Origin of the sequence: Leeuwenhoekiella nanhaiensis (genome assembly GCF_002744755.1) — a bacterium.
Taxonomy (GTDB): Bacteria; Bacteroidota; Bacteroidia; order Flavobacteriales; family Flavobacteriaceae; genus Leeuwenhoekiella; species Leeuwenhoekiella nanhaiensis.
Genome location: NZ_KZ319288.1, coordinates 519,043 through 684,912, shown reverse-complemented (window position 1 = coordinate 684,912; position 165,870 = coordinate 519,043). Strand labels below are relative to the sequence as shown.

At 42.0% G+C, this 165,870-nt stretch carries 122 protein-coding genes (1 of these 122 only partly in view); 76 read left to right on the top strand and 46 right to left on the bottom strand.

Annotated elements, in window-relative coordinates:
• Window positions 1-79: 79 nt before the first annotated feature.
• On the top strand, window positions 80-583 hold the full coding sequence (locus tag CJ305_RS06620; RefSeq protein WP_099645449.1) for a hypothetical protein: 504 nt from the start codon (window positions 80-82) through the stop codon (window positions 581-583).
• Window positions 584-1,313: 730 nt separating this feature from the next.
• A complete protein-coding gene (locus tag CJ305_RS06610; protein WP_223248810.1) occupies window positions 1,314-2,417 on the top strand; it encodes a Fic family protein in 1,104 nt (367 codons plus the stop codon).
• A gap of 386 nt (window positions 2,418-2,803) precedes the next feature.
• Here the strand turns inward: CJ305_RS06610 and CJ305_RS06605 are convergent, their stop codons facing one another.
• The 3 genes from CJ305_RS06605 to CJ305_RS06595 all read right to left on the bottom strand — a co-directional run bounded on the left by CJ305_RS06605 (window position 2,804) and on the right by CJ305_RS06595 (window position 8,624).
• Entirely contained in the window at window positions 2,804-5,242 is a 2,439-nt protein-coding gene (locus CJ305_RS06605) for a TonB-dependent receptor (protein WP_099645446.1), read from the bottom strand.
• A complete protein-coding gene (locus CJ305_RS06600; protein WP_099645445.1) occupies window positions 5,230-6,351 on the bottom strand; it encodes a DUF4249 domain-containing protein in 1,122 nt (373 codons plus the stop codon). The genes CJ305_RS06605 and CJ305_RS06600 overlap by 13 nt, the downstream gene beginning before the upstream one ends.
• A 167-nt stretch (window positions 6,352-6,518) precedes the next feature.
• On the bottom strand, window positions 6,519-8,624 hold the full coding sequence (locus tag CJ305_RS06595) for a thioredoxin domain-containing protein (protein ID WP_099645444.1): 2,106 nt from the start codon (window positions 8,622-8,624) through the stop codon (window positions 6,519-6,521).
• A 299-nt stretch (window positions 8,625-8,923) separates the two neighbouring features.
• On the opposite strand from CJ305_RS06595, the gene CJ305_RS06590 reads away from it, so the two are divergent.
• The 5 genes from CJ305_RS06590 (at window position 8,924) to CJ305_RS06570 (ending at window position 19,502) form a co-directional block, all read left to right on the top strand.
• Window positions 8,924-11,911, top strand: coding sequence for a SusC/RagA family TonB-linked outer membrane protein (locus tag CJ305_RS06590; RefSeq protein WP_099645443.1), 2,988 nt, complete (start codon window positions 8,924-8,926; stop codon window positions 11,909-11,911).
• Between the two features lie 11 nt (window positions 11,912-11,922).
• The gene (locus CJ305_RS19860; protein ID WP_099645442.1) at window positions 11,923-13,407 is read left to right on the top strand and encodes a RagB/SusD family nutrient uptake outer membrane protein; all 1,485 of its coding nucleotides are present in this window, start codon (window positions 11,923-11,925) and stop codon (window positions 13,405-13,407) included.
• A 90-nt stretch (window positions 13,408-13,497) separates the two neighbouring features.
• On the top strand, window positions 13,498-16,836 hold the full coding sequence (locus tag CJ305_RS06580; RefSeq protein ID WP_099645441.1) for a VCBS repeat-containing protein: 3,339 nt from the start codon (window positions 13,498-13,500) through the stop codon (window positions 16,834-16,836).
• 79 nt (window positions 16,837-16,915) lie between these two features.
• Window positions 16,916-18,403 (top strand): vanadium-dependent haloperoxidase, encoded by a 1,488-nt coding sequence (locus tag CJ305_RS06575; RefSeq protein ID WP_223248809.1) that lies wholly within the window; start codon window positions 16,916-16,918, stop codon window positions 18,401-18,403.
• Between the two features lie 16 nt (window positions 18,404-18,419).
• A complete protein-coding gene (locus tag CJ305_RS06570) occupies window positions 18,420-19,502 on the top strand; it encodes an endo-1,4-beta-xylanase (protein ID WP_099645440.1) in 1,083 nt (360 codons plus the stop codon).
• 2 nt (window positions 19,503-19,504) lie between these two features.
• On the opposite strand, the gene CJ305_RS06565 is transcribed toward CJ305_RS06570, so the two are convergent.
• Complete coding sequence (locus CJ305_RS06565) at window positions 19,505-23,635, bottom strand: hybrid sensor histidine kinase/response regulator transcription factor (RefSeq protein WP_099645439.1); 4,131 nt, start codon at window positions 23,633-23,635, stop codon at window positions 19,505-19,507.
• A 394-nt stretch (window positions 23,636-24,029) separates the two neighbouring features.
• Here CJ305_RS06565 and CJ305_RS06560 point away from each other — a divergent pair, with 394 nt between their 5' ends.
• From CJ305_RS06560 to CJ305_RS06510, 11 genes are all read left to right on the top strand, one after another.
• Complete coding sequence (locus CJ305_RS06560; protein WP_099645438.1) at window positions 24,030-25,964, top strand: glycoside hydrolase family 97 protein; 1,935 nt, start codon at window positions 24,030-24,032, stop codon at window positions 25,962-25,964.
• Between the two features lie 4 nt (window positions 25,965-25,968).
• Window positions 25,969-27,330: a glycoside hydrolase family 43 protein gene (locus CJ305_RS06555; protein WP_099645437.1), complete on the top strand. Its 1,362-nt coding sequence runs from the start codon at window positions 25,969-25,971 to the stop codon at window positions 27,328-27,330.
• A gap of 13 nt (window positions 27,331-27,343) precedes the next feature.
• Window positions 27,344-29,788 carry a glycoside hydrolase family 95 protein gene (locus CJ305_RS06550; protein ID WP_099645436.1) on the top strand — a complete coding sequence of 815 codons (2,445 nt, stop codon included), beginning with the start codon at window positions 27,344-27,346 and terminating at the stop codon, window positions 29,786-29,788.
• A gap of 4 nt (window positions 29,789-29,792) precedes the next feature.
• Window positions 29,793-32,207, top strand: a complete 2,415-nt coding sequence (locus CJ305_RS06545) for a glycoside hydrolase family 127 protein (RefSeq protein ID WP_223248808.1) — start codon at window positions 29,793-29,795, stop codon at window positions 32,205-32,207.
• Between the two features lie 43 nt (window positions 32,208-32,250).
• The gene (gene xyl3A, locus CJ305_RS06540; RefSeq protein ID WP_099645435.1) at window positions 32,251-34,860 is read left to right on the top strand and encodes a xylan 1,4-beta-xylosidase; all 2,610 of its coding nucleotides are present in this window, start codon (window positions 32,251-32,253) and stop codon (window positions 34,858-34,860) included.
• Window positions 34,857-35,960: an alpha/beta hydrolase-fold protein gene (locus tag CJ305_RS06535; protein WP_099645434.1), complete on the top strand. Its 1,104-nt coding sequence runs from the start codon at window positions 34,857-34,859 to the stop codon at window positions 35,958-35,960. The genes xyl3A and CJ305_RS06535 overlap by 4 nt, the downstream gene beginning before the upstream one ends.
• A 3-nt stretch (window positions 35,961-35,963) precedes the next feature.
• Window positions 35,964-37,100 (top strand): alpha/beta hydrolase-fold protein, encoded by a 1,137-nt coding sequence (locus CJ305_RS06530; protein ID WP_099645433.1) that lies wholly within the window; start codon window positions 35,964-35,966, stop codon window positions 37,098-37,100.
• A gap of 18 nt (window positions 37,101-37,118) precedes the next feature.
• A complete protein-coding gene (locus CJ305_RS06525) occupies window positions 37,119-39,797 on the top strand; it encodes an alpha/beta hydrolase-fold protein (protein ID WP_099645432.1) in 2,679 nt (892 codons plus the stop codon).
• Window positions 39,798-39,809: 12 nt separating this feature from the next.
• Window positions 39,810-41,756, top strand: a complete 1,947-nt coding sequence (locus tag CJ305_RS06520) for a glycoside hydrolase family 97 protein (RefSeq protein WP_189319397.1) — start codon at window positions 39,810-39,812, stop codon at window positions 41,754-41,756.
• Window positions 41,757-41,896: 140 nt separating this feature from the next.
• Window positions 41,897-43,984: a glycoside hydrolase family protein gene (locus tag CJ305_RS06515; RefSeq protein ID WP_099645431.1), complete on the top strand. Its 2,088-nt coding sequence runs from the start codon at window positions 41,897-41,899 to the stop codon at window positions 43,982-43,984.
• 45 nt (window positions 43,985-44,029) lie between these two features.
• Window positions 44,030-45,763: a glycoside hydrolase family 43 protein gene (locus tag CJ305_RS06510; protein WP_099645430.1), complete on the top strand. Its 1,734-nt coding sequence runs from the start codon at window positions 44,030-44,032 to the stop codon at window positions 45,761-45,763.
• 474 nt (window positions 45,764-46,237) lie between these two features.
• On the opposite strand, the gene CJ305_RS06505 is transcribed toward CJ305_RS06510, so the two are convergent.
• Window positions 46,238-48,166, bottom strand: coding sequence for a RagB/SusD family nutrient uptake outer membrane protein (locus tag CJ305_RS06505; RefSeq protein ID WP_099645429.1), 1,929 nt, complete (start codon window positions 48,164-48,166; stop codon window positions 46,238-46,240).
• 12 nt (window positions 48,167-48,178) lie between these two features.
• Window positions 48,179-51,298 (bottom strand): SusC/RagA family TonB-linked outer membrane protein, encoded by a 3,120-nt coding sequence (locus CJ305_RS06500; protein ID WP_099645428.1) that lies wholly within the window; start codon window positions 51,296-51,298, stop codon window positions 48,179-48,181.
• A gap of 622 nt (window positions 51,299-51,920) precedes the next feature.
• Here CJ305_RS06500 and CJ305_RS06495 point away from each other — a divergent pair.
• The 4 genes from CJ305_RS06495 (at window position 51,921) to CJ305_RS06480 (ending at window position 62,099) form a co-directional block, all read left to right on the top strand.
• Complete coding sequence (locus CJ305_RS06495) at window positions 51,921-54,188, top strand: glycoside hydrolase family 3 C-terminal domain-containing protein (RefSeq protein WP_099645427.1); 2,268 nt, start codon at window positions 51,921-51,923, stop codon at window positions 54,186-54,188.
• A gap of 7 nt (window positions 54,189-54,195) precedes the next feature.
• A complete protein-coding gene (locus CJ305_RS06490) occupies window positions 54,196-56,154 on the top strand; it encodes a sialate O-acetylesterase (RefSeq protein WP_099645426.1) in 1,959 nt (652 codons plus the stop codon).
• A gap of 30 nt (window positions 56,155-56,184) precedes the next feature.
• Entirely contained in the window at window positions 56,185-59,469 is a 3,285-nt protein-coding gene (locus CJ305_RS06485) for a VCBS repeat-containing protein (RefSeq protein ID WP_099645425.1), read from the top strand.
• Between the two features lie 176 nt (window positions 59,470-59,645).
• Window positions 59,646-62,099: a glycoside hydrolase family 31 protein gene (locus CJ305_RS06480; RefSeq protein ID WP_099645424.1), complete on the top strand. Its 2,454-nt coding sequence runs from the start codon at window positions 59,646-59,648 to the stop codon at window positions 62,097-62,099.
• A gap of 79 nt (window positions 62,100-62,178) precedes the next feature.
• On the opposite strand, the gene CJ305_RS06475 is transcribed toward CJ305_RS06480, so the two are convergent.
• Window positions 62,179-63,321, bottom strand: a complete 1,143-nt coding sequence (locus CJ305_RS06475) for a TlpA disulfide reductase family protein (protein ID WP_099645423.1) — start codon at window positions 63,319-63,321, stop codon at window positions 62,179-62,181.
• A 214-nt stretch (window positions 63,322-63,535) separates the two neighbouring features.
• On the opposite strand from CJ305_RS06475, the gene CJ305_RS06470 reads away from it, so the two are divergent.
• Entirely contained in the window at window positions 63,536-65,914 is a 2,379-nt protein-coding gene (locus tag CJ305_RS06470) for a GAF domain-containing protein (RefSeq protein ID WP_099645422.1), read from the top strand.
• 10 nt (window positions 65,915-65,924) lie between these two features.
• On the opposite strand, the gene CJ305_RS06465 is transcribed toward CJ305_RS06470, so the two are convergent.
• Window positions 65,925-67,130: a Pycsar system effector family protein gene (locus tag CJ305_RS06465; protein WP_099645421.1), complete on the bottom strand. Its 1,206-nt coding sequence runs from the start codon at window positions 67,128-67,130 to the stop codon at window positions 65,925-65,927.
• Window positions 67,131-67,190: 60 nt separating this feature from the next.
• On the opposite strand from CJ305_RS06465, the gene CJ305_RS06460 reads away from it, so the two are divergent.
• Window positions 67,191-70,901 (top strand): metallophosphoesterase, encoded by a 3,711-nt coding sequence (locus CJ305_RS06460; protein WP_099645420.1) that lies wholly within the window; start codon window positions 67,191-67,193, stop codon window positions 70,899-70,901.
• A gap of 21 nt (window positions 70,902-70,922) precedes the next feature.
• The gene (locus CJ305_RS06455; protein ID WP_099645419.1) at window positions 70,923-72,488 is read left to right on the top strand and encodes a bifunctional GNAT family N-acetyltransferase/carbon-nitrogen hydrolase family protein; all 1,566 of its coding nucleotides are present in this window, start codon (window positions 70,923-70,925) and stop codon (window positions 72,486-72,488) included.
• On the opposite strand, the gene CJ305_RS06450 is transcribed toward CJ305_RS06455, so the two are convergent.
• The 3 genes from CJ305_RS06450 to CJ305_RS06440 form a co-directional block, all read right to left on the bottom strand.
• Window positions 72,489-73,628 carry a pentapeptide repeat-containing protein gene (locus CJ305_RS06450; RefSeq protein ID WP_099645418.1) on the bottom strand — a complete coding sequence of 380 codons (1,140 nt, stop codon included), beginning with the start codon at window positions 73,626-73,628 and terminating at the stop codon, window positions 72,489-72,491.
• Between the two features lie 181 nt (window positions 73,629-73,809).
• Window positions 73,810-74,760, bottom strand: a complete 951-nt coding sequence (locus CJ305_RS06445; RefSeq protein ID WP_099645417.1) for a mechanosensitive ion channel family protein — start codon at window positions 74,758-74,760, stop codon at window positions 73,810-73,812.
• A 26-nt stretch (window positions 74,761-74,786) separates the two neighbouring features.
• Window positions 74,787-75,275: a Dps family protein gene (locus CJ305_RS06440; RefSeq protein ID WP_099645416.1), complete on the bottom strand. Its 489-nt coding sequence runs from the start codon at window positions 75,273-75,275 to the stop codon at window positions 74,787-74,789.
• 189 nt (window positions 75,276-75,464) lie between these two features.
• Between CJ305_RS06440 and CJ305_RS06435 the strand changes: the two genes are divergently transcribed.
• The 10 genes from CJ305_RS06435 to CJ305_RS06390 all read left to right on the top strand — a co-directional run bounded on the left by CJ305_RS06435 (window position 75,465) and on the right by CJ305_RS06390 (window position 85,406).
• The gene (locus CJ305_RS06435) at window positions 75,465-76,463 is read left to right on the top strand and encodes an SDR family oxidoreductase (RefSeq protein WP_099645415.1); all 999 of its coding nucleotides are present in this window, start codon (window positions 75,465-75,467) and stop codon (window positions 76,461-76,463) included.
• 10 nt (window positions 76,464-76,473) lie between these two features.
• Window positions 76,474-77,745 carry a nucleotide sugar dehydrogenase gene (locus CJ305_RS06430; protein ID WP_099645414.1) on the top strand — a complete coding sequence of 424 codons (1,272 nt, stop codon included), beginning with the start codon at window positions 76,474-76,476 and terminating at the stop codon, window positions 77,743-77,745.
• On the top strand, window positions 77,732-78,859 hold the full coding sequence (gene wecB, locus CJ305_RS06425) for a non-hydrolyzing UDP-N-acetylglucosamine 2-epimerase (protein ID WP_099645413.1): 1,128 nt from the start codon (window positions 77,732-77,734) through the stop codon (window positions 78,857-78,859). The genes CJ305_RS06430 and wecB overlap by 14 nt, the downstream gene beginning before the upstream one ends.
• A complete protein-coding gene (gene rfbB, locus CJ305_RS06420) occupies window positions 78,856-79,905 on the top strand; it encodes a dTDP-glucose 4,6-dehydratase (protein ID WP_099645412.1) in 1,050 nt (349 codons plus the stop codon). The genes wecB and rfbB overlap by 4 nt, the downstream gene beginning before the upstream one ends.
• A 24-nt stretch (window positions 79,906-79,929) precedes the next feature.
• The gene (gene rfbA / locus CJ305_RS06415) at window positions 79,930-80,787 is read left to right on the top strand and encodes a glucose-1-phosphate thymidylyltransferase RfbA (protein WP_099645411.1); all 858 of its coding nucleotides are present in this window, start codon (window positions 79,930-79,932) and stop codon (window positions 80,785-80,787) included.
• Window positions 80,787-81,341 (top strand): dTDP-4-dehydrorhamnose 3,5-epimerase, encoded by a 555-nt coding sequence (gene rfbC / locus CJ305_RS06410; RefSeq protein WP_099645410.1) that lies wholly within the window; start codon window positions 80,787-80,789, stop codon window positions 81,339-81,341. The genes rfbA and rfbC overlap by 1 nt, the downstream gene beginning before the upstream one ends.
• Window positions 81,334-82,185 (top strand): dTDP-4-dehydrorhamnose reductase, encoded by an 852-nt coding sequence (rfbD, locus tag CJ305_RS06405; RefSeq protein WP_099645409.1) that lies wholly within the window; start codon window positions 81,334-81,336, stop codon window positions 82,183-82,185. Before rfbC ends, rfbD begins: the two co-directional genes overlap by 8 nt.
• A 52-nt stretch (window positions 82,186-82,237) precedes the next feature.
• On the top strand, window positions 82,238-82,855 hold the full coding sequence (recR, locus tag CJ305_RS06400; protein ID WP_099645408.1) for a recombination mediator RecR: 618 nt from the start codon (window positions 82,238-82,240) through the stop codon (window positions 82,853-82,855).
• A 3-nt stretch (window positions 82,856-82,858) separates the two neighbouring features.
• A complete protein-coding gene (locus tag CJ305_RS06395; RefSeq protein WP_099645407.1) occupies window positions 82,859-83,977 on the top strand; it encodes a glycosyltransferase family 2 protein in 1,119 nt (372 codons plus the stop codon).
• A 79-nt stretch (window positions 83,978-84,056) separates the two neighbouring features.
• Window positions 84,057-85,406 (top strand): dihydrolipoamide acetyltransferase family protein, encoded by a 1,350-nt coding sequence (locus CJ305_RS06390; protein ID WP_099645406.1) that lies wholly within the window; start codon window positions 84,057-84,059, stop codon window positions 85,404-85,406.
• On the opposite strand, the gene CJ305_RS06385 is transcribed toward CJ305_RS06390, so the two are convergent.
• Entirely contained in the window at window positions 85,403-85,828 is a 426-nt protein-coding gene (locus tag CJ305_RS06385) for a BLUF domain-containing protein (RefSeq protein ID WP_099645405.1), read from the bottom strand. The two genes, CJ305_RS06390 and CJ305_RS06385, sit on opposite strands and share 4 nt — an antisense overlap.
• A gap of 146 nt (window positions 85,829-85,974) precedes the next feature.
• Between CJ305_RS06385 and CJ305_RS06380 the strand changes: the two genes are divergently transcribed.
• From CJ305_RS06380 to CJ305_RS06330, 11 genes are all read left to right on the top strand, one after another.
• Window positions 85,975-86,751, top strand: a complete 777-nt coding sequence (locus tag CJ305_RS06380) for a 3'-5' exonuclease (protein ID WP_099645404.1) — start codon at window positions 85,975-85,977, stop codon at window positions 86,749-86,751.
• Between the two features lie 2 nt (window positions 86,752-86,753).
• Complete coding sequence (locus tag CJ305_RS06375) at window positions 86,754-87,707, top strand: carboxypeptidase-like regulatory domain-containing protein (RefSeq protein WP_099645403.1); 954 nt, start codon at window positions 86,754-86,756, stop codon at window positions 87,705-87,707.
• A gap of 3 nt (window positions 87,708-87,710) precedes the next feature.
• A complete protein-coding gene (locus CJ305_RS06370) occupies window positions 87,711-88,322 on the top strand; it encodes a fumarylacetoacetate hydrolase family protein (RefSeq protein ID WP_099645402.1) in 612 nt (203 codons plus the stop codon).
• A 16-nt stretch (window positions 88,323-88,338) separates the two neighbouring features.
• Window positions 88,339-88,680 carry an Hpt domain-containing protein gene (locus tag CJ305_RS06365; RefSeq protein ID WP_099645401.1) on the top strand — a complete coding sequence of 114 codons (342 nt, stop codon included), beginning with the start codon at window positions 88,339-88,341 and terminating at the stop codon, window positions 88,678-88,680.
• Window positions 88,680-89,927, top strand: coding sequence for a competence/damage-inducible protein A (locus tag CJ305_RS06360; protein WP_099645400.1), 1,248 nt, complete (start codon window positions 88,680-88,682; stop codon window positions 89,925-89,927). Before CJ305_RS06365 ends, CJ305_RS06360 begins: the two co-directional genes overlap by 1 nt.
• A gap of 79 nt (window positions 89,928-90,006) precedes the next feature.
• Window positions 90,007-90,246 (top strand): 50S ribosomal protein L28, encoded by a 240-nt coding sequence (gene rpmB, locus CJ305_RS06355; protein ID WP_009780710.1) that lies wholly within the window; start codon window positions 90,007-90,009, stop codon window positions 90,244-90,246.
• A gap of 23 nt (window positions 90,247-90,269) precedes the next feature.
• A complete protein-coding gene (gene rpmG / locus CJ305_RS06350) occupies window positions 90,270-90,452 on the top strand; it encodes a 50S ribosomal protein L33 (protein ID WP_028375871.1) in 183 nt (60 codons plus the stop codon).
• Between the two features lie 3 nt (window positions 90,453-90,455).
• The gene (locus CJ305_RS06345; RefSeq protein ID WP_099645399.1) at window positions 90,456-90,608 is read left to right on the top strand and encodes a DUF4295 domain-containing protein; all 153 of its coding nucleotides are present in this window, start codon (window positions 90,456-90,458) and stop codon (window positions 90,606-90,608) included.
• Between the two features lie 226 nt (window positions 90,609-90,834).
• Window positions 90,835-91,788: a signal recognition particle-docking protein FtsY gene (gene ftsY / locus CJ305_RS06340; protein WP_099645398.1), complete on the top strand. Its 954-nt coding sequence runs from the start codon at window positions 90,835-90,837 to the stop codon at window positions 91,786-91,788.
• Window positions 91,789-91,873: 85 nt separating this feature from the next.
• The gene (locus CJ305_RS06335) at window positions 91,874-93,520 is read left to right on the top strand and encodes an amidase family protein (RefSeq protein WP_099645397.1); all 1,647 of its coding nucleotides are present in this window, start codon (window positions 91,874-91,876) and stop codon (window positions 93,518-93,520) included.
• Window positions 93,513-93,869, top strand: a complete 357-nt coding sequence (locus tag CJ305_RS06330) for a hypothetical protein (RefSeq protein WP_099645396.1) — start codon at window positions 93,513-93,515, stop codon at window positions 93,867-93,869. The genes CJ305_RS06335 and CJ305_RS06330 overlap by 8 nt, the downstream gene beginning before the upstream one ends.
• 37 nt (window positions 93,870-93,906) lie before the next feature.
• Here the strand turns inward: CJ305_RS06330 and CJ305_RS06325 are convergent, their stop codons facing one another.
• Window positions 93,907-94,983: a serine hydrolase domain-containing protein gene (locus tag CJ305_RS06325; protein WP_099645395.1), complete on the bottom strand. Its 1,077-nt coding sequence runs from the start codon at window positions 94,981-94,983 to the stop codon at window positions 93,907-93,909.
• Window positions 94,984-95,154: 171 nt separating this feature from the next.
• On the opposite strand from CJ305_RS06325, the gene rimO reads away from it, so the two are divergent.
• Both rimO and CJ305_RS06315 read left to right on the top strand, forming a co-directional pair.
• The gene (gene rimO, locus CJ305_RS06320) at window positions 95,155-96,462 is read left to right on the top strand and encodes a 30S ribosomal protein S12 methylthiotransferase RimO (RefSeq protein ID WP_099645394.1); all 1,308 of its coding nucleotides are present in this window, start codon (window positions 95,155-95,157) and stop codon (window positions 96,460-96,462) included.
• Window positions 96,463-96,492: 30 nt separating this feature from the next.
• Complete coding sequence (locus CJ305_RS06315) at window positions 96,493-96,927, top strand: hypothetical protein (RefSeq protein ID WP_143469353.1); 435 nt, start codon at window positions 96,493-96,495, stop codon at window positions 96,925-96,927.
• Here the strand turns inward: CJ305_RS06315 and CJ305_RS06310 are convergent.
• The 4 genes from CJ305_RS06310 to CJ305_RS06295 form a co-directional block, all read right to left on the bottom strand.
• Window positions 96,896-97,894: a carboxypeptidase-like regulatory domain-containing protein gene (locus CJ305_RS06310; RefSeq protein WP_099645392.1), complete on the bottom strand. Its 999-nt coding sequence runs from the start codon at window positions 97,892-97,894 to the stop codon at window positions 96,896-96,898. The genes CJ305_RS06315 and CJ305_RS06310 overlap by 32 nt on opposite strands.
• 69 nt (window positions 97,895-97,963) lie before the next feature.
• Window positions 97,964-100,813, bottom strand: coding sequence for a M16 family metallopeptidase (locus tag CJ305_RS06305; RefSeq protein ID WP_394340044.1), 2,850 nt, complete (start codon window positions 100,811-100,813; stop codon window positions 97,964-97,966).
• Between the two features lie 15 nt (window positions 100,814-100,828).
• Entirely contained in the window at window positions 100,829-101,395 is a 567-nt protein-coding gene (locus tag CJ305_RS06300; RefSeq protein ID WP_099645391.1) for a mechanosensitive ion channel domain-containing protein, read from the bottom strand.
• A 6-nt stretch (window positions 101,396-101,401) separates the two neighbouring features.
• Window positions 101,402-103,882 (bottom strand): M14 family zinc carboxypeptidase, encoded by a 2,481-nt coding sequence (locus CJ305_RS06295; protein WP_099645390.1) that lies wholly within the window; start codon window positions 103,880-103,882, stop codon window positions 101,402-101,404.
• A 123-nt stretch (window positions 103,883-104,005) separates the two neighbouring features.
• On the opposite strand from CJ305_RS06295, the gene bshC reads away from it, so the two are divergent.
• Window positions 104,006-105,610, top strand: a complete 1,605-nt coding sequence (gene bshC, locus CJ305_RS06290) for a bacillithiol biosynthesis cysteine-adding enzyme BshC (protein WP_099645389.1) — start codon at window positions 104,006-104,008, stop codon at window positions 105,608-105,610.
• Here bshC and CJ305_RS06285 read toward each other — a convergent pair.
• From CJ305_RS06285 to CJ305_RS06260, 6 genes are all read right to left on the bottom strand, one after another.
• Complete coding sequence (locus CJ305_RS06285; RefSeq protein WP_099645388.1) at window positions 105,600-106,313, bottom strand: YqjF family protein; 714 nt, start codon at window positions 106,311-106,313, stop codon at window positions 105,600-105,602. The genes bshC and CJ305_RS06285 overlap by 11 nt on opposite strands.
• Entirely contained in the window at window positions 106,314-106,763 is a 450-nt protein-coding gene (locus tag CJ305_RS06280; protein WP_099645387.1) for a sterol desaturase family protein, read from the bottom strand.
• 1 nt (window position 106,764) lies between these two features.
• On the bottom strand, window positions 106,765-107,604 hold the full coding sequence (locus tag CJ305_RS06275) for a phytoene/squalene synthase family protein (RefSeq protein WP_099645386.1): 840 nt from the start codon (window positions 107,602-107,604) through the stop codon (window positions 106,765-106,767).
• A 6-nt stretch (window positions 107,605-107,610) separates the two neighbouring features.
• Entirely contained in the window at window positions 107,611-109,074 is a 1,464-nt protein-coding gene (locus CJ305_RS06270; RefSeq protein ID WP_099645385.1) for a phytoene desaturase family protein, read from the bottom strand.
• A gap of 4 nt (window positions 109,075-109,078) precedes the next feature.
• Window positions 109,079-109,984 (bottom strand): MerR family transcriptional regulator, encoded by a 906-nt coding sequence (locus tag CJ305_RS06265; RefSeq protein WP_099645384.1) that lies wholly within the window; start codon window positions 109,982-109,984, stop codon window positions 109,079-109,081.
• A 165-nt stretch (window positions 109,985-110,149) separates the two neighbouring features.
• Window positions 110,150-110,839 (bottom strand): NUDIX hydrolase, encoded by a 690-nt coding sequence (locus tag CJ305_RS06260; RefSeq protein ID WP_099645383.1) that lies wholly within the window; start codon window positions 110,837-110,839, stop codon window positions 110,150-110,152.
• Between the two features lie 198 nt (window positions 110,840-111,037).
• Between CJ305_RS06260 and CJ305_RS06255 the strand changes: the two genes are divergently transcribed.
• The 9 genes from CJ305_RS06255 (at window position 111,038) to CJ305_RS06215 (ending at window position 123,877) form a co-directional block, all read left to right on the top strand.
• A complete protein-coding gene (locus tag CJ305_RS06255) occupies window positions 111,038-112,582 on the top strand; it encodes an alpha-N-arabinofuranosidase (RefSeq protein ID WP_099645382.1) in 1,545 nt (514 codons plus the stop codon).
• Window positions 112,583-112,611: 29 nt separating this feature from the next.
• Window positions 112,612-113,613 (top strand): glycoside hydrolase family 43 protein, encoded by a 1,002-nt coding sequence (locus CJ305_RS06250; protein WP_394340043.1) that lies wholly within the window; start codon window positions 112,612-112,614, stop codon window positions 113,611-113,613.
• Window positions 113,614-113,615: 2 nt separating this feature from the next.
• Window positions 113,616-114,596 carry an arabinan endo-1,5-alpha-L-arabinosidase gene (locus tag CJ305_RS06245; RefSeq protein ID WP_099645380.1) on the top strand — a complete coding sequence of 327 codons (981 nt, stop codon included), beginning with the start codon at window positions 113,616-113,618 and terminating at the stop codon, window positions 114,594-114,596.
• A 1-nt stretch (window position 114,597) separates the two neighbouring features.
• Complete coding sequence (locus CJ305_RS06240; protein WP_099645379.1) at window positions 114,598-116,958, top strand: beta-L-arabinofuranosidase domain-containing protein; 2,361 nt, start codon at window positions 114,598-114,600, stop codon at window positions 116,956-116,958.
• A gap of 82 nt (window positions 116,959-117,040) precedes the next feature.
• Window positions 117,041-118,738, top strand: coding sequence for a ribulokinase (locus CJ305_RS06235; protein WP_099645378.1), 1,698 nt, complete (start codon window positions 117,041-117,043; stop codon window positions 118,736-118,738).
• A complete protein-coding gene (locus CJ305_RS06230) occupies window positions 118,731-119,429 on the top strand; it encodes an L-ribulose-5-phosphate 4-epimerase (RefSeq protein WP_099645377.1) in 699 nt (232 codons plus the stop codon). Before CJ305_RS06235 ends, CJ305_RS06230 begins: the two co-directional genes overlap by 8 nt.
• A gap of 32 nt (window positions 119,430-119,461) precedes the next feature.
• Window positions 119,462-121,111 carry a solute:sodium symporter family transporter gene (locus CJ305_RS06225; RefSeq protein WP_099645376.1) on the top strand — a complete coding sequence of 550 codons (1,650 nt, stop codon included), beginning with the start codon at window positions 119,462-119,464 and terminating at the stop codon, window positions 121,109-121,111.
• A gap of 45 nt (window positions 121,112-121,156) precedes the next feature.
• Window positions 121,157-122,668 carry an L-arabinose isomerase gene (araA, locus tag CJ305_RS06220; protein WP_099645375.1) on the top strand — a complete coding sequence of 504 codons (1,512 nt, stop codon included), beginning with the start codon at window positions 121,157-121,159 and terminating at the stop codon, window positions 122,666-122,668.
• A 24-nt stretch (window positions 122,669-122,692) separates the two neighbouring features.
• Complete coding sequence (locus CJ305_RS06215) at window positions 122,693-123,877, top strand: aldose epimerase family protein (protein ID WP_099645374.1); 1,185 nt, start codon at window positions 122,693-122,695, stop codon at window positions 123,875-123,877.
• A 73-nt stretch (window positions 123,878-123,950) separates the two neighbouring features.
• Here CJ305_RS06215 and CJ305_RS06210 read toward each other — a convergent pair whose 3' ends face one another.
• The 7 genes from CJ305_RS06210 to CJ305_RS06180 all read right to left on the bottom strand — a co-directional run bounded on the left by CJ305_RS06210 (window position 123,951) and on the right by CJ305_RS06180 (window position 132,090).
• Entirely contained in the window at window positions 123,951-125,180 is a 1,230-nt protein-coding gene (locus CJ305_RS06210) for an acyloxyacyl hydrolase (protein ID WP_099645373.1), read from the bottom strand.
• A 113-nt stretch (window positions 125,181-125,293) separates the two neighbouring features.
• Window positions 125,294-125,863 carry a YdeI/OmpD-associated family protein gene (locus CJ305_RS06205; RefSeq protein ID WP_099645372.1) on the bottom strand — a complete coding sequence of 190 codons (570 nt, stop codon included), beginning with the start codon at window positions 125,861-125,863 and terminating at the stop codon, window positions 125,294-125,296.
• A gap of 3 nt (window positions 125,864-125,866) precedes the next feature.
• Window positions 125,867-127,483 carry a M1 family metallopeptidase gene (locus CJ305_RS06200; RefSeq protein WP_223248812.1) on the bottom strand — a complete coding sequence of 539 codons (1,617 nt, stop codon included), beginning with the start codon at window positions 127,481-127,483 and terminating at the stop codon, window positions 125,867-125,869.
• A gap of 13 nt (window positions 127,484-127,496) precedes the next feature.
• On the bottom strand, window positions 127,497-127,955 hold the full coding sequence (locus tag CJ305_RS06195) for an RES family NAD+ phosphorylase (RefSeq protein WP_099645371.1): 459 nt from the start codon (window positions 127,953-127,955) through the stop codon (window positions 127,497-127,499).
• On the bottom strand, window positions 127,955-128,443 hold the full coding sequence (parS, locus tag CJ305_RS06190; protein ID WP_099645370.1) for a type II RES/Xre toxin-antitoxin system antitoxin: 489 nt from the start codon (window positions 128,441-128,443) through the stop codon (window positions 127,955-127,957). Before parS ends, CJ305_RS06195 begins: the two co-directional genes overlap by 1 nt.
• A gap of 50 nt (window positions 128,444-128,493) precedes the next feature.
• Window positions 128,494-129,849 (bottom strand): M28 family peptidase, encoded by a 1,356-nt coding sequence (locus tag CJ305_RS06185; protein ID WP_099645369.1) that lies wholly within the window; start codon window positions 129,847-129,849, stop codon window positions 128,494-128,496.
• A gap of 36 nt (window positions 129,850-129,885) precedes the next feature.
• Window positions 129,886-132,090 carry a bifunctional alpha,alpha-trehalose-phosphate synthase (UDP-forming)/trehalose-phosphatase gene (locus tag CJ305_RS06180; RefSeq protein ID WP_099645368.1) on the bottom strand — a complete coding sequence of 735 codons (2,205 nt, stop codon included), beginning with the start codon at window positions 132,088-132,090 and terminating at the stop codon, window positions 129,886-129,888.
• Between the two features lie 105 nt (window positions 132,091-132,195).
• Between CJ305_RS06180 and CJ305_RS06175 the strand changes: the two genes are divergently transcribed.
• Window positions 132,196-133,998 (top strand): glycoside hydrolase family 15 protein, encoded by a 1,803-nt coding sequence (locus tag CJ305_RS06175; protein WP_099645367.1) that lies wholly within the window; start codon window positions 132,196-132,198, stop codon window positions 133,996-133,998.
• 35 nt (window positions 133,999-134,033) lie between these two features.
• Here CJ305_RS06175 and CJ305_RS06170 read toward each other — a convergent pair whose 3' ends face one another.
• Entirely contained in the window at window positions 134,034-135,107 is a 1,074-nt protein-coding gene (locus CJ305_RS06170) for a hypothetical protein (protein WP_099645366.1), read from the bottom strand.
• A gap of 93 nt (window positions 135,108-135,200) precedes the next feature.
• On the opposite strand from CJ305_RS06170, the gene CJ305_RS06165 reads away from it, so the two are divergent.
• The 4 genes from CJ305_RS06165 to uvrB all read left to right on the top strand — a co-directional run bounded on the left by CJ305_RS06165 (window position 135,201) and on the right by uvrB (window position 141,912).
• A complete protein-coding gene (locus tag CJ305_RS06165) occupies window positions 135,201-136,100 on the top strand; it encodes an ABC transporter ATP-binding protein (protein ID WP_099645477.1) in 900 nt (299 codons plus the stop codon).
• A 7-nt stretch (window positions 136,101-136,107) separates the two neighbouring features.
• Window positions 136,108-136,938: an ABC transporter permease gene (locus CJ305_RS06160; RefSeq protein ID WP_099645365.1), complete on the top strand. Its 831-nt coding sequence runs from the start codon at window positions 136,108-136,110 to the stop codon at window positions 136,936-136,938.
• 90 nt (window positions 136,939-137,028) lie between these two features.
• Window positions 137,029-139,767 (top strand): T9SS type B sorting domain-containing protein, encoded by a 2,739-nt coding sequence (locus CJ305_RS06155; protein ID WP_099645364.1) that lies wholly within the window; start codon window positions 137,029-137,031, stop codon window positions 139,765-139,767.
• A 144-nt stretch (window positions 139,768-139,911) separates the two neighbouring features.
• A complete protein-coding gene (gene uvrB / locus CJ305_RS06150; RefSeq protein ID WP_099645363.1) occupies window positions 139,912-141,912 on the top strand; it encodes an excinuclease ABC subunit UvrB in 2,001 nt (666 codons plus the stop codon).
• A gap of 67 nt (window positions 141,913-141,979) precedes the next feature.
• On the opposite strand, the gene CJ305_RS06145 is transcribed toward uvrB, so the two are convergent.
• Together CJ305_RS06145 and CJ305_RS06140 are read right to left on the bottom strand one after the other, a co-directional pair.
• Window positions 141,980-142,702 (bottom strand): LytR/AlgR family response regulator transcription factor, encoded by a 723-nt coding sequence (locus CJ305_RS06145; RefSeq protein ID WP_099645362.1) that lies wholly within the window; start codon window positions 142,700-142,702, stop codon window positions 141,980-141,982.
• Window positions 142,695-143,750 carry a sensor histidine kinase gene (locus tag CJ305_RS06140; RefSeq protein ID WP_099645361.1) on the bottom strand — a complete coding sequence of 352 codons (1,056 nt, stop codon included), beginning with the start codon at window positions 143,748-143,750 and terminating at the stop codon, window positions 142,695-142,697. The genes CJ305_RS06145 and CJ305_RS06140 overlap by 8 nt, the downstream gene beginning before the upstream one ends.
• A gap of 185 nt (window positions 143,751-143,935) precedes the next feature.
• On the opposite strand from CJ305_RS06140, the gene CJ305_RS06130 reads away from it, so the two are divergent.
• Window positions 143,936-144,283: a MotA/TolQ/ExbB proton channel family protein gene (locus CJ305_RS06130; protein WP_099645359.1), complete on the top strand. Its 348-nt coding sequence runs from the start codon at window positions 143,936-143,938 to the stop codon at window positions 144,281-144,283.
• Window positions 144,284-144,399: 116 nt separating this feature from the next.
• Here CJ305_RS06130 and CJ305_RS06125 read toward each other — a convergent pair whose 3' ends face one another.
• The 9 genes from CJ305_RS06125 to CJ305_RS06085 form a co-directional block, all read right to left on the bottom strand.
• On the bottom strand, window positions 144,400-145,458 hold the full coding sequence (locus CJ305_RS06125; protein WP_099645358.1) for a nucleoid-associated protein: 1,059 nt from the start codon (window positions 145,456-145,458) through the stop codon (window positions 144,400-144,402).
• Between the two features lie 89 nt (window positions 145,459-145,547).
• Window positions 145,548-146,069 (bottom strand): IS1096 element passenger TnpR family protein, encoded by a 522-nt coding sequence (locus CJ305_RS06120; protein WP_099645357.1) that lies wholly within the window; start codon window positions 146,067-146,069, stop codon window positions 145,548-145,550.
• A gap of 32 nt (window positions 146,070-146,101) precedes the next feature.
• Window positions 146,102-147,133 carry a COX15/CtaA family protein gene (locus CJ305_RS06115; protein ID WP_099645356.1) on the bottom strand — a complete coding sequence of 344 codons (1,032 nt, stop codon included), beginning with the start codon at window positions 147,131-147,133 and terminating at the stop codon, window positions 146,102-146,104.
• A gap of 164 nt (window positions 147,134-147,297) precedes the next feature.
• Window positions 147,298-148,719, bottom strand: a complete 1,422-nt coding sequence (locus CJ305_RS06110) for a CCA tRNA nucleotidyltransferase (protein ID WP_099645355.1) — start codon at window positions 148,717-148,719, stop codon at window positions 147,298-147,300.
• Window positions 148,720-148,725: 6 nt separating this feature from the next.
• Window positions 148,726-149,313, bottom strand: a complete 588-nt coding sequence (locus tag CJ305_RS06105) for an L-threonylcarbamoyladenylate synthase (RefSeq protein WP_099645354.1) — start codon at window positions 149,311-149,313, stop codon at window positions 148,726-148,728.
• 3 nt (window positions 149,314-149,316) lie between these two features.
• Window positions 149,317-150,216, bottom strand: coding sequence for a polysaccharide pyruvyl transferase family protein (locus CJ305_RS06100; protein ID WP_099645353.1), 900 nt, complete (start codon window positions 150,214-150,216; stop codon window positions 149,317-149,319).
• A 23-nt stretch (window positions 150,217-150,239) separates the two neighbouring features.
• Window positions 150,240-151,088, bottom strand: coding sequence for an FkbM family methyltransferase (locus CJ305_RS06095; RefSeq protein WP_099645352.1), 849 nt, complete (start codon window positions 151,086-151,088; stop codon window positions 150,240-150,242).
• An 18-nt stretch (window positions 151,089-151,106) separates the two neighbouring features.
• Window positions 151,107-152,159 carry a glycosyltransferase family 4 protein gene (locus CJ305_RS06090; RefSeq protein WP_099645476.1) on the bottom strand — a complete coding sequence of 351 codons (1,053 nt, stop codon included), beginning with the start codon at window positions 152,157-152,159 and terminating at the stop codon, window positions 151,107-151,109.
• Between the two features lie 44 nt (window positions 152,160-152,203).
• Complete coding sequence (locus CJ305_RS06085; protein WP_099645351.1) at window positions 152,204-153,238, bottom strand: glycosyltransferase family 2 protein; 1,035 nt, start codon at window positions 153,236-153,238, stop codon at window positions 152,204-152,206.
• 33 nt (window positions 153,239-153,271) lie between these two features.
• On the opposite strand from CJ305_RS06085, the gene CJ305_RS06080 reads away from it, so the two are divergent.
• Entirely contained in the window at window positions 153,272-154,096 is an 825-nt protein-coding gene (locus tag CJ305_RS06080) for a glycosyltransferase family 2 protein (RefSeq protein WP_099645350.1), read from the top strand.
• Here CJ305_RS06080 and CJ305_RS06075 read toward each other — a convergent pair.
• Window positions 154,093-155,175: a glycosyltransferase family 9 protein gene (locus tag CJ305_RS06075; RefSeq protein WP_099645349.1), complete on the bottom strand. Its 1,083-nt coding sequence runs from the start codon at window positions 155,173-155,175 to the stop codon at window positions 154,093-154,095. The two genes, CJ305_RS06080 and CJ305_RS06075, sit on opposite strands and share 4 nt — an antisense overlap.
• 44 nt (window positions 155,176-155,219) lie before the next feature.
• On the opposite strand from CJ305_RS06075, the gene CJ305_RS06070 reads away from it, so the two are divergent.
• Window positions 155,220-155,981 carry a lipopolysaccharide kinase InaA family protein gene (locus tag CJ305_RS06070; RefSeq protein ID WP_099645348.1) on the top strand — a complete coding sequence of 254 codons (762 nt, stop codon included), beginning with the start codon at window positions 155,220-155,222 and terminating at the stop codon, window positions 155,979-155,981.
• A 12-nt stretch (window positions 155,982-155,993) separates the two neighbouring features.
• Here the strand turns inward: CJ305_RS06070 and CJ305_RS06065 are convergent, their stop codons facing one another.
• Window positions 155,994-156,809: a 2,3,4,5-tetrahydropyridine-2,6-dicarboxylate N-succinyltransferase gene (locus CJ305_RS06065; protein WP_099645347.1), complete on the bottom strand. Its 816-nt coding sequence runs from the start codon at window positions 156,807-156,809 to the stop codon at window positions 155,994-155,996.
• Between the two features lie 284 nt (window positions 156,810-157,093).
• Here CJ305_RS06065 and ruvX point away from each other — a divergent pair, with 284 nt between their 5' ends.
• The 5 genes from ruvX to CJ305_RS06040 all read left to right on the top strand — a co-directional run bounded on the left by ruvX (window position 157,094) and on the right by CJ305_RS06040 (window position 160,863).
• Window positions 157,094-157,501: a Holliday junction resolvase RuvX gene (ruvX, locus tag CJ305_RS06060; RefSeq protein ID WP_099645346.1), complete on the top strand. Its 408-nt coding sequence runs from the start codon at window positions 157,094-157,096 to the stop codon at window positions 157,499-157,501.
• A gap of 43 nt (window positions 157,502-157,544) precedes the next feature.
• On the top strand, window positions 157,545-158,132 hold the full coding sequence (def, locus tag CJ305_RS06055; RefSeq protein ID WP_099645345.1) for a peptide deformylase: 588 nt from the start codon (window positions 157,545-157,547) through the stop codon (window positions 158,130-158,132).
• Between the two features lie 120 nt (window positions 158,133-158,252).
• A complete protein-coding gene (locus CJ305_RS06050) occupies window positions 158,253-158,798 on the top strand; it encodes a DUF5606 family protein (RefSeq protein ID WP_099645344.1) in 546 nt (181 codons plus the stop codon).
• A gap of 163 nt (window positions 158,799-158,961) precedes the next feature.
• Entirely contained in the window at window positions 158,962-159,735 is a 774-nt protein-coding gene (gene mazG, locus CJ305_RS06045) for a nucleoside triphosphate pyrophosphohydrolase (protein ID WP_099645343.1), read from the top strand.
• Between the two features lie 174 nt (window positions 159,736-159,909).
• Window positions 159,910-160,863: a sterol desaturase family protein gene (locus CJ305_RS06040; protein WP_099645342.1), complete on the top strand. Its 954-nt coding sequence runs from the start codon at window positions 159,910-159,912 to the stop codon at window positions 160,861-160,863.
• Window positions 160,864-161,307: 444 nt separating this feature from the next.
• On the opposite strand, the gene CJ305_RS19725 is transcribed toward CJ305_RS06040, so the two are convergent.
• Window positions 161,308-161,442 carry a hypothetical protein gene (locus CJ305_RS19725; protein ID WP_262490565.1) on the bottom strand — a complete coding sequence of 45 codons (135 nt, stop codon included), beginning with the start codon at window positions 161,440-161,442 and terminating at the stop codon, window positions 161,308-161,310.
• Between the two features lie 113 nt (window positions 161,443-161,555).
• On the opposite strand from CJ305_RS19725, the gene CJ305_RS06030 reads away from it, so the two are divergent.
• Window positions 161,556-162,092, top strand: a complete 537-nt coding sequence (locus CJ305_RS06030) for a GyrI-like domain-containing protein (RefSeq protein WP_223248807.1) — start codon at window positions 161,556-161,558, stop codon at window positions 162,090-162,092.
• Between the two features lie 220 nt (window positions 162,093-162,312).
• Here CJ305_RS06030 and rlmH read toward each other — a convergent pair whose 3' ends face one another.
• Window positions 162,313-162,786, bottom strand: a complete 474-nt coding sequence (gene rlmH, locus CJ305_RS06025; RefSeq protein ID WP_099645340.1) for a 23S rRNA (pseudouridine(1915)-N(3))-methyltransferase RlmH — start codon at window positions 162,784-162,786, stop codon at window positions 162,313-162,315.
• Between the two features lie 216 nt (window positions 162,787-163,002).
• Between rlmH and nadC the strand changes: the two genes are divergently transcribed.
• The 4 genes from nadC to priA all read left to right on the top strand — a co-directional run.
• The gene (gene nadC / locus CJ305_RS06020; RefSeq protein WP_099645339.1) at window positions 163,003-163,860 is read left to right on the top strand and encodes a carboxylating nicotinate-nucleotide diphosphorylase; all 858 of its coding nucleotides are present in this window, start codon (window positions 163,003-163,005) and stop codon (window positions 163,858-163,860) included.
• A complete protein-coding gene (locus CJ305_RS06015) occupies window positions 163,861-164,838 on the top strand; it encodes a YihY/virulence factor BrkB family protein (RefSeq protein ID WP_099645338.1) in 978 nt (325 codons plus the stop codon).
• 49 nt (window positions 164,839-164,887) lie between these two features.
• Window positions 164,888-165,316, top strand: coding sequence for a DUF2147 domain-containing protein (locus CJ305_RS06010; protein WP_099645337.1), 429 nt, complete (start codon window positions 164,888-164,890; stop codon window positions 165,314-165,316).
• Window positions 165,317-165,385: 69 nt separating this feature from the next.
• Window positions 165,386-165,870 carry the beginning of a replication restart helicase PriA gene (gene priA, locus CJ305_RS06005; RefSeq protein WP_099645336.1) on the top strand. It continues 1,969 nt past the right edge of the window, so the window shows 485 of its 2,454 coding nt (coding positions 1-485); the start codon lies at window positions 165,386-165,388; its stop codon lies off the right edge, out of view.

Here is a 165,870-nt window from a genome sequence, read left to right as displayed (position 1 = left end):
TAACTTACACAGTTAATAGGATAGTGTCTTACAAAATGTGTTAAGCTATATAAAAAATGGTAAAAATAAGTATAGTAGGATGCCTGATGCTAATAATAGTTATGAGAATGTTATAAAGTTTACTATTGAAAATGAAAAACCTGTTTACTATTCTGATAGTACTAGCCCACTTTTGGCAGTTTTAATTGAATTTATTGTTATTCTGGACTTAAAAAATGAATACAATGAAGTTAGAGAATTTGTAATTGAAAATAAATTAGATTTAGGATTGTTTGTACCTCATCACGGTGTATGTTCAAAATCAAAGGAGCTAATCGAAAATAAGGATGACGATTTAGAAGAGCAACTCTTTTCGAACCCATACTTCAGTGATGGTTATCAAAGAGATATAAGACTTTACAAGAATTTATATGATGATATGACCTTTGATGATTTTAGAAGTGAGTACGAAAAGCGGATTGATGAATTTAAATATGTTTATAGAACTGATAAGGCGGGTTATCCTTTTCTACGTAATCTCGCTCATATCTATTTTCAAATACCTTACTTTCCAGATAAATGGAGAACTTTAAATGTCAAATAATCTGGTAGAGTTTAATTTATTTATATTTAACTAAAATGTAAAATCGGTTATTTGTGGTGATTAATTAAGGCCTTGTGCCGATTACCCTCCTAATCGGCTCAATTTTTGATTATACTTGAGCCAATTAACTAATTATAGGGTTTGAGGTATAATTAAAAATAGCAGTCCGTAACCTTTAGGATTTGGCAGCAAAAAGACTATTTCTATCATTTGTTAGGGGACGCTGTAACGGTATGCAATCAACGTTAAGAATTAAAGCTTTTTTATAAAGCGTTTTACTTCAATCCTGCTCTTATTCAGGAATAACTCGTTAAAGAACTATGATCTCTGGCTTAGGAAATTTTGGAGATGGGAGACTTGTTGAGTTATCTGCCTTCAATGGACGATTAAGAAAAATGCGCTATTCATTGTTAATGAAATCTTAATTTTCTGCTTTTCAAAACCCGTTTTCATACACTCTTCATACTCTATCCTAGGCTTTGCTATGCCTTTGCCTGGGAGTTGCCCTGCCTGTGACCCGTCCTTGACCCGTCCTAAATTAGCTATACAGATTAGTAAATAAATCCTGTTATAGCTATACAAGGCTGTCCTCAACAAATTTACTTTTCCCAAATAATAATAAATTAAACACAAATTCTAGGTTTAAATAGCAGTATGAGCCGATTAGAAAAGCTAATCGGCTCATATTTTCACTATATTTGAGCCAATTAAATAGTTTAATCGGCTCATCATGTATAATTGGCAACACGAAGACTGGCCTAATTTTAAGTATACAACAACTGAAATAGAAAAGAAGCTCTTTGAATTTAGCCAAAGGGCTGGTCGCGTTAATGGTATATTGGAAGGACTTTCAGATACGATGCAAATGGAAGCTATCTTATCTCTAATGGTTGCTGAGGCTGTTAAAACATCAGAAATCGAGGGAGAATACCTGAGCAGGGAAGATGTGATGTCTTCTATACGAAACAATATGGGTTATGGTACACCTAAAGCGGTCAAAGATCCAATGGCGCGGGGTGTGGGGGATTTAATGGTGCGGGTTAGGCAAAATTTTGGAGAACCTTTGACAGACCTGGCATTATTCGAATGGCACAGAACGCTATTATCGAGTGCTAAACGCATTAATACCGGGCAATGGCGTAAGCACTCCGAACCGATGCAGATCGTATCCGGGAGCTGGGGCAGGGAGAAGATCCATTTTGAAGCTCCGCCTTCCCATTTGCTTCCGAATGAAATGCAAGCTTTTATAAAATGGTTCAATGAATCTCATCCAGAAGGAGCCAACCCTATTAAAAAGCCACTTATCCGTTCAGCGATTGCACATCTGTATTTTGAGAGCATTCACCCTTTTGAAGATGGTAATGGAAGGATAGGAAGAGCGCTTTCTGAAAAAGCGCTATCTCAAGACTTAAATCGCCCCATTCTGCTGAGTCTTTCAAAAGCAATAGAGCACGATAAACAAGCCTATTATAAGGCTTTAAAAAAAGCCCAGCAGTCCAATGAAATTACCGATTGGATTATCTATTTTGTCAATACTGTTTTAGAAGCTCAATCTCAAGCGGAAGAGCTTGTTGCTTTTACTTTGAGAAAAGCTCGTTTTTTTGATCGCAATAGAAATTCCCTTAATGAACGTCAGTTAAAGGTCGTTAATCGTATGCTTGATGAAGAACCGGAAGGGTTTGAGGGGGGAATGACTGCAAAAAAGTATATAGCACTCACCAAAACATCAAAAGCCACAGCAACGCGTGACCTTCAGGATTTAGCAGCAAAAAAAGTATTTATACCTATAGGGGAGGGACGTAGTACACGTTATGAAATCAACTTTGAAGATTGAATCCTTTTTAAAGGAGCTTTTGACTTCAATCCTGCTCACTGTAAAGTCCTTAGATTATTTTTTATACTTTTATAGTATCAAATACGATCAAATCAGATCATTTTGAATGTTCTTTAAAGTATAGTGAATTATTCGGTGAATAGACCCAATAATTCAGCTGTTAGATTCAGGAAATATAGGGGGTAAGGAGGTTTTTAAATTACCTGCCACCCCGACGATCCACATACAAGTGGAAATTAAAAACCAGTAAAATACATTTTTACTGGTTTTTTTTATGCCCAAATTTTAAGGGATTGAGAAGAAGAAATTTATGTTGCCTGAAGTGACATAAATGCATTCACTTCTTTCCTTAATACGTATCAACTCTCAATTAAGGGTATTTAGAATCAATCAAACACAAAATTGTAGGTTAGTGAGAATATTGGGCTGTTCATAATGGTGAGCTCGTAAGAACCCAGTGGACTTCCGCGAAATATATTGGCATTGGCGTCTCCACTTCGTTGCGTATAATATACATTGTATTGATTTTTTCTGGCGTAGACATTATAAATAGTAAAGGTCCAGTCACCAGCCCATCGTCGATTCAGTTTTTTACTGTAGTTAACTTTCCAGGAAAGATCAAGACGGTGATAGGTTTTTAAACGGACGTTATTACGTTCTAGAAAAATAGGTACATCAATATCTTCTATATCAAAATAGCCGTTGGCCGTAGTGTAGGGTCGTCCGGTTTGTGCGGTAAAGTTAAAGCTTAGCGTATTGTACTTGCTTCCCTCTAAATTAATGGTACTATTAAAAACATGGGGTCTGTCAAAATCTGATGGATACCACTGGTTATTATTAACGCGGTCTGCTAATCTTTCGCTTTCTGTCTTTAAAAAGCTCCTTGACCATGTATAATTAACCCATCCGTTGATTTTTCCTTTTGGCTTTGTTAAGCTGAATTCTACACCATAAGCTTCGCCCTTAGCCTGTACCAGATCGCGTTCTACAAATTCCTCTAAAAAGAAATCAGCTCCGGGCTTATAGGTCAAATTGTTTTCACTATTTCTATAATAGCTTTCTACGCCAAGTTCTACCGCGTTATTCAGAATATTCTGGTAGAGACCAATGCTGTAGCTGTTACTTGTTTGTGGTGCTATATTGACGTCCGATGTTTTCCATCTGGAAGTAGGAAGCGGGGTGGTGGCGTTATAGATATTCTGTAAATACTGGTTTAATCGCGCATAGCTGACTTTAAGCGATGTGTTTTGGTCTAACTTTAAATTGAGACCCAAACGCGGTTCCAAAGCGTTGTAGCTTTTTACCTTTTCTCCATCGTCAAATGTTGTGGTGTTAATGATTTCTCCGGTATTTTCATTAAACGTAGCAGCGGTATAGGGCCCTACGAAAGTAAAGTTTGTAAATCGTAACCCCCCGGAAAGACTAAGTGGTTCAAAGGGTTTCCATGTAAAATTTGTGTATGCCGAAACTTCATAACTTGTTTCCTCATCCAGAAGCACCGGAAGAATGCCTTCAGAGGTGCCGGGATCCAGTTTTCCCGGTTTTATTTTGTATCGATTGCCCTGTATCCCGACATAGTAATTCAGGTTTTCATTTACTTTTTTTCCATATTCTGAAAAGATACTGGCAAAATTGATCTGGGATTCATAGGCTATGACATTGTCTCTGTCCATTTCAGGAAACAGGGTTTTTGGCGTGTAGTTACTGAGCACGAAAACAGTTCGTAAGTTGGAATCATCATTAAATGTATGCGTCCATTGTAGCGTGTTGTTGAAGGTTTTAAAATCGTATTGATTGCTTTCTGCATTTACATTTTCAATTTTGGCAATCAGATCAAGTTGGTAAAAATCTGTGCTGAAAAAGTTGGTGAACGAAATTTGGTCTTTATCGGTGGGTAGATAAAGTAATTTGATCGTATGGTCGTAAAACCGGGCTTTGGTGTTTTTCAGCCTTTTAGAAAAGAGGGGCAATAAAAAATCGGTAAACCCGCCTCTGGTACCGGCATAGAGAAAGAGTTTATCTTTAATAAGCGGTGTTTCAAGAGAGAGTCGGCTGGAAACTAAACCAATACCGCCGCTTAGCTTCAACTTATCTACATAAGGATTTCTTACTTTTACATCGAGTACCGAAGTTGTTCTTCCTCCGTAACGTGCAGGAATATTGGCACGATAGAGATCTATAGAACCAAGAGCTTCGGGTGTAAATACAGAGAATAAACCAAATAAGTGGGTAGGATTGAAAACAGGGGCGTAATCATACAATACCAGATTTTGATCAAGAGAACCACCTCGTACGGAAAGCCCGTTGCTTACCTCACCAGCATTGTTTACACCGGGTAGTAAGGTCATACTTCGCAAAACATCAACCTCTCCCAAAGCGGCGGGCATTTTTTTAAGTTGGGCAGGAGCTAATTTCACAGCTCCCATCTGAGCTGTTTCCAATCGCTCACTAATGCGCTTAGCATTGAGCACAACTTCCGAAAGTTGCTGTTGTTCTTCGCGGAGTTTTAATTGGAAGGTTTTATCTTCATTAAGATTAACTTCCGTTTCCAAAGTGCTATACCCTACATAGGAGACCACAGCGGTATACGTGTCTTGTTGCAGTTTTAGTTCAAATACTCCATTAGCATCGGTAACACCCCCACAGGAACAGGGACTTAGGCTGATTTGAACATTTTCAATGGGACTGTTTGTAAGGTCATTCAGTATTTTGAAGGATAGGGTGTATTCTTGAGCAGAGATACTGCTTGTAGTAAAAACCGAAAATATAAAAGCGATTACCAAAACCAGCCTTAGTTTAATCTCTTTGATAATTAGTCTATCCATCCCTCAGGTTGTATTGATGTTCTGTGTCTGCTTTCATCACAAGGGGCGTATAGATAACTGGGGCCCGGGCCTGTAGATGGGGGCTCGGGTCTGGGAACTATCTCATTTTCTATGGGAGAGGCTTCTACTGTGGTACGATCTATCATAATAGATTGTGTAAATGCCGAAGCGGCAGTGAACCTTCCCAATACAAACTCATCAGGATCTTCCGGATTAAAAATATTTCCTATGAGCGTTGCCGGTAAAGGGGCGTTAAACCCACCGTTATTATCTACCAAATCCTTGATGGCCCTATAATATTCATAGGCCTTGGGTGTTAAAGCAAATTGTTGAATTTCAACCAGTACTTTGGTTTTTCTGGTCAGGGGAATCTGGGCTATGGGCAGGGAGGAGGTGGTGGTTCCGTTAGAAAAGCGATCTGAAAAGATATTGATGTTGTCTCCATAATCTATTTGCCAGCAGTCTGATTCGCACCAATAGGTGTAATATTCTACATTCTCATCGGGCACGCAGTCGCCATCTCTAAATTTACTCTCTACACAGACCTGACAAATACGAGCCTTGTCGTAGGTTTTATTACGCCAGTAATAGTAATTATCCTGATTAGGCGGATCATCAAAACTTATCAAAACCTCGTGACCCGGGATGTAGTCGCCATAGTCTTCGCTAAACTCCAGTTCATCATTAAATGCAGCGCTTATTGCTTTAATAGGGACAGAAGGATTGATGGTTTCTACTTCAGAGAAATATGTTTTTCCATTGGGCAGACTCGCTTCCAGATACCATTTATCACCAACCGCTCCCTTAAAGTTATTATCTTGAGGTATATACTTAAAATCTTCTTCAACTAACGCGACTCTTTCGCCTGTGGCATCATTAACAAAAAATACACTGGCGCCACTCACAAAAATATTCCTGTAGTAGAGTGCGACATCAGATTCTGTGATGTTGACGTATGAAGAGCCTTCAGTAGTACCTATAAATCCATCGATGTAAATTATTCCTTCTTTAAATTCATAGCTAGGTGTAAGCGGATTTGTACATTCTAAAAAGCTTAGCAGTATTAAAAATAGGAATAGGCGCAATTTAGCTTTAGGCGGAAAAATCATACCTGAAAAATGTGATTAACTTATTCGTTTTCAAGTGAAAGGTACTTATTTATTTTTATACGCAATCGATTGATTTAGTTTTAAGTTAAATTGCACAAGTAAGATATTTCACGATCTTAAACTGAATAACCCAGTTCTTAGATTGTTATTTGTTTAGCGTGATTTTTTTATGGAAAGAGCTGATAATTCATCAATCCCAAAGCTTCAGAAACTGTACTGACCGGATATTTACAACTGCGTTGCTCACAAATATAAATCAGGGTTTTACCGTTTACATACCTGCTTTCAAATACCGGAATCTCAGTTTCAATCTCTTCAAAAATCACAAGAGCATTAGGGGTATAGTATTTATGGAGATCGAGGCTTAAAGCTTTGCTTTGAGGTCCTGCAATTGCTACATCATAAAAAGGAAATATCTTTTTTAAAGCAACGTATTGCCAGTGTGCGTAGGCATCAGGAGCACTTTCAACTTCAGGCTGAATGGCTGCCAACATAGCGTTAGCTTTCGCCGCAAGATCGTCATCATAGAAAATATTCGACAGCAGCAATAGGTTATTTGCCAGCACTGCATTTGCCGATGGCATTACGGCATCATTAGTAATAACGATAGGAGCGATAAGATTATCCTGACTGTTGTATTTATAAAAAGAAGAATTTTCAATCTCAAATCTGGAGAGGGTTTGGGAGCTCAAATCTTTGGCTGTATGGAGATAATCAAATTTGCCGGTTAGGGTATATAATTTAAGTGCTGCAGCGCTTAAAAACGAATAGTCGTCCAGAAAGCCTGCTACGGGTTTACTTCCGGGTTTATAGGAATGAATCAACACTTCGTTTTTCCACGCCTTAGTGGTAAGCACTTGAAAGGTCTCTTCGGCTTGTCTAAGATAATCAGCATCTGCTGTTGCGGCATAGGCATCTCCAAGGGCTTCAATCATCATCGCATTCCAGGAGACAATTATTTTGTCGTCTTTCAGTGGGAATTGGCGTTTCTTCTTGATCGCTTTTAAGTCATTTTTCCACGAAGACTTAAGGGTATTGAATTCATCTCCTTTTAAATTATTTTCCTTCACAAATACCGTGTCGGTCTTACTTAAGTATAAATTATACAGCCCCTCATCAGTCTGATTTTTAGAGGCTATATTGTAATAATTTCGGAAAAGCTGGGGTTCTTCTGAGATCGTTTTAAGTTCGTCTTCACTAAATAAATAATACGCTCCTTCCTCACCCTCTAAATCAGCATCCAGAGCTGAGATGTAATCGCCGGCTTCGGTTTTAAAATAAGCATTTAAAAATTGTATTGTTTCGGTAACCCGTTGTTTGTAGAGGGGTTTTTTAAATGCCTTATAAGCTTTGGAATAAAGACTAATTAACTGAGCATTATCGTAGAGCATTTTTTCGAAATGCGGTACGCTCCATTCCGCATTAGTACTGTATCGGTAAAATCCACCATCAAGGTGATCATAAACACCGCCAAGCGCGATCTTGTCTAGAGTAAGTTCTACAAACGCTAATATCTCCTGATTTTGGGTAAGATGTGCTAAGTCTAGTAAATAGTTAAGGCTCGCAGGAAGCATAAATTTCTGATTGTTACCAAAGCCTCCATTTTTAAAATCCCAATTTTTCTGCCAATTGTTGACCCCGTCAGCCAAGGTCTCCTGAGTAATCTTTTCTTTGGAATTTGTGCTGTTGCCCGAGTTGAGTTCCTGAATGCGTCTTGTAACTTCACTCGCATATTCTTTCGCCCGCTTTGGATCTTCCCTGTAAAGACTGTCGATCATTTTTATGGAAGTCATCCATTCATCTCGGGTGTGGTAGGTACCTCCATAAACCGGATTACCATCTGGAAGTAAAATCATATTCAGGGGCCAGCCTCCTGAACCACGCATGAGCTGTAAGGCGGTCATATATACATGGTCAACATCGGGACGTTCCTCGCGATCAACTTTAACATTGATGAAGTTTTTATTCATAAAAGCCGCTACACTATCGTTGGAAAAAGTTTCTTCTTCCATAACTGTACACCAATGGCAGGATGCATAACCTATACTTAGTAAAACAAGTTTCTGTTGCTGCGTGGCGTAATCAAACAGGGTATCACTCCAGGGCTTCCAGTCTACCGGATTGTGTGCATGTTTGAGCAGATACGGGCTCGTTTCGTGGATTAAGGCATTGGTATGGGCAAATTCTTTTTGGCTATCGACTTCTTTTTTACAAGCCGTAAAAGATAGCACTGTCAAAACCAGAAAAAAGGGGTGTAAAAAATGAGTTTTCATCGGTTTAAAAGTAGCGAAAATGATAAATATTCAAGAACAAGTCGTTCTACTGCCAAAGTAGAATATTTTTTAAGATAACAACTCCTATTCCAGCTATAAAAACAGCTAATGCCAGATTTTTCGGGTAATGAGCGCTATGTATGCAACAAAATTTAAAGAGGTTGCATCATTTGTTCTATTGCAATTAGAGGGCTCCAAATACTTTTGTGTGGCATTGTGTTGAGTACGTTTTACGCAATCGATGTATTAACCAGTTAGAATTTTAATTTTTAAAAAAGTTAAACTCAAAATTCACCAATATGACCAAAATTAAACTTGCAATTTTTGCGTTTGTTCTGCTGCTTACCGGCGCAGATATTTTTGCGCAGACTAAAACCATTACGGGTACAGTAAAAGATCCTTCAGGTTTGCCTTTACCAGGGGCTTCTGTCGCTGTAATGGGTACTAATAAAGGAGCTTCAACAGACTTTGATGGGATGTTCTCAATCGATGGAGTTTCTGCGGACGATACACTTCTTATTACTTATGTAGGTTTTGAAAACCAGGAAATCCCGGTTGGTTCGCAAACTACATTTGATATTACATTACAAGAGAATGCTGAAGCTTTAGAGGATGTCGTCGTGGTAGCCTATGGTTCTCAAAGCCGTACTAAAGTTACCGGTGCAATTTCTACAGTAGATTCTGATGCAATTGATGCACTACCGGTTACCAATGCCGAGTCCGCTTTACAGGGTAGAGCTCCGGGGGTTACAGTAACTAACGCAGGTGCACCGGGTACATCACCCAATGTACGTATTAGAGGTCTGGGGACTTTTGGTAATAATGATCCGCTATATGTTATAGATGGTGTTATTGTTGGCAACCTTTCCGGGATTAGCCCATCAGACATTGAATCGGTATCTATCTTAAAAGATGCTTCAACTACGGCTCTTTATGGATCTTTGGGATCTAATGGTGTGGTTTTAGTAACTACCAAAAGTGGAAAACAGGGACGTGGGACACTTTCTTTTAGTGCCCAAAGTGGATTTCAAACCATCTATAAGCGTTATAATACCTTAAATACCGATCAATACTTGCAATTTGCTAATGAAATAGGTGCAACGATTGACAGACCAGCAGATTTTTTAAATAATTATACAAATTTCCAGGATGCTATTTTTCAGTCGGGTCTTATTCAAAATTATAACGCTGCTTATTCCGGCGGAAATGAAAATGGTACGTATAGATTCTCTGCCAACTATCAGGATCAGGAAGGTGCAGTTATAAATTCTGGTTTTGAGCGTTTTTCTTTTAGGGCTACATCTCAATATACGACCGGTAACTTCAAGATTGGAGAAACGATGTCGGTGGCATTTAGTAAATCGAAGCCCATTTTAGAAAGCGGTGGTCGTTCATTGATTGAACACGCTATAAAGGCAGCTCCATATCTTAATATTTATAATGATGACAATTTAGGTGGTTTTCAGGGGCCTAACAGTGCAGCTGACGGTCAGGATGCCGAAAATCCGGTGCGGGTTCAAACACTTAGTGATTTTGAAACCCGAAACGTAGCTGTGATTGGAAATGTTTATGCAGAATATGAGATTCTAGATGGGTTAAGTGTAAGATCACAGGTAGGTATAGACTTTTTTGATGGATTAACGAATCAATTTACTCCGGCCTTTAATGATGATAATTTAGGGGCAACGCATTTTCAAAACTTTGCCTTTGCATTACGCGGAAGTACAAGGGGTCAGGCAATTACCTTTGACAACAGTTTAACCTATAAAAAGACTTTTAATGAAGTTCACAACTTTGAAGCTTTAGCTTTGGTTGAGCAGTATACCAGTAAAACAGAAAGTTTTAGTGCAGAGGCGCGTAATACCATTACCAATGAAATTAAAGAATTAGGTAGCGAGCAACAATCTGCTGGAAGTACAACTTTTGAGAACAACCGTTTGAGCTATCTGGCCCGTTTAAATTACGATTATGATGATAAATACATCCTTTCAGCTTCATTCAGGAGAGATGCTTCTTCTCGATTTGGTGCTAATTACCGATGGGGTAATTTCCCTGCTTTCTCTTTAGGGTGGAATATTGCCCGTGAAGAGTTTATGAGTGATTCCAATATAGGTACTCTTAAACTGAGAGGTAGTTATGGTATTACCGGTAGTGACCGCATTGCAGATTACAGGTATTCAACGACATTATTTAGTGATTTTGTTTATCCTGTAGGGGGCTTAGCGGCTATAGGTACTACTCCTAACGGCCTGGCAAATCCTGATTTAAAATGGGAGGAGACCAGTATGCTAAACCTGGGTCTTGATTTTGCTGCACTAAACAATAAACTTACTGCATCATTAGAGTATTATAGAAATAAAAGTGATGAGTTACTTGTAGATATTCAGCTTCCGCTTTCTTTTGGGTATAGCAGCTCTACTGTTGCTTCTAATGCGGCTTCAGTTCAAACTAAAGGGGTAGAATTAGCATTAGGATATAACGATTATGATGGTGATTTTACTTGGTCTGTAAATGTGAATCTTGGAACCAGTACTAACGAGGTTCTGGATCTTGGTGGAAGTACAGAGCAGTTTTTCTTTGATGGTTTTGAAGGAGAGCGCGTAATAAGAGCTGAGCCGGGAGAACCACTATTTCACTTTTACGGTTTAGTTACCGATGGCATTTATCAAAATCAGGCTGAAGTAGATGCTGTTTTTACAGCAAATCCAGATCAGGATGTAGTGCAGCCTGGTGACATACGGTATGTAGACACCAATAATGATGGTACTATTAACTCTGCTGATAGACAGATTATAGGTAATCCTTATCCTGATTTAACTTACGGTTTAAATTTTGATGCCCGTTATAAGAAATTCGACTTCAATTTATTTATCAATGGCGTTGCAGGTAATGATATTTATAACACAAATATCTATGATTTGCAAGGTATGACTCGTTTGTTTAATGCCGGCGTTGAGGTGTTAGATCGATGGACTCCTAATAATCCATCGACTTCTATACCGCGTTACGATGGAGCTCCTCAAAACGTTGTCGCCTCAGACCGTTTTGTAGAGGACGGTTCTTACATGCGTCTTAAAAACTTAAGTATAGGATATACTTTTGATGATGGAGCTATTGATTTTATTAAACGATTAAGGGTGTATATGAGTGGTCAAAACCTGGTAACAATTACAAACTACTCTGGTTTAGACCCTGAAGTGGTAAGTAGAGCAGGAGAAGTTGGTTTTGATCGTGGGGATTATCCGCAGCCGGTTTCTGTATTACTAGGTTTTGATGTATCATTTTAAAAAAAAGAATTATGAAAAACTATAAAATTTTTGCACTGTTTGCCCTTGTTTTTGTGGTAACACAGTCTTGCGACGAAAGTAATTTGGAACTTACTAATCCAAATGCCTTAAGTCCGGAAACATTTTTCACAAACGAAGAACAGGTGAGATCTGCGGTGAATGCATCGTATGCTCAAAATCAAACCAATGCGCTTTACAGCCGATTGTTGTTCTATATGTACGATAATATGGGGCAGGATAACAGTCCAAATCCGCAGCAAGAAGCAAACAAATTAACCTATAGCAGGTTTACGTTTGACTCGAGTAATACAGAAATCGCTGATTTTTGGGACAGCTGTTTTAAAGGTGTGAATAAAGCGAACTTTGTAATTTCAAACATTGATCGCATAAATGAAATTCCGGAATCTATTTTATCAGAGAGACTGAAAAATAAATATATAGCGGAAGCACGTTTTTTAAGAGGACATTATTATTTCTTACTAGCCACACGTTTTGGGGGTGTGCCGTTGTTTAGTGGTCTTCCTGAAAGCTCAGAAGGTTTGCCACGTGCTACACGTGACGAAGTTTTTGCGCAGATTATTGAAGATTTTCGTTTTGCAGCAGATAATTTACTTGCAAGAGGTGAAGAATTGAATGGGCGAGCAACTAAAGGTGCGGCTCTAGCCTACCTGGGTAAAGCACTTTTGTTTCAAAAGCAATATGATCTGGCATATGATGCCTTTGATGATATCACCGGTTACGACTTAGAGGATAATTATTTTGATAACTTCAAGGAAGAAACCGAACACGGAATTGAGTCTCTTTTTGAAATTGAGTTTGACCGTGCCATCGGTACAGCTAATAAATGGGATTCTAATGTTAGTGCTCAGGGCTTTAATGAGTCTACCTTTAGAGGTCAGGACTATGGCGTATTAGATTGGTTTAACGTATACCCATCACAGGATTTATTAGATGAATACGAAGAAGGTGATATTCGTTCAGCCGAAAACTTTTACTTTGAAGGAGACACCTATAACAATGGCGAAGGTGTGATTGTAGAAAGTGATTTATCAACTACAGCGGGAATACGTCCTGCAGGATGGAGAAAATATCAAAACTACTACCGCCGTACAGCAGAAGAACAGGAATCAGGTATCAATTTTAAAGTGATACGATATGCAGATGTCTTGCTCATGAAAGCTGAAGCTGCAAACGAAACAAACCGCACTCCAGAGGCTATTACTCTTATCAATCGTGTACGAGAGCGTGCAGAGCTTGATCCTATTGCTGATAATTTGACCAAACAACAGGTTTTTGATGCGATTGTTCATGAGCGTAAAGTAGAACTAGCCGGAGAGCAGGTTCGATTTGATGATATTATAAGATGGGGTATCGCAAGTACAGAACTTGCCGGGACCGGTTTCCAACAAGGTAAACACGAGCTTTGGCCTATTCCTGACCGGGAAATAAGTGCCAATGATGCAATTAGTCAGGAGGATCAGAATCCTGGTTATTAATTTGAATTGGTTTTCCATTGAAGCAACACTATTTTTATAGTGTTGCTTCCTTGTTTATGAAACCTTTAATTTCTTTGAACCCTTAGACGTATGATTTTTAGGATACAGATTTTATCAAAGATTTTGATTATTGGCTTAGTGGCCCATTTTCTATGTTCTTGTGCAGAGACCGAAGAAAATCAAACTCCTGAGCTTGATACCGATTTTAAAGTCTTTGAAAGTCTCAGTGCAGAAGCCACCGGAATTTCATTCACAAACGCGTTGACCGAAAATGATTCGCTTAACTATTTCACCTACAATTACATTTATATGGGAGGTGGTGTTGCAGCCGGTGACATCAATAATGACGGACTTATAGATCTGTATTTTACCGGAAATCAGGTGCAGAATAAACTGTATCTGAATAAAGGCAATTTAAAATTTGAAGATATTACGATCCCTGCAGGAGTAGGAGGTGATGAACGCTGGTACACCGGGGTGACGATGGCAGATGTCAACGGTGACGGCTACCTCGATATCTATTGCTCGGTAAGCGGAAAGTTTGAACCGCGCACCAATCAGTTATTCATCAATAATCAGGATAATACCTTTACAGAGCGTGCTACTGAATATGGTTTGGCTGACGAAGGTAACAGCATACAGGCTACCTTTTTTGACTACGATAAAGACGGGGATTTAGATATGTATCAGGCTAATTATCCGCCTACAAAATTCAGTTCACCAACCTGGGTTTATGAGCAATATATGCGCGATCCTTCAGACCTGCAGACAGATCACCTCTACGAAAACACCGGCAACGGGTTTGTAGATGTCACCGATAAAGCTGGTTTGCGATCCTACAGCCTTTCGCTTAGCGCAACAATTGGTGATCTAAATAACGATAGCTGGCCCGATATTTATGTATCAAGCGATTTCAACTCACCAGATATGATGTATCTCAACAAGTGCGACGGCACCTTTACTGAAGTCGTTAAAGAGGCTACCGCACAGACTGCATTTTACGGGATGGGAGTTGACATTGCCGACTTCAATAATGATGGGTTGCTCGATTTCTTTCAGGCTGATATGGATGCTAAAATAAACCGACGCAAAAAGGCCAATATGGCCAGTATGAATATTGATTTGTTCTGGAGCGTGGTAGATGCGGGATTTCACTATCAGTACATGCATAATTGTATGCAAATGAATAACGGGTTTTTTAATGCGGAAGGCATACCCGATTTTTCCAATATTTCCCGAATAACAGGTACTTCATCTACAGATTGGAGCTGGGGACCTTTATTTGCCGATTTTGATAATGACGGTCTTAAAGATTTGTTCATCACAAACGGAACACGTCGTGAAATCAATGATAATGACTATTTCAACCGTATTGAAGAGCAGGGAGGAATCGCTCAGGATAGTTTGCTGTTTTGGAGCCAAAACATCCCCGAAGAAAAGCTCGACAATTTTATGTTCCAAAATAAAGGAGATTATGCTTTCGAAAAGGTCAATGACTCCTGGAATATTAGTTTTAAAGGTTTTTCAAACGGCGGTATTTACGCTGACCTCGATAATGATGGCGATCTGGAACTGGTAACTAATAATATTGACGATCCGGCTTCGATATTTAACAATAAATCTTCAGAGCGCTCAAACTATTTGAGAGTTAAATTTAAAGGCGAAACTGCCAATGCTATGGGTATTGGTAATCGTGTTTATGTCAAAGCAGGCGATACGACTCAGATGCAGGAGCTTACCCTTACCAGAGGTTTTCAATCTTCGGTAGCACCTGTGCTGTATTTTGGCCTCAACAAGATTGAGACCATTGATGAGGTTCGTGTGGTATGGACCAGCGGGAAAGAAGAAGTACTACAGGATGTTGCAGTAAATCAGGAGTTGATTTTTGAAGAACAAAATGCTTCAGAGCCAGATGCGAGTATTCAAAAACCGAAAGAAAACAGACTTTTTGCTCAGGCCGATGAAGATGCATTTCCCGTCTATTTGCATGTCGAAAACAGCTATGATGACTTTAAAAATCAGGTTTTATTGCCTCATAAAATGTCTGAATTCGGTCCTGCACTTGCCGTGGGTGATGTCAATAACGATGGTCTGCAGGACTATTTTGTAGGAGCCGCTAAAGATCAGGCAGCTTCTCTTTTTGTTCAGAATTCACAGGGAATTATTCAAAAAACTGTAGCCGCTTTTACCGAAGATAAAAGCTACGAAGACATTGATGCTACATTCTTTGATGCCGACGGCGATGGCGATCAGGATTTATATGTGGTCAGCGGCGGGTACGAATTCTTCAAAAATTCAAATTTGCTCAATGATCGGCTGTACCTTAATGACGGAAAGGGGAATTTTACAGTAGCAGGCAACGCTATACCTGATTTACACATAAGCGGTGCCAAGGTATACGCCGAGGATTTTGACGGTGACGGAAAGCAGGATTTACTGGTTCTGGGACGTCAGACGCCGGGGAAATATCCGCTTCCGGCTTCCTCATTTCTCCTGAAAAATAATGGAACTCCCGGTAATCCTAAGTTTGAAGTAGCTAAAAATTTGCAGCCTGAAGAATTCAAAGATTTAGGCATGGCAACCGCTGCTTCGGTTTCTGACTTCAATGGAGATAACAGACCAGACATCATAGTTGTAGGGGAGTGGATGCCCATTCGTTTTTTTGAAAATACTACAAATGGCTTTGTGGAAGTTTCACAGAAGGTTCTACCCAATCAGGATACTACGGGCTGGTGGTGGAGTATCGCTTCGGGCGATTTTGATGGCGATGGCGATACCGATTATATGCTGGGTAATAATGGCCTCAATTATAAATACAAGGCCTCTGAAGAAGAGCCTTTCGATATCTATGCGGGAGACTTCGATGACAATGAAAATGAAGACATTGTATTGGGCTATTACAACGATGGTAAGCAATATCCGCTGCGTGGAAGACAATGCTCATCTCAGCAAATTCCGGGTATCAAGCAGAAATTTAAAGACTACGCGAGTTTTTCGGAAGCAACCCTTGGAGAGGTGTATTCTGAAAAATTATTAAACAGTTCGCTGCATTATCAGGTAAAATCATTTGCAAGTATTTATCTGGAAAATAGAAACGGTAAGATGGTGATGCATCAATTGCCCAGAGCAGCACAATTGTCTAGCATAACCGGGATTGTGGTAAATGATTTTAATAATGACGGTAATCTTGATGCAGTACTCGCGGGTAATCTGTACCAGTCTGAAATTGAAACCCCACGCAATGACTCATCACGAGGAATTTTTCTTGCAGGCGATGGTAAGGGTAATTTCACAGCACTCAGTCCTGCAAAAAGCGGAGTTTTTATACCGGGGGATGTAAAGAATCTCAAAGCCTTTCAATTTGGGGAGACGTCCTATATTTTGGCGGCAAAGAACTCAGATTATATGCAGGCTTTAAAACTGAATTAGGCTGATCAAAAAAAGATTAACGTGTTTGATTCACACTAAATATTTTGTTTCTTTATATGCTATTTTTTAAGATTTTATTATGAATATTTTGAATTACAAAACGGGTTTTTTAATTCTTGCTCTACTGGTTTGCAGTGTTCCTTTTTATGCGCAGGAATACTTTCCGGTAATGAAAGTTGAAGACCGTCTGGAAGCTATTAAAGATCAAAATGTAGCCTATCAATGGTCTGAAATGGCGATACTTGGTACCGCAAACGATACTGATCGTATTGCGCCGAGACCCACGGTTACCTCCAGATTTTTGGCTTTGGTTTTTGTGGCTGTTTTTGATGCGTGGTCGGCCTTTGATGATGCAGCCATTCCGGTTTATATGGAAGCCTATGATAAATTTCCTGCTGGCAAACAAACTCTGGCAAATAAAGAAAAGGCGATTAGTTATGCGGCGTATCACACCTTGCGGGAATACTATCCTTATGACAGCCTTCAGTTTAAAAAATTTATGCTGCACCTGGGCTATGACCCAAATGATGATTCTTTAGACCCAACCACACCCGCGGGAATAGGCAATCTGGCGGCACAGGCTACGATTAAGGCACGGTATAACGATGGTTCTAATCAATATGGGGAAGTGGAAGGTTTCCCAGAGCCTTATCAGGACTATACCAATTATCAACCGGTGAATACCGTAGACCAGCTCAACGATTACGATCGCTGGCAACCCAAATACTTTACACGAGATACTGGCGAAAAATTTGCACCCTCTTGCCTTACTCCATATTGGCAGCTGGTTAAACCCATTGCTCTGAGCAGCGCAGACCAGTTTAGACCCGGTCCGCCACCCAAAGTGGGGTCAGAACAACTTCAAAGGGAAGTGGAAGAAGTGGTTGAACTGCAGGCTAATTTAACAGACGAGGAGCGTGCTTTGGTAGAATTTATGCGTGATGGTCCGCAATCTGTACAGCAGGCAGGGCACTGGCTCAAGTTTGCACAGCAGGTATCAAAACGCGATAACCATACGCTTGACGAAGATGTAAAAATGTTTTTTGCCAATCAGGTCACCGCGATGGATGCGTTTATCGCTTCCTGGGATTCTAAGATGTTCTACGACTCCGCCAGACCTTTTGCTTTGGTACATCACTATTTTAAAGATAAAGAGATCAAAGGTTGGAAAGGCCCCGGTTTAGGCACCGGAACCATCAAAGGTGAAGACTGGAGGCCTTACTCGCCATCAGCTTTTCTTTGTCCTCCGTTTCCCAGTTATACTTCCGGTCACAGTACCATTAGCGGTGCGTGTGCCGAACTCTTAAAATTATGGACAGGCAGTGATTACCTCGATGTACAGGTAGAATTGGTGCCGGGTGCATTGACAGAGCCTCAGGCGCTGGGAGAGCCTATTGTACTTGATTTCCCCACCTTTACGCAAGCCGCAGAAATGGCGGGAATATCACGTGTTATGGGTGGCTACCACATTCAGGCAGATAATATAGCAGGTCTTGAACTTGGTCGTGATGTGGCGCACCAGGTTTGGGATTTTTACAACTACCATGTAGGACAGAACAAATACTAGTAACAAAACTTAAAAGATGCAAAAAGCAGCCCAGACGTATTCAACTTTACTCATTTTATGTTTAACCCTTATCACCGGTTGCGTTTCAGAACCGTCTTCTGATGATAAAGGACTGAAAGAAGTCAGTTCGTTTCCAATTGGTGGCGCTGTAGAGATTCGACAGGTATTGCAGGATAGCAGTTTGAGAAGCATCATACTAAATAATTTCAATAGCATTACGGCGACTTCAGATATGAAAATGTACGCTATTGCACCACGGGATAGTGTTTACAACTGGGATAAGGCTGACAGTCTGGTTGATTTCAGCCAAAGAAATGATTTACGCCTTTTTGGTCATACGCTGGTTTGGCATTCGGGAACTCCACGTTGGGTATTTCAGAAAGCTTCAGAAGACAGCGTATGGCTGGGCAATTTCCTCAAAACCTATATTCAGGAATATGTAGGGCGTTATAAAGGAAAGGTTGCTGCCTGGGATGTGGTTAATGAAGGTTTTGATACCCAGGGCGGCGAGTACAGAGAAACCCTTTGGTACAACAAATTAGGAAAGGAATACATCGCCAATGCTTTTAGATACGCTCACGAGGCAGATCCTGAAGCAGACTTGTTTTACAACGACTTTAATCTGGAACGCGATACAGCTAAACTAAACGGAGTTCTTAAAATGATTGAAGAACTGAAAGCTGATAATGTACCCATCACAGGTTTAGGCGTACAGATGCACTTACGTATGGATATTCCCGATAGTCTGATACGCGAAAGTGTACGTAAAATGGCTGCTACAGGGCTTAAAATCCATTTTTCTGAGCTCGACATCATCTTCAACAGGCACGATGACACACGTGGAGGAGGGGAGCAGTTGTACAGCAGAGTAACCCCGGAAATGTTAGAAGAACAGGCACAGAAGTATGAAACCGTGGCACAAATTTATCGCGAAGAAGTTCCGGAGGCGCAGCAATTTGGAATCACCTTTTGGGATTTTACAGATCGTGATACCTGGATCAATCCGTTTTTCGATCTTAAAGACTGGCCAACGATTTATGACAGCGAGCTACAGCCTAAACCGGCGTACTATGGTTTTAGAAAAGGCCTGTCAGAATAAACTTATTTTACCTCTGTAGGCAGCTTTCCAAATTCAGATTTAAAACAGCGCGTGAAGTAGGAAGGGGTTGAGAAACCTACTTTGTAACCTACCTCACTCACCGATTCTTCGCCATTTTCCAGCAGTTCTTTGGCTTTCTCCAACCGTATTTTGCGTATGAATTCATTAGCCGTCTGACCGGTAAGCGCTTTGATTTTGCGATAAAGCTGGCTACGGCTCAGCGACAATTCCTCAGCCAGATTTTCAACATTAAGCTTAGGATCACTGATGTTTTGATAGATGTAGTTGATGACCTTTGCAATGAATTTCTTATCAATAGAACTGCTGTTAAGTTTCAGATCTGCCGTGCTCAGTTCCTGAAAATATTTGGTGAATAGCTTTTGCCTGTTAGCGATAAGCTGTTTGAGCTGTGACCGCACAATTTTGATATTGAATGGTTTGTTGATATAAGCATCAGCACCGGCATCAAGACCTGCCAGCCAGTCATCAGTTTGCGCTTTTGCGGTAAGCATCAGCACCTGGATATGACTGGTTTTTAAATCATTTTTAAGCTTTCGGCAGAAGGTGACACCGTCCATTTGCGGCATAAGCACATCGGTTATGATAACATCAGGAATGATCTTGCTGGCGAGATTGAGTCCTTCTTCGCCATTGATGGCTTCAACAATTTTATAGGAATCTTTAAGTTGTTCTTTCAGATATTTTCGAAGTTCAAAATTATCTTCAATAATAAGCAGCGTGTTGTTTTTATCTGCTGTCTTGATCTGCGGAAGATTATTGTGGGAGATAGAAATCTCTTTAGGTGTTTGATTTACCGGTTCTTCTTCCGGTATCAAATCTGCGCTGGTTGCGAGTTCGTTAGGAGAAAAATGAGCTTTACCCAGTCCCAGATAGATTCTAAAAGTAGTTCCTTTATTTACCTTACTACTTACTTCTATTTTTCCTTTATTCATAATCAGAAAACTGCGCACGACCTCAAGACCAATACCCGTGCCGCCATAGTATTGCTTGTTCATACCTTCAACCTGATAGAACGGGTCAAATACTTTTTCAATTTCCTCTTTCGGAATACCAAAACCGGTGTCTTCAACCTGAATCTCTAGCGCTTCAACCGGGGTTTCAGAAGAGATTTCCGGCAGAATTATGGAAGTGTCCGTTCGTTTGAGTGCAACCGAAACTAAACCATTATCCGGAGTTGCTTTAAACGCATTTGATAAGAGATTGAATATGATTTTTTCAAGCATTCCCGGGTCTGCGTATACGTGCAGGTCTTCTTCTTCAGAAGAAACTTCCAGGGCAATATTACGCTGATTAGCCTCCTCCTTAAAATGAGCAACTATTTGCTCACAGAAATGCGTAATGGCTATTTTTTCAACCTTTAACGTAGTTTTTTTAAACTGAAGTTTTCTGAAATCCATCAATTCATTGATGAGTCTGATTAGGCGTTCGGTATTGCGAAAAATACTTTTATGTTTTTCAGCAATAGACTTGGGAAAGGTGTATTCTTTATTAGATATAATATCCTCAATAGGATTTTTAATGAGCGTAAGCGGGGTACGAAACTCGTGCGATATGTTGGTGAAAAACTGAAGCTTTCTGTTGTTGAGTTCCTCTTCCTGACGCCTCTTGTCGCGCTCATATTGTATAAGTCGCTTTTCGGCAATCCTGCTTTGCGTAAATTGATAAGTCACATAGATCAAAATGAGCGCAAGCCATATATACAGAAGTATAGCCCAGGTTTGCGCATACCAGGGATGCAATAAGGTTATACTCAAAGCTATGGGTTTTTCGGTCCAAACCCCGTCATTATTGGCGGCCTTGACCTTAAAAGTATAGTTACCCGGAGGAATGTTTGTATAGGTGGCACTTCGGGTGTTTCCAACGTAATTCCACGAGTTGTCAAAACCTTCTAGGATATAGGCATAGTTGTTATCAGAAGGCCTGGTATAATCTATTGCGGCATACTCAATGGTAAATACAGACTGATGCGATTTTAAGGTAATTGCATCGGTAGAAAATAAAACCTCATTTAACGGAGAATTTTCGGTTTTGGGAGTCACCTTTTTATTAAATAAGCGTAGCTCTGCAAAATAAAGCTCAGGTTGTTGCATATAGGTGTTGAGAGCCGTGGGATCAAAATAGTTGATGCCTTTATAACTGCCAAAATACAACCTGCCCTGATTATCTTTTAAGACTGAATTGTTATGGAAATCATTCGCTAAAAGGCCATCATTGGCTGTATAGTTTATAACCTCTTCGCTACGTGGGTCAAAACTGGTGATCCCGTTATTACCGGCCAGCCATAGCCTGTTTTGAGAATCACTTATAATTGAGGCGATAGTTTGCTTATTTATGACCTCCTGAAACCAGATGTAGGCATCTGTTTTCTTGTCGTATTTGCATAGCCCTCCGCCATCTGTACCTATCCACACATTTTCCTCATCGTCCAAGAAGAGAGAAAGTATGTAATATTGTAAATCATCACTTTGTCTTGCAGCATACATTTTTGTGTTCTGGGCTTGTACTTCGTATCCATCCCGGGTCTTTTTTACGGTAAACAGACCCTTGGTAGTACCTACCCAAAGCAAGCCGTTTTTGTCTATAACCACTTTACGAACATCACAATTGGCCATTCCGGCACTACTGAAAGGTTCACTATCCAGGCGTATGAAGGTTTGAGTTGTAGGATCAAAAGTCAATAGGCCCGCGTTAAAAGTGCCAATGTAAATCGTGCCTTCTGAATCTTCAGCAAAGCAGATGGTACTTCGCGAAGCGAGTCCGCTTTCTCCGGTATAATTGATGAATTGTTTCGAGCCTTTTTTAAGAAAGAAGATTCCGGCGTTCCATGAACTCGCCCAAAGGTTGCCCTTACTGTCAAAAAACAGCGCCTGAATGTCTCCGCTACTTAAGCCCGTTGCGATGGTATTCTTGGGATCTATGAGGTGAGTAAAGTCACCTGTTTTTTTATTGTATACGTCAATTCCACCGCCGTCCATACCAATCCAAAGGCGTGATTGTTGATCTTCTATTATTGCAGTAACTGAGCCGTCCTGCAGACTTTCGTTTTTAAAAGGTATACTTTCAATGTCTTTAAACTTATCGTAATCGGGATCGTAAAAGCTGATACCGTCGCTGTAATAGCCTATCCAGATGCGATCATCCTTATCGGTAAACAGACTCCAGATTGAATTAGACTGAATCAGGTTTTCACCAAATTTACTGTGTGTATAATTGTCTAAAAGCCTTCCTTCCTGATTCAGGATAAAAAGACCGTCATTTTCAGTTCCTACCAGCATTTTGCCATAATCTATTTCGGCAATAGATAGAATACGTTTTGTGGTTATGGGAAGCTCCCGGTAGTTGTAGATTTTTTCGTTTAGGTCAAGTCTGAAAAGACCGTGACTGTAAGTACCTATCCACATATTGCCGGAAGAGTCTGTACACAATTTGCTTATATGATAGGGAATACGTGATCTAACGCCGTTTAAGAGAAATTCACAACGATCAATTTGTCCAGTCTGCTCGTTATACTCAAAAAGTCCAAATGAAGTACCTAAATAAATCTTTGACTGCAAGATTTCGATGCTGTTAAAGCGAAGCCAGTCATTTTTGATTGGAGTTTCAAAAGGAATTTTTGTGATTTCCCCGGTAGACTTATCTACTTTATACACCCCATTGTTATGAGAGCCAACAATCAATGTTTTAGCATCTATGCTCCCAATGCAATGAATGGCAAAGGGCTTTTCATTATTCTCATGGAGAAGGCTGGTATTTTCAAAGTCATCGGTCTCTGGCCGATAGCGGTTTAGCCCCTTTTCGGTACCCAGCCAGATATTACCGGCATCATCTGTATAAATCGCATGCACCAAAGAGCTGCTAAGCGATTCTTCATCTTTCCAGCTTTCTTTATAGGTTGTAAATGTGCTACCGTCGTACTTATAAAGACCGGCACCATAGGTAGAAAACCACAGAAACCCATTAGTATCCTGGGCAAAAGCCGTAACCGCCCGCTGAACCGGCAGGTTTTTAACTTCAGTAAACTGAAGTTTTTCTTTTAACTCCTGCGAAAACAAGCCGGTAAAAGCTGTTGCGCAAATCAAAAGCAATGCTATGATGAAGTTTTTGAGAGTCATAAATTTTTTGAGCCTTTGCCAGTAATTATTGAATGTGATGCATTTTATTTAATTACACTTTGAGCTTTCCATACCTGGTTGATTCTATGTAATAATGCCCTATTCTGCTTTTTAGTATAACAAAGTACGTGGATTATTTTTCTGTTCCGAAAATCACGATGTTACAGATAAATCATTGAGAGGGTCTGTTTCTAAATCTTTTTTGAATTAAAATGTTTATAATGTCAAAAATAGATGATTATCCTCAAAAATTATCCAGATTAAAGCTTTGGAAACCTATGCATAAATGTAATCAAAACACTTTTTGTAATTTACGCATTTTAGACTTATAGTCTTTTAAACCATTTGATATTTTTTTAGTCTAACCATAAACCGAATTATTTTGAACTGCTTTATGAAGAAAATTTTTAGCGCTTTTCTACTTTGTTTTAGCCTATTACTACAAGCTCAGCAAGAGCAGGTTTCCAGTCCGGAAGGATCGCTCAAGATGGAGCTTAACGTACTTGAAGGGAAATTAATGTATTCGGTTGCTTATGATGATGTGCTCTTAATAGATGGTGCGCCTTTAGGGTTTGTTACAAATGAAGGGGATTTCAGCAACGATTTGGTTTTTGTGGAAGCTGTAAAGGATGCTGTTTCTAAAACCTATGAGCAGGATAAAATCAAACAATCTCAGATTACTTATAATGCAAACACCCTTCGGTATACGGTAAAGGATTCTAAAGATCGCCGGTTTTCTGTTTTAGTTCAGGTGAGCGATAACGATATCGCTTTTCGGTATGAGATCGATAAATGGGGTGAGACCCGCGCTATTGTTGTAGAAAAGGAACTTACCGGTTTTAGCTTTCCGCAGGAAACTACTTCTTTTTTATCAAATGTGATGCGGCCTATGACCGGTTTTGCGCGTACCGCTCCCAGTTATGAGTCGGCCTACACGGCAGATAAGCCCATAGCTGAACAAACCGCTGCGGGTGGTTATGTTTTTCCCGCGCTCTATAAGGTAAAGGATGAATATTGGGTTTTACTTTCCGAAACCGGTGTGCGCAGTTTATATCCGGCTTCGCACTTAAGCGCGTATCAGGATGGTACTTTTTATATTGAATACCCCAATGAAAAGGAAAATAACGGTTTTGGCAGTAGCGGCGCTCAGTTGGGCCTACCGGGAATAACGCCCTGGCGCACAATTACTGTGGGTAAAAGCTTAAAACCTGTGGTAGAAACCACAATTCCCTGGGATGTGGTTGAGCCGCTTTACGAGCCTTCTCAGGAATACGAATACGGTAAAGGCAGTTGGAGCTGGATCATCTGGCAGGATGCCAGTATGAACTACGAGGATCAAAAGGCCTATATCGATCTGGCAGCGGCAATGGATTTTAAATACATCCTCATCGATGCCTGGTGGGATGAGCGTATCGGTTACGAGCGAATGGAAGAACTTATTGATTACGCAGCTTCTAAAGATGTGGGTGTTTTTCTTTGGTACAACTCCAATGGGATTGTAAACGACGCCTTCCAGACTCCGTTAAATAAAATGAATACCTCTATTGAGCGTAAAAAAGAGATGAAATGGCTTCAGAAAGCCGGTGTGAAAGGGCTTAAAGTAGACTTTTTTGGTGGAGATAAGCAGGAAACTATGCGCATGTACGAAGACATTCTTTCAGATGCTAATGATTATGGACTGATGATTATCTTTCACGGTACCACCCTGCCTCGCGGATGGGAGCGCATGTATCCCAATTTTGTGGGTAGTGAAGCGGTTGTAGCTTCAGAAATGCTGGTTTTTGTGGAAGATGTGCGTAAAAAAGAGGCCTATAACGCTACTTTGCATCCCTTCATTCGCAACGCTGTCGCCAGTATGGAATTTGGCGGCGTGGTGCTCAACGATTACTTAAATAGAGGAAACAAATCCGGACAAAAACGGCTGACTACTGATGCCTTTCAATTGGCGACGGGCGTGTTGTTTCAAAACCCGGTACAAATGTTTGCGCTTACGCCCAATAACCTGGACGATGCACCGAACTTTCAGCTTGATTTCCTCAAAGAATTACCCACAACCTGGGATGAAACCCGTTTTATGGATGGCTATCCCGGGAAGTTTTCGGTACTGGCAAGGCGAAATGGAGATACCTGGTATGTTGCGGGAGTAAATGCCGAAGCAGAGCCTAAAAAACTGAATTTGGACCTTTCTTTCTTAGCCGGTAAAACTGTAAGGCTAATAAATGATGATAAAAATGTAGAAACTTTTACCAAAGAAATAAAGATTCCTAAAAACGGAAAACTAAACCTGACCATGCAATCGGGAGGTGGTTTTGTAATTGTAAATGAATAAAACGATGAAGCAAAAAAATCTTTTTCAACTGTTAAGCTTACTGGCTTTTACTAGGGTTTTTGCCCAGAATCCCATTATACAGACCAATTATACTGCAGATCCTGCTCCTATGGTTTATAACGGTAAGGTCTACCTGTATACCTCACACGATGAGGACGATTCTACCTGGTTTACCATGGATGACTGGCGCCTGTATACCACCGAAGATATGGTAAACTGGACCGATCATGGTACCGTGCTGAGTTATAAGGATTTTGATTGGGCGCTACGCAATGCCTGGGCTCCGGTAGCTACAGAGCGTGATGGTAAGTTTTATATGTATGTGCCTATAACAGACCGAAATGGACAAAACGGGATAGGTGTTGCAGTGAGCGATAGTCCGTATGGCCCTTTTATAGACCCATTAGGAAAACCACTAGTTCAGGAAAGTCAGGCAGATATTGATCCTGCGGTGTTTGTTGATGATGACGGGCAGGCTTATTTGTTTTGGGGTAATCCGGTATGTTATTACGCAAAGCTTAATGAAGATATGATCACGCTGGGAAGCGAAATTCAGCAAATACCCAATACCATCGAAGCATTTGGGAAGCGGGAAGGGGAACCCAATGAAAGACGTCCCACAACCTATGAAGAAGGTCCCTGGGTGTATAAACGCGACGGACTCTACTATCTCTTTTTTGCCGCAGGGCCATTACCAGAGCACCTGGGCTATTCTACCAGCAAAAACATAACCGGACCGTATACCTACCAGGGCAAAGTGATGCCCAGACAGGGCGGGGCATTTACAAACCATCCGGGAGTGATAGATTATAAAGGGAAAACCTATCTGTTCTATCACAATGCGGCACTTCCCGGAGGTAGTGGTTTTACGCGTTCGGTGGCGGTTGAAGAGTTGAAATTTGATAAAGATGGAACCATCCCGGAGCTTCAAATGACCGATGGAATTGAGAAAAGTTTGCAGGTTTTAAATCCCTTTATCAAAACCGAAGCGGAAACCATTGCCTGGTCAGAGGGCGTCAAAGCTCACGAAAATGAGAGTGTTGGTGTTTTTGTGACCGCGATGAAGAATGATGCTTACATCAAAGTAAAGGATGTTGATTTTAGAGCAGAAGGAGCAACCCGTTTTACGGCTCGTGTGGGAACCACCCACAACAGCGATGTAAGTATGGAAGTTCACCTCGACAGCAAAGAGGGGCCGCTGGTAACTTCGTTCAAGGTGCCGATGACGGGAGGCGACGACCGCTGGGCTTTGGTTTCTCAGGAGATTGAAAAAGTAAGCGGCGTGCACGATCTCTATTTTGTTTTTAGAGGAAAAGCAGCAACTAAAATTATGTTCTTTGATTACTGGATGTTTTCAGAGAACTAAATAGAGAAAAACAATGAGGATTAAAAGTACCATAATATTGATTTTTCTGGGTATTTCCGCTTTTGCCCAACAGCCCGATATGACGCTGCGTTATGATGAGCCGGCTAAACTTTGGGTGGAGGCGCTTCCGGTTGGGAACGGCCGTCTGGGAGCCATGATTTATGGCGATCCGAATCACGAGATTCTTCAGTTGAATGAAAATACACTCTGGGCCGGGCAGCCACATCGAAATGACAATCCAAATGCTAAAGAAGCCCTGCCGCAGGTACGCCAACTTATTTTTGATGGGAAATACGCTGAAGCTCAGGATTTGGTCAATCAAAAATTCTTTAGCGGTAAAAGCGGAATGCCGTATCAAACGCTCGGGAAACTTCATTTGGACTTTAAAAATACAGGAGCAGTGTCCGATTATGAGCGCACCTTAGACCTGGAAACGGCTGTGGCGACCACGCAATGGTCTCGAGATGGTGTCGCTTATAAGATGGAAGTTTTTTCTTCTTTCCCCGATCAGGTTATTGTGGTTCAACTTACCGCAAGTGAACAAGGAAAACTCAATTTTACAGCTTCTTTAACCAGGGAAGAGCGAGCCACTTCTTTTGTTGATGATGAACATATACTTCGTTTACAGGGAACTTCGAGCGATCACGAGGGTGTTGCAGGTGCCGTGAAATTTGAAGCTCAGGTAAAAGCAAAAACCAGCGGCGGAAGCCTTTCGCAAAGTGAAAACAAACTGGAAATTTCCAACGCAGATGCTGCCACTTTATACATCTCAATGGCTACCAATTTTAAAAGCTATAACGATATCGGCGGGGATGCCGAAGCTAAAGCGATGTCTTTTTTAGACGCCGCTTCTCAACAGGAATTTGAAGATTTAAAGCGTGCACATATAGCAGATTATCAATCCTATTTCAATCGGGTTCAATTCAGTCTGGGCGAAATCACTTCCAACTCGGAAACCACCGATGCCCGCGTTGCTAATTTTAAAGACGGAACCGATCTGACCCTGGTGCCTTTGTATTTTCAGTTTGGGCGGTATCTGCTCATTTCGTCTTCGCGCCCCGGCGGCCAACCGGCCAATTTACAGGGTATTTGGGCAAATGACTTAAAACCGGTCTGGGACAGTAAATACACCATAAACATCAATACCGAAATGAATTACTGGCCTTCTGAAAGTACCAATCTTTCAGAACTGCACGAGCCCTTGATTCAAATGATACGCGAATTGTCTGAAACCGGAAAACAAACCGCCAGCGACATGTACGGAGCTTCAGGCTGGGTTGCACATCACAATACCGATATCTGGCGCATTACCGGTCCGGTAGACGGGTCCTTCTGGGGAATGTGGCCTATGGGCGGCGCCTGGCTTTCGCAGCATTTGTTTGATAAGTATGAATACACCGGCGATACGCAATTTTTAGATTCAGTTTACTCAATTCTGGAAGGTTCAGCACGCTTTTTACAGGATTTTCTGGTAGAAGAGCCCGAGCATAACTGGTTGGTGATCGTGCCTTCTATTTCACCTGAAAATGCGCCGTACAGCGATCATCCTGAATCGGTGACTGCGGGAGCAACGATGGACAATCAACTGGTTTTTGATGTATTTACCAAAACCCTGAGAGCTGCAAAAATTCTAAATAAAGAAAGCGAACTTTTAGCGCAGATTGAAGCGAGTCTTAAGCGTTTGCCGCCAATGCAAATCGGCAAATGGGGACAATTACAGGAGTGGATGTACGACTGGGATAATCCAGAAGATAATCATCGACATGTATCGCATTTATACGGCCTGTATCCTTCCAATCAAATTTCACCCTATCGCACCCCTGAGCTTTTTGAGGCGGCTAAAACGTCTTTGGTAGCACGTGGTGATGAGTCTACCGGTTGGTCTATGGGCTGGAAGGTAAACCTTTGGGCACGCCTGCTCGACGGCAATCACGCGTATAAACTGATTCAGGATCAGCTCACACCATCCATTCAGCCTGATGGCAAGCAACGCGGAGGTACCTATCCCAATTTATTCGATGCGCACCCACCCTTTCAGATTGATGGGAATTTTGGCTGCACGGCCGGGATTGCTGAAATGCTGCTGCAAAGTCACGATGGGGCCATTCATATTTTACCGGCCTTACCCGATGCCTGGAGCAAAGGCTCGATAAGCGGTCTTAAAACCCGTGGTGGTTTTCAGGTAGATCTGGAATGGGAAAATAATAAAGTGAAAACAATCAAAATTACTTCAGAATTGGGAGGTGTGTGTCGTGTTCGTTCGTATGAACCTTTAAAAGGCGAAGGTTTATCAGAAATTAATGGAGAAGTTGAAAATCAATTTTTCCAAACACCTGAAATCCCTGAACCCCTGATTGCAAATCCGCAGGAATTGACAAAGCCGGAACTCAAACCTGTTTTTGAATACGAATTGAATACGCAACCCGGTAAAACGTATACGCTAACGCTAGAACAGTAAAGAGATGAGCACTTTAAAGTTAACCAGAGGACTACTTTTTTTCAGTATGGTATGCTGCCTGATGTTGCCTGGCTCAGGTTTAGAGGCTTTGGCACAAAGTAAATTGTACTCCAATCAATTTGATCTGGATGAGGTAGCGCTATTGGAAGGCCCTATGAAGGATGGACGTGATCTCAATATTGAGGTCTTATTACAGTATGATGTGGATAGATTGTTGGCACCGTTTAGAATTCAGGCAGGATTAGAACCTAAATCGGATCCGTATGCAAACTGGGCCGGTCTTGATGGTCATGTGGGCGGACATTACCTCTCAGCTATGGCGATGAATTATGCTGCGACCGGTAACTCAGAATGTAAAAGCAGAATGGATTATATGATTGCCGAGCTGGATACCATTCAACAGGCGAATGCAGTTAATAATCCTAACTGGGGTGTGGGTTATTTAGGAGGAATGCCCGGTAGTGAAAAAGTATGGACAAACCTCAAAAAAGGAGATCTTTCAGCCTATAAGCAGACGTGGGCACCCTGGTACAATCTGCATAAAATGTATGCTGGTTTACGCGATGCCTGGTTGTATGCCGATGATGACCTTGCCAAAAAGCTTTTTCTCAACTATTGCGATTGGGGAATAGCGATCACCGCTGACCTTGATGCAGCCCAAATGGAAAAAATGCTTGATGAAGAACACGGCGGAATGAATGAGGTTTATGCGGATGCTTTTGAGATTAGCAAGGATCCTAAATATCTGGAAGCCGCAAAACGCTTTTCGCATAAAAGATTACTCAATCCGCTTGCGGAAAGGGAAGACATTTTAGATAATATGCACGCCAATACCCAGATCCCCAAGTTTGTAGGTTTTGCGCGTATAGCCGAGTTAGCAGAGGCTGAAGAATATGAAGATGCGAGTGAGTTTTTCTGGCAAACAGTAGTAGAAAACAGAACTTTGGCTTTCGGCGGTAACAGCCGCAGGGAGCATTTTCCCAGTAAAGCTTCGAGCATTGATTATGTTAACGTGATTGACGGGCCGGAAACCTGCAACTCCTATAATATGCTCAAGCTAACCGAAGATTTATTTCGTATGGATCCTCAGGCAAAATATGCGGAGTATTACGAGCGAACGCTCTTCAATCACATCCGCTCATCACAGCATCCGGAACATGGTGGCTACGTGTATTTTACGTCTACCCGTCCCAGACATTACCGCGTATATTCGGCGCCCAATGAGGCTATGTGGTGTTGCGTAGGTACCGGGATGGAAAACCACGGAAAATACAATCAGTTTATCTATACCCACAGCGATAACGCCTTGTACGTAAACCTATTTATTGCTTCAGAAGTAAACTGGAGCGAAAAAGGGATTACTTTAAGACAAACCACAGGCTTTCCGGAAGAAGAGCAAACAAAACTTGAAATTACAAAAGGACAGGCTTCATTTGACTTGAAATTGCGTTATCCGTCCTGGGCAAAAGCGAATAGTTTTAGCATTACTGTAAATGGAAAACCGGTTGAGGTTACTGCAGAAAAAGGCTCTTATGTTTCCATTAGCCGTGATTGGAAGGAAGGCGATGTTGTTTTAGTACAATTTCCTATGGAAAATACTGTTGTAGCGATGCCGAATGTGCCCGAATATCAGGCTTTTATGCACGGCCCCATTTTGTTAAGTGCTAAAACAGGTACTGAGGATTTAGGCGGTTTGATAGCAGGAGACGGCCGCTGGGGACAATACCCATCAGGGAAATTTCTTCCTGTTGATCAGGCGCCTATCCTTATAACTGAAGATCTTTCGGTCCTGGCGAATCAATTAAAGCCGGTTGCAAACAAACCTTTGCATTTTACATTAGATACCAGAGTTTTAAATAGCGACAAGACTCTTGAGCTAGAGCCTTTTGCGAATATTCACGATGCGCGGTATATGACGTACTGGCTTTCGCTTACGCCTGAAGGCTACACCAGTTATACCGATTCATTAGCCGCAATCGAGAAGCAAAAACTGGAAATCGAAAACCGTACGCTCGACTATGTGGCAACCGGCGAGCAACAGCCGGAAACCGATCACAACATGCAGGAAGAAAAATCCAGAAGCGGTAACGCAAACGAAGATTTCTTTAGAGAAGCCCCTGCAGAAGGCTATTTCAGTTATGAGTTGGCCACTAAGTCTAAAAAAGAGTTGACTTTGATGGTGCGTTATTGGGGAGCAGAATGGGGTGGTCGCAAGTTTGATATTCATATTGATGATCAGAAACTGGTGACCGAAGACAATACCAAACGCTGGGAGCAATCCCTGTTTAAAGATGTGGAATACGATATTCCCAATGCTTTGATTGAAGGCAAAGAGCAGATTCGGGTAAAGTTTCAGGCATTGCCCTACAATACTGCCGGAGCGGTTTACAGTATACGGCTTTTAGAACCTGAAAATTAATTCAGGCTTTGGCTTATTTATAACGAAATGCAAAAGTTTTAAAATGAAAATACATAGAATTCTTTTTATCCATTTACTGCTAACCGCGGGGGTATATGCCCAGGATTATCCCTATCAAAACCCTGCACTTTCGCCTGAAGAACGTGCTGAAGATTTGGTAAGCAGGCTCACGATTGAAGAAAAAGCAACCTTGATGTGTGACGTTTCTGACGCGATTCCACGTCTGGGTATCAAGAAATTCAACTGGTGGAGTGAGGCGCTGCATGGTTTTGCAAATACCAATGATGTTACCGTATTTCCGGAACCGGTAGGGATGGCGGCTTCTTTTGATGATGAGCTTGTCTACAAAATTTTTGACGCTACCTCTGATGAGGTTCGTGCCAAATACCATCAGGCGATGCGCAATGGCGAGGAAAACAAGCGGTTTATGAGCCTTTCGGTATGGACACCTAATGTGAATATTTTCCGTGACCCGCGTTGGGGGCGTGGACAGGAAACTTATGGTGAAGACCCATACCTGACTTCACGAATGGGTGTACAGGTCGTCAAAGGACTTCAGGGCCCTGAAGATGCCAAATACCGAAAATTACTGGCCTGCGCCAAGCACTACGCGGTACATTCCGGCCCCGAGTGGAGTCGCCACGAACTCAACCTAAACAGCATTTCACAGCGGGATTTATGGGAAACCTATTTGCCTGCGTTTAAGTCTCTGGTACAGGATGCCGATGTGCGTCAGGTGATGTGCGCTTATCAGCGACTGGATGACGAGCCCTGTTGCGGTAGTGACCGTCTTTTGCAACAAATCCTTCGCGATCAGTGGGGCTTTGAGCATCTGGTGGTATCTGATTGTGGGGCTATTCAGGATTTTTTCACCTCGCATAATGTTTCTTCTGATGCGGTTCACGCTGCCGCGAAAGGGGTACGTGCCGGGACAGATGTAGAATGCCAATGGAACAACCACAATTACAAACTCCTGCCGGAAGCCGTAAAACGCGGTCTGGTGCAGGAAGAAGAAATAGACATCCGCGTTAAGCGGGTGCTCAAAGGCCGTTTTGAGTTGGGCGAAATGGATCCCGATTCCATCGTGCCCTGGGCGCAGATTCCGGTTTCGGTGATCAATAGCGAAAAGCACCGCCAGCTCGCACTGGAGATGGCCCGGAAGTCCATGACCTTACTTCAGAATAAAAACAAGGTTCTTCCGCTTAATAAGACGCTAGATAAAATCGCGGTGCTGGGGCCTAACGCCGATGATGAGCCCATGCTTTGGGGAAATTACAACGGTACTCCCGTGCGCACCATTACTATCCTGGACGGAATAAAATCTAAAGTAGACGAGGAGCGCATCGTGTACGATCAGGCTTGTGACCTGGTGGAAGATAAGGTAACTGAAAGTTATTTTTCAAAAATTGGTATTGATGGCAAAAAGGGCTTCAAAGCGACCTATTGGAATACGCCCGATTACAGCGGACCGGTCATTGCTGAAACGTATATCACCAATCCGCTTAAACTCACCACTGCAGGGCAGCACGAGTTTGCTTCAGGCGTAAATCTGGAAGGTTTTTCAGCCAGTTACGTAACCGATTATACAGCAGATAAAGACGAGGAACTCGCGTTTAAATTTGGTGCTACCGGGCATTTTGAACTGTTCGTAAACGGAAAATCATTAAGACAAACCAACAACTGGCGAACGCTTCCTTCAACACTTCCATTTCCCGTAGAAAAAGGAAAAACCTATAACATTGAAATCAAGTACGCCCAATTGAACAACTGGGAGGCCAACTTGGAGTTCAATTTTGGGAAAGAAATCCCGGTAGACTTTACCGGTCTGATTGCTAAATTAGAGGGTATTGAAACGGTAATTTTCGTAGGCGGACTCTCCACCTTACTGGAAGGGGAGGAGATGCCGGTAAATTATCCCGGCTTTAAAGGCGGTGACCGCACCGATATCGAACTTCCTGCTGTGCAGCGCAACTGTCTGAAGGCTTTAAAAGATGCAGGGAAAACCGTGATTTTTGTAAACAACTCGGGTTCTGCCATTGGTTTGGTACCCGAGACTCAGACTTGTGACGCTATTCTTCAATCCTGGTACGGCGGTGAATCGGGCGGACAGGCCGTGGCCGATGTACTTTTTGGAGATTACAATCCTTCGGGAAAATTGCCCATAACTTTTTACCGGGATACGACCCAGCTTGCAGATTTTGAAGATTATGCTATGGATGGCCGTACGTATCGGTATATGAAGGAAGACCCGCTATTTAAATTTGGTTTCGGCTTAAGTTATACCACGTTTGACATAGGCGAAGCTTCTGTTCCAAAAACGGAAATCGCAAAAGGGCAGCCTTTGCAATTTACTGTTCCGGTTAAAAATACAGGGGATCGCAGCGGCACCGAAATCCTTCAGATATACCTAAGAAAAACCGATGATGCCGATGGGCCCATTAAAACCCTTAAACAGTTTAAACGAGTCAAACTTAAACCGGGAGAACAACAACAGATCACAATCGAAATAGCACCGGAATCGTTTCAGTTTTACAGTGAAGAAAAGCTTGAAATGGCAGCCGAACCCGGAAAATACCAGATCTTTTATGGCAACAGCTCTGATGAGGCCGACTTAAAAACATTCTCCATAAACCTTAAACAACTGCAATCATGAAAAAACTTGCTGTATTCGTGCTATGCCTGAATTTCTTATGGTCTTTTGGGCAGGAAGGTGTTAAAGACGACTTTAAGCCATCTACACTCAACCAACCCGGTCAGGAATACCCGATGGTCAACTCGCAGGGCTATGTGCGTTTTAAAATTAAAGCTCCCGCTGCTGACAGCGTTTCGGTAAGTCTGGGTCTGGGAGGCCGTGGCGGTACCAAACTCACTAAAAATGAAGAAGGTTTCTGGACCGGCACTACCGAAGGTCCTATGGATGAAGGCTTTCATTATTACCATCTCACCGTCGATGGCGGTACATTTAACGATCCCGGAGCAAAAAACTACTACGGCTCGGTGCGCTGGGAAAGTGGAATCGAGATTCCCGCTCACGATGAAGAATTTTACGCGTTGAAAGATGTGCCCCATGGTGCGGTACAACAGATCTTGTTTCCGTCACCCAGCACCAAGACTTCGCGTCGCGCTTTTGTGTACACTCCGCCGGGTTATCACTTAAATTCCGATAAGGAATATCCGGTATTGTATCTGCAACACGGTTGGGGCGAGGATGAAACCGCCTGGATGAATCAGGGGCGTGCCAATTTAATTATGGACAATTTGATTGCAGAAGGCAAAATCGAGCCTTTTATCATTGTGAATACTTACGGAATGACCAACGAAATCAAATGGGGTGGTATTCGCGATTTTGATATCAAATACTTTCAGACCGTTCTTACCGAAGAATTGATTCCTTATGTGGACTCACACTTCCGTACACTCGACAATCCTGAAAACCGCGCAATGGCCGGCCTTTCTATGGGTGGAATGGAAACACGAATGATTACGATGAACAAGCCCGGCCTGTTTCAGTATTACGGTCTCTTAAGCGGCGGAACGTATAGCCCGGAAGATTTAAAAGAGCACGAAGATTTGAAGCTTGTTTTTCTGAGTGCCGGAAGTAAGGAAAATCCGGACCGGGTAAAGCAGGCAGCAAAAGCTCTGAACGACGCCGGAATCAAGGCGGTTTCTTATGTTTCTGAGGGTACCGCGCACGAATTTTTAACCTGGAGACGTAGCCTGTATCAAATGGCTCCGCTTTTATTCAACGAATAACGTATGAAAACACTACAACACATTACCTGTCTTTTTTGGCTTGCCGGTCTCAGTTTAGTTCAGGCTCAGGAATACAAACCCTCGTCGGTAAATCAGGCCGGGAAAGCCTTTCCGCAGGTGAATGCCGAAGGCCAGGTGCGCGCGCAAATTTCAGCTCCCGAAGCTACTTCGGTTAAACTTGATATTGGCGGTGTCAAATATGAAATGACCAAAGACGCAGAAGGCGTCTGGACGGGCGAGTCGGCGCCTCAGGATGTGGGCTTCCATTATTACCAGCTCAATATAGATGGTGCTTCGGTACCTGATCCCGGTACCAAATACTATTACGGAGCAGGTCGTTGGGGTAGTGGTATCGAGATTCCGGCTCCGGACGATGCTATTTTCGCCATGCGAAAAGTCCCTCACGGAAACGTTGTGGAAAACCTGTATTTCTCTGAAATTACCCAGCAGTGGAGACGCAATTTTATCTATCTCCCTCCGGGTTATACCACTTCAGATAAACGTTATCCTGTGCTCTATTTGCAGCACGGAAGCTACGAAGATGAAACCGGATGGTCTTCACAGGGTCACGCCAATCTTATTTTAGACAACCTGATCGCTGATGGAGAGGCCGAGCCGATGATTATCGTGATGGATAACGGCTACGCGTATAAGCCTGACGCACCCAAAGAAGGCAGACCCGAATCGGTTTTTGAGGAGGTAATGCTTAAAGAAATCATCCCGATGACTGATGCGGAGTTTAGAACCCTTGCAGACCGCGAGCATCGTGCCATCGCCGGACTTTCCATGGGAGCTAATCAAACGATGCGTATCATTATGAACAACCTGGATACCTTCTCGTATTACGGTGGGTTTAGCGGTACGGCAAACTTCGGTATTGAAGGCGCCATTGATGTAGATACTTTCTTAAATGGTGCCTTTAGTGATGGTGCACAGGTTGATGAGCAGCTTAACCTGTTATGGCTGGGACTGGGCACCAAAGAACCGGAACGTTTTCCGAAGACGATAAATGCCTTTGTTGATATGCTCAAGGCTCAGGAAATAACGTACACGTTTTACGAATCACCGGAAACCGCACACGAGTGGCACACCTGGAGACGCTGTTTGCATCAATTTGCTCAAAAATTATTTAAAGACTAACCGAAAACCAATTCCATTATGAAAAAACACCTTTTACTATTCGGTTTACTTATTTTGTCTTGCAGCACCGGTTGGTCGCAGGATGAAAACTTTCACATCTACCTGGCTTTCGGTCAGTCTAATATGGAAGGTCATGCTCGTTTTGAAGCCCGTGATACTGTTGTTAATGATCGCTTTAAAGTGATGCAGGCGGTAGATTGCCCCGATCTGGATCGTGAAAAAGGCAACTGGTACACCGCCAAACCGCCTCTATGCCGTTGTAAAACCGGCTTAACACCCACAGATTACTTTGGCCGCGAACTCCTTGAAAATCTACCCGAAAAGGTAAATGTTGGAGTGATCAATGTTTCGGTAGGCGGTTGTAAGATTGAATTGTTTGACAAAGACAACTTTGAATCTTACGTAGAGACTTCGCCAGACTGGCTGAAGAATATGGTGAAAGAATACGATGGCAATCCCTATGCACGCCTGGTGGAAATGGCTAAACTGGCCCAAAAAGATGGTGTTATCAAAGGTATTTTGTTGCATCAGGGAGAGTCAAATACCGGTGACAGTCTTTGGCCCCAAAAAGTAAAGGGCGTTTACGATAACCTGATCAAAGACCTGAAACTAGATCCTAAAAAGGTTCCGCTTATTGCCGGTGAACTTGTGAGTGAAGGGCAGGGTGGGGCTTGCGCCAGTATGAATCCCATCATCAGGACCTTGCCGGATGTGATACCGAATTCGTATGTGGTTTCTTCAGAAGATTGCGAGGCGATTGCCGATCATTTGCATTTTTCCGCCGCAGGCTATAGAAAACTGGGCAGACGTTACGGCGAGCAGATGCTCGAACTTTTGGGTTATCCCAAACTGGTTAAAGAAGCTCCCAAGGGTTTTGATGTGCTTCAAAGCGAGATCAAACACGGAACTATAGACACCATTCAGTATCCTTCTAAAACGGTGGAAACAAACCGGAAAGCTTTGGTATATACCCCTCCCGGTTATACAAAAAGCAAGAAATACCCGGTGCTGTATTTGCTGCACGGGATTGGCGGCGATCATTTGGAATGGCTTAAAGGCGGGCATCCTGAAGTCATTTTGGATAATTTGTATGCAAACGGCGAGGCCGAACCGATGATCGTCGTGATGCCAAACGGACGCGCGATGAAAGACGACCGTGCTGTAGGTAACATCATGGCACCTGATAAGGTGGAAGCTTTTGCCACATTTGAGCAGGATTTACTAAATGATTTAATTCCGTATATCGAGAAGAATTATCCGGTGAAAAAAGACCGGGAGCATCGTGCCATCGCCGGTTTATCTATGGGTGGCGGTCAGTCGCTTAATTTCGGTCTGGGTAATCTGGACACTTTCTCGTATGTAGGCGGATTCTCTTCGGCTCCCAATACTAAAGCTCCTGAAGTTTTGGTCCCTGACCCAAAAGCAGCTCGTGAAAAACTGAACCTGCTCTGGATTTCCTGCGGAGATGCAGACCGTCTGTTGCGCTTTAGCGAACGCACCCACGAGTACCTGGTTGAAAATGATGTGCCGCATGTTTACTATATCGAGCCGGGTGATCACAATTTTAAGGTTTGGAAAAACGGACTCTACATGTTTGCCAAACTTATTTTCAAACCGGTAGATGAATCCCTTTTTACGAAATACAGTCTGCTGGGTACGCCGGCTTCGACCAATATGAGAAATGCAAAATATCCGCAGTTGATGCCGGATGGCAGTGCGATTTTTAGGCTGAAAGCTCCCGACGCCAAACGCGTACAGCTTGATTTAGCCAAAAAATACGATATGGATAAGAATACCGAAGGCGTTTGGGAAGTGCGTACCGATTCGCTAACGGAAGGATTACACTACTACTCGTTGTTGATTGACGGGGTTGCCGTTGCAGATCCTGCCAGCAAGACGTTTTACGGCATGGGTCGAATGGCCAGCGGGATCGAGGTGCCGTTTAAAGGCGATGATTATTATGCTTTAAAAGAAGTTCCACACGGAGATATCCGAATAAAACAATACTATTCGCCGGTGCTGAACAGCTGGCGTCAGTTTTATATGTACACGCCGCCGGGCTACGAAAGCAGTGATGAAGAATACCCGGTTTTATTCATTATGCACGGTGGAGGTGAGGACGAAAGCGGCTGGGCGATGCAGGGCAAAACCAATTTGATTCTCGATAATTTAATCGCTGAAGGCAATGCAAAACCAATGATCGTAATAATGCCCGATGGTAATATGCCTGCTTCAGCTTTTACGGAGATGGGCCTGCAAATGTTTACAAACGAACTGAAAGACGGTTTAATCCCTTTCGTAGACAAGAATTACAGAATTAAAGCGGGTTCTCAAAATCGCGCTTTGGCAGGCCTGAGTATGGGCGGAATCCAAACGCTTTTTACGGGTGTTCAAAATACCGATATGTTTGATTACCTGGGCGTTTTCAGCTCCGGTTGGTTTGCAAATGACGATTCCATTTCCGGGAAGCAATATGAGTTTATGCAAGAAAACGCAGACCCGATCAATGCTAATATCAAAGAATTCTGGGTTGCGATGGGAGGACAGGAAGATATTGCTTACAACAATTGCAATGTGATGCTGCAAAAGTTTGACGATATGGGCATTGAGTACACCTATTCGGAATATCCGGGCGGTCATACCTGGCCCGTATGGCGCAACAACCTGTATACTTTTGCGCCTTTGCTGTTTAAATAAACACGGAATATTATGGTATTTAAAAGACTTTCAATAAGACAGGTTCTTCTGGCTATAATCTTGTGCATTCTTGGTCATTCCGGCTATGCTCAGCGTGTTGAATTGACCTCACCTAATGATAAAATAAAGGTGTCGCTATTCAATACCCAAGAAGACGCTAAAGGCGAGTGGTTTTTAAAGGTTTTTTACAATACTGAAATTGAACAGGTAGAGATCATCCCGCAAATAGAATTGGGATTGGTACTTGAGGATCAGGATTTCGCATCGGGTCTTTGTTTTATTAAGGCCGAAAAACCGAAGTTGATTCAGGAAAATTATACGATGGTCCTTGGAAAGTCACACAAGCGTGAAAATGAAGCGAACGAAGTACACGTACACTTTAAAAATTTACAGGGAATTAAGTTCGACCTTATCTTAAGAGCTTATAATGATGGATTGGCTTTTAGCTATGCGTTTCCTGAAAAGTCAGATAGGCAAGTTGTAACTGAAGAAAAGACTGCCTATACCATTCCCGATAGCACGGTGCGCTGGCTGCAAAAGTTCAATCCGGCCAACGAAGGCTATTACCGAAAATCAAATTATGCAGAAGCACAAAACGATTGGGCGTATCCTGCTTTATTTCACACGCCGGATACGACAGCATGGTTTTTAATTCACGAAGCCAACCTGATGCGTAATTATGCGGGCACCAAATTGAACAACACTGCAGATGCCCGTAAGTATGCCCTAAGCTTTCCGGACGACTGGAATGGCAGGGGGCAGGGAGAACGGCTTCCAAAGATAACCGGACCCTGGCAATCTCCCTGGCGGGTAATTATTATAGGAGCACTTGAAGATATCGTTGCTTCAACTCTGGTTGAAGATGTCTCAAAACCCAACGTTCTGAAAAACACAGAATGGATCAAACCAGGTCTGGTCTCATGGAATTATTGGTCAAGTAATCACGGCACTAAAGATTATCAGGTAGTAACGCGTTTTGGAGATCTGGCGGCAACTATGGGTTGGCGCTATACCCTTCTCGATTGGGAATGGGATGCGATGGGCAATGGCGGTAATCTGGAAGATGCGCTCAAATATATTCATAGTAAAGGGGTGACCCCTTTAATGTGGTACAATTCGGGAGGTGATCATACCTGGGTGGGTGCCACGCCTAAAGATCGTATGCTTACGCACAAAAATCGGGTGGCCGAGTTTTCCAAACTGAAAAAGTTGGGAGTTGCAGGGGTGAAGGTTGATTTTTTCGAAAGCGAAAAGCAGGATATGATCAATTATTATTTGGATATTTTGGAAGATGCTGCTGCCTTTGAGATGCTGGTTTATTTTCACGGAAGTCTGGTGCCCCGTGGTTGGGCGCGTACCTATCCTAATCTGATGACCTATGAAGCGGTACGCGGAGCAGAGTGGTACAACAACGTACCCGATTTTACTTTTGAAGCTCCGGTTCACAACACCATTCTTCCGTTTACCCGCAATGTGGTGGGTTCGATGGATTATACACCGGTTACGTTCACCAATTCCCAGCACCCTCATCTCACTTCTTACGGTCACGAGTTGGCTTTGGGCATTGTTTTTGAATCGGCTTTACAGCATATGGCAGACCGCCCCGATGGCTATCTGGAATTGCCCGATGCGGCTAAAGTCTTACTCAGAAACCTTCCGGCAAGTTGGGATGCGGTTCAATTGCTTTCCGGCTATCCCGGTAAGGATGTGGTTTTGGCCCGAAGAGCTCAAAATAATTGGTACATAGGAGGAATCAATGCCGAAGACCGGGAAAAAAAATACAAGCTCTCGTTTTCATTTATTCCCCAAAACGCGTCCTATCAATTAACCTTAATTAGCGATGGAGAACACGATAAAAAGTTGAAAACCGAGCATCGGGTCGTTGATGCTTCCACAGAGATAGATATTAGAATGTTGCGCCGTGGCGGATTTTCAGCCTATCTCGAAAAAGTAGATTAACAGTTCACCAAAACTTTAAAATGAAAGCCGAGTTTTAGGACCAAATCTTATCGTATAGCCCTGTTAAACGACAGGTTTATAGCGATTAATATTTTTTAATAAATGATCAAAATAACAATAAACTGTCATCAGTCTCAATTATGAAGAAATTAAAATATGCCTGTTTAAAGTTGCTGAAAGTTGCTGTATTTCTACTCGCAGCAACGGGAATGCGATCACAGAATTACATAGCGGAAACAACAGATATTGATCAACCCGCTGTGCATCAAACTATGGGAAATCCGTATTTGCCACTCTGGGAGCACCTGCCTGACGGGGAGCCACGGGTTTTTGAAGATCCTGACAATCCCGGAAAATACCGGGCATACATCATAGGTTCGCATGATGTGAGATACACCAGTTATTGTGGTCCGGATATCCGGATCTGGTCTGCACCGGTTGGAAACCTATCTGAATGGACCGATGAAGGCCCCGTGTTTACCTACCAGGTTGATGGGGAATGGGATGTTATGTATGCTCCTGATTTGGTTGAGGTAAAAGATAAAGAGGGTAATAAAACCTATTACTTATATCCACATAGCCGGGGTTATAACCGGGAAGCCATGGTGGCTAAAGGAAGCCGTCCGGACGGTCCGTTTACACCCATTAACCTTACCGAAGACGGAAAAAGAACCGTACCCGGAAGTATTTTGGGCTTTGATCCGGCCATTTATATAGAATACATTGACGACCCGGCTGACCCGGATTATGAAATTGGCTTTAGGGCTTATGGGTATTGGGGTTTTCAGAAGTCTTCTGCTGCACAACTGGATCAAAATACCATGTATTCCTTAAGGCCGGGTACCGAGGTCATTGAACGCTTACTGCCCGCCAGCCGCAGATATGGCGTTATTCGGGATCCGGAAGGAACCGTGTTTCCAAAAATCTATGAGGGCGAGGATTTGGGCAGCTTTAATTTCTTTGAAGCGTCTTCCATTCGTAAAGTAGGAAATAAATATGTAACGGTTTTCAGCGGGTATTCCGGGCCAGATTATGGTGTGGGAAGTTCAAACTCCACCTTGCGCTATGCAGTGGCCGATTCGCCATTAGGCCCTTGGAGAAGTGGTGGGGTCCTTGTTGATTCGCGTGCGCCGGTACTTAATGAAGATGGTACGGCTATTCAGACCACCTATTCCGGTCACAATACCCACGGAAGTATTGAGAAGATAAACAATCAATGGTATGTTTTTTACCATCGCCCACCGCGCGGTTTCGGCTTTGCCCGTCAGGCAATGGTAGCGCCTATCACGGTTTCCTGGGATGAAGAATCAGTAGAAGATGGGGGTTCTGTTTACCTGCGCGGGTACGATCCCTATGCTGCAGACGAAATCTGGACGGCAAAAGCTTCAGATGAGTTGGAGTATAAAGGTGCTGAAGTTACTTCCGAAGGATTTCATATTTATGGACTGGATCCGTATCAATACTATTCTGCCGGTTATGCCTGTTACCTTTCTGATATAAGCATTCAGCAAGACGCCTGGGATATTTGGGACAACCATATGCCTATTTCCGGTTTGAAGAATGGTCATATTATTGGCTATAAATATTTTGGATTTGGTGGATTAGCGGAAGACCAGAAAGGTGTTACGGCTTTTGAAGGTACGAAAGAAGGCAATGAAACCGTGTTCAATCTTTTCCTTAAACCACAAACAGCAGAATCCTTCAAGGTACAGGTTTGGTTAGATGGTCCCTGGGATAACGTTACCTGGAACGGAACGCAAATAGGAGAAATTACTGTTCCGCCGAATACTGAAAACGAGATTACGCAATTTACACTTGATGTTTCCGAATTTGTGGATAAGCTGGATAAAAAACACGCACTATTCCTCAAGATAGTAGGGCCTGAAGCAGAATCGCTCGGGGAGCTTGTCGGGCTTGGTTTTAGTTCTAAAGACAAGCCGATTGAGCGTCCGGTTGTTCCTGAGGTATTCATCTCTGCAAACGACAATGCACTTGACTTACCCGAAACTCCGGTGAGATCGACCAAAGATAACGGCATTACAGGCTACGATATTTACGAAACGAGTTTTAACTTAGAAGAGACTACCTCAGTTCCTGTAATATCTGCAAAATCGGACAACCCGGAAGTTAAAATTGCTATCACGCAGGCATCATCTGCTTCAGAAAAAGCTGTTGTCAAATTTGATTACAAGGGCAAAGTGAAAACCTATTATGTAGGGTTTGACTAGTCTAGCCACATAATTTATAAATACCAAAAATTAAATACTCATATAATGAAAAAACAAAATCTAATACTTGCGCCGGCACTGGCGCTCATATTGAGTCTTACGAGTTTCGACTTAAAAAAGGAAAGGCCAGACCCACCTAAAAAGGGAGTTCCGGTATTCTCTAATGTCGTATATGAAGGAAATGATGCTGTATACAATGAAAATCCGCTAGAGACCAATGAATTTTACAATCCCATTCTTCAGGGTTGCTATCCTGATCCCGCAATCACCCGCAAAGGAGATGATTACTACCTGGTAGCTTCGTCATTTGCGATGTTTCCGGGTGTGCCTATTTTCCACTCGAAGGATTTGGTGAACTGGAAGCAAATCGGTCACGTTTTAGATAGGGTGTCGCAATTGGATGTACACGACACCGGGATCAGTCAGGGCGTTTACGCACCGGGAATTACCTACAATGAAAACAACGATACTTTTTATATGATCACAACTGCTTTTGCGGGTGGTCTCGGTAATATTGTTGTGAAAACCAAAGATCCGATGCAGGGTTGGAGCGAGCCTATTAAACTGGATTTTGCCGGGATTGACCCTTCCATCTTTTTTGATGATGACGGAAAAGCCTATGTAGTTCACAATGATGCGCCTAATAAAGGAGAAGAATTGTATCAGGGTCACCGTGTAATTAAAATTTGGGAATATGATGTTGAAAAAGATCAAATCATCAAAGGGACTGATAAAATCATCGTAAACGGAGGTGTTGATTTAGCTGATAAACCCATCTGGATTGAAGCACCACATCTCTACAAGAAAGATGGCAAATACTTCTTAATGTGTGCCGAAGGAGGAACCGGAGGCTGGCATAGTGAGGTTATCTTTATGAGTGATAACCCTAAAGGTCCTTTCGTTCCTGCACCAAGCAATCCCATTTTGACGCAGCGTTATTTTCCGAAAGATCGTGAAAACAACGTGGACTGGGCAGGGCACGCAGACATTATTGAAGGACCTAATGGTGAATGGTATGGTGTTTTTCTGGCCATTAGACCAAATGCAGCCGGCCAGGTAAATACAGGAAGAGAAACCTTTATTCTGCCGGTTGACTGGTCTGGAACCTATCCGGTTTTTGAAAATGGTTTAGTGCCTATAGAGCCTACTTTAGACCTTCCGGAAGGAGTGGAGAATAAGACCGGAAAAGAAGGGTATTTTCCTAACGGGAATTTTACGTTTAAAGAAGATTTCAGCGCAGATAAATTGGATTATCGCTGGATTGGTCTTCGCGGACCTCGCGAGGCTTTTATAAAGCAAACCAAAAAAGGTCTGGAAATCGAACCTTTTGAAACAGAAATTACCGAATTGAAACCCACTTCGACGTTGTTTCACCGTCAAATGCATAAGACGTTCAGTTTTAAAACTGATTTAACCTATACGCCAAAATCGGATGAAGATTTTGCAGGTATAACAGCTTTACAAAATGAACGATTTAATTATGCTTTCGGGGTGACAAAAAAAGGCAAGGAGTACTATGTTGTATTGCAGCGCACCGAAAAAGGGGAGTCAACGATTATTGCCAGTGAAAAAATTGATTTAGATGGTAAACTTTCATTAAAAGTAGAAGGGGATAATGCTGATTATAAATTCAGTTATGCCACAGACGGAGCTAATTATAAAACTTTAGGTGGAACTGTAAGCGGAGATATTCTATCTACCAATGTAGCCGGTGGTTTTACCGGAGCCTTAGTAGGATTGTATGCCACTTCGGGTAATAGTATTGAGCCGTTAGAATAGTTATTACATTTAAAAGAAAGATGAAAGAGGCCTTCGGGCCTCTTTTTTGTTGGATACTATCCTAAGATTTGATTTTAATTGAAATGCTGGGTAAATGCCTTGTGAATTAAAGCTTTGGGAGAGCTTTCATTCGATCACAAGTGGCTTAGAACTCCTAAGATCGTTTAGTGTAAATCTTTTGAGTGCAACCTTTTCTGTCGTATACGTAAGTTAATTGAAATAATAAAATTCGTATTCTTAAATTCAATTTTCAAGAATCAGATTTTTTAGTGATGGATATTTTTTGAGCCAATTATCAAAGTTCAAGGATAATACTAACGACTTACCTAAAAGCGCAAACCTATTCCTTTATTGAAAGGGAATAATACCGAGTGATTTGTTAAGCAAAATTCTGAATACGTCTTAGTCATAAAAAAAACTGCCCAAAAGTTTTAAACTTTTGGGCAGTTGCTATTTCAAACTCTTACTTTGAAATTAATAGCCTGGGTTTTGATAGGTATCTTTTTCGGCATCCGACACATCCATCGCATCAAGTTGGCCCTGTGGAACCGGTCTCAAATAATGATAAGGTTCTATTGTTCTTGTAAATGTTTGTGGTGTATGATCTCCATAAGCTGAACCTGCTATACTGTAGGTAGCTGCAACTTCAGCCCACTTTTGAGTACGTACCAGATCATACCAACGATATCCTTCACCAAAATATTCACGGGACCGTTCCTGTAGAATGAAGTCAATTGTGATTGGATTAGGAGTATTATTTACAAGTGTTGCGCTGTTATCCTCCATACGCACTTCTTGTTCCCCGTTATCAAACCTCCATTTACCCGCGCGGGCGCGAATCACATTGATAAGATCACGAGCGGTTTTACCACCCTGAGTCGCGGCACCTTTCACTGCAGCTTCGGCAGCTATAAAATAAAATTCTGAGAATTTAGCGATAGGGAATGGTCTGGTTAAACCGGCATTAGGAGAGCCTAATCCTCCGTTATTATCGGTTCTATAGGTTCCTAATTTCCACAATCCGGGATACACAACACGACTAATACCTCCAGGGTTGATTACAAAATCAGATCGCCCTGCAAGAGAACCTGCGCCAATAGAGGCTTTATTTCCTGAATAATCAATAGCAGGATCATCTTGATCCAAGAAAGTAAGTACGGCTTCACCAGGACCTACGGGAATGTTATTTGCGTTTGGATATTCAGTAAAGTCAGGAGGAGACAATTTATCACGGTTATTACGATAACTGGTTACAAACGTTCCGTCATATCTTGAGTCATTCTCCTTATCGGCAAAAGTGTTTTTAAATACTCCAATAGGCGGCGCCATACGTGTCCATGGACGCCCGTAGCTTTGTGCAGCTTCACGCTGAACAACAGCAACACCATCGGCACTTCTGATCTGAGTGTAATTCCATGTTGCCATCCAGACTGATGCATTATCCTGTGCCCCTGAAATACCAAAACCTAAACTCGCGCCATTGTAAATTTCACTTTCTTCAGTATGATCTGCATAAAGCATCATTTCAGCGTGTCTGTCATTTGGTGCCCAGTGCACATCGTAAAAATATTCAAGCAAGGAATACGGTCCCGGATTGTCAATGGCAGTAGTCGCAACATTATAGGCTTGTTGAAAATAGTATGCAGCATCGCGACCATCAGGGTCCTGACGTGGAGCTTCCGGATACGTTGGGATGTTATTGGGGTTTTGCAACCACCAGGCATAGGTTAAATACGCTTTAGCCAGATATAAACGGGCTGTATTTTTTGTTACGGTACCCGTTAAACGAGGCTGCTCAGGTAAATCTTGTACAGCTCTTTGTAAATCAGGAAGAATAGCTTTTGTATAGACCTCAGGGACCGTATTGCGTACCGAACCTCGGAAAGTTGAGGTATTAAAAGCCAATTCTCCAGAGCCCAGATCTAGAGGTACCCCTCCATAGGTTTGAACCAGAAGGAAGTAATCAAATCCGCGGAAAAACCGGGCTTCTGCAACCAAAGACTCTGCGATTCCCACAGCCTCAGCATTCTCAATAATACCACTTGCGGTGTTTATAGCGCCAAAGCAACTGAACCAGGGTCCGGCAGGAGGTGCAGAGGTCGAAATAATTGAGCCAACACCAGATAGGTCCATGTCTTTAAAGTTACCGTCAGCACTTTGTGCCCAGGTATATTCATCTGTGCCCGTTTCAGTTGAGTTATAATAATTCCAGGCACCGTATAAAAAGCGTAAATGCGTATATAATGCGGTGATTCCGCCTTCAACACCTGCCTCTGTTTGAAAGAATTCCGGAGTGAAAACACTTCTGGGGTTTTCTTCCAGAATATCATCTGAACAGGATGTAATACTGACACCGATAGCAAAAAAAGCTATACAGGCTATTTTAAATTGTAATCGTTTCATAATCACTTTTTTTTAAAATTTTAAATTCAATCCAAGAAGAAAATTGCGAGTGGTAGGAACGTTTGTTCCTATGGTTGCAATACCTCTAGAGATGTAACCAGCAGTTCCGGTTGCTGAGTTTTGAGCGTTTCCTGCACCATCTGATCCCGAGTTGGTTTCAGGATCCATTCCAGATTCTTTATGATAAGGTGAAAACAGAACAAATGGGTTTTGAACGGTGGCATAAAGGCGTAAACTCTGTAGTCCAGCTTGTTCAATTAGATTAGATTCAAAATTATAACCTAATGTCATAGCACGAACCTTCAAAAACGAACCATCAAAATATCCCATTGTTGTTCCATATTTCGGTCCGTCGCCTGCCTGAATACCTCCTGGAACAGGATATTTAGCATCGGTGTTCGTAGGAGTCCAGTAATCTACGTCAATATTGTTTCTTCTACCGGTAAGCAGGTTTAAGTAACCTCCTGAAGAGTATAAAGTACTTACTAAAGTACCACCGCTTTGAAAAACACCAACCATATTAAAATCAAAGTTTTTGTAAGCTAAGCGGGTGTTGAAACCTCCCTGAAAATCAGGAGTTGGATCGATGATCTGACGATCGTCTGCGTTTATCTGACGTACAGGTGAACCATCTTCATTGAATTCACCGGTGTATTCTACCTTGATCATACCCACATTTCCACCCGGTTCGTAGGTTTGTAAATACTGGAAATCAGGATCATCTTCATTCCAAAGACCTATGTTTTTGAAGTCATAAATTACGTTTATAGGAGATCCCACAAACCAGAGCTGACCTTCGTTTCTATCCTGACCACTCGCAAGTGAGGTGATTTCATTTCTATTCGTATAGAGGTTGACCCCAAAATCCCAGGTAAAACCATCTGGATTGTCTAGAATTGTAGCATTTAAAGCTACTTCTACCCCTTTGTTTTCTGTGGCACCAATGTTTCCAACAAAGGATCCCACCCCAGATGTTGATGGCAGACCTACGCGATAAAGAATATCGTTCGTTTTAGTCAGATAATATTCAACAGTACCAGAAAGACGGTTGTTGAACAAACCAAAATCGATACCGTAGTTATAAGTTTCTGAAAACTCCCAGCCTAATGTAGCATTAGGAAGTTCGTTTACAAAATATCCGGTAGCGAAAGTCTCTCCAAAGTTGTAATTGCGAATTCCAAGGTTTCCGAGTGTAGCATAGTTGTTAACCGCCTGATTAGAGGTTTCTCCATAACCTGCACGGAGTTTTAAGGAATTAACCCATTCTACATCTTCCATAAATTTTTCATTCGCAATATTCCATCCCAAAGAGATTGCGGGGTAGGTAACCCATTTATTTCCGGGTGCTAATCTTGAAGATCCATCTGCACGAACAGTAGCTGTTAACAGGTATCTGTTGTCATATTGATAGATGGCTCGTCCCATCACAGATTTTAAACCATTTTCACCATAATTACTTCCGTAACCGGTAATGTCTTCCAATAAAGCCGCATCAAGGTTATAGAATAAAAAATCCTCATTCGGAATATTTCTGGCGTTTAAAAAGGAATCTTCGAATTTTGAATTTTGAAATGAATATAAACCAACGATGTTAACCTTATGCTTGTCAGCAAAGGTTTTGTCATAAGTCAATAAATTTTCAACAACATAATCCTGAAATAAGCTGCTGCTGTTTCCAGCATTATTGGGCGACAATGGGTCAATATTTGCAACTCCCTGTCCGTTAAAGAAACCATCTCTACTGGTGCGGAGGTTTAAACCAATATTTAAACGGTACTTTAATCCATCAATTCCAGGAATACTAACTTCACCGTACAAATTATTATAGGTTCCAAAATCCTTTTGCAGGTTAACACGACCATCCCCTATAGCTTCTAGAGTACTACGCGTAGTGACCCAAAAGTCATCAGCTGGCATACTTACAACTCGTTTTAAAGAACCATCTTCATTATACGGATCTAAAATAGGTGTAGCACTTAAATTTCCGTAGAGTCCGGTTCCTGCAGCATTAGTGACGTTCCAGTTCATAATAGAATTCAAGCCAAAACGAAATGCACCTATTTGCTGATCGACCTGTACGCGAAGCGAATATCTTTGAAAATCTTCAACAGGTAAAACAGAAGTCTCTTTAAAATAACCCCCACCAAAGCTGTAGCTTCCATTTTCTGTTCCTCCAGAAACACTAAAGTCGTGATTGGTTTGCAAACCTGTTCCGTAAATTAAGTCCTGCCAGTCTGTGTTTACGTTGGGATCTTCATCCGCTCCTAAATTCTGATAGATAGGTACACCATCCCTTGTAATCCCAGTCGCTTCTCGCAGAGCTAGAAATTGAGGACCATTCATCATAGGGTATTTCGCAAAAACTTCTTTAGCAGCATAGTAAGTGTTGTAGCTAAACGTTGCCTTTTGTCCTTTTTTACCGGTTTTGGTAGTAATCAGAATAACCCCGTTAGCCCCTCGAGAACCATAAATAGCGGTTGCAGAAGCATCTTTGAGTATATCAAGACTTTCTATGTCATTAATACTGATATCGTTAATTCCTCCTGAAAAGGGAATACCGTTAAGTACAATTAATGGATCATTACTTCCTGATAAAGAGCGAACCCCACGAATACGAATTGATGCATTATTAGCTCCCGGTCTGGTGCTGGTGGTTGTAATTTGTACACCAGGCGCACGACCCTGTAAAGCCTGCTGAAAGTTTGCTACCTGAACCTCTTCAAGAGATTCACCATCAAGAGATACAACAGATCCCGTTACAGATTCCTTATTTTGAGTACCATAACCAATAACCACAACCTCACTTAAAGATTGCAGGTCATTTTCAAGTACCGCATTTACCTGAGAACGGTTATTTACCGGTACTTCTTTGGCCTCATAACCCACAAAGCTGAATACCAAAATAGCATCGCCGGGTACATTGTTTAAGGTATAATTTCCGTCGAAATCGGTAACTGCGCCGTTGTTGGTTCCTTTAACGATAACGTTTGCGCCAGGAATGGGACCAGTACCGTCGGTCACTGTACCTGTAATTGTTGATTGAGCATAAATTCCGGAGCAGAAAAATACACTTAAGAAGAATAGCCCAAGATACCTGAGAGTTTTCTTCTGAAAAAGTAGAACGCTTTCCATAAAACTTAGTTTAGATTGAATTAATTAGTCATTCGAGTTTAATTGAATTGGTTTTTTACATATAGAACTTGGAACTGGCGCTCGACCGAAATTTCTACTCAATCGATTTCGTGTATTTGTTCCATAAAGTCGATAAAGGCAAATTTAAAATGTACGACGGACGCTTATTGTCTTTTGTACTATATGTTATGTTTTCAAATGTATAGAAATCACACTTATAAAACAACCGATTGCGCAAAATTTTGTTAAGAATATACTAATCCATCAATAATAGGATTTAAACTATTGAATATCAAATAATTGGTAAGTTTTCCATTTTTTTAGATTTTCAAAATAAAATATTAGAGTACCGAATATCTGCAACCCATTAAACTCATAAGACTGTTTGATTGCGTCTCTGATTTTAAAGTAGGAATGCTCATTCATATAGAATGATATCTTTAATTAGAAAAATAGTTGTCTTAAAATTAAATCTGGACTATCATTTTGTTTATGTTTCTAAAAATGATGATAATGTGACAAATTATTTTTAGTTTGCAACCGATTGCGTAAATGCTTTCTGTCTTTTTATTAATAAAAATACTGAACTCCTTACCTGTGAATCGCATTAATTCAAATTGAAATGAACAATCTCTTTTATTACCGAATAGTTTTTTTTGTTGCTTGCCTGTTGACTCTGTCTTGTAATACAGATCAAAAACAATCTCCGCAAACGATTGAAAAAAACCAGTCTGAAAATCCTGAGTTCCCTTTTTATGATACTTCGTTATCTGTAGATGAGCGTGTAGCAGATTTGATCTCGCGGTTATCCCTTGAAGAAAAAGCGGCTCAGATGATGAATAGTACCCCGGCTATTGAGCGATTAAATATTCCTCCTTATGATTATTGGAATGAGGCCCTTCACGGAGTCGGGCGTGCTTCTGCTGCCACTGTTTTTCCGCAGGCGATAGGGATAGGTGCCACCTTTGATGCAGATTTGGCGTATCGAATTTCCAATGCCATTTCAGATGAAGCCCGGGCTTTATACAACGCAACCAGCGAAAAGGGAAATTTTAACCGTTATAACGGTCTCACGTTCTGGACGCCTAATATTAATATTTTCAGGGATCCGCGTTGGGGTAGAGGTCAGGAGACTTACGGCGAAGATCCGTATCTGATGTCATTGATTGGTGTTGCTTTTGTAAAAGGTCTGCAAGGTGATGATCCTGATCATCTAAAAACAGCTGCCTGCGCCAAGCATTTTGCAGTGCACAGTGGTCCCGAGCAGGTAAGACACGAGTTTAATGCCACCGCGACTTTAAAAGATATGTATGAGACGTATCTGCCCGCATTTGAAGCTTTAGTCAATGAGAATGTGGAAGCCGTTATGTGTGCCTATAACAGTACTAACGGCGAACCGTGTTGTACTAATAAGTACTTGCTTGATGAGGTTTTAAAGCAAAAATGGAATTTTGACGGACATATTCTTAGCGATTGCGCTGCTCTTGTTGATTTATATGTTGCCAAAGGTCAGGGTGGTCACGGTACTGCGCCTTCCAAGGCTGGTGCTGCTGCAATGGCAGTAAAAAGCGGAGTAAGCCTAAATTGCGGAGACACCTACAGTGCATTGCCTGAAGCGGTAGAGCAAGGTTTAATTACGGAAGCCGAAATAGACGAGCAACTAGCACTCTTGCTCAAAACCCGTTTTAAGCTGGGATTATTCGATCCTAAAGGAAGCAATGCATACGATGCGCTTTCGCTTGAGGTGATTAATAGTGAAGAACACCGCGCTTTAGCACGCGAAACTGCTCAAAAAAGTATTGTGCTTTTAAAGAATAATGGAATTCTTCCGCTTAAAAAGGACCTGCCCAAATATTTCCTAACCGGCCCGAACGCCACAAGTACGGAAGTTCTTCTGGGTAATTATTATGGTGTTAATTCAAATATGGTAACCATTCTTGAAGGTATCAGCGAAGCGATAAGTCCTACCAGTCAGTTGCAATACCGCCAGGGAGCCATGTTAAACAAAGACTCTAGAAACCCTATTAATTATGCAACCGGGAATGCGGCAAACAGCGATGTGACGCTAGTCGTTTTGGGTTTATCCAGCACGCTTCAGGGTGAGGAAGGCGACTCGATAGATTCAGATACAGCGGGAGATCGCTTGGATTATGGTTTGCCTCCTAATCAAATTCAATATTTGGAAGATTTGCGTGAAATGGCTGATAGAAATCCTGAAGATCGTAAACCAATTATTGCACTTATTACAGGAGGTAGTCCTGTAGATCTTGCTCGGGTTCAGGAGCTGGCTGATGCTGTGCTTTTCGTGTGGTATCCCGGCGAAGAAGGTGGTACTGCGATTGCAGATGTACTTTTTGGTGATGTTTCTCCGTCAGGAAGATTACCTATTACCTTCCCTAAATCACTAGATCAGTTACCTGCCTACGAAGATTATTCCATGGAAGGGCGTACGTATAAGTATATGAACGAGGAGCCCTTGTATCCGTTTGGTTTTGGGCTGAATTATACACAGTTTGAATACAGTAATGCCGCTTTAAATAAAACTCAGGTTACAAAGGACGAAAGTCTGAATCTTGAAGTGACCGTGACCAACACCGGTAAGGTGAAGTCAGACGAAGTGGTACAGGTATACATTTCAGACCTGGAAGCTTCGGTTCGGGTGCCTAATTTTCAATTTATAAATACCAAACGCGTTACTCTAGAACCCGGTGCTTCTGAGAAAATAACATTTGAGATCAAGCCCGAAAACTTTCAGCTTGTGCTTGAAGATGGCTCTAAGACTATTGAGCCTGGTACATTCCGGCTTTATGTGGGAGGTGCAAGCCCTATGAAACGTAGCGCGGCATTAGGAGCTCCTAAAATGGCCGAAATAGAATTTGCAGTAAACTAAAGACAACATGATTTTAAAAAGAATAAGCGGAATCATCCTTTTTATGTTCAGCCTGATTTTTTCTGTACAGGCCGAAATAAAATTACCTGTTTTAATAAGTGACGGGATGGTGCTGCAACGGGATGCCAAAGTGCCGGTTTGGGGCTGGGCAGATCCCGGCGAACAAATTACGCTTTCGTTTAAAGGAAAAAAGTATAAAACCACCACCCCTAAAGATGGAAAATGGAGTATCGAACTCCCAAAAATGAAAGCCGGCGGACCTTTCAAAATGACGATTTCGGGTGAAAACAGTGTCGAAATCGATGATATTTTGATTGGTGATGTGTGGTTGTGCACCGGTCAGTCTAACATGGTACATCAGTTGGATATTCACGATGTGCGCTACGCGGAAGAAATAGCGACTGCAGATAATCCTGCAATCCGGCATTTTAAAGTGCCCACAACTCCTGCTATCTCAGGTCCTCAGGAAGATCTTACCGAAGGCGAATGGCAAAAAGCAGTGGGGGAAGAAGTTCGTCCGTTTTCGGCTGTCGCGTATTTCTTTGCCAAAAAAATCTTCGAAAAATACCAGATTCCCATTGGCTTAATCAATGCCAGCGTAGGTGGTACGCCCATTGAAGCCTGGATCCCCCAGGAAGGCTATACCGATTATCCGGAAATCTTAAAAACTATCGAAGAAAATAAAGACACGGCGTTTGTAAATGCGCAGCGTCAAAACCGTCCTCAACCGGAAGAATCAGTAAAAGAGGAAACCGATAAAGGGCTTATGGGTACGCCGTGGTATAGTAATAATTTTACGCCTAAAAACTGGCGACGTATCAACATTCCCGGGTATTGGGAAGACCAGGGTGTACGAGACCTTAACGGCACAGTCTGGTACCGCAGGGAAGTCGAGATTCCCGAATCTATGACAGGCAAAAAAGCCCGACTTTTTATGGGCCGCATCGTTGATGCCGATGAGGTGTACATCAATGGCGTTCTGGTGGGTAACAAAACCTATCAATATCCACAGCGCCGCTATGAGGTGCCCGATACCTTACTCAAAGCCGGAAAAAATAATTTTACAATTAAAGTCACCAATTACAATGGTAAGGGAGGCTTTGTACCAGACAAACCCTATTATATTTTTACTGAGCAGGATACGGTAGATTTAAAAGGCTATTGGCAGTATAAAGTAGGCGAGGTTTTTAAGCCATTTGATCGATCCGCTTTTGCGGACAGAGATTCCGGAGCGCGCGTGCGCCGTATTAATCCACAAAACGAACCAACAGCCTTATACAATGGGATGATCGCTCCTTATAAGCAACTTCCGGTTAAGGGTATTTTATGGTATCAGGGCGAAAGCAATACCGGTAATCCAAAGGCTTACGAAGGATATATGGCGGCTTTGATTTCAGGTTTGCGCAGTGTTTTAGATCAGCATGAAGCACCTTTTATTTATGCGCAGTTACCTAATTTTATGGATGTGTCTTATCTGCCTTCTGAAAGCAACTGGGCCGAGTTGCGTGAAGCCCAGCTAAAGGCGCTGAAAAACCCGAACACTGCTATGACCGTAAATATTGATCTGGGGGAGTGGAATGATATTCACCCCGATAATAAAAAAGATGTGGGCGAACGTATGGCGCTTGCAGGATTGAAGTTGGCCTACGGCGAGGACCTGGTTTATTCGGGACCTGTTTACGAAAGCCATACCATTCAAGATGGAAAAGTATTTCTACAGTTTAAACACACAGGCAGTGGCTTGGTGAGCAATGATGGCGAAACCCTGAGCGAATTTGCGCTGGCAGGTGAAGACGGGAAATTTGTGTGGGCAAATGCCAAAATTGAAGGTGATCGTGTGATCGTCTGGAGTGATGAGGTGGCAGAGCCAAAGTATTTGCGCTATGCCTGGGCAGATAACCCGGACAATCCCAATTTGTACAATAAAGAAGGGCTTCCGGCGTCGCCATTTAGAATTGAGTTATAATAAGTTGAATTTTTTTGAGCAGTTTTTGGTATGCGTTTTCTATACTTTTTTAGCGTAATTGGTTTGTCTGCATTGACATTTTCCTGTAAAGATTCGGGTTTTGAGAAGAAGACGAGTACGGCCACAACGCTTTTTACCCAAATATCAAATGCGGATACCGGGATTCACTTTAAAAACACTGTGACCGAAACCGCAGCCTTCAACATCCTCAATTATTACGATATGTATAACGGGGGTGGCGTGGCTATAGGCGACGTTAATAACGACGGGCTCGAGGATGTCTATTTCACTTCAAACCAAAATGCCAATAAGCTGTACCTGAATAAAGGAGATTTTAAATTTGAAGATATTACCGATGCAGCAGGTGTTGCAGATGCCGAAGGCTGGACTACCGGCGTCACGATGATAGATATTAATAACGACGGCTATCTGGATATTTACGTTTGCAAATCGGCTTCTATGGGAAATAGCCTTGAACGTAAAAATAAGCTGTTTGTCAATCAAAAGGACGGTACATTTAACGAAGAAGCTGCCAAATGGGGAATTGCAGACGACGGTTTTTCCATTCAGGCATACTTTTTAGACTACGACCGGGATGGCGATCTCGATATGTATTTGATCAATCACCGGGATGACTTTTTAAATTCGGTTGACCTTAATGCAATCGTTAATGACGACCAGTTTTACCCGCAAACTTCAGATCACCTCTACCGCAATGACGGGTCTACTTTTACCGATGTTACTCCGGGTAGCGGTTTGATTAATAAGGAATTCAGTCTTAGTGCTTCTATTGGAGACTTTAACAACGACGGCTGGCCCGATATTTTTGTGGCTAACGACTTCATCACGCCCGATAAGCTTTACATCAACAACAAGAATGGCACGTTTGCTAACGATATCAATACCAAAATGAAACACATCTCCTACAGCAGTATGGGATCTGATTTTGCGGATATCAACAATGACTTTTTACCTGATTTACTGGTTTTAGATATGTCTGCGGAAGATCACCAGCGCGGAAAACAAAATATGGCCAGTATGAACACCGAAGGATTTTGGTGGATTGTTGAGGCCGGTTTTCATTTTCCGTATATGTCTAATGTGCTTAATCTAAACAACGGAAACGGTTATTTTACAGATATCGCACAGGTTTCAGGAGTGTCGAAGACTGACTGGAGTTGGGCGCCACTTATCGCAGATTTTGACGGTGATGGCTACAAGGATATTTTCATTACAAACGGGATCAAACGCGAAATTGCCAATCAGGATTTTAGCAGGTTTCTTGATGCCAACGAAGGTTCTTTGGAACAAATGCCTATCGATAGCATTCTTAAAGAAATGCCTTCAGATAAGCTTCAGAATTATGCCTTTAAGAATAATAAGGATTTGTCTTTCAAAAAAGTGATTGAAGACTGGGGCTTTACTCAGGCGGTGAATTCAAACGGAGTGGCTTACGGGGATTTGGATAACGATGGTGACCTGGATCTGGTTGTAAACAATCTGGAGGATGAGGCCGGTATTTACCGCAATAATTCCACCGCAAATTTCATCAGCCTTAAGTTGAAAGGCAATGCTAAAAACCCGCTTGCAATAGGCTCCAAGGTAAAAGTGTACACAGACAGTACGCAACAATATCAGGAGCTTTATTTATCCCGGGGATATCAATCTTCGGTTTCCCCGATTTTAAATTTTGGGGTAGGTGAAGAGCAGCAAATCTCCAAAATAGAAGTGGTTTGGAACACCGGAAAGGTTTCAATTTTAGAAGATGTTCAGGCTAATCAATTCCTGACTTTAAATGAGGCTGAAGCTGGTAATGCTGTTGAAACGCCTTATGAACGTCCTGAACATTTTGAACGCGTAGATCCGCGGGAACTTGGGCTGACCTATGCGCACGAAGAAAATGATTTTAATGATTTTTCAAGACAGGTATTACTGCCACAAAAGCAATCGCAACAAGGCCCCGCATTTGAAACTGCAGATGTAAATAACGACGGTCTCGAAGACGTATTTTTGGGTGGAGGTCTCGGTCAGGCGGCACAATTGTACCTGCAACAGGCCGGTGGGACGTTTACACAAACAACTCAGCCTGCATTTGCGGCTGATAAGGCCTTTGAAGATAACGGAGCGCACTTTTTTGACGCTGACGGAGATGGTGATATGGATTTATATGTTGCCAGCAGCGGTTATGAGTTGCAGGAAAATGACAGCAAACTGCAAGACCGCCTCTATCTGAATGACGGAAAGGGGAATTTTCGCGCTTCTTCGGCTTTGCCAAAAATGCTAACCGGTTCTAAAGCCGTGGTTTCCCTAGATTACGATCAGGACGGTGACTTCGACCTAATTGTGGGAGGAAGAATTGTTCCCGGTAAATACCCCTTGTCGCCACGTTCCTATGTTTTAGAAAATCAGGTTGGAAAATTTAGCGATGTAACTGAAAAAGTTGCCCCTGCCTTTGCAGAAGCAGGCTTGATTAATGATCTGATCCTTTCGGACTACGACGGTGACGGCGATCGCGATTTGTTGGTAGCAGGGGAGTGGATGCCTGTTACAGTTTTCAAAAATGAAAACGGAAGCTTTCAGCCTTCAGAAATTGAAGCGCTAAAAGAAACCTCCGGCTGGTGGAATACTATTTCTGAAATTGATTTTGACCAGGATGGCGACCTGGATTATTTCGTAGGAAACCTGGGCGCAAACAATAAATTTCATCCTTCCGTAGAAAAACCCTTGCATATCTATGGGAACAACTTCGACAGCGACGGCAATTACGATATGATTTTAAGTAAGGTGTATAAAGGCAGTTTAGTGCCTGTACGCGGTAAGGAGTGCTCTACGATGCAAAATTCGTTTGTGAGCGAAAAAATCAAAACCTATAAGGAGTTTGCGAACTCAACACTGACTGACATTTACGGTAGCGAGCAGATTGCCAATTCCTACCACAAACAAGCCAAAGAATTTGAATCGGTTTACCTTGAAAATCTGGGTAACGGAAACTTTAAAATCAAACACCTGCCTGTTCTGGCTCAGCTGGGCCCAACGATGTCATTCACCTTTGCTGATGTAAATAAGGATGGCCATCTGGACGTAATAGGTATAGGTGCAATTCATGAAGCGGAAGTGGAAACTGTAAAGTATGATTCTAACGTGGGTTATGTTTTGCTCGGCGATTCAAAGGGTGGAATGAAACCCTTTAAAGACATCAGTTTTTACAACGATCTTAACGCGAAACAGATGAAGCAGGTGGTCGTTGGCAGTAGTCCCTATCTTATCATTGCCAATAACGACAGGCCGCTTACCCTGTTCAAAATCAAGTCATAATCTTCCCAATTTATTTGGATACTTCTCGGGTTTATATGTATTTTTGGTTTTAAATGTAAAATAAACATTTAAAAGCGTAATCGATTTCGTAATTCGAAACCTTTCGCCTTGTCAAATTGTGACTTCTAAATAGTGTGTTTTCCGCATTAAGTTTTCACATAAAACTAGTTAAAATCATGAAATCCATTTTCTTTTGGGCAATCTGCTTTTTATTCATTTGTGGAGGTTGCGCCAGTAAATCCTATGAAGTTTACGATTCTGGCATTAAAACTCAAACCGCTTCATTAGCTATACAGATCGAATTTGTCTCGCCTTCCATTGTACGCATCAGGAAGCATCTCAAAGATCATGCTTTTGAAAAAAGAAGCCTTTCAGTAATCAAAGAACCCGAAAAGCTTTTAGTAGAGGTTGAAGACCTTGCTAATGGAGTTGCTTTGAAAACGGCCGGGTTGCGGGTGGAGTTTGATACCATCGCAAAAGCGATCAGCTTTTTTAAACCGGACGGCAGCCTCTTGCTTCGCGAGAACACCACTTCTTTCAAACCCTTTGTTGATAATGGCGAAAACACGTTTACCGTGGGACAAAGCTGGTCTTTAGAGGCAGATGAGCCCATTTACGGTCTTGGAATTTTACAGAATGGTAAAATGTCGCAACGCAATCAGAAGGTTGAAATGGTACAGAACAACACCTGGGATTTTTCGACCTTTTTTCAGTCTCCAAAGGGATATGGCGTTTTCTGGGACAATTATTCGCCTACAACATTTGCAGATGCTAACAATGAAACCTCGTTTACCTCTCAAGTAGGCGATGGGATTGATTATTATGTTATGGCGGGCGAAAATGCAGATGCGGTCATTGCCGAAATGCGCGATCTTACCGGGCAGGTGCCTATGTTTCCGCTATGGACGTATGGGTTTTGGCAAAGCCGCGAGCGTTATAAAAGTCAGGAAGAAACTGTAGGTGTAGTTCAAAAGCACCGCGAACTGGGCGTTCCGCTTGATGGAATCATTCAGGACTGGCAATATTGGGGAGATAATTACCACTGGAATGCAATGGATTTTGGAAATCCGGCATTTCCCGAGCCTCAGAAATTTGTAAATGACGTTCACGATCTCAACGCGCATTTGATTATTTCTATATGGTCTTCTTTTGGTCCCGAAACGCCTCAGTTTAAAGAACTAAAGGAAAAGAATATGTTGATGGACTTTCAGACCTGGCCGCAATCAGGCAAGGAGGGTTGGCCGCCGGATATGAACTATCCTTCCGGAGTTCAGGTGTACGATCCGTATAATCCGGAAGCACGCGATCTGTATTGGAATTACCTGAGTAAAAATCTTTTCTCATTAGGTATTGACGGCTGGTGGATGGATTCTACAGAGCCCGATCATTTAGAGATTAAAGATGAAGATTATAACAACGAGACCTATTTAGGTTCGTTTAGGAAAGTGCGCAACGCTTTTCCGCTGGAAACGGTGGGAGGCGTTTACAAACACCAGCGGGAAGAATCGTCCGCTAAGCGCGTATTTATTCTTACACGTTCGGGTTTTGCCGGGCAGCAGCGTTATGGTGCCAATGTATGGTCAGGCGATTTAGGTTCGTCCTGGGAGTCTCTACGCAACCAGATTCCTGCCGGTCTTAATTTTACACTTACCGGAAATCCCAATTTTAATACAGACATCGGTGGATTTTTCGCAGGGGCTTATAACAAGTCGTGGAATGACGGCACGGCTTCTAAAAATCCCTTGTTTCAGGAATTGTATGTACGCTGGTTGCAGTATGGTGCATTCACGCCGATGATGCGCTCACACGGTACCGAAATGAAGCGTGAGATCTATCAGTTTGGTGAAAAGGGTGAAGCTATTTACGATGCGATTCAAAGTGCGATTGAATTACGCTATAGCTTATTGCCGTATATCTATACCACCTCCTGGGAAGTCACGCATAATCAGGACAGTTTTATGCGTGCGCTAGTGATGGATTTTCCTCAGGATAAAAAAACCTGGGATTTGAAGGACGAGTATATGTTTGGCGATGCGATTTTGGTCGCACCGGTGCTTGAAGCGCAATACACCCCGGAAAAAATTGTGAAAGTAGATGAAGAAACCGGTTGGAATAAGGGAAAGGAACGTGGTGAAGAAGGATGGCCTGTTGTAGATTTTACCGAAACTAAATCTGCAGGCGTTTACTTGCCGCAAGGAAGCAGCTGGTATGATTTCTGGACCAACGAACGCTTTGAAGGCGGCCGGGAACTAAGTAAAGAAACCACCATAAATACAATACCCCTATACGTAAAAGCCGGAAGCATTTTGCCAATGGGCCCTGAAGTACAGTATGCCGAAGAAAAGCCGTGGGATAATCTGGAGATACGGGTTTATGAGGGAGCAAACGGCAGTTTTAGCTTGTATGAGGATGAATTTGACAATTATAATTATGAAAATGGAGCATATTCTACCATAAGCTTTACGTGGGATGACGCAGCAAAAACTCTTAAAATCGCAGACCGAAAAGGGGAGTTTGAGGGGATGCTTCAGGATCGCCAATTTAAGATTGTAAAAATTGGAAAAGATGGATCTATTTCTGAAGTACAGACTGTAGACTATTCCGGAACTACAATTGAGATACAGCTTTAGGAGTACGCTATACCGGAAATAAAAAATCCCTTTGAAATAAACTTTCAAAGGGATTTTTTAATGGGTTAAAAAAGGAAGTTTAGCCTTCTCCTAAAAGTTCCTGCATTTTAGAAACCAAAGCTTCTCCACGCAGATTTTTTTCGATAATAGTACCTTCAGAATCTAAAAGATACGTTGCAGGGATTGCAGTTACGCCATATTTACGGGCAACAGGATCCTGCCATTCCATCAGATTTGAAACGTGATACCAGGTCATCTTATCGTTTTCGATTGCGGCCAGCCATTTGTCACGGGCAGAGGCACGGTCTAAAGAAACACTAATGATATTTAAACCTTTTTCGTGGTACTGGTTGTAAACATTAACCACATTTGGATTTTCTGCGCGGCAGGGCTTACACCAGCTGGCCCAGAAGTCGATGATGGTGTATTTTGACCCCATAGCTTCCTGCAGCGATAACTCGTCACCATCAGGAGTAGGAGCAGTAAACATAGGAGCTTTGTTACCCACTTCGGCAAGTGAGGCAGCCGCTTCACGCTCTTTAGCCTGAGCAATCATTTCTTTCAGTTTTACTCCTTTTTGCATTTCCTGCAGGCTTTTATCAAGCTTATCAAATAAAGCTTCCGCTTGATTCGCATCTATAGCACGCGTACCCACCAGGTCAGATAAGACGATGATGCTCACAAACTTGTCTGTGTTTTCTTCTATCAACTCTATGCGTCGTTCGGTATCCTCGGTGTTGATTTGCTCAAACTCAGCGCGTAATGCGGTAATTCCAGCCGTATCGCCGGTGCGTTGCAGGTTCATCGCCTGTTCCTGCAATTTGTTTTTCTTCTTATTAGATTCAACAACATCATTGTAATACAACTTGAAAAAGTCATTTTCTTCGCCGCCATTTACTTTTGAGGTGTACAGACTGTCTTTATAGGCACGAACGCTGATGCTTTCATTTTCAGCAATAAGAATAACTGTACCCTGAGCAGCCTCAAAACCTAAAACCATCATTTCAGGATTTTTTACTTCAGAAGGGTCGAAGCTAAACTCTCCCTGTTCAATCACCGTGGTGTCAACACCCACAAGGCGGTTGTTTTCGTCTATTTTTTGAAGGTAAACCTTGGTATTATTGTCGATATCAGGAGTAGTCCCCTTAATTTTAAAGTCTGCTTCTTCAGCACAGGAAATTGCTAATACCGAAGCCAAACCGGCAAGAATTAATTGTTTCATAAGTTTTAAGATATAATGCCGCAATATACGGGATTTGTAGCTTTTTGAAACAGACAATTCGTGTATTCACGGGTAGATCTTCAAAAAGGAGCGCTAAAGAAATTTAGAATGTTCTTAAGAATACACAGCACCTGTAAGTTTAAACCTATGTTAAAGACTAACTACCTGTTATTTTTGTAATCATTTTTGATTAAATTCTTTTAAAATTAGTCTAATGGAGGAGTTACAGGATTTTCCCTTGCAGGTACAGCTAAGTCTTACCAAGGTTTTTGAGATGCTGAAAAAACGTATGAAGCAGTCTCAAAACCCCATTACGCGTGAGTATATGAAGTCTATTTTAGACTATGCGGAAGGATATCCTGAGCTGGCTGAAGGGATAAAAGACTTTGACAACCTTCAGGAATACGACGAGCCTTTAAGTACGTTACTTGACAATCTTTTTCCTGCGGCTTTGACTAAAAATGAGATTAAAGCAGCGACCATTCCTTTCCAAAATAAAATTTTCAATCCCACACGCAGATTTGCAACGATTCTCGAAGAAGCAGGGCCTGATTTTGAATTGAAAATCAGAGATCTGGATACCGAGTTTTACTACATTCTGGGGTGTGTTATAATTCTGAATTCGTATTACGGTTACGAGGTGGACATCAGCAGACCCCTGTACTACGAAATACCAGATAAAAACGGAATTATACGCAGTTATCGTGCGGCAATGAATGCTGATTTTACGTTTTGTGAACCCACTGACAAAGCGATTGAAATTACTACTGAAATTGCAGATAAGCTTATCGCTAATGGTTACGATTACGATCTGTGGAAGGAATACTTCCCTCCTCAAAGCTGGATTTTAAAAGGAATCACCATTTTAAATCTTACAGACGTTACCGTTGACGATTCGATTTCAGATTTGAAAAGCACGCTTCTTTCTAAAAAAACACTCAACGAAAATACTTCACAGCAGTTTCAGGAAATCTTTAGTGCAATATTCAATATAGCCGACCTTAGAGTTGGTTTTACCGAATTTGACAAGAGTAACGATCTTTTTACCCAGATCTCTGATGAGACTATGCTTACGAGCTTTATCCTGAATAAGGACGCCCGAAATGATTGCCGTAAGAGTATGTGCGATAGTGCCTATAACGCTTTGATAAAGGATAAAAGCTATTTTATCATCCCCGACGTTGAGGAATATGCACGTAAAAATAAGCATAACATACTGGCTGAAAATTTACTCACTCAGGGAGCTAAGAGTTGTATTCTTGCGCCCATTGCTAAAGGCAATGAGTTGCTGGCTGTTTTAGAACTGGTCTCTGAAACCCGCAACAAGCTGCACAGCCTAAACGCAACCAAGCTTGATGATGTAATGCCCTTTATCGTATCTACCGTTGAGCGCAAACGCAATGATTTGGAAAACCGAATCAAAGCGGTTATACAAAGTGAGTGTACCAGTATTCATCCGAGCGTATTATGGATTTTTGAAGAGGAAGCCAAACGCTTTATCAAAAATCAGGATGCCGGCAAGTTTGCTGCCTTTAAGGATATTGCTTTTGAAGATGTGTATCCATTATACGGGCAGATTGATATTGTGGGTTCTTCTGATGAGCGTAACAGTGCAATCCAAAAAGATATTCTGATTCAGCTTAAAATGGTTGACACCATTTTGGAGCTGGCGCTAAAGGCTCAACCGATGCCTATTTATGAGCAGGTAAAATTCCGTATAGAAGAATTTACCAATGAGATTAAAGATCAGCTTAATGCCAATAGTGAAAGTGAAGTTTTCGCTTTGCTTAAAGAAGAGGTAAACCCGCTGCTCAATCATTTAAACACCAAGATACCCGAACTTAAAAAGGCTATTGATAATTATAAAACGGCCATAAATAAAGACACAGGCCTTATTTATGAGAACCGAAAACATTACGACGAGACGGTTCAGCTTATCAACCAAAATCTGGCAACTTTTATAGATCGTAAACAGCAGGAAGCACAGGAGATCTTTCCGCATTATTTTGAGCGGTATAAGACTGACGGCGTTGATCACAACATTTACATTGGCGCCTCGATGACGCCCACCAGTGCCTTCAATGAGGTTTATTTGTACAACCTTAGATTATGGCAACTGTCTACCATGTGTGAGATGGAAAATCATTTTTATCACAAACAGGAAGGGGCAGAGCTTCAGCTGGACGCGGCTTCACTGATTTTGGTATTCAGCACCACGCTTTCCATTCGCTATCGCATGGATGAGAAGAAATTTGATGTTGATGGTACTTATAATGCGCGTTATGAGATAATTAAAAAGCGCATTGACAAAGCCTGTATCAAGGGTAGTGATGAACGTGTCACACAAAAAGGAAAGATCGCCATCATTTACTCGCAGGATGCTGATGCTGAAGAATACACGCGTTACATAAATTACCTTCAACGCAAAAAGTATCTGGGTCAGGAAGTTGAATACGTTGAACTCGAAGATGTACAGGGTGTTGTAGGGCTTAAAGCGATACGGGTAAATGTGCTGTATACTTCTAAACTACCCCGGTCTAAAGAAAATCAGACCATCACGTATGATGATCTGATGGAAGTTTTAGACTCATAAAACGGTTCAATTACATTATTGAAAAGGCAATTATAAAGCTGATTACCGATACGATAATACCTACCATGAACACGGTGTAGGTGCGTCGTAAGAGCATATACTTTTTATTAAGCACAACGCCCAGCAGGTATAAATCCTTGGTGAGGGCTTCATAGATATAGTCCTTATCGTAGATAATTTCGTTGATTGCCCATTGATACTGGTCGTATTTCATTTTGTGGAAATTTCCAAAAAACAAAATATTGACCTGCTTCTTCTTAACCTGTTCGCGGGTAAACTCTCCTGAGGTCACATTAGGACGGGTAGAAAGAATAGACATAATTATCGAAGCTACGCTAAATAGAACCAAAATTAGGGTAGGCAGCAACAAGTGACGGTTACTGGGCGCATCTAATTTTGGAATCATATTAGACAAGGCCAGAGAGATGATAATGGCATTTACCGAAAGCAGGATGTTTGCCTTGGTATCTGCAATATCACTCAGTTTGATATGGTTACGCAAGGTAGTACGGTATAAAGTCTGCACACCACGATCCGGACTTTCGTCTTTGTATTTGGCTTTAAGCTTAGCCTTGATTTCTTCTTTCTTGTATTTTTTCTTTTTCTTTTTCTCTTTTTTAAGCAGGGAAATCAGGTTTTCATCTTTCTGTGATTTCCAATTACGGGCGGCGTAGTCTGTATAGAATCGATGTTTATTGGTAAACATATCTATATTCTCTTCCCGCCATTGCGCAGGGGAGAAGTCGGCACTTCCGGTAAGCATCAATTCCTGACGTAAAAACTCGCTGGTTTGCTTGTAATAGTCTTTGGCAAAATGGGAGTTATCGGCATCCTTTAATATGCGCTCCATTTCATTTTGAGGTTCTACACCCATTTTGGTGGAAGCAATCAGATCAATGACCATTTGCTGAATTTCGGGATCTGTACCTTCCTTTTTCATGTAGTCTTTGGCAATCTCAATACTCGCATCTTCATGCCCTTCACGAGTCACGGTATAACCGGTGTCATGCATCCATGCGGCCAGTACCAGCGCCTCTTTCTGTTTAACATTAATTTCAGAGTTATCGGCGATTTCTTTAGTACTTTTAACCACTCTGACCGTGTGATCGTAGTTATGATACAGATAACTATTTGGAAGTTTTTCCTTAAAAAGTTCGAGTACAAATTGATCTGCTTTCGAGATAGATTTAGATTCTTTTTCTGCAGTTTCAGCCATGTGGATAGTGATTTAATCAAGTTATGAAAAGTACAAAAAAGAATCCCGAATAAAATTTTCATGATAAAAAATAACATACTTCTAACACTTGTTAGCCTCCTGCTATTATCGGCTTGTGCCACGTATACCAATCGTTACCGGGATGATGTTGAACAGGACGTTTATCCTGAAGATAAAGAAATTGAGCGTACTTTTTACCTCATAGGTGACGCCGGAAATGCAGAGCTCGGGGAGAGTACAGAAGGGCTTTTAATCTTCAAGAAAATACTGGATCAGGCAAACGATCCTAATTCGTTTGCAATTTTTCTTGGGGATAATATTTATCCCGTTGGGATGCCTCCTGAAAATTCTGAGGAGCGCGCTCTTGCAGAACACCGCATAGATGCTCAGGTTGAGACTTTCACCAATTTTAAGGGAACGCCTATTATCATACCCGGTAATCACGACTGGTACAATGATGGTCTGAACGGTCTAAGCCGTGAAGAAGAATATATCAAGGAAATTACCGGTAAAGACGACATCTTTTTGCCACAGGACGGTTGTCCTTTAGTAAGCTACGATGTTAGTGATGAGGTGCATCTCATTTTATTAGACACACAATGGTATCTTGAAGATTGGAACAAAAACCCCAAGATTAACGATAAATGCGACAACATCAAAGACCGAGAAAAGTTCTTTATTGAGTTTCAGAACGAACTCAAGAAGAACCAACAGAAAACGGTAATCATTGCTATGCACCATCCTATGTTTACCAATGGGGTTCACGGAGGTAAATTTGCATTAGATAAACATCTTTACCCATCGCAGCAAAAAGTTCCGTTGCCTATTTTGGCATCATTGGTAACGCAGGTACGTACTCAGGGAGGGGTGTCAAAGCAAGATCGTTTTAATGAGAAGTATAATGAACTGATGAAGCGTTTGCGTCTTTTGGCGGAAGATGTTAAAAAATCGGTCTTTGTTTCAGGTCACGAGCACGGTCTGCAGTATATAGAACACGAGGAGGTTCGGCAGATTGTTTCCGGGTCAGGTTCTAAATCTTCGTATGCATTTTTAGGAAATGACGGCCTTTTTAGTAGTGATTATGAAGGTTTTGCCCGTTTAGATATTTTTAAAGATGGCTCTTCTTTTGTCCGCTATTATGGGGCAGATCAGGAAACCGGAAAACTTGATTTGTTTTTTCAAAAGCAGGTTTATGCTCCTGATAAGCTGGTAGACTATTCCAATCTAACTACGGAATACGATACCACGGTTCAGGCTTCGGTATATACCGTTGCAGAGACAGAAAGATCAGATCTTTTTGAAAATGTCTGGGGCGAACAGTATCGGGATGTTTATGGTAAAAAAGTTACGGTTCCGGTAGCTATTTTAGATACGCTTTATGGAGGGCTGAAGGTCATACGACCCGGTGGCGGAAAACAAACTACCTCATTGCGTCTTGAAGATAAAGACGGAAGGGAATACAATATGCGGTCTTTACGCAAAAGCGGTGTTCAGTTTTTACAGAATACCGTCTTAAAACAAAATGAGGATATGGAGGAGGACCTTGAGAATAGTCTGCCCCGTAGCCTTATTCAGGATTTTTATACTGCGGCACATCCGTACGGGGCTTTTGCAATTCCTACGCTAAGTAAAGCGGCTCGTGTGCTGAGTACGACTCCGGAATTGTTTTATGTACCCAAACAACCCGCGCTGGGCATTTATAATGCAGATTATGGTGATGAGCTCTATATGATTGTGGAGCGTCCTGCAGAGGAGTTTGATGGCGCAACGTTCAATTATCCGGATGATATTGAAAGTACGGATGATATTCTTGACAAAATACGCAGCGACGAAGAGAACGTTGTTGACGAGGTAACCTACATTCGTGCGCGTATGTTTGATATGCTTATAGGAGATTGGGACCGGGATAACGACCAGTGGCGCTGGGCTGAATATAAGAATCAAAATGGGAAAGATGTTTTTGTACCCATACCACGTGATCGGGATCAGGTGTTTACCAACTTCGATGGTACCATTTTAAATATCGCTCAAACGCTTTTTGGTGCAGCTAAACAATTTCAAGCTTATGATAAAAACCTGAAAGACATCAAATGGTTTAATAAGGAAGGAATAAAATTAGACAGGGCTCTCGCGCAACAGTCGGGACGGGAGGTTTGGCTTGAACAGGCCCGCTCCTTGCAAAATGAAATTACAGATGCCGTTATTGAAGAAGCGTTTAATCAACTACCTGAAGAGGTGCAAGGCGGTAAATCAATAACAAATATTAAAGAGAACCTTAAGGGGCGTCGGGATAATATTGTGGAAATTGCAGAAACCTATTATGAGTATCTGGCCGAATTACAAATGATTATTGGTACAGATAAAGATGATTATTTTGAAATTACACGGGGTGATAATCAGACAACCGTAAAGGCCTGGCGTATTAAGGGAGGCGAAAAAGCCGATGTGCTCATCGATCGTACTTATTATTCTGACGAAACCAAACAACTCTGGATTTATGGACTGGACGATGATGATGTGTTTGAAGTAAATGGAACCGGAAACAATCCCATTTTCACCCGAATTATAGGCGGGCAAAACAATGATATCTATCGCATCTACAATGGCCGAGAAATAAAGGTTTACGATCACGAGACCCTGCCCAATACTATTGAGTCCCGGGGAGGTGCCAATTTCAGACTTACCGATGTCTACGATTACAACACGTATGACTATAAAAAGGACATTCTACGGTATAATGTTATTACTCCTGCCATAGGCTACAATCCAGATAATGGTTTGACTTTGGGATTAAGCGATTCGTATACGGTAAATGGCTTTAAGCAGAATCCCTACAGTCAGCAGCATCGTTTTAAGGCCAATTATTTCTTTGCAACTCACGGCCTTGATTTACATTATGAAGGTGAATTTGCAGGAATTCTAAACGACTGGAATCTGGTCCTTCACGGGAGATATACAACACCTAATTATACCCGTAATTTCTTCGGTTTTGGAAACGAAAGTGTAAATCCCGATGATCAGCAAGGTTATGATTATAACCGCGTGCGTATGAGCGTTGCTGAAGTTTCAGGAGGACTTTTACGCAATTCAGACTACGGAAGCACCTTTTCGGTAAAGGCGCTTCTTCAAAGTTTTGCGCTTCAGGAAAATGCGTTGCGTTTTATTGAGCAGGTAAATGTAATAGAGCTGAAAGAAGCTAAATATTTCGCCTCTCTCGATGCAACCTATGAATATCACAGTAAGGATAACAGTCTCGCACCGACGAGGGGTATGGACTTCGTTTTAAATGGTGGTTTTACAAATAGTCTGACTAACACCGGGAATCGGTTTTTATACCTGAATCCCAGCCTTGGCTTTTACAATGCCCTCAGTGCAAACCGTAAATTGGTTTTGAAAACAACCGCCCGGGCACAATTCAGGTTTGGTGATAACTATGAGTTTTATCAGGGAGCTAGTCTGGGAGAGAATAACAATCTGAGGGGTTATCGCTTTGACAGATACATCGGAGGAGAGGCTTTTACCACTTCGGCTGATTTGCGGTATGCTTTTGATACCTTTAAAACCGGACTAATACCCTTACAAATTGGTATTTTTGCGGGTTATGACGTGGGTCGCGTGTGGTATGACGGTGATGCAAAATCAGAAAAGTGGCACGACTCGTATGGCCTGGGTTTTTGGGTAAACAGTACCGATGCCCTGAGCGGAACCTTCAATATGTTTAGAGGCTCAGAAGGCTTTAGGGTATCTTTTGGTTTCGGTTTTAATTTTTAAAGAACAATTCTTAAATACAGTATGAAAGAAGTAGAAAACGTAGATAATATCGACAAGCGGGAGCGTGTAGATACCATTAATCTTGAATATTTAGACATCAAGGATTTTCAGGAATTGAAGGAAATTATGATTGCGGTTTATCCTTCTATTCCAGATCCCTACTGGGAGAAAAAGCACCTTAAAAAATTGATGACCGTTTTTCCGGAAGGGCAGGTTGTGGTTAAAGTGAATGGAGAGATTGCCGGTTGTGCGTTGTCTATCATTGTAGATTACGATAAGTTTTCAGACAAGCATACCTATATGCAAATTACGGGTAACGAGAGCTTTAGCACCCATACCCCAAAAGGAAACGTTTTATACGGAATAGACATATTCATTTCGCACAAATACCGCGGAATGCGCATTGGTCGCAGACTTTACGATTACCGGAAAGAATTATGCGAAAACCTGAATTTAGAACGAATTGTCTTCGGAGGGCGTTTGCCTAATTACCATCAGTATGCAAAAGAATTAACGCCGAAACAATACATTGAGAAAGTGCGGACTCGTGAAATTAACGATCCGGTTCTTGATTTTCAGCTCAGCAACGATTTTCACGTAAAACGAATTATTACCAATTATCTGGAAGGGGATAAGCAGTCTAAAGAATATGCGGCTCTTTTAGAATGGGATAATATTTACTACCAAAAGCCTGAAAAGCGCCCTGCCAGCGTAAAAACGGTTGTACGTCTGGGGCTGGTACAATGGCAAATGCGTACCTACAAGAATTTTGAGGAACTCATTGAGCAGGCTGAGTATTTTATTGATACCATTTCGGGTTACCGATCAGACTTTGCCTTATTCCCAGAATTCTTCAATGCTCCGCTGATGGCGGCATACAATCACCTTTCAGAGCCTGATGCCATACGCGAACTGGCAAAATATACCGAACGCATACGCGACCGTTTTTCTGAACTCTCGGTGAGCTATAACATCAACATCATCACAGGTAGTATGCCGTATATTGAAGATGGTAAGCTCTATAACGTGGGTTTTTTGTGTAAACGCGACGGTACTATTGAAAAATTTTACAAGCTTCACGTAACTCCTGATGAAGCCAAAGCCTGGGGAATGAGCGGGGGCGAAAAGCTCAAAACCTTCAATACTGATTGTGGTAAAATAGGGATTCTTATTTGCTATGATGTGGAGTTTCCGGAGTTGAGCAGGTTGCTTGCAGATGAAGGCATGGACATACTTTTTGTGCCTTTCCTTACCGATACGCAAAACGGTTACAGCCGTGTAAGACACTGCGCGCAGGCACGTGCTATTGAAAACGAATGCTACGTGGCCATTGCGGGTAGTGTTGGGAATATTCCCAAAGTGCATAATATGGATATGCAGTTTGCACAGAGTATGGTGCTTACACCTTGTGATTTTCAGTTCCCGACTAATGGGGTTAAGGCTGAAGCTACGCCAAATGCCGAAATGATTTTGGTAGCCGACGTAGACCTTGATTTATTGAAAGAACTCAATCAATTTGGTAGCGTACACAATCTGGTAGATCGTAGAAAAGATCTGTTTACACTAAAGTGGAAGAATAAAAAATAACTAATCTCGCGGTAGGAGTTGGTAATTTTCATCATCAACTTCTATCACCTGATAGGTTTTAAATAACCAGCCGCTTTGATCTTTGTTGAGCTGCATAATAGCATCTTGTTCAAAATTCTTATGAACACGCGCATTCTTAAAGCTGGCGCCACTAATCTTTGTTTTTACCAGGCTTACATTACGCAAATCGCTGCCGGTAAGATTGGCTTTAGTAAAATCAGAACGGTCTAAAATGGCGTTTCGTAATTGTGCATTTTCGAGATCAGCATCAGTAAAACTGGTATAGCTCAGGTTTACCTGTTGCAGGCGTGCATTTGATAGGTTTGCATTTTTGAAATCGGTACCCGTAAAATTAGAGTTTCTGAGATCTGAATTTGATAGATTGATTTCTAGCAAATCGGCTCCTTTGAGCGTAATATCCCGCAATTCTGCATAGGTAAAGTCAAGACGGGTGATCAGTTTCCCGTTGCTGCGACTGCGTGAGGTAGCGTTGAGGTTTATGCCGGTTTCCAGTAAGGATACCAGAAGATAGCCACGTTCAGGGCTAATTACGCGTTCTATGAGGCTGTCATTTTCAAGATATTTATAAGGTTTAAGCATCTTGCTTAGCGAGATCAGTCTGCCCGCAGTCGCATCATTGATGTTTTTTTGCGAGTTTGACCGTACATCGTCGCTTATTTCTTTTAGCATAGAATCCATAAGCAGAAGCGTCTGTCCCCGGCGTTCGGCTTCCTGAAGGTAGGTTTGCTGATCAAGACGGTTGTTTTGTTGTTTAAACATTTCGCTCTGCCCGGTAATCAACTTGTTTTGCTGCGAAAGGTAATAGGTTTGAAAAATAAGCAGAATAGAGGGGAGGATGGCTGTTATCACCAGCAGAAAACCTACTCGTGTAAGTCTGATGATGATTGCGCTGAGTAAGTCAGACAGCGTCTCTCGCGATACACGTTGCTGCTCTGAAAGTTCTTCAAGAAAGCGTTCAATACTTTTTTTAAGCTTGGCGCCCAGAATAAAGCCCGAAGATTGTTTGAGGAAGGTCCAGCCTAATTTCCGGCGTTTCTGTTTAGACTGTTGCTGTTTTTCGAGTTTGGCTTTTAATTTTTGGTTTTCGGCCTGCAGGCGCGCAAATTCTTCGGGACTCATATACTTGATCTAATGGTATAAAAGTAGTAAAACGAAAATCAATCACATATCTTATAAAATCCAGGAAATTGTAATATGTGTTATAGAATTGTATTCGACTCTTAATGATTTCGCATAAGCACAAAAAAACCGACATCCATTAGGAAATCGGTTTTGATCATTTTTAAAATGTATTCGGTATTTAGCTCTCAGCGCTTCCGCCTCCAGAGTTTGCAATGGTGATGGTTTCTGAACGGAATTTATTCTTGCCAAAATCCAGCGTACGTATTGGGAACGGAATATTGATATCGTTAGCATCAAAGGCTTTCTTAATTGCAATAATGGCCAAATCCTGAGCGGCTAGCATATCTTTACGTTTGGTAACCGGTGCCCAAAAACGCGCTACGAAGTTTATGGAACTGTCTCCGAAGCTTTCGTAGAAGAATTCGATCTCTTCAGAATCTTGTTGCTCAAATTCCTTTTTAAGCGTTTCCAGAGTAAGCTTTTTCACAGCTTCCAGATCGCTTTCATAACCTACTCCGCAATTAATAAAAACACGGCTTCTGGCCGTTTGCGACCAGTTTTTAAAGGGGGAATCTACAATACTGGCATTGGGAACAACTACATAATTATTGTCTGCCTGTTTGAGAGTAACATTCCGTAAGGTTATATCTTCAACAAAACCGGAATAATCATTGGTCTCTACCCAGTCTCCTAACTGCAAACGGGGCATAAAGCTTAAAATCACACCACTAAAAGTATTGTTTAATGTGCCTTGTAAAGCCAGACCAATTGCCAGACCTACCACACCAGCACCAGCAAGTACTGATGTTAGGACTTTATCTAAATCCATAACACCCAGCGCGACAAAGAAACCAATTAAAACGGTTATTGCGAAGGCGGTTTTACCAGCCATCACCCTAATAGAGTCCTGTTTAACCCCTCGCATCATTATATTGCGTACAAATTTGGAAACATATTTTGCCGCAAACCAGAAAAGAGCAAAAACCAGTATAGCTATAACAAAGTTGGGCAGCTTAAGGATAAGGCTTTCGCCCCAGCCCTGTAATTTTTCGATAAGTTTATAGAAGTCGTACCCTAAAAACGTCCATTCCGGATGATTTTGGGTTTCGGTTTGTAAAATTGATAACATAAAGTTTAGGGTTGGTTAGTACTATTTTATTTCTGGTGATTTTCGGTCTTATTCATGCGCCAGGTATCCAGCATCCAGCTTGTTTTTTCAAGCTCTCTGATATAAGCGCCGAGAAGATCAATTGTTCCTTCGTCTCCACCTTTGTCTGCAGCCTCAACCACTTTACGCATTTGAATTAAAATTTTACCGTGATCCTCCAGTAGAATGTTAATCATCTCAAGATCATTGGTTTCACTGGGGGATTCTTTAATATTAGAAAGTTCGAGATAGCGCGTGAGATGACTTTCGGGTTGATGACGTAGCGTTAAAATGCGCTCTGCGAGTTCATCGATTTTGATCAAAGCATCATTATACATTTCTTCAAACTTGGCATGAAGGTCAAAAAAGTTTTCACCGATTACATTCCAATGAAAGTTTCTGAGCTTTTGATAATATAGGTGATAATCTGCCAACAGGATATTGAGTTGTGTGACGGTTTCCTGCGTCTTCTCTGAGTCGAGATTGAGGTAATTCATAATAACTTTTCTTTTTTCGTTTTTGTTAAAATTACTAATGTTTTTGCGCTAATGGCAGAATTGACAGGCGTTTAGTATAAGTTTAACTTGTGAAAAAGCTAATATTTGCAGATAAATTAAAATTTTGTTAAGGAAACATCCGCTAATTCGGAATTCTTAATTTAATTTAGAAAAAAATACCTGACCCCTATGAATTCGTCAACCATCCCTAGCGTTGCCGGTATGCGTATTTTAGTTACCGGAGGAGCCGGTTTTATCGGCTCACATCTAATTGACAGAATGCTTAATCTTGGAGCTCAAGTAAAATGCCTTGACAACTTTTCAACCGGAAAACACGAGAATCTGCTGTCCTTTAAAAACCATCCCAATTTTGAATTGCTTGAAGGCGATATTCGGGATTTCGAAGTGTGTAAGGAGGCAGTTAAAGGTTGTGATTCTGTTTCCCATCAGGCAGCATTAGGCTCAGTACCCAGAAGTTTAAATGATCCCATCAGCTCTCACGCGGTTAATGTTTCAGGTTTTTTAAATATCCTCGAAGCTAGCCGTTTAGAAAACGTGAAGCATTTTGTTTATGCCGCGAGTTCGGCAACTTATGGGGATGCCGATGCTTTGCCAAAGATCGAAAGCGAAATTGGCGAGCCGCTTTCACCTTATGCGGCGACAAAACTATTTAATGAAATTTACGCAGGTGTATATTTTAAAAATTACGGTTTCAATACCATAGGTCTGCGTTACTTTAATGTCTTTGGTCCCAGACAGGATCCTGATGGCTCTTACGCTGCTGTAATTCCTAAATTTATTTCCAGTTTAATGGTAGGAGAATCTCCGGTAATTAACGGAGATGGTTCTTTTTCCAGAGATTATACCTATATAGAGAATGTGGTTCAGGCTAATTTGTTAGCTTTGACCGCCACTAAAAAGCATACCTTAAACGAGATTTATAACATCGCTTACGGTGAACAAACCACTTTAATCGAGTTGGTTAGAGAGATCAAAGAGCGCTTACTTAATTACAACCAGAAAGTAAGTGAGATCGAACCGGTTTTTGGTCCCGAGCGTAGAGGTGATGTGCCGCATTCTTTAGCATCAATTACCAAAGCGCGAAATCTCTTAGGTTATGATCCCGCTTATGATCTTAAAACAGGTTTGACAGAGACGGTAGAGTGGTACTATAAGAATTTGAACTAAAAAACATTTAATGAAAATTGGGGTTATCGGCCTGGGATATGTGGGTCTTCCGCTGGCGCGGCTTTTTGCAACACAATACGATGTGGTAGGTTTTGACCTTAAAAAGGAACGTGTCGCAGATCTGCAAAACGGAAATGATCATACCGGAGAAGTCGATCCTGAGCAACTCAAAGCGGTTTTAAAAGCGCAGAATTCAAGCGGAAATGGTCTTTTTTGTACTTCAAATCCAGACGAACTTAAAACAGTTACCGTTTTTATCGTTACCGTACCCACGCCTATAGATCACAACAACAATCCGGATTTAAGCCCCTTAATCAATGCCAGTAAAACTGTTGCAGCTCATCTTAAAAAGAGCGACGTGGTGATTTACGAGTCTACGGTTTATCCGGGCGTTACCGAAGAAGTTTGTATCCCCATTCTTGAAGAAAATTCAGGACTTCAGTTTAATGTTGATTTTTTTGCGGGGTATTCTCCGGAGCGTATCAATCCCGGGGATAAAACGCATACTGTAGATAAAATTCGAAAAGTGACCTCAGGCTCAGACGCGGCTACGGCAGATCTGGTAGATAACCTTTATGCTTCTGTCATAAGTGCCGGTACTTATAAAGCTGCTTCAATCAAAGTAGCCGAAGCCGCTAAAGTGATCGAAAATTCCCAGCGTGATATCAATATTGCCTTTGTAAATGAACTGGCAAAGATTTTTAATCTTCTCGAAATAGACACCCAGCAGGTGCTGGAAGCTGCGGGCACCAAATGGAATTTTCTCCCCTTTAAACCCGGTTTGGTAGGCGGACATTGCATAGGTGTCGACCCCTATTATTTAGCACAGAAAGCCAAGCAGGTGGGATATCATCCTGAGATCATTCTTGCAGGCAGACGCCTCAATGACAGTATGGGAACGTATATAGCATCTCAGGTGGTAAAACTGATGGCGCAACGAGATATCAGACTTAAGGATAGTGCCATTTTGGTTTTGGGGATAACTTTTAAAGAAAACTGTCCGGATGTACGCAACACCCGTGTGGTTGACATTATTCGGGATTTGGAAGAATATGGCGCGAGGGTTTCGGTTTACGATCCGCAGGCAGATGCAGCATTAGTTCGTGAGGAGTACGGCTACGATTTAATACCAAATCTGGAGGGTAAAAAGTATTCAGCCATAGTACTTGCGGTAAGTCATTCGGAGTTTATAGATTTAAATCTCGAAGAATTGAAAGCCGAAAACGCCGTTGTTTATGACGTGAAGGGTTTTTATAAAGAGGGAGTCGATGGCAGATTATAAAGGCCGAAAGAAAGTTTTATTTGTTTTTGGAACACGTCCGGAAGCTATTAAACTCGCTCCTGTAATTCGGCTTTTTCAGACGGATGCGGTTTTTGAGACTCGAGTTTGTCTAACCGCCCAGCACCGCGAAATGCTTGATCAGGTTCTTGATTTTTTTGAACTTAACGCAGATTATGATCTGGATTTGATGCGTAAAAATCAGGATCTGTTTGATCTTACAGCCCGAATTCTCACCGCGCTTAAAGAACCCTTAGCAGATTTTAAGCCTGATTTAGTCTGTGTTCACGGTGATACCACTACAACTATGGCGACTAGTCTTGCTGCCTTTTATGCGGGTTGTAAAGTTGCGCATATAGAAGCCGGTCTGCGTACCTTCAATAAACAATCTCCTTTTCCTGAGGAATTAAACCGTCAAATCACAGGTCGAATTGCAGATTTCCATTTTGCACCTACAGCGAGAGCCTCCGCTAATTTGAAGGCTGAAGGGATAGCCGTCGAACAGATTTTTGTCACCGGAAACACGGTGATAGATGCCTTGCAGCTCACGGTTAAAAAGGTGGAAACGCTAAAGCCGAATTTTTCAGAATCGATTCCATTTCAGGATAAAAAGATCATTTTAATCACAGGTCATCGCCGGGAAAATTTTGGCGATGGGATGAAGCGTATATGTGAAGCTTTAAAAATTTTAGCCCGGGAGCGTCCTGATATTCATTTAGTCTACCCCGTTCATCTCAATCCCAATGTAAAAAATACCGTTTTTGATATTTTGGGAGCTCTTGACAATTGCTCATTGATCGAGCCGTTGCAATATCCTGATTTTGTATGGCTCATGAACCAGTCCTATCTAATAGTTACTGATAGCGGCGGGGTTCAGGAGGAGGCACCCGGACTGGGGAAACCGGTACTCGTCACACGCGACACCACAGAGCGACCTGAAGCTGTAGAAGCCGGTACAGTACTACTTACCGGTACAAATCCCGACAAATTGAGACAAGGTATCTTAACTTTGCTAGATAATGAAGAACATTACCATACGATGAGCAAAGCCTACAATCCCTATGGTGACGGGAAAGCCGCTCAGCGTATTTTAGAGCATTTAAAAGTCAGATTATGAATATTTTAATCACAGGAGGAGCGGGTTTTATAGGTTCTCATGTTGTACGCCTGTTTGTAAACAACCGGCCTGAAGATGTGATTTTTAATCTGGATGCATTGACTTATGCCGGTAATTTGGAAAATTTAAAAGACCTTGAAGATGCTGACAATTATCAGTTTTTAAAAGCAGACATCACCGATGCCGATAAGCTGGAAGCTCTTTTTGCGGCCCATAATTTTGACCGGGTTATTCACTTAGCGGCAGAGTCTCATGTAGACCGCTCGATCAAAGATCCTCTGGCTTTTGTAAAAACCAATGTGCAGGGGACCGTAAATCTTCTCAATGCCTGTTTAAAGTTTTGGGAGGCTCCCTATGCCAATAATCTGTTTTACCACGTTAGTACTGATGAAGTTTACGGCTCTTTGGGCGAAAACGGGTTGTTTACTGAAACTACTACCTATGATCCCAATTCACCCTATTCAGCTTCAAAGGCAAGTTCAGATCATTTTGTGCGCGCCTACGGCGAAACCTATAAACTTCCGTATATAATAAGTAATTGCAGTAATAATTACGGGCCTAATCAGTTTCCCGAAAAATTAATACCGCTATTTATCAATAATTGCATTGAAAATAAGTCGTTACCGGTTTATGGCGACGGAAATTACACGAGAGACTGGCTCTATGTACTTGATCACGCGCGTGCAATAGAACTGCTTTTTGACTCCGGTAAAACGGGAGAGACTTGCAACATAGGCGGTTTTAATGAGTGGAAGAATATTGACCTGGTTAAGCTGTTGTGTCGGGTAATGGATGAAAAGCTCAACAGACCGGAAGGAAGCTCAGCTAAGCTTATAACCTATGTAAAAGACCGTCCCGGTCACGATAAGCGCTATGCGATTGATGCAACCAAAATAAACAGGGATTTAAACTGGAAACCTTCCGTTACTTTCGAAGAAGGCTTGCGTTTAACTGTAGATTGGTATCTTGCAAACCCCGTTTGGCTTCAGGGAGTAACCAGTGGCGCCTATCGGGAATATTATGCAGCGCATTATTTAGAAAAGTAATTTGTAGATAACAAATTTTAATTGATGAAAGGAATCATTTTGGCAGGAGGTTCGGGAACCCGATTATATCCGCTCACCGTGGCGGTAAGTAAGCAATTGCTTCCGGTTTATGATAAACCTATGATTTACTATCCACTATCTACATTGATGTTGGCAGGTATTCGGGAAATTCTGATCATCACTACTCCTCAGGATCAACAAGCCTTTAAAAACCTACTGGGCGATGGTACTGCCCTTGGTTGCAGCTTTAGTTACGAAGTGCAACATGAGCCTAACGGTCTTGCAGAAGCTTTTATCATTGGGGCTCAATTTATAGGTCAGGACTCCGTAGCGCTGGTCTTAGGGGACAATATTTTCTATGGAAACGGTCTGAGTAAAATGCTTCAGCAGCAAACCCATTTGACCGGCGGATCTATTTTCGCTTATCCTGTAAAGGATCCGAATCGATACGGAGTCGTGGAATTTGACGAGGACGGAAAAGCGATTTCTGTTGAAGAAAAACCGGAGCATCCAAAGTCAAAATACGCGATTCCCGGCCTGTATTTCTTTGATAATCGTGTGGTTGACTTTGCTAAAGAGGTGAAGCCTTCCGCCAGAGGCGAAAAGGAAATCACCAGTATTCAACAGCGCTATTTGGAGCTCGAAGAACTTCAGGTTGCGGTTATGAGCCGTGGGATGACCTGGTTTGATACCGGTACCATTGATTCTTTAAACGAAGCCACAGATTTTGTACGCGCTATTGAGCACCGTCAGCAATTTAAAATCGGGTGTATTGAAGAAGTCGCTTTTTTAATGCACTATATTAATGCCGGTCAGTTGAAAAATCTGGCTGATAAGTACGGCAATTCTCCTTACGGAAACTACCTAAAAACATTAGTTTAATGCAGTTTATTGAGACCGGATTTAAAGATCTTTGGCTCATAGAGCCCGACATTTTTCAGGATCAAAGAGGTTATTTTTTTGAAGCTTTTAATGCAAAGGAATTCAAAAAATCAACCGGGATTGATACTGTTTTTGTTCAACAGAATCAATCTAAATCCACAAATAACGTCTTGCGCGGTATGCACCTGCAAATTGGTGAAGCTGCTCAGGCAAAATTGGTCCATATTCTTAAAGGCAAAGTACTTGATGTGGTGGTAGATCTGCGCAGGGGTGAACCTACTTTTGGCAACTATTACAGTGTCGAATTGAGTGGGGAGAATCAGCGACAACTTTATGTTCCGCGGGGTATGGCTCACGGTTTTCTGGTACTTGAGGAAGATACCCTGTTTACCTACAGCTGCGATAATTATTACAATCCGCAGGCTGAATTGACTTTGCGCTACGACGATTCAGATATTCAGATCGAATGGCCCAAACTTGAAGGGCTTAAACTTTCGCCTAAAGATCAGGCAGGTCTTGATCTCAAAAAGGTATTAGAAAAAATGTATGGCTAGCGAGCAACTTTCCGTATTGATTACCGGAGCCGGAGGCCAGCTTGCACAGTGCATAAAACACGTGATGGCAGATTTTGACTACGCCTTTTATTTTAAAGATCGAAAAGCGCTTGATATAACAGATAGCGATTCAATAAACAGGGTTTTAGATGAAACGAATTCTGATATAGTCATCAACACCGCGGCATATACACAGGTTGATCTTGCAGAGACTGAAACGGAACAGGCTTTTGCCATAAATCATCTGGGGGTGGCAAACCTTGCTAAACTTTGCGCCGAAAAAGGTATCAAACTCATTCATATTTCAACAGATTATGTTTTTGATGGCAAATCAGACCAGCCTTATCTGGAAACCGATCCAACAGCGCCTCAAACTGCTTACGGCAGGTCAAAATTAGCAGGAGAATTAGCCATTCAACAAGCAGCATTACCGGCATTTTGGCTTATACGCACCGCCTGGTTGTATAGTATTTACGGGAAGAATTTTTATAAAACCATTCTTAATCTGGCGCAAACCCGAGACGAACTCGGTGTGGTAAACGATCAGACGGGAGCACCTACTCAGGCTTTGGACCTAGCGCGATTTATACTTGAGAATTTATCGAAGCTTGATCGTGAGAATTCGGGAATCTATCATTTTGTAAACTCAGGGCAGGCAACCTGGTATGACTTTGCGTGTGCCATAATTGATCAAAATGCTCTGAAGACAGCTGTCGTCCCGGTAAGCAGCAATCAATATCCTACAGCGGCAACTCGCCCTCGATATAGCGTTTTGGATAATTCAAAGATTCAAAAAACCTTTAATTACTCAATAAGACATTGGAGAGAAGCCTTGCAAGGTTAAGCTTGTGTTTTTGTTAAGTTTACGAGCTTAAAATCTTTCTTACCTTTAACCTATGGATTTTTCATCAAAATTATTGGAGCAGGCCGTTTACGAGATGTCGCAATTGCCTGGCATTGGTAAGCGCACCGCTTTACGACTGGTATTACACCTGTTGCGTCAAAATGAAAACCAAACCCTGCAACTTGCCGAAGCACTGACCAATCTGCGTACCGGGATCAAATTCTGCAAAAACTGCCATAACATCTCAGATACCGAACTCTGTGAGATTTGTGCCAACCCTAACAGGGAGGCTTCAATAGTCTGTGTGGTTGAAGATGTGCGCGATGTAATGGCTATCGAGAACACGAGTCAGTATCGCGGTCATTATCACGTTTTGGGCGGAAAGATATCTCCATTAGATGGGGTAGGGCCTCAGGATTTGACCATTCAGTCTTTAAAAGAAAAAGTAAAATCTGGTGGAGTTGAAGAGGTTATTTTTGCCTTGAGTTCAACGATGGAGGGTGATACCACCAATTTTTATATTTATCGGCAACTGGAAGAATTTGGTATCAAAACTTCTACAATTGCCCGCGGAATAGCAGTGGGTGACGAGCTGGAGTATGCAGATGAGGTGACTTTGGGTCGCAGTATTTTGCACCGTATCCCGTTTGAAAATTCACTTAAAAATTAATTCATGCGGCTTTCGGTAATTATTGTGAGCTACAAGGTGCCGCATTACCTGCAGCTCTGCCTCGAAAGCGTCACAGGTGCTCTTACCGATATCGATTCTGAAATTATTGTTGTAGACAACGCTTCGGGGGACGCTACAGCTGAGATGGTTCAATCAGCCTTTCCTGAGGTAAAATGGATTGCAAATACTGAAAATGTTGGCTTTTCTAAAGCCAATAATCAGGGAGTTGCAGCAGCCTCCGGAAAATATATTTGCATTTTAAATCCCGATACGCTGGTGCCGGAATCCTGTTTTCATAATGTTTTAGCTTTCGCCGAAGGCAAAAAACAAATTGGAGCTGTGGGCGTACGACTGATTGACGGTACCGGTAACTTTCTCCCTGAAAGTAAGCGCAATTTGACCACACCCAAAGTGAGTTTACAGAAATTATTGGGTAATGGTAAATCGTACTATGCTACAAATCTCGCGGAAACAGATACCGGAAAAGTTGCGGTTCTGGTAGGTGCTTTTATGTTTTTGAAGAAACAGGTCTATGAAGAGGTGGGTGGTTTTGATGAGCGTTTTTTTATGTACGGTGAAGACATTGATTTGAGTTATTCCATCACGCAAAAAGGTTACGAAAATTACTATTTAGGCTCTACAACTGTTTTGCATTTTAAAGGGGAGAGCACGGTTAAAGACCGGGAATATGCAAAAAGGTTCTACGGCGCCATGCGTTTTTTTGCCGGAAAGCATTTTCATAACAGTAGGCTTGTTGATCGGGCTCTGAGTTTGGTAGTAAACGGTATCAGTTATACTTATGATAAAGCTAAACCTGATCAAAATTCAAAACCGGGTTTTGACAAGCACTATTGGGTAAGCGATACCAATTACCCGCCTGACGCATTGAAAGAAAAGGCTGTTGCCCTTAAATGGAATGAGCTAGCCTCTTGTCATTCTGATAAATGGACAGCTTCCCGTTTTGTTTTTGATCTTGAGGGAAGCACGATCGCTCAGATTCTTGAAGCTATGCAAGGGTTAAAAAACCGTCAAAATACATTTCGCATACGCCCTTCAAATTGTAATTTTAGCTGCGGCAGCGATTCTGCAGCCGGACGCGGTGAAGTAGAAAAATGGGTATGATTGATTATTTCAAAAATATATCTGTTTATTTTTATTAAATTCGCAAAATATATCAACCAGAAACTTTTCTATTAATAATATGGCAAAATTTGAACTTAAGTTACCCAAAATGGGAGAAAGTGTTGCTGAAGCTACAGTGACTAATTGGCTCAAAGAAGTTGGGGATACCATTGAACTTGATGAACCCGTTGTTGAGATTGCCACAGATAAGGTAGATAGCGAGGTTCCCAGTGAAGTTTCGGGTACTTTGGTTGAAAAGTTTTACGAGGCTGATGATGTGGTTAAAGTGGGTGAAACACTGGCGATTATCGAGATTGACGGTGAGGATGCTCCTTCCGAAAGCAATTCTGAACCGGAGCAGGAATCTTCAGAAACTAATCAACAACAAAATGAAGAGCCTAAGAGTAATGAGGTAGAAGAAGCAGAAGCCATGGTAAACAAAGCCATGGAAGCAGCTTCAAAACCATCGATTTCCAATTCAGAAGATCGCTTTTACTCACCATTGGTCAAGAATATAGCTCAGCAGGAAGGTATTTCACAGGAAGAATTAGATACGGTTAACGGAACAGGTCTTGAAGGTCGGGTTACTAAAGACGATATTCTGGCTTACGTGGAAGAACGTAAATCCGGTAAAAAACCGGAAACTAAACAACCTGTGCAACCTAAAACCGAATCGAAGCCTGCAGCTCAGACTCAGGCTGCACCGGTTAGCGTAAATGGAGGTGACGAGATCATCGAGATGAGCCGTATGGGTAAAATGATCGCGAAGCATATGGTTGCTTCTGTACAAACTTCAGCACACGTACAGTCGTTTATTGAGGTAGATGTAACGGCGATTGTAAAATGGAGAGAGCGGGTTAAGAATGAGTTCCAAAAGCGGGAAGGGGAGAAGCTGACCTTTACCCCGATTTTTATGGAAGCGGTAGCAAAAGCCATCCGTGATTTTCCAATGATCAATATTTCAGTAGACGGTGACCGCGTTATAAAGCGTAAAAATATTAATCTGGGAATGGCCGCGGCTTTACCTGATGGAAACCTCATTGTTCCTGTTATTCGTAACGCAGATCAGCTCAATCTGGTAGGAATGGCCAAAGCGGTTAATGACCTGGCAAACCGTGCGCGAAATGGTAAACTTAAGCCCGATGATACTCAGGGTGGAACCTATACGGTTACTAACGTGGGAACCTTTGGCAGTATTATGGGAACTCCTATTATTAATCAGCCACAGGTAGGTATTTTGGCTTTAGGAGCCATTCGTAAAGTTCCTGCGGTCATAGAAACCCCCGAAGGAGATTTTATAGGCATTCGCCACAAAATGTTTTTATCGCACAGTTATGATCATCGTGTAGTTAATGGCGCATTGGGCGGCCAGTTCGTACAGCGCGTTGCGCAGTATCTGGAGGACTGGGATAGTGACCGTCAGGTTTAATTGTAAGTTTTAATCAATTCCTGAATTAACTTTAATTCAGGAATTGCCTTGTTCTTAGCTTCAATCCCGGCTAGCAGAAATCCTGCTTTAGGATCTGGGGTGTCTGTAAAGCTTTCAAGGGCTTGCTTATTAAGTTTGCGGTAAGCCATATTCCATGTGGCAAATGCATTTTTTTCAATATAACCTTCCCCCACCAGAATGAGATTAGTATGTCTGGGATCTTTAATGATCTTTTCATACAGACTGTTCAGCTTTTCTTCAGGTCCTTCGATATATTGAATAAATCTACTTTCGATATGTATTAAAATACCCGTGATAGAAGCACGCTCATTTTTTCTGCGAGAATTCTTCAAAAGCAGTTCCAGGTCGGCATCTTTCATAATGTGACTTTGGTCACTTAAGTACACAATATACTTGATCATAGTGCAATATAAATAAACCGCTTTAATTTCATTTGAAGTTTTTAGCAGAGTTATTTGGATCGAAAAGCATGCTGAAGTTCGTTTTTTAGTAGATAGCTGGGTAGTTTAATTCGGTTAACCGTACTTTTGCAGAAACAACCTTATCTATGAATTTAAACCTCTCCAGACCTATTTGTTTTTTTGACCTGGAAACTACCGGAGTCAATGTTGCAAATGATCGAATTGTAGAAATTTCAGTTTTAAAAGTTTTCCCTAACGGAAAAGAAGAAAAGCATACCTGGCTGGTAAACCCCACAATTCCTATTCCTCCTGAAACTACTGCGGTACACGGCATAAAAGATGAGGATGTGGCAGATAAGCCCACCTTTAAAGAATTGGCAAACGAGATTAACAATCTGATTAAAGATTCAGATCTGGCCGGTTTCAATTCCAATCGTTTTGATATCCCCTTATTGGCTGAAGAAATGCTTCGGGCTGATATTGATTTTGATATGAAAAACCGAAACGCGATTGACGTGCAGACCATTTTCCATAAAATGGAGCAACGTACGCTGAGTGCGGCATACAAGTTTTATTGCGATCAAAATCTGGATGACGCACACAGTGCAGAGGCAGATACAATCGCAACTTATGAGGTGCTCAAAGCACAGCTGGATCGTTACGAAGATTTGGAAAACAATATGAAGAGCCTGGCGGAATTTAGCGCGCGTAAGAAATTTGCCGATTTTGCGGGTTTCATTGCCTTTAATAAGGAAGGAGAAGAGGTTTTTTCCTTTGGAAAACACAAAGGGAAAAAAGTGGAAGACGTGCTTGAAAATGAACCGGGTTATTTTGGCTGGATTCAAAATGCCGATTTTCCGCTCTATACCAAAAAAGTGCTTACCGGCATCAAATTGCGAAAACTCAATACCAAGCTTGGATAACGATGCGTTTTCGGCTTACTATCCTAATTTTACTCGTCTTTACCTTTGGGCTTCAGGCTCAAAAGCTTGAGGTTCAGGCTCAGATAATCGATGCCGAATCTCAGCAGGGAATACCGTATGTGAATTTGTGGTTTGTAAACCTCAAAAAAGGAACATCGGCAACGGCGCAGGGAAAATTAAGTTTTTCCGTAGACCGGGCGCTGTTAGAAAAGTTGGTAGTGTTGAGTTGTGTTGGTTATAAGCGGGATACCCTAACGGTACAAAAGCTTATGAACAGCACAGTTTCGTTAGAAAAATCAACAGATGAACTTGACGAAGTAAGAATTCAGCCTATTCGAGGTGATAATCGCAAACGGGTAAACTCATTTAGAGGTAAACGCATTGTGGGTCTGGGTAATTTTAGTGGAGGTGCTTACCCTTCTGCGTTGGCCCGGTTTTACAGTAAACCACAGGATTTTGATGCGTTTTGTTTTCTTGAAGAGGTAGAGGTGCAGTTCTATCAGGTTTATGGAACACTCAATCCTGCCGGGAAATTTAGATTGCGCGTTCTCGAGGTAGGAAAAGACGGCATACCGGGAGAGGATTTGTTAAGTACAAATAAAATTCTTTCGCGCAGCGAAGACCAGCGAAAGTTAAAGATTGATTTAACCCCTTACCGTTTACAGGTTCCCGAGGAGGGAATATTTATTGCGGTAGAGCATCTTTTTATTGAAGAAAATGCTTTTATTGAAACCGTACCGGTTCGCGTGAATGATACTGCTGCCGTGACGATGTATGAATTGAAGCGGTACGGTCCTGTTTTTAAGGGTGTTGAAACGTATGCTAACGAAAAAAATCAGCGTTCTTTTTACCGAAGTATTGATGGCTGGAAACCTGTAAATTTGCTCAACACCAAAGGGAGTACATTAGAGGGTAAATTTCCGGCTCCCGCATTTAAAGTAACGTTTACAGATTAGTTTATGAAAATCATTTGCATCGGGCAGAATTATAACGAGCACGTTAAGGAGCTTAATAGTAAACCGGCAGGCGAGCCCTTGTTTTTTCTAAAGCCGGATTCTGCGATACTGCTCAACAAACATCCTTTTGTAATACCCGAGTTTACTAACGAAGTACATTATGAGGTTGAAGTGCTTATACGCATCAATCGCCTTGGCAAATACATTGAGCCTAAATTTGCTCATAAATACTATGATGAGATTGGTCTGGGGATTGATTTTACGGCACGTGACCTGCAACGCAGCTGTAAAGAGAAAGGACATCCCTGGGAAAAAGCCAAAGGTTTTGACGGTTCTGCAGTCATAGGATCCTGGCTTCCCAAGGAAAAATTCAAAGATTTGAATAATATCAATTTTCATTTGAAAAAAAATGATGAAATTGTACAACATGGAAATACCGGTGATATGATATACGATATCGCGACGCTTATTGCGCACGTTTCCAGGTTTATGACTTTAAAAATAGGAGACGTCCTCTTCACCGGAACACCGGCTGGAGTAGGACCTGTCGCCATAAATGATCGTTTGACAGGCTTTCTGGAAGATCAGGAGCTTTTTAGCGTAACTATTAAATAACCCAAATTACAGGATTATGCCCAAACATTATGACCTTTACCAACTGGAAGACATGTCTGGTGGAGACAAAGAATTTATGCAAACTGTTGTGGAAACCTTTCTAACTGAAATTCCGCCAGATCTTCAAAGTATGAATATGGCCATTGACAACGACAATCATCGTATGGCTTATCAATTTGCGCACAAAATGAAACCCAATCTTGAGATGTTTGGTATTGATTTAATTCGTGAGATTTCGGCGATGGAACGTTGGGCAGACAGCACAAAACCTACATCTGCTATCAGGCCGCAGCTTGAAACGATAAATAGAATGGTTTCTGATGCCATCGAAGAGATGCGCAAAGACTGGAAAATGTAATGCAGGCACATATCATTACAATTGGTGATGAGATTCTCATTGGCCAGATTGTAGACACCAATTCCGCCTTTATTGCCAAAGAACTTGATAAAATTGGCATTGAAGTTTCGGAGATTTCTTCCATTTCAGATAATAAGCAGCACATCATTGATACCTTGAATGCGGCCAGAAAGCACGCTCAGGTAGTTTTAATTACAGGTGGTTTGGGGCCTACAAAAGATGATGTGACCAAGTATACCTTTTGCGAGTTCTTTAAAGATGAACTCGTTGAGGATGCGTCTGTTTTGGCCAATATTGAACGTATTTTTAAACATCATGTAGGCAGGCCTATGCTTCCGGCAAACCGATCTCAGGCATTGGTGCCCAGTACTTGCACGGTTTTAATGAACCAAAATGGTACTGCCCCAGGAATGTGGATGAAAATGGATGATACCGTGTTCATCTCGATGCCCGGAGTGCCGTTTGAGATGAAAGCCTTAATGACCGATGAGGTGATTCCCCGGCTTCAGAAAGAGTATAGCAGGCCCTATATCCTCCATAAAACCTTACAAACTTACGGACGCGGGGAGAGTGAGATTGCAGACACGATTGAGGATTTTGAGAATAATCTGCCTTCTGATATCAAATTGGCTTATCTGCCCGCTTTAGGTAAAGTGCGATTACGACTCTCTACCAAAGGTCCTGATCGTGAGGTTTTGGAGCAGAAATTGGGTGAACAGATCGCAAAGCTGCAGGAATTGATAGGCGACATCATCGTAGGTTATGATGATGGCGAATTGATCGAGGTCGTAGTAGGGAATCTTTTTAAACAGAAGAATAAAACGCTGGCTGTCGCCGAAAGCTGTACCGGAGGACAAATTGCTGCGGCTATAACGGCTATTCCGGGAGCTTCAGGCTATTTTAAAGGCGGAATGGTCACCTACGCCACACACAGCAAGGTAGAACTGCTTAAAATCGATCAAAAGCTAATTGACGAGCATTCCGTGGTGAGTGCCCCTGTGGCCGAAGCAATGGCTTTGGCAGTTAAAAATTGGTACAAGTCAGACTTTGCCGTTTCGACAACCGGCAATGCGGGCCCTTCCAGGGGAGATTCTGATGCAGATGTGGGTACTGTTTTTATAGGAATCGCCACTCCAGATGGGGTTTTTTCGCAGGAATTTAAGATGGGAAGTCAACGGGAGCGGGTCATTTCAAAAAGTGTAAACAAGGCTTTTGAAATGCTTCAAAAAGAAATTTTAAAAAACTAGGCTTTTGTGTTGGTCAACTTGTTTTAGTTCTGTAAATTTGCACCCTGTTTTTCAGTAACACATTATAAAGTTAAGAATCATGTCAAGAGTTTGTGAGCTTACGGGCAAAAAAGCAATGGTAGGAAACAATGTTTCTCACGCGATGAATAAAACCAAGCGTAAATTTGATGCCAATCTAATCAAAAAACGTTTTTACATCCCTGAGGAAGATAAGTGGATCACACTTAAAATTTCTACAGCCGCTCTTAAAAATATAAATAAGAAAGGAATTACTGCTGTGCTTAAGGAAGCGCGCGCTAAAGGCTTTCTTACTAAGTAATAACGGTATAACGATTAGGAATTATGGCAAAGAAAGGCAATAGAGTACAGGTAATTTTAGAGTGCACAGAGCATAAAGCTTCCGGAAAACCGGGAACTTCTCGTTATATTACCACTAAGAATAAGAAGAACACCCCAGATAGAATGGAGTTGAAAAAATTCAACCCAATCTTGAATAAAATGACTGTTCACAAAGAAATAAAATAAGACATGGCAAAGAAATCAGTAGCAACATTACAGACCGGTTCAAAACGTTTGACCAAAGCCATTAAAATGGTAAAATCTCCTAAGACAGGTGCTTATACGTTTGTAGAAGCCGTAATGACACCAGAAATGGTTGGAGACTTTTTAGATAAAAAATAAAACATTGTAAATGTTTAGCTGGAGCCGTTGCACATTGTGTGACGGCTTTTTGTATTTTCAGATTTGCACCGTCTAAAGGTATATAGACTGGTGCGTGTTGAGAAACGGGAATTAGGTTTCCTTAGAACACTTCTGTGACTTGCCCTGAGGTTATTTACTTTTAGTGATTTCAAAATCCTTTTAAAGGCAATACCTTTGCGCAGCTAACCAATGCATCCTGAATACGATGAGTTTTTTTAAAAATATCTTTTCCAAAGAAAAAAAGGAAACTTTAGACAAAGGTCTGGAGAAAACCAATACCAACTTTTTAAGCAAACTGGGTAAAGCCGTTGCAGGTAAGAGTAAGGTCGATGATGAAGTGCTTGATGATCTGGAAGAAGTACTGGTGTCTAGTGACGTAGGCGTGGCAACGACTATTAAAATCATCGACCGAATTGAAGCCCGTGTTGCTAAGGATAAATATCTGGGAACCGAAGAACTCAACTCCATTTTGCGAGAGGAAATCGCAGGTTTACTAAGCGAAACCAATGCCGGTAATGCAACCGAATTTTCGGTTCCTGCTAAAAAACCTTATGTAATCATGGTCGTAGGCGTTAATGGTGTGGGTAAGACTACAACCATTGGTAAACTCGCGCACCAGTTTAAACAAAAAGGATTAAAGGTAGTTCTCGGAGCCGGCGATACCTTTAGAGCGGCGGCAATTGATCAACTTCAGATTTGGGCAGATCGGGTAGATGTACCTATCATCAAGCAGCAAATGGGCAGTGATCCTGCTTCCGTGGCTTACGATACCGTGCAAAGTGCAGTAAAAATGGATGCCGATGTGGTAATCATTGATACCGCGGGACGTTTGCACAACAAAGTAAACCTGATGAATGAGCTGAGTAAGGTAAAACGGGTGATGCAAAAGGTAATTGCCGATGCACCAGATGAGGTACTACTTGTTTTAGATGGCTCTACCGGTCAAAATGCTTTTGAGCAGGCCAAACAATTTACGGCAGCTACCGAAGTGACTTCGCTTGCAGTTACCAAGCTTGACGGTACTGCGAAAGGTGGCGTGGTTATCGGTATCAGTGATCAGTTTCAAATTCCCGTAAAATACATTGGAGTAGGTGAGGGTATTGAAGATTTACAGGTATTTAATAAGATTGAATTTGTAGATTCATTTTTTAGGGTCTAGGAATTAGTAAATACATCAAAATAGAAAGGCATCCACATTAGTGAGATGCCTTTTTGTATTTTTAGTGGAAAATTTACTTCATACTATGAAAAAACTAGTACTTCTTTTCACAGCTCTAGCTGTCCTTTCGTGTAAAGAAAATCAATCTGCATCAAAAGTTGAAGAATCTACAGAAACTGTAAAAGACACCACCGTCAAAGAACGCGAGTATGTCGTGCTCGATTCTAAAGTTCTAAATACCGAAGCGCTCTGGGCACCATTTCAAGATGCATTGGAAAAATTTTCGGAAGCTGATTATAAAAAAGTAAAAGCACTTGCTTTCGAAAAAACCATACCCGAAATTCAGGAGGCTGTTGCAACGGGTAAACTTACCTACGAAGAACTGGTTCTTTTTTATTTAAGCCGAATTAAAAAATACGACCGAAATAACGAGCTGTCGCTAAACTCCGTTATTGCCTTAAATCCCAAAGTTTTGGATGAAGCACGGGAATTGGACCAAGCAGGTAAGGAGTCTGTAGATCGATATTCCATCTACGGAATGCCTGTTTTGCTTAAGGATAATATCAATGCCGCCGGTATGCCAACCACGGCCGGTGCAGTAGTATTTGAGAATAACAATACGGGTGATGCATTTATAACCCAAAAACTAAACGAACAGGGAGCCCTGATTCTAGGAAAAGCCAATCTAAGCGAGTGGGCTTATTTCTTTTGTAACGATTGCCCCAGCGGCTATTCGGCTGTTGGCGGACAAACCTTAAACCCCTACGGTCGTAAAATTCATGATACCGGCGGTTCCAGTTCGGGGAGCGGAGTTTCAATGGCAGCCAACTTTGCCGTTGCTGCGGTAGGATCAGAAACCAGCGGATCTATTTTGTCACCGTCCAGTGCTAATTCGGTTGTCGGGCTTAAACCTACGATTGGTTTGCTTTCCCGCGGCGGTATCGTGCCTATCTCGAGTACGCTCGACACACCGGGCCCAATGACACGCTCGGTAATTGACAATGCAATTTTGTTGCAGGCGATGACGGGGCTCGATCCCGAAGACGAGAAGGCGGTTAAACTGGCAGCAACAAAAACTGATTATGTAAAGTCTTTAAAAGATTTGGATGCCAAAGAATTCCTGAAAGGTAAACGCCTTGGGTATTATAAAAGTTACGAGGATACCTTATATATTCAAGCGGTTGCGGCATTACGGGATGCCGGTGCTACCTTGGTAGAACTGGAGCGTCCTGAGATTGGTCTTCCGCAGTTTTTACGCGTACTCAATCTCGATATGCAAAAAGATCTACCGGCTTATATAGCTGCGTATGGAGCCAAAGATCTTGCAGTGAAAGATCTAAATGACATCACGGCTTACAATAAAAAGGATTCCTTAGTTCGCGTGCCTTACGGTCAGGGTTTGTTGTACGGCGTGCTTGCAGATTCGACTTCTGCTGAAGAATTCACCGCAATTAAAGACACCTTAGAACGCAACGGAAGGCAGTTTTTTGATGAACCCATGAAAGCGAATGACCTGGATGCAGTATTGTCTATCAATAATTATATGGCAGGTTACGCGGCAGTAGCCAAATATCCGGCAATTACGGTGCCTATGGGCTATTCTGAAACCAATCAGCCGATGGGACTTACCTTTATCGCACCAACCTTATCAGAAGAACTCTTGCTTCAGTTGGCTTATGCCTATGAAAGCATTTCGCAAAAGCGAAAGACTCCGGGAGATTTTGATGAGTAAGTTTAATTCTAAATCATTCAATGATATAAAAATCAATCCCTGGGGTTTTGGTTTAATATTTTTTATTGTGGGAGTTTATTTTATGGCTAATGATTTTAAGCTGCCCAGTTTTTTTCTATTTGAAAAAACCAATGAGGTAAGGGCAACAATCGTAGAAATCAAACCAACTTACGGAATTAAAGGTCGTGTATTGCAATTACTAATTTACGAATATAAGGTGGAAGATAGCTTGTATCAGGATCGTGTAAAAGCAGGTTTTGGATATGGCTATAAACACGTTGGTGATCAATTGCTCGTTGAATATTCGGTTAATAATCCGCAAAAAAATGAGGTCATAGGGCAGTACTAACAAATAGCAGAAATGAATTTAGCAATAGTCTCAAATTTCATTTAAAAACCTCCTTCAACAACCCCCACAACTCATTATCAAAAGTCGTAGGTCCCAGGTCGTCGGCATCAGCTGCGGGACCCAGGCGTACAATAACCCGGTTTTGACTGGGAATTACGTAGAGCTTTTTATCGTTGGCCCCCAGACCGGCAATGAGATCATCCGGAGCATTGGGAATTAATTTCCCGGTAAAGCTTTCTGTAAGGCTGGGAAGTTTGAAACTGCTTTTTCCATTTAGCCACCAAAGATATCCGTAAGCCGGGTTAAGCGACTGTGACGTATTGGTCATCGCATCCCAGTAGTCGGTATTCAGCAGCTTGTTTTCGCCCCAGGTTCCTTTATTTAAATTGAGAAGTCCAAAGCGCGCCATCCCACGGGCTGTACTAAAATATACATTATTGTAGCCCAGACTTACCCAGCGACCGTCCATACCTATTCGGTCTTTCAGCTCTGCTTTAAAAAAAGCCTCAAAACCATTTGGAGCTGCGGCATCAAGTACGGGCTGAAGCAGGGTGTAATACGCATTGTAATAGTACCATTCGGTTCCCGGAGCTGCGCGATAGTACAGGCATTCCGGGTCATAGCAATGAATGTCCCCCCTCGTGAAGTCCCCACCCGAAGTCATCGTAAGTTGGTTTTTTATGGTAATCGCATCTTCCTGAGCCGGGGTCATAGAGGTCCAGCCTCTGCCCAGATAATCGGTGGTTTTGTCATCAAGCTCTAACAATCCCTTTTGTTCAGCCAGCCCTACCGTAAAAGCTGTCAGGGTTTTTCCGGCAGAATTCCAGGGAAAGAAATCTGTCGCAGTTTTTCCGTTGTAATAGGCTTCAAAAGCTATTTTTCCGTTTTCTAAAATGATAAAGGCTTCGGTATTGGTGTCTGTAAGAAAAGTATCCAGATCATTCAATGCTGCAGTATTCCATCCCAATTCGGCGGGGCTTACCGTCTCCCAGGATGAACCGGTCAATGGTGGAAAGTACAGGTTTTCATCAGGGGCGGGACCTTCGGCATCATCAGAGCCCGAAGAACAGGAGCAAACCAAAAGCGCAGCAAAAAGATATAAAAGAGTCTTCATAAACAGGGATTTACGGCTTTGACCAAATTACACATAAAATGGTTTAATCAGAATGGTCACTTTTTAAAATAGAACAAAAAATCGACTTATTCCGGGCATGCAGATACCTTGGTTAGGAGCTTATAGATTGACGAATTTACCGTATCTTTGCGCCCCGAAATAAAGAGCCTTATGCGTACTAAAACCCTTAAGAAGAACAAAATAAACGTGGTAACCCTGGGTTGCTCAAAGAACGTTTATGACAGTGAAGTGTTGATGGGCCAGCTGCGTGCCAACAATAAAGAGGTTGCGCACGAGGAAGAAGGGAATGTTGTGGTAATTAATACCTGTGGTTTTATCGCTAACGCGAAAGAAGAATCGGTGAATACCATTCTGGAATACGTACAAAAGAAAGATGACGGCCTGGTTGATAAGGTTTTTGTTACGGGTTGCCTTTCTGAACGTTATAAACCCGATTTGCAAAAGGAAATCCCTAATGTAGATCAATATTTTGGTACTACCGAACTTCCGGGATTACTGAAGGCTTTAGGTGCAGATTACAAGCACGAACTCATTGGCGAACGCTTAACGACTACGCCAAAAAATTACGCGTATTTAAAGATTGCTGAAGGTTGTGACCGTCCCTGCTCGTTTTGTGCAATCCCATTGATGCGTGGGGGGCATAAAAGTACGCCTATTGAAAATCTGGTTATCGAAGCCGAAAAGCTAGCTGCAAACGGAATTAAGGAACTTATTCTAATCGCTCAGGATCTTACCTACTACGGGCTTGATTTGTACAAGCAGCGGGCACTTGGCAAGCTTTTGCGCGAGTTGGTAAAGGTGGAAGGCATTGAGTGGATTCGTTTGCATTACGCGTTTCCTACCGGCTTCCCGATGGATGTGCTTGATGTGATGCTCGAAGAACCAAAGGTTTGTAATTATATTGACATTCCGTTACAGCATATTTCAACCAAATTGCTGAAGTCGATGCGTCGAGGGACTACCTACGAAAAAACCAACGCTTTATTGAAAACCTTTCGGGAGAAAGTACCGCAAATGGCGATACGTACAACCTTGATTGTGGGCTATCCGGGTGAAACTCAGGAAGATTTTGAGCTATTGCGTGATTGGGTTAAAGAAATGCGTTTTGAGCGTTTGGGTTGTTTTACCTATTCGCATGAAGAAAATACCCACGCGTATAATCTGGAAGACGATGTTCCGGAAGACGTAAAGATGGAGCGTGCCAACGAGATTATGGCGTTGCAGTCGCAGATCAGCTGGGAATTGAATCAGGAAAAAATTGGGAAGGAGTTTCGCATTGTGATTGACCGTAAAGAAGGAAACTATTTTGTGGGTAGAACCGAATTTGACTCACCGGATGTGGACAACGAAGTTCTGATAGACGCCACGAAACATTATTTGAAAACCGGAGAATATACCCGGGTTAAAATTACAGACGCTGAAGATTTTGATTTGTACGCCGAGCCTGTAACCAAATAATTGGTTATTTTAGAAGTACAAACCATTATTATGAACACAATTACTTCTAAACTGCATAAAAAGCAACGCAACTACTTATTGATTTTTGGCTGTTTGTATTTGATTTTGGGAAGTATTGAATATGTGTTTGATTCTGGCTCTGTCCTAAATTGGTCGTATCTGGTTTTTGGTATAGTTATGCTGATCGTACTGGGCTACCAACTCTACAATAAGCGATTATTTTCTGTAATTAAGTGGAATTCTAAAAAGCTGATATTAAAAGCACCTGAGCAAAAACCGATTGTTTTTGACAAGAAAGCAATTAAATCAATTAAACTTACCGATAAAAGCCTGACCATCAACGCAGGTTTAGGTTCTGGTGAAATGTTTGATCTCGATTATTTTAAGGAAAAGGATCTTAAATTTTTTAAAGAGGACTTTCTTCACGATGAATCTACAGCTTATAATTTAGCGGAAGCATCGTAGCAATTCGTCGTATCCCCATATCTCCGCCAATGATTATTGCAGAAGGTGGAAAGTGATTGCCAAATTTATCAATCTGAAACGGCCTTTTAGCAGTTATAGTAGACTGCTCATCATTTTCAAAAAGAATCGAAAGCTTGTCTGCTGTTTGCTCCACGTGCATATTTTCTTCTCCCTCCTGTAAGTTGAAGTATTTATAAGGTGGTACCTCAAAACTTTTATAAAAAATGCGGAAACCGTTTTCCCGAAGCTTTTGAGTTCCCAATGAGCGCATAAAGTGAAGAGTCGAACCTTCAAAGGCTTTATCGCGGTTCTTTTTAAAACGTCGCGGTACTTTAGATTTAAGTTCCCTAAAAAAGCTGGTACCCTCGTAATAAACCATATATACCAGATTCAAATCAGAGGTCAGGCTCTTTTCGTAATCGGCATAAAAATCCCCTAATTCATAATCAATAATATAACCCAGGTATTTATTTTCGATCTTAATAGGTTTGTTGGCCCAGACAACCAGTCTGTTTTTGGAAGCGCTGTAATGCAGTTTTATAACTTCTTCATTGAGGATTTTAACTTGCTGAGATGCCTGGGTTCGGCCTAAAAACTCCCGTTTAAATTCCCGCATTTTATGTTCCCGCGACCAGGGATCGGTTTCCAGAAAGACTTCGTCTAATTGCTCGGTGCTTTCTGTTAAGTAAACATCAGGAAGTTCACCGCTATTTTGATAGTTATTTATGTAGACCGGATTGTAGCCCAGCATACTAATAACCAGCGCACTCTTTACTCCCGGCTGTATAGCAATCGAGTAATGGCCGTCCCTATTGGTAATCGTACCTAAAGTGGTTCCGTCAAAATAAATGGAAACATCTGCCAGTGCGGTAGTATCCTGAGCGCTATAAACGTAACCCGTTAGTTTATTTTGGGCGTAGCCCGAAAGCGAAAACCAAAGCCCAAATACAAGTATGAAAAACCTCATAAAAATAAAAACTATTAGTATAGTTATAAAACTACACTAATAGTTTTCAAATAGCGAAACTTCTCGACCTTATTTTTTCAAAGCTTGCTGAGGTTCGAGATTTTCTGTTACGAGTTGCACGTCAAGACCCAGATCTTTCACTTTTTGAAGCTGAGTTTTGGCATCCCCTACGATTACATAAATCATCTTATCAGGGTCGGCGTAGGCTGTTGCCAGCGACTTGATTTTATCAAGCGTGATAGTTTTCATCGTTTCCTGTTGTTTTAGGATATAGTCTGGCTTGTAGTTGAACGTAGCGATTTCGCCCAGATAATTTAGTTTGGCGCCGGGGGTTTCAAAACCACGGGCCTCACTTTTCAAGAAATAGCCTTTGGTGAGTTCGAGATCTTCCTCGTCAAAATCAGTCGCATAGCTGCTCATAATATCACGTACAAGCTGCGTACTTTCTGCAGTTACATTGCTGCGGACTCCGCTGGTCACCATGAAGGGACCGGGCAGGGCAGAACCCTCAAAACGGGAACGAATACCATAGGTATAGCCTTTGGTTTCGCGCAGCATTTGGGTAAGCTCACTGGCAAAACCACCACCACCCAGACGGTAATTCATCATCGTTGCCGGTAAATAATCAGGGTTTGAAGCGGCAAGGGCTATATAACCAAATCGCAATTGAGACTGCTTGGCATCAGGCACGTCCAGAAAATAAACAACCGGTTTTTCAGGCGTTTTATCAAACTTTGGAGCGGGAATGTTTATTTCCTTACGAGACCAATTGGTTACAAGTGGTTCTAATGCCGAAAGGGCAGCAGCTTCATTTAATGCCCCTACGAGTTGCACATCGGTGAGATTAGGAACCAGATTTTCGTAGTAGTTCTTTAAATCTTTAAGCTGAAGGCCTTCAACAGATTGCGTGGTGCCCAGAATGTTTTTGGCCAACACATGGTCCTTTCCGTATATGGCTTTCGCGAAAGCGAGATCGGCAATACTACCGGGATCTGCTTTTTGCTGTTGAATGCGGGTGAGCACTTCTTTTTTCTGAAGTTCAAATTCTGAAGCATCCCAGCGTGGTTGTAAAAGCATTTCAGAGACTAAAGCCATCGTCTGATCAAAATTGCGGGCCAGAGTAGTTCCGCGTAACGTGATGCTTTCAGAGCCGGCATATACGTAAACCGAAGCACCCAGCAAATCTAAAGCTTCCTCAAGCTCGGCTGTGGTTTTGGTTGCGGTACCTTTGGTCATTAATCCTGCGGTAAGATTGGCAACTCCGTTTTTATTTTCGGGCTCCAGGAGCAAACCGCCTTGCATTTTAAATTCAAAATTTACCAGAGGCACTTCATCACTGAGAATGCCATAAACCTGCATTCCGTTTTCTAGTTGTTGCGACCAGACTTCCGGAACTTTAACCTCAGGTGATTTGCCGTAAGGTGGTTCAACGCTGCGGTCAAATGAGGAAGAAGTACGCTCGTATTCGGCAGTTAGGGATGGATCAAAGCTTTCTTCGGCACCGTTTACGATTTGCTCTTCCACAACTTCAGCCGGCTCTGCTCCTTCGAGAGCCAGAACAGCTTCGCCTTTGGGCACAAAACTGGTTACTACATAATTTTTGCCTTTGATGTAGGTATCGTAGGCTGCCTTTACGTCAGCCGCAGTAACCGCGTGTATTTCTTTAATATCCTGATTGATGTAGCCCGGGCTTCCGGCGAAAATCTGGTATTGCGCCAGTTGAAACCCTTTGCCTAAAACACTGCTCAGGCTATTGAAAAAGCGGGTTTCCTGTGTGGCTTTGATGCGCTCCAGATCGCGCTCGCTGATTCCGTTTGCTTCAAACAGTGCAAAAGCCTGCTCAATCCCGGTTTTTACGGAATCGAGATCAACGCCGGCATTTGCACGTACGCTAAGACTGACTTCCCCGGCCAGTTCAGAACCGGAATAGCGCATAAACGGGTTGGTTGCAAGCTGAAGCGTATCAACAAGGATGCTGTTAAGCGGTGCTTTCTTCCCTTCAGAGAGATAGGTTGTAAGTACGCTCAGCGCGTACGAATGGGGCGTATATTCTGCAGGAGCCGGCCAGGTCATCGTAAGCTGTGGCAGGCGAGCGAAATTGTCTTCGTAAAAAAGACTTTTAGTAGTCTCTAAAGTTGGAATACGTTTTTCGAGCGGCGTAACTTCTTCGCCACGAGGGATTTCGCCAAAATACTTTTGAACCCATTCTTTAACCTGAGCGGGGTCAAAATCTCCTGCAATGCTCAGCGTTACATTATTGGGCACATACCAGCGGTTGTAGAATTCTTTCACATCGGCCAGGGTCGCGTTTTGTAAATCTTCAAGCGAACCAATCACCTGCCAGTTGTAAGGATGATCCTTCGGATACAGATTTTTATGAATCACATAGCGCTCGTGCCCGTAAGGACGGTTATCGTAGCTCTGACGCTTTTCGTTCTTAACCACTTGCTTTTCTTTAGCCAAAACCGGTTCAGTTACCGTATTTATGAAATAGCCCAGCTTATCCGCTTCGGCCCAAATCATCTTCTCCAGCGCATCGCTGGGCACGGTCTGAAAGTAATTGGTACGATCCCGGTTGGTCGAACCATTAGCTCCGCTGCCACCTACACGGGCGCTCAGTTTATCAAGACCGCCTTTACCCAGGTTTTCAGATTCTAAAAACAGAAGGTGCTCAAAGAGATGAGCAAAACCGGTACGCCCTTCTTTCTCACGGGCAGAGCCCACGTGCGCCGTAAGTGCGACTGCTGCCACAGGATCTGAGGTGTCCTGATGCAGAATCACCGTAAGCCCGTTATCTAAGGTGTATTCTTCATAGGATACTTCAAAGTCAGACTGGACTTCTTCGGTTTTTGTTTCGGTTTTGCAGGCTGTAAAAGCACAGATAGCAAGTAACAGAACGCTAATTTTCTGGATCATCATAAAGGTGTAAGTGTGTTAATCTTCTATTTGAGAACGGTTGGCATCCCCATCGTCCTCGTCTTCGGTGGGGTTTTCTTCAAAAAATTCTTCGGGCTTCATAATGCGCATGGTTTTCTGAGCTACTATGGTATTGGCAAGTGTATAGACGTGATTGTCTTTATTCCGCAGGTGTAAAAAGAAGAGGGTAATATTTTCTACACGACCGGCCATCGGAAAGTCCTTATCTACAATTTCCACATAATCCCCAATTTTTAGCGGATGATTGAAAAAGAGTATAAGTCCCGAAGTGATATTGCTCAACAAGGACCATTGTGCAAAAAAGGCAACGCCTAAAATAGTCAAAATAGAGCCAATACCCGCGATAATCTCATTACCATCCAGACCCCAGATCATTGCCAGAGAAAAACCCAGAACCACAAAAAAGATGATGTTGAGTATTTTTATGGTAATCTGCTTGCGGGTGATATCAAAATTTGCGCGCAGATAGCGTTTTACAATGAGTTTAGATACTGCATAGCGCACCAAAAGCAGTACGACAAGCAGGATTGTACTTTCAAGTATTTTGAGTTCTATGAAATTCACAGCAAATTAATTTCTATACGATGAAGGATTAGCAATGAACAGGGCGTTTACAAAAAAGAGTTTTCCATTTTCCCAAAAGGCTCGGAATAACGGATCATCGGCCAGATAAATCAGGCTCCCGCGTCCCATAGGTTCCTGACCAAAAATCAGGGAGTTTTTTAAACCGGCAAGGGCGTCGGCACCTGCAAAACCTGAAACATTTTTAGGGTTTTCACCCAGATAGGCCACATTATAACCGGCATCGAGTAATTGATAAGCCTGATCTCCAATTTTTAAACTGTAGTAAGTGTCGTCATAACCAAAAGCCAATGGATGCGAGTTGTCCACCTGAGTTTCAAAAATGCTTCCGCTTATAAGATCTTTTGAGCTTTGCATTTCGCGATCTTTATACGGAATCAGTTTCGAAGCGATTGAATCTTCCGCATGTTCTTCAGAATCCTCAGCTCTTTTAAGACTGAAACCGTCCTGGTCTGCAAAAGCTCTAAGTGCTCCGCGTATGGCAACCACATTTCCACCGGAGCGAACCCAGCTTTTAATTTCGTCTAAAGTATCATCTGAAAGCGAATACCTTCCGTCAGGCATTACCAGCACATCGTAATCATTTAGATTGACGCGGCTTAATTCATCTGCGCGAATTGAAGTCACCGGGTAGTTTAATTGTTGCTCAAAGAAATGCCAGGTAGCACCGTAGCTTAACGAACTTGTCTGCTCGCCGGTGAGCATCGCGATTTTGGCTTTATTGATGAGTTTAATATCTGGAGAACCAAAGTCCGGCCCCGCGCTGGCAAAACTGGTTGAAGATGGCGTTAAGCTTCGTTCAAATTGATTAGCGATCTCAACCAGTTTCTGATCAAATGCTGAATGATTCATATTGTCGCTTCGCGTAATCACCAGGCTTCCTGCCGGGTAGTCTTTATTCTCAAGGCGAAAAGCTTTTTCGCTAAAACGTACTTTGATGTTTTCTTTCAACAAAGCGGCCAAGAAACGTGCATCCTGCATACTGTTCCATTTGCTTATATAGCCTGCGGCATTGGTATTTACGGTATTGGACACTGCATTTACTGCTGAATCTGCAGTAGATGAGCCGGCAGAACTGCTTGCAACCGCATTAAGTCCATAAGCGTAAGGCAAGCTCCAGGCAGTAATATCATAGGTTAAGGGAGTCGAAAGTGCGGCTTCAGGTTCAAGCAATACGTGAACCAGTTTTCCTTTTGGCTGGTCTGTATTGACCACAAGAGCCCGGTCGTAAGACAGGCTTTCGTTTTTCTGAGAGGTGTAATTGTAACCACTGGTTTTGCCTTTTCCGGTAAATTGATACTTGATTCCGTGAATGTCAAACAAATCGGCTAAAGCCTGTAAATGATCTGCCTCACCGCTAAGGGTAAAGCTTTTGTACGCCACATCAGGAGCACTAAAGTATTTTTTGAATTCCGTATTCAGTTTTTCTGCATTTTGTGAGGCGATTTCCACAGTTGAAATTCCGGTAGTAAAATGATGCTGCACACGATCTACCAGGGTGAGTACTTCGCCATCTGATGTTTTAATACCCAGACCCGCACCGCCATTACCGGCCTGTTCGTAGGTCATTCCAATCGCACCCGTGTAGGTAGGGTAGGTATCGCCGTAGCTGGGATACAGCAGGTCAAAACGCTCCCGGGTAAAAAATAACCAACCATTTTTATCAAAATATTTGGCATGGTTGGCACCTATTTGAGTTTGAAAGTCCCGTTGAAACGGAGTTATGATATCGTGAAAAGGTTCTGCAGCAGGTGCAAAATAATACGGCTGGTTAATACCCTGTTCGTGAAAATCCACGTGAATATGCGGCATCCACTGATTGTAAACTTTAAGGCGCTGACGGGTTTCTACCTGTGTCGCCCAGGCCCAATCGCGGTTGAGGTCAAATAAATAATGATTGGGACGACCACCGGGCCACGGCTCGTTGTGCTCAATCGCATCAGGGTTGGTATCGTAAGGGCTGGCCCTAACCTGATTGTACCAATTTGCGTAACGATCTCTTCCATCCGGGTTGACACAGGGATCTATAATTACGACGGTGTTTTTTAGCCATTCTTTTTTGGAGGTGATCAGGTCATAAAGGGTAAGCATCGAAGCCTCGGTACTACTGGCCTCATTACCGTGTACATTATAACTAAGCCAGACTACGGCCTTGTCTGGACTGGCGGAGCCACTTTCTAAACCGGCATTTTTCAACTGATTGGTGCGAATGGTCTCCAGATTGGCCAGATTTTCAGGTGTTGAAATCACGGCATAGGTAAGAGGTCTGCGTTCGTTTGTTTTTCCATATTCCTGATAAGTAACCCAGTCAGACTGCTCTGCTACGTGCTTAAAATAGGAAACAACATTGGCGTGACGGGTAAACTCGGTGCCAATCTCATAGCCTAAAAATTCAGACGGACTTTGAAGGTTTTGTGCCGAAAGAATCGTGCACGTTAAGGTGAACAGGAGGAAAAAAGATCGAATCATCTGCGTTGTATTTTAGAAGCTTTAAAACTACTAAAATTAGAGCGAAGTCATCTGTGCGAATTAACGTAAATTTGGGGCTGTTAACTCCCTATTCGTATTATTTTACCCTGTAAAAAACAGTACATGTCCACGCATAAAATTCCCTATTCAGACACCGGTTATTTTTCAAAGCTTATTTGTGATTATTTGAATCAGGAAGAGAATCTTTCGGGATTTTATGGACAGTTCCCTACGCTGGAAAATTTTAAAGCTCAGATCGAACAAAAGAAATTTTCTGATGAAAACCGTAAGGTTTTGGTTTCCGCTTTGCGAAATCAATATGCAGGGTTTGAGCAGACGGCTGAAACTCAGGAGGCGCTTGATCTTTTGGCCTTGCCCAATACCTATACCGTCACGACCGGGCATCAGCTCAATCTGTTCACCGGACCGCTTTATTTTCTGTATAAAATTATCAGCACCATTACGCTTTCGCGAAAGCTAAAAGAAACTTACCCTGATTCGAATTTTTTGCCGGTGTATTGGATGGCGACCGAAGACCATGATTTTGACGAAATCAATTACTTCAGACTTCACGGTAAGAAGATACAATGGAACCGCGAGGATATCACAGATAATGATAAAGGTGCGGTTGGCGCGCTAGACAATGAAGGCCTTGCAGCTGTTTACGAGCGTTTGCAGGCAGAACTGGGAACCACACGCATCGCTCAGGAACTGGCTCAGCTTTTTGAGACGGCTTATTTAAAAACAGATAATCTGGCAGATGCGACACGATTTTTAGCGCACCGGCTTTTTGGCGAATACGGTCTGGTGATTGTAGATGGAAACGATCGCGATTTAAAAGCGGTTTTTGCGCCCTATATGAAGCAGGAATTGCTGGAGCAGAAAGCCTTTGACCTGGTATCTGCTCAGGCTGAAAAATTAGAGGAAAACGGGTATTCGGTACAGGTGAATGCCCGGGAAATCAATTTATTTTACCTGGCGGAAGGTCTTCGCGAACGTATCATTAAGCAAGACGGAAGCTATTTTGTAAAAGATACCGAGCTTCAGTTTTCGGAAGCTGAGCTTTTAGAAAAACTACAGACTACGCCGGAAGCCTTCAGTCCCAACGTGATTATGCGACCGCTTTATCAGGAAGTGATTTTGCCGAATCTGGCGTACATAGGCGGTGGAGGAGAAATAGCTTACTGGCTGGAGCTCAAAAGCTTTTTTGATGCGGTTGAAGTTCCATTTCCTATGCTGATGTTACGTAATTCAGCCTTGTTAATTACCGAAAAGCAAAAGGAAAAACTCGAAAAACTGGATATAAGTTTAAACGAGTTGTTCCTAAGTCAAAATGATCTGGTCAATCGAAAAATCCGTAAGATTTCAAATATTGACATTGATTTTTCGCCTCAAAAACAACATTTGGTAAAGCAGTTTGAGGCATTATACGAACTGGCCGAACAAACCGATATATCCTTTTTAGGAGCTGTAAAAGCACAGGAAGTAAAGCAATTAAAAGGTCTTGATAATCTGGAGAAACGGCTGCTGAAAGCACAAAAGCGAAAATTAAGCGATCACGTACAGCGTTTTACGCTGATTCAAAACGAACTCTTTCCGGCTCAGAATTTACAGGAACGGGTGTTTAATTTTTCGGAGTTTTATGCAGAATATGGGGCAGATTTGCTTCCAAAGTTGTTCGATGCGTTAGATCCGCTTGATTATCGGTTTACCGTTATTATCCTTTAAGAAGTTTTTTCCCTTCTATACTTATGGCTGAACCATCCATACACTGAATACTGTCGGGTTCACGCGTAGAAAGTTCATCAAATGCTTCCCCGTAGAATTTTCCGAAGTCAAAAACGATCTCGTAATCCAGAATGTCATAGCTTTTCCAAAGCGGATGTTTTACTTCATACTCCCAGCTTTGGGTGTCTGATTTTTTGCTGTACCCCCAAAAATGCTCTGTAATAAATGCAGTGATGCCGTTTGGATCGTAAGTTTTTGGTTCAGGAGCTGTCGCGACCTGTATCAGATTCCAGTGATCTTCCAGGTGAATACCGTAACTGAAGAAGTTTTCATCTTTGGTAAGATCGTGCTTGTAATGCATTTTATAAACACTGTACTTTTCGTTATACAAAGTATTAGCAACCCAGGCGATGGCCGGTTTGTTTACAATTTCAGAAATGAAAACAGTACCGCGCTTCCAGTTGTTTCCGTCTTTGTAACGTACATAAAACCGAAGATTAATTTCTTCAAAACTGCGGTGAAAGGGAATAGGAATACCTTTGAGTTTAACTTCATCAAACAAAAAGCCCACAAGACTCACATAACATTTGCCTTCAAAAAAGTCAAGCTCTGTATGAGGTGGGAGGTAGGGCTCCAGAATAGCGGGATCGATTGCGTAATTAGCAAAACAAAGGTTTTTCCAGGAAGCCGTGAGGAAGCTCATTTATTTTTTAAAATATTTGAGCGGCGGAACGAGCATTCCGAAACACTCTCCTTCATCTTTACCCAGATGTTTGTGGTGTATTTTATGCGCTCTGCGAATGCCTTTTGCATACCAGTTGTTGGCATTTCTAAAAAGCTTAAAGCGCTGGTGAATGAAGATATCATGCACCATAAAATAGGTTATTCCATAAGCGAATATACCCAGACCAATAGGTAAACCTATCCAAACATTTTCATATTGCCAGAGCAGGAAACAACCTATACTTACCAGTGCGTAAAAAATAAAGAAGAAGTCGTTTCGCTCCCACCAGGAACCGTGGTCCTTGTGATGGTGATCCCGGTGCAGTACCCACAAAAAGCCGTGCATCACGTATTTATGTGTAGCCCAGGCCAAAAATTCCATCACTAAAAAAGTAATTACAAAAACAGCAATCCAAAGTAATGCTTGCATGTTAAATAAGATTTAATCGGTATTTTACATAGCTGCGCGCCAAGAGAGAAGCCTTCACGTAATTGGGAACCCGAATGCGCGCATTTTTAATTTCGAGCGAAGGTGTACTTTTTAATTTACTGAGCAGCTTTTTATAATAGCGGTATGCCGTATAAACTCCAAATTTCGCTTCGACAGGCAATTTACAAATACCGGCGAGACCCTTAGCGAAATCTTCTTCAATTTCCGCAATAATGCGTTGCTTGGAGACTTCATCTAATTCGTTAAGATTGGTGTTGGGAAAATACGTGCGGCTCAGTTCTTCGTGATCTGCTTTAAGGTCTCTAAGAAAATTGACTTTTTGAAAGGCCGAACCTAAACTCATAGCACAACCCTTTAGTTCTTCATACTTCTCACGGTCACCCTTAACAAAAACAGTGAGACACATTAAACCCACAACATCTGCAGAACCGTAGATGTAATTTTTATATTCCTCTTCAGTAAGGTATTTACTTTTGCTCAGGTCGAGACGCATGCTATTCATAAACGCATCAACCAGGTGTTTTTCAATTCCATAGTTGTGATACGTATGTTGAAAGGAGTTTAAAATCGGGTTCAGACTGATGCGGTCGTTCAGCGCATTTTCGAGATCGATTTCAAAACGTTTAAAAAGAGTCTCTTTGTCATAGCTGTGAAAGGTGTCAACAATCTCATCTGCAAATCGTACAAAGCCGTAAATATTATGTATGTCCTTACGTATACTGGGAGCCAGCATACGGGTAGCTGTTGAAAACGAAGTGCTGTAAGAGCGGGTAACCGTTTCAGAACAGGCAAGTGAGACGTTGTCAAAAATTTGTTTCATTCTTTTTCAATTATGCTTTTTGGTGATTAGTCCTGCAGTAAGTTTCCCCGAAATTAATGCAGGAGGCACTCCGGGACCGGGCACGGTTAACTGACCGGTAAAATATAAATTAGCAACTTTTTTACTTTTCAACTTAGGTCTTAAAAATGCCGTTTGCAGCAGTGTGTTGGCCATTCCATAGGCGTTTCCCTTATAAGAATGATAGACTTCCTTAAAGTCATTTACACAAAAAGACTCTTTAAATATAATATTTTTTTTAAGCTTTTGACCGGTGATCCGTTCGAGTCTGCTGATTATGATATCAAAATACTTGTCGCGTAATTCTTGTGAATCATAAAGACCCGGAGCTAATGGAATCAGGAAAAAACCGGCTTCTTTTCCTTCGGGAGCCATCGTGGCATCGGTCTTTGAAGGAAAATTGGCGTAAAATAAAGGCTCGTCAGGCCATTCGGGTTGGTCGTAAATATCTTTGGCGTGTTGCTCAAAGTCCACATCAAAAAATAAAGTATGGTGATCTACGTGTTCTACCTTTTTGTCAAAGCCTACGTAAAAGAGCAGGGAAGAGGGCGCGAAAACCCGACTGTCCCAGTATTTTTCAGAATACTGTCTCAGTTTTTGTGGCAGCAAGGTTTCGGTATGATGATAATCTGCTCCGCTTAATACGATGTCTGCTTCAACAGATTTGTTGTTTACCTCGATACCTACGGCTTTATTGCCTTCGGTACGAATGCGGCTTACCTCGCTGTCAAAGTGGAAGGTAACCCCCAGCTCTGTCGCCAGACTGGTCATAGCCTCTACCACTGCGTGCATTCCGGTTTTAGGGTGAAAGGTTCCAATACCGAAATCGGCATAATTCATAAAACTGTAAAAGGAAGGCGTATCCTGAGGCTTCGCTCCCAAAAACAACACCGGAAACTCCAGAATCTGTATCAGTTTTGGGTTTTTAAACGATTTGCGAACGTCTTTGCTTATCGTGCTGAAAAAGCTTCCTATTTTTTTGATGGTAGCCGGTGTTACCAGCTCAAGTGGGGAAACTCCCGGTCTGTAAACCAAATCTTTTATTGCTACATCATAATTCTTACCGGCCTCATCGATAAAGCGCTGCAGTTTTGCACCGCTTCCGGGTTCTTCATTTTCAAAGGTAAGTTTGATTTTTTCGAGGGTATCTGCGATACTGATGTAATCTTTATCACCAAAGTACACCCGGTAGGCCGGACCTAATTTTTCAAGCTGGTAATAATCGGATGTGCTTTTACCAAAATCATTAAAAAAACGCTCAAATACGTCAGGCATCCAGTACCAGGATGGTCCCATATCAAAAGTGAATCCTTCGCGTTTAAGTTGTCTGGCTCTTCCCCCTGCAGTACTGTTTTTTTCGTAGATATGTACTTCGTGACCTGCTTTAGCGAGATATGAGGCCGCAGCAAGCGCAGAAAATCCGGATCCTAAAACAGCTATTTTTTTTGACATAGTATTAGTTTAAAAGCGTCTGAAAGGCTTCGATAGTTTTTATGAGTTTCACATTTTTGGGCATATCTTCCTGTTTTTCTTCCTGAATCAGGCGACCCAATAGGTATAGCGGCACGTGGTCATCTTTGACGTCCTGGTTAAACTGCTTTGCAAATTCCAGAATGCTTTTGCCGCTGCTGTTTATAGTAAGATAGCTTACAAAATTTACGTTGTTAAGCGTAGAAACCAGGTATTGCAGACTTTCGGTTTGAATGCTTTGTCCCAGGTAAATGCATTTATAGCCTTTTGCAGCCACTTCATAATGCAGAAATATAAGGCCCAGATCATGAATCTCATTTTCCGGTAAAAACAGAACAAATGTTTTTGAGGAATTTAAGGCTTTTGCAGCCGTAGCCTGTTCAATCCTTACCTGCATTTTTTGCCGGATAAGATTGGAGATAAAATGCTCGTGAGCCGGATTAATGGCATTTGACTGCCAGAGCAAACCAATTTCTTCAAGTAAAGGGATAAAAACCTGAAAGAAAATCTTTCGGAAATCCATTTTATCGGAAAGCGATTCGAAGGTTTTCGTAAACAGATGATGATCAAAATTCATCATCGCGATTTTGAAGGTGCTTATGACGTGGTAGTTGCTACCCGGCCGCTCTTTTTTAACCGTCTTTTGTACTAAATCTGAGATTTCACTTGTGCTGTGTTCCGCTATTTTTGAAATCTTGTAATCGTGTTGCAGTAAGAAAGTGACGTTGAGCAATTTTTGCAGATCACCCAAATCGTAATATCTGATGTTAGTAGGTGTGCGCTTAGGCTCCAGAAGATTGTAACGCCGCTCCCACATGCGTATGGTATGCGCTTTTACCCCCCCGAAACTTTCTAAATCTTTTATACTGAAAGTAGTCTTTACTGCATCCATAACTGGTTATCAACCGAACATGGATCAAATTTAATTTTTTGTTCAATAAAATGGGTTAAATCTTATACAAAAGCCTGAAAATTGGCAGTAAATTAAGATTTAGCTGGGTAAGTATGAATATTTGTTAAGGAATTGCCAATTTCTAATTGGCAGGTTATGCGGGTTTTAGAGTTTAAAGGTGAAACCTTCTTCGATTTTCTGATCGTATTTTTGCTTGTCAAACTGATAGAGATACGAGCCTTTTCGGGAAGAGGTCATATCCTTTTCATCAAGTTTGATCAGGATATCAAGAGCATTTACCTTATTGATGAAATTACGTTTATCAAGCTTTTCATCTAAAATGGCCTCGTATAATTTCTGAAGTTGAAGCATCGTGAATTTTTCAGGCAGGAGTTCAAAGCCAATGGGTTTTGTAACCGCGCGGCGTCTGAGTCTTAAAATGGCTTTTTCAACCATTTGACCGTGATCAAAAATAAGACTTGGAGCTTCTTTAATATTAAACCATTGAGCAGAATAGGCTCCGTTTGCAACCTGTTTGTGGTTTTCGCTGTTAATTAAAGCATAGTACGCGGTAGACAGGGTACGTTCTCCGGGATCCCGGTCTACTTCACTAAAGGTATACAACTGCTCCAGATAGATATCGTCTAAACCCGATAGATGCTGCAGGATACGGTTTGCAGCTTCGTCAAGGGTTTCGGTACGTTTTAAAAAGCCACCAATGAGCGACCACTTGCCTTTTTCAGGCTCAAAATCCCTTTTGATCAATAAAATCTTGAGTTCGTGCTGGTCAAAACCAAAAATGATACAATCAAGAGCCAAAAGGACTTTATCTGCGGTTGAATAGGTGCTTAGCATTTTTAATATTTTTCCAAATATAGAATTTATTAAGAAATCACGTTTTAGCTTCTAAAAATTGCGAATTGGCTAATGCTTTAACCATACACGCTATATGCGTTTGATTTTTAAGAAAATTTTACGTTTATTTGTTAAATGTGATTTAAACACTTAAATTGGTAAGTGTATTCGAAATCGATTTCAAAAAAATAAAAGTTTATGAACTCTTCCCTTTCCTTTAAAGCAATACTCCTGCTGTTGCTTACTCCGGCAATCGCAATGGCTCAGGCCACAGTATCTCTTAATCCAACAGATGAAGCGCCTGTCATTGATAAAAATATTTACGGTCATTTCGCAGAGCATCTGGGCCGCTGTATTTATGACGGTCTTTATGTGGGCGAAAAAAGTAACATCCCAAATACGGAAGGCGTACGTAATGATATTATTACCGCGCTCAAAGAACTTAAAATTCCCAATCTGAGATGGCCGGGTGGTTGTTTTGCAGACACCTATCATTGGAAAGACGGGGTAGGGCCACAAAGTGAGCGGCCTACAATCGTAAACACCTGGTGGGGTAACGTAACCGAAGATAACAGCTTTGGTACGCATAACTTTTTAAATCTCTGTGAGGAGCTTGGTGCAGAACCCTATCTGGCCGGAAACGTGGGAAGTGGTGAAGTACAAGAACTGGCTGACTGGGTACAATACGTGAATTTTGACGGGATCAGCCCAATGTCTGACTGGCGAAAGGAGAACGGCCGTGAAAAGCCCTGGGGTGTAAAATACTGGGGGGTAGGAAACGAAGCCTGGGGTTGTGGCGGAAATATGAGAGTAGAATATTATGCCGACATCTACCGTAAGTATGCCACTTTTATGTCTGATGCAGGTATGGAAGGCGGTTTGTATAAAATAGCTTCGGGTGCCAGCAACGACGATTACCACTGGACGGAAGTTTTGATGCGCGATATTCCACATAACCTGCTGCAGGGTGTTGCTTTACACCATTATTCGGTAATAAACTGGAATGCAAAAGGCCCTTCTGTAGGCTTTTCGGAAGAACAGTACTTTAAAACTATGGAGCAGGCGTGGTTAATGGAAGAACTCGTTACCAAGCATGTTGAAATCATGGATAAGTACGATCCTAAAGGTAAGGTAGACTTAATCGTTGATGAGTGGGGCGGTTGGTATGATGTTATGGAAGATACCAATCCCGGCTTCTTATTTCAGCAGAATACGATGCGCGATGCGATGATTGCTGGGATGACTTTAAACATCTTTCACAATCATGCAAGACGTGTAAAAATGGCCAATCTGGCTCAGGTGGTAAATGTGCTTCAGGCGGTTATTCTTACCGAAGGAGAGAAAATGATTTTGACGCCTACCTATCATGTGATGAAAATGTACAACGTGCATCAGGATGCGCAGCTTATTCCTATCGAATTGAATACGCCAGACTATGAGTTTAATGGTGAAAAACTTCCGGCGGTAAATGCTTCGGCTTCAAAAGATGCTGAAGGTAAGGTTCACATCTCTTTGGTAAATATCGATTCTAAAAAATCAAATACAGTCAGCGTAGATGTAAGCGCTTTAAACCTGAAAGATTTCACAGCGACTGGTTTAACTTCAAAAACACTTGAAGATCACAACACATTTGAATCACCGGAAAAAATTCAGCCTGAACAATTCAAAAAATTCAAGCTTAAAAACGGAACTCTTGAAGTAGAGTTACCTCCGTTTTCGGTAGTGGTACTTGAAGGAAAGTAAAAGTCTAAAAAGAAATTAAATAAGGACTTATGATCAAAAGTCTTAGAATAGCATTTTTCACTTGTCTGTGTTTTGTGATGACCGGTTCCGCTCTAGCTCAGAATCAGCAACGGGGGGAAGAACTTTTTAAAAAGCTGGAAAGTTCGTTTAACAATCCCATCATTACCGATAAATACACGGCTGATCCCGCAGCTTTGGTTCACGACGGGCGGGTCTATCTGTATGTAGGGCACGATCAGGCACCCGAAAATGAAGAGCGCTACATTATGGATGAGTGGCTACTCTATTCTTCAGACGATATGGTCAACTGGAAAGAACATCCGGTTCCATTAAAACCCACAGATTTTGATTGGGCTATCCATTCGGCCTGGGCTGCTGAGGTTGTTGAAAAGGATGGTAAGTTCTACTGGTTTGTGACCGCAGAACATAATGATTCAAAACCCGGAAAGGCTATAGGAGTAGCCGTGGCAGACAGCCCCGCAGGTCCCTGGAAAGATGCCATCGGTAAAGCGCTCATCACAAATGATATGACCACGCAAACGGATATCAGTTGGGACGATATAGATCCTACCGTGTTCATCGATGATGATGGTACGCCGTATCTATATTGGGGTAATCGGGTTTGCAAATACGTTAAGCTGAAAGACAATATGATTGAAATGGATGGTCCCATACATACCGTTAACCTTCCCAAGTTTACCGAAGCTCCTTACATCCACAAGCGCGGCGATTGGTATTACCTGTCTTACGCCTATGATTTTCCTGAGAAAATAGCTTATGCGATGTCAAAATCTATCACCGGTCCCTGGGAGTTTAAGGGGATTTTAAATGAAGTGGCCGGCAATAGCAATACCAATCACCAGTCTATCATTGAGTTTGAAGGCAAGTGGTATTTTATTTATCACAACGGGAGTATACCTACTCACGGAAGTAGTTATCATCGTTCAGTGTGTGTAGATCGTTTGTATTACAATGAAGATGGAAGCATCAAGCGTATTGTGATGACTTCAGAAGGAATTCAACCGGAATAAAAATGAAAAAGTACCTTGCACTTTTAGTATTCCTGATCTGCGGAAGCTTTCTTGCTCAGGATATACGGGTGCATGATCCGGTGATGATTAAAGAGGGGAATACGTATTACCTGTTTAGTACCGGTAGGGGAATTTCGGTTATGAGTTCATCAGATTTAAAGAACTGGGAACGCCAGCCTCAGATTTTTCAGGAAGAGCCGGTTTGGGCAGATGAGGTTTCTCCAGATTTTGACAATCATATCTGGGCTCCAGACATCAGTTTTCATAACGGAAAGTACTATTTGTATTATTCGGTTTCCGCATTTGCGAAAAATACATCAGCCATAGGCCTGACAATAAATTCTACCTTAGATGCAAACGATCCTGCCTATAAGTGGGAAGATCAGGGAATAGTAATTCAATCGATCCCCAATCGCGATTTGTGGAACGCCATCGATCCCAATTTGATCTTTGATGAAGAAGGAACACCTTGGCTTGCTTTTGGAAGTTTTTGGGAAGGCCTCAAAATGGTCAAACTTGCTGAAGACTTAAAATCATTAGCAAAACCTCAGGAATGGTATACGATTGCGAGAAGAGAACGTTCTTTTGAGTTGGCAGACGATAACCCGGGTGATGCGGCTCTTGAGGCTCCGTTTATCTTTAAAAAGAACGGTTGGTATTACCTGTTTCTATCCTGGGATTTGTGTTGCCGGGGAGAAAACAGCACTTATAAGGTTGTTGTGGGCCGTTCTAAAAAAGCAACCGGTCCTTATGTTGATAAGGAGGGTAAAAGCCTTAACGCAGGTGGAGGAACGCTTATCCTTGAGGGCAATGCGAACTGGTATGGAGCCGGGCACAACGCTGCGTATACCTTCGATGATAAAGATTATATCGTTTTCCACGCATATGATGCGCAGGATCATGCGAAGCCAAAACTGCAAATCGCTCAACTTTCTTGGGACGACACAGGCTGGCCGGGTTTAAAGAATAATGTATTAGAATAGTATGAAAAAAATACTTGCAGTATTAGGAATATGGAGTTGGGTTCTTTCTGCGCAGCAAAGCGTTGATTTATTCCCACTCAATCAGGTTGAGGTTACTTCAGGAGTTTTTAAAGAAGCGGCTTTAACCGATTTTGAATACATCAAAGACCTTGATGCAGATCGCTTGCTTGCTCCTTTTTTACGAGAAGCCGGCCTCGAGCCTAAAGCCAAATCCTATACCAACTGGGAAAATACCGGTCTTGACGGGCATACTGCGGGACATTACCTGTCTGCTTTGTCTATGTATTACGCGTCTACCGGCGATCTTGAAGCTAAAGAATTGCTAGACTATTCACTTTCTGAATTGGAAAAGGCACAACAAGCTAACGGTAATGGTTACGTAGGCGGGATTCCCGGAAGCAAGCAGCTATGGGATGAGATTAAAGCCGGGAAAATCAATGCATCAAGCTTCGGTCTCAACAACCGCTGGGTGCCTTTGTACAATATTCACAAGACCTTCAATGGACTCAAAGACGCGTGGCTTCACGCCGAAATTCCACTGGCGAAAGACATGTTGATCGATTTGACCGATTGGTTTATGGGCGTCACTGAAAATCTTTCGCAGGAACAAATTCAGGATATGCTGCGCTCCGAACACGGCGGCCTAAACGAAGTTTTTGCTGAAGTCTATGCGATTACCGGCGATAAAAAGTACTTGAAACTAGCTAAAGACTTTTCCCAACTGGCTTTATTGGAGCCTTTGGCTGCTAATGAAGACATCCTAACCGGAATGCACGCCAACACTCAAATCCCGAAATTCATCGGTTTTGAGCGCATCAATCAGTTGGAAGCAGATCAAGAGTACCACAACGCCGCTTCCAATTTCTACGATATTGTGACTGAAAAACGCAGTCTGAGTATCGGCGGAAACAGCGTTCGGGAACATTTCAATCCTGTTGATGATTTTTCTTCAGTGATGAGCAGCGAGCAGGGGCCTGAGAGTTGCAATACCTACAATATGCTTAAACTCAGCAAACTCTTATTTGAAGACACGGCGGAAGAAAATTATATCGATTTTTACGAGCGCGCGCTTTACAATCACATTTTATCAACTCAGAATCCCGAGGGTGGCTTTGTGTATTTTACCCCGATGCGCCCCGGTCATTACCGCGTATATTCTCAGCCTGAAACCAGTTTCTGGTGCTGCGTAGGCTCAGGGATGGAAAATCACACCAAGTACAACGAACTCATTTACGCAAAAGCGGAAGACAAGCTTTATGTAAACCTGTTTATACCTTCTGAAGTGAAATGGGAAGAAAAACAGGCTTCCTTAAAACAGGAAACCCGATTCCCGGAAGCTAATTTTACAGAATTGATTTGGCAAAGCCGAAAGAAAACCAAAGCAACGCTGATGTTGCGCTATCCGGAATGGGTCGCGGCCGGCGCCTTAAAAGTTTACGTAAACGGAAAGCTTCAGGAGCTTGAAGCCAAGCCCGGAAGCTATATTGCTTTAGAACGCAAATGGAAAAATGGCGATCGCATTAGGATGGAAATGCCAATGCATCTCAGTCTTGAGCAAATCCCGGATGAGTCGGGCTATGTCTCTGTAAAGTATGGCCCGCTGGTTTTGGCGGCTGTGACCGGAGATGAAGATCAGAAGGGAATGTTTGCAGACAATAGCCGTGGCGGTCATATTGCTAACGGCCCGTTTTTGCCTTTGACTAAAGCGCCCACATTTGTTGCAAAAGCTGATGAATCTCTGCTTGACCAGATCAAACCAATTGCGGGTAAGCCTTTAAAATTTACCGCTTCGCAATTGCTGTATCCTGATGCGTATACGGATTTGGTGCTTCAGCCATTTTACAAAATTCACGAAAAGCGCTACACCATTTATTTTAAAACCGAAACTCCTGAAAGTCTTGCCGAAATGCAGCGCAAACTCGAGGAGCAGCAAAAGGCAGAAGCCTATCTTAGATCAATCACACTTGATTATGTGGCTCCGGGTGAGCAGCAACCCGAGTCTGATCACGGTTTTGATTCTAAAGATTCTAACAGCGGTGTGCATCAAAACCGCCACTGGCGCGATGCGACGGGTTGGTTTAGCTATGATTTAAGAAACAAGGATGCTTTGGCTAAAACCTTACGAATTACCTACTACGGTAAAGATGCGGGGAGAAAGTTTGATATTTTGGTAAACGGGCAGGTGATCGCATCTCCTCAATTTGATGGGACGCAGGGCAATTCATTTTTTGAAGTTGACTATGATTTGCCAACAGATTTAGTGAAAGAACACGAAATTCTAAATGTACGCTTTGAGGCCGCTCCTAACGCTGTGACTTCAGGAATTTATGGCGTGCGTTTATTGAGTGAAGACCTAAAATAGAATAGTTAAAATTATTTTAAATGTATCTTTTACATTTTTAATTTGAAAATAGTAGATTTGTCAGATAACAGCAGTTAAGTTTATGAAGAAATATGTTATAGGTCTGGATTACGGCTCAGATTCGGTTAGAGCAGTTCTGATTGATGCTTCTAACGGTCAGGAAATCGAAGCTGAAGTAAGTTATTACAAGCGCTGGAAAGAGCGTTTATATTGTGACGCTTCAGAAAATCGTTTTCGCCAACATCCTTTAGATCATTTGGAAGGTTTAGAAGCCACGATAAAAGCAATTGTTTCCCGAAGTGGAGTAGAAGCCGAAGCCGTAAAAGGAATTTGTATAGATACCACCGGTTCGTCTCCCATTCCCGTTAATGAGGAAGGTACTCCGCTGGCTTTAACTACCGGGTTTGAAGAAAACCCCAACGCCATGATGGTCTTGTGGAAAGACCACACCGCTATTGAGGAAGCGAATGAAATCAACGACCTCGCCCGAAGCTGGGGAGGTGAAGACTTTACCAAATACGAAGGCGGAATCTATTCTTCTGAATGGTTTTGGGCTAAAATTCTACACGTTGCACGTGAAGACGAAGCTGTAAAAAATGCAGCCTATTCCTGGATGGAGCATTGTGACTGGATGACGTTTACCTTGCTTGAGAATGTTTCGTTAGCCGACTTTAAACGCAGTCGTTGTGCAGCGGGTCATAAAGCGATGTGGCACGAGAGCTGGGGCGGCTTGCCACCCGAAGAATTCTTAGGAAAATTAGATCCGTATCTGGCGCAATTGCGAGATCGATTATATACTGAAACCTATACCTCAGATGAGATTGCCGGTACCTTAAGCGCAGCCTGGGCTGAGAAATTAGGTCTTACAACAGATACGGTTATCGCCGTGGGTACTTTTGATGCACACGCCGGCGCAGTAGGGGCCAAGGTTGAAGAGCATACGCTGGTTCGGGTGATGGGAACTTCTACCTGTGACATTAGCGTTTCGGCTCCTGAAGTTACGGCAGATAAGACCGTTCGTGGTATTTGCGGGCAGGTTGAAGGTTCGGTGATTCCTGGCCTTGTAGGTTTGGAAGCCGGTCAGTCGGCTTTTGGAGATTTATTGGCCTGGTTTAAAGATGTTTTGAGCTGGCCTATAGATAACCTTGTTCTGACTTCAGATATACTTTCCGTAGAACAAAAAGAAAAACTTAAAGCCGAAATAGAATCAGACTTCATCAGAAAATTATCTGACGCGGCTGAGGCTATTCCGCATCAAGAGGCCATTCCGGTTGCTTTAGACTGGATCAACGGAAGAAGAACCCCAGATGCGAATCAGGAACTGGAAGCAGCGGTTACCAATCTCAATATGGGTACGCGTGCTCCGCACATCTTTAAGGCTTTGGTCAATGCGATTTGCTTTGGCTCTAAGAAAATAATGGATCGCTTTGCCGATGAGGGTATCGAGATCAAAACCGTTGTAGGTATTGGTGGCGTTGCCCGCAAGTCTAAGTTTATTATGCAATCGCTTGCAAACACGCTTAATGTGCCCATCAAGGTCGCAGCATCAGATCAGGCGCCTGCTTTGGGAGCTGCCGTTTACGCCGCTGTAGCTGCCGGTATTTATCCGGATGTGATCACTGCCAGCCAAACTTTAGGAAGTGATTATGAGGCCGAATATCAGCCACAACCGGAATATTTAGAAATCTTTTCCGAGCAGATGGAGCGCTACGAGGCACTGAGTGCTTTCGTTGAAAAATCTATTGTAAAATCAAAAAAGACATTAGAACATCATGTATAAATCCCTGAAAGAAGAATGCTACGAAGCAAATATGGAGCTAGACGCTTTAGGTCTGGTCATTTATACCTTTGGTAACGTAAGCGCGGTTGATCGTAAAAATGGAGTTTTCGCCATAAAACCAAGCGGTGTACCTTACGAAATTTTAAAGCCGGAAGATATTGTTATTGTTGATTTTGATAACGAAATCGTTGAAGGAACCAAGCGACCATCTTCAGACACCAAAACGCACGCGTATCTCTACAAACACTGGGAAAAGATAGGTGGTATTGCTCATACCCACGCTACCTATTCTGTCGCTTGGGCACAGGCACAAATGGATATTCCGGTATTTGGAACCACACATGCAGACCATTTAACGGCAGACATACCTTGTGCCGCACCTATGCACGACGATTTAATCGCCGGTAATTACGAGCACAACACCGGTATTCAGATTTTGGATTGCTTTAAAGAGCGTAATCTGGATTATAACGAGGTAAATATGGTTTTGCTGGGTAACCACGGACCTTTTGCCTGGGGAGAAACCGCGGCAAAAGCGGTTTACAACAGTAAGGTGTTAGAAGAAATCGCGCGAATGGCGCAATTGACGCTTCAGATTAATCCAAATGCACCCAGACTGAAAGATTCTCTGATCAAAAAACATTACGAGCGTAAGCACGGTAAAGACGCCTACTACGGGCAGGGTTGCTAATTTTTTAAACTAACTATTTACATTTTTATACTATGGGACTAATCACTTTTGCCGCGTTTACACTGTTAGTGGCGGTTATTTCGTATTTCGCGTCGCGCACGACCGATGAGACCACCTCAGACGGATACTTCCTGGGAGGACGTAGTCTTACCGGTCCGGTAATCGCGGGATCTTTACTGCTTACTAACCTCTCTACCGAACAGATCATCGGTACCAATGGTGTAGGTTTTAGTGAAGGGATTCTTATTGCTGCTTATGAGATTATCGCGGCTGTTGCAATGGTCTTTACGGCGTTTGTGTTATTGCCGAAATACTTGAAGGGTGGTATTTCTACCATTCCTCAATTTTTAGAAAAACGCTACGGAAAACTTACGAAAACGATTGTGTCTATCCTGTTTCTGATGGCGTATGCGATCTCGATGCTTCCCACCGTATTGTACTCGGGTGCACTGGCAATAAATACCATGTTTGATCTTCCTGAGCGTATGGGTATGTCGCCTGAATCTGCCCTTTGGGTAACCGTTTGGGGTATTGGTCTTATCGGTTCGGTTTATGCGATTTTTGGTGGATTGAAAGCCGTTGCAGTTTCTGACTCGATCAACGCCGTAGGTCTTATTGTAGGAGGTTTGCTGATTCCTGTTTTTGGATTGATGGCTGTAGGTGACGGAAGTGTCATTGAAGGTATGAACGTATTGACCACAAACCTGCCTGAAAAGTTTGACATTCTGGGAGGGCCTAACTCTTCAGTGCCGTGGACCACTCTATTTACCGGGATGTTGATTGTAAACTTTTACTACTGGGGTACCAACCAGGCGATTATTCAGCGGGCTTTGGGTGCAAAGAACCTTGCTGAAGGTCAAAAAGGTCTTTGTCTTGCCGCTTTTGTAAAAATCTTAGGTCCTATTATCGTGGTATTGCCGGGTATCATTGCCTTCCAATACTTCAACGGAAATCTGGACAATGCTGATGAAGCGTATCCCATGCTCGTAAAAGCGGTGCTTCCCACTGCTTTTGTCGGGTTCTTTGCAGCGGTACTTTTTGGTGCGATTTTGAGTTCATTTAACTCGGCTCTTAACTCGTCTGTGACTCTTTTTGGTCTTGACCTGTACAAACAATATTTCAACAACAATGCTTCAGAAAAGCAGGTGGTACGTGCGGGTAAAATCTTCGGTATTTTGCTAGCTATTTTCTCTATGGCGATCGCTCCGCTTTTATACGGAGTAGAAGGAGGTATTTTCAACTACCTGCAAGAACTTAACGGTTCGTTTAGTGTACCTATCCTTGCAATTATTTTGGTAGGGTATTTCTCAAAACGCGTTTCCGGCAAAGCCGCAAATATTGCGATTGTTTTCGCAGTGGTAACGTATCTGGTAACGCTTTATGTTATTAAACCCATCATCACGGGTAACGCGGTTACGGCTGCAGAAGCAGGAGGTATTACTGATGCTTCAGAACTGGCTATTATTGCTAAGGAAGCCTTCCCAAGTTTCTTACACATTATGGGAATCATCTTTGTCCTGGTACTGGGTATTCTATTTGGAGTAAGTAAAATCTACCCACGTGAAACCGATTATCTGGAGGAGTACACCCGTCAGGTGGATATCACTCCGTGGAAATATTTAAAACCGGCCGGTATTGCGATCTGTGCAATGGTAGCGGTGGTTTACATCTATTTCTCTTAAACTGAAAAGCATCTTAATAAAATTTATACGATTACAACCTATTTTATGAATTACACTATTGAACATCTAGAGGTCTGGTTTGTTACCGGAACCCAGCATTTATACGGTGAAGAAACCCTGAAACAGGTGGCTGCCCACTCTCAGGAAATAGCCGCAGGTCTTAATAATTCGAAAGACATTCCGGTAAAGATTGTTTACAAAGACCTGGTAAAAACTCCAAACGAAATTACCGACCTGTGTCTGGAAGCAAACGGAAACAAAAACTGTATCGGTTTAATTTTATGGATGCATACCTTTTCGCCTGCTAAAATGTGGATTAAAGGTCTGAACCTGCTTACCAAGCCGGTTTGCCATTTGCATACGCAATTTAATGCGGCCATTCCGTGGGATAAAATCGATATGGATTTTATGAACTTAAACCAGTCGGCTCACGGAGATCGGGAGTTTGGTTTTATGATGTCGCGTATGCGTAAAAAGCGCAAAGTGGTTGTAGGTCACTGGCAGGAAGCCCGTGTTCAGCAAAAACTCGGCATTTTTACCCGTGTTGCTTTAGGATGGAATGAGTTCCAAAACCTTAAAGTAGCCCGTATAGGAGACAATATGCGTGAAGTGGCTGTGACCGAAGGGGACAAGGTAGAAGCGCAAATGCGTTTTGGTTTTACCGTAAACGGTTTTGATTCTTCAGACATTGTGGCTAAAATAAACGAGATCAAGCAGGAAGATCTCGATGCACTGCTTAAAACCTATGAGAGCGAATACAATTTGGCTGATAAAATTAAGGAAGGTGGCGAGCAACGTCAATCTCTTGTAGATGCTGCTAAGATTGAATTGGGACTTCGTGCCTTTTTAGAGGAAGGTGGTTTCGGAGCTTTTACAGATACGTTTGAAAATTTAGGTGAACTGAAACAATTGCCCGGTATAGCAACTCAGCGCCTAATGGCTGATGGTTACGGTTTTGGTGGAGAAGGTGACTGGAAAACTGCTGCTTTGGTACGCGCTATGAAAGTGATGGCAATTGGTCTGGAAGGTGGTACTTCGTTTATGGAAGACTACACCTATCATTTTACGCCAAAAGGTTCTTATGTTTTGGGATCACACATGCTTGAGATTTGTCCTTCTATCGCAGACGGAAAGCCGAGTTGCGAAGTGCATCCTTTAGGAATAGGAGGAAAGGAAGATCCTGCGCGTTTGGTGTTTAATTCACCCGAAGGTCCTGCAATCAATGCTTCTTTGGTAGATATGGGTAACCGTTTCAGACTTATTGTAAACGAAGTGGAAGCCGTAAAACCGGAAGCTGACCTGCCGCATTTACCGGTAGCTCGCGTGCTTTGGGATTGTAAGCCAAACCTTGATATCGCTGCAACAACCTGGATTTTAGCGGGTGGTGCGCACCATACCGTGTACAGCCAGGCAGTTACGACAGAGTTTATGGAGGATTTTGCCGATATTGCAGGTATTGAACTGGTGGTAATAGACGATCAGACGCGTGTGCGTGACTTTAAAGACACACTAAATGCGAATGAAGCTTATTTTCACTTGTTTCAGCATAGAATGTAATTAACAACTTAGCTTTTATCATTTATGAATGTAATTAAAAGATTACTGGTCGTTCCTGTTGTTTTGGGAATGGCGTTTACAGCAGTCAACTGTAAAAACGACACCAAGAAAGACGAGACAGCTGTAGTGGAGGAGATGCCAGAGGCATCGATCACCAAATCTGATTTCGGGATGTTTCAGGATAGTATTCCGGTAGCTAAATATGCTTTGGTTAACGCAAATGGAATGCAGGTAGATATCATTACCTACGGAGGTATCATCACCAGCTTAAAGGCTCCAAGTAAAGACAGCACTTTTCAGGATGTGGTTTTAGGTTTTGACAGTCTGGATAAGTATGTGGAAGGTTCGCCTTATTTCGGCGCAATCATTGGCCGCTACGGAAACCGTATTGCTAAAGGTACTTTTGAACTGGAAGGTCAGACCTATCAGTTACCAGTGAATGATGGTGAAAACAGCCTTCACGGAGGTACTGCCGGTTTTGATAAAGTGGTTTGGAATGCCGAAGAAGTAAAAGACGGCGATAATGTAGGTTTAAAACTTACCTATTTGAGTCCTGACGGGGATATGGGATATCCCGGGAATCTGGAAACTACCGTTACCTATACCTTACAGGCAGACAATACCCTTATGGTAAAATATGAAGCAACGACTGATAAGCCAACTGTGGTAAATCTTACCCAGCACTCGTATTTCAATCTTTCCGGGGATTTTGACAAGACTATTTTAGATACCGAAGTGATGATCAATGCAGATCAGTACCTTCCGGTTGATGCCGGTTTAATCCCTACCGGAGAGCTTCGACCTGTTGCTGGGACTCCTTTCGATTTTAATACACCGAAGAAAATCGGAACCGAAATCAATGCTGAAGACGATCAGTTGAAAAAAGGTTTGGGCTATGACCATTGCTGGATTTTAAATGGAAACGGCGGAGAAATGACATTAGCGGCTACCGCTCTTGATCCGGAAAGCGGAAGGTTTATGGAAATTATGACTACCGAGCCTGCGATTCAGTTCTACACGGGGAATTTCCTGGATGGAACCCTTACACAAAAAGACGGGGAAGGCACCTATGCTTACCGAAGTGGTTTTTGTTTAGAAACCCAACATTATCCTGATTCACCAAATCAGGCTGATTTTCCTTCAACGGTTTTAAAACCCGGAGAGAAATACGAGACAACCACTTCTTTTAAATTTTCAGTAAGAGAATAGTTGTAGAAGAATTTTTAAATCAAAAGCCCGCTTCATTACTGGAGCGGGCTTTTTTATACTGAGGGTTTTCGTTTTAATTAAAATTGAAGTTATATACGTAACCCAGACTGATTTCGGTAAAATCTGCCTGACCTAAATTAGCATTGATGTGTCCACCCAGGTATACATTATTCCTGCGTGGTTTTGCAGTAGACCAGAAATAGTATTTAAGTCCCATACGTGCCGAAACGGTACGTTTAAATTCATAATACCAGTCCAGATTTTTATAGGCCAGTTCAGTAGGAGGCTCATCGTACTGAATAATGTAAGAATAGGACTTATTGATGCGGTAATCGAGCGCATAAAACGGTTTGTAAATATTCAAACCAACATTTACTTCAAAACCCACGTGATTCATCAACAATTCACCTGATCCAAATACACCCAGATTAGTAGCATAACCGTAAGGATTATTTTTAAACTCGGGATAGTTTTCCTGAGTAAGCTTGTTGTCAGATTCAATAAAATCCTGATAGTCTTTATAATATCTGTAGTAGGCACCCACGCCGATTTTAAAGGTGTTGTTGATGACTTTTCCGTATGCGATGTTCAGATTATACACCGGCTTTTGCGTATTGAACAGGGGAGCTAAAACGCGTATTCCCAGTCCGGTTTCGGCGTTCAGGTAATTATAGGTTGAGCGCTTAAAGCTTGAAGAATCTTTCTGTTTTTGGGATTCGTCAATCGTGGTATAATTAAGCTGTGCCGAAATTCCACCCATAAAAGAATTCAAACCCTGGTTTGGAAGGCGGGTATGCCCGTTTGAATTGTGGATGTAGCCGAGCCCTAAACGCCAGTTCACTTTGCTTTTTGGCGTGAGCCCGTAATACATAAAAAGTTTGAAATTCCAGTTGAGGTGAGTGCTGATTGCCCTGTTGTATTTATTGGTTTCAAGGTCATAAGTTTCGGTAAAATAAGAGGCACCGGTGCCTACCTGTACATTGAGATCTTTAAATGTTTCCGGTAGCAATTGAAACTCCGCAAACGGAAGTACCGAAATCCCGTAGCCTAAAGCTTCGGGGTTGCCCAAGTCGATAACCCCCAGACTGACACCTGTTTTGGGTCGGTTGAGCCGGTATGCCCACTCGTCTTCGTTATCGGCGTTGGTACTACCCAGGCTGAGGTAAAGCGATTTTTGCAGATCGGTCTCCGGAAATCGGTAATTGGAAGGTGAGGTGATGCCTGCGTTTAATTCGGTTGTAAAAAAACGCGAATACAGGTGATTTTTGGATTGGTCTTGAGCTTTACCTGAGTTTTGGAACATCAGGCAAAGTACTAACGGGATTAAATATCTGTAATACAAGGGACTATAATTTGTGCAAATAAGCAACTTTTAACGTTTAGAAGCAATCTAAAATGTTAAAAAATTTATGCTTTTCACCCCCGGTGTTTTTTATTTTGAGCACAAAGCTTTACAATTTCTTCGACCCGTTTTTGACGGGTTTCTTCCCGCTTGGCCTGGTTTAGCCAATAGAGGTAACTTTTGCGATACCCTTTTGCAAACGAATTATAATTAGATAGCGTTTCTGGATTTTTGTCAAAAGCTTCTCTTAAATCATCCGGAATAATACCATTTTCCACATCATCCAGTAAAGACCACGAACCGTTTTGTTTTGCAGTTTCAATAGCTTCAAGCCCACTGCTGTGCATAAGTCCGGCTTCGGTAAGTTGGCTAACATAATCCTTGTTAATCGCACTCCAGCCACTGCTTGGATTGCGCCTGCAGAAATATTGCTTTCTGCGTTTATCGTCAATTTTTCTAACGGTACTATCTATCCAACCGTAGCAAATAGCAACCTGCACTGCTTCTTCCCAGCGCATACTTTCCTCTTCACTATCTACTCTATAAAAAATCAATTCAATGCCTTCACTACTTGCGTGATTTTCGTGCAACCAGGTTCTCCATTCTGCTGCATTTTTAAAATAATGTAAAGGCCTTTTAGACATGTATTAATTGACTTTTTTGCTTTCTAAATAAAAATTACGGTCTACTGCTACGTCTTCAATAGGGTTTTGAAATTCTTCAGTTTTCCATTCAGCAGTGGGATAAATCCAGCTTTCACTACCATTTACCTGAATTTTTACAGGCATATCAAAACCATCAATAATATCAAGATATCTGAATTTGAGTGTTTTGCCCTCAGTCTTGTATTGCAATAAGGGTATTTGAGTCGTACGTAAATATTGATCCCAGAATTGCGATAAATCAATCCCGCTTTGGTCACTGATGTATTGTTCAACCTGTGCGGAGGTCACGGTTTTGTGATAGAACTCCTTATTTAAACCGCGTAGAATTTCACGCCATTTTTCATCATCTTCAATAAGCTGGCGCACGGTGTGTAAAACATTTGCACCCTTATAATACATATCACCACTACCTTCGTAGTCTACGCCATAAATACCGATGATGGGTCGGTCGTTGCGTATAGCATTGCGTGTACCTATCACATAATCAGCAGCAGCTTCTTTGCCGTAGTGATAATCCAGGAACAGATTTTCAGAATAGGCGGTAAAGCCTTCGTGCACCCACATATCGGCCACGTCCTTGTTGGTGATATTATTGGCAAACCACTCGTGTCCGCTTTCGTGAATTATAATGAAATCAAACTTCAATCCCCATCCGGTTCCTGACAGATCACGGCCTAAGTAGCCATTTTCATACTTATTACCGTAGGTGACATTGCTTTGGTGTTCCATACCCAAATAAGGCACTTCAACAAGTTTGTAACCATCCTCATAAAACGGGTAGGGGCCAAACCAATGCTCAAACGCCTGAAGCATACGAGGCACATCTTTAAAATGACTTTTTGCTTTCTCCAGATTTTCTTTCAGCACGTAAAAGTTGAGGTCAAGCGTTCCGTTTTCGCCCTCATAAGAATCTGAAAAATGCGCGTAATCTGCAAGATCAGCGCTCACAGCGTAGTTGTTTATGGGGTTTTTCACTAACCAATGATAGGTAGATTTGGTTTCAGTTGAAGACGAATCAACCAAACGGCCATTACCTACACCCATAATATCTTTTGGAACGGTAATGTAAAGATCAAGACTGTCTGCCTCATCATAGGGAATATCTTTGTTTGGCCACCAGATCGATGCGCCTATACCTTGGTTGGCATTAGCGGCAAAGGTTTTTCCCTGGGCGTCTTTTTGCCAGGTCCATCCGCCATCCCAAGGTAAACGGGCTCCAACGCGGGGCTTACCTTCAAATTTTAAAAGTAATTGATACTGCTCGCCTTTCTTTTGTTTTTCTTTAAGGGAAATAAAATGCGCCAGACCCTGCTTATCAATTTCGAGCTCTTTACCGTTCTGTGTGGCTCTCAGGAGTTTCATAGGCTCCTGCAAATCAATCTGAATTTTTTCATTAGGTTCTAAAACCGTGTAGGTAACCGTGTTGCTTCCGGAAATGAATTCGTCTTCAGGATTGATGTCAACCTTTAAATCGTAATGATTCAAATCCCACCAGGCACGTTCCGGAGTTATACTTCCCTTTAAAATGTCCTGCTTGCTGAATTCTTTTTTTAGGGATTGTGCTTCGGCACAGCTGAAGTTTAGCAGGCTGAAAACCATAAGCATTACACAGCTAATGGAAGAGACGCTTGTCAAGCGGAAAATGTGTTTGAGATTGAATTTTAATGTCTTTTGCATCGGGATGATTCAGATTGATTAAATAATTAAAGTCACCTTGTACGACTGCCGAAGGTACTTTTAAAATAGCAAATTTGCCATCAGAAATAAACTGGTCGCCAAATTGCTGCGTGTTTAGGTTATAGGGAAAATCGTTCCAAAATTTCGGTAATTCAGAAGCAGGAAGGGTTTTGATGGCCAGGGAGTCCGGAATTTCAATTTCAAGCATCATAAAATCTTTTGGCAAAGCCGAAAGACTCAAATGCACAGCTATTTCTGCAAGCGCTAAAGCTCTGCTTTGGGCCGTGTACAGGATTTCGACACCTTTGCTATTCCATCGTGCGCCGCGTAAAGCAGCCCCTTTACCCGAAAGGCTGTCTGCATATTTTTCACGGGATAAACGGTAAACAATCATTAAGCAAAAATACCCTGATCTATATGATGTAGCTCGTCTAGAACCAGATTTTTGCCGAAAGAATTGCTTAGAAGATCTATAGGCTTAAAATTACCGAGCGCAAAGCTGGGCGTGTTGAGCCAGTCGTAAAATTGCTTACGAGAGTCAAATACCTGAGCTCCTAACTGGGTGACTTCTGCTAATTCAAAGATTTTCTCGGCATGTGCAGGTTTAAAAATGTGATCACCTGCAGCTTTAAAGCGATCTAAAGAGCGTTTTGAAATATTTAAAAAATTTGCCCAGTCCTCATCATCAAAAGGAGACTCTTCCTGGATGAGTTTAAAAATACGATAGGGAACACCGCTGTTTATGGCGTGAACCACGCGCATAGGACTGTCGAGAAAAGTACTGTAAGCCATTGTCGACTCATTTACAGTGCCTTCCTGAGTGGAAATCTCAGAATAGTAGGAATTGATCTCCTCGTCTAAACGTTTGTGTAAATCGCTCATTGGTGACAAATTTCCGTAAAATTAAGACATTTGTCTTTGTTTTGCAATTTTTAGCGCATAATTCCATTTGGGAAAACAACCGGACTTTCGTGACCGTTTGCACCAACAGCCGAAACTCCAAAGAAGTAATTATCAATAACAATCCCTTCTAAGCTGGTTTCTTCAACGTCACCCACATAGCGACAGTAGTCCCATGTGGGAGAGGTGGTATCTCTCCAGTACACTTTATAGCCTATTGCACCGTCTACTTTTGTCCATTTTAGCTTTACATCTGCTTCTACAATTCCGCCAATTTGTACTGTTTTGGGAGCAGGTGGCGCCCAGGCCAGACTGGCCAGATTGATCGCGTTTACTGCGGTGAGTTTTGCTGCATACGGGAAGTTTACGTGTTCTACCACGTCGCCGTAATTTATGCCATCTTCGGTACGAATATCCTGATGTTGCTGGGTATAGTTTTCGTGCGCTTCCATTATGCGTATTCCGGCGAAGCCGAGATCATTAAAAGGACGGTGATGTCCGCCGCGTCCAAAACGATCCAAACGGTAGATCATCATCGGGTTCATTTCGGGCATATATTTTTTAACATTGCCATAAACGTAACGCGCGAGTTGTCTTGAAATACCATCTACCTCGCCTCCGTAAAAGCGACGGGCATTGCGTTCTCTATCGGTTTCTTCCTTAGCGGTTATAGCTTCCGAAAAAATTCTAAAATCGCGGTTGCTTATCACACCGTCAACGCCTTCAATATTACCAATCATATCATTGTTTAGAATCCCAATGATATCCCAACCTTGTTTTACCGCATATTCGGCCAGTCCTTTACCACCAAATAGTCCCTGTTCCTCGCCCGAAAGCCCTACGTAGATAATGCTGTTTTCAAATTTGTATTTAGAAAGTACGCGTGCTGCCTCCATCGTGCCGGCCATCCCGCTGGCATTATCATTAGCTCCGGGAGCATCGGTCTCAAAATCCATAGTATTGCTGGCTCGCGAGTCAATATCTCCACTCATAATGATGTAGCGGTTGGGGTATTTGGTTCCCTTTTGAATAGCCACTACATTAACCACATAGGCTTCTTTTGGGATGCGATTACCCATATCTGGTGTAACCAAATCTTTTTGATAGAAAACATCCAGACAGTCCCCACAGGCTTCTGAAGTTTTATCAAATTCAGCCTTAATGTAACGCCGCGCCGCGCCAATACCGCGTGTATCGCTTAAGGTATCACTAAAAGTGTTACGGGTTCCAAAACCGGCCAGCGCCCGTACATCTTTTTCTATACGATCTGCCGATACCGAATTGATAATACCGTAGATGCGTAAATCGGTTTCTGATGGAACATTGTTTTGAGCCTGGACACTGTAAATACCAAGGGCAACGAATACTAGGGGGAAAATCTTTTTCATATATTTTTTTAAAAGGAATATAAAGAACGTTGAAAATTAATTATCAGCAAAGCGTTTCAGAAGATCGCGCACGCGGTCTGTGTCATCCACATAAAAACGGGCTGCTGTCTTCTGAAGTCCTACTTTAATACTATAGGTATCTTCCGGTAAATCCTGAAACATGTATTCATCGGTCCAGTCGTCGCCAATAGCGAATTTGAAATCGTAATTTTTATCAAAAATATGCTTGGTCGCCGCCTTGCCTTTATGAATGGTACTGTCTTTAATCTCTAACACTTTATTACCATCCAGCACACCGAGTTTGTTATTGGCCGAAAGCTCTTTTAAAACGGTTGAAAGTTCGCTTGCGCGTTTTTCACCCAAATCGGGGTCAGCATTGCGATAGTGCCAGGCCAGAGAGTAGTTTTTTTCTTCAATAAAAGTACCGGCGGTTCGGTCTACAAATTTCTCCAGAATAGGCTTTACGGTTTCCATCCAGTCGTTTTTCAACGCTTCGGTTACGGCCCATTCTCCGCCGATAGGACGTTTCCAGACTCCGTGCTCGGCAATTAGCGTGATGGGTACATCCTGCCACCATTTGCCCAGTGTATGCCGGTCGCGGCCGCTAATGATGACCACTTCGGTGTTTTCCTGACTTTCTATTCTGCGTACCAATTCAATGAGTTCATCATCGGGACTCGCATCATCGGGATTGTTTACAAAAGCTCTTAAAGTCCCGTCGTAATCGAGGAACAAAATACGTTTGTTGGCTTTTTTGTAGTCTTCGAGCATTTGATCTTCCCGCTCACGCTGCATACGCACCGCTTCTACAATATCAGATTTGTGTGTGGTCTCGTGAAGCGCGTGCATAAAATCTTCGGCCCATTTTTCTACATTGTAGCGCTTCAGTCTTTTTTGGAGGAATTTATTACGTTTAATTTGTTCATCTTCGGGCATTTCTATGGCCAGCTTCAGCGCATCGGCGATTTCTTCAAAATTATTTGGATTGATTATGACCGCCTCGCTCATTTCCTGCGCAGCTCCGGCCATTTCGCTTAGAATCAAAACCCCGGTTTTATTGGTTCGCGTAGCAATATATTCTTTGGCGACCAGATTCATTCCATCCCTAATAGGCGTAAGCAATGCCACTTCACAGGTGGTGTACAGGTCAATAAGATTTTCAAAAGGCATAGAGCGGTAAAAGTACCAGATGGGCGTCCAGCTTACCGAAGCAAACTTTCCGTTGATACGCCCCACGAGTTCGTCTACTTCCTTTTTAAGCAATTGATACTGCGGAACGTTAGAACGCGAAGGCACTGCCAGCATTACCAGACGTACTTTTTCTTTAAACTGAGGATATTTCTCCAAAAAGTATTCATAAGCCCTGATCCGGTTTGCGATTCCCTTACTATAATCCAGGCGGTCTATAGACAGGATCATCTTTGCATCAGGGGTTGAATCAATATGCAAATCAAGACGTCGCTGCAATTCAGACTGATTTTTTGCCGTGTCGTGCTTTTCAGCTGCGTCTGCAAACTTTTTGTAGTCAATTCCCATTGGGAACGAGTTGACGGTAATCATTCGGTCTTTTAATGTAATCTCGTTAAAACTGACCTCGTGTCGCAGGATTCGGGAAACCGAACTCAAAAAGTGACGTTGATAATCATAGGTATGAAAGCCGATAAGGTCTGAACCCAATAATCCTTTTAAAATTTCTTCCCTCCAAGGAAGGATTCGGAATACCTCATAGGAAGGGAAGGGGATGTGCAGGAAAAATCCAATCTGCACATCAGGTCGTTCTTTTTTAATCAATGCCGGTAAAAGCATCAGCTGGTAATCGTGAACCCACACCGTATCGCCTTCTTCAATATTATCGAGTACCACTTCGGCATATTTCTCATTTACCCTTTTATAACTCTGCCAGCTCTCTTTTTCAAATTCGGCATATTCAATAAAATAGTGAAACAGCGGCCAGATGGTACGGTTGGAGAAGCCGTAGTAAAAGCCATCTATATCATCCTGATTTAAGGAAACGGGAACACATTGTTCTTCAATTGTAGCTTCAACCACATCATCAACCAGGTCTGCGGGAATTTCTTCTTCGGTAAGTCCGGTCCAGCCTATCCAAACGCCGTTGCCGTCTCGGTGTACCGATTTCATACCGGTTGCAAGACCACCCACACTGGGAGTGGCTTCAATTTTGTTGTTTTCGATTTTTAACTGGAGTGGAAGTCTGTTAGATATTATGATCGTTTTGCTCATAAAAAGAGTTAATGGCGGGTTAGATTTTTCGTTAATGCTTAAATTTCGGAAAAACTAAGCGGTTACGCCACCCGTTTAATAGAACTTTAGAATTTCAAACGTTATATGAATAATTTAAACTACGGTATTATAGGGAATTGCAGGAGTGCTGCCCTCATTTCTGATAAAGGCTCTATAGATTGGTGCTGTTTGCCCAAATTTGACGCTCCTTCGGTTTTTGCGAAATTACTGGACACCAAAAAAGGAGGCTCGCTGGGATTTGAGGTAGACGATGACTACACCAGCACGCAAAAGTATATGTGGCAGACTAACATCTTGCGTACGATGTTTGATGATGGTAGCAATGCTTTTGAAGTCTTTGATTTTATGCCGCGTTATGAGAAGCGCGGCGGAAAGTTCTATGCGCCACCAGATGTGATCCGTTTTATTAGGTTGGTGAAAGGTAAACCAGTATTTAAGATTATTTATGACCCCAAACTCGAGTACGCCGGTTGTGAAACGATTACGGAAGATAAAGGCGGGTATCTCGAAAGTTTTACGGAAGAAGGCAAGTACGACTCGGTATATTTGTACAGCAACATTGAAAATCAAAAAATCCTGAATGGCGAATCGGTTGAGATGTCCGGTAACGTGTATTTGTTGTTGTCCTATCACGAAAAGCTGGTACCGCAAAGTCTGGATCGTGCCTATCTCAAATTTCAGCGTACCAAGGTATACTGGATGAACTGGAGTGACGCGACTACCAAATACCCCAATTATCAAAATGAAATTATGCGTAGCGCTTTAGTCTTAAAGGCACTCACGTATGAAAAATCAGGGGCTGTACTGGCCGCAGCAACAACCTCCTTGCCCGAAGCTATAGGTGAAGAGCGCAACTGGGATTACCGCTTCTGCTGGGTGCGCGACGCCTCGATGGTGATTCGTGTAATTGCAGGACTGGGACACACTAAATCTGCCCGTAAATTTTTACAGTTTATCATTGATACCATTCCTGATAAGGATGAGAAAATACAGATCATGTATGGTATTAACGGCGAAAAAACCCTGACTGAACGCACACTTGATCATCTGGAAGGTTATGAGGGATCAAAACCTGTACGGGTAGGTAATGCGGCTTATACGCAGCGGCAGAATGATATTTACGGGATATTGATGGAAGTGATTTACCATCAGTTCGTCAAATTTGAAACCAGTCTTGAAAACAGCGAAGCGCTATGGACCATCGTTCGCGGCATTGTCAAAATCGTAGAACAGCACTGGAAAGAGCCCGATAAAGGCATCTGGGAGTTGCGTACCGAAGACAAGCACTTTACATTTTCAAAATTACTCTGCTGGGTGGCGGTAGATCGTGCGGTCAAAATTGCCGATGTGATTTCAAATACCCGGGATACCGAACATTGGAAAGACTTGCGCCAGGAGATTTTTGAAGATATCTGCGCTAACGCCTGGAATGAGGAAGTACAGGCCTATACGCAAGCCTACGGCTCAAAAGATCTGGATGCTTCAACTTTACTGATGGAACAATATGGCTTTCTTGACGCTACAGATCACCGCTATGTATCAACGGTACGTGCAACCGAACGTGAATTGTGCAAAGACGGACTCATGTATCGCTATAAAAATAAGGATGATTTTGGCGAGCCCAGCAGTTCGTTTACCATTTGTACGTTTTGGCTGATTGATAGTCTGTATAAAATAGGGGAGTGCGATAAGGCCAAAAAATACTTTGATCAGCTTCTTTCGTACAGCAATCATCTCGGACTATTTAGTGAAGATATAGACTTTGAAACCAAGCGTTTGCTGGGGAATTTTCCGCAAGCCTACTCGCATCTCGCGCTTATCAAAACCGCAGAAAACTTCTCTAAAACGACCAAGCTCGAAGAACCCTTTAAATCAATTTTCTATTAAATAATGGGTGGTTATCAAAACCACCCTTCATTTTTTTAGTACCTGGCGTCAATGATACGCTTCATACTCACGTCTTCATAATTGCGTTTCACAAAATCAAGCGCCGTTTTTACAATCTGACCCATTGAATTAGCACGTTTAAATTTCATATCGTGCGTGTAATCGTAGAGTTGTTTTTTTAACGACTTTAAATTCTCTTCGGTAGAAATGGTGTCTTTAGACATGCATTTTAGCAATCTGCGCAGCCGGTTTTTTGAGGTGATGATCCGTTTGGCGAGTACGGCACGTTCCTCTTCCCGGTATTGCTCGATGGAATTGTCCCTAAGCCTGTTAGAAACCAATTCCACCATTTTGAAATTCTCTTTAAAAATATGAGGTTTATAGACCTTATAATTGCCTTCGTAAGCCTGCTGATCGAAGTCTATCGCTCGTATTTTGTATTTGATATGATCAAAGTCGTGCGTGGGTATCACCACATAATTGTATGAACGCATATCGCCCAGCAATAAGATCATACAACGTTCATTAAACTTTACGAACTCCTTGGCCAGCTGGGCCTTGCCCACATCATCACAATGCGGAAGGTACTCAGATATAAAAACATCACCCGGTATGCCGTGTATATGTTCTTCAATTAGCGTGTCTCTGTAAACCAAAAAGTTGATGCGGTTAGGCGATAATATATGCTCTAAATCAAGCCCATAGATGCGACTGGCATCGGCTTTTTTTACATAGAAGTAAGTATAGTTGTCATTAAAAATATTGTTGATTTTAATGCGGAAGGGCTTTGAATTCCCAAACGTACAATAGTCAATAGAAGCGACTTTTAGGAAGGGTAAAATGTTTTCGCTACCGTCAGAATGCAGAATGGCATACACCCGTTTCAGGCTCTCTTCAATCTCATCGCGCTCGTGTTCCGGATAGTACACACTGATCCATAAAGTGTCGTTATCATTCTTATCGTAGATATTGATTCCGCCCGAAAAACGCAGCAAATCGTCGTAAAACACCGGAATTTTTATTTCCCGGTTGTATTTGGTGAGGTATTCCTTCAGCCTTTCATTGATAGGGTATGAAGGTTTTTTCTTTGACATTAATTTCTCTTCCATCGCAGTGGGGTTTCGGATAAAGGTAAGAAGCTTTTGTAACAAAACCAGCCGCTCACCGTCTTGTTGATGTACGTTAATTCTAAAAATACACTTTTGGAGACAATTCTTACTTTAAATAATCTTACAAAACATTACGGCAGGGTAAAGGCGGTAAACGACCTCAGTTTCACCATCGAAAAAGGTAATGTGTACGGCATTCTGGGACCTAACGGAAGCGGAAAATCAACTACACTCGGGATGGTGCTTAATGTAGTCAATGCGACTTCAGGAAATTATACCTGGTTTGATGGCAGTGACACCACGCACAATGCGCTTAAAAAGGTCGGTGCAATTATCGAGCGACCCAACTTTTACCCGTATATGACCGCCGCCCAGAATCTAAAGCTGGTGTGTACGATTAAGGGAATTGATCCATCCAAAATAGACGAAAAGTTAGAAACCGTACACCTGCTCGATCGCAAAGACAGTAAGTTTAGCACCTTTTCTTTGGGGATGAAACAGCGTTTGGCTATTGCTTCGGCGTTGTTAAATGATCCCGAAATACTCATTCTTGACGAACCTACAAACGGACTTGACCCACAGGGAATTCATCAGATACGGGAAATCATTAAGAAAATCGCTTCAGGTGGAACAACCATACTTTTGGCTTCTCACTTACTTGATGAGGTTGAAAAAGTGTGTTCGCACGTGGTGATTATACGCAAGGGCGTGAAACTCTATGCAGGTCCTGTAGATGAACTCAATGCCAGTCACGGCTTCTTTGAATTGCGCTGCGAAAAGCATCAGGAACTTTTAAAAGCTCTGGAAGCCCATCCCGATTTTGCCTCTTTAAAAGAAGAAAACGGACTTATTACTGCCTTTCTTCAAAATCCACTTTCTGCTCAGGAACTTAACCGCTATCTGTTTGATCAGGGTATTGTACTCTCGCATCTGGTGATGCGCAAGCAAAGTCTTGAAGAACAATTTTTACAACTTACTTCCCAATTAAACTAAGCTTTTTATGTTACGACTTTTAACTATAGAATTTTACAAACTCAAACACAGCCGTTCTTCAAAGGTGCTTAGTATTGCTTACTTTGTAATTTTGTCCTTCATCGCTTTGATCGCTTCGATCGAGTTTAATATTGGAGACATTCAGGTGCGTATTGCAGATCAGGGAATTTTTAATTTTCCCTTTATCTGGCATTTCAACACCTGGGTCGCGGCTACTTTAAAGTTTTTTCTGGCGATTGTGATTGTTTCGATGATTTCTAATGAATACAGCAACCGCACATTAAAGCAGAATCTTATTGACGGTCTGAGTAAAAAGGAATTCATCCTGTCCAAGTTTTATACTGTGGTAGCTTTTTCACTGCTTTCTACAGTGTTTATTCTGATTATGACGCTTATTTTGGGTTATTCTTTTTCAGATTATACCGAGTTTAGTATCGTAACCCGGGAGATGGAGTTTTTAGTTGCTTACTTCCTTAAACTGGTAGGTTTTTTCTCGTTCTGTTTGTTTCTGGGAGTCCTGGTTAAGCGATCGGCTTTTGCGTTGGGCTTCTTGTTTGTATGGTGGATATTTGAAAACATCACCTACGGCATTTTACGCTGGAAGATTTCTGAAAACCTTGCCGATACTGTGGTACAATTCTTTCCGCTGGAATCGATGAAAAACCTGATTAATCTGCCTTTCCAACGCCTTAGTTTTATTGAGACTGCGGCAAATCAATTGCAGGCGGATATCTCTATAGATTATGCGGTGCATTGGTATGAGGTAGCCATTGTTTCGGTTTGGATTTTCATTTTTATATATACGTCTTATGCCTTGTTAAAAAAGCGGGATTTGTAAAGTGAATTTGAACTGAAATATTCAGGCTTTCATCCAGAGGCTTTTAGGTTTTGATACTTAAAACGTACCTTACCAGAAAATTGCTGTCCCTTGAAGTTTAAAAGATTACGATTTGCTTTTTCTTTGGTTTGTGCCTGTATGTTGTTGGTTTGCAGCGATGCTTTCGCTCAGGGTCAGGCTAACAATTGGTATTTCGGTTACGGTGCCGGTTTAAACTTTAGCACGGGTAGCCCCAGACCGCTTACTGATGGCAGTCTTTATACTTTAGAAGGTTGTGCCAGTATTTCAAGTGAAAACGGAAATTTGCTTTTTTATACTGATGGAATTACCGTTTACCGTGCCGACCACAGTATTATGCCAAACGGAAATGGCTTGCTAGGAGACCCTTCAAGCACCCAGTCTGCCATAATTATTTCTCAGCCTGATACTCCGGGGATTTACTACATTTTTACGGTAGATACCGTGACGCAGGAAGGAGAGGTTAATGAAGGGGTGAACTATACGGTGGTTGATTTTAATCAGGATCCTGAAGGTGTTGTTACGCAAAAGAACGTTAATCTTTTGGCCTACGGGGCCGAAAAGCTAAGTGCTGTAATCAAGAGCTGTACGGATAATAGTGTCTGGATTGTGATGCTGTCTTCTTCAAATGGAAACCAGGGACTTCTGGATACTTTTTATGCCTATGAGTTAAGCCGAAACGGACTCAGAACTACTCCTGTACGATCAGCAGCCGGATTTTCGGTAGAGGATCCAAGAGGAAATCTGAAGTTTTCACCCGATGGAACCCAATTGGCCTGTGCGAATAGCGCAGAAGGTTTATATTTGGCAGATTTCAATTCGCTTACCGGAAGGGTTTCAAACTCCAGAAGACTGGTTATTGATGGCTTTAATTATGCACCTTATGGTGTGGAGTTTTCGCCTAACAACCGCTTTCTCTATTGTCACAGCTCAAATAACGAAAGTGCTCGCGAACCTGCTTCCAGTCATTTTTCATCACTGATACAATACGATACGCAAGCAGCAGATATTAGTGCCAGTCAGGTCTTGCTTGATCAGCAAAATCTATATAGAGGAAGCCTGCAGTTAGCCCCGGATGGAAAAATTTACCGTACCCTAAGCAGAGGTTATCAGGAAGGTTCAACCTATCTAGGGGTTATTGACGCTCCTAATGAGGCCGGTACAGCAGCTATTTATAGAGATCGCGCCATATTTTTAGATACCGGTATCAGCCATCAGGGATTACCTCCTTTCAATCAGTCTTTATTTAATGAGCTTGATATTATTCAAAACGACGTAAGCTCCCGCCAACTTGCTTTGTGTGACGGAGATGTATATACCTTGCAGTATGAGCCTGTAATGGGAGCGACTTATTCGTGGTTTCGTAACGATAATGAGCTACGCAGCGCAACTGATTACCGGTTGACAATCCGCCAGCCGGCAGGGGTAAGCCTGCCTTATACAGAAACCTATAGATTTGTTCTCGATCTGAATGATGGAAGCTGCGAGAAAGTAGGTATCGCTGAGGTTACTTATTATCCCTATCAGCGTGCCGTGCCAAATGTAAGACTCGTGCAGTGTGAGGATTCTGAAACAGCAGATGGCTTCAGTATTTTCAATTTAGATCAGGCTAACGACCAGCTTACAGATGGTCTTGACGGATTTGATGTAACCTACCATTACACACAGAGTGATGCGACTAACGATCGTAACCCCATTGATCCTTTTGGCTATGAAAACACGGCTCCGACTGAAGTACTTTGGGCTCGTATTTTCAGTCCGGCGGGTTGTGCAACCGTAAATTCGTTGACCCTCGAAGTGAGTTCGACTCAGGCCTCAAACGCTTTAATCGAGCAATGTGATTTAGATGATACCGGTTTTGCGGAGTTTGATTTAAGTCTGGCCGATGATCAGGTTCTGGGGACTAGCAGTGGTACTCTAGACGTTAATTATTATTTATCAGAGCGGGGCGCACTCCTTGAAGATGAAGACGAACTTCTTCCGGTTTTATATACCAATTCTGTAGCCTATGAGCAGGAAGTTTTTGCCCGTGTTGAAAATAACAATGCCTGTTTTGCTATTAGTCCGGTTAACCTTCAGGTTTTGGCCAGACCTCAATTCAGCCTTCCTCAAAGTCAGTTTTACTGCGCTACAAATTTCCCGGCATTGCAAACCTTTAGTCCTGATTATTCTGAACTGGATCCATCACAGAATTACAGCTACGAATGGATGCCGGAGGGACAGACCACACCGGAGTTGTCCACCAATCTGACCGGCGAGCATACCCTCCGCGTAACCAATTTGGCCACGGGCTGTTTTCGCGAGGAAAGCTTCTTAATTGAAGAAAAAGAGCTGGCAACCATTGATAACATAGAGGTTACTGATGCTACCGAAAACAATATTGCCATTATCTCTTTCTCGGGGAATGGAGAGTACGAACTGGCTCTGGATGATCCGCTTGGTCCTTATCAGGAGGACAGCACTTTTGAAGGGCTACAGCCCGGTTTTCATACGGTTTACATTCGGTCTAAAGAAGGTTGTGGTATTGTGGAGCAGGAATTCAGCATTATTGGTTTTCCCAAGTTTTTTACTCCGAATGGAGACGGTTACCATGATTACTGGAATGTAAAGGGAATTAGCGATCTCGTTCAGTCGGGAACTTCGGTACGGGTTTTTAACCGCTTTGGTAAACTGATTAAAGAACTGGACCCAACCTCTTCAGGTTGGGATGGTACATTTGGCGGCGAGAATCTTCCGGCAGATGACTACTGGTTTCGGATTCTGCTTGAGGATGGCCGGGAATTCAAATCGCATTTTACCCTCAAGCGATAATCGCTACATCATCTTTTAGTATTTCTTTTCGGCTTTAAAAAGTTTAAGTGCGTAATTTTAAACAGCTTGTAAAACCCTATGTTTTTTCAGGTTTTATGTAAGGTTTTCGCCCTGTGGCTTACTAATTTTTAAAAATTCAGCATCTTGAAATTCAACATACAATCCGAATTTAAACCTACCGGCGATCAGCCTTCTGCAATCAAACAACTGGTGCAGGGCATTGATTCCGGCGAACGCTATCAAACGCTTTTGGGAGTTACCGGTAGTGGTAAGACTTTTACCGTTGCTAACGTTTTGCAGGAAGTGCAAAAACCCACTTTGGTACTGGCACACAACAAAACACTTGCTGCCCAGTTATACAGCGAATTCAAGGCTTTTTTTCCGAACAATGCGGTGGAGTATTTCGTTTCCTATTACGATTATTATCAGCCGGAAGCCTATATCCCCACTTCAGGAACGTATATCGAAAAAGATCTTTCGATCAATGAAGAGATCGAAAAACTGCGTTTGAGCACCACGTCCTCCCTTTTGAGCGGCCGTCGTGATATTATTGTAGTTGCTTCGGTTTCCTGCTTATACGGTATCGGAAACCCAGTGGAATTTCAGAAAAACGTGATTTCCATTGAAAAAGATATGGTGATTTCGCGTACGATGTTGCTCAAGCGACTCGTACAAAGTCTCTACAGCCGTACCACCGGCGAATTCAATCGGGGTAATTTCCGCATAAAAGGAGATACGGTTGATATTTTTCCGGGATACGATGATCACGCGTTTCGCGTACATTTCTTTGGTGATGAGATCGAAGATATCGAAGCTTTTGATGTCACAACCAACGAGATTTTGGAGAAATACGACCGCCTTAATATTTACCCGGCCAATATGTTTGTGACGAGTCCGGATCGTTTGCAGAACGCGATTGATCAGATCGGTTTTGATATGGTAAAGCAGGTGGAGTATTTCAAGGAAATTGGTAAGCATTTGGAGGCCAAAAGACTTGAAGAGCGCACCAACTTTGATCTGGAAATGATACGCGAACTGGGTTATTGCAGCGGGATTGAGAATTACTCGCGCTATCTGGACGGAAGGGAACCCGGCACCAGGCCGTTCTGTCTGCTTGATTATTTCCCCGATGACTATTTGATGGTTGTGGATGAAAGTCACGTAACCGTGTCTCAGGTGAGTGCGATGTATGGTGGTGACCGAAGCCGTAAGGAAAACTTGGTGGAATACGGATTCAGACTTCCTGCGGCGATGGATAACCGGCCGTTAAAGTTTGAAGAATTTGAAGCTTTACAAAATCAGGTGATTTATGTGAGTGCGACTCCGGCGGATTATGAGTTGCAAAAGTCTGAAGGAACCTACGTGGAGCAGATCATACGTCCTACCGGATTGTTGGATCCAATCGTTGAGGTACGTCCCAGTCTCAATCAGATAGATGATTTGATTGAAGAAATTCAGAAGCGGGTGGATAAAGACGAGCGTACGCTGGTTACAACCTTAACCAAGCGTATGGCGGAAGAATTGACAAAATACCTGACCCGGGTGGACATCAGAACCCGTTATATTCACTCCGATGTGGATACTCTGGAGCGTGTGGAAATTATGTCTGACCTGCGAAAAGGGATTTTTGACGTGTTGGTAGGCGTAAACCTCCTGCGGGAAGGTCTGGATTTACCTGAAGTTTCCCTTGTGGCTATTTTAGATGCCGATAAGGAAGGATTTTTAAGAAGCAACCGTTCGCTGACGCAGACCATTGGTCGCGCTGCGCGAAATATCAACGGTCTCGCCATTATGTATGCCGATACGATTACGAAGAGTATGCAGGAAACCATTGATGCTTCCGAATACCGACGTCAAAAGCAAATCGCATATAACGAAGCGCATGGTTTGAAACCTATGGCGATCAAGAAATCACTGGAAAGTGCTTTGGCCAAGAAGGAAAAGTTCAAATTTGAAGCGGAAGAACTTACCAATATGGCTGCCGAACCGGACACGGCCTATATCAGCAAACCTAAACTCGAGAAACTCATTAGAGATACTCGTAAACAAATGGAAACCGCTGCAAAAGAGCTGGACTTTATGGAAGCCGCTAAACTGCGAGACCGCATCAAGACCTATCAGGAGCAGGTTAAAGAAATGGCTTAATTTAAGACCAAAGCTTTCAAGTCGTTTTCTAAACCTCACAGGTCTCAAAGAGCTGTGAGGCTTTTATTTATTCGTATTTGGCTAAAAATTGAACCACCGTGTCGCGGTAACTACGGCTGATGGGCAAAGTTTCACCTTCGATCTCGATGTGTTCTGCCGTATAGGCTTTGATAGCTGAAGCCGCGACAATAAAAGAGCGGTGAATGCGTAAAAACTGATCGGGAGGTAATTTAGATTCAAAATTGGAAATGGTCTCCCGGGTGACATGCGTCTCTGTTTGCGTATGGATTTTGATGTAATCGCTCAGACTTTCCACATAGATAATTTCGTCAAAATCAATCTTAATCATCTTGCGGTCGGAACGGACAAATACAAAAGGATTTGCAGTTTTATCGAGCACTAAAGGCTTTTCCAGGGTTTGTTTTTCAGATTGCCTGCCGGTGCATTTGTAGACAGCCTGAACCAAACGTTCAAACGAAATGGGTTTGAGCAGGTAATCTACGGCCTGCAATTCAAAACCTTCAACCGCATATTCCCGATGGGCGGTGGTGAAAATAACCTGGATTTCTTTTTGAACAAGTTTAGCAAATGAGAGACCGGTGACTTCGGGCATATTGATGTCAAGAAAAACAAGATCTGCGGGATTATTCTTTAAAAACGAAAGCGCGTCGATGGCATTTATAAATTCGCCCTGAATCGCTACTTCGGGAATGCGCTGCAAGTGCGTTTTCAGAATTTCACGTGCAGCGGGTTCGTCGTCAACAATTAATGCCAGGAGTTTTTTAGTCATGCAAGCTGATTTTTAAATTTACCACATAGCTGTTTTTAGGTGTTTCCACCCGCAAATCATAGTGATTGGGATACAACAATTCGAGTCGCTTCCGGATGTTTGTAAGGCCGATCCTGGCTGTTTCAGTCTCGGTTTCCTCATTTCTCGTGCTGTTTTCAATGTGGAAGAACAACTGTGTCTTAGTAACTTCAAATTTCATATGAATCTGAAGTTTTCCGTCTACGATAGCCCCGTGTTTAAACGCATTTTCCACAAACGGGAGAAACAGCATGGGCGGTACTCGAATGCTTTCGTCAAAATCATTTTTAGCAATAGTAACCTCAAGCGTATCCTGAAAACGTATTTGTTCCAAACTTATGTATTCTTCTATGTGATCGAGTTCCTGTTTAAGAAAAACTTCTTTCTCGGTCACCTGATACAGGATGTAATCGAGCAAATTTGACAGTTTCAGAATGATATCAGGGGTTTGCAAGGATTGTTTGAGCGCGAAACCGTAAATGGTATTGAGTGCATTAAACAAAAAATGGGGATGGATTTGCTTTTTCAGGTAATGCAGTTCCTGATCCTTAAGATGCAACTGCGCATCGAGAATTTTATTCTCCAGATTTTTATTTCGGGAAAGGGTGTTGAAATTGTGATTGAGAATATAAACAAAGCTTACTAAACCTACGACCAGATAGATCAGGATCAGGATAAACACCAGATTGCGGCTCATCACCGGAGTATTTTCGACCTGTAGATTGGAGATAAAGATAAAGCTGCCTATCATCGTCACCGTAGTGAGAAAAGCGGTGAAAATGACAACATAGGTACTGTACAAACCAAAAAGCCAGTATTTACGATTCATCAAATACCTTGGGATCAGGTAGTAAACCGTAGTGTAGGTGGTGAGCATTGTTATAGGCAATAGAATGCTTGAAAACCAGGTGACGTAGAGCGTGTTGGTGGTATTATAGCTAAAGAAATACACATAAAAAAACCAGACGCCCACCCATAATAAAAAGTGCGAGGCAAAGAGTTTAGTCTGGTTAAACTTCAGCAAATCCATAGCTGCAAGATGCTAAAAAAGCCCGAAACCCATAGCCTTTTGAGACGAATGACTGTTTTTACGGGGTTTTTGACCGGGTCATCTATAGCGTTGAATCCCGATAAAAACCCGTTAGCCGTCGCAAATAAAATTCGGCTACCTTTATTCCAGTTAGTTTTGAAGGGTAATCTTTTAAAAACCAAAGTATGTTACTAGACCGAATTCAGGAAGGTGGTCCTTTTTTTATGTGGCCAATCGTTATTGTATTTATAGTGATTGTCGCGCTGTTTGTGCGTCAGTTGCTCAGCAAAGCTGATAAAGCCCAAACCATCGTTTTAATCAGCAACATCAGCCTGTTTATCCTAAGCTGGGGGATTTTGGGCAGTGTGATAGGCCTGATCGAAGCCTTCGATGCGGTTGAAAGTATGGGCGATGTGTCTCAGGGTATGATGGCCGGCGGATTGAAAGTGGCTTTCCTGACTACGGTTTTTGGTCTGGTAACCTTTATTTTTGCCCGTTTGTTTATTCTGATTTTAAACCTCCTTAAGGGCTAGAAGCTTCAAAATACTTGAATAAAAAAATGTCAAACTGAGCCTGTCGAAGTTTTTTCGTGAATGGTCTTCGACAGGCTCAGACTGACAAATAACTCAGAATGAGTGAGTATTAATTTTTAAGATTTTTGCTCTTTATTGAAATACACCAGGTAATAATACATCTGGCGTTCTTCATCCCAGCCTTTTTCGACAAATTTCTCGGCGCTCTCGGGATTGATAAAATCGAGTTTTATCTGAATATTGGTATCGAGTTGGATTACGCTTTTGATTTTCTTTCGTGCAGCGGAAACAGCTGTGTTTGAAATAGGGAAGGAGGTGAGATCCTCAATTTTATATTTAGGAGCTTTCTCCAGCTTGTAATTGTTGAATTCCGGAATCAGCGCCGGATTTTCCATCACCTCATTCATAAAGTTTTGCTCTACAAACTCATCGTTTTTGGCAAAATGATTTACCGCACGGTTCATAAACATCACTTCTTCTTTCTTGTCTTCCGCCGGTAGCACCACGTCTTTGGCAAAGTCCTGACAAAATTTTAAATACTTTTTGGTATGAAAGTTTTCATCGGCTAAAATATCTACGCCTAAGAAGCTATCAAGCCAATATTTGGCATCGTAACGGTTAGAATCTATGGAAAGAATTTTATAACCTTCTTCAGCATTTTTATTAAAGATCAGACAGCCTTTATCCAGTTTATTCAGGCTTACTCCCTGCTCCAAATGCATATTGAGGTTGCTTTCACCTTCCTTAAATTGCAGAAAATCCTGTTTCAATTCCGATTTAAAAACGCCAACAGCATCCACTTTTTCATTGTCTAGCATTACATTTTCAATATGCGCGACATAGACTTCACCCGGTTTGATGTGCGGATGTTCAGACTGCTCGTAAAGTAGTTTTGCGATAGCTACAGAAACCTCGTGAGAGCGCGATGGGTTCTCAAAAATGGATTTTACAAGGCTAGACAACTCGTGAAACTCCAGATCGCTCTCGTGAACGAATTGATAGTAATTTTCTTCTTTATCACGGAACGGCTTAAAGAAAAATTCTTTGATAAGCGGGGTAATCTCATCGTTAAGCTGGTAGCGCTCTTTAGATAGAAAAGCGCCTTCAGAACGGCTTTTGTTACCTACGCGATGTATAGAAAGAGACTCAATCTGAGCCGAATATAAGTTGATCATTGTTTAGATGTAAGATTTGAGATTTTAGATGTGAGACGGGAGATATAAGATTAAGTCTAAATTCTTAATATCTAGTGTCTAAAATCTATTTAATTCCAATTTTCGTCAAAGTCAAGCCCTTCGTAATCTTCGATGTCGTAGTCATCTTCATCGTCTGCAAACGGATCATCATTAAAATCATCCTCATCACCTGAAAAATCAGCTTCAGGAGCCTGCGCAGGGATTTGACCGTGGGCAAACATCAGGTTGGGATAGGACTGCCCGTCATTGGCTTCTGTAATTTCTGCGAGTTCTACAAAAAACGTCCACAGATTGAAGAAGTCATATACGTAAATCATTCGGGTTTGATCTTCAGAAAGAACATCCTGTAACAGGGTTTCGCTCATCGCCCGCAGTGGGTTTTCAGACTCGCTCATATCAAAAAGCGCGATTTCTTCTCCCTGGCGCCACTCATCATCACTGATGTAAAAGGATGCCATCTCGGTGCCGTCAAAGCCAAAACTTTGGGTTATGGCATTGTGAAAATCCTCACAGGTGGCAGTTTGTTCAATTTCAATATCTCTGAAAATATCTTCCTGAGTGTCTAAGATGACTCGAAAACGGTAAATCATGGTCTCAATTTTTAGGCCGACAAAGATACAATTTACTGTAAAGATGTGCTTGAGAGCGCCTCTTTTTCTTTAAATGCGGTAAGCAGTATATAAAACTGAAAACCAAATAAAACGGATGCAATTACCAGATGCAACGGTTGTGTTAAAAATGGAAATTCAAAATAGTTCATCAATACACCGGTGAAAATTTCCGCCAGAATTAAAATCACCACCCATTTAAGATTTTTATGCCCTAAAATAAAACGCTTGTTGCGAATGAATAACCAGGCATTAAGCAGTAAAACCAAAATGGAAAAAGATCTGTGTATGTAAAAGGTAACAACCGGGTTTTGGAGCCAAAGTTCTTTGGCCTCGTAGCCTACAACGTCGATGGTTTCATCAATATGCTGGCGAACCTGAGTACCCAAAACAATCTGAATCAGTGTTAAAATCACTGCGATAATCATCCCGTTTTTAAACGCCTTATCAAATTTGAAACTTTTGTTATAAGGACTCGCTTCGATAAGCATGTAAATCAACAGCGCAACGATGAGCAGTGCGATTACCATATGAATAGTGATGCGAACTGGGGAGAGTACCGAATAAACTACAGTGGCGCCAATCCATCCCTGAAAACCGATGAGGCCAACCGCTAACAGCGATAGAAAAATACGTTTGAACTTGCGCTCTTTAAATATCGCGATGCCTAAAGTCACTAGAAATGAAAGTCCGGCAAGTGCTCCCAGGAGGCGGTTTATATATTCAATCCACGTATGCCAGGGATTGAAAATAGCATAGCTGTGTTTGTCGTAACCATTCCAGTTTTGAGGATTAAATTCGCTATCGGTGGTGAAATCACTTTTTGCGACGCGCAGGGTTTCATCAACAATAATAACCTGACCTTTTTGATAAGATTTTTCAGGAGTCCAGATTAATTCGGCTTCATTAGTAGGAGGAATGATGTAGCCGAAACACTTTGGCCAGTCGGGGCAACCCATTCCGCTGCCGGTCATACGCACCACAGCGCCTGCAATAATTACCAGGTAAATGAGAACAAGCGAGATGAAAATCGATTTTTTGTACAACTTTTATTGCTATTAATATTGTTATTATTATTTCAATTGTAATTGTATTTACCTTTTTAAGATGCTTTGGGCGCTTTCTTTCCCTTATTTAAGTGCCACATTTCGCGATAAATAAGAAACTGTATTTATCATAAATAAAAAATAATAATTATAATAACAATAGCTTAAGCTATTAATCCCAACTCAGCGCCCTTCTCAAGCATAAAGGCGTATGCGGCATCGTATTCATTGGGAATTTCTCCTTCTAAAATCGCTTCCTTAATCGCTTCCTTGATAATACCAATCTCGCGGGAAGGCTTCAGATTAAAGGTTTCCATAATTTCCTCACCACTTACCGGTGGCTGAAAATTACGTACATGGTCACGCTCTTCAACTTCCTCAATCTTTTGACGGACGGTCTTGAAATTGTTATGATACCTGCGGTAGCGCTTTGGGTTTTTGGTCGTGATATCGGCTTCGCAAAGCGTCATTAAATCTTCCAGATAATCCCCTGCATCAAAGATAAGCCGTCGCACCGCGCTATCGGTCACAAAATCTTCAGCAATTACGATGGGTCGCGAGCTCATTAAGACCATCTTCTGAACGAATTTCATCTTTTCGTTCAGGGGCATTTTCAGTCTCTTAAACAGTTTGAAGACCATTTTTGAGCCTACAAATTCGTGTCCGTGAAACGTCCATCCCACTTTTTTATCAAAACGTTTGGTAGGTGCTTTCCCGATGTCGTGCAGCAAGGCAGCCCATCGCAGCCAGAGATCCTCTGTGTTTTCAGAAATATTGTCTACGACTTCAAGCGTGTGGTAAAAGTTGTCCTTATGCTTTTGACCTTCCTTCTCTTCGATCCCTTTTAAAGCCGTAAGTTCGGGTAGGATATACTGAAGCAAACCGGTTTTTTCTAGCAACAAAAAGCCTGTTGAAGGCTTATCGCTGAGCATAATTTTATGCAATTCGTCAACAATGCGCTCATTGGTGATGATTTTGATACGTTGGTTGTTTGCGCTGATGGCTTCCAGTGATTTGCGCTCAATAGTAAAGTTGAGCTGAGAAGCAAAGCGAATGGCGCGCATCATACGCAAAGGATCGTCGCTATAAGTAATATCAGGGTCTAAAGGTGTCCTGATGATTTCGCGCTCCAGGTCAATAATCCCATTAAACGGGTCAAGCAGATTGCCGAAGCTTTCTTTATTCAGGCTTAGTGCCAAAGCGTTAATGGTAAAATCCCTTCGGTTTTGATCATCTTCGAGGCTTCCGTTTTCTACGGTAGGATTACGGCTATCTTCAGAATAGGATTCTTTACGGGCACCAACAAATTCAATTTCGGTATCCCCATCACGCAACATTGCGGTTCCGTAGGTTTTAAATACCTGTACTTTGGGTTTATGCGGAAGCAGGGAAGCCACTTTTTGAGCCAGCTCAATTCCGCTTCCTACCGCGACAATATCTATGTCTTTGGCATCGCCGCGTTTCAAGAGAAAATCGCGAACGTAACCACCAATAACGTAGGATTCCAGATTGAGCTCTTCCGAAGCCTGAGCAATTACCTCAAAGATGTTTAACTCTAGAGCTTCCGGAAATTTTAAAAGGGCCATGTACTTCTATTTGCGTAAAATCTTCACCTGACCATCGCTGCTTAGGCGTATTACGGTCGAAGATTTGGTCGATTTGTGTTTGCGCTGCAAATTTACGACATAGTCCACTCCTTCCAAAACCGCGGGGCTTATTTCAGGATAGCGCATTGGGGTGGGTTCACCACTTAGGTTTGCAGAGGTAGAAACCAGCGGTTTGCCCAGTTTACGAATTAAGGCCTGGCAAAACTCATCCTGCACGATGCGAATTCCCAAAGTGTTGTCTTCAGCAACCAAATTCTCTGCAATGCGAATGGGATTGTCATAGACAATTGTGGTGGGCTGGTCTGCATATTTTAAAATGTTGTAGGCCACCTCCGGAATATCTTCTACATATTGCCTAAGCATTTTGAGATCGCTAACAAGACAGATTAAAGCCTTGCTTTCCGGACGTTTTTTTAGTTCGTAAACCTTATCTACAGCCTCGGCATTGGTGGCGTCACAACCTATTCCCCAGACGGTATCGGTAGGATAGAGCAGGAGTCCGCCGCGTTTAAGAACCGTGAGTGATTCATTGACTTCGTCAAGAATGCGCTGATCGTATTTTTTCTTTGCCATTACTTATAGATTGAGATAGTTACCTACTTTTTCATAAAAACCGGTATTCAAAGTTCTGCATTCTTCCAAAATTCCACTATAAGCCTCAGCATTTTTTAGGTCTGAAAGAGCGCTTTCAAAATTGGTGAAGACGGGTTTGTATTTGAAATCGTAAAATTTAGAACTGTTGGGAACCACAGCTACTTTTTTACCCAGCAACATGCTCCAATACATAGCGTGATAACTGTCTGTGATTAATGATTCTTTAGAGCCGATAAAATTGAGCAGTTCCTCAAGATTGGTCGTATTTGAAGTGCAGGGATAGTCTGCAAATTTGTTTACCAGATCATTCTTTTGAATTGTATCTCTGTGAAAAATAATCCCTATTTCATCAGTTACCTCATACGATTTATCGAAAAGTTCGTGCATACAGCTTACGCAGGGTACATACTCTCCCGGCATCGAATAATCCCGGGTTCCAACAAGGCCAAATTTAGACACGTCAGTTGAGTAGGCAGTAATCTTACCAAATTCAAAAGTGTTTTTTGAATTATGCCCAAGACCCCAAAGAACAGTTTTCTTTCCGCGATCAGCAAGATGTTCGAAAAGGTCTATCGCAAACTGAAAGGCATTTCTATTGAGCAAGCCACCACCACCTACGATAAGTTGTTTTTGAAGCAAATCATTTAGATAATGTTCGTTCCGGTTGTCATGGGTCACATAATAATCCCTAAGATCAACGCCCGTATTGTTTAATTTATCAAAATAATTGTGCGGCGCGCAAAACAAATCCCCCACATTATCAGTATCCAGGCAATGTAAATTAACTACCCCTTCATTATGGATAGGTTGATTGCTCAAAACACGTTTGGCTTTAGCTCTGGTTGTTTTTCGGTGCCAGGATTTTTTAATTTTTTCAAACATGGTTTTTGCTTGCTTTTAGCAAATTAGTTTTTCTTAAAAAGAAAATCGTCAGACTTATCGTTTTGGTCCAGATAATCTAAAAAGGAAATAAAATCAGTTCTATTTTCTGTTAGGCCAAATTCTTTTCCTGTTGCCTGTGAAACAGCTATCGTGAAATAGGGTACAACGAGATCAATAAGTTCGGTGTTTTTAATGTTGGAAACATTTTTTAAATGATGCGGCACATATTCCATATAAAGAAAACGTGCAGATTCTAAGGTGTTTTTCATACCCTGAAGGGCAAAGTACTCAGCACCCTCAATGTCCATTACGATGCCACTTGCAGCCGGCAGGTCAAACTCTTTGGTGTGACTGTCAAGGGCGATCATGTCTACCTCAATTTCTTCCGGGTTATCAAACTTGTATCTGAAATCATTGATTATGGGTTTGACTTTACTACCACCGGTATTCATTCGGTTTTGAATAAAACACATCTTTTTTTTGGAATCACCCACAGCCAGATTGAAAAGTTCTACGTTTTCCAGATCATTAAAAACCACATTCTTTTTCAGAAACCAAAAGGTCTCCGGGTTGGCCTCATATCCTATTACTTTTTTGCAATGCGTGGCGATGGGAATTAATAAGGTTCCCACGTGGGTGCCTACAAAATATATGATATCATCAGGTTGCACGATTTTTCTAAGCGAATCGATTTCCTTGGAATTCCAGGATCCCTTACGCCCCAGACTTTTGCCAATCATCATATCTTCGTGAGACATTGCGATAATGCCATTTTCGGTATTGTAAATAATCCCTTTTGTGTAGGGCGCAAACTTTTTGCGCCGGTGTTCAAACTTTTTGCGTTTGATAAAATATTTCAGTTTTTTGAGCATTAGGTTAGTTGTTTGATCTTAAAGTGCCTTGTAGACTTTAATATAGTTTTTTGCGGTTTCAAGCCAGTTAAAAGTTGAAGCGTGGGCTTTTACACGATGAACATAGTTAGTATCTGTTTTAGATTTTTGCAACCCATCACGTACAATTTGCGCCATATAATCGGGGTCATAATGATCCCAGTAAAACGCCTCCTGACCACCAATTTCGGGTAAAGAGGTGTTTTTGGATAGGAATACCGGTTTTCCGAAAGTCATAGCCTCAATAGGTGGGATGCCAAAACCTTCGCGTAACGACGGGAAAACCAAAGCTTCACAGTGAGCCAGATAATACCGCTTGGTATGTTCATCTATTTTACCCACGATATGAATGCGATTTTCGAGATTATATTCTTTTATAATTTCCAAAAGTTGGTCGTGATAGGGGCGATCTGTGTTCCCGGCTAATACAAGATCATAATCGGGCAGGTTTTTTAGCATAGGTACCAAAACACCAAAGTTCTTACGCTCTGTAAATTCACCAATACTAAAGAAATAGGGGCGTGATGGTTGATGTTTAGGTTTAAAATCTTCAGCAAGCTTCGTATCGAGTATAGTATTGCCGTTATAAATTACATACTCGGGAACTAAAGGCACGTCAAAATGCGCGTGAGTATCCTTTTTGGCAAATTCAGAAATGTAAACAATAGCTGAGCTTCTTTGCAGTTTCGTTTTAAAACGTTTCGTAACCTCGGGATCCTGCGCCTGTTCTTTCGCAAAATGGATGTCATGCACGGTTAGCACGTAAGGTAAATCCCGTGCAGGTTCAATCTTAATATTTTGATTAAGACTGTGCCAGACATCGTATTTTTTACGAATACGGAATAAGGGATACCGGGTGATTGAGCGGTATTTTCTATAATCGAATGTTGGCCCAAATTCACGTTTGAGGCTATCAATATCCTTTGCGTGCAGAGTGAAACGTATTTCAGGATCGTTTAATGAGGCAAATGCTTTTATTAAATGGTAGTTAAACTGGCCAAACCCAAAATAAGGATTCTTGATGTTATGTGACTCTAGAAATACGTGTTTCACACTCTTGATATTGGTTTTGGTATAAGAATAAACTTTGTTTTCAACTACTTGATGTGCCGTTGCATCAACCACACCTTAAGGAATTTTTCAACTTGTGCAAAGCCAAGCAAATAAGCCTTAATATATCCCTTTTTACCTTTAAAAATCAAACCTTTTATCAAAAACTGATACCAAAATTGGCCAAAAGGTTTCAGCATAAAATCAATGAAATCAGGTTTGTACCCCGACTCGTATAATCCTAAACCAGCATGGTGACTCTTTCTATGCAGGCTTTTGAGATACGCTTCATAGGTATCATTCAACTCAAAATCAGCGTTTTCTAAATAGGTTGTTTGTTTGTCCTCGGTAAAACCTTTTTGTATCAAAAATAGTTTGACATAACGCTGAAAAACGCCGTAGGCATTCACTGAGGCTACCGAAAAACCAGGAACTCCATCGCGTAAGCCTCCTTTTAAAATTAATGAACTAAAAAACCGAAAAGCAGGTTTAAAACTGAGTTTAAACAATGAAGCCTTTTCATTTTTAGCATAACGTTGCCTCGCCTGAAACCACGCGTAGCTGTCTTTTTTGGCAATATAGGCTTCAAGTCCTTTATAGGTGTAGTGTAAAACGGGATTTTTTAGCGTTTTTATTTTGCCTTCAACAACCAGTTTCTCGTGTACATTTCCTTCAAAACGGGCATTTTCACGACGGGCCACACGTAATACCGTGTCACTGTGGTGGTATAAAAACCGGTTCATATAAAAATGAGGGAAATTTAGTTTTAGGCCATCAAATTCCTCTTTTTCAAGAGTTTCCAGTAATTCCAGTTTGAGGGAATGTGTGATGCGTTCATCAGCATCCAGAAATAAGATCCATTTACCGGTAGCGAAGGTGAGTGCGTAGTTTTTTTGGGCGGAAAAATTATCAAAATCCCGAAAAACTACCTGTGCGCCAAATGCTTTAGCCACTGATGCAGTACCGTCTGTGCTGTTGCTGTCAACTACGATGATTTCATCTGCAAAATCAACCGATTTTAATGCATCTGCGAGGTAGGCTTCCTCGTTAAATGTGGGAATAATAACCGAAAGTGTTGACATCGCGCAAATCTACAAAAACTTATCTTTGCGCTTATGAATGCACGAGATACTTCTATCATCATCAGTACCTACAATTCAACCGAATGGTTAGAGAAGGTTTTATACGGTTATGACAATCAAACCTATCGCATGTTTGAGGTGGTTATCGCCGATGATGGCTCAGATGAACGAACCAAAAACCTGCTGACGAAAATCCAGAAAGAAGTATTTTACCCGATTGTTCACGTATGGCACGAAGACGATGGATTTCAGAAATCTAAAATTTTAAACAAGGCCATTGAAGCCTGTTCTACTGAATATATCATTATGAGTGACGGGGATTGTATCCCGCGTAAAGACTTTGTAGAACAACACGTGAAGTTTCGGGAAGAGGGCTATTTTCTTTCGGGTGGCTATTTTATGCTGCCACTTGATATTTCAAAAGCTATTACTAAAGACACCATTTTCAGTGAAAAGTGTTTTGATCTTAAATGGCTGAAACAGCACGGTCTTAAAAGTAGCTTTAAAAATAATAAACTAACTGCAAGTGGTCTGAAGGCGGCTTTTCTCAATTTTGCTACTCCTACAAATGCGAGCTGGAATGGACATAATGCATCCGGGTGGAAAAAAGACATTGTGGCGGTGAATGGTTTTGATGAACGTATGCAGTACGGCGGGCAGGATCGCGAACTCGGCGAGCGCCTGTTTAATCTGGGGATCAAAAGTAAACAGATACGCTATAATGCCGTGGTTATACACTTAGACCATCCGCGGGGGTACAAAAACGAAGCTTCCATTCAAAAAAATCAGGCGATCCGGAAACATACCCGGGAGCAGAAAGTCATACGCACACCTTTTGGAATCAAACAGGAAGCTTAGTGCGCTTTAAGTGGTAAGTTCCGCTTTTTGAGATAGGGTTTCAGCTTTTGTAGAATAAGTTCTGGCGTAAGTTGCTGATACAAATACTCCGGATTTTTTTCAATCTTTTTAGTGGTTTCCCGGTCAAAACTGTTGTAAAGTTCGGGTTGTTCTTCCTTGAGATGTACCGACTGGTGAAAGCTTCCGTCTTCAAAACTATTCCAAGCGTCCTTATCTATATAGGGCGAATAAATGGTAAATGTGGGTTTGCTCAAAGCCTTGGCTATATGAACGCTTCCACCTTCATTAGCAATCAGGATATCGCATTGATTCATCAACACCGCAAAGTCACGGATAGACCCGGCATACACGTCAAGATTAATAGCGTCTTTATGATCGCAAAGCTCATAAATGTCGAGCGCATCCGCTTTTTGATGTGGGGCGTAATTAAAGAGAACCGAAACCTCGTATGTTGAAGTAACGTAGTTTACCAGCTCTGCGATGTAGGCTTTTGGCATAGACTTCTTGGGTACACTGCCCAAAACTCCAAACATAATCACCGGCTTTTCTTCCAGTCCGTTGATGTTTCGATTTAATTCTTCCTCCGTTAAGAAAATACGTGGATGGTAATCTGGTTCGGGTAGCTCAAAGGCTGTCTCGATCATATTAATCCGATCTTCGATGGCCCTTCCACAAGGTAGTGTCGCTTTTTCTTTAAAATTAATCGCTTTGGTATAAAAAGGAAGCTTTAACTTTTTGTTCTTTCGCTTAAAACCCAAACGTTGAGGAGTGCCGCTAAACAGACACATCATTTTACTTTGAAACTTGGCATACGGATCAAAAATAAGGTCGTACTTATTCTTGCGTACCTGAATCAGGGTCCTAAGAAAATAACCCTGATTTTTTAAATCTTTCTCGCTTACCAGCCATAACTCATCAATATTGGGGTTGTTTTCTAAAACGCCGGAAGTATAATCATAAGCAAAAAAGGTAACCTTGCTTTTAGGAAATACCGTTTTGATGTTATTTGCAATCACCGAGGTAAGCAGGGCATCGCCTATTCTTTTATTCTGGATGATGAGTATGTTAGTCGCTTGCATTACCTTCGCAAAGTATTTCTTTTTTGAGAGTTATTAAAATTTACATGCGTATCAATTTTGTTCTTAATCCCGATTTTGAAAGTTATCGCGAGCAATTGCTCACAACGCTACAGGATTTTGATACACAAGGGGAATATGTAACCAAAGGAAAGCGCAATACGATTAAAAAAATCAACCTTAATGGAACTGTTTTTAATATCAAACAGTTTAAAAACCCCGGTTGGTTTAATGCTATTGTTTACAGGTATTTGAGAGCCGGAAAGGCCAAAAGATCTTACGAATACGCCAATTATTTAATCAAAAACGGACTGCAAACTCCAACCCCGGTGGCTTATTACGAAGAGCTCAATGCAGGTCTTGGTGAAAGCTTTTATATTTCGGTACATCTGGAATATGACTTTGACTTTCGGGATTTGATTCACAATCCAAAGTGGCCCGAACGGGAGCTAATCTTACGTCAAATGACTGCTTTTACTTACAAGTTGCACGAAAATCAGATCGTTTTTCAGGATCACTCGCCGGGCAATACATTGATAAAAAAGGAATCTCCCGGATCCTATCAATTTTACCTGATAGACTTAAACCGCATGGGTTTTAAGAAATTGAGCCTGAAAGAACGTCTGCACAACTTTAGACGTTTGTGGCTTTCTAAGACAATGATTCGCATAATGGCAAAAGAGTACGCATCATTATACGGGGCTTCTCCACAGCTAACCGAATCGCTTTTATCAGAGTCAAGCAGGTCATTTCAGCGGAAAAAGATCAAAAAAAAACGCTGCAAGCAGCGTTTTAAAAAGATGTTTTAGAAAGAAAGTAGCTTACACCGCCACATCATACTCACGTAACGCGTCGTTAAGCGAGGTTTTCTTATCGGTACTTTCTTTACGGGTACCAATGATCAGCGCACAGGGCACCTGATACTCACCGGCAGCAAATTTCTTAGTATAACTTCCCGGAATAACCACAGAGCGTGGTGGAACATAGCCTTTGGTTTCTTTAGGCTCGTCGCCGGTAACGTCAATGATTTTAGTTGAAGCGGTAAGCACCACATTAGCACCCAAAACGGCTTCTTTGCCTACGCGTACACCTTCAACGACGATGCAGCGTGAACCAATAAATGCATTGTCACCTATGATTACCGGAGCAGCCTGTAAAGGCTCTAAAACTCCGCCTATACCCACACCTCCCGAAAGGTGTACATTTTTACCTATTTGTGCACAGCTACCTACAGTTGCCCAGGTGTCAACCATAGTACCTTCATCTACATAAGCACCGATGTTTACATAACTGGGCATCATAATCACCCCTTTAGAGATATAGGCTCCGTGGCGGGCCACTGCGTGAGGTACCACACGTATTCCTTTATCCTGATACCCGCGTTTAAGCGGCATTTTATCGTGGTATTCAAAAATACCCACTTCCAGTTTTTCCATTTTTTGAATAGGGAAGTAGAGCACTACGGCTTTCTTAACCCATTCGTTTACCTTCCAGTCATCACCATCGGGTTCTGCAACGCGCAGGGTGCCTCCGTCTAAAAGTTCAATCACTTCGCGTATCGCATCCTGAGTGACTTGGTCCTGTAATAACGAGCGATCTTCCCACGCTGCTTCAATAAGATTTTTTACCTGTTGCATGTTGTAAGGTTGGTTTACTTTTTTATTGGCAAAGCCAAAGGTATAGTACCTCTGAGGCTTGCCTCGAAATTAAAAATTCAGTTTTAAAGAATTCCTCGAGGGCTTGCCTCAAGGTAGATTACTTTGCGGGGCTAAAGATAACCCAGCAGTTTTGAAAAACCCAAGATAGCCTTCAGAAGTTTAGATATATGAAATGAACACAGCGGTTCTATTTAATTTTGGGTCATAGCAGCCGAGTTTTTGGTTCATCTTAGTTGAATACCTTACTTTTGCCAAAAATTTACATGGCTCGCATTCTGGCATTAGATTATGGTACCAAACGCACCGGTATTGCGGTAACCGATGAGCTACAGCTTATCGCTTCGGGTTTGACGACTGTAAATACTTCAGAATTGCTTCCGTTTCTAAAAAAGTATCTGGAGACCGAAGATGTGGCTTTGATAATTTTAGGGGAACCAAAACGCCTCAATAATGTAGCTTCTGATGTGGAAGCAAACATTCAGAAATTTCGCGAAAGCTTAGAAAAAATAACCAGTATTCCTATCAAACGTGTGGATGAGCGGTTTACTTCTAAAATGGCGGCACAGTCGATGCTTGATGGCGGAATGAAAAAGAAACAACGTAAAAACAAAGCACTTCTTGATGAAATAAGTGCGACCATTATACTTCAATCTTATTTGTACAATCAATAAGCCTGAAGCGCCCATTTTGGGTTTTAAAAAGTAACCAGTAGATATGATTTTACCTATAGTGGCTTACGGAGATCCCGTACTTAGAAAAAAAGCAGAGCCCATAACACCAGATTATCCCGGTCTTGATGAGTTGATCGAAAATATGTTTGAGACTATGTATGGTGCCAGCGGTGTAGGTCTGGCAGCACCGCAAATAGGCCGCTCTATTCGATTGTTTGTGGTAGATGCCACCCCTTTTGCTGATGATGAAGATTTAAGCGAGGCCGAACAAGAACGATTAAAAAGCTTTAAGCAACCGTTTATCAATCCTGAAATTTTAGAAGAAACCGGTGATGAATGGGCATTTAATGAGGGTTGTCTCAGTATTCCGGGCGTGAATGAAGATGTGTTCAGATGCCCGAATATCAAGATCAAATACCAGGATGCCGATTTTAATGAGCACATTGAAGAATTTGATGGTTTGCTGGCCCGCGTGATTCAACACGAGTACGATCATATTGAAGGTGTACTGTTTACAGACAAACTGAGCAGCCTTAAAAAACGCATTATTAAAAACAAACTGGGTAACATCAGCAAGGGTAAGGTCAATGCAGATTACCGCATGCGTTTCCCGGACATCAAGCTGCGATAGTTAAAATCAGATAGGCGTGCTTTATTTATTTTGAAAATTAAAAAAGAGCCTAGATATTTGCCCCCTTATTCAAAATAGCATTAACATAGTAATCCCGTTTAAAGCGGTTAAATAAAACGTATGAGTTTAGATAAAATAGTTTCAATTTCTGGTAAACCCGGTTTATATCATTTACGTGCACAAACCCGCACGGGTTTCATTGCAGAGTCCCTTACAGACGGAAAGAAAATGCCGGTAGGTCTGCGCCACAACGTGAGTGTACTTTCAGAAATTTCTATTTATACTTTAGATGGAGAAACTCCCTTGCGTGAGGTTTTTGCTAAAATAGCTGAAAAAGAAAACGGAGGTAAAGCCATTGACCATAAAGGGTCTAAAGATGAGTTGGAGGCGTATTTCTTCGAAATTCTTCCAAACTTTGATGAAGACCGCGTGTATGCCAGTGATATTAAGAAAGTAATACAATGGTATAATTTGCTACAGGAAAACGATTTGCTTCCTGCTCAAAAAGAAGAAGAGCAAGCGGCCGAAGAACCCAAGGAAAAGCCTGCCGCTAAAGCAGCTCCTAAAACCGAAAAAGCGAAGCCTGCCGCAACTAAAGCTGCACCAAAATCCTCTTCCGCTAAAAAAGGAGGTACTGCAAAAAGCACTGCAGCCCGTAAAAAATAAGCGTTTGAAACGCACAAAAAACCACAATTTGAATATTCAGATTGTGGTTTTTTTTTTGAAATCAAATCAGGATCTAAATTGATTTGGTCAGTACGAACGTTAATGTGGCAAGATGCCTAACTTTATAGTTTAAATAGGTCTTAGACCTGAATTTTTCCAGAAAATGAATACGAGAGAAGATCAACTGCAAGCCATAGACCGCCTGCTCACCATAATGAATGAATTGCGCGAGCAATGTCCCTGGGATCGCAAGCAAACGATACAGACTTTAAGGCATCTTACTATTGAAGAGACCTATGAGTTGGGCGACGCCATTCTCGATAATGATCTTGGTGAAGTTAAAAAGGAGTTGGGTGATTTGCTGTTGCACATTGTGTTTTATGCAAAAATAGGCAGCGAGACCGGCGATTTTGATATCGCAGATGTTGCTAACGGAATCTGCGAAAAGCTCATATCAAGGCATCCACATATTTACGGCGATATAGATGTAGAAAATGAAGAAGACGTTAAGCGTAATTGGGAAAATCTAAAACTTAAAGAAGGAAAAAAATCGGTGCTTGAAGGCGTGCCAAAATCCCTGCCGGCTCTGGTTAAGGCCAGTCGCATTCAGGATAAAGTGGCGGGAGTAGGCTTTGACTGGGAAGAACCCCAACAGGTTTTTGAAAAGTTACAGGAAGAACTCGCAGAATTGCAAGAGGAAGTAAACGCTCAGGATCCGGAAAAAATTGAGGCCGAATTTGGCGATGTTTTATTCTCGATGATCAACTACGCTCGGTTTTTAAAAGTAGATCCTGAGAGCGCACTCGAGCGCACAAATAAAAAGTTTATAAAACGTTTTCAATATTTGGAGGCTAAGGCCAAAGAAAAAAATAAGGATTTACGCGATATGACCCTTAGAGAAATGGATGTATTCTGGGAAGAAGCCAAAAAGCTTTAAGTCTTATAAATCGTTAATAATCAGAAACTAAAAGAATTTAGTTGTTGCTAATTTTTCAATTATAGTTAGTCTTTGGTCCTGAGATTAGAATATTTCACAAATTTTTAAGATTTATTGGATAATTAGATGGGATTGTGCCCGGCATTCGGTATGTTTAGCGCCTAAGCCCACTTTATGGATTTTACAAACCCGTTGATTTACGGAGTTCCCTGCTTTTTAGGATTAATTTTAGTCGAGCTCACCTACAGTAAGCACAGCGATCACGACCATATTTACAACTGGAAAGATCTTGCTGCCAGTCTTACAATGGGAGTGGGGTCAACACTGATTGCTCCGCTCATAAAAACCATAACGGTTATTCTGCTTTTTAACTGGGTGTATGAATTGTTCAACCCAATGGTTGATGGGGTTCGGCAGAATATTATGGGCTGGGAGTCCTTTGGCTACGCCTGGTATGTGTGGATTCTCTGTCAGCTTGCAGATGATTTCTCGTATTACTGGTTTCACCGGCAGAATCATATGGTCCGTTTTTTTTGGGCCGCACATATCGTACACCACTCGTCAGACAATTTCAATTTAGGAACCGCCGTGCGTAACGGCTGGTTTACCATTTTCTACAAACCTTTATTTTATGTGTGGATTGTCGCTATTGGTTTTCCGCCCGAAATGTTAGTGGTCTGCCTGGGGATTGAAGCGCTTTGGCAGTTTCAGCTGCATTCGCAATTTGTACCAAAACTGGGTATCATCGATAAAGTTTTTAATACGCATACCATGCATCAGGTGCATCACGCCCGAAATTTGGAGTATATGGATAAAAATCACGGCGGATTCCTCAATATTTTTGACCGTATGTTTGGAACGTTTAAAGAGCTCGATGACGATATTGATATCGAATACGGAGTCACACACGCTCCAAACAGTTACAATCCGTTAATTATTCTTACCCACGAGTATAAAGACATCTGGCAAGACACCAAAAAGTCACCCAAATTCAGAGACAAATGGATGTATATTTTTGGACCTCCGGGATGGAGCCACGACGGGAGTACACTTACCATAAAACAACAGCGTCGTCAATTACGGGAAGAGCACAGGCTTGAACAGCTCGAATTGGAATTGGCGGAGTGAACTAAGTTTAACCGGACTAAAAAAATATGCTTCAGGAAACCATTAGTATACTTTTTGTTCTAGGATTTATACTCCTGATACTTTCTTTCGGCTTTCGGTTTTTTGGTGCTTTTTATTTTTATTATTCTGATCATTTACTGGATGCTATAAAATACTGTGAATCACAAAATTTAATTCTAATCGAATTGAGTACGCCAGATTCAACGAGTATCAAAAGAAATCCTTTTAAAAGGAATAATAGACCTCCCATAGCTTTTCCCCCTTGGCCCGGAACAGTTTTTATAGATCATAAAGTGCTTATCTGTAAATCAATAGATGACAGAGATGTCCTGATCTGGAGACAAACCTATGCTTCCATCTTTGGCAAGAATCGGTTGAAGTACAAGATCGAAGATGGATTTTAGAATATAGACCATAATTGATTCTAATTTTAACCCGCATATTCTAATGGCCTTTATGCTTAATGTAATACTTTTTAAGTGTTTCCTTATTTTTATCAGCATATCGCACGGCATAATAGCCTATTTGCATAGCTGTGGTAAAAGGAAAAAAGCGTTTGATGAGTTTGTGGCCTTCCATAGTATTTATTTTTTGATCATTCAATATTAGGAGTTTAGAATTAGTCTTTAGGTTAAAGAAAGGCCAAGTTTTAAACTAGTTCTCAATGGTAGACGCAATTGAACAGTTTGAAATTGAAAGAAAATCAGTATTTTACAACTATGACCAATCCTTCTAAAAAATTAACTCCTGAACTAGTCGAAGTGGAACCACGTAAACTCATTGGCAAATGCGTTACCACAACGCTTTCCTTTGATGATACCGCTGCCTTGTGGAAGGATTTTATGAGCAGACATAAAGAAATTGTGAATCGCGTAGATTCCGGGTTTTACTCCATGCAGGTGTATCCATTCGGGTTTAAAGTGGAAGAATTTACCCGGGAAACGGAGTTTGAGCGCTGGGCAGCTGTTGAGGTTGAAAATTTCAACATGGTGCCTGAAGGAATGCAGACTAAGGTTTTGGCTGGTGGACTTTACGCTGTTTTTACGCACGTGGGGCCGGTTAAACAATTTGTAGAAACTTCTAACTACATCTACGCCACCTGGCTTCCACAATCAGATTACCAGCTTGACGATCGGGCTCATTTTGAACGCCTGGGCGAAAAGTACTACGGTCCCGAACATCCCGAGTCTGAAGAGGAAATTTGGGTTCCCATTGAGCGTAAAAGGTGAGGGGTGTTATAAGTTAATTGTCAATGGGGTTTTGATTATTGAGTTATTTTGAGAATTATACAACTACATTTTTTACTTTGCACTAAACGTTTAGCATTCAATATTTATAATCCTATTTTCACTAACTGCCTACTGATACTGCTTACTGTGACTGCCCACTGATACTGCTTACTGTGACTGCTCACTGATACTGTTACTATTAACCATTAACAAATAACAATTACCGGTGGTGGTAAGGTTCATTCCTTAAAATCGTAAACGCACGATACACCTGCTCGGTCATAAAAAGCCGAATCATTTGATGGGAAAATGTCATTTTTGACAGAGATACTTTTCCGCGGGCGGCGGCATAAACCTGAGGTGAGAAACCATAGGGTCCGCCGATTACAAAGACCAGAGTTTTAATCCCGCTGTTCATTTTTTTCTGAAGGTAATCTGCAAATTTTACACTGCTAAAGTCCTTTCCGTTTTCATCAAGCAATAGGAGTTCGTCTTGCGGCTGTAGTTTGTTCAGAATGAGTTCGCCTTCCTTTTCTTTTTGTTGTTCTTCCGAAAGGTTTTTGGTCTTCTTAAGATCGGGAATGATTTCAAATTCAAAGTTCACGTAAAACTTGAGCCGTTTGGTATAAACAGCGATGAGTTCATCCAGATTGCGGTCGTCGGTTTTGCCGATGCAAAGCAGTTTAATATTCATTGGGTAAAAATACTATTTTTCAATTCTTGGGGACCAAGTAAAATGCCTCTTGGCCTGCCTACAAAGTATTCAGAAGAAATAAACTTGAATTTGATCCAGTACTCAAGGGTTATAACTTTTGGTGGAGCAAATAAAGGCTAGACTAGCTTAAATTAGAAAGCGGAATTGTAAATTGAAGATGTGTTTGCATAACTTAGCATCATAAGAAATTTAAAGATGATTACAGAAGCTCAGCTTAATTTAGAGATAGAACGAATTATTGAAAACGCCATCCGTGAAGATGTAGGCCCCGGTGATTACAGTTCGCTGGCCTGCATTCCGGCAGAAGCTACCGGTAAGGCCAAATTACTGGTTAAGGAAGCGGGAGTTATTGCCGGTGTTGCTTTCGCCCTAAAGGTATTTGCATATGTAGATGCAGACTTAAAAACAGAAGTACATATTCAGGATGGCAGCTCTGTAGCCGTTGGTGATATTGTCTTATATGTTAGCGGCAGTTCTCAAAGTATTTTAAAGGCCGAACGTTTAGTTTTAAACGCGATGCAGCGCATGAGTGCAATAGCGACAAAGACCAGGCATTACGCCGATTTGTTAAAGGGCACAGGAACCAAAATTTTAGATACCCGAAAAACCACTCCGGGATTCAGGGCATTAGAAAAAATGGCCGTTAAGATAGGAGGAGGGGAGAACCATCGTTTTGCATTGTACGATATGGTGATGCTTAAGGATAATCATATTGATTTTGCAGGAGGAATTGACAAAGCCATTCACAAAACCCAGCAGTATTTGAGGTCAAATAATTTGGATCTTAAAATCATTGTGGAAGCCCGCGATCTTGAAGAAGTACAGGAAATCCTTGAAGCGGGAGGGGTTTATCGCATCCTGCTTGATAATTTTAATTATGAAGATACCCGTAAGGCAGTTGAGCTCATCGGTGATCAATGCCTCACCGAATCTAGCGGGGGTATCAATGAAGAAACCCTGGTTGAGTATGCAAAATGTGGGGTAGACTATATCTCAAGCGGAGCGCTCACCCATTCGATTTATAATATGGATTTAAGTCTTAAAGCGGTCTAGATGAGCGACGAGTTTGATGACAAGCTGCTTACCATAAAATTTTTATTGCCTGTTGTAAAATGGGCAAAAACGGTCATCATTCCCGGTTTTGAAGGTTTATCCTTATATGACTTTTGGGAACTTTATGCTGTAGGCATTCTCAAAGGGACGTTTGCAACCCGCGCCAGTGCTATAGCCTACAGCTTTTTTATGGCGCTTTTCCCGTTCTTTCTGTTTATTCTTAACCTAATACCTTATGTGCCTGTATCCGGTTTTCAAACCGAATTACTCGGCTTTATAGATCAATTATTACCACCCCAGACTCAGGATTTTTTTGAGCCTATTCTTTTAGATATTGCAGCTAACCCCCGAGCCGGCCTTCTTTCATTTACGCTGATTTTTGCCATTTTTCTTATGGCTAATGGGGTGAATGCCATCTTTACGGGTTTTGAATACAGTTTTCATACCGTTAAAAAGCGCGATTTATTTAAACAGTATGCCGTTGCTTTAGGTGTCTCTTTAATGTTGGCATTGTTGTTGTTAATAGTGGTTATAGGAATACTTTATTTCCAGTTTTCGGTACAGGAATTGAAAAACAGGGATTTGGTATCTGAAAGTTCTTTGACGCTAATTTCACAGCTTGGAAGTTTTCTGGGATTGTTGATTTTGATTTATGGAGTCGTGGCTAATTTGTATTACTTCGGAACGAAAGAAGGTAAAAACTGGAATTTTTTCTCGATCGGAGCCACAGTAACTACCTTTTTATTCATTTTGACAACCTACTTATTTGGTTTATATATCAATAACTTCTCAACGTATAACGAACTCTATGGTTCTCTTGGAGCATTGCTTATTTTGATGGTTTACATCTGGCTTAACTCGAATTTATTGTTGCTGGGTTTTGAACTGAATGCTGCAATGTACCGTCTGAAACGCAGGAGAGATTCAAAAAAAGCAAGTGCAAAAGCTACGTCAGAGATTGAGAATTCTGTAAAATAAGCGTATACTTGTTGCAAGAATACTATAAATTAACCCTTAATTATTAAATATGAAAAAAATAACTGCTTTTTTAATGTTTGCTTTGTTTGCAACTGCCGGGCTTTTTGCTCAAGATGTAACCGGTAAGTGGAAATCTATTGATGACGAGACCGGAGAAGCAAAATCAATTATTGAAATCTATAAGAAAGATGGAAAGGTTTACGGTAAAATCGTAGAAATTCTAAATAAAGATCGTCAGGATGCCAAGTGTACCGAATGCGACGGTGCTAATAAAGATAAGCCGATTCTTGGTATGGTAATTATGAATGGTCTGGAAAAAGACGATGATGAATATAATGGAGGTACCATCTTAGATCCACAGAGCGGAAAAGAATACAAGTGTCTTATAGAACTTGAAAATGCCAACAAACTTAAAGTACGTGGTTATATTGGCTTCTCACTTTTAGGAAGAACGCAGTACTGGACACGCGTTCAATAAGCTGATAAAACACAATAAACAGAAGGCTGTTTTCAATCTTGAAGACAGCCTTTTTTTTATCTTTACCCGGTGTTTTTTGTAGACGTAATCTTACCTATTCCTGTTGAGCAGGCTTTTACCTACCGTATTAGTGAAGCAGAATACAGCTTTATTAAACCGGGTATGCGGCTTGCTGTTCCCTTCGGAAAAAGCAAGGTGTATACTTCCCTTGCTATTCGGGTTCATCGTGAGGAGCCTCGTATTTATGAAGCCAAGGAGATTGAGCAGATTCTTGATGAAACACCTGTAGTTGGCTTATCTCAATTGAGTTACTGGAAGTGGATGGCAAACTATTATATGGCCACCTTAGGTGAGGTTATGCGAGCTGCGCTTCCGGGAGCTTTTCTTCTGGAAAGTGAAACTATTTTAAAACGTACCGGAAATCAGACTTCTGAAGATTTTGATCTTGAGGATGAAGAGGCCCTTGCAATTTTGGAAGCTTTTGAAGGTAAAAGTATTCTTCGTATTAGCGAAGTGATGCAGCTTCTAGACCGTAAAAAAGTACTACCTATTAT

Coding starts and splice junctions, on each gene's coding strand:
- nadC (WP_099645339.1), top strand. CDS start 163,003: ATGATTACAGAAGCTCAGCTTAATTTAGAGATAGAACGAATTATTGAA.
- CJ305_RS06210 (WP_099645373.1), bottom strand. CDS start 125,180: ATGTTCCAAAACTCAGGTAAAGCTCAAGACCAATCCAAAAATCACCTG.
- araA (WP_099645375.1), top strand. CDS start 121,157: ATGAATTACACTATTGAACATCTAGAGGTCTGGTTTGTTACCGGAACC.
- CJ305_RS06555 (WP_099645437.1), top strand. CDS start 25,969: ATGAAGCAAAAAAATCTTTTTCAACTGTTAAGCTTACTGGCTTTTACT.
- CJ305_RS06295 (WP_099645390.1), bottom strand. CDS start 103,882: ATGATTCGATCTTTTTTCCTCCTGTTCACCTTAACGTGCACGATTCTT.
- CJ305_RS06590 (WP_099645443.1), top strand. CDS start 8,924: ATGACCAAAATTAAACTTGCAATTTTTGCGTTTGTTCTGCTGCTTACC.
- CJ305_RS06485 (WP_099645425.1), top strand. CDS start 56,185: ATGCGTTTTCTATACTTTTTTAGCGTAATTGGTTTGTCTGCATTGACA.
- CJ305_RS06370 (WP_099645402.1), top strand. CDS start 87,711: ATGAAAATCATTTGCATCGGGCAGAATTATAACGAGCACGTTAAGGAG.
- CJ305_RS06270 (WP_099645385.1), bottom strand. CDS start 109,074: ATGTCAAAAAAAATAGCTGTTTTAGGATCCGGATTTTCTGCGCTTGCT.
- CJ305_RS06225 (WP_099645376.1), top strand. CDS start 119,462: ATGGGACTAATCACTTTTGCCGCGTTTACACTGTTAGTGGCGGTTATT.
- CJ305_RS19725 (WP_262490565.1), bottom strand. CDS start 161,442: ATGGAAGGCCACAAACTCATCAAACGCTTTTTTCCTTTTACCACAGCT.
- mazG (WP_099645343.1), top strand. CDS start 158,962: ATGAATACGAGAGAAGATCAACTGCAAGCCATAGACCGCCTGCTCACC.
- CJ305_RS06145 (WP_099645362.1), bottom strand. CDS start 142,702: ATGACTAAAAAACTCCTGGCATTAATTGTTGACGACGAACCCGCTGCA.
- CJ305_RS06075 (WP_099645349.1), bottom strand. CDS start 155,175: ATGCAAGCGACTAACATACTCATCATCCAGAATAAAAGAATAGGCGAT.
- CJ305_RS06345 (WP_099645399.1), top strand. CDS start 90,456: ATGGCAAAGAAATCAGTAGCAACATTACAGACCGGTTCAAAACGTTTG.
- CJ305_RS06490 (WP_099645426.1), top strand. CDS start 54,196: ATGATTTTAAAAAGAATAAGCGGAATCATCCTTTTTATGTTCAGCCTG.
- CJ305_RS06605 (WP_099645446.1), bottom strand. CDS start 5,242: ATGGATAGACTAATTATCAAAGAGATTAAACTAAGGCTGGTTTTGGTA.
- CJ305_RS06330 (WP_099645396.1), top strand. CDS start 93,513: ATGAGTAAGTTTAATTCTAAATCATTCAATGATATAAAAATCAATCCC.
- CJ305_RS06335 (WP_099645397.1), top strand. CDS start 91,874: ATGAAAAAACTAGTACTTCTTTTCACAGCTCTAGCTGTCCTTTCGTGT.
- CJ305_RS06395 (WP_099645407.1), top strand. CDS start 82,859: ATGCGGCTTTCGGTAATTATTGTGAGCTACAAGGTGCCGCATTACCTG.
- CJ305_RS06050 (WP_099645344.1), top strand. CDS start 158,253: ATGAGTTTAGATAAAATAGTTTCAATTTCTGGTAAACCCGGTTTATAT.
- CJ305_RS06240 (WP_099645379.1), top strand. CDS start 114,598: ATGAAAAAAATACTTGCAGTATTAGGAATATGGAGTTGGGTTCTTTCT.
- CJ305_RS06595 (WP_099645444.1), bottom strand. CDS start 8,624: ATGAAAACTCATTTTTTACACCCCTTTTTTCTGGTTTTGACAGTGCTA.
- CJ305_RS06200 (WP_223248812.1), bottom strand. CDS start 127,483: ATGGTTTTCAGCCTGCTAAACTTCAGCTGTGCCGAAGCACAATCCCTA.
- CJ305_RS06610 (WP_223248810.1), top strand. CDS start 1,314: ATGTATAATTGGCAACACGAAGACTGGCCTAATTTTAAGTATACAACA.
- CJ305_RS06040 (WP_099645342.1), top strand. CDS start 159,910: ATGGATTTTACAAACCCGTTGATTTACGGAGTTCCCTGCTTTTTAGGA.
- CJ305_RS06600 (WP_099645445.1), bottom strand. CDS start 6,351: ATGATTTTTCCGCCTAAAGCTAAATTGCGCCTATTCCTATTTTTAATA.
- CJ305_RS06535 (WP_099645434.1), top strand. CDS start 34,857: ATGAAAAAACTTGCTGTATTCGTGCTATGCCTGAATTTCTTATGGTCT.
- CJ305_RS06565 (WP_099645439.1), bottom strand. CDS start 23,635: ATGACTCTCAAAAACTTCATCATAGCATTGCTTTTGATTTGCGCAACA.
- CJ305_RS06550 (WP_099645436.1), top strand. CDS start 27,344: ATGAGGATTAAAAGTACCATAATATTGATTTTTCTGGGTATTTCCGCT.
- CJ305_RS19860 (WP_099645442.1), top strand. CDS start 11,923: ATGAAAAACTATAAAATTTTTGCACTGTTTGCCCTTGTTTTTGTGGTA.
- CJ305_RS06390 (WP_099645406.1), top strand. CDS start 84,057: ATGGCAAAATTTGAACTTAAGTTACCCAAAATGGGAGAAAGTGTTGCT.
- CJ305_RS06515 (WP_099645431.1), top strand. CDS start 41,897: ATGAAGAAATTAAAATATGCCTGTTTAAAGTTGCTGAAAGTTGCTGTA.
- CJ305_RS06385 (WP_099645405.1), bottom strand. CDS start 85,828: ATGATCAAGTATATTGTGTACTTAAGTGACCAAAGTCACATTATGAAA.
- CJ305_RS06185 (WP_099645369.1), bottom strand. CDS start 129,849: ATGAAAAAGATTTTCCCCCTAGTATTCGTTGCCCTTGGTATTTACAGT.
- CJ305_RS06435 (WP_099645415.1), top strand. CDS start 75,465: ATGAATTCGTCAACCATCCCTAGCGTTGCCGGTATGCGTATTTTAGTT.
- CJ305_RS06465 (WP_099645421.1), bottom strand. CDS start 67,130: ATGGCTGAAACTGCAGAAAAAGAATCTAAATCTATCTCGAAAGCAGAT.
- CJ305_RS06310 (WP_099645392.1), bottom strand. CDS start 97,894: ATGAGGTTTTTCATACTTGTATTTGGGCTTTGGTTTTCGCTTTCGGGC.
- CJ305_RS06100 (WP_099645353.1), bottom strand. CDS start 150,216: ATGTTTGAAAAAATTAAAAAATCCTGGCACCGAAAAACAACCAGAGCT.
- CJ305_RS06505 (WP_099645429.1), bottom strand. CDS start 48,166: ATGAAACGATTACAATTTAAAATAGCCTGTATAGCTTTTTTTGCTATC.
- CJ305_RS06460 (WP_099645420.1), top strand. CDS start 67,191: ATGATAAAAAATAACATACTTCTAACACTTGTTAGCCTCCTGCTATTA.
- rfbA (WP_099645411.1), top strand. CDS start 79,930: ATGAAAGGAATCATTTTGGCAGGAGGTTCGGGAACCCGATTATATCCG.
- bshC (WP_099645389.1), top strand. CDS start 104,006: ATGTCCACGCATAAAATTCCCTATTCAGACACCGGTTATTTTTCAAAG.
- CJ305_RS06475 (WP_099645423.1), bottom strand. CDS start 63,321: ATGAAACAATTAATTCTTGCCGGTTTGGCTTCGGTATTAGCAATTTCC.
- CJ305_RS06480 (WP_099645424.1), top strand. CDS start 59,646: ATGAAATCCATTTTCTTTTGGGCAATCTGCTTTTTATTCATTTGTGGA.
- xyl3A (WP_099645435.1), top strand. CDS start 32,251: ATGAAAATACATAGAATTCTTTTTATCCATTTACTGCTAACCGCGGGG.
- rfbB (WP_099645412.1), top strand. CDS start 78,856: ATGAATATTTTAATCACAGGAGGAGCGGGTTTTATAGGTTCTCATGTT.
- CJ305_RS06620 (WP_099645449.1), top strand. CDS start 80: ATGCCTGATGCTAATAATAGTTATGAGAATGTTATAAAGTTTACTATT.
- CJ305_RS06105 (WP_099645354.1), bottom strand. CDS start 149,313: ATGGCAAAGAAAAAATACGATCAGCGCATTCTTGACGAAGTCAATGAA.
- CJ305_RS06580 (WP_099645441.1), top strand. CDS start 13,498: ATGATTTTTAGGATACAGATTTTATCAAAGATTTTGATTATTGGCTTA.
- CJ305_RS06160 (WP_099645365.1), top strand. CDS start 136,108: ATGTTACGACTTTTAACTATAGAATTTTACAAACTCAAACACAGCCGT.
- CJ305_RS06255 (WP_099645382.1), top strand. CDS start 111,038: ATGAACTCTTCCCTTTCCTTTAAAGCAATACTCCTGCTGTTGCTTACT.
- CJ305_RS06015 (WP_099645338.1), top strand. CDS start 163,861: ATGAGCGACGAGTTTGATGACAAGCTGCTTACCATAAAATTTTTATTG.
- CJ305_RS06430 (WP_099645414.1), top strand. CDS start 76,474: ATGAAAATTGGGGTTATCGGCCTGGGATATGTGGGTCTTCCGCTGGCG.
- CJ305_RS06450 (WP_099645418.1), bottom strand. CDS start 73,628: ATGAGTCCCGAAGAATTTGCGCGCCTGCAGGCCGAAAACCAAAAATTA.
- CJ305_RS06525 (WP_099645432.1), top strand. CDS start 37,119: ATGAAAAAACACCTTTTACTATTCGGTTTACTTATTTTGTCTTGCAGC.
- rfbD (WP_099645409.1), top strand. CDS start 81,334: ATGGCTAGCGAGCAACTTTCCGTATTGATTACCGGAGCCGGAGGCCAG.
- rpmB (WP_009780710.1), top strand. CDS start 90,007: ATGTCAAGAGTTTGTGAGCTTACGGGCAAAAAAGCAATGGTAGGAAAC.
- CJ305_RS06235 (WP_099645378.1), top strand. CDS start 117,041: ATGAAGAAATATGTTATAGGTCTGGATTACGGCTCAGATTCGGTTAGA.
- rlmH (WP_099645340.1), bottom strand. CDS start 162,786: ATGAATATTAAACTGCTTTGCATCGGCAAAACCGACGACCGCAATCTG.
- CJ305_RS06380 (WP_099645404.1), top strand. CDS start 85,975: ATGAATTTAAACCTCTCCAGACCTATTTGTTTTTTTGACCTGGAAACT.
- CJ305_RS06140 (WP_099645361.1), bottom strand. CDS start 143,750: ATGGATTTGCTGAAGTTTAACCAGACTAAACTCTTTGCCTCGCACTTT.
- CJ305_RS06455 (WP_099645419.1), top strand. CDS start 70,923: ATGAAAGAAGTAGAAAACGTAGATAATATCGACAAGCGGGAGCGTGTA.
- CJ305_RS06500 (WP_099645428.1), bottom strand. CDS start 51,298: ATGGAAAGCGTTCTACTTTTTCAGAAGAAAACTCTCAGGTATCTTGGG.
- recR (WP_099645408.1), top strand. CDS start 82,238: ATGGATTTTTCATCAAAATTATTGGAGCAGGCCGTTTACGAGATGTCG.
- CJ305_RS06180 (WP_099645368.1), bottom strand. CDS start 132,090: ATGAGCAAAACGATCATAATATCTAACAGACTTCCACTCCAGTTAAAA.
- CJ305_RS06230 (WP_099645377.1), top strand. CDS start 118,731: ATGTATAAATCCCTGAAAGAAGAATGCTACGAAGCAAATATGGAGCTA.
- CJ305_RS06440 (WP_099645416.1), bottom strand. CDS start 75,275: ATGAATTACCTCAATCTCGACTCAGAGAAGACGCAGGAAACCGTCACA.
- parS (WP_099645370.1), bottom strand. CDS start 128,443: ATGAGCGATTTACACAAACGTTTAGACGAGGAGATCAATTCCTACTAT.
- def (WP_099645345.1), top strand. CDS start 157,545: ATGATTTTACCTATAGTGGCTTACGGAGATCCCGTACTTAGAAAAAAA.
- CJ305_RS06280 (WP_099645387.1), bottom strand. CDS start 106,763: ATGCAAGCATTACTTTGGATTGCTGTTTTTGTAATTACTTTTTTAGTG.
- CJ305_RS06575 (WP_223248809.1), top strand. CDS start 16,916: ATGAATATTTTGAATTACAAAACGGGTTTTTTAATTCTTGCTCTACTG.
- CJ305_RS06085 (WP_099645351.1), bottom strand. CDS start 153,238: ATGTCAACACTTTCGGTTATTATTCCCACATTTAACGAGGAAGCCTAC.
- CJ305_RS06080 (WP_099645350.1), top strand. CDS start 153,272: ATGAATGCACGAGATACTTCTATCATCATCAGTACCTACAATTCAACC.
- CJ305_RS06010 (WP_099645337.1), top strand. CDS start 164,888: ATGAAAAAAATAACTGCTTTTTTAATGTTTGCTTTGTTTGCAACTGCC.
- rfbC (WP_099645410.1), top strand. CDS start 80,787: ATGCAGTTTATTGAGACCGGATTTAAAGATCTTTGGCTCATAGAGCCC.
- CJ305_RS06545 (WP_223248808.1), top strand. CDS start 29,793: ATGAGCACTTTAAAGTTAACCAGAGGACTACTTTTTTTCAGTATGGTA.
- CJ305_RS06495 (WP_099645427.1), top strand. CDS start 51,921: ATGAACAATCTCTTTTATTACCGAATAGTTTTTTTTGTTGCTTGCCTG.
- CJ305_RS06470 (WP_099645422.1), top strand. CDS start 63,536: ATGGAGGAGTTACAGGATTTTCCCTTGCAGGTACAGCTAAGTCTTACC.
- ftsY (WP_099645398.1), top strand. CDS start 90,835: ATGAGTTTTTTTAAAAATATCTTTTCCAAAGAAAAAAAGGAAACTTTA.
- CJ305_RS06215 (WP_099645374.1), top strand. CDS start 122,693: ATGAATGTAATTAAAAGATTACTGGTCGTTCCTGTTGTTTTGGGAATG.
- wecB (WP_099645413.1), top strand. CDS start 77,732: ATGGCAGATTATAAAGGCCGAAAGAAAGTTTTATTTGTTTTTGGAACA.
- CJ305_RS06520 (WP_189319397.1), top strand. CDS start 39,810: ATGGTATTTAAAAGACTTTCAATAAGACAGGTTCTTCTGGCTATAATC.
- CJ305_RS06070 (WP_099645348.1), top strand. CDS start 155,220: ATGCGTATCAATTTTGTTCTTAATCCCGATTTTGAAAGTTATCGCGAG.
- CJ305_RS06095 (WP_099645352.1), bottom strand. CDS start 151,088: ATGCTCAAAAAACTGAAATATTTTATCAAACGCAAAAAGTTTGAACAC.
- CJ305_RS06365 (WP_099645401.1), top strand. CDS start 88,339: ATGCCCAAACATTATGACCTTTACCAACTGGAAGACATGTCTGGTGGA.
- CJ305_RS06130 (WP_099645359.1), top strand. CDS start 143,936: ATGTTACTAGACCGAATTCAGGAAGGTGGTCCTTTTTTTATGTGGCCA.
- CJ305_RS06315 (WP_143469353.1), top strand. CDS start 96,493: ATGAACACAATTACTTCTAAACTGCATAAAAAGCAACGCAACTACTTA.
- CJ305_RS06260 (WP_099645383.1), bottom strand. CDS start 110,839: ATGCTAAGCACCTATTCAACCGCAGATAAAGTCCTTTTGGCTCTTGAT.
- CJ305_RS06170 (WP_099645366.1), bottom strand. CDS start 135,107: ATGGAAGAGAAATTAATGTCAAAGAAAAAACCTTCATACCCTATCAAT.
- CJ305_RS06570 (WP_099645440.1), top strand. CDS start 18,420: ATGCAAAAAGCAGCCCAGACGTATTCAACTTTACTCATTTTATGTTTA.
- CJ305_RS06560 (WP_099645438.1), top strand. CDS start 24,030: ATGAAGAAAATTTTTAGCGCTTTTCTACTTTGTTTTAGCCTATTACTA.
- CJ305_RS06510 (WP_099645430.1), top strand. CDS start 44,030: ATGAAAAAACAAAATCTAATACTTGCGCCGGCACTGGCGCTCATATTG.
- CJ305_RS06065 (WP_099645347.1), bottom strand. CDS start 156,809: ATGCAACAGGTAAAAAATCTTATTGAAGCAGCGTGGGAAGATCGCTCG.
- CJ305_RS06530 (WP_099645433.1), top strand. CDS start 35,964: ATGAAAACACTACAACACATTACCTGTCTTTTTTGGCTTGCCGGTCTC.
- CJ305_RS06265 (WP_099645384.1), bottom strand. CDS start 109,984: ATGGATGCAGTAAAGACTACTTTCAGTATAAAAGATTTAGAAAGTTTC.
- CJ305_RS06250 (WP_394340043.1), top strand. CDS start 112,612: ATGATCAAAAGTCTTAGAATAGCATTTTTCACTTGTCTGTGTTTTGTG.
- CJ305_RS06175 (WP_099645367.1), top strand. CDS start 132,196: ATGAATAATTTAAACTACGGTATTATAGGGAATTGCAGGAGTGCTGCC.
- rpmG (WP_028375871.1), top strand. CDS start 90,270: ATGGCAAAGAAAGGCAATAGAGTACAGGTAATTTTAGAGTGCACAGAG.
- CJ305_RS06305 (WP_394340044.1), bottom strand. CDS start 100,813: ATGATGATCCAGAAAATTAGCGTTCTGTTACTTGCTATCTGTGCTTTT.
- CJ305_RS06285 (WP_099645388.1), bottom strand. CDS start 106,313: ATGAGCTTCCTCACGGCTTCCTGGAAAAACCTTTGTTTTGCTAATTAC.
- CJ305_RS06360 (WP_099645400.1), top strand. CDS start 88,680: ATGCAGGCACATATCATTACAATTGGTGATGAGATTCTCATTGGCCAG.
- CJ305_RS06275 (WP_099645386.1), bottom strand. CDS start 107,604: ATGAAACAAATTTTTGACAACGTCTCACTTGCCTGTTCTGAAACGGTT.
- CJ305_RS06325 (WP_099645395.1), bottom strand. CDS start 94,983: ATGAAGACTCTTTTATATCTTTTTGCTGCGCTTTTGGTTTGCTCCTGT.
- rimO (WP_099645394.1), top strand. CDS start 95,155: ATGCGTACTAAAACCCTTAAGAAGAACAAAATAAACGTGGTAACCCTG.
- CJ305_RS06120 (WP_099645357.1), bottom strand. CDS start 146,069: ATGATTTACCGTTTTCGAGTCATCTTAGACACTCAGGAAGATATTTTC.
- CJ305_RS06195 (WP_099645371.1), bottom strand. CDS start 127,955: ATGATTGTTTACCGTTTATCCCGTGAAAAATATGCAGACAGCCTTTCG.
- CJ305_RS06445 (WP_099645417.1), bottom strand. CDS start 74,760: ATGTTATCAATTTTACAAACCGAAACCCAAAATCATCCGGAATGGACG.
- CJ305_RS06110 (WP_099645355.1), bottom strand. CDS start 148,719: ATGGCCCTTTTAAAATTTCCGGAAGCTCTAGAGTTAAACATCTTTGAG.
- CJ305_RS06205 (WP_099645372.1), bottom strand. CDS start 125,863: ATGTCTAAAAGGCCTTTACATTATTTTAAAAATGCAGCAGAATGGAGA.
- ruvX (WP_099645346.1), top strand. CDS start 157,094: ATGGCTCGCATTCTGGCATTAGATTATGGTACCAAACGCACCGGTATT.
- CJ305_RS06125 (WP_099645358.1), bottom strand. CDS start 145,458: ATGATCAACTTATATTCGGCTCAGATTGAGTCTCTTTCTATACATCGC.
- CJ305_RS06245 (WP_099645380.1), top strand. CDS start 113,616: ATGAAAAAGTACCTTGCACTTTTAGTATTCCTGATCTGCGGAAGCTTT.
- CJ305_RS06375 (WP_099645403.1), top strand. CDS start 86,754: ATGCGTTTTCGGCTTACTATCCTAATTTTACTCGTCTTTACCTTTGGG.